This window comes from Pseudidiomarina terrestris (genome assembly GCF_030466405.1).
In the GTDB taxonomy this organism is placed as follows: domain Bacteria; phylum Pseudomonadota; class Gammaproteobacteria; order Enterobacterales; family Alteromonadaceae; genus Pseudidiomarina; species Pseudidiomarina terrestris.
In genome coordinates this window covers 342424-544365 of record NZ_JAGGJF010000002.1, presented here as the reverse complement: position 1 = coordinate 544365, position 201942 = coordinate 342424, and the positions used below count along the sequence as shown (strand labels likewise).

Annotated in this window: 181 protein-coding genes and 6 tRNA genes (1 of these 187 only partly in view); 100 read left to right on the top strand and 87 right to left on the bottom strand. The window is 51.0% G+C overall.

Annotated elements, in window-relative coordinates; translation table 11 throughout:
* Positions 1–163 precede the first annotated feature (163 nt).
* Entirely contained in the window at positions 164–2824 is a 2661-nt protein-coding gene (locus J6J34_RS06890; RefSeq protein WP_301720392.1) for a M14 family metallopeptidase, read from the bottom strand.
* Entirely contained in the window at positions 2821–3777 is a 957-nt protein-coding gene (locus tag J6J34_RS06885; RefSeq protein ID WP_301720391.1) for a gluconeogenesis factor YvcK family protein, read from the bottom strand. Before J6J34_RS06885 ends, J6J34_RS06890 begins: the two co-directional genes overlap by 4 nt.
* Before the next feature lie 249 nt (positions 3778–4026).
* Between J6J34_RS06885 and J6J34_RS06880 the strand changes: the two genes are divergently transcribed.
* From J6J34_RS06880 to J6J34_RS06860, 5 genes are all read left to right on the top strand, one after another.
* Positions 4027–4992, top strand: a complete 966-nt coding sequence (locus tag J6J34_RS06880; protein ID WP_301773982.1) for a DUF4382 domain-containing protein — start codon at positions 4027–4029, stop codon at positions 4990–4992.
* Positions 4993–5133: 141 nt separating this feature from the next.
* On the top strand, positions 5134–5649 hold the full coding sequence (locus J6J34_RS06875; RefSeq protein WP_301720389.1) for a DUF192 domain-containing protein: 516 nt from the start codon (positions 5134–5136) through the stop codon (positions 5647–5649).
* Positions 5646–7310 (top strand): M28 family metallopeptidase, encoded by a 1665-nt coding sequence (locus J6J34_RS06870; RefSeq protein ID WP_301720387.1) that lies wholly within the window; start codon positions 5646–5648, stop codon positions 7308–7310. The genes J6J34_RS06875 and J6J34_RS06870 overlap by 4 nt, the downstream gene beginning before the upstream one ends.
* A 74-nt stretch (positions 7311–7384) precedes the next feature.
* Positions 7385–7951 carry a YgjV family protein gene (locus tag J6J34_RS06865; protein WP_301720386.1) on the top strand — a complete coding sequence of 189 codons (567 nt, stop codon included), beginning with the start codon at positions 7385–7387 and terminating at the stop codon, positions 7949–7951.
* Positions 7952–8012: 61 nt separating this feature from the next.
* Positions 8013–8345, top strand: coding sequence for a LapA family protein (locus tag J6J34_RS06860; protein WP_301720385.1), 333 nt, complete (start codon positions 8013–8015; stop codon positions 8343–8345).
* Here the strand turns inward: J6J34_RS06860 and J6J34_RS06855 are convergent.
* The 3 genes from J6J34_RS06855 to J6J34_RS06845 are packed head-to-tail and all read right to left on the bottom strand — an operon-like array spanning position 8329 to position 13158.
* The gene (locus J6J34_RS06855) at positions 8329–8847 is read right to left on the bottom strand and encodes a DUF2937 family protein (protein ID WP_301720384.1); all 519 of its coding nucleotides are present in this window, start codon (positions 8845–8847) and stop codon (positions 8329–8331) included. The two genes, J6J34_RS06860 and J6J34_RS06855, sit on opposite strands and share 17 nt — an antisense overlap.
* 57 nt (positions 8848–8904) lie before the next feature.
* A complete protein-coding gene (locus J6J34_RS06850) occupies positions 8905–12012 on the bottom strand; it encodes an efflux RND transporter permease subunit (RefSeq protein ID WP_301773980.1) in 3108 nt (1035 codons plus the stop codon).
* A 3-nt stretch (positions 12013–12015) separates the two neighbouring features.
* Complete coding sequence (locus J6J34_RS06845; RefSeq protein ID WP_301773979.1) at positions 12016–13158, bottom strand: efflux RND transporter periplasmic adaptor subunit; 1143 nt, start codon at positions 13156–13158, stop codon at positions 12016–12018.
* Positions 13159–13303: 145 nt separating this feature from the next.
* Here J6J34_RS06845 and J6J34_RS06840 point away from each other — a divergent pair, with 145 nt between their 5' ends.
* From J6J34_RS06840 to J6J34_RS06830, 3 genes are read left to right on the top strand one after another with little or no spacing between them, the layout of a single operon-like run.
* Positions 13304–13744, top strand: a complete 441-nt coding sequence (locus J6J34_RS06840) for a hypothetical protein (protein ID WP_301720380.1) — start codon at positions 13304–13306, stop codon at positions 13742–13744.
* An 11-nt stretch (positions 13745–13755) separates the two neighbouring features.
* Complete coding sequence (locus J6J34_RS06835; protein ID WP_301773977.1) at positions 13756–15126, top strand: M28 family metallopeptidase; 1371 nt, start codon at positions 13756–13758, stop codon at positions 15124–15126.
* Positions 15126–15716, top strand: a complete 591-nt coding sequence (locus tag J6J34_RS06830; protein ID WP_301720378.1) for a YqaA family protein — start codon at positions 15126–15128, stop codon at positions 15714–15716. The genes J6J34_RS06835 and J6J34_RS06830 overlap by 1 nt, the downstream gene beginning before the upstream one ends.
* Here J6J34_RS06830 and J6J34_RS06825 read toward each other — a convergent pair.
* From J6J34_RS06825 to J6J34_RS06815, 3 genes are read right to left on the bottom strand one after another with little or no spacing between them, the layout of a single operon-like run.
* A complete protein-coding gene (locus J6J34_RS06825) occupies positions 15708–16742 on the bottom strand; it encodes an ArsA family ATPase (RefSeq protein ID WP_301898703.1) in 1035 nt (344 codons plus the stop codon). The two genes, J6J34_RS06830 and J6J34_RS06825, sit on opposite strands and share 9 nt — an antisense overlap.
* On the bottom strand, positions 16742–17014 hold the full coding sequence (locus J6J34_RS06820) for a cory-CC-star protein (RefSeq protein WP_301720376.1): 273 nt from the start codon (positions 17012–17014) through the stop codon (positions 16742–16744). Before J6J34_RS06820 ends, J6J34_RS06825 begins: the two co-directional genes overlap by 1 nt.
* Positions 17011–18711: a carbon starvation CstA family protein gene (locus J6J34_RS06815; protein ID WP_301773975.1), complete on the bottom strand. Its 1701-nt coding sequence runs from the start codon at positions 18709–18711 to the stop codon at positions 17011–17013. The genes J6J34_RS06820 and J6J34_RS06815 overlap by 4 nt, the downstream gene beginning before the upstream one ends.
* Before the next feature lie 131 nt (positions 18712–18842).
* Between J6J34_RS06815 and J6J34_RS06810 the strand changes: the two genes are divergently transcribed.
* From J6J34_RS06810 to J6J34_RS06760, 11 genes are all read left to right on the top strand, one after another.
* Positions 18843–20669, top strand: a complete 1827-nt coding sequence (locus J6J34_RS06810) for an ABC transporter ATP-binding protein (RefSeq protein ID WP_301898701.1) — start codon at positions 18843–18845, stop codon at positions 20667–20669.
* Positions 20670–20753: 84 nt separating this feature from the next.
* Complete coding sequence (locus tag J6J34_RS06805) at positions 20754–21278, top strand: RNA polymerase sigma factor (RefSeq protein ID WP_301898700.1); 525 nt, start codon at positions 20754–20756, stop codon at positions 21276–21278.
* Positions 21262–21702, top strand: coding sequence for a zf-HC2 domain-containing protein (locus J6J34_RS06800; RefSeq protein WP_301898699.1), 441 nt, complete (start codon positions 21262–21264; stop codon positions 21700–21702). The genes J6J34_RS06805 and J6J34_RS06800 overlap by 17 nt, the downstream gene beginning before the upstream one ends.
* Complete coding sequence (locus tag J6J34_RS06795; protein WP_418055284.1) at positions 21699–22034, top strand: YbjQ family protein; 336 nt, start codon at positions 21699–21701, stop codon at positions 22032–22034. Before J6J34_RS06800 ends, J6J34_RS06795 begins: the two co-directional genes overlap by 4 nt.
* A gap of 150 nt (positions 22035–22184) precedes the next feature.
* Positions 22185–22421: a hypothetical protein gene (locus tag J6J34_RS06790; RefSeq protein ID WP_301834222.1), complete on the top strand. Its 237-nt coding sequence runs from the start codon at positions 22185–22187 to the stop codon at positions 22419–22421.
* 79 nt (positions 22422–22500) lie between these two features.
* Positions 22501–23823 carry a DUF2868 domain-containing protein gene (locus J6J34_RS06785; RefSeq protein ID WP_301898698.1) on the top strand — a complete coding sequence of 441 codons (1323 nt, stop codon included), beginning with the start codon at positions 22501–22503 and terminating at the stop codon, positions 23821–23823.
* Positions 23810–25180, top strand: coding sequence for a GTPase/DUF3482 domain-containing protein (locus J6J34_RS06780; RefSeq protein ID WP_301898697.1), 1371 nt, complete (start codon positions 23810–23812; stop codon positions 25178–25180). Before J6J34_RS06785 ends, J6J34_RS06780 begins: the two co-directional genes overlap by 14 nt.
* A gap of 232 nt (positions 25181–25412) precedes the next feature.
* Positions 25413–26864 carry a site-specific integrase gene (locus J6J34_RS06775; RefSeq protein ID WP_301898696.1) on the top strand — a complete coding sequence of 484 codons (1452 nt, stop codon included), beginning with the start codon at positions 25413–25415 and terminating at the stop codon, positions 26862–26864.
* Complete coding sequence (locus tag J6J34_RS06770; protein WP_301898695.1) at positions 26861–27652, top strand: hypothetical protein; 792 nt, start codon at positions 26861–26863, stop codon at positions 27650–27652. The genes J6J34_RS06775 and J6J34_RS06770 overlap by 4 nt, the downstream gene beginning before the upstream one ends.
* Before the next feature lie 110 nt (positions 27653–27762).
* The gene (locus J6J34_RS06765) at positions 27763–27963 is read left to right on the top strand and encodes a helix-turn-helix transcriptional regulator (protein ID WP_301720365.1); all 201 of its coding nucleotides are present in this window, start codon (positions 27763–27765) and stop codon (positions 27961–27963) included.
* 3 nt (positions 27964–27966) lie between these two features.
* The gene (locus J6J34_RS06760; protein WP_301898694.1) at positions 27967–30912 is read left to right on the top strand and encodes a DUF927 domain-containing protein; all 2946 of its coding nucleotides are present in this window, start codon (positions 27967–27969) and stop codon (positions 30910–30912) included.
* Between the two features lie 470 nt (positions 30913–31382).
* On the opposite strand, the gene J6J34_RS06755 is transcribed toward J6J34_RS06760, so the two are convergent.
* From J6J34_RS06755 to J6J34_RS06730, 6 genes are read right to left on the bottom strand one after another with little or no spacing between them, the layout of a single operon-like run.
* Positions 31383–31832: a hypothetical protein gene (locus J6J34_RS06755; protein WP_301898693.1), complete on the bottom strand. Its 450-nt coding sequence runs from the start codon at positions 31830–31832 to the stop codon at positions 31383–31385.
* The gene (locus J6J34_RS06750) at positions 31822–32196 is read right to left on the bottom strand and encodes an STAS-like domain-containing protein (RefSeq protein ID WP_301898692.1); all 375 of its coding nucleotides are present in this window, start codon (positions 32194–32196) and stop codon (positions 31822–31824) included. The genes J6J34_RS06755 and J6J34_RS06750 overlap by 11 nt, the downstream gene beginning before the upstream one ends.
* A gap of 14 nt (positions 32197–32210) precedes the next feature.
* Positions 32211–33341 (bottom strand): hypothetical protein, encoded by a 1131-nt coding sequence (locus J6J34_RS06745; protein ID WP_301898691.1) that lies wholly within the window; start codon positions 33339–33341, stop codon positions 32211–32213.
* Entirely contained in the window at positions 33341–36517 is a 3177-nt protein-coding gene (locus J6J34_RS06740; RefSeq protein ID WP_301898690.1) for a type I restriction endonuclease subunit R, read from the bottom strand. Before J6J34_RS06740 ends, J6J34_RS06745 begins: the two co-directional genes overlap by 1 nt.
* A complete protein-coding gene (locus J6J34_RS06735; protein ID WP_301898689.1) occupies positions 36510–37907 on the bottom strand; it encodes a restriction endonuclease subunit S in 1398 nt (465 codons plus the stop codon). Before J6J34_RS06735 ends, J6J34_RS06740 begins: the two co-directional genes overlap by 8 nt.
* Entirely contained in the window at positions 37904–39886 is a 1983-nt protein-coding gene (locus tag J6J34_RS06730; RefSeq protein WP_301898688.1) for a type I restriction-modification system subunit M, read from the bottom strand. Before J6J34_RS06730 ends, J6J34_RS06735 begins: the two co-directional genes overlap by 4 nt.
* Positions 39887–40154: 268 nt before the next feature.
* Here J6J34_RS06730 and J6J34_RS06725 point away from each other — a divergent pair, with 268 nt between their 5' ends.
* Complete coding sequence (locus tag J6J34_RS06725; protein WP_301898687.1) at positions 40155–40688, top strand: hypothetical protein; 534 nt, start codon at positions 40155–40157, stop codon at positions 40686–40688.
* A gap of 101 nt (positions 40689–40789) precedes the next feature.
* Here J6J34_RS06725 and J6J34_RS06720 read toward each other — a convergent pair.
* The 3 genes from J6J34_RS06720 to J6J34_RS06710 form a co-directional block, all read right to left on the bottom strand.
* Positions 40790–40866 (bottom strand) — tRNA-Pro (locus J6J34_RS06720).
* 74 nt (positions 40867–40940) lie between these two features.
* Entirely contained in the window at positions 40941–42545 is a 1605-nt protein-coding gene (locus tag J6J34_RS06715; RefSeq protein WP_301898686.1) for a DUF3413 domain-containing protein, read from the bottom strand.
* Positions 42546–42580: 35 nt separating this feature from the next.
* Complete coding sequence (locus J6J34_RS06710; RefSeq protein WP_301720356.1) at positions 42581–42802, bottom strand: YejL family protein; 222 nt, start codon at positions 42800–42802, stop codon at positions 42581–42583.
* A 72-nt stretch (positions 42803–42874) separates the two neighbouring features.
* Here J6J34_RS06710 and yejK point away from each other — a divergent pair, with 72 nt between their 5' ends.
* The gene (gene yejK / locus J6J34_RS06705; RefSeq protein WP_301773965.1) at positions 42875–43918 is read left to right on the top strand and encodes a nucleoid-associated protein YejK; all 1044 of its coding nucleotides are present in this window, start codon (positions 42875–42877) and stop codon (positions 43916–43918) included.
* Between the two features lie 85 nt (positions 43919–44003).
* Here the strand turns inward: yejK and cspD are convergent, their stop codons facing one another.
* Positions 44004–44213 carry a cold shock domain-containing protein CspD gene (gene cspD / locus J6J34_RS06700; protein WP_126761954.1) on the bottom strand — a complete coding sequence of 70 codons (210 nt, stop codon included), beginning with the start codon at positions 44211–44213 and terminating at the stop codon, positions 44004–44006.
* Between the two features lie 226 nt (positions 44214–44439).
* On the opposite strand from cspD, the gene clpS reads away from it, so the two are divergent.
* On the top strand, positions 44440–44760 hold the full coding sequence (clpS, locus tag J6J34_RS06695; protein ID WP_301720352.1) for an ATP-dependent Clp protease adapter ClpS: 321 nt from the start codon (positions 44440–44442) through the stop codon (positions 44758–44760).
* Positions 44761–44803: 43 nt separating this feature from the next.
* Positions 44804–47077 carry an ATP-dependent Clp protease ATP-binding subunit ClpA gene (gene clpA, locus J6J34_RS06690; RefSeq protein ID WP_301720351.1) on the top strand — a complete coding sequence of 758 codons (2274 nt, stop codon included), beginning with the start codon at positions 44804–44806 and terminating at the stop codon, positions 47075–47077.
* A 12-nt stretch (positions 47078–47089) separates the two neighbouring features.
* Here the strand turns inward: clpA and infA are convergent, their stop codons facing one another.
* The 4 genes from infA to ald form a co-directional block, all read right to left on the bottom strand.
* Complete coding sequence (gene infA / locus J6J34_RS06685; protein WP_008489926.1) at positions 47090–47308, bottom strand: translation initiation factor IF-1; 219 nt, start codon at positions 47306–47308, stop codon at positions 47090–47092.
* A 66-nt stretch (positions 47309–47374) separates the two neighbouring features.
* Complete coding sequence (gene aat, locus J6J34_RS06680) at positions 47375–48100, bottom strand: leucyl/phenylalanyl-tRNA--protein transferase (protein ID WP_301835639.1); 726 nt, start codon at positions 48098–48100, stop codon at positions 47375–47377.
* 14 nt (positions 48101–48114) lie between these two features.
* Complete coding sequence (gene trxB, locus J6J34_RS06675; RefSeq protein WP_301898685.1) at positions 48115–49074, bottom strand: thioredoxin-disulfide reductase; 960 nt, start codon at positions 49072–49074, stop codon at positions 48115–48117.
* Positions 49075–49219: 145 nt separating this feature from the next.
* Complete coding sequence (gene ald / locus J6J34_RS06670) at positions 49220–50347, bottom strand: alanine dehydrogenase (RefSeq protein ID WP_301720347.1); 1128 nt, start codon at positions 50345–50347, stop codon at positions 49220–49222.
* A 144-nt stretch (positions 50348–50491) separates the two neighbouring features.
* Between ald and lrp the strand changes: the two genes are divergently transcribed.
* The 6 genes from lrp (at position 50492) to serS (ending at position 57188) form a co-directional block, all read left to right on the top strand.
* Positions 50492–50983, top strand: coding sequence for a leucine-responsive transcriptional regulator Lrp (gene lrp, locus J6J34_RS06665; RefSeq protein WP_301720346.1), 492 nt, complete (start codon positions 50492–50494; stop codon positions 50981–50983).
* 147 nt (positions 50984–51130) lie between these two features.
* Positions 51131–53527 carry a DNA translocase FtsK gene (locus J6J34_RS06655; RefSeq protein WP_335342632.1) on the top strand — a complete coding sequence of 799 codons (2397 nt, stop codon included), beginning with the start codon at positions 51131–51133 and terminating at the stop codon, positions 53525–53527.
* 12 nt (positions 53528–53539) lie between these two features.
* The gene (gene lolA / locus J6J34_RS06650; RefSeq protein WP_301720345.1) at positions 53540–54166 is read left to right on the top strand and encodes an outer membrane lipoprotein periplasmic chaperone LolA; all 627 of its coding nucleotides are present in this window, start codon (positions 53540–53542) and stop codon (positions 54164–54166) included.
* A gap of 62 nt (positions 54167–54228) precedes the next feature.
* Entirely contained in the window at positions 54229–55512 is a 1284-nt protein-coding gene (locus J6J34_RS06645) for a replication-associated recombination protein A (RefSeq protein WP_301773997.1), read from the top strand.
* Positions 55502–55891, top strand: a complete 390-nt coding sequence (gene crcB / locus J6J34_RS06640; protein WP_301720344.1) for a fluoride efflux transporter CrcB — start codon at positions 55502–55504, stop codon at positions 55889–55891. Before J6J34_RS06645 ends, crcB begins: the two co-directional genes overlap by 11 nt.
* Before the next feature lies 1 nt (position 55892).
* Positions 55893–57188, top strand: coding sequence for a serine--tRNA ligase (gene serS / locus J6J34_RS06635; protein ID WP_301720343.1), 1296 nt, complete (start codon positions 55893–55895; stop codon positions 57186–57188).
* Here the strand turns inward: serS and J6J34_RS06630 are convergent.
* From J6J34_RS06630 to J6J34_RS06610, 5 genes are read right to left on the bottom strand one after another with little or no spacing between them, the layout of a single operon-like run.
* Positions 57185–57514 carry a TusE/DsrC/DsvC family sulfur relay protein gene (locus J6J34_RS06630; protein WP_301773962.1) on the bottom strand — a complete coding sequence of 110 codons (330 nt, stop codon included), beginning with the start codon at positions 57512–57514 and terminating at the stop codon, positions 57185–57187. The two genes, serS and J6J34_RS06630, sit on opposite strands and share 4 nt — an antisense overlap.
* A 19-nt stretch (positions 57515–57533) precedes the next feature.
* Positions 57534–57875 (bottom strand): hypothetical protein, encoded by a 342-nt coding sequence (locus J6J34_RS06625; protein ID WP_301898684.1) that lies wholly within the window; start codon positions 57873–57875, stop codon positions 57534–57536.
* A 3-nt stretch (positions 57876–57878) separates the two neighbouring features.
* Positions 57879–58226: a DsrE family protein gene (locus J6J34_RS06620; protein ID WP_301720339.1), complete on the bottom strand. Its 348-nt coding sequence runs from the start codon at positions 58224–58226 to the stop codon at positions 57879–57881.
* Positions 58226–58594: a DsrE/DsrF/TusD sulfur relay family protein gene (locus tag J6J34_RS06615; protein ID WP_301898683.1), complete on the bottom strand. Its 369-nt coding sequence runs from the start codon at positions 58592–58594 to the stop codon at positions 58226–58228. The genes J6J34_RS06620 and J6J34_RS06615 overlap by 1 nt, the downstream gene beginning before the upstream one ends.
* 6 nt (positions 58595–58600) lie before the next feature.
* The gene (locus J6J34_RS06610; protein WP_301720336.1) at positions 58601–59275 is read right to left on the bottom strand and encodes a Bax inhibitor-1/YccA family protein; all 675 of its coding nucleotides are present in this window, start codon (positions 59273–59275) and stop codon (positions 58601–58603) included.
* A gap of 196 nt (positions 59276–59471) precedes the next feature.
* Between J6J34_RS06610 and J6J34_RS06605 the strand changes: the two genes are divergently transcribed.
* From J6J34_RS06605 to J6J34_RS06570, 8 genes are all read left to right on the top strand, one after another.
* Positions 59472–59563, top strand: a tRNA-Ser gene (locus J6J34_RS06605).
* A gap of 118 nt (positions 59564–59681) precedes the next feature.
* On the top strand, positions 59682–60473 hold the full coding sequence (locus tag J6J34_RS06600; RefSeq protein WP_301720334.1) for a thioesterase family protein: 792 nt from the start codon (positions 59682–59684) through the stop codon (positions 60471–60473).
* A gap of 220 nt (positions 60474–60693) precedes the next feature.
* Positions 60694–61380 carry a LuxR C-terminal-related transcriptional regulator gene (locus J6J34_RS06595; RefSeq protein WP_301720333.1) on the top strand — a complete coding sequence of 229 codons (687 nt, stop codon included), beginning with the start codon at positions 60694–60696 and terminating at the stop codon, positions 61378–61380.
* Positions 61355–63226, top strand: coding sequence for an excinuclease ABC subunit UvrC (gene uvrC / locus J6J34_RS06590; RefSeq protein WP_301773958.1), 1872 nt, complete (start codon positions 61355–61357; stop codon positions 63224–63226). The genes J6J34_RS06595 and uvrC overlap by 26 nt, the downstream gene beginning before the upstream one ends.
* Before the next feature lie 16 nt (positions 63227–63242).
* A complete protein-coding gene (gene pgsA, locus J6J34_RS06585; protein ID WP_301773957.1) occupies positions 63243–63791 on the top strand; it encodes a CDP-diacylglycerol--glycerol-3-phosphate 3-phosphatidyltransferase in 549 nt (182 codons plus the stop codon).
* 79 nt (positions 63792–63870) lie between these two features.
* Positions 63871–63946 (top strand) — tRNA-Gly (locus J6J34_RS06580).
* A gap of 8 nt (positions 63947–63954) precedes the next feature.
* Positions 63955–64028: transfer RNA gene (locus J6J34_RS06575), tRNA-Cys, on the top strand.
* A 29-nt stretch (positions 64029–64057) separates the two neighbouring features.
* Positions 64058–64144: transfer RNA gene (locus J6J34_RS06570), tRNA-Leu, on the top strand.
* A gap of 10 nt (positions 64145–64154) precedes the next feature.
* Here the strand turns inward: J6J34_RS06570 and J6J34_RS06565 are convergent.
* The 4 genes from J6J34_RS06565 to J6J34_RS06550 are packed head-to-tail and all read right to left on the bottom strand — an operon-like array spanning position 64155 to position 69295.
* On the bottom strand, positions 64155–66209 hold the full coding sequence (locus J6J34_RS06565) for a nitric oxide reductase activation protein NorD (protein WP_301898682.1): 2055 nt from the start codon (positions 66207–66209) through the stop codon (positions 64155–64157).
* A gap of 21 nt (positions 66210–66230) precedes the next feature.
* Positions 66231–67055: a CbbQ/NirQ/NorQ/GpvN family protein gene (locus tag J6J34_RS06560; protein ID WP_301898681.1), complete on the bottom strand. Its 825-nt coding sequence runs from the start codon at positions 67053–67055 to the stop codon at positions 66231–66233.
* Between the two features lie 2 nt (positions 67056–67057).
* A complete protein-coding gene (locus J6J34_RS06555; protein WP_301898680.1) occupies positions 67058–68425 on the bottom strand; it encodes a cbb3-type cytochrome c oxidase subunit I in 1368 nt (455 codons plus the stop codon).
* 21 nt (positions 68426–68446) lie between these two features.
* On the bottom strand, positions 68447–69295 hold the full coding sequence (locus tag J6J34_RS06550) for a c-type cytochrome (RefSeq protein WP_301898679.1): 849 nt from the start codon (positions 69293–69295) through the stop codon (positions 68447–68449).
* Positions 69296–69655: 360 nt separating this feature from the next.
* Between J6J34_RS06550 and J6J34_RS06545 the strand changes: the two genes are divergently transcribed.
* The 4 genes from J6J34_RS06545 (at position 69656) to J6J34_RS06530 (ending at position 73366) form a co-directional block, all read left to right on the top strand.
* Complete coding sequence (locus tag J6J34_RS06545; RefSeq protein ID WP_301898678.1) at positions 69656–69943, top strand: hypothetical protein; 288 nt, start codon at positions 69656–69658, stop codon at positions 69941–69943.
* Positions 69944–69989: 46 nt separating this feature from the next.
* Positions 69990–70583 carry a CBS domain-containing protein gene (locus tag J6J34_RS06540; protein ID WP_301898677.1) on the top strand — a complete coding sequence of 198 codons (594 nt, stop codon included), beginning with the start codon at positions 69990–69992 and terminating at the stop codon, positions 70581–70583.
* Between the two features lie 81 nt (positions 70584–70664).
* Entirely contained in the window at positions 70665–72155 is a 1491-nt protein-coding gene (locus J6J34_RS06535; RefSeq protein ID WP_301898714.1) for an FMN-binding glutamate synthase family protein, read from the top strand.
* Positions 72156–72166: 11 nt separating this feature from the next.
* Positions 72167–73366 carry an MFS transporter gene (locus J6J34_RS06530; protein WP_301898675.1) on the top strand — a complete coding sequence of 400 codons (1200 nt, stop codon included), beginning with the start codon at positions 72167–72169 and terminating at the stop codon, positions 73364–73366.
* Here J6J34_RS06530 and J6J34_RS06525 read toward each other — a convergent pair.
* On the bottom strand, positions 73340–74257 hold the full coding sequence (locus tag J6J34_RS06525; protein ID WP_301898674.1) for a LysR family transcriptional regulator: 918 nt from the start codon (positions 74255–74257) through the stop codon (positions 73340–73342). The genes J6J34_RS06530 and J6J34_RS06525 overlap by 27 nt on opposite strands.
* 84 nt (positions 74258–74341) lie before the next feature.
* Here J6J34_RS06525 and J6J34_RS06520 point away from each other — a divergent pair, with 84 nt between their 5' ends.
* Genes J6J34_RS06520 through J6J34_RS06510 form a run of 3 tightly spaced genes read left to right on the top strand, consistent with a single transcriptional unit; the run spans position 74342 to position 76755 of the window.
* Positions 74342–74992 carry a LysE family translocator gene (locus J6J34_RS06520; protein WP_301898673.1) on the top strand — a complete coding sequence of 217 codons (651 nt, stop codon included), beginning with the start codon at positions 74342–74344 and terminating at the stop codon, positions 74990–74992.
* Positions 74993–75041: 49 nt separating this feature from the next.
* Positions 75042–75926, top strand: coding sequence for a 6-carboxytetrahydropterin synthase (locus tag J6J34_RS06515; protein WP_301898672.1), 885 nt, complete (start codon positions 75042–75044; stop codon positions 75924–75926).
* On the top strand, positions 75919–76755 hold the full coding sequence (locus tag J6J34_RS06510) for a M23 family metallopeptidase (protein WP_301898671.1): 837 nt from the start codon (positions 75919–75921) through the stop codon (positions 76753–76755). Before J6J34_RS06515 ends, J6J34_RS06510 begins: the two co-directional genes overlap by 8 nt.
* Here the strand turns inward: J6J34_RS06510 and J6J34_RS06505 are convergent.
* On the bottom strand, positions 76752–78542 hold the full coding sequence (locus tag J6J34_RS06505; RefSeq protein WP_301898670.1) for a M61 family metallopeptidase: 1791 nt from the start codon (positions 78540–78542) through the stop codon (positions 76752–76754). The two genes, J6J34_RS06510 and J6J34_RS06505, sit on opposite strands and share 4 nt — an antisense overlap.
* A 151-nt stretch (positions 78543–78693) precedes the next feature.
* On the opposite strand from J6J34_RS06505, the gene J6J34_RS06500 reads away from it, so the two are divergent.
* The 3 genes from J6J34_RS06500 to J6J34_RS06490 are packed head-to-tail and all read left to right on the top strand — an operon-like array spanning position 78694 to position 81487.
* Positions 78694–79770, top strand: a complete 1077-nt coding sequence (locus J6J34_RS06500; protein ID WP_301720320.1) for a sensor histidine kinase — start codon at positions 78694–78696, stop codon at positions 79768–79770.
* On the top strand, positions 79770–80597 hold the full coding sequence (locus J6J34_RS06495; RefSeq protein WP_301720319.1) for a LytR/AlgR family response regulator transcription factor: 828 nt from the start codon (positions 79770–79772) through the stop codon (positions 80595–80597). Before J6J34_RS06500 ends, J6J34_RS06495 begins: the two co-directional genes overlap by 1 nt.
* 29 nt (positions 80598–80626) lie before the next feature.
* The gene (locus J6J34_RS06490) at positions 80627–81487 is read left to right on the top strand and encodes a DUF6279 family lipoprotein (protein ID WP_301720318.1); all 861 of its coding nucleotides are present in this window, start codon (positions 80627–80629) and stop codon (positions 81485–81487) included.
* On the opposite strand, the gene pyk is transcribed toward J6J34_RS06490, so the two are convergent.
* A complete protein-coding gene (gene pyk, locus J6J34_RS06485) occupies positions 81480–82916 on the bottom strand; it encodes a pyruvate kinase (protein ID WP_301720317.1) in 1437 nt (478 codons plus the stop codon). The genes J6J34_RS06490 and pyk overlap by 8 nt on opposite strands.
* A 224-nt stretch (positions 82917–83140) precedes the next feature.
* On the opposite strand from pyk, the gene J6J34_RS06480 reads away from it, so the two are divergent.
* From J6J34_RS06480 to J6J34_RS06405, 17 genes are all read left to right on the top strand, one after another.
* Positions 83141–84586, top strand: a complete 1446-nt coding sequence (locus J6J34_RS06480; protein ID WP_301773941.1) for a glyceraldehyde-3-phosphate dehydrogenase — start codon at positions 83141–83143, stop codon at positions 84584–84586.
* Between the two features lie 73 nt (positions 84587–84659).
* Positions 84660–85790 carry a M14 family metallopeptidase gene (locus J6J34_RS06475; RefSeq protein WP_301898669.1) on the top strand — a complete coding sequence of 377 codons (1131 nt, stop codon included), beginning with the start codon at positions 84660–84662 and terminating at the stop codon, positions 85788–85790.
* 68 nt (positions 85791–85858) lie between these two features.
* The gene (locus J6J34_RS06470) at positions 85859–87544 is read left to right on the top strand and encodes an alanine/glycine:cation symporter family protein (protein ID WP_301720314.1); all 1686 of its coding nucleotides are present in this window, start codon (positions 85859–85861) and stop codon (positions 87542–87544) included.
* A 129-nt stretch (positions 87545–87673) separates the two neighbouring features.
* Positions 87674–88000 carry a hypothetical protein gene (locus tag J6J34_RS06465; RefSeq protein WP_301720313.1) on the top strand — a complete coding sequence of 109 codons (327 nt, stop codon included), beginning with the start codon at positions 87674–87676 and terminating at the stop codon, positions 87998–88000.
* Positions 88000–88290 (top strand): YeaC family protein, encoded by a 291-nt coding sequence (locus tag J6J34_RS06460; RefSeq protein WP_301720312.1) that lies wholly within the window; start codon positions 88000–88002, stop codon positions 88288–88290. The genes J6J34_RS06465 and J6J34_RS06460 overlap by 1 nt, the downstream gene beginning before the upstream one ends.
* Positions 88291–88294: 4 nt before the next feature.
* Positions 88295–88780 (top strand): GAF domain-containing protein, encoded by a 486-nt coding sequence (locus J6J34_RS06455; protein WP_301720311.1) that lies wholly within the window; start codon positions 88295–88297, stop codon positions 88778–88780.
* Positions 88773–89063, top strand: a complete 291-nt coding sequence (locus tag J6J34_RS06450) for a hypothetical protein (protein WP_301720310.1) — start codon at positions 88773–88775, stop codon at positions 89061–89063. Before J6J34_RS06455 ends, J6J34_RS06450 begins: the two co-directional genes overlap by 8 nt.
* On the top strand, positions 89056–89712 hold the full coding sequence (proQ, locus tag J6J34_RS06445) for an RNA chaperone ProQ (RefSeq protein WP_301720309.1): 657 nt from the start codon (positions 89056–89058) through the stop codon (positions 89710–89712). The genes J6J34_RS06450 and proQ overlap by 8 nt, the downstream gene beginning before the upstream one ends.
* A gap of 4 nt (positions 89713–89716) precedes the next feature.
* Positions 89717–91780 (top strand): carboxy terminal-processing peptidase, encoded by a 2064-nt coding sequence (gene prc / locus J6J34_RS06440; RefSeq protein WP_418055283.1) that lies wholly within the window; start codon positions 89717–89719, stop codon positions 91778–91780.
* Positions 91781–91875: 95 nt separating this feature from the next.
* The gene (locus J6J34_RS12475) at positions 91876–92757 is read left to right on the top strand and encodes a sodium-dependent transporter (RefSeq protein ID WP_335342631.1); all 882 of its coding nucleotides are present in this window, start codon (positions 91876–91878) and stop codon (positions 92755–92757) included.
* 10 nt (positions 92758–92767) lie between these two features.
* A complete protein-coding gene (locus J6J34_RS12470; RefSeq protein WP_335342630.1) occupies positions 92768–93253 on the top strand; it encodes a hypothetical protein in 486 nt (161 codons plus the stop codon).
* Positions 93254–93303: 50 nt separating this feature from the next.
* On the top strand, positions 93304–94782 hold the full coding sequence (gene nhaC, locus J6J34_RS06430; protein WP_301898668.1) for a Na+/H+ antiporter NhaC: 1479 nt from the start codon (positions 93304–93306) through the stop codon (positions 94780–94782).
* Between the two features lie 8 nt (positions 94783–94790).
* Positions 94791–97406 (top strand): aminopeptidase N, encoded by a 2616-nt coding sequence (gene pepN, locus J6J34_RS06425; protein WP_301898667.1) that lies wholly within the window; start codon positions 94791–94793, stop codon positions 97404–97406.
* Positions 97407–97602: 196 nt separating this feature from the next.
* Positions 97603–102441: an NAD-glutamate dehydrogenase gene (locus J6J34_RS06420; protein ID WP_301898666.1), complete on the top strand. Its 4839-nt coding sequence runs from the start codon at positions 97603–97605 to the stop codon at positions 102439–102441.
* A gap of 1 nt (position 102442) precedes the next feature.
* Entirely contained in the window at positions 102443–103450 is a 1008-nt protein-coding gene (gene pyrD / locus J6J34_RS06415; RefSeq protein WP_301898665.1) for a quinone-dependent dihydroorotate dehydrogenase, read from the top strand.
* Positions 103451–103506: 56 nt separating this feature from the next.
* The gene (locus tag J6J34_RS06410) at positions 103507–104058 is read left to right on the top strand and encodes a cell division protein ZapC domain-containing protein (RefSeq protein ID WP_301898664.1); all 552 of its coding nucleotides are present in this window, start codon (positions 103507–103509) and stop codon (positions 104056–104058) included.
* Between the two features lie 83 nt (positions 104059–104141).
* The gene (locus J6J34_RS06405; RefSeq protein ID WP_301898662.1) at positions 104142–105881 is read left to right on the top strand and encodes a bifunctional 2',3'-cyclic-nucleotide 2'-phosphodiesterase/3'-nucleotidase; all 1740 of its coding nucleotides are present in this window, start codon (positions 104142–104144) and stop codon (positions 105879–105881) included.
* Here J6J34_RS06405 and J6J34_RS06400 read toward each other — a convergent pair.
* Positions 105860–105936: transfer RNA gene (locus tag J6J34_RS06400), tRNA-Met, on the bottom strand. The genes J6J34_RS06405 and J6J34_RS06400 overlap by 22 nt on opposite strands.
* A 190-nt stretch (positions 105937–106126) precedes the next feature.
* On the opposite strand from J6J34_RS06400, the gene rlmKL reads away from it, so the two are divergent.
* The 5 genes from rlmKL (at position 106127) to rmf (ending at position 112530) form a co-directional block, all read left to right on the top strand.
* Positions 106127–108265, top strand: a complete 2139-nt coding sequence (gene rlmKL, locus J6J34_RS06395) for a bifunctional 23S rRNA (guanine(2069)-N(7))-methyltransferase RlmK/23S rRNA (guanine(2445)-N(2))-methyltransferase RlmL (protein WP_301835697.1) — start codon at positions 106127–106129, stop codon at positions 108263–108265.
* Entirely contained in the window at positions 108255–108494 is a 240-nt protein-coding gene (locus J6J34_RS06390; protein WP_301720300.1) for a glutaredoxin family protein, read from the top strand. Before rlmKL ends, J6J34_RS06390 begins: the two co-directional genes overlap by 11 nt.
* The gene (uup, locus tag J6J34_RS06385) at positions 108491–110398 is read left to right on the top strand and encodes an ATP-binding cassette ATPase Uup (protein WP_301898660.1); all 1908 of its coding nucleotides are present in this window, start codon (positions 108491–108493) and stop codon (positions 110396–110398) included. The genes J6J34_RS06390 and uup overlap by 4 nt, the downstream gene beginning before the upstream one ends.
* Positions 110399–110405: 7 nt before the next feature.
* Complete coding sequence (locus J6J34_RS06380) at positions 110406–112166, top strand: DUF3466 family protein (RefSeq protein ID WP_301898659.1); 1761 nt, start codon at positions 110406–110408, stop codon at positions 112164–112166.
* A gap of 190 nt (positions 112167–112356) precedes the next feature.
* Positions 112357–112530 carry a ribosome modulation factor gene (rmf, locus tag J6J34_RS06375; RefSeq protein WP_301720805.1) on the top strand — a complete coding sequence of 58 codons (174 nt, stop codon included), beginning with the start codon at positions 112357–112359 and terminating at the stop codon, positions 112528–112530.
* Positions 112531–112624: 94 nt separating this feature from the next.
* Here the strand turns inward: rmf and fabA are convergent, their stop codons facing one another.
* From fabA to J6J34_RS06335, 8 genes are all read right to left on the bottom strand, one after another.
* Entirely contained in the window at positions 112625–113137 is a 513-nt protein-coding gene (gene fabA / locus J6J34_RS06370) for a 3-hydroxyacyl-[acyl-carrier-protein] dehydratase FabA (RefSeq protein WP_301720297.1), read from the bottom strand.
* Between the two features lie 77 nt (positions 113138–113214).
* The gene (locus tag J6J34_RS06365) at positions 113215–115128 is read right to left on the bottom strand and encodes a Lon protease family protein (RefSeq protein ID WP_301835702.1); all 1914 of its coding nucleotides are present in this window, start codon (positions 115126–115128) and stop codon (positions 113215–113217) included.
* Between the two features lie 26 nt (positions 115129–115154).
* Entirely contained in the window at positions 115155–116021 is an 867-nt protein-coding gene (locus tag J6J34_RS06360) for a TraB/GumN family protein (RefSeq protein WP_301720295.1), read from the bottom strand.
* A 465-nt stretch (positions 116022–116486) separates the two neighbouring features.
* On the bottom strand, positions 116487–119570 hold the full coding sequence (locus J6J34_RS06355; protein ID WP_301773930.1) for an efflux RND transporter permease subunit: 3084 nt from the start codon (positions 119568–119570) through the stop codon (positions 116487–116489).
* Entirely contained in the window at positions 119567–120628 is a 1062-nt protein-coding gene (locus J6J34_RS06350; protein WP_301898658.1) for an efflux RND transporter periplasmic adaptor subunit, read from the bottom strand. The genes J6J34_RS06355 and J6J34_RS06350 overlap by 4 nt, the downstream gene beginning before the upstream one ends.
* A gap of 124 nt (positions 120629–120752) precedes the next feature.
* Positions 120753–121688 (bottom strand): SPFH domain-containing protein, encoded by a 936-nt coding sequence (locus J6J34_RS06345; protein ID WP_301720291.1) that lies wholly within the window; start codon positions 121686–121688, stop codon positions 120753–120755.
* An 11-nt stretch (positions 121689–121699) separates the two neighbouring features.
* Positions 121700–122164 (bottom strand): NfeD family protein, encoded by a 465-nt coding sequence (locus tag J6J34_RS06340; RefSeq protein ID WP_301720290.1) that lies wholly within the window; start codon positions 122162–122164, stop codon positions 121700–121702.
* A 79-nt stretch (positions 122165–122243) separates the two neighbouring features.
* Positions 122244–122669 (bottom strand): hypothetical protein, encoded by a 426-nt coding sequence (locus tag J6J34_RS06335; RefSeq protein WP_301898657.1) that lies wholly within the window; start codon positions 122667–122669, stop codon positions 122244–122246.
* Positions 122670–122916: 247 nt separating this feature from the next.
* Between J6J34_RS06335 and ccoN the strand changes: the two genes are divergently transcribed.
* From ccoN to ttcA, 10 genes are all read left to right on the top strand, one after another.
* A complete protein-coding gene (gene ccoN / locus J6J34_RS06330) occupies positions 122917–124371 on the top strand; it encodes a cytochrome-c oxidase, cbb3-type subunit I (RefSeq protein ID WP_301720286.1) in 1455 nt (484 codons plus the stop codon).
* A gap of 12 nt (positions 124372–124383) precedes the next feature.
* Positions 124384–125007, top strand: coding sequence for a cytochrome-c oxidase, cbb3-type subunit II (ccoO, locus tag J6J34_RS06325; RefSeq protein ID WP_301720284.1), 624 nt, complete (start codon positions 124384–124386; stop codon positions 125005–125007).
* 1 nt (position 125008) lies between these two features.
* Positions 125009–125200, top strand: a complete 192-nt coding sequence (locus tag J6J34_RS06320) for a cbb3-type cytochrome oxidase subunit 3 (protein WP_301720283.1) — start codon at positions 125009–125011, stop codon at positions 125198–125200.
* Positions 125193–126143, top strand: a complete 951-nt coding sequence (gene ccoP / locus J6J34_RS06315) for a cytochrome-c oxidase, cbb3-type subunit III (protein ID WP_301720282.1) — start codon at positions 125193–125195, stop codon at positions 126141–126143. Before J6J34_RS06320 ends, ccoP begins: the two co-directional genes overlap by 8 nt.
* A 60-nt stretch (positions 126144–126203) precedes the next feature.
* The gene (locus tag J6J34_RS06310; protein WP_301720281.1) at positions 126204–126707 is read left to right on the top strand and encodes a FixH family protein; all 504 of its coding nucleotides are present in this window, start codon (positions 126204–126206) and stop codon (positions 126705–126707) included.
* Between the two features lie 2 nt (positions 126708–126709).
* Entirely contained in the window at positions 126710–129181 is a 2472-nt protein-coding gene (locus J6J34_RS06305; RefSeq protein ID WP_301898655.1) for a heavy metal translocating P-type ATPase, read from the top strand.
* A 2-nt stretch (positions 129182–129183) separates the two neighbouring features.
* Positions 129184–129378, top strand: a complete 195-nt coding sequence (ccoS, locus tag J6J34_RS06300; protein ID WP_301720278.1) for a cbb3-type cytochrome oxidase assembly protein CcoS — start codon at positions 129184–129186, stop codon at positions 129376–129378.
* Positions 129368–130039, top strand: coding sequence for a sulfite exporter TauE/SafE family protein (locus J6J34_RS06295; protein WP_301720277.1), 672 nt, complete (start codon positions 129368–129370; stop codon positions 130037–130039). The genes ccoS and J6J34_RS06295 overlap by 11 nt, the downstream gene beginning before the upstream one ends.
* 65 nt (positions 130040–130104) lie before the next feature.
* Entirely contained in the window at positions 130105–131034 is a 930-nt protein-coding gene (gene uspE, locus J6J34_RS06290) for a universal stress protein UspE (protein WP_301720275.1), read from the top strand.
* Between the two features lie 44 nt (positions 131035–131078).
* Positions 131079–132062 carry a tRNA 2-thiocytidine(32) synthetase TtcA gene (ttcA, locus tag J6J34_RS06285; RefSeq protein WP_301720274.1) on the top strand — a complete coding sequence of 328 codons (984 nt, stop codon included), beginning with the start codon at positions 131079–131081 and terminating at the stop codon, positions 132060–132062.
* On the opposite strand, the gene J6J34_RS06280 is transcribed toward ttcA, so the two are convergent.
* A complete protein-coding gene (locus tag J6J34_RS06280) occupies positions 132037–132924 on the bottom strand; it encodes a glucosaminidase domain-containing protein (RefSeq protein ID WP_301720273.1) in 888 nt (295 codons plus the stop codon). The two genes, ttcA and J6J34_RS06280, sit on opposite strands and share 26 nt — an antisense overlap.
* Positions 132924–133712, bottom strand: a complete 789-nt coding sequence (locus J6J34_RS06275) for a DUF2189 domain-containing protein (protein WP_301898654.1) — start codon at positions 133710–133712, stop codon at positions 132924–132926. The genes J6J34_RS06280 and J6J34_RS06275 overlap by 1 nt, the downstream gene beginning before the upstream one ends.
* Positions 133713–133744: 32 nt before the next feature.
* Here J6J34_RS06275 and J6J34_RS06270 point away from each other — a divergent pair, with 32 nt between their 5' ends.
* The 5 genes from J6J34_RS06270 to J6J34_RS06250 are packed head-to-tail and all read left to right on the top strand — an operon-like array spanning position 133745 to position 138756.
* Positions 133745–134422: a pseudouridine synthase gene (locus J6J34_RS06270; protein ID WP_301835717.1), complete on the top strand. Its 678-nt coding sequence runs from the start codon at positions 133745–133747 to the stop codon at positions 134420–134422.
* Positions 134423–134442: 20 nt separating this feature from the next.
* Positions 134443–135588, top strand: coding sequence for a tRNA 2-thiouridine(34) synthase MnmA (gene mnmA / locus J6J34_RS06265; protein WP_301835813.1), 1146 nt, complete (start codon positions 134443–134445; stop codon positions 135586–135588).
* Positions 135585–136229: a high frequency lysogenization protein HflD gene (gene hflD / locus J6J34_RS06260; RefSeq protein ID WP_301720270.1), complete on the top strand. Its 645-nt coding sequence runs from the start codon at positions 135585–135587 to the stop codon at positions 136227–136229. The genes mnmA and hflD overlap by 4 nt, the downstream gene beginning before the upstream one ends.
* The gene (gene purB / locus J6J34_RS06255; protein ID WP_301720269.1) at positions 136226–137599 is read left to right on the top strand and encodes an adenylosuccinate lyase; all 1374 of its coding nucleotides are present in this window, start codon (positions 136226–136228) and stop codon (positions 137597–137599) included. Before hflD ends, purB begins: the two co-directional genes overlap by 4 nt.
* Positions 137599–138756: a cupin domain-containing protein gene (locus J6J34_RS06250; RefSeq protein WP_301720268.1), complete on the top strand. Its 1158-nt coding sequence runs from the start codon at positions 137599–137601 to the stop codon at positions 138754–138756. The genes purB and J6J34_RS06250 overlap by 1 nt, the downstream gene beginning before the upstream one ends.
* Here J6J34_RS06250 and J6J34_RS06245 read toward each other — a convergent pair.
* Positions 138753–139193 carry a DUF4826 family protein gene (locus J6J34_RS06245; protein ID WP_301720267.1) on the bottom strand — a complete coding sequence of 147 codons (441 nt, stop codon included), beginning with the start codon at positions 139191–139193 and terminating at the stop codon, positions 138753–138755. The two genes, J6J34_RS06250 and J6J34_RS06245, sit on opposite strands and share 4 nt — an antisense overlap.
* A gap of 222 nt (positions 139194–139415) precedes the next feature.
* Between J6J34_RS06245 and J6J34_RS06240 the strand changes: the two genes are divergently transcribed.
* Positions 139416–140462 carry a Glu/Leu/Phe/Val dehydrogenase dimerization domain-containing protein gene (locus J6J34_RS06240; RefSeq protein WP_301898653.1) on the top strand — a complete coding sequence of 349 codons (1047 nt, stop codon included), beginning with the start codon at positions 139416–139418 and terminating at the stop codon, positions 140460–140462.
* Positions 140463–140465: 3 nt separating this feature from the next.
* Here the strand turns inward: J6J34_RS06240 and ydiJ are convergent, their stop codons facing one another.
* Both ydiJ and ppsA read right to left on the bottom strand, forming a co-directional pair.
* Complete coding sequence (gene ydiJ, locus J6J34_RS06235) at positions 140466–143513, bottom strand: D-2-hydroxyglutarate dehydrogenase YdiJ (protein ID WP_301898712.1); 3048 nt, start codon at positions 143511–143513, stop codon at positions 140466–140468.
* A gap of 49 nt (positions 143514–143562) precedes the next feature.
* Positions 143563–145944, bottom strand: coding sequence for a phosphoenolpyruvate synthase (ppsA, locus tag J6J34_RS06230; RefSeq protein ID WP_301720264.1), 2382 nt, complete (start codon positions 145942–145944; stop codon positions 143563–143565).
* 118 nt (positions 145945–146062) lie between these two features.
* On the opposite strand from ppsA, the gene ppsR reads away from it, so the two are divergent.
* The gene (gene ppsR, locus J6J34_RS06225; RefSeq protein ID WP_301720263.1) at positions 146063–146887 is read left to right on the top strand and encodes a posphoenolpyruvate synthetase regulatory kinase/phosphorylase PpsR; all 825 of its coding nucleotides are present in this window, start codon (positions 146063–146065) and stop codon (positions 146885–146887) included.
* Positions 146888–146897: 10 nt separating this feature from the next.
* Here ppsR and J6J34_RS06220 read toward each other — a convergent pair whose 3' ends face one another.
* The 3 genes from J6J34_RS06220 to htpX are packed head-to-tail and all read right to left on the bottom strand — an operon-like array spanning position 146898 to position 149991.
* On the bottom strand, positions 146898–147707 hold the full coding sequence (locus J6J34_RS06220) for a DUF1338 domain-containing protein (protein ID WP_301898652.1): 810 nt from the start codon (positions 147705–147707) through the stop codon (positions 146898–146900).
* 27 nt (positions 147708–147734) lie between these two features.
* On the bottom strand, positions 147735–149093 hold the full coding sequence (locus tag J6J34_RS06215) for a class II 3-deoxy-7-phosphoheptulonate synthase (protein ID WP_301773920.1): 1359 nt from the start codon (positions 149091–149093) through the stop codon (positions 147735–147737).
* 19 nt (positions 149094–149112) lie between these two features.
* Entirely contained in the window at positions 149113–149991 is an 879-nt protein-coding gene (gene htpX, locus J6J34_RS06210; RefSeq protein WP_301720260.1) for a protease HtpX, read from the bottom strand.
* Positions 149992–150121: 130 nt separating this feature from the next.
* Here htpX and pepE point away from each other — a divergent pair, with 130 nt between their 5' ends.
* A complete protein-coding gene (pepE, locus tag J6J34_RS06205; RefSeq protein WP_301898651.1) occupies positions 150122–150856 on the top strand; it encodes a dipeptidase PepE in 735 nt (244 codons plus the stop codon).
* Here the strand turns inward: pepE and bioD are convergent.
* From bioD to bioB, 4 genes are read right to left on the bottom strand one after another with little or no spacing between them, the layout of a single operon-like run.
* Positions 150808–151527, bottom strand: a complete 720-nt coding sequence (gene bioD, locus J6J34_RS06200) for a dethiobiotin synthase (RefSeq protein ID WP_301898650.1) — start codon at positions 151525–151527, stop codon at positions 150808–150810. The two genes, pepE and bioD, sit on opposite strands and share 49 nt — an antisense overlap.
* Before the next feature lie 17 nt (positions 151528–151544).
* Positions 151545–152345, bottom strand: a complete 801-nt coding sequence (locus J6J34_RS06195; protein WP_301898649.1) for a methyltransferase domain-containing protein — start codon at positions 152343–152345, stop codon at positions 151545–151547.
* A complete protein-coding gene (locus J6J34_RS06190) occupies positions 152342–153502 on the bottom strand; it encodes an aminotransferase class I/II-fold pyridoxal phosphate-dependent enzyme (protein ID WP_301898648.1) in 1161 nt (386 codons plus the stop codon). The genes J6J34_RS06195 and J6J34_RS06190 overlap by 4 nt, the downstream gene beginning before the upstream one ends.
* Positions 153503–153514: 12 nt before the next feature.
* A complete protein-coding gene (gene bioB / locus J6J34_RS06185) occupies positions 153515–154561 on the bottom strand; it encodes a biotin synthase BioB (protein ID WP_418055282.1) in 1047 nt (348 codons plus the stop codon).
* 127 nt (positions 154562–154688) lie between these two features.
* On the opposite strand from bioB, the gene bioA reads away from it, so the two are divergent.
* Complete coding sequence (gene bioA, locus J6J34_RS06180) at positions 154689–155969, top strand: adenosylmethionine--8-amino-7-oxononanoate transaminase (RefSeq protein WP_301720254.1); 1281 nt, start codon at positions 154689–154691, stop codon at positions 155967–155969.
* 91 nt (positions 155970–156060) lie between these two features.
* Complete coding sequence (gene asnS / locus J6J34_RS06175) at positions 156061–157461, top strand: asparagine--tRNA ligase (RefSeq protein WP_301773915.1); 1401 nt, start codon at positions 156061–156063, stop codon at positions 157459–157461.
* A 23-nt stretch (positions 157462–157484) separates the two neighbouring features.
* Here the strand turns inward: asnS and J6J34_RS06170 are convergent, their stop codons facing one another.
* Positions 157485–158033, bottom strand: coding sequence for a nitroreductase family protein (locus J6J34_RS06170; protein WP_301720252.1), 549 nt, complete (start codon positions 158031–158033; stop codon positions 157485–157487).
* 147 nt (positions 158034–158180) lie between these two features.
* Between J6J34_RS06170 and sppA the strand changes: the two genes are divergently transcribed.
* The 3 genes from sppA to J6J34_RS06155 are packed head-to-tail and all read left to right on the top strand — an operon-like array spanning position 158181 to position 162466.
* Positions 158181–160028, top strand: coding sequence for a signal peptide peptidase SppA (gene sppA, locus J6J34_RS06165; RefSeq protein ID WP_301898647.1), 1848 nt, complete (start codon positions 158181–158183; stop codon positions 160026–160028).
* Positions 160029–160066: 38 nt separating this feature from the next.
* The gene (gene ansA / locus J6J34_RS06160) at positions 160067–161083 is read left to right on the top strand and encodes an asparaginase (RefSeq protein WP_301720248.1); all 1017 of its coding nucleotides are present in this window, start codon (positions 160067–160069) and stop codon (positions 161081–161083) included.
* A gap of 39 nt (positions 161084–161122) precedes the next feature.
* Positions 161123–162466, top strand: coding sequence for a sodium-dependent transporter (locus J6J34_RS06155; protein WP_301720247.1), 1344 nt, complete (start codon positions 161123–161125; stop codon positions 162464–162466).
* On the opposite strand, the gene J6J34_RS06150 is transcribed toward J6J34_RS06155, so the two are convergent.
* The 17 genes from J6J34_RS06150 to rluC all read right to left on the bottom strand — a co-directional run bounded on the left by J6J34_RS06150 (position 162463) and on the right by rluC (position 175776).
* Positions 162463–163911 carry a bifunctional 2-methylcitrate dehydratase/aconitate hydratase gene (locus J6J34_RS06150; RefSeq protein ID WP_301898646.1) on the bottom strand — a complete coding sequence of 483 codons (1449 nt, stop codon included), beginning with the start codon at positions 163909–163911 and terminating at the stop codon, positions 162463–162465. The two genes, J6J34_RS06155 and J6J34_RS06150, sit on opposite strands and share 4 nt — an antisense overlap.
* 199 nt (positions 163912–164110) lie before the next feature.
* Positions 164111–164902 carry a TatD family hydrolase gene (locus J6J34_RS06145; RefSeq protein WP_301898645.1) on the bottom strand — a complete coding sequence of 264 codons (792 nt, stop codon included), beginning with the start codon at positions 164900–164902 and terminating at the stop codon, positions 164111–164113.
* 50 nt (positions 164903–164952) lie between these two features.
* A complete protein-coding gene (locus tag J6J34_RS06140; RefSeq protein WP_301834237.1) occupies positions 164953–165279 on the bottom strand; it encodes a PilZ domain-containing protein in 327 nt (108 codons plus the stop codon).
* A 2-nt stretch (positions 165280–165281) separates the two neighbouring features.
* Positions 165282–166235 carry a hypothetical protein gene (locus tag J6J34_RS06135; RefSeq protein ID WP_301834239.1) on the bottom strand — a complete coding sequence of 318 codons (954 nt, stop codon included), beginning with the start codon at positions 166233–166235 and terminating at the stop codon, positions 165282–165284.
* 4 nt (positions 166236–166239) lie between these two features.
* On the bottom strand, positions 166240–166869 hold the full coding sequence (gene tmk / locus J6J34_RS06130; RefSeq protein ID WP_301720242.1) for a dTMP kinase: 630 nt from the start codon (positions 166867–166869) through the stop codon (positions 166240–166242).
* A 4-nt stretch (positions 166870–166873) separates the two neighbouring features.
* On the bottom strand, positions 166874–167896 hold the full coding sequence (gene mltG, locus J6J34_RS06125) for an endolytic transglycosylase MltG (protein ID WP_301773910.1): 1023 nt from the start codon (positions 167894–167896) through the stop codon (positions 166874–166876).
* On the bottom strand, positions 167869–168669 hold the full coding sequence (gene pabC / locus J6J34_RS06120) for an aminodeoxychorismate lyase (RefSeq protein ID WP_301898644.1): 801 nt from the start codon (positions 168667–168669) through the stop codon (positions 167869–167871). The genes mltG and pabC overlap by 28 nt, the downstream gene beginning before the upstream one ends.
* A 48-nt stretch (positions 168670–168717) precedes the next feature.
* Positions 168718–168957 (bottom strand): acyl carrier protein, encoded by a 240-nt coding sequence (acpP, locus tag J6J34_RS06115; protein ID WP_301720239.1) that lies wholly within the window; start codon positions 168955–168957, stop codon positions 168718–168720.
* 124 nt (positions 168958–169081) lie between these two features.
* Positions 169082–169822 (bottom strand): 3-oxoacyl-ACP reductase FabG, encoded by a 741-nt coding sequence (gene fabG / locus J6J34_RS06110; protein ID WP_301720238.1) that lies wholly within the window; start codon positions 169820–169822, stop codon positions 169082–169084.
* A gap of 3 nt (positions 169823–169825) precedes the next feature.
* The gene (gene fabD, locus J6J34_RS06105; RefSeq protein WP_301898643.1) at positions 169826–170743 is read right to left on the bottom strand and encodes an ACP S-malonyltransferase; all 918 of its coding nucleotides are present in this window, start codon (positions 170741–170743) and stop codon (positions 169826–169828) included.
* A 22-nt stretch (positions 170744–170765) separates the two neighbouring features.
* Positions 170766–171734 carry a beta-ketoacyl-ACP synthase III gene (locus J6J34_RS06100; protein WP_301720236.1) on the bottom strand — a complete coding sequence of 323 codons (969 nt, stop codon included), beginning with the start codon at positions 171732–171734 and terminating at the stop codon, positions 170766–170768.
* 8 nt (positions 171735–171742) lie between these two features.
* Positions 171743–172768, bottom strand: a complete 1026-nt coding sequence (gene plsX, locus J6J34_RS06095; protein WP_301720235.1) for a phosphate acyltransferase PlsX — start codon at positions 172766–172768, stop codon at positions 171743–171745.
* A gap of 21 nt (positions 172769–172789) precedes the next feature.
* Positions 172790–172960, bottom strand: a complete 171-nt coding sequence (rpmF, locus tag J6J34_RS06090) for a 50S ribosomal protein L32 (protein WP_128351594.1) — start codon at positions 172958–172960, stop codon at positions 172790–172792.
* 18 nt (positions 172961–172978) lie between these two features.
* Positions 172979–173503 carry a 23S rRNA accumulation protein YceD gene (yceD, locus tag J6J34_RS06085; RefSeq protein ID WP_301720234.1) on the bottom strand — a complete coding sequence of 175 codons (525 nt, stop codon included), beginning with the start codon at positions 173501–173503 and terminating at the stop codon, positions 172979–172981.
* A gap of 45 nt (positions 173504–173548) precedes the next feature.
* Positions 173549–174163, bottom strand: a complete 615-nt coding sequence (locus J6J34_RS06080) for a Maf family protein (RefSeq protein WP_301720233.1) — start codon at positions 174161–174163, stop codon at positions 173549–173551.
* 15 nt (positions 174164–174178) lie between these two features.
* Positions 174179–174832, bottom strand: a complete 654-nt coding sequence (locus J6J34_RS06075) for an HAD-IIIA family hydrolase (protein WP_301720232.1) — start codon at positions 174830–174832, stop codon at positions 174179–174181.
* Positions 174829–175776, bottom strand: a complete 948-nt coding sequence (gene rluC / locus J6J34_RS06070) for a 23S rRNA pseudouridine(955/2504/2580) synthase RluC (protein ID WP_301898710.1) — start codon at positions 175774–175776, stop codon at positions 174829–174831. The genes J6J34_RS06075 and rluC overlap by 4 nt, the downstream gene beginning before the upstream one ends.
* Positions 175777–176264: 488 nt before the next feature.
* On the opposite strand from rluC, the gene rne reads away from it, so the two are divergent.
* On the top strand, positions 176265–179450 hold the full coding sequence (gene rne, locus J6J34_RS06065; protein ID WP_301898642.1) for a ribonuclease E: 3186 nt from the start codon (positions 176265–176267) through the stop codon (positions 179448–179450).
* A gap of 80 nt (positions 179451–179530) precedes the next feature.
* On the opposite strand, the gene J6J34_RS06060 is transcribed toward rne, so the two are convergent.
* From J6J34_RS06060 to pspA, 12 genes are all read right to left on the bottom strand, one after another.
* Positions 179531–182029 (bottom strand): S9 family peptidase, encoded by a 2499-nt coding sequence (locus J6J34_RS06060; RefSeq protein WP_301898641.1) that lies wholly within the window; start codon positions 182027–182029, stop codon positions 179531–179533.
* Between the two features lie 104 nt (positions 182030–182133).
* A complete protein-coding gene (gene maiA, locus J6J34_RS06055) occupies positions 182134–182775 on the bottom strand; it encodes a maleylacetoacetate isomerase (RefSeq protein ID WP_301835734.1) in 642 nt (213 codons plus the stop codon).
* 21 nt (positions 182776–182796) lie between these two features.
* Positions 182797–183819, bottom strand: coding sequence for a fumarylacetoacetate hydrolase family protein (locus J6J34_RS06050; protein WP_301720228.1), 1023 nt, complete (start codon positions 183817–183819; stop codon positions 182797–182799).
* Positions 183820–183822: 3 nt separating this feature from the next.
* A complete protein-coding gene (locus J6J34_RS06045) occupies positions 183823–184968 on the bottom strand; it encodes a homogentisate 1,2-dioxygenase (RefSeq protein WP_301720227.1) in 1146 nt (381 codons plus the stop codon).
* Entirely contained in the window at positions 184961–186037 is a 1077-nt protein-coding gene (gene hppD / locus J6J34_RS06040) for a 4-hydroxyphenylpyruvate dioxygenase (protein ID WP_301720226.1), read from the bottom strand. The genes J6J34_RS06045 and hppD overlap by 8 nt, the downstream gene beginning before the upstream one ends.
* 217 nt (positions 186038–186254) lie before the next feature.
* Positions 186255–187820 carry a transcriptional regulator TyrR gene (tyrR, locus tag J6J34_RS06035; protein ID WP_301898640.1) on the bottom strand — a complete coding sequence of 522 codons (1566 nt, stop codon included), beginning with the start codon at positions 187818–187820 and terminating at the stop codon, positions 186255–186257.
* Positions 187821–187937: 117 nt separating this feature from the next.
* Complete coding sequence (locus J6J34_RS06030; RefSeq protein ID WP_301720224.1) at positions 187938–188285, bottom strand: 4a-hydroxytetrahydrobiopterin dehydratase; 348 nt, start codon at positions 188283–188285, stop codon at positions 187938–187940.
* A 23-nt stretch (positions 188286–188308) separates the two neighbouring features.
* Complete coding sequence (gene phhA / locus J6J34_RS06025) at positions 188309–189103, bottom strand: phenylalanine 4-monooxygenase (protein ID WP_301720223.1); 795 nt, start codon at positions 189101–189103, stop codon at positions 188309–188311.
* Complete coding sequence (locus J6J34_RS06020; protein WP_301720222.1) at positions 189096–190349, bottom strand: trans-sulfuration enzyme family protein; 1254 nt, start codon at positions 190347–190349, stop codon at positions 189096–189098. The genes phhA and J6J34_RS06020 overlap by 8 nt, the downstream gene beginning before the upstream one ends.
* A gap of 132 nt (positions 190350–190481) precedes the next feature.
* Positions 190482–190883 carry an envelope stress response membrane protein PspC gene (gene pspC / locus J6J34_RS06015; RefSeq protein ID WP_301720221.1) on the bottom strand — a complete coding sequence of 134 codons (402 nt, stop codon included), beginning with the start codon at positions 190881–190883 and terminating at the stop codon, positions 190482–190484.
* Positions 190880–191119, bottom strand: coding sequence for an envelope stress response membrane protein PspB (gene pspB, locus J6J34_RS06010; protein ID WP_301720220.1), 240 nt, complete (start codon positions 191117–191119; stop codon positions 190880–190882). Before pspB ends, pspC begins: the two co-directional genes overlap by 4 nt.
* Positions 191120–191193: 74 nt before the next feature.
* Positions 191194–191865 (bottom strand): phage shock protein PspA, encoded by a 672-nt coding sequence (gene pspA, locus J6J34_RS06005; RefSeq protein ID WP_301720218.1) that lies wholly within the window; start codon positions 191863–191865, stop codon positions 191194–191196.
* 328 nt (positions 191866–192193) lie between these two features.
* Between pspA and pspF the strand changes: the two genes are divergently transcribed.
* The 7 genes from pspF to putP are packed head-to-tail and all read left to right on the top strand — an operon-like array spanning position 192194 to position 200144.
* Complete coding sequence (gene pspF, locus J6J34_RS06000; protein ID WP_301835739.1) at positions 192194–193282, top strand: phage shock protein operon transcriptional activator; 1089 nt, start codon at positions 192194–192196, stop codon at positions 193280–193282.
* Positions 193283–194920: an ABC transporter substrate-binding protein gene (locus J6J34_RS05995; RefSeq protein WP_301720215.1), complete on the top strand. Its 1638-nt coding sequence runs from the start codon at positions 193283–193285 to the stop codon at positions 194918–194920.
* Positions 194917–195948, top strand: a complete 1032-nt coding sequence (locus J6J34_RS05990) for an ABC transporter permease (RefSeq protein ID WP_301720214.1) — start codon at positions 194917–194919, stop codon at positions 195946–195948. Before J6J34_RS05995 ends, J6J34_RS05990 begins: the two co-directional genes overlap by 4 nt.
* Positions 195935–196831 (top strand): ABC transporter permease subunit, encoded by an 897-nt coding sequence (locus J6J34_RS05985; RefSeq protein ID WP_301720213.1) that lies wholly within the window; start codon positions 195935–195937, stop codon positions 196829–196831. Before J6J34_RS05990 ends, J6J34_RS05985 begins: the two co-directional genes overlap by 14 nt.
* Positions 196828–197823, top strand: a complete 996-nt coding sequence (locus J6J34_RS05980) for an oligopeptide/dipeptide ABC transporter ATP-binding protein (RefSeq protein WP_301720212.1) — start codon at positions 196828–196830, stop codon at positions 197821–197823. The genes J6J34_RS05985 and J6J34_RS05980 overlap by 4 nt, the downstream gene beginning before the upstream one ends.
* Positions 197816–198616 (top strand): ATP-binding cassette domain-containing protein, encoded by an 801-nt coding sequence (locus tag J6J34_RS05975; protein WP_301720211.1) that lies wholly within the window; start codon positions 197816–197818, stop codon positions 198614–198616. Before J6J34_RS05980 ends, J6J34_RS05975 begins: the two co-directional genes overlap by 8 nt.
* Positions 198617–198620: 4 nt before the next feature.
* Positions 198621–200144 (top strand): sodium/proline symporter PutP, encoded by a 1524-nt coding sequence (putP, locus tag J6J34_RS05970; RefSeq protein ID WP_301834257.1) that lies wholly within the window; start codon positions 198621–198623, stop codon positions 200142–200144.
* Between the two features lie 73 nt (positions 200145–200217).
* Here the strand turns inward: putP and J6J34_RS05965 are convergent, their stop codons facing one another.
* On the bottom strand, positions 200218–201249 hold the full coding sequence (locus tag J6J34_RS05965) for a patatin-like phospholipase family protein (RefSeq protein WP_301834259.1): 1032 nt from the start codon (positions 201247–201249) through the stop codon (positions 200218–200220).
* A 20-nt stretch (positions 201250–201269) separates the two neighbouring features.
* Positions 201270–201942, bottom strand: partial view of a recombinase RecA gene (gene recA / locus J6J34_RS05960; protein ID WP_301720208.1) — the 3' portion only. Its footprint extends 383 nt past the window's final position; only the last 673 of its 1056 coding nucleotides appear in the window; its start codon lies off the right edge, out of view — the gene reads right to left on this strand; the stop codon is at positions 201270–201272.

Here is a 201942-nt window from a genome sequence, read left to right as displayed (position 1 = left end):
TGCGTCCAAGCTCCCGTGAACTTTCATGTTGAGCACGCTTCGCTAATTCAAGCTTGAATGCTCTGTGATGTTTAGACATAAAAAGACCCCCAGTAGTAGGAATGTCCAACTATTGGGGGTCACTTCAAATCGCGGGCTTTTTTAGTTCCGGTTTAGACTTGCATTAACGCAGTGGGCGAGCGTGTGAGGCGCCACCAAAAATGGCATTCATCAGGGTCACATTCAAACCATCAAGGTAAGCACGGTAGGTAGGCTCCTGAGTGAAGCTAATGACCATACCGCGGCCACGAGGTTGCCACATCAGATACGGCTTATGGGCCAACTGCTGCTTGTTTTCCGCCCATAGGTAACCACTCACGGACAGCTCATCAGCACTTGCGTAGGTCATCAGATTGCGACCGTTATTAATGGTTAATGGACGATAGATCTGGTTACCGACTGTCAGGCTGATAACGTTGTCCGGCACTCCAGCTGTCAACCAGTGTTCCTGATCAACGTCGAGTTTGGTCAGCACACCAGAAGTCCAGTACGGGTCAGTATCTGCAGCGTTGACATATTGATGCAGATGCTCAGCACTGTTCAGCAACAGGCCTGCGACACGTTTTTCTGTATGCACTTCAACTTCTTTATCTTTGGCTTCTTTCTCTAACGCACTGGCCAGCAGGTCAGCATCTACTGCCCATTGCGTCGCGTTGGCAAAGGTAATCAGAACACCGCCACGCTCGACCCACTGGGTGAGGTTTTTCTGACCCTGTTCGCCAAAAGCGTCATTTAATGAGCCATAGCTGGTGGGTAAGATCAGCACTTGATAACGGCTCAAGTCAGCACGTCGTAACTGGTCAGCACGGATTGCGGTCACCGGGTAGCCAAACTGACGCTCAATCAGATAGCGGGTATGACCAGCATTGAGACTACTGAAAGGTTCATCCCACGCCAGCGCAATTCGCGGCGCGTGGACCTGCTGGACGTTATCCGAACCAAAGTTAGGTCCCTCAACAATCCAGCTTGAATCAACGCCCTGGATGGTTGCGCCAGAGGTTGCTGCAAGCGTGGCTAAAGTAGCACTGAGGTCATCGCCATTATCTGCACGGGTAAAAATTAATGAGCCCGCAGGATACTCTTTACCATCCTTGAAGGTGAATGGCAGATCGCTCTGCTTCACGCTTAACCCTTCGCGTAAAGCCGCAGTTAACAAACGTCCTGCGTTCATATCGCCCCAGGCAGAGACAAAGCCTATTTTGGCGTCTGGGTGCAGTAATTGTCCTGGTGCAATCAAGTCACCGCTGACGGCCGCCAAATCCATACGTGGTAAACGCGCGCAACGTTGTTGCTCCAGGTTAAACATCAGCGGTAGGGACCAAGCGGTCACGTCATAAATCTGATCAGGCAGGTTGTTGCTACGCAGACGTTCTTGCTCAGCAAGAAAGTCCGGTGCCATGTCCACCTGCTCATCAAGCAGGGTACGGACCATGTAATGGGCCGGCTGCGCGGTATCAATCACGTAGCTGCCAGCACTAAAGTCAGTACCACAGGCTTCAAATTGCGAATTGCTTTGCTGCACCTGCACACCGTGTTGGGTCAGCAAGCCGGCCAAGCGTTTACTGGCCGCAGGGTCCTGAGCGCTATCGATAAAGACATAGCGCTCTTTACTATCTTTACCTTGCTGGATGCCTTGGTTGCGATAGTTCCAGAAATCCTGCAACAGGCGCTGACGTTCTTTACTGGCCGTTTCAATAGTTGAAAGTGAGGCGATGAAATGACGTTGCACGCCATCACCGTAGGTCAGGATGTCACCATCGCGGGTACGAAATTTATGTCCGCGGGCGGAAGCCATTTCGTAGGTCATGGCCAGCGTGCCATGATAAAGCGGCCAGCTCGCACCGTAGCCAGGATAAAAGGCGTCAAAAATTTCGCGGGTGAAATAATCGAAGCCGTGCTCGTCGAACCAGCGACCATTGTTTTCGCCAATGGTCCATAGCGCTTCGCGTTGGCTTTTCGCGATCAGCGGGTTGTACGGACGTGCTTCAGGAGTAAAGTAATACGTTTGATCGCCACCCATCTCATGTAAGTCGACAAAGATTAATGGGTAGGTCTCAAGCAGAGCATTGACCTGTCCGGCAACTTCAGGCTGGGTGAGGGCGATCCAGTCACGGTTTAAATCAAACAAGTAATGATTGCTGCGGCCACTGGGCCAGGGTTCGTTGTGCTCAACGGAGATTCGATCAGCGCTGTGCTCCATACCGGTATTCATGTAATAACGGCTGACGAAGCGGCTGCGGCCATCGGGATTTTGTATGGGGTCGATAAAGACCACAGTATTATCGAGCATGGCCTCTGTGGCCTGATCTTCAGCGGCAAGTAAATGCCAGGCCGTGAGCATGGCGGCCTCTGGTGAGGAGATTTCGTTACCATGCACACCATAAGATAACCAGATGCTGGCAGGCAGCTCAGAAATCAGGCGTTTTGCCTGTTCACTGCTGGTATTTTGTGGATTGGCCAGGGCTTGCATGCCAGCTTTAAAGTCGCCAAGGTCGGCGATATTTGCCGGGCTGGAAATGGCCACATAATACAAGGGCCGACCTTCCCAGGTTTTGCCATAGTGAAACAGTTGAACCTGCTCCGGGTGGGCATGGTGCAGCGCCTGAAAATAATCGTACATGGCATCCGGGCTGGAAATTCTCGAGCCAATCGGATAGCCCAGTACGCTTTCAACGCTGGGTGTTGTAGCGCTATAGTCTGTTGCCAGTCCCAGCGAGGTGGTTTCGGCCTGAACCGTGCCAAGACCGGCAACGGCGAATAAGGCGGCTAACAAGGTTTTTTTCATTGTTGATTCCCTTTGCTTGCGTGTCGGGTGGCGCTTATTGCTGCCAGCGCCTGATTGAGCGTATTGCGTAAACTTTCTTTGTCGTGGCGCTGTGGAGCATCAGCAGCTGCCTTTATGCTATTTAAATGCGGGATGGTTAAATTCGGGTCCGCGATATTGGTGATGACAAAATCGATAATGTCGTGGCCAACAACGGATCTTAACCAGTCCAGTCTCACACTCAGCGGTAATTCTCCCGCTGGACTATACTCAGGTAGCAGGTTATCAATAAAAATCACCGGCGCATCGTTAGAAGCGATAGTTTCCACAATTTTGTCCACCAATAGCGGGGGCATAATGGAGGTCAGGAAGCTGCCGGGGCCAATAATGATCAAATCACTACGCTGCAGATGACGCAGCGCTTCAGGAGTTGCGCTTACAGGTTTGGACAAACGCAGGGTGGTTGGCATGTGACCTAATTGGTCGACCAGAAGCTCGCCGAAGCACTCGAGACCCTCATGGGTATCGGCGACCAGATCGACCGGTGATTCAGACATCGGAAGTAAACGTGTGTTGACGTTCAGCAAACGGCTCAGCAACTGGATCCCATCAAGCGGCCGGGCACTGAGTTGATTCAGTGTATGCAGCAAAAGATTACCAAAGTTATGGCCAGCAAGCGTGGGGTCGTCGGTAAAGCGGTAATTAAGTACATCTGCTGCTAAGCGCTGATCGACCAGTTGCGATAAGCAATTACGAATATCGCCCCAGGCAATGGTCTGATGTGAGCGTCGTAACAAACCGCTGGCACCACCATTATCGGTAGTAGCAACAATGCCCACCAGCTTACTCTGCAGGAATTGCAGGCTGGCAAGTACACGGCCCAGGCCATGACCGCCACCAATGGCGGTAACCCGGCGGAGTTGCTTGATTTGGCAATCATCGGCTTCGTACGAACGAAGCGGCTGCTCTCTCATGGTGACATGACCTTCTGTTTTGAGTAGACAGGCGATGTCGTACTTTATGCTGTCCGGGCAATTTGATCAATTCTAAGTGCCTGTGTAACGGCCTCTCTTGAGTTCTGCCGGTAGCTCTCGGAGAACTGCCCAATAATTAAACAAGTGACTAAAATACCTGTGTAAATTGATAGTAAAGAGGGGGACTGATCTTGTCCTGTGTATTAAAGTTGTGTATAACGAGAAGCATATAACAAGAGGGCTACCTTTATGTTGCAAAATAGTTTAATGCGTAATATTATTGTTACTTCATCTGTGCTAGTTCTGGCTGCCTGTGGCGGTTCTGACGACGAAGACCAGATGACAAGGTTTTCTCTTGCTGTCAGTGACGCTCCTGTGGATAGTGCCGATGCTGTAGTGGCCTGTTTCAGTGCAGTTGAGCTCGTCGGCAACGGCGATGAGTCGTTAACCTTTACCGTGGGTGAATCGGCCAATACAGTGGCAGCCAACGATGTCTGTAAAGACGCTAATGGCGACACTGTGCCCAATACGCATGGTGTGGACTTACTCAGTTACACTGGGTCTGACTCGGCAGCATTGATTTCGGGTAGCGAAGTTCCTGCCGGTTCTTATGGTCAGTTGCGCTTAGTCATGGCAACAGGCTCATACGTTCAGGTTGGCGATGAGCAAATCCCGTTAAGTGTTCCTTCAAATGAACTCAAGTTTGACAGCTTTACGTTAGATGCCGGTGGTAACGTCGCCTATACCGTCGAGTTCGACTTACGCCAGGCGCTGGTAAACCCAGTCGGTCAGGCGGGCTACTTCCTGAAGCCACGCGGTGTTCGTTTAGTCAATAATCTTGAAGTGGGTCATGTTGAAGGCACAGTGGCGGAAGCCTTGTTAATTGAAAATTCTTGTACTGTCGCACCAAGCGACACTACAGAGCCAGTAGCTGTGGTGTACTTCTATGAAGGAAGTGATTTAGATGTCACCACCCTGGCGGATGTAGGTGGGGCAGAGACACATCAGCCGTATGCCGTTGCAGCGGTGTACTTTGATAACGTCTCTGCCTACACCTTTTCTGTCGGTTACGTAGCAGTGGGTGATTACACTGCTGCGTGGAGCTGCCAGACGGATGACGATCCTGAGGCAGACGATGACCTCACATTTAATGGAACTGTAAATGTGACCGTCAATGGAGATGAAGCAGTGACGGCTGTGGATATCTCTGGATAAGCACCGCTGACTTTCGAAGTTAGTGCATGTTTATCACTTTGTTCTCCAATTTAAAGCCCCGAAAGGGGCTTTTTTGGCTTTTTTTTCCCTCTGAATCAGGCCATACTTGACCTTCTGTTTAGCCAGTAAGGGTGACCAACCGTGTCATTAAGATCCGCTATTCTTTTTGGTGTTATCGCATTTTATGTGACAGCTGCACCGCCTGTTGTCAGTCAGGAAAGCTGTTCAACAGAAGCCGATGCCAAATGTGAGTATGAAGTGGTGCAACTATGCCAACGCGTAGCGCAACCACCAATGGTGGTTGAGGTAGCCGATACCGCCGCCAAACGCGAGCGTGGGCTGATGCATCGTGAGAGCCTAGCTGAAAATCATGGTATGTGGTTTGTTTACGATGAAGAACGCCCCGGCTATGCTGGCTTTTGGATGTTTAACACCAAAATTCCACTTGATATCGCTTATCTGGATGAATCCTTAACTGTCGTCAAAACCTTTACTATGCGCCCTTGTACCAGCGTAAATTCACGCAATTGCCCGGCCTATCGGCCTGGTGTCAATTACTGGGGTGCGCTCGAAATGCCTGCTGGCTACTTTAAAAAATACGGAATTCAGCAGGGCTCCCAATTACAACAATGCGAAACACAGGAGAACAACCGATGAAGAAAATCTCGGTACTCGCAGCAAGCTTATTAATTGTTGCTTGCTCGCCAGCGAGTGAACCCGAACCATCGACCAGTCCGCAAATGGAAGTCGACCCTTACAGTTTTAACGAGAACTATCGCGACTATCTTGCGACCTTGAGCTCCGATGAATTTGAAGGGCGCGCGCCAGCCAGTAAAGGTGAAGAGCTGACCGTAGAATTTGTCTCAGATAAATTTCGTAGTTGGGGGTTAAAACCATTCAACGAGGAAACGGGCAGTTATCGCCAGGAAGTGCCGCTGGTCAAAATGACACCTTACAGCGTTTCAGAAATGACCTTTAGCGACAGTGATCTGTCAGCATTTTCCTATAAGCAGGATATGATGGCCTGGTCGCCACGCGTGCAGGAAGAAGTCAGTCTGGACGGTAGTGAAATGGTCTTTGCGGGTTACGGTATCGTTGCTCCTGAGTTTGGCTGGAACGACTACGAAGGGTTAGATGTCGCCGGCAAAACCGTCGTTGTTTTAGTTAATGACCCGGGTTATGACACCGGTGATCCGGAAGTTTTCAACGGCAAGGCCATGACTTACTACGGCCGTTGGACGTACAAGTTTGAAGAAGCTTCGCGGCAAGGTGCTGCCGGCATCATCGTGATTCATGAGACCGGCCCTGCGGGCTATGGCTGGGGTGTTATCGCCGGCGGTTCACCGGTGCGGTTCGACTTAGCGCGTGAAAACAAAAATATGGATCGCACGGAAATCGAAGGTTGGATCACGCAAGAAGCTGCGGATAAGCTATTTGCGCGGGTCGGTTCATCTTATACCGAAATGCGTGAGCAGGCGCAGCAGCCTGATTTTCAGCCGGTGGCACTGAACACTGCCATGTCGATCACGGTGCAGTCAGACTTTGAATACCTGAACTCACCTAACCTTATTGGCTATATTGAAGGTAGCAAAGCTCCTGAAGAGCACGTCATTTACATGGCGCACTGGGATCATCTGGGCATGAATCCAATCAGCTCCGACGATCAGATTTACAATGGTGCTCAGGATAACGCCAGTGGTACTGCAGGCGTCCTCGCTTTGGCTGAATTCTATGCCAGCCAGCCCCAGCCAGAACGTTCTGTGGTATTTGTGCTGGTCACGGCAGAAGAGCGTGGTCTGCTAGGCTCAAACTGGTATGCAAACAACCCAATGTTGCCGCTGAGTCAAGCCGTTGCCGGTATCAACATGGACGTACTTAACGTGTATGGTCCGATGCAGGATATGGTGGTCGTTGGCCACGGTAACTCCGAGCTGGAAGAATACCTAGGTAAATACGTCGAGCAACAGGGCCGTTATGTCGCACCTGAGCCAACCCCGGAAGCAGGTTCTTTCTACCGCTCAGATCACTTCAACCTGGCCAAACGTGGCGTACCTATGCTGTATGCAAAAGGCGGCAATGACCACGTCGAGTTTGGTGTGGAATACGGCAAAGAGAAGCGCGCTGAGTACGTGCAGGTGGCATACCATAAACCAGCCGACGAGTACGATCCTGAGTGGGATTTACGCGGAGTACAGCAAGATTTATGGCTGTACTACTGGATTGGTAATGAGTTGGCCAATTCCGATAGCTGGCCGAATTGGTATGCTGGTAATGAGTTCCGCGCCACCCGTGATGCTACTGCGGACCAACGTCAGTAACAATCGCATGGCATAAATGAGGCGGCGGCTACTGTTTGCGGTGGTCGCCGTTTTTGTTTCAAAAGGAAGAAAACTTGAGCTTTATTTCGATTGCTGAAGTCTTTGGCTTTATCGCCTTAGTGACCAACTTCATTGCTTACCGCCAGCCCACAGCGGATCGTTATCGCATAGTATCAGCGTTAGCATTGGCGGCATTGTCGATCCATTTCTTTATGCTCGATGCTGTGGCAGGCGGTATCGTCACAGGCATCGCGGTACTGCGCAATTTTATTGCGCTGCGTTGGCAGGGACCTTGGGTGCTATGGGGTTTTGTGGCGCTAAATATACTATTCCTGATGATTGAATGGTTATTTCCAATTGCGTCGTTACAGTTTTCCTTTAGCGGTATCAGCGTCGTCTTCTCGGATCAGCCGAGTCACTGGTCCATTTGGATTGCCTACACGTCGTCTATCATTTTTACCGTCGGCTCGATTAAGTTAAATGACCCGGAGCGCATCCGGCGCTGGTTTCTTTTAGCTGAATTTTTAGGATTAGTTTATGCAATCATTGTCGGTAGTATTTCGGGTACGGTTTTCAATATCGTCAATCTGACCAGCATTATTCTTAAATTGTTACAGGATAAACGTGCACGAACCTTGTAATCTGAGGTTATGGCTACAATAGTAATAGAGAGATCAACTAAAACGTGAGCAGTCAATTGTTATGATGATTTATATCCGCCAGTGGCAACAGAAGATGAAGCCTCAGCCAGGTGCTAATCCCTTGATGGTCCTATTGAGCTGGTTATTGCTTGGTATTATGTTGGTCGTTGCCCTGGGTCTAGGTTTAATATTTTTATTGGTCGGCTGGATTTTGCTGCTGCCGCTGCTGTGGCGTAAACGGCGTCAGATCAAGCAAATGTGGCAGTTTAATAAAGCCGCTCAGCAAGCTCAGCGCGAAGCGCGCCAGCGCCATGAACAACACCGTCAACAGGCCGCAGACCGCAATGACAGCTCGGTCATCGACGGTGAATACAAAGTTAAGGACGACGACTAGTGTAGCTGTGGCGCCGCCGGCGCCACAGTCCTCTAACGAGTGCCGCTAAGCTATCCATTACGACCACCACCGCTAACGCAATTAAAGCACCTGTCGCTATCGCTTGCTGATTCAGTGGCACGTTAAAACTGTACTGCTGCAAGGTGCCTGTCATCAGCTCTTCATCGTGTTGCCACGCCAGCGACCATAACTGTGCTGGATAGTCCTGCGTGAAGTAACGCTGTTGGCGTTCAAAGGTCTTTACCCGTTCGACCAGCTCAGCAATCACTTTCGCTTCTTCCTGAAAGGCCGGTGCCGGGTTCTGCTCGTGAGCGGCAATAAGTCCACTAATTTCACCATCGTAATAGCGATCTGCGATGATCTGATATTGTCGATAGTACACCATAGCTTCAGCGTATTGCGCCGCTAGCCGCTGTTGGTATTGGGTAAGCAGATTAGGAGCCTGAATGCCAAGTAGTAGGGCACAGGCGGCAAGAGCCAGAATGAAGTATCGATAAATCATAAGCTATGGTTACCCCGGAAACATAGGATAACCATAGCATGACAATGAAGACAGCAACTAGTCTTCTTCACGTACCTTAGGTGGGAAGGTGCGCCGCACAATATAGAACAGTAGTGGTACGAAGAAGATGGCAAGAATCGTGCCGCCAAGCATCCCGCCGATCACCCCTGTACCTATGGCTTGTCGGCTGACTGCACCAGCGCCGGTTGATAACGCCAGAGGCAACACCCCGAAGGTAAAGGCCAATGAGGTCATCAGGATAGGGCGCAACCGCAACCGCACGGCTTCCAGTGTTGCAGCTAGCAACTCTTTTCCCTGGGCCTGCAAATCTTTGGCAAATTCAACGATAAGGATGGCGTTCCGGGACGACACACCAACGGTGGTTAACAGGCCAACCTGGAAATAGACGTCATTTTCCAGACCACGCATGGTCGCAGCAATAACTGCACCGAGGATTCCCAGAGGTACCACCAACATCACCGCGAATGGAATCGACCAACTCTCGTAGAGTGCTGCCAAACAGAGGAACACGATCAACAGTGATAAGGCATAAAGGAGCGGAGCCTGATCACCTGACTTTCTTTCTTCGAGTGAAATACCGGTCCATTCAAAGCCGATGCCCTCAGGCAGCTGACTGATCAGGCGTTCCATCGCCATCATGGCAGCACCGGAAGCGTATCCCTCTGCAGCTTGCCCCTGAATATTCATCGCCGGTACACCGTTGTAACGTTCCAGTCGTTGTGGTCCAAAGCTCCAGCTGGATGAGGCAAAGGCTGAAAAAGGCACCATTTCGCCTTGATCGTTGCGCACATACCACTGCTCCAGGTCTTCAGGGTCCATGCGACTTTCAGCTTTACCCTGAATATAAACCTGTTTCACCCGGCCACGATCAATGAAATCGTTTACGTAAGTTGAGCCAAACGCCGAACTTAGTGTGGCATTGATCGAGCTGATCGACAGCCCCAGCGCTTTGGCCTTTTGGAAATCAACTTCAATGCGGAACTGTGAGGTATCTTCAAGACCGTTCGGGCGGACACCGGTTAACTCTTCCTGTTGTCCAGCCATTCCGAGCAGTTGATTGCGAGCCTGCAATAAGGCTTCATGGCCCAGACCGCCGCGATCCTGCAGGTACAGATTAAAGCCTGTTGCGTTACCCAGAGCAGGAATGGAAGGCAGATTGAATGCAAAGATCATGGCCTCCCGGATTTGACTGAGATGGCCCATAGCTCTGCCAATGATGGCATCTATCTGTAATTCGGGTGAAGTGCGTTCGGACCAGGGAGTCATACGCACAAACGCCAGTCCCGAGTTCTGTCCCTGGCCACTAAAACTAAAGCCAACGACGGAAAACACCGAGCGGATACCTTCTGCTTGATCGAGGTAATAATTCTCGATTTTTTGCATAGTTTCGAACGACTGTTCCTGAGTCGCCCCGGACGGTAATTGCATCTGAGTTAAAAACACCCCACGGTCTTCGTCGGGAATAAAGGAGCTTGGCATGCGCAAAAACATAATGCCAAGCACGATGACCAGCGCCAGGTAGATGAAAACAAAACGGACACTGCGCTTAATGATGCTTTGCACCGAGTTTGTATAACGCTCGATCAATCGGTTCAGGCCGCGGTTAAACGCCCCGAGGAGCCCTTTATTCTGTTTCTCATGGTCGACCGGTTTAAGGAGCGTTGCACACAGTGCGGGACTGAAAATGATAGCAACCAATACCGAGAGTGCCATCGCCGAGATGATGGTAATTGAAAACTGCCGGTAAACTGCTCCCGTTGAGCCACCGAAGAATGCCATAGGAACAAACACTGCTGCCATGACCAGACCGATAGCAATCAGTGCCCCGGTAATTTGTTTCATCGATTTTATCGTGGCTTTGCGGGGCGAGAGTTTCTCTTCGCTCATCAGCCGCTCGACGTTTTCGACCACCACAATGGCGTCATCCACCAGCAAACCGATCGCCAGCACGATACCGAACATGGTTAAGGTATTTATGGTAAAACCGAACGCTGACATGATGCCGAATGTGCCGAGTAGCACCACCGGAATCGCTAGTGCAGGAATCAAGGTCGCACGTAAGTTCTGCAGGAAAATAAACATCAGCAGGAATACCAACACCACAGCTTCAAAGAGGATCTTAACGACTTCAGTTATGGAGATCTCAACGAAAGGGGTGGTGTCATAGGGGACAACCAGTTCCACACCAGGGGGGAAGAATTGCTCAAGGTCAGCGACAGTTTCTTTCACTGCTGCGGCAGTATCCAGGGCATTTGCGCCCGTCGCCAGATTAATAGCGATTCCTGAGGCGGCCTGACGGTTGTAGCGCGCAATAGTGCCGTAGTTCTGTCCCCCTAACTCAACGTGCGCAACGTCAGCGATGGTCACTGCGGATCCGTCGTTATTCACCCGCAGCAAAATTTTCTCAAATTGCTCGACGCTTTCCAGGCGAGTTTGCGCGATGATAGAGGCGGTCAGGCGCTGCCCGTCAACGGCTGGTGTGCCGCCAAGCCGACCCGCGGCCACTTGGTTGTTCTGTTCGCGTAAAGCTAACACCACGTCTTCCGTGGTCAGGTTAAAGCGGGTTAGTTTTTGTGGATCCAACCAAATGCGCATGGCATAAGGAGAGCCGAACAATTGCACATTACCAACGCCTGGGGTACGCGCTATCGGATCCTGAATATTGCTGGCAATGTAGTCGCCCAGATCGATTTGATTAAATTCCGGGTTATCAGAAACCAGTGCGAGAACCATCAGAAAGGAATCATTGGATTTCGCGACCACAATGCCCTGGTCTTGCACGGCCTGGGGCAATAATGGCACCACTAATTGTATTTTATTCTGCACCTGAACCTGGGCGATGTCCGGATCCGTCCCGGCAGCAAAGGTCAGTGTAATGCTGGTATTTCCCGCGGAGTCACTGGTCGACGAAAAGTACTGCAAATTATCAATACCGTTAAGGTTCTGCTCAATAATTTGAGTAACGCTTTCTTCCAGCGTCTCCGCCGTTGCACCAGGGTAGGTGGCATTGATTTGCACCGATGGTGGGGCAATCTGCGGGTATTGCTCGACCGGTAACTGTGTTATTGCCAAACTACCAGCCAGCATAATAATGATGGCAATCACCCAGGCGAAAATCGGACGATCGATGAAAAATTTAGCCATATTTTATTTCACTTCTTCCGTTTGTACTGTTGCACCGGGTTGTACCTTTTGCAGACCTTCGACAATGATTTTGTCGCCGGCCTCAAGGCCTGATCGAACAATCCAGTTACTACCAGAAGTCTCTCTTACCTCGATGTAACGTTGTTCAACTTCACCTTCCGCATTCACCAGCATGGCAACAGCACGTCCGCGAGGATCGCGTGATACGCCGGTCTGCGGAGCAAGCAGGACGTTGGTAAGGGTACCGGTGGCGATCTCGGCGGTAACAAACATACCTGGTAAAATTCGGCGTTGTGGATTATCGAACTTTGCCCGTAGCGCAATCGAACTTGTTGATGGATCGACCGTTACCTCATTAAAGAGCAGCTGGCCCTCGGCGATCGCTTCGGTGCTGTTATTGGTATAAAGTTTGACTCGTGGCTGATTATTCTCATCAACCCGAATACGACCCGCTGTTATGGCTTCCTGCATCTGCAGATAAGCTTCGCTGCTCTGCTGAATATCGACATAAATCGGATCCAACTGATGAATCGTGGTTAGCGGGAGACTCTGGCCGACGCTGACTAAGGCACCTTCGGTGAGAACAGAGCGTCCAATGCGACCACTTATCGGAGCCTTAACGGCGGTGTATTCAAGATTCACTGCGGCACGCTGTTGCTGTGCCTCAGCAACTTTGAGCTGTGCCTGTGCTTCCAGGTAGGCAGCTTCAGCTTCGTCGAATTCCTGCTGGCTGATAGCTTTGTCGGCTAGTAAGTCCTGAAACCTGTTGAACCTTGCGGTGGCCGCACTCAGAGTCGCTTCGGCCTGCGCTACAGCCGCTTCTGCTGAGGCCAGGTCGGCTTTATAGATGGCCGGGTCGATACGGTAGAGAGATTGTCCAGCCTCAACATCCGTGCCTTCGGTGAAAAGTTGTTCTTGCAAAATTCCACTTACTTGCGGGCGGACTTCTGCGCTACGATAGGCTGTCGCCCGGCCAGGCAATTTCGTGCTCAACTCGAGCGATTGTGACGCGAGGGTGACCACTCCAACGGTTTGCTGTTGTTGCGCTTGTTGCGGTGCTGATTGCTCCGCATCGCTACAGCCGGCAATAAACATCGCACTACTGATGATGGCGATGGCCAGTGGTGATAGGGTACGTTGACGCATGTATTAACTACCTCGTTTTTTGAAATTTTTGCGTTAAGCCGATTGAACTTGTATAGATGGTCGTAATTATACATACATACATGAATGTTTGTAAGTGTGGATTTAATAATTTGATAGGGATACGCGCGTTAATAGGTAATAGTTTATGTCAGCAACATTTAAAAAGAGTTTCATCGCCGGCGTCGTGGTGTTGATGCTAGGTAGTCTCGCCAGCTGGCTCTGGCACACGAATACACAAACGGACAGTTCCAGGCAGCGTAATGCACTCTATCAGGACTTGTTAGAGCTCTCCGGCAAGCTTAACCGCGATCTACCGCGTTTGCTCGATCAACAGACGCGTTTCGATCGCGCCGAAGTGGTTAATTATGGTATGCGTTTCTATTACACCCTGATTCGGATTGATCGCTTCGTTCACGATGAAGAAGATATCGAACGTCAGGTGCGTCCCAATATGTTGCGTGAGTACTGCCAGGGTGAGGCGCTGGCGTTTTATCGGGAGAACGCTGATTTTATTGAGTTTCGCTATTTAGATCAGAACGAACTGACATTGTTTACGTTACGTTTTACACCAGAAGATTGTGACTAAGAGGTTCACTTATGAAAATTTTTACATTATCAGCGGCTTTAGGTCTGGCCCTGGCTACCAGTGCACAAGCGGAGACCGTGAGTTATCAGGAGCAAGAGAAACTGCACGACATCGCTGCAGCTGTGTCTGCTGATCGCATCGAGCACGACATTACCAAACTGGTTAGCTTCGGAACCCGTCACACTTTGTCGGAAACTGAATCTGATACGCGAGGTATTGGTGCTGCGCGGCGTTGGATCAAAGCTGAATTTGATAAGATTTCAGCCGCCTGTGGCGGATGTTTAGAGGTGTACTTTCAGTCACGGGTGATCAGTGGCGAGTCGCGTATCCCAAATCCTACCGAAGTTGTCAGTGTGATCGCCGTGCAGCGCGGTAGTGTTGATCCTGATCGCTACGTGATTATGTCCGGCGATATCGATTCGCGCGTTTCAGACGTCATGGATGCGACTTCAGACGCACCCGGTGCCAACGATAATGCCTCGGGCGTCGCCGGTACCCTGGAAGCAGCACGTGTGCTAAGTCAGTATGAGTTTGCCGGAAGTATCGTCTATGCCGCACTTGCCGGCGAAGAGCAGGGGCTCTTTGGCGGTAAAATTATGGCGGAGCAGGCGCAGGCTGACGGCTGGCGCATTAAAGCAGTGTTAAATAACGACATGATTGGCAACATTGAGGGCGTGAACGGCGTTATTAATAATTCGACCGCGCGCATTTTCGCTGAAGGTACGCGAATGGACGAAACCGAAGCGGATGCCCGCCGTCGGCGTTTCACCGGTGGCGAGGTCGACTCGCCAAGTCGTAACGTCGCGCGCTACATCGACTGGATGGCGGATCGTTACATCCCGAACCTGGATACCATGGTCATTTATCGACTGGACCGCTTCGGTCGTGGTGGCCATCACCGGCCCTTTAACGATTTAGGTTACCCGGGCGTTCGCATCATGGAGACCAATGAAAACTATAACCGTCAGCACCAGGACCTGCGTGTTGAAGATGGGATAGCCTATGGTGATACCCTCGATGGTGTGGATTTTGATTATGCCGCCAAGCTGACCGCACTGAACGCGGTCTCACTTGCCAGTATGGCCTGGGCACCGAGTCCGCCGGCCGGAGTCAGCATCGCTGGAGCCGTTCAGCCGTCGACCACACTAAGCTGGGAGCCGGCGGAAGCTGAGGAACAGGAACTGATCGGCGGTTATCGCATCTACTGGCGCCACACAGATGCACCCAACTGGGAATTCAGTCGTGATGTAGGGCTGGTGAATAGCTATACCCTGGAAAATATCGTCATTGATAATTACTTTTTTGGTGTCGCCAGTGTCAGTAAAGACGGCTTCGAGAGCCCGGTAGTGTATCCAGGCCCCGCTGGCGCCTTTGGCGAGTAATGCGCACACCTGACGATCAACGTGCCAACAAGTGGTTGGCACGTATCCTCGACTCCAACCGCATTCTTTGGATGATTTTTCTACTTTCCTTGTTGGAGTCGATCATTTTGCCTGTACCGCTGGAGTTGGTGCTAATTCCGCTACTGATTCATGAACGTGACCGTTGGTTTACCATCGCGACCGTAGCTTTGGCCGGATGTCTGGTAGGCGCCACGATTGGTTACACCATTGGCGTCTTCTTTTTCGATACCGCCGGGCAATGGTTGATTCAGTGGTTTGGCGTTAGCGCTGAGTTTTCGGAGTTTCAGCAGGACTTTAGCGAGCATGGTTTTGCAACTCTGCTGCTGGTCGGTATAACACCGATACCCTTTCAGGTGGGAATGCTGGCAGCTGGTAGTTCGAATTACCCTTATTTATTATTTTTACTCGCCGCCGTTATCGCCCGTGGCATTCGCTATTATGGCCTGGCGCTACTGGTGAATTGGCTTGGCGAGCGTATTCTCAACTGGTGGGAGCAGCATCAGCAACGGCTTGGCTGGGGTGTTCTTGTAGCAGGTATCGCTATCTATCTGGTGGTGGTTTTAAACTGAAGCCTGGAAGGTGCAATCTTTTAACGCTTGCAGCAACTGCTCCAAGCCCGTCACACCATCAAGGTCCGTCGGGAAAAGCGGCAGATACGTTTTCAATTCCTGCGAAAAACGCTGCTCAATCTGTTGTTGATAAATGCCTTCCTGATGCTTACGTTGCAACAGGAATTCGCCTTCCACAGGGTCTGGTAAATTGCGGTTAACGATCAGCGCTGCCAACGGCAACTTATGCTCATGCAGTTGTTGTACTGCGCGTTCGGTTTCTAAAATGGGTAGTTTTTCTGGTGTTAGAACCAAAATAATAGCCGTTTCATCGGCATTTTTGATAGCGCTCCGTACCCGTTGGAATAGCTGTTGTCGCTCTCGTAAACGCTCAGCAATTTTTGCATTGCGGTCACTTAAGTTGGCAACTCCGTGCTGTTTGGGGTCCCCCAGGGGATGCTGCGGGGCGGTTTGCCGGGCTGAAGCTAAATGATCGACCACACCTTGTAACTGCTGCGCTTTTTCACTGTGTTGCAGTAATCCCTGCGTCCATGCCGACATGGCTTCCGGTAGAATCAATAAGCGCAGGGTATGTCCTGTTGGGGCGGTATCAAAGAGTATATGGTCATAGCCCTTCAGGGTACGTTGATCGATGAGTTTGGCGATGGACTCGAGTAATGCGGCCTCCTGAGTTCCCGGCGACTGTGCGGTAAGTTTCATCTGCTTTTCAATCTGCGGGTACAAGGTTGGCTTGACCAAGTCTTTCATGCTGGCAAGCACACTTTCAATATGGTCTTTTACCTGTTGATCCGGATCAATTTCAAGCGCATCAAGCCGTGACTCGACTGTTGTTGTCTGACCACCGATGGCGATGTCGAAAGCGTCACTTAAACTATGCGCCGGATCAGTTGAGACAATGAGCACACGTTTGCCGCTTCGGGCAAGTTTCAGCGCCAACGCAGAGGCGACCGAAGTTTTCCCGACGCCACCTTTGCCGCCGATAAAAACAATGGGGGGGAGTTGCGCAAGGAAATCTGGAGCGGCCATCAACAACACCTGAACTCATCGAATGGCGAATGTTCCATGCCCATGCGTAAATGCCATTCATGAAATTGTTCCAGCAGTAAGGGCTGTAGCTCAAGAGTGTAGTAACTGGCAGGATTGGGAATACCCATCATTTCCGCATAAACGTAGAGCATAAAGAGGTCATCCTGTTCGCGTTTAGCCCGCGCTACCGCGGCGCGGTAGGGGGCATTGTAGTACTCGTTGGCAAGTTCGCCTGCGCGGGAAAGCCAGCGCCGTATAGCAGTGATTTTCATGAGTCTTTCGCCTTGGCTTCCGTCGCATTCTCAGCTGCGTTCTCACGTCGTATGCGGGTCAGTGCGCTAGCTGATTCGAGGGCAATCCAGATCGCTGCTATAAGTACCAGCAGATCAAGACTAAACAGGAACCAGTCGGCTTGGTCATAGAAACCTTTCAGTTGAATGAGCAGCGCATAGATGGTCATGACCAACAAAAACAACAGGGGTAGCAAAGTCACATACATGGGCCGTTTCAGCCGTACCAACATGGTTGTGATCACCAATAATGTTAAACCTGCCAATAATTGGTTAGTGGTACCAAAAAGTGGCCATATTGCCAGTCCACCTGTGCCATCAGCACCACCAGCGCCGAACGCGAGAATTAAGCACGACCCCACCGCGAGCAGGGTTGCGGGTGCGGCTTTCTGCATCCAGCTAATGTTATAAATACCACCCCATTCCTGAAAGATATAACGCTGCAGACGTATCCCGGTGTCCATCGTGGTGCCGGCGAATAATACCGCCATCACCGTCAGCAAGGTTTCAGATATCTCCACATCCAGACTTAACCCTTGCTGCAAAATTTGCGCGCCACCGGATACAAATGCCGAAACACCACCCTGGCCAAAGCTATGATAAACCGCCTGCCAGTCGGCGAGCGTGGCAAAACCGGCGGTTACAGCAATGATGGTTGCTAGCGATAACGAGCCTTCACCAATAGCCCCAAAGTAACCGACAAAGCGTGCATCAGTTTCTTTGTCGAGCTGTTTCGACGTGGTGCCCGACGCCACCAGCCCATGAAAGCCTGATATTGCCCCGCAGGCAATGGTGACAAAGAGTAATGGAACCAGCGACGGCGTGCCCTCTGGGGTATTGGTATTAAACGCCGGAGCAACCAGTTCAGGGCCACTGATAAGGACCGCACCGTAGATGAGGAACAAGCCGATAAACAGTTGTAAACCGTTAATATAATCGCGCGGCTGTAACAGCATCCAGACCGGTAATAATGAGGCAATCGCAGCGTAGAAAAACAAAATTAGGATCCAGCTGGCATTATCCGACAGACCCATTACTGTTTCCGGCAACGCCAGGGGAACTTCAGGGCCGGCGAAGATCATAGCGTATAAAGCGAGCACGCCAAGAATGGATATAGTTCCTAAGTTCATCCATTTGCGGAAAATGATCTGGCCGATAATAAGGGCGACGAAAATAGCGCCCCAAACCGGTACCACTGAACTTGGGAAATTAATAAGTAAACCTGAAATTGCTGTGGCGAAGACCGCATTGACCATCAGTAACACTAAAAAGATGACAATCATAAACAAGGATTGCGAACGTTTGCCAACCACATCGCCGGTTAAGGCGCCGATCGAGCGCGCGCGGTTACGGCTGGAAGCCCAGATAGCACCAGCATCATGCACACCAGCAAAGAAAATGGTACCGAAGATGACCCATAAGAATGCCGGCACCCAGCCCCAAATCACAGCGATTGCGGGGCCTATGATAGGTGCAGCGCCGGCTACTGAAGTGAAGTGATGTCCCCAAAGTACATATTTATTGGTTGGTACAAAGTCGATACCGTCTTCGAACTCGTGCGCAGGGGTACGAAAATCCGGATCCAGCTTATAGATCTTTTCGGCGACGTATTTCGAGTAGAAAACATAGCCCAGGAACATGCCACCCAAACCAAGCAACATCAGTAAAATAGCGTTCATGTGGTACCTTTTTCGTTTACTATGAAGTCAAAGGCTTACAAATTAACCGCTTCATGATACTGCAGACGGGTGCGGTTAGGACATTCGACCAAGGTCGAGTTGCTGTTTAATTAGTACACTAAAGGATAGTTATGTTTCGTTGGTTTGAAAACCGTTTAAATCCATTCCCGCCGCCCACCCATGAGCAACCACCGAAAGGCTTGATCGCGTTTTGCCGGCACTATACTCAGGGGGCCTGGCTTTATATCTTCATTGCTGGCCTGTTGATGATGGCCATTGCCATCACCGAGGTCTGGTTATTCAGCTTTATTGGCAATATTGTTGACTGGCTGAGCGAGCAGTCGCGGGAAAGCTTTGTTGGTGATCAGTTGTGGTACCTGATCGGCATGGCCGCGGTGGTGTTAATTCTGCTGCCGGCATTAGTGGTGATGCATTCATTGGTTACGTTTCAATCACTGCTTGGTAATTACCCCATGCGGATCCGCTGGTTGGTGCACAACTATTTACTGCAACAGTCCATGGTCTTTTATCAGGACGAGTTTGCCGGGCGCATTGCCACCAAGGTAATGCAAACGGCGCTGGCGGTGCGTGAAAGTGTCATCAAGTTATTTGATGTACTCAATTACGTCAGCGTGTACTTCATTGGTACCGTGGTCATTGTTGCCACCGCAGACTGGCGGCTGGCATTACCGCTACTGGCATGGCTCGGCTGTTATGTGATACTGCTGCGCTATTTTGTCCCCAAACTCGGTAAGGTCGCTGCTGCGCAGGCCGATGCACGCTCGATCATGACGGGTCGTATCGTCGACAGTTACACTAATATTCAAACCGTGAAGTTGTTTTCCCATGCCCAGCGCGAAAGCGCCTTTGCCAAAGCCGGCATGGACGAATTTCTGGGCACCGTGCATCGACAAATGCGTCTGGTCACCAAACTCTATACCTGTCTGTACCTGCTCAATTCGCTGTTACTGTTCAGCGTTGCAGCATTAGCTATCTGGTTATGGCTTGGCGAGCTGATCACCGTTGGCGCCATTGCGGTTGCGCTGAGCCTGGTGTTGCGGCTATGGGGCATGAGCCAGTGGATCATGTGGGAAGTGTCGGCACTGTTTGAAAACATTGGTACCGTGCAAGATGGTATTAAGACGATCTCTGTGCCGCAAGTGATTCAGGATGTGGAGCAGGCTCCGCCACTTGAGGTTCGGCAAGGGCAGGTGAGCTTTGCTGACGTGAACTTCCATTACTCCGACGATAAGCCCGTATTACGTGATTTTAATTTAAACATTCGCCCGGGAGAGAAGATTGGATTGGTCGGCCGCTCGGGTGCCGGTAAATCAACGCTGGTGAATCTGTTACTGCGTTTTTATGAATTGAATTCCGGCAAGATAAGCATCGATGGGCAGGATATTTCGCAAGTGACCCAGGACAGCCTGCGGGCGCAAATCGGTATGGTGACCCAGGACACCTCGCTGCTCCACCGCTCGGTGCGTGGCAACATCGCATACGGCCGACCGGATGCCAGTGATGAAATGATTGAGCAAGCCGCAGCTCGCGCTGAAGCCACCACTTTCATCGCTGATCTGGAGGATGCTGCGGGACGCCGTGGTTACGATGCACACGTAGGGGAACGCGGGGTCAAACTCTCTGGTGGGCAGCGGCAACGGATCGCCATTGCCAGGGTCATGCTAAAAGATGCGCCGATTTTAATTCTCGATGAAGCCACTTCAGCACTGGACTCAGAAGTCGAGGCCGCGATTCAGGAAAACCTGTACCGCTTGATGGAAGGCAAAACTGTCATCGCCATAGCGCACCGCCTGTCGACGATTGCCGCAATGGATCGATTGGTGGTGATGGATGAAGGGCGCATCGTCGAGCAGGGCACCCATGCTGAGCTGCTGGCGCATAACGGTCTTTATGCCAGTTTATGGGCGCGCCAATCGGGTGGTTTTATTGCTGAATAGATGCCAAGACCTGTAAAAAGAGAATAAAATCTGTACCCGCTGCGTCTTAACTTAAGAACTGATTCATTAAAAAGGAAAGCAACCGTGGCATTAGCGGCAGATCACGTCTCCCGAATGCAGATGATTGAGCCTCATACCCGTGGCGCTCAACGTCTTGCCGAGCAACTGTTAGGTTGTCCGCAACGGGCGGCGGACGTGGTGCAGGATGCCACCGAAAAGGTCCTGACCACGGCACACTTTCCCGCGCGGCAAAATGCTAAAGCCTGGTTTTTACAAGTGGTACGACACTTGTGCATTGATCAGTTACGACGGCAGCGAAAGCATGTCGATGATGACGTTTTAGGCTCACATAGAGCACCGACTGAACCGCTCGATTCAACTTTGCGGGAGACGGCCGGCGCTGTCTATGAGGCGCTGGCGGCACTGCCCTTCGAGCTGCGTGATTTGATCGTTTTGCGCGAGCTCAATGAATGCAGCTACAAGGAAATTGCGGTAATTGTTGGCATTGCCGAAGGCACTGTCATGTCACGGCTACATAAAGCCCGGCTGGCGTTACGCAGCGAGTTTAAACGGCGAACAGGGGAAGACTCAGATGACTACCGAAGCTAGCAAATGTGCGGTGTATGAACCACTGATAAGCGGGGCGCTCGATGGCGAGCTGACCCAGCAGGAACAGCAACATTTACAGCTGCATATAGCCGAGTGTGCAAAGTGCCAGCGGCTGTATACCGAGTTAGAAGGTATGCAACAGCAGTTGCGTGCGGGCATTGCTCCGACCCATCCGTTACACCAGCCACCAGTGAACAGGGCGGTGCGATTCTGGCCGCTGCTAGGCTGGCTGTTGCTGCTACTTGGCGTGCTGCCCTTGCTCGGTTACGCGGGGTACCAGCTGTTGACCGATGCACAACTGCCAGTTTGGGTCAGGCTGGCAATGGGCTCCATGATTCTGGGCGCCGTTGTACTCTTCATTTATGTGGCGCGTCAGCGCGTGATGGCAGCGAGAACTGATAATTATAAAAAGGTGAAATTATGAAAAACATTCCTGTTGTAACCACCGAAACCATCCCCGGCGAGACCATCGCTTCAACGTGCGGTATCGTCCGTGGCAATACCATTCGTGCCCGGCATATTGGCCGCGATATTCTCGCATCCTTTCGCAATATTGTCGGTGGGGAAATCAATGATTACACCAAGCTTATGGCAGAAAGCCGGGAACAAGCTCTGGATCGGATGGTGGATGAGGCGCGGGCGTTAGGAGCCGATGCTATTGTGAGTTGTCGTTTTACCACTTCAATGCTGGCGCAGGGCGCGGCAGAGTTGCTGGTGTATGGCACGGCAGTAAGGCTTGCTGAGAAAAGCGAATGAATGGCGCAACGTCGTTGATAAGCAGGTTTGGAACGCTTCCTTTACCGAAAATTAACGGATAAATTTGTATTTTTTTTATACACTGCTATTAGAGTAATGGGGCTTGCACACCTTATATAGCCCCATTTCGTTAGTGGAGTTTAAAACAGAATGCGCAAGTTATTGATAGTAGCTATTTTTGCCGCTGCCTTTTACCAGTATTACGTTGGCGGGTTCGGCGCGCACCTGATGCCAGACGTCGATTTAGGCCAGGTTGCAGGCGAACTGAAGCGCAAAGCTACGGAAAAAGATCCGACCCAACTTAAACTGGAGTGTCCGCATGGACATTACGTTGCGGTGGACCAACAACTACAAACAGCAAGCTGCCAGCAACGCACGCGATTGTAACAGGCCGTAAAAGCCTCTTTACCTGCTTAGTTTGCTCCAGTATCTTAAACCTTCCTCCATCGGACAGGGAAGGCTCTCCTTGGTTTTTTCGCGATTTGAACAATTCTGGTTAGCCGAGTATCAACGTCAGCACGATCAGGCCGATTTGCCGAAACAGCTGCAAGCGCTGGATCTGCGCGAGTTAGATGCCTCACAAAGCACCCGTCAGCAGCTGCTTACGCGTGCTGTGCGCATCGCTGAGCGGCGCGGCACTGCAACCCAGCTGAATGCCTGGCAACGCAACCGACGGTTACTCACGGTGGTTATGGGCTTTACCGCGCTGATACTTGGCATGCTGGCCACCCAGGCTGTTTTGACCCAAGCGCAGCCGTTGTCACTGTTGTTCGCTCTGATTCTTCTGTTGTTACCCAATCTAGTTATGCTGTTGCTCTGGCTCCTGCTTCATTTCAATAGCCACAAGCCTCACGGTATTACCGCTGTCGGCTTACAGGTGATGAATTGGCTGGGGACTAAGACGTCGCAGCAGTCCGGCTTGAGTGAGCGCCCGATAACACTGAGTGAAGCCTGGCTGCGTCATGTGCAGCAACAACGCCTGTTAGCCCCACTAATGGCGTTGGCCTCTCACGGCTTCTGGTTACTCATCAGCCTCAGTAGTTGGTTTACCTTACTGCTGTATCTCAGTTTTAATGACTATCAGTTCCACTGGGCAACGACAATTTTGCAGCATCCACAGTTGGTGGCGATCGCTGAGCTGCTGAACTCAGTCCCCGGTCTGCTGTTCGATACGCAGGTGCCGTTACCGACGGAATCCGGCGGTGATAACGAGTTTGCCAATTTAGCGGGGCGCTGGCTGGCCAGCTGCGTGTTGGTCTACGCTATCCTGCCACGCGCGCTATTGGTGTTGCTCAGTCTCGTCTGGTTTGCGGTGAAAGTACGCCGCATGCGTCTGGACGAGCGCGCCCCGGGACATGTCGCGGTGGTACAGGCGCTGCGTCAACAGCAACATCAGCCGCAGGTGGTTGACCCTGATCAGGGCCAGCAGCACGAAGGCCTGCAGTTTAATTACGCGGAGCAAGGCCAGGGCCAGCTCGTTGCAAGTCTCGATTACGAAGCCAATCCAAAGTGGGGCGAAGGCTCCGCAGCTGCTAATTTTGGTGTCATCGACAGTCATGCGCGTAAGCGCGCATTGCTGGATGAGTTGCAGCAGCAGCCGCGACAAGAGGTGGCAATGAGGATCGCGGCAAATCTGACTCCTGATCGCAGTAGTTTACGATTTTTAGCGAAACTTGCCCCGTTCACCCGCACCCTTCGGGTACAGCTAGTGACCACCGAGGGCGACACCTACCTGAGCCAGTGGCAAAGCTTGCTTGATCGTTACGGAGTTCATCATGTCACACTCTGATCCCATGTTAAAAATAGCGGTGGTCGGTCATACCAACGCCGGCAAAACCTCGTTATTGCGGACCTTATTACAAAGCCGTGAGTTCGGCGAAGTGGACCAACGGCCAAGTACCACGCGTAACGTGCTTGAACAAGGGGTGAGTTTAGACACAGCGCAAATCATGAGTTTTTACGACACGCCCGGATTAGAATCCGGCTCGGATCTCTATGCCGAACTTGACCAGCTCGGCGAGCAATATCGGCATGATGGACCCGCGCAAATTCGCGCGTTCCTGGCGCAGCCAGAGGCGGAGACGCTCTTTGCTCAGGAAGCGAAAGTCATGCGGCAACTGCTGCAGTCCGATGCTGCCTTCTACGTTATTGATTGTCGTGACCCGGTGTTGCCTAAATATCAGGATGAGCTGCATGTGCTGGCCCGCTGCGGTAAGCCCTTATTGCCGGTCCTGAATTTTACCGCCGCGCATGGGAATCGGGAGCGTGACTGGCAGCAGGCGTTAGCGAAGTTGAATTTACATGCAGTGGTGGCGTTTGACACCGTTACTCCGCCTGAAGGTGGCGAGCGGCAGTTACTACAAAGTCTGGCGGTGGTTTTACCCAGTGCACAACCGAAGTTAGAAAAGTTAATTGCCCATCGTTACCGCGAGCGGGAGCAGCGCCGTCAGCGCGCCTTACAGGCGATAGCTGAAATGTTGACCGATGTTGCCGGCATGCGCCACAGAGTACCCCTTGATGCTAACGAAGATGTGCTTGAGCGAGAGGTTGCTGCGTTACAGAACAGAGTCCGACGGCGTGAGCATGAAGCGGTTCAGGATTTGCTGGCGCGCTTTGCTTTTTTGCCGAACGATGCGGTGTTCGAGTTAGTCGATATTGGTTCGGGCCAATGGCATGATGACTTGTTTGCCAGTGACACACTTAAAGTCTGGAGTAAAGATACCGGCTTTGGTGTCGGTGCAGGTGCTGCTGCAGGAGCTGGTATCGATTTGATGGTTGGGGGCATGAGTCTCGGTCTGGCGGCTGCCTTAGGGGCTGCGGCCGGGGGGCTGTATCAAAGTTGGCGACATTTCGGCGAAAAGCTTAAACAACGGATCCAGGGGGAGCGTGAGTTAGGTGTTGACCCTGCTACTTTGGCAACCATTGCCGGGCGGCAGTTGTATTTGCTGGAGCAGCTCAGTCAGCGTGGCCATGCTGCGACAGATGCGGTGGCGATTGCGAAAGAACACCGGTTATCCCGCGACGGGTTCCGCAACATTGAAAAAATCCTGGCGCCGGTCATGCAGGATCAGCCGGATTTGGACAAGCAAAAGATTATTCAGGAGTTAGCTAAGTATTTACGGGAATTAACAGATAACAAGAGGTGAGAAATTGGTCGGCGTGAGAGGATTTGAACCTCCGACCCCTGACACCCCATGACGAGATTTGGGGCCTGGACAAAGCCTTTGAAAATGACGATGTTTAGCGTAAAGCTAAAGAATATAAAGGGTTTTTGGTTTTTAAAGACTCTCTTTGAATCTTGTCGAATTCTGTAAAGTTCAGCTATACTGGCCCCAGATTGGCCCCAAATTTTTGGGGCCGCTGATTTGGAGCAAGATCATGCGGTCGGTAAAAGAAAAGCTCACCTCCATTACTATTAGCTCAATTAGCAAGTTCCTGAATCAAGATGGACTCGATGTTCAACTTGGATGTTCACGGATCAATGGCTTCTTTCTTCGGAAGGGCAAGTCGGGTGCCAGCTGGTACTTCCGATATACAGATGCCAATGGCAAACGCCGGAAGCTGAAGCTAGGTCGGCTCTTAACAGGCGACGGGCAGGGTGGGCATATACAGTCCATGGCGAGCATCGCTCTAGAGTATTCTCACATGCTTGCGAGAGGCGAAGATCCAGCGCTTCATCGCTTTAAGTTGAAATCAGAAACGAGAGCCGCTGAAGAAGAGCGACTGAAAGGGCGTGTCAAAAAGGTCGGGCATTTCTTTGAGCACATCTACAAGCCGCACAAGATGCGTTCGCGCTACGGCTATGGAACATGCCAAATCATCGAGGCTAACTTCTCACACCTTTTCGATCGCAACATGGATGAGCTCGGTGCCGAAGATATTCGAGAGTGGGAGACGATGCGGCGCAAAGAGAAAGCTGAGATCGGCAAAACCATTAGTCGAGAGACGCTCGTTCGGGACTTGGGTGCATTCAAAGCCATGCTGAACTACGCAGCGGGCCGTAAAAAAGATGACCCTATCGATTACCCGGTGATTGAGATCAATCCCCTGGATAATGTCTATGTCCGCAAGCTGTCGGCAGAGGAGCGAGACAAGCGTTATCTCGCAACCAACAACAACCGGCGCATGCTGACACCCGAAGAGCTCTCGAGCCTCATCAAAGGGCTTGATGGCTACGCTGAGGAGCTAAGAGCCAAACGACGTCGGAGTATCAAGCATGGTAAGCCATATCTTTGCGATCTTGACCAGGTTGCATACCCTCATTGGTTTATTCCGTTTGCCTGGGTCGCACTCTACACCGGTATGCGACCCGGGGATATTTATGGATTGCGTTGGGAGGCGACGAGTGCGAACGCTGTGAATTTTAACTTCAACATCGTAACGGCGGTTCCCGAGAAGACACGGGATAAAGGGGACCAACCGGTCTCGGTGAAGCATCCGATGTCTGAGGGATTACGTGCCGTATTGAAAGCGTGGCACGAGCAACAAGGGCAGCCTGAGCAAGGTTACGTATTTCCGAATGGCTCAGGTGGCCGCTTAGCTAAAAAGTCGCATGACAAGCATTGGCGGCACGTTAAACGTATCGGCGGACTAACCTCCGGTTTGGCGTTTTACAGTCTTCGTCACCACTTCATTTCATCTTTGGTCATGAATCGGGTTCCGCTTCTGCACATCGCAAAACTCGTTGGGCATAAGTCGACGCACATGATCGAGCAAAATTATGGGCACCTGTTGCCCGACACCGCAGAAGCGGTGATTCAAAGTTACAGCCAATCGATTTGTAAGGTCAGCAACAACGTTCCAGGTGCGAAGGAGGTAAAACATCGATGAACGACCATCCGATAAAAGAGCATAGCGAGGTTGAGGTACACCGCAAGCAACTTAGTTGCAGCGCCTCCGGTGAAGATCACCTTGTGGCACGCGACTTAGATTTTTATCCGCATAACGGAAAGAAAAAAGGAGAGGCTTCTTTTCAACGGCGAGCTCTGGCGGTGTGGGACTCGAGACAGATCCGTCGCCCATCCGAGTTCGATGAACTTCTGGCTGCTGTTGAAAATGCTGAAACGGAACACGAACTCACATTAGCTAGGCACAAATTAATGCTCGCGAAAATGGAAGAAGACGAGTTGACCGCTGCGCGGATGAATTCCAGCCTCGACTTCAACTATCGAAGATTGGCGGATGAAGAGTTCGCATTTAGAGCCAATCGCGCTGCGCTAGAAGATGCACAAGAGCGTAATCGCGATTTAAGTATTCGGAAGCGGAAGACAAATACAACCCGGGCTGGAGCGTTTTATGCTTCAGCACGCTTGGTTTTCGAATACATTCGCACGAATAAAAAACGATCACCTAATGGGTTTTACGAATGGTGCCGCAGCTTAGCAAATTGTGAAACTTTGACTTTACGAGGCTGTGAGGTCATTACACCCAAATCGACAAAGAAGCGACGATTAGATGAGGTCGAGCTCGAGGTTACGCTCGAGGACACGAACGGCGAACTTCTCGACGATGGAATCATGGTCGAGGGTTTGGGTAAATTTTCATCTGGTTCAAAGCAATACAGTAAGAGAACATTAGTTCGCACATATGAACGGTATCTAAAGTCTAAAATTTTTTAATCCCGACACCGACACTTTGGTCTTAGTGTCGGTACATCCCTCCGATAGTCCTCAAAGCCCAGCGAATACAACCAGTATCGCGGGCTTTCATTTAAAATTGAGGATTACTTATGAATGCTAATCAATTGAAAGAATCAGTTACCATCCGTCGAGTAAATGTCCCTCGCTATATCGGAGTTTCTCCGACAACGCTGTGGGATCTTGAGCAAACTGACTCTAGCTTCCCGCGTCGAATCAAGCTCGGCAAACGGGGCGTTGCTTACCTTGTGTCAGACCTGAACGCTTGGCTCGAAGCAAAGAAGGAGGGTTAACACATGGCAACCACAAAGTTATTCGCCCCAGAAAATACTTTAGACTTATCGCCCGAACAACAGGCGCGTTTATTTGTTGACCTAATAAACCCTACTGGACCCCGTTGCTTTAGGATGCTGTCACCAAAGTCGGCCCTTGAGAAGCGACCAGCGTTAAATCGAATTTTTGCTCCGAAGAAGTGGCAAGTGGGTAGTCATGGCGAGTCTCTATATGACATTTTGAAGTCGCTCAATGAGCGTGGGTTAGCGGTTTACATGACAGTGAACCCTGTTGAACGTGAATATGCTAAAGAAAACCGATTCAGTGGCGTGGCAAACCAACACATTGTCGGAGTTAGCGCTCTCTTTTTGGACTTCGATCAACCTCATGCTATTTCGCTAGAGGCAATTGACGCAATGAGTTTACCGCCATCCATTGTCGTTGAAACGAGCCCCGGTAAATACCACTGCTATTGGCTTCTAGAATCTAGAGGCGTTATCTCGCTCGCGGAATTCACCCCGTTTCAGATCGCGTTGCAGAACAAGTTCACTGAGCTGCAGCCGGACGTTTCAATCAAAGACCTAGCGCGCATCATGCGGGTCCCCGGATTCATCCACAGTCCCGAAATTGGTAAAAATGAAAATAGGTTCATTAGTCGGCTAGTTCGATTGAATGAGACGCGATACTCACGCCAGGAGATTCTTGATTTTATTGGGGATGTGTTATGCAAACCTGAGCAGGAAGCTGAGTTTGAAAGTCGTTCAAAGCCTGAAGACAATTTTGACCAAACCTTCAACTATCAGGGGGAGATTGGTCGCCGGTTATTGGAACGACTGGAATCAGCAGCCAAGTTCCTCATTAGCGAAACTGACTATTGCAGTGATAACGCTACCTTTGAGGAGCTTGCGGCGGTGTTCTCCAACTTCCAACGCACCTCAAACGAGGAGGCTTCTGAGGAGCTCTTCGAAGAGTTATGCCTAAGCGCCCCGGGTAGCACGGGAAATGAGCTCGAACGTATGAAGTCGTTTGCCGTTGGGTATACAGGTGCCAAAGTCACCGAGGGCTCGCTCTTTAAACGCGCAGCTGACGCGGGCTGGTTGAACCCCGTAAAGGTTTATTCTCCTGGGTTCCAAATCGAGGCGGATGGGGTCTATCGCGACGTCAAACAACATGACGACGGCGGTACTGTGCGTATCAAGATATGCAATCAATGCTTCATCAAGGCCTGGACCGAGTCTCGCCAGAGTGGCAAAGGTGGGTTTGTATTGAGTTTTCGCACTCTCAGCGGCAAGTTGGTTACGCGCGTTTACGACCGGAGCCTACTCCACGAACCGCGCGATCTCGTGAAAAGACTAGAGAGCGATGGCTTATCCGTCACTCCCGGAGAACAGAATGCCGTCGCAAAGTATTTGGGTGGCTTCAAAACCAACAAAATAGCGCATACAACATCCCAAGTCGGTTGGTTTGACGCTTGCTTCGTTCTGCCCGACGAAACCCTTAAACCGCAAGAATGTGAGGACGAAGTCATTTTCTCGAGCAACGAAGAGGCGGTTCCACTGTTTGTCTCGGGCAGTTTAGACGACTGGCGAGAAAAGGTTGGACGCGTGTGTATCGGGAATCCGGTTTTGGCCTTCAGCGCATCCGTAGCATTTGCTGCTCCGTTACTCGAAATTGTCGGTCAAGATGGCGGTGGGTTTCACCTGTTTGGAGCGTCGAGCAAAGGTAAATCGACCGCCTTGCAAGTCGCAGCGTCCATATACGGCAAGCCAAGCAGTGGTGGTCCATCACTCCACCCGACTTACCTTCAAACCTGGCGACAAACCGACAACAGTATCGAAGTGTCATTGGCGCGATACAACAACCTGTTGCTTCCGCTTGATGACATGCGGCAAATCAGGAATGCTCAGGCGCTCATCGACACAATTATGATGCTCGGCAACAACCAGGGCAAAGGAAGAGCCAATAAAAATGGCGATGCCCAGTCGAAACGAAACTTTCGAACACTGGTTCTCTCGACGGGAGAGAAGCCAACCCAAGCTTTCATTGAAGCTGAAAACAAGCCATTTGACGCAGGGACCGAGGTTCGACTGCCCAACATAGACATCGTTTTCAGAACTGGCGTAGTACATGATGCGAGCATGTTTGATGATAATCACAAAGAGATGATTGAACACCTCAAAGCGAACACATGCCGTCTGTGTGGAGCGGCGGGCCTTCAATGGTTGAAGTGGCTGGTTGAGCATAGAGATGGCTTAGAACGCAAGATTAAGAGCCGTATGGAGCGCTTTGTGAGCGAAATAAGCGAAAAGGTTGGCCCGTTAGGTTCGCAGCAATTACGCGTTATCGATCGTTTTGCGCTAGTGGCAGCAGCGGGAGAGTTAGCAACCGATTGCGGGATCACTGGTTGGTCAAAAGATGAAGCGTTTAACGCAGCGATATTTATGGCGAAACGATACTTCGAGCAACGCGGAACGATGGAAGATACAGAGTCACAACGTATCATGGCTCGCCTTTATTCGACGCTCATCGCACAACCGAAGCGATTCCCATATCCTTATGCGTCGTCACGTATACCGGCCTACATGAGTCAAGAGAATGTGGTAGGGCAGCTGGGTTATCGACTCCCTAAAGACGAAACGGCGTTTCTAAACTATCTAAATGGTCGCATGGGCGAGGATTTTTCTGACGATGCGGTGGATCCAGCGGCAGAATTCGATCTCGGAGTGTATTATCTGATACCGGACCCAGAGACGCTTCGGTCGCTTCTCGATAACGAGTATTCGGCAGCACAGATATTGGCGGCACTCAGGGAGAACGGGTGCTTGGTTACGCAATCAGAGATGCGCGATGGGAAGCGTCGCCAGGTGAACAAGAAGAAGTTTGCTTCGACCTCGACGAAAAACTTTGGAGCCAAGCAACGAAGTTTCTACGTCATCGATCTCGATACAATCGATAACGCCGAAGAATAATTCCGCAAAATGACCGCTTATTCCGACTGGGTGCAACATTGGTCGGAATAAGCAATTACCGATATACTAGGCCTCGCCGAGTTGTTCTCTATAAACTTCCGTTTTTCCGTAACGATTATTAGGTGGTACTTTTTAGCTTCTTATATCTATTTCAACTGATTCTTAAAAAGTCACCTACCTTGCAAATCAGACACGGAAAAACGGAAGTTCTGTTTTTCAAATCGACAATATGTCGGTTATATTCAGCACACTTATATACTGCGAACAATAAAAGAAAATGAACTTGACGTTTTACAAGAAAGACCGCTTCTAAATATTGGAGAGGGCTGTGCTCAGTCGGCGTTTTGTCTTGCATAGCGTCTAGACTTATCAGCCTCACCGCTAGAGGCTTTGAAATTTCGATATAAACTAACTGCTCGACAATCTACATCGGGGTCGCACCAAGAGCGCAGGTGTTGTCAAGACTCAGATCAAGAGCAACGTTTGATAATCAAAATCACTTTGGTGTAAGTGACAGCTATTCGTTTGCATCGCTTTAGGTCTTTGCAGTTTATGCTTTCAAAGGACCCTCCTGTTACGAGCTCAAATGCTTCACTTTTAAAATTTTCGAGAGTTACCTTGTTGGAAGTTAACAATTTTTTGGAAAAGGAATTAGTGAAATTATCGATCAAGGTTGTTTGAGCTTTAACCAAAAGCTTCAATTTCGCCTCGCTTAATAATTTTTTCGCTTGGTTCCCAGAAAAGCTACCCGACCAGTACTCAATAGCTTCTTCCAACGCTGGCTCTAGGGTTTCTAACAGAATTTGTTGAGTAGCGTCTTTTTTTGCCGCTTTCCGAGATATGAACCAAAGAAGTAAGTTAAAAACAAAGGCAGAAAAAGCACCAACAATCGCCCCCAAAAGTACCCACTCAATTGTCACTACCTGACTCCTTCGTCGAAATGTACTCCTTAGACGCAAAGGATGAATCACTTATGTATTCCTTTATTCTGTCCTCGAAGAATTTGAATTCAGGATCGGAATATTCAAACCGAAGCGTATCGAGTAAAAATTTAGGTTCAAAATAACCGTATTTAACAAGTCCCCCGAAGGCTTCAGACAAAAAGGATGAACCGTAACTCTCGACGCCGTCATCAAGTATAATGGTAAGCTTTTCGCCAGCATTAATACTGCTGATTTTGCCTTTTAATACCTCTTCACGGAACTTTTCGCCGCTCGCATCTCCATCCGTGTAGAAGCGACCCGCGGGGTCCGGAGAAAATTCTATACCTACATTGTACTTCATGATGTTTCCTGCCGTTAAGGGATGGCTACGCTCCAAATTATCAACGTGCCGGGCAATGCATTGTCAAATCGATGGGTCTTTACGGACTCTTTCATTTCTTTAATATCAACTTTACAAAGGCCTTTAGCGCTGATAATCGACAAATAACCGCTACCAACTTGGCGGATAAAGTTTAACATATCCTGTAGTCCCTTGCCTCTATCCTCTTCATGGGTACGAGTCCTCCCATATGCAAGCGCAGCTCGAATCATTATTGCATCGTGCCTACCGAGCTTTAGCCTTCTAAGATATTTTTGAACATATTCACCCATTGTAGATGAAGGCAGTGTGTTCGGAATTCCTATCCCCTGATCATAAAACGAAATTTTGAGTTCTCTTTTACCTTCGTCGAATGACGCAGTCAGGTACCAGTTTTTCGGTTCATTGTCATATTGTGGTAACGGATACGCATGGTGAGAAACGTTTGTGATAGCCTCACCTAATCCACTGTGAAGAAATGCCCACTTTTGAACTCCCTTGCCAAGTAGGCTTTGAATTCCTGCTTTTAATATCCTTGATTTTGCATGGTCGCCACATGTTCCTTTGATATAGGGAAGTAGCTTAATCGAGGAAAGTTTTTCATGCTTGGGAAGGTTTGGTGACTGAGAAAATAAGTCAAAATACCCTAGCTCTTGAAACTGCTCAATAATCTCAGGAGACCATTTAGACAAGTCGGGAGATAGTGTGTTGCTTACTTTATCGTCCCAGCGTGAAATTTCTGATGTTAAAACCAGAGCTGCAGAACTTGATACTTTTCTTAAACGATCAAATCGTATGCTTCTTAACGAAACCTTGCAATCCCTCTCGCGTGTACGCTCGACAAAATAGCGAATAGCCTTTATATAAGCCGTAGTAATTTCATATTGATATGAAAAATTCATCGTCTCTGGCAACCAAATTTCGAGCGTTCTTTTGCTTAATTGGACTACCTCAACCTTAAGTGCTCGATACTCTTCAATTTTACGAAGCAATTGCTTTTTCGCCGATCTTGATTTAGGCGAGTAGATGTCTCGTGAATAGCTTCTTCTATTCAGGGTATTGGAGTGGCGAAGACGTATGTTTAGCCTGACGACATACCTGCGGTGCTTTCTGCTAGGCTTCTTCATCAAAAGCTCTCGTTATTTTGGGTATCTCGGTTCAAAAGTAGTCGTAGAATCAGCCTAGCAAAGCCATCTCTAACAGTTGGGTTCTCCAGCACTTCCATCGACAGCTTCTCATGGTCATCCATCGAATCAACAACTCGGTCTAATAGACGCTGTGGCAGTAGCCCATGCATGACTTCACTTTCGGAGTGTTTGTTGACCTGGGCCATGACTTCGTCGTCTTCACGCAAGCGTCCTGCGATGCCCTCGGCGTAGCGAAGTTTGTGCTCATCGCCAACTTCCGCGCCAAATAAGTCATTCAACGCTTCGATGATTTCCTGAAGCTTTTTCTTTTCTGGGTCGTGGGGCTTACCGCTGCCGACAGCTTTCACCGAGCTTAGGTAGCCAACGTCTTCTTCACCGAGCTTCAGTTGTTTCTCAGCCTTTTTAGTGGTGCGGTAGTGGGTCAGAGTTAAGCCTGACAGGTCAACGTCGTCTTCGTCGTCGAGACGCTCTACACGCAGCAATGGCAGCAGGTGCTTTGCGTACACGCACAGCGACTCGAGCTCGTGATCGTTGTATGGCGTTATCTGTGATAGAAACTCATACATCCGCACGTAGCTGTTCAGGTTCTTCTTGAAGAGGTCGAGTTGGTCGACCATCTCACCGGCGGCTTTAACCGAGTCCTCGGCTTTATTAATGCTGACCTTATCACCCGAAATACGAGCCTGGTTCAGCATATCTTTGGCTTGCTTTAACGTATCAACGGCGTGGTTATACCTTGCCATAAACCGCTCTTTGGCAGGTTTGCAGTAATAACCTAACTTTGCAGCCGGCGCTTTCGGGTCGTAAAATGCCTCTGCAAACTTCTCAACTTCCGACCATTCGTAAATGTGCTCTTCATCAAGCTTGCTCATAATGTCGAACAGAATGTGCGGGTCGGTAACCGACTCAAGCTCTGCCGTGGTGTAGTAGGGCTTAAACGACTCCAGAATGTCTTCTTCGCTGTTAAAGAAGTCCAGAATAAAGGTCTGGTCTTTACCCGGGAAGGTACGGTTTAAACGCGACAGGGTTTGCACACATTCAACGCCTTGTAGCTTCTTATCAACGTACATCGCGCACAGTTTAGGTTGGTCAAAACCGGTCTGGTACTTATTGGCCACAATCATCACGTTAAAGTCGTCGGAGTCGAGCGCTTTATCGTGCTTACGGCCGTTCAAACCCGGGTTTAATTTTTTGTCGTACTCGGTCACGCTCTCAGTAATGTAATCATCCGCGGGAACCTCACCGGAGAAAGCCACCAGCGCATGTACGTCCTGGTAGCCTTTATCGACAATGTAACTGGTCATTGCCAACTGATAACGCACCGCTTCCTGACGGCTGGCGGTAACCACCATGGCTTTAGCCTGACCGTTTAGCAAATGACGGACGTTTTCCCGAAAATGCTCAACGATGATTTCAACGCGCTGGTTAATGTTGTAAGGGTGCAAGCGAACCCACTTAGCAAGCTTAATGCGTGCTTTTTTACTGTCGACTTCTTTGTCCTCACCCTCGGGATGAGCAATCTTCCAGGCGGTAGCGTAAGTGGTGTAGTTTTTCAGTACGTCGAGAATAAAGCCTTCTTCAATGGCCTGACGCATAGAATACACATGAAACGGCTTGGGCTTGTTGTCGTCGCTAATGGGCGAATGCGGGTCGTCCGGGCGACCGAACAGTTCGAGCGTTTTACCTTTTGGTGTCGCGGTAAATGCGTAGTAACTGATGCGCTCGTTCGGCATCCGCGCCTGCACGGCGGCGTCTAACAGCTCTTCAGCGCTGACATCATCGCCTTCGGGGCGGTCAGCACCCAACAAGGCTTTTAATTTACTCGCAGATGCACCGGTTTGTGACGAATGGGCTTCGTCCGCAATGATCGCGTAATTACCGGCTTGCAAAGCAGGGTACTTATCAATGGCATCGTACAACGCCGGGAAGGTCTGGATGGTCACAACGATAATCCGCACCTGCTCCTGTAGCGCTTCGGCCAACTGCTCAGACTTGCTTTTATTGCCAACATCGCGGGTAATAGCCCGCACCACACCGTCGGCGTGTTCAAACTGGCGGATGGTGTTTTGCAGTTGCGAGTCGAGTACGGTGCGGTCGGTGACCACCACAATGGAATTAAACAACTTTGAGCCGTCGTCGGCATACAGTGAGGATAATTGATGCGCTGTCCAGGCAATTGAATTGGACTTACCCGAGCCAGCACTGTGTTGGATAAGGTACTTACTGCCGGGACCTTCACGGCGTGTGGTATCGATAAGCTGGTTCACTACGTCCCACTGATGGTAGCGGGGAAATATCAGCGTCTCTTTTTTCTGTGAGCGTCCGTCGAAGTTTTCTTTCTCTTCAACTTCGAGGTGCATAAAGCGGCCAATGACTTTCAGCCAGGCGTCTTTGTTAAACAACCGCTCCCATAGGTAACTGGTGGCGTAGCTGCTCTCAGAGGCGGCTTGCGGGTTACCGGCGCCGCCTACGTGGGTGCCCATATTAAACGGCAGAAAGAAGGTGTCCTTACCGGCTAACTTGGTGGTCATGGCCACTTCGTCCTGACTGACCGCAAAATGCACCAGTGCACCGCGCTTAAACGTTAATAGCGGCTCTGGTTTGCGGGTTACGGGGTCCTTTACCGGACGGTCGAACTTGTATTGGCGTTTGGCGTGTTCAACGGTTTGTTTAAACTCGCTTTTAAGCTCCATGGTCGCGGTTGGAATGCCGTTCACAAAAAACACCAGGTCAATGCGTGGGTTATAGTCGCCTTCACGCGCATGGGGCGAGTAGGAGACTTCCTCAACGACGCGCAAACGGTTGGCCTGATAGCGGCGCTCGGTATCGGGGTTCATGCCATGGTCGGGGTGAAAGGCGCAGACTTTGATGGTGCCGCCAATGGCTTTAAAGCCGTGACGCAAGACATGAAGTGCGCCGTCGCGGGTCATGCCTTTAACGGCGGCGTGAACTAAAAGTTTTTCAGGGTCACCGGGGTTAGACTTACAAAAGCGCTCCCAACGGTCGGGGTAGGCGTCTTTCACGAAACCAATTAAGTCTTCGGTATACACCGCGTTGGCTTTATCGTATTTGGCTGCGGAGCCAATTAACCAGCCGTCTTTTTTCAGGCTATTCAGTATGTCCGTCTGAAACTGACGCTCTTTGCTGTCAGCCATAATGCCTCTCCGTTTGCATTGACGTGTTTGAATCCACTGTATCGGAACCTGCAGGCGGTTGCCAGTCACGCACATCAATTTTGCCGGTAACCGCAGCTGAGATTAGGGCGGAGCGGCGTTCTTTGAGTGTATTGACAAGTTTGAGAGCTTCCCCCGCTAGCTCAAGAAGTCGCCAATTTACACGAACGACGTAATCTACGATTTGACGCTGCTCCTCAACAGGAGGGCAAGGGAATGGCATTTCTCTGATTGTTCCTTGACCAATGTTTAGCATTGAGTCGCTTGCCCCAGTTGCTGCTAGCTCAATTTGCTTTCGCGCCGCTTTTGTCGTTAGAAAAAAACATACAAATCTTGATATTGCTTGACCGGTTAGCTTCAACCTAAAAAGCTTATCGCTAATCATCAAATTGTCGTGGTTCACTGTCGGAACACCAGCGCTGCCTACTAACTCGCGTGTATTGGCTCTCGATATCAAAAGATCTCCTGCTTTGACGGCAAGCTCACTTTTAAATTTAAGTTCAGGCGGAAGACGTTTGTTTTCTGAGTAATCGAATCTTCCTTGTTTAACGCATCCTACTTTTAGAACACCAAGCTCACTTTCGTTGGATACGGGCTCATTAAAGCACTGAGGACTCCAGCCTTGTTCAAAAGTTTTTGTTACATGTTTGATTGGAGTGGTTTCCCAATGTTCAGGGATTTGGCCAAGCCATTCAACACCAGAGTCTTTCATCGGTGCGTCTGGGTTAAGCCCTTTGGTAACCGCGTGACTGATAACTGCCTGGCGTTTTTCTTTGAGCAATTCAATCAACCGCTTTTGCTCGTCAATCAACGCATCGATTTTGGCCGTTTCGTAGTCGAGGAACTGGGCTATTTTTTGTTGCTCATTATTTGGTGGAAGTGGAACCCTTAGCTCTCCGAGGCGGTCAGAGTTAAGAATTTTTACGACATTCCCCATAGATAAGGATTTTAACTCCCGTTGGGATGCAGCGAGTATCCAAAAAATTAATTTAGGGTTCACTATGTCAAATTTTGGAGTCACCGCGGTGATTTGTTGATTCGAAGTTGCCGCTCTCATCAAATAACCAAGTTTTCCTATACTACCTATACAGCAGAGCAACGTTGAGCCAACGGGTATCTGTCTTAATTTTTTCCATGCACTAGCGCTAATTTTTTTTGACGCATTGATTTCCAAAGAGCCTTTTTCAGACAAGTCTTCGGGTCGAAACCAAGGCTTCTCTTTACTATCGTAATTTGAGGAGTCTGAAGTAGGGGGAGTTAATCCGGTCGTAAATCCGGCAATATACTTTAGTTTCGAGTTAAACCAATGGGTAGGTATCTCACCAAGCCAACTGCCAGTTGCAGAATACTCTTCATAGGAAGGTAATTTCACGCCGACAGCTCCTCAATCATCTGCTTGATTTTATCCGTGCATTGTTTGAGATCTGTGTCGATTTCTTCGAGTGGGCGAGGGGGCTCGAATACGTAAAAGTGCCGGTTGAACGGAATTTCAAAGCCCACGATACCGACTTCGCCGTCTTGCTGGTCGCACTTGCTTTCGTCTATCCAGGCATCTGGCACGTGTGGTTTGACTTCACGCTCAAAGTATTCGTAAATGTTCTCAGTCAGCGGAACGTTTTCGTAATCACGTAAGCCGGAGTCTGCCTCTGCGTTGCCTTTCTTGTCGGTACAAACATCAGCATCGCTGTCGCGCTCGCTTAAAGCATTGAGCACAGCTTTAAATTGTGCGGCGGTTAGTTTTATGTCGTTTGCTTTGAGTTGGGCGTTCAGCGCTTTGTTAAAGTCATCGCGATTCGTGAATAGTGTATCAGCATCGATGCGCTGAATGGCCTGTTTCATTTGGTCAAAATCGTCGGTTTTAAGCTTTTGCAGTGCCGTTTCGTCATCTAACCGTACGACACGTTCGTCATTGGCCTGGAAGTTAAGCCGTAACGGGCGCTCAATAGTGATGCGACGATAGCCGAAGGCTTCGTTGGGGAACACTTTGCTGTTTTTGGTTTCTTCCATGGCGCCGTATAAACGCACTAAGTCCTTAATATTGTCATCGGTGAGATATTTACGCTTGCTACCGAGCGATTTACGCATTTTTTCGTAATCATCACTGCCGTCAATCAGTTGCAGTTTGCCTTTACGTTCCGGCTTTTTGGCGTTGGATAAGATCCAGATATAGGTACTGATACCGGTGTTAAAGAACATATCGGTGGGCAGAGCGACAATGGCTTCGACCAAATCGTTTTGCAATAGGTAACGGCGGATCTCAGATTCACCACTGCCCGCAGAGCCGGTAAACAGTGGGCTGCCGTTTAAGACGATACCGATGCGAGAGCCGCCTTCACGTGGATCACGCATTTTGCTTACTAAGTGAAGTAAAAATAGCAATGAGCCGTCTGATACCCGTGGTAAGCCGGGCCCGAAGCGACCATCGAAGCCTTTTACCTTGTGCTCGTCGTTTACAACGCGCTGCGAGGCTTTCCAATCGACTCCAAAAGGCGGGTTTGCCAGCATGTATTTGAATTTTTCATGCGCCAGCTGATCGTTCGATAAGGTGTTGCCGAGTTTGATGTTTTCTACCTGCTGGCCTTTGATCATCATGTCGGCCATACAGATGGCGTAGGACTCAGGGTTAAGCTCCTGCCCAAACAGACTAACGGTAACTTTGTCACTGATGGACTGAATGTACTCTTCGGATTCCGACAGGAAACCGCCGGTGCCCGCTGTTGGGTCGTAAATGGTAATGATACTGTTGGGCGATAACACTTCTTCCTGACCGGTCATCAATAACGAGGTAGCGGCATGGACGCAATCACGCGGGGTAAAGTGCTCACCGGCCGTATCGTTGGAACTCTCAGCGAATTTTCGGATCAGTTCTTCGAATATTATTCCCATACCATAGTTAGAAATGTTATCGGTCGATAGGTCGATCTTGGATCCGAATAATTGAGTGACCTGGTAGAGAAGGTCGGCTTCGGCAAGTTTCAGCACAAACTCTTCGAAGTTAAAGTACTCGAATATTTCACGGGCGGATTTACTGAACGATTGCACGTAAGATATTAAATCTTCGACCGTCTGAGTATCCGATAAAGTTGCCAGGGATAAAGGCGAGGCATTAAAAAATTGGTGACCAGACTCTTTTAACAGAAGCAGCTCTCGAGCTGCATCGTTCTTACTCTGATATTGTTTTGCTGCCTCTAATACCTTTTGCTTGTTTGGTGTTAATACACACTCCAAACGGCGTAAAAGGGTGAAAGGTAGTATCACCCGTCCATACTGGGACTGTCGGAAATTCCCTCGCAGCAGATCCGCCACTGACCAGATAAAAGAAGCGGTTTGAGAGTAGCTTTCAGTGTTCATTTCGGAGCCCTGTTAATATTTTGTTTTCCCTAATTCAGTTCATTATGCCACGCTTAATCTTAATGTCATTAGCTGTGAGACTAAACCTACGGCGCGACGGTTCATGTCGTACAAAAAATGAAATCTCATAAAAATATCTACGCTAGATATATACATCATGCGGAGAAACTTTTTTATGCCATACCCCGGGGTATTTGACCCCCCCGGGCCTTAAGGGTAGTTTCGGTTGATTGAGAATAAAATTCACTAAAGTCAGGGAGGGAAAAAAGTGTTTGATTGGTTGACCGAGTTTTGCAAAGGGGTATTTGGGTTTGTCTCCAGACGGGATCAAGCGCGTATTGATAGATTAGAAAAGCATGGTGAGGAAAAACGTAAAAGCGATATTAAATTGTACCAGGAACTCGAAGCCAAGCTGAAGGAGGGGAGCTCTGGAGTTGTTTTGCTGAAAGAACACAACTTTGCTAACGATTTTTACGATCGGGCGGTCATGCAGCTAGATGACGCCCAGATGTTCTTAAAATCGACGAGATCCAGTTTTCACGACCCAGAGCTCGAAAGCTTAAAAAGTGAGTTACTAAACGAACTCGATGAGTTTCTGCATGCGATCAACGAGAACTGTAGAGGAGCCTACCAAAAAACTGGGCTTATGAGCTGCGTAACAGCTAGCGAACAGGTCAATGAATTCGGTGACTTAAGTGAATCCTCACAAGAGACCGTATTATGTCTGAATGATAAAGCCCGTCGGTGCCACAACACCTATGTAAAGCTCCTAGAGGTTGGGAAAAGTCGCCTGGCTCTTTAGGTCATAAATGTTAGCAGGTGGCTATGCTGGCCCCAAATCGGCCCCAAATTTTAAAATTGAAGAATTACAAGAAAGGAAGGTAGGCTACAAGCCTTTAAAATTGGTCGGCGTGAGAGGATTTGAACCTCCGACCCCTGACACCCCATGACAGTGCGCTACCAAGCTGCGCTACACGCCGACCGAGGGCGTTATATTACTGGTTTTTAGCAATTACTCAAGTACTGCGACGGAGAAGCTTGACCGACTGCCTATTTATTCATCAGATTTAGCACTGAAGCGTTGCAGATGTCTCAGGCCATCTACCAGTACGGGTGTTGCCGGCGATACATTCGGACGGGTCTCAAAGGTCTCATTGTCGAATGAACGCATGCTGCCGTTACCGTTGATGATTGAGGTCACCTCACGATCATAAATCACCAAATCACGGCCGAAACTGGTCATGACCGGGAACTCCCGCGCACCTGTAGTTGAAATATCTCTGCCCGTTGCGTAAGCCCGTACACCTTCTGAGCAATTGATATAGCCATTGACCAGAGTCGGCATCAGATCAGTCAGAATCACCACGTCCTGCGGTTGCAGAGTTAACGATGGTGAGTGATAAAGCGGTACCTGCAGGCGAGACATGGCATAGGGTTCAGCATCATGGTTGACGGCTTGGTTCGGCGTTAATCCGGTAATGACAACGTGGTGCCCATCGGCCAGGGCAAGTTGCACACGCTCAAGCAGGGCAGTATCGACAGCGGTACTTAAGACCACATCAATACGAGTGCGATAGCCACTGGCTTCGCTGGGGTTGAGAAAATCGGGCAGAGCAAACGCAGCAGCATCTCCCTGAATTTCAAACTTCACCTGATAATCGGTTAGTTGCTGCCAGTACGCCGGCTGCTTTTTGGCTGCATATACAGGTGGCGCGTAGATGTCTGCAAGGCCATAGATAAGCTCGAATAAGCCCGCCTGGGTACTCGTTTGACCCAGCACGGTACTGCCGTACTCCTGTAACTGCGGCAACTCCTGCTCGAGCAGTTGCTGCTGCGCCAGAGTCAGATGATTGAAGACCACCACCAGAGTGTTCCGCTGTTCAGGTTGCCGTGCGCACATCAGCTCGCGGGTAGGGTAGTTCAGTTGAATCGCATTGGTTTCACGCAGCAGGCGATCCGTTGCCTGAATCCGTTCTTCAACCAACCAGCCCTGTTTACTCATTAAAGTACGGGCGGTGGTAGGGTAAGAGACCGGAAACAGGTCATCCTGCGCAGTAATAGGCGTGTAAAACACAGCATCAGCCCAGATGTGCAGGCTATGACTGGTAAAAAAGCAAAGTACAAAAACGGCGCTGAACGACGCACCCCAATGTCGTGCGCGCAGCCGGTCCAGACGTTTCCAGGCAATATTGGCCAGGGCCAACTCAAACACCAGTAACACGACAAACACCAGCAGCATGCTCAGTAGCAGTACAAAGCTGGCGCCGGCAAACGCTGCTTCAGCATCGACGGCCAGTTGTGACAGTGAATAGGTGTTGAGATGGTAACCGTACTGGCGGAAGAACAGCGCATCGGCAACCAGAGCAATCAGGCCAAAGGATGCGACGAGCGTTGCGATGCCACGGAGTACTTTGGAATAGGGAATAATTAGACAGAACGGGAAGACCAGCAAGATAAAGACAATGAATGGCAAGAAGGCAAAATGTCCGAGCCAGCTCAGCACCATATAGATGCCACCTAAAAAGGTCGATGGCGTCGCGGCGGCTTCGATATACAGGGTACCTATTGCAAGGGCGAGTAAAATATTGAAGAAGGTGAACCAATGTCCCCAACTGATCAATCGAGCTATTTTATCGCGACGCTGTCTGCGCTGTCTCATAGTTGCCCTGCGTGTTTGCCCAAGAATTCGCTAGCTTATGCTGTTTTTCCTAAGGATTGTAGCAGCACTTTACCAAATTGTTCAGCGACTTGCTGTGCTTGCTGCGGCGAATAGTGTTCGGCAATGATATGAGTGACGGCGTTGCCGAGCGTCATCAGCGCCAGATCGACCGGTGTTTCTTCCGCTTGCAAAGTTTCAAGAACGTCATTAAGAAGTTTCTCTTGTTGTTCGACGGCATATTTTGAAACGATTGGCATCGAAAATTTTCCTCTCATGTTAGAATGCCGGCAATCTTATCACAGGGATTGCAGAAGGACAGTAGTAGAGCCATGCAAGCAGATGTTCAACACAGTATTATTCACCAGTTTTACACCAATGACGGCCAGATTGGCTTACGGGTCGCGCCATCGACATTGGCTATCAATGACGAGGTCAGCCTGCTTCTGGACGAACTCACCGAGGTTTATCAGGCCAAACCCAGTAAGGGCTACGCACGATTTCTGAACGCTGATGATGAGCAGGAAACCACTCTTAAGAGCGATTTCCCAGAGTTGTTGGCGCAATGGCGCAAGCACGAATTAGAATTTGTTGAATTCTCTCAGCAGGCGGCAAAACTCCTGCATCAGCAGCTGCAGCATTACGGCATTCTTGAGCCTGGATTTTTGTTGATTGCGACCTATGCAGAACGCGGGCAGGACTTTCTGGTCGTGGCGTTTCTGCCCAGCCAGGACGGTGTCACCATCGCTCCTGATCTAAGTGTGGATCGCTCATCGCAGCTCGCAATAAGCAAGGTGCAGCTGGCCGCTTCGATTAATTTACGGGAATGGCAGGAGGAGCCGGACTCGACGACTTATATCTCGTTTATCAAAGGTCGTGCAGGGCGTAAAGTTTCTGATTTCTTCCTGGACTTTTTAGGCTGTGCTGAGGGCTTGAACCCAAAGAAACAATCGCAGCAACTCATTGAAACCGTATCGCGTTACGCCCAGGAAGAACAACTACAGGCGGATGAAGCAAGACAACTGCGCAAATCCGTGTACGAGATCTGTGACAACCAGTGGCAGCAAGGCGAGCCGGTAAAAGTAAAAGATCTGTCAGAGCAGTTGCATGAGGCCATGCCGCGCGAACGTAGTTTCGCTGACTTCAACCAAAGCCAGCAGGAACGCGCGTTGGTGGATGAATTTCCTACTGATCGCACCACTTTACGCAAGTTAGTGAAATTTCAGGGACAGGGCGGCGGCTTGAGTGTGGCCTTTGATCAGGAGCTTTTAAGCGAACGTGTCGAATACGATCCGCATACGGACAAGCTCACCATTCATGGTACGCCCCCGAACCTGCGTGATCAGCTGCGGCGCTACTTTGGTATCGACAGTTAAGCAAAGCCTGACAGCAAAGGTATCGAGCCAGACATAAAAAACGCCAGCGATTGCTGGCGTTTTTGCAACGAGCAGTTGCAAGATATTATTTTTGCACTGGCGTGATGTTCGTGGCGTGAAGACCTTTAGGGCCTTCTTCAAGTTGGAACTCGACGTCTTGTCCTGCTTTTAAGGTACGATAACCTTCCATTTCAATCGTTGAGTAATGCGCGAAGATATCTCCTTCACGGTCTTCGGCTTCAATAAATCCAAAACCTTTCGAATTATTGAACCATTTCACTTTACCGGTTGCCATACTTCTACTTCCTTTATTCTGCATTTACTATTTAGTTATTGTTAGAATGGTCATTAACCCAGAGACCCCATTGAAAAAGTCAATTGTTAACGCCATGTTTTACTCTAGGTGAGTTCTGTGCAGAGTCAAGCCCCAATTTGATTATTTAATGTACGACCAAACTGTTAATTTCAGTTATGGGTGAGCGAAATCCAGGTTTTATGGCTATATATAGGTAAGAGACGTTATGAGCAGTATGGACCAACATCAGCAAGGCACAGTGCATCATCGCGAAAGCGAAAAACAAAAGCTGCAGCCACCGCCCATGTACAAGGTCGTCCTCAATAACGATGATTACACCCCGATGGATTTTGTGATTGAGGTGCTCATCAAATTTTTTCGGATGGATCAGGAGCGTGCTACGGACACCATGTTGACCATCCATTATAAAGGCCAAGCGGTATGCGGGGTCTATTCTGCAGAAATCGCAGAGACCAAAGTAGTGCAAGTGAACCAGTACGCCCGTGAGCATGAGCATCCGTTGCTGTGCACCATGGAAAAAGCCTAAGGGCCTGAAGCGTAGTCGTCTGGCGTAGTTGAGGAGTGCTTAGATGCTAAATAAAGCCTTAGAAATAAGCTTAAACGATGCGTTTCGCATCGCCCGGGATCGTCGTCATGAGTTGATGACGGTTGAACATCTGTTGTTGGCGCTTTTAGATAATCCTGAGGCTTCCAAGGCTTTGCGTGCCTGTGGCTTAGAGTTTACCAAGCTAAAACAAGAGCTTTTATCTTACATTGATCGCAGTACCCCGACCTTTGATACGGAAACGTCGGAGAGCGATACGCAACCGACACTGGGCTTCCAGCGTGTGTTGCAACGTGCGGTTTTCCATGTGCAGTCTTCCGGCAACAGTGAGGTGACCGGTGCTAATGTGCTGGTGGCGATTTTTAGTGAGCAGGAATCGCACGCGGTATTTTTGCTGAACAAACACGATATTACCCGCCTCGATGTGGTGCATTTCCTGTCTCACGGATTGTCTCAGGTCGATGATCCTGTTATTCGTCCAGAAGGCGAGGACAATGAACAGCAGGATGCCGCCGCAGACGAACAGCAGAGCTATCTGAAGCGCTTCTGTACCAATTTGAATGCTCGGGCACGGCTCGGTCTTATTGATCCCCTGATTGGGCGTGACGGTGAGCTGGAACGTTGTGTGCAGGTGTTGTGCCGCCGTCGTAAAAACAACCCCTTGCTGGTGGGCGAGGCTGGTGTCGGTAAAACCGCCATCGCCGAAGGTCTGGCCTATCGTATTGTGCAGGGCGAAGTGCCTGAAATTATGAACGACGCCACTCTGTACTCGTTGGATATGGGCGGCTTGCTGGCCGGCACCAAATACCGTGGTGACTTTGAAAAGCGTTTCAAAGCTTTGCTCAAAGAAGTGCAGGCACACGACAACGCCATTTTATTTATCGATGAAATCCATACCATCGTCGGTGCGGGCGCAGCCAGTGGCGGGGTGCTGGATGCGTCAAACCTGCTGAAACCATTGTTAAGCAGTGGCGAACTGAAGTGCATTGGCTCCACAACCTACAGTGAGTTTAAGAATATTTTCGAGAAAGATCGTGCGTTGGTGCGGCGTTTCCAGAAGATCGATGTCACTGAGCCTTCAGTGGATGACACCACCAAAATATTAATGGGATTGAAAGAACGTTACGAAGGCCACCACGGCATTCGTTACACCCAAAACGCAATCCGCGCCGCGGCAGAGCTGTCGGCCCGCTATATCAACGAACGTCATCTGCCAGACAAAGCGATAGATGTTATTGACGAAGCAGGCGCAAGCCAGCGCTTGTTGGCACCATCACGCCGCAAGAAGACTGTGGGTGTTGGCGATATTGAGCAAATCATTGCAAAAATCGCGCGCATTCCGGAGCAAAGTGTTTCGCGCTCGGATCAGCAGGTGCTGAAGCAACTGGATCGCAACCTGAAACTGGTGGTCTTTGGTCAGGACCAAGCCATCGATCAGTTAACCGCCGCGATTCGCTTATCGCGTTCCGGGCTGGGCGAAGAGCACAAGCCAATCGGTTCTTTCCTGTTTGCCGGCCCCACCGGGGTAGGTAAAACAGAGATCACGCAACAACTGGCAAATGCTCTTGGTATTGAGTTCCAACGTTTCGATATGTCCGAATACATGGAGCGCCATGCGGTGAGCCGTTTGATTGGTGCGCCACCGGGTTATGTAGGCTACGAGCAGGGCGGTCTGTTAACTGAAGCGGTCATCAAGCATCCGCATTCAGTGGTCTTACTGGATGAGATAGAGAAAGCTCACAGCGATATTTATAACATCTTGCTGCAAGTGATGGATCACGGCACTTTAACCGATAACAACGGACGCAAAGCTGATTTCCGTAACGTTATCCTGGTGATGACCACCAATGCCGGAGTGCAGGAAACCGTACGCCAGTCGATCGGCTTTAAACAGCAGGATCATGCTCCGGACGCGATGCTCGAAATTAACCGGACCTTTAGTCCGGAGTTCCGTAACCGTCTCGACGGTATCGTTTGGTTTAACCATCTAAGTCCGGAAGTGATCGCCCAGGTGGTGGATAAGTTTGTCACCGAACTGCAGGCACAGCTGGATCGCAAGCAGGTCAGTCTTGAACTGAATGATGAGGCTTATGCCTGGTTAGCAGAGAAGGGTTACGACAAAGCTATGGGCGCACGACCCATGACGCGAGTGATTCAGGAACACCTGAAAAAGCCACTGGCGAATGAGATCCTGTTCGGCAAGCTCACGAATGGTGGTAATGTTCGTGTTAGCGTCGGTAAAGACGGCTTGCAGTTAGCGGTGAGTGAGCGTGAAGCCCGTGGTTCAACCACGGGCTAGCGGCAGCTGCGTTTAGCGCGCGCGGAAGACAATGCGGCCTTTAGTCAGGTCGTAAGGAGTCAATTGCACGGTAACTGTATCACCCGTCAAAATACGGATGTAGTGTTTACGCATCTTTCCGGAAATATGTGCCGTCACCACGTGACCGTTTTCTAATTCAACGCGGAACATGGTGTTCGGCAGGGTATCCAGAACCGTGCCTTGCATTTCAATACTGTCTTCTTTTGCCATTCAAATCCTCGAAATCTCAGTTAAAAACATATGCTCTAGAAAAAGTGGTCAGAATTTTAGCTGTTTTCAGCAACAATTACCACTTGATTTATGTGGCAACTCCCGGGAATACCAAAACCCGGGCGTCAATTTAGCTTTTCCTTGCTGACTTTCACGCAGTCGGTGCAAGAAATGTTGGCGCGGTAATTCGTGCATTCCTAACCTGCTCAGATGAGGGTTCGAGACCTGCGCATCGAGCAGTTGCCCGCCTGCCGCAAAAAAGTGTTCGGCGAATACCAGCAGCGCTAGCTTTGACGCATTGCTCCGCTCGTGGAACATACTTTCTCCGCAAAAGACATCGCCAACGGCAATACCGTACATGCCACCGACTAAAACATCGTCCGCCCAAACCTCTACGGAATGAGCATGGCCAAGTTCATGCAAACGAATAAACGCCTGCTGCAGCTCAGCTGTGATCCAGGTGCCATCAGGACCTGCCTCATGGTTTGCAGCACAGGCCTGTATCACCTGTGCAAAGTCCTGGTTCAGGCTGACATGAAAACCGGTACGTTGCCGGAAGCGCTTCATCGAGCGGCTCTGGTGCAATGACTCGGGGGTAAATACGGCACGCGGATCAGGGCTCCACCATAAGGGGGGAGTATCGTCCGCAAACCAGGGGAAAATGCCTTGCCGGTAAGCATTGAGCAGGCGATCGGGGTGTAGATCACCACCGATCGCCAGCAGTCCGTTTGGCTCACGCAAAGCGAGTTCCGGACGAGGAAAGCTAAACTCATTTTCCGCTAAGCGGAACATCGGCCTGATAGTTCCTAGGCTTTGGTCAACGCATCAAGATAACGTTCCGCATCCAGGGCAGCCATACAGCCTGTTCCGGCCGAGGTAATCGCCTGACGGTAAACATGATCCATGACATCGCCAGCAGCAAAAACGCCGGGTACGCTGGTCGCGGTGGCGTTGCCGGTCAGGCCTGAGCTCACCACAATGTAGCCGTCGAGCATCTCGAGCTGACCTTCAAAAATACCAGTATTGGGCTGATGGCCGATAGCGATAAAGCAACCCATGACCGCCAATTCAGACAAGCTGCCATCCTGAGTATCTTTGACGCGCACGCCAGTCACACCGCTGTCGTCGCCGAGAACTTCATCAAGGGTCTTGTTTAGGTGCAAGGTCACATTACCATTGGCCGCTTTTTCCATCAGTCGATCGACCAGGATTTTTTCGGCGCGGAACTCTTCGCGACGATGAATAACATGAACTTCACTGGCAATATTGGCCAGGTAGAGCGCTTCCTCTACCGCGGTGTTACCACCACCGACAACGCAAACCTTCTGATTGCGGTAGAAAAAACCATCACAAGTCGCACAGGCAGAAACCCCTTTGCCCATAAAGGCTTCTTCGGAGTCCAGACCCAGGTACTTGGCTGAGGCACCCGTTGAAATCACGACCGCGTCAGCCGTGAACTCATTGCTGTCACCGAAGAGTCGGAACGGCTTAGTGCTAAAATCAACCTTGTTGATGTGATCGAACACGATTTCAGTATTAAACTTTTCCGCGTGCTGCTGCATGCGCACCATCAGATCCGGACCCGTCAGGCCTTCAGCGTCGCCGGGCCAGTTTTCCACATCTGTGGTGGTAGTCAGCTGACCGCCTTGCTGCATACCGGTGACCATGACCGGATTTAAATTTGCGCGCGCAGCATAAACGGCTGCGGTATAGCCGGCCGGACCAGAACCCAGAATGAGAAGGCGGCAATGTTTGGCGTCTGCCATAATCGATGTACTCCGTTATTATTTAATTTATTCGCGACATGCTTACATACATAGGGGTCGATTGTATGGATTACAACAGCCGCAAACAAGAGACCCGCAAACATTGTGCGGGTCTACAGGTGTAACTATTTACTGGCAGGGGGAATTAGCCGCGAATAGCGTCAGACGGGTCCTGATACTCCAGACCAAGCTTCTCGCCTAAATCGTCATGCACAGCCTTGTAGGTGATTTTACCTTTGTGCATGTTCAAGCCGTCGCGCAGGTGCTCGTTGCTTTCCATCGCTGCTAAACCGTGGTTCGCCAGCGCCAGACCAAATGGTAAGGTTGCGTTATTTAAGGCGATGGTTGAAGTACGGGCCACACCACCTGGCATGTTCGCAACGCAGTAATGCACGATGTCATCTACGATGTACGTGGGTTCCTGATGCGTGGTTGCTTTCGAGGTTTCAAAACAGCCACCCTGGTCAATCGCGACATCAACAACAACCGAGCCCGGTTTCATGTTTTTCAGGTGGTCACGGGTTAACAACTTAGGTGCCGCAGCGCCTGGAATCAACACCGCACCCACCACTAAGTCAGCCTGACGTGAGAAGTGATCAATGGCATCAACAGTGGAATAGATGGTTTTCACACGACCTGCAAAAATATCATCCAACTGACGCAAACGTGGGAGTGAACGATCCAGAATCGTTACTTCAGCGCCCATACCTACAGCCATTTTTGCTGCCTGAGTACCGACCACACCACCACCGATGACCAGAACTTTACCTGGCTCAACACCAGGTACGCCACCGAGCAATACGCCGCTACCGCCGTTTACTTTTTCAAGGTTGTGCGCACCAGCCTGAATCGACATACGGCCAGCAACTTCGCTCATTGGGGCTAACAGAGGCAGACCGCCGTTACGGTCAGTTACAGTTTCATAGGCAATCGCAGTCACGCCAGATTTCGCCAACAACTCAGTTTGTGTTGGATCTGGTGCCAGGTGCAAATAGGTGTACAGGATTTGACCTTCACGCAGTTGCATACATTCGTTCGGCTGCGGCTCTTTGACTTTAATGATCATATCGGCTTTGGCAAAGATTTCAGCTGGGTCGGAAACGATGGTCGCGCCGGCCAGCTCGTAATCTTCGTTGGTAAAACCAATTGCCGCACCACCGTTATTTTCCACCATCACATCGTGGCCGTGTGCTACATATTCACGCACAGCTGCAGGCGTGAGGCCAATACGGTATTCGTGGTTTTTAATCTCTTTAGGTACACCAATTAACATGGACTGCTTCCCATCTAAGTTGTCAATGAAACATGAGGATTTACGGCGGCAATTATAGGCGAACTTTGTGGTTTGTTTCGTACTTTTTTTACTATAGTTTTCAGTCTATAATATGGTCAAACCTATAAAGAATAGTGAAAAATAATGTTTTCAGCTGAAGAACCCGTCGAAATCACTATTGACAGAATTGACCGTAAAATACTACGTCTACTACAGGAAGAAGGGCGCCTCAGTAACGTTGCCACAGCACGCCGGGTGGGCCTGAGTCCCACGGCTTGTAGCGAGCGTATTCGCAAGCTTGAAAAAGAGGGTGTGATTGAAGGTTACCATGCGCGCATCAACCCAGCTAAGCTGGGCGCGAACCTGATGGTATTCGTTGAAATCACGCTAACCCGCACCTCGTCAGACTCGTTTGCGGAATTCAGTGATGCGGTGCAGAAAACACCTGAAATTCTTGAGTGTCATTTGGTCGCAGGGGACTTTGATTTCCTGATTAAAGCCCGGGTCCCGGACATGCCTTCCTATCGAAAATTACTGGGTGAAACCTTGCTGATGATGCCGGGCGTGAACGAGTCCCGTACCTATGTGGTGATGGAAGAAGTGAAAAACGAAAATAAAGTTCTGATAAAAGGTTAGCAAAGAGGTCGTAAAACAGCTGAATCTCTTGCGCTGACAAGCTACACTAGCTAATAAAGAACGACGGTTCTTCGATAAGAATAAACGCTAACAGGGAACAACAATGATGAACACGGCAGTGGTGCTCAAACAACCGCAGGCGCAATCATGAGCGGTGCACAACGCGTACTCGAAGTAGGCCTGATTTTATGTGGTGCCTTTGCGATATTTCTTTTTCTGGCCTTAGTCAGCTTTAATCCGGCAGATCCCAGTTGGTCACAAACCGGCTATCAAGGCACGATTGAGAATGCTGCCGGCGCCATTGGTGCCTGGTTCGCCGATGCGTTATTGTTTTCCTTTGGCTTTGTTGCCTATCTGATCCCTTTTGGTTTGGCTGGACTGGGTTATGTGATGTTCCGCCAACCCCATCGTCTGGTAGAACTCGATTACCTGGCGCTTGGCCTACGCTTAATTGGCTTGATTCTGACCTTGGTCGGGGCAGCCGCGCTGGCATCACTGAATTTCTCAGAGCTTTATTCGTTTTCCGCAGGTGGCGTTGTCGGCGACGTGATTAGTAGCTCGTTATTGCCTTATTTTAATCTGATTGGCACCACCTTACTGCTGCTGACCTTTCTGTGCACCGGCTTGACACTGGTGACCGGCATTTCCTGGGTTTGGCTGGCTGACAAACTCGGTGAACTGGCAATACGCGGGACGTTATGGCTGGTTGAGCGCAGCAAAGAGCTGCTTCAGCGGTTTCGTACTTCGTCAAACTCAGAGCCCCGGGAGCGTAAGAAAAAGCGCCGTAAGGTGAAACCACTCCCGACCGTTGACGAAGAAGAGGCGGATGCGCTGTTCGAGCGCCGTGAACCAGAACTCGATCTGGATATTACCTTAACCAGTGATGACGATGATGAACCAGATCTAGGCTTATTTGGCGCGGCCGAGAAGAAGTCGATGAAAATCGCGCGTTCCGACGAAAAGCCAGCGGCGCAGATTAATGCCGAAGAACGGCAGCAGGTGGAAGAAGAACATGAGGCCGAGGAACACTCAGCTGCCGCTGACGCGATTGATCCGCTGCCTTCAATTGCCCTGCTGGATAAGCCAGCAAAGACGGGCAATCCTTTAACGCCAGAGGAACTGGAGCAAATCAGTCAGACCGTTGAGGCGGTCCTGCAGGACTTCGGTGTCGAGGTGAAAGTTGCTAACGTGCAGCCAGGCCCGGTGATTACCCGCTTCGAACTCGATCTAGCGCCGGGTGTGAAGGTCTCCAAAATCTCCAACCTGGATAAAGACATTGCCCGCTCGCTGTCAGCCATCTCCGTGCGCGTGGTCGAAGTCATCCCCGGAAAGTCTTATGTAGGGCTGGAGCTGCCGAATAAAAGCCGTGAGACCGTATTTTTCAGCGATGTGATTAGCTGTGACGCCTTCCAGCAGAACCCGTCGCCTTTAACCATGGTACTTGGTAAAGGGATTGCTGGTCAGCCGGTGGTGGTGGATTTGGCGAAAATGCCCCACCTGTTGGTGGCAGGAACGACAGGCTCGGGTAAATCTGTGGGCGTTAATGTCATGATTTTAAGCCTGCTTTATAAAAGCACCCCCGAGCAGGTACGGCTGATTATGATTGATCCTAAAATGCTGGAACTTTCGGTGTATGAAGGGATCCCGCATCTGTTGACTGAAGTGGTAACCGACATGAAAGACGCGGCCAACGCTTTGCGGTGGTGTGTTGGCGAAATGGAACGCCGTTACAAACTGATGTCGGCACTCGGCGTACGTAATTTGAAAGGCTATAACGTCAAAGTGGAAGATGCAGCCGCAGCGGGTGAGCCGCTACGCGATCCATTATGGAAGCCCGGCGATTCCATGGACGAGATGCCACCGGTGTTGGAAACACTGCCGAGCATCGTGGTGGTGATTGACGAGTTTGCCGACATGATGATGATTGTCGGCAAAAAAGTTGAAGAGCTGATTGCCCGGATCGCGCAGAAAGCGCGGGCCGCTGGGATTCACTTAATTCTGGCTACTCAGCGCCCGTCGGTTGACGTTATCACGGGGCTGATTAAAGCAAACATTCCGACCCGAATCGCGTTTCAGGTGCAATCAAAAATTGACTCGCGCACCATATTGGACCAACCCGGTGCCGACCAGTTATTAGGGCAGGGTGATATGCTCTATCTGCCTCCGGGAAGCGGCGTACCGACGCGTGTGCATGGTGCCTTTATTGATGATCATGAAGTGCATGCGGTGGTGGCAGACTGGAAGCGTCGCGGCAAACCCAACTATCTGGAAGAGATCCTCAGTGGCGATCAAAGTGACGATGCTTTGTTACCCGGCGAGAGCGCGGGCGATGACGACGGTGAAAGTGATCCCCTCTATGATGAAGCGGTCGCCTTTGTTACTGAGACCCAACGGGTGTCGGTCTCAAGTGTGCAGCGAAAATTCCGTATTGGTTACAATCGCGCTGCGCGCATCGTTGAACAAATGGAAGTTAGCGGTGTCGTTAGTAGTGCAGCAAGTAATGGTCAGCGCGATGTACTTGCGCCACGGCCACCACGCGATTAAGGGAAAACAACGATGAAGTTTTTAACCAGCGCCGTAGTAGCGTCCACGCTACTTTTGGGCTTTGCCAGCGTATCGGCCAGCGAGGCCAAATTCGAGTTACAACAGCGGCTGGCACCTGTCAGCACTTTACAGGCAGACTTTGTCCAGCAGGTTATCGACCCGCAGGGCGAGTTAGTGCAAGAACTACAGGGACGTCTGGCCATGGCCCGTCCTAATAAATTTTTCTGGCAAAGCGATGCTCCCAATGAATTAGTGCTGGTAGCGGACGGTACCACCCTCTATTACTTTGATCCCTTTGTCGAGCAGGTTACCGTTGCTGAACAGCAAGCTTCGGCCACGCAAAGTCCGTTCCTGTTACTGTTAGATGGTGAAACCACGGCCTGGGCTGATTATGAGGTAGAGGTTGAAGGAAACAGCTATCAACTGGAGCCGAATGCCGAGGCTGAGAGTCAGCAAAGTCTGCAAATTAACTTCACTGATGAGACGCTGAACGAAGTGATTTTGGATGATGGGCAAGGGCAGCTGACGCGTATTGTGTTAAGCAATGTAAAAACTAACTCAGCCCTGGCGGGAGCCACTTTCGAGTTTGAGATCCCCCCCGGCGCGGCGGTGGATGACCAACGAGGCGATAACGAGTAAGCGTAGTGGCCAAGAACCAAAGTTTCGATTTCGCAGCCGATTTTCGGCCACTTGCGGCACGCATGCGGCCGCTGACCCTGGCGGACTACGTTGGCCAGAGCCATTTATTGGGGTCTGGTAAACCGCTGCGCGATGCCATTCAAAACGGGCAGTTGCATTCCATGATTTTGTGGGGGCCGCCTGGCACCGGAAAAACCACGCTGGCGGAAATCATTGCGCAAACGGGTGCTGCCGAGCTCGAACGTATTAGTGCGGTGACCTCAGGGGTCAAAGAAATTCGCCAGGCCATTGCCATCGCCAAAGAACATCAGCAGCAAGGTCAACGTACCCTGTTATTTGTCGATGAGGTGCACCGATTTAATAAAAGCCAACAGGATGCTTTTTTACCCCACATCGAAGATGGCACCATTATTTTTGTCGGGGCGACCACGGAAAATCCAGCTTTTGAACTCAATGGTGCCTTGTTGTCCCGAGCGCGTGTGTATCGCCTGAAGTCACTTGAAACAGAAGACCTATCCGGTTTGTTGGAACGGGCACTGAGCGATGCCGACAAGGGGCTGGGAGCCAGACAGTTGCAGTTAACGACCGCCGCGAAAGCTTATTTGCTTGATGTGGCAGGGGGGGATGCCCGCCGCCTGCTTAATTATTTGGAAATCTGCGCTGATACTGTCACTGACGGCACCACCATTGAGCGCGATTTAATCGTCGAGGCGATTGGCGGGCGGCAGGCAGGTTTTGACAAGCAAGGCGACGTTTATTACGACCTGTTATCTGCCTTGCACAAATCTGTCCGTGGCTCCTCGGCAGATGGTGCCCTTTATTGGTATGCACGTATTCTGCAGGGCGGCGGCGACCCGCTGATTGCGGCACGACGACTTTTGGCCATTGCTTCCGAAGATATAGGTACCGCCGATCCGCGCGCCTTACAACTGGCCCTGAATGCCTGGGACACCTTTCATCGGGTGGGGCCGGCAGAAGGCGAGCGAGCGATCGCGGAAGCATTGGTGTATTGCGCGATGGCACCGAAAAGCAATGCGCTGTATCGTGCCTTCAATGCGGCGAAAAAATTAGCCGCAGATTTCCCTGACGCACCGGTTCCTCACCACTTACGCAACGCACCAACCAAGGTCCATAAGCAGGAAGGTTTCGGGGCCGGCTATCGCTACGCCCATGACTATCCGCAAGCCATTGTGCCCGGCGAGCGGTATTTACCCGCAAGCGTAGGGCAACCGGACTTATATCAACCCAGTGATCGCGGCCTGGAAAAACAATTACGGGCGAAGCTCGAGTGGTTACAGCAGCAGGATCAAGCCAGTGACTGGCAGCGAGGCGAGGATGAGCGCTAATTTACTTGCAGTTGCCCTGGGCGGTGCTCTGGGTGCTATGGCCCGCTATGGTGTCGCGCTGGGAAGCCTGGCAATCTTCGGCAAGTCATTCCCTTTCGGCACACTTATCGTTAACATAGTAGGCTCTTTTTTACTGGCGCTTTTATTCCTTGGACAGCAACAAGGCTCGGTCTCTTCGGCCGCCTGGCTGTTTTTTGGTGTTGGTGTGTTGGGAGCATTTACCACTTTCTCGGCCTTCTCACTCGAGGTGGTCTTGCTGCTGCAAGCAGGGGAAACGCTGAAAGCGTTGGCCTATGCCAGTTTAAACGTGGTTTGTTGTATCGCTGCAGTTGCCGTGGCACTGGGGCTTAAAACTTATTTTTTATCGATTTGGAATTAGCATGTTAGACGCCAAGTTATTTCGTAGTGAACTCGCAGAAACCGCCGCTTATCTCGCCAAAACGCGGGATTTCTCGTTGGATGTTGCCAAGCTGGAACAGCTGGAGCAGCAACGTAAGGATCTCCAGGTCCGTACAGAAACTCTGCAGGCTGAGCGCAACTCGCGATCCAAAGCTATCGGTAAAGCCAAAGCTCAGGGGGAAGACATCCAACCCCTGCTGGCTGAGGTTGATGACCTTGGCAGTCAGCTGGATCAGGCGAAAGCTGATTTAGCTGAAATCCAGAGTGAGCTGCACAGTATTATTTCAGGCGTTCCCAATTTACCCGATAGTTCGGTGCCTCTGGGTAAAGATGAAGACGAAAATCAGGAAGTAAGCCGCTGGGGTGAGCCCCGCAACTTTGACTTCACACCAAAAGACCATGTGGATGTTGCCCATGCTCTTGCTCAGGGAATGGACTTTGAGCGGGGCGCAAAACTCGCTGGAGCGCGTTTCGTGGTGCTGCAAGGCGCCATTGCTCAACTGCATCGGGCTTTAGCGCAATTTATGCTGAACCTGCATGTGAATGAGCATGGCTACACCGAAGCTTATGTGCCTTATCTCGTCAACCACGATACGCTGTTTGGTACGGGGCAATTGCCGAAATTTGGCGAGGATCTCTTTCATGTACAGGGCGCCACGGAGAGTCAGGTCCCGATGTCCCTGATCCCTACGGCGGAAGTGCCGCTCACCAACTTATGGCGCGATGAAATTGCTGATGAAACTCAGTTACCGTTGCAATATGCTGCGCATACGCCGTGTTTTCGCAGTGAGGCCGGCTCTCATGGGCGTGATACCCGCGGTCTGATCCGTCAACATCAATTTGATAAAGTCGAACTGGTGTGGCTGGTTAAACCAGAAGAATCGATGGCGACTCTGGAGACATTGACTGAAAATGCTGAGCGCGTATTACAGCTGCTCGAGCTCCCTTATCGCAAAGTGCTGCTGTGTACTGGCGATATGGGCTTTGGTGCCTGTAAGACTTACGATCTGGAGGTCTGGCTACCGACGCAGCAAACCTACCGTGAAATCAGCTCGTGCTCCAATATGGGAGACTTTCAGGCGCGCCGCATGCAGGCACGTTTTCGCCGTAAAGGCGCGAAAAAGCCAGAATTAATGCACACCCTCAACGGGTCCGGTCTGGCGGTGGGTCGGGCGCTGGTTGCGGTACTTGAAAATTATCAGCAAGCGGACGGTTCTTTGAAAGTGCCAACGGTTTTGCAGCCCTACATGGGCGGCAAGACACAACTCAGCATCTAGATACATTTGGCCGGTTTAGGCAGCCCGGCAATACGGGTTGCCTGCTTCGCCGGGCCCTTCGGGAAAAGCCGGTAGAGGTAAATACTGTTGGCTTTATCTTTACCGAGTCGCTGACCTATAGCTTTGACCAGTACGCGCATAGCCGGGCTGGTATCGAATTCCTGATAAAAATCACGGACGAACGTCACCACTTCCCAGTGAGCGTCGGTTAACTCAATCCCTTCCAGCTCAGCAATATACATCGCCAGCTCCGGGCTCCACTCATCAAAGTTGGCCAGATACTCATGTTTATCTGTGGCATATTGCCGACCGTTAAACTCAAACATTGTGCAGGTTCACTTCAGGCTAAGCAAAATAGGTTACCAGTTGCGATTGTAGCGTTAACTCCACCCAACTGGCATCGTTAAGTTGCATAATAAATGCCGGGAAAGGCAGATCGGCAAGGGTACTGTTGTCAGCACGAAGCAGCTCGATTTCGGTGTGCACAGCATAACAGGTGTGCGGAAAATCGAGGAGTTCATCCGGGTTTTGCCAGAGTGTCTCAAGGGCTTGCTCGGTGACAATCAACAGGATTTGCCGGTCGTCCGTACAGCTCTGTTGCAGTAACGCTCGATCGTGCTCGGCCAAAGGCCATTGCCGTAAATAAAAAACACTTTGTTCCTGCATAGGTACACTGGCGTCGATCATGGCTTAAAACCTTATCACTTTGGTACTTTGCAGCAGTTGTTGGCTGAGTTGATGGTAGCTCATGACGGCAACCTCGCAGACAAAATCAGCCCCAGTGATGCCTAGCTTGCTGAGTTCTTCGGCGACCACCACAGGTGGGGGACAGTCGTATAGATCAAGCAGCGCATAGCGTTTCTGCAAAGAACGCTGCTGCCGGCTAACATCATGATTATGGCGTAAATGTGCGACAGCATCTCCGAGCAATACCAGTTGTGGGTTAAGCTCAAGCGTTGCCAGTGCCAGCAGCATATCCTGGCCATGCCAGCTGTCGATCGCTGCCGGAGGATGAGTCTGTACGATAAAAGTGGTCATCAGAATTGCACCACGCGTTCTGCTTTTGCTGTCGCCATACTGAATTCCGTCAGTCCACCCAGCTCATAAGCTTGATGCAGCTGCTCCGGCTGGAGCTGATAATCGTTCTCGACCATGGTCGAGCAGACCACCAGTGGGAATCCATGTTGTTGACTCAGCCGCACCCAATCTGCAGCGACAGGTGTCAAGGTGCCGTCCTCCTGCAGTTGCGCATGCAGCACACCGGCCTGATAGAAGAACACATGATGAATGCGATGGCCTAACGCAAGCGCAGCCTGCGCGTAGTGAAACGCTAACAGGCTGCGAGCAGAGGTTGTAGCTACGGTGGTTATAGGTGCCGCATGCACCGAGATAACAATATCAGTCACGAGAACTTATTCGTCGCCACCGAAGGCCATCAGAATGTTCAACAAGCTGACGAAGATGTTATAAATCGAGACGTACAAGGTCACCGTGGCCAATACATAGTTACGCTCACCGCCGCGAACAATGGCGCTGGTTTGCATCAGGATTGCGCCTGCTGAGAACAGGATAAAGAGTCCAGACAGGGCCAGTCCCAGTATCGGCATGTTCAGGAACAGATTCGCGATAAACAGCGCAATGATGACGAAGAAACCCGCAACCATCATGCCGCCAAGGAACGACATATCTTTCTTGGTGGTCAGCACATACGCTGATAACGAGAAGAAGATAAGTGCAGTGCCGCCCAGAGCGGTCATAATAATTTCAGCACCCTGCGGACCAATCGCACTAATCATGCCGAGAATCGGACCTAAGGTGTAGCCCATAAAGCCAGTCAGAGCGAACGTAGAAAGCAGGCCCCAGGCGCTGTCAGAGGTTTTATGCACCAGGAACAACAAGCCGTAAAAGCCGACCAGAGTAATAATAAGGCCCGGGTGAGGCAAATTCATGCTTGCTGACAAGAATGCGGTGAACGCACTAAAAGCCAGTGTGAGACCCAGCAACATATAGGTGTTGCGTAAAACTTTGTTGGTTTGTATAACCGACTCACCGCGGCGTGCGGTCGAAACGTGAGCTTGGTTGTTCATGGCATTCTCCAATAATAAATAACTGTTCCCAGTGTATCCCAAAAGTGGGGGTAAGTAGCAATGCTTTCAAGGGATATTTGTTGCTAATTGTATAAAATGACAGCAAACGATCTCTGACAGTTAAATTTTTACTTTACAACCGCGTTAGGGGTCTTTATCATTCGCTTCGTCTTGAGGCACACAGCCTTTCGACATCGGAGAGATGGCAGAGTCCGGTTGAATGCACCTGACTTGAAATCAGGCGTGGGTTCATACCCACCGGGGGTTCGAATCCCTCTCTCTCCGCCAATTTCCCGAAAGCCCGCTACTTGTTAGCGGGCTTTTTTGTTGCCCCTTCCAGATCTGGTCCTACCTGTTTATACTGCCTGGAAACAAAAGCCAATAAACCAAACTAGATGAGTCTGTTATGGAAAATTTTGACGCTATTCTTGCCCAGATCAGTCCCGCCCCAGAGCAACACGTGCAACTTCCCGAGGGTTGGGGCCAGGGCCGCGCACTGTTCGGTGGCCTGACCGCAGCCATTGCCTGGCAGCACGGTGAGGCAGGTGCTGCCGAGGATCAGCAGTTGCGAGCGATGACGGTATCTTTCGTGGCGCCGGTACTTAGCGGTTCAGCACAGTTGTACCGCCGGGTTCTACGAAAGGGCAAAAATGTCACGCAAATCGCCGTCGAGATAAAGCAAGAGGGTGAGGTGGTGTTGTCCTCTTTATTGACGTACGGCCGCGCCAGGCCTTCTGTGGTCCAGGTAACCGACACCCCCGATCCGCATGAATTGCCAGTTGAGAAAGGTTTAAGTTTCCCGCAAGGACAAGGTGTGCCGGAATTCACTCGCGCCTTTGATTATCGGGTAACCCTGGGAGGGCTGCCATTTTGCGGTAGCAAAAGTCGCGAGTTTGGTGGCTACATGCGCTTTAGAGAGCTGGATACACCTATCACCATAGGGTTGTTATTAGGGCTTGTCGATGCCTGGCCACCAGCCTTGTTAACGCACCTGACTGAGCTGGCACCGGCCAGTTCCTTAACCTGGACCATTGAATTTCCGAGTGAATTACCACAGCGCTCCACCGCAGCCTGGTGGCATTATGTGGCGACAATAGATTACGCCGCTGATGGTTACGGCCATACGCACGCGCATATCTGGGATGAAAATGGGCAAATGGTCGCTATCAGCCGTCAGACGGTGACAGTTTTTGCCTGAATTTTAGTCAGTTTTGGCTCGCGGCCAAGGATCATACCTATCATTTGAAGTGACCTATGGGCTCAAAACATCTAAAAAATGTCATTGTTCGAGTAATTTAACAAAAAACACATAATTGTAGTTGCGCATCCTAAAAGTTCGGGGCATACCTTGAATGACACTAAAATAGGTTTAGTGGTATAGCCGAAATCTTTCGGAACTTTGGGATAAGGAAACTCACATGACTCAGTTCATCGTGGCAGTCCCTTCGGAACTCATCAGCCAAGGCATGACCAATGTTTTGGCGGCAATGGAATCGCAGTTTAAAGTGGTCGCGGTTGTTTTTAATCATCAGCAATTGCGTGAGGCTATTCAAAATTCACCTTATGCAACAGTCATTCTCGGCAGTAGTTTGTGTGGCGACGGGACAATAGAGGTGTGGCGTCGCCTGCAACGACGCTATAGCGATATTCAGTTGTTACTCTGGGCGGCGCGGTTTCAGGATGTACTGGACTTTCAATGTAATCTCGAACGGGTCGATGGCTTTTTATTGGCGTCGGCGACACTGGCCGAGTTCAAACAGGCCTGCACGACCCTGAGCCGCGGCCGTATGTATGTGGCGGCGAGCGTGGCCGAATACCTGGCCAAGAATCCGGCCCGGCAAAAGCAGACAGTGTTGCTTACCTGTTTAAGCAAGCGCGAGATTCAGGTGGCACAAATGATCGGGCAGGGTAAGCGGGTCGGTGAGATTGCTCGATTGCTCAATATCAGTAGTAAAACAGTAAATACCTTTCGTTACCGGATTTTTGATAAACTGCAGTTATCCGGGGACGTAGCTTTAACCCATTTGGCCATTCAAACGGGTCTCGTCGAAATTGAACCAAAGGTAACCATTGTTTTAAATGAAGAAATCGAGGGAGCCATTTAACGCAAAGCAATTTTTGCGGAGTCTGACTCATCAGCCAGGCGTTTATCGCATGTACGATGAGTCAGGCGATATCATTTATGTTGGCAAAGCCAAAGATCTGCGTAAGCGCGTTGGCAGTTACTTTCGCGCGCAAGTCGATAGCCCAAAAACGCAGACACTGGTGAAACAGATCGCTCATATCGATGTGACGGTGACCAATACCGAAGCTGAAGCATTGATCCTGGAAAATAATTTCATCAAAAAATATCGGCCTCGCTACAACGTATTGTTGCGCGACGATAAGTCCTATCCTTATATTTTAGTTAGCGATCATCAGCATCCACGTCTGGCATTTCATCGCGGCACCCGTCGGGAAAAGGGACGCTATTTCGGACCCTTTCCCAATGGTGTTGCCGTGCGCAATAGCTTGCGCTTGCTGCAAAAACTGTTTCCCGTGCGGCAATGCGACGATTCCTATTATCGGGCGCGCAGCCGGCCGTGTCTGCAGTACCAGCTGAAACGTTGTCTGGCTCCCTGTGTTGAAGGCTATTGTTCTGATGAGGAATACAATGAGCAGGTCGAGCTGGCGACGTCATTTTTGCAAGGTAAAAACCAGCAGGTGATTGATCGTCTGGTAATAAAGATGGAAGACGCCAGTGGTGATTTAGAGTTTGAACGGGCCGCAGGCTATCGGGATCAGATCGGCGCACTACGGCAAATTCAGGAGCGTAACGCAGTCACCGGCAACCAGCAGGAGCTGGATGTGATTGGTTATGCGCGACAAGGTGGGATTGCTGCGGTGCACCTACTGTTTGTTCGCGATGGCGCGGTGCAGGGCAGTCGCAGCTATTTTCCTAAAGTACCGCACAATACCGAAGACAGTGAAGTATTGCTGGCTTTCTTATTGCAATTTTACCTCAATGATCAGGTTGAGCGTCGCTTACCGCGAGAAATTATCTTACCTGAGCAAAATGCTGCAAATGTGTTGGATCCCGAGCAAGAACTGGCCGCACTGGAGCAGGCACTGGCACAAAAGATCCGGATGACTCACAATGTCCGCGGTGAACGCCGCCAGTATCAGGTGCTGGCTCAGAAGAATGCGTTAAATGCGCTGGAAAGCAAGTCACACCAGGCCAGTACCATGATGATGCGCACCCAGGCGCTGGAGCAGGTGCTTGATTTCGGTCGCCCGATCACGCGCATGGAGTGTTTCGACATCAGCCATACGATGGGCCAGGAAACGGTTGCCTCCTGCGTGGTATTTGATCAGCAAGGGCCAAAGAAAAGCGATTATCGCCGCTACAATATTAAAGGGATCACGCCAGGGGATGACTACGCCGCGATGGCGCAGGCCTTACAGCGACGGTTTGACCCCGTCAAAAACGCCAAAATTGACGCAGCCCCGATGCCTGATATTCTTTTTATTGACGGTGGTAAAGGGCAATTAAGTCAGGCCGAGAACTACTTTTCCGACTGGTCAAACTCAGTGGGGAAGGCCGCACCACTGTTAATCGGTGTCGCCAAAGGCGAATCGCGCAAACCCGGGCTGGAGACACTGATCCTGGCCGGCAGTCACGCCACCATCCCGTTATCCGCTGACGCACCGGCGTTGCACCTGGTGCAACATATCCGCGATGAGTCACATCGATTCGCAATTACCGGCCACCGCCAACGTCGGGCTAAGGTCAGACGCACCTCCAGACTCGAGGACATTCCGGGGATAGGTGCTAAACGCCGGCAACGGTTATTACAAAATCTTGGTGGATTACAACAGGTGAAACAGGCTAGTATTGACCAACTTGCAGCAGTGCCCGGCGTCAGTCGAGATTTAGCTGAAACCATCTATCACGCGTTTCGTGATGAATAAAGGACCAACAGTTCGTATGTGGAATATTCCAAACCTGCTGACCAGCTTCCGAATGCTTTTAATCCCTGTATTTCTTGGGATTTACTACTTACCAGGCAGCGATGCAAATTTCTGGGCGGCTTTTGTGTTTGCCCTGGCAGCAATTACCGATGCTCTGGATGGCTATGTCGCCCGTAAATTTAATCAATTTACCAAGTTCGGAGCATTTTTGGATCCAGTGGCCGATAAAGTCATGGTTGCAGCATCCCTTGTGGTGGTGGTGGAAACCTATGCGACCTGGTGGATCAGCATCCCGGCATTGGCCATTATCAGTCGTGAGCTGGTGGTATCCGCGCTGCGCGAATGGATGGCGCAGATCGGACGTCAGGAACACGTCAAGGTGTCCAATTTAGGCAAAATCAAAACCATTGCCCAAATGACGGCGATCGGCGGTTTAATTTGGGAAGCCAATACCTTCGTGGTGGTGACCGCCACATTATTGTTGTACGTCGCTTTTGTGCTGACCTTGTGGTCAATGTGGGAGTACCTGCGTGCGGCCTGGTCAGATTTAAGCCAAGTGGATTAAAAATAAGCAAACAAACGGTTTAATGGCAAAAAATCGTTGACCTTGCCGAAATAGGCAGTAGAATGCGTCGGCACTGGATGCGGGAATAGCTCAGCTGGTAGAGCACAACCTTGCCAAGGTTGGGGTCGCGAGTTCGAATCTCGTTTCCCGCTCCAAATTCGATGGCGGGATGGCAGAATGGCTATGCAGCGGATTGCAAATCCGTGGATCTCGGTTCGACTCCGGGTCCCGCCTCCATCGAATAACCTCAGGTAGTACCTCTGTATGCCCGGGTGGTGAAATTGGTAGACACAAGGGATTTAAAATCCCTCGCTGGTAACAGCGTGCCGGTTCAAGTCCGGCCCCGGGCACCACTTCTCGTCTTCAGGCAGTAACTAAGTGTTTCATCCATTCCAGCAGTACCGTCGATAGCCGTTCCGGCTTGGTTAGCATCGCATAATGATGCGCTCCGAATACCCGGGGCAGGTAATTTGCTGCCTGACGATCAATCGTGAGGCAAAATGGCGATATTCCCTGCAGCCGTGCCTCAGTAACTGCCTGTCGCATATCTTCTACACCATAACGACCTTCGTAATCATCCTTATCACTAGGTTTACCGTCAGACAGCACCAGCAATAAACGGTGAACAGCTGGCCGATTCATTAAGTCTGCTGTTGCATGGCGGATGGCGGCACCAGCACGGGTATAATGTTGTGGTTCGAGGGCACTGATGCGCAGCGCGATATCATTGCTGAAGCTTTCGTTGAAGCCTTTTATTTGTTGTACGGTCACCGCATCGGGGCCTTCACCCGAAAAAGCCTGCACTGAATAAGGTTCTCCCAGAGCTTCAAGGGCGTGACAAACCAGCAGCAGCGCTTCTCGTTCAACGTCAATGACCCGGCGAATCTCAGCAATCCAGCTATCCGTCGAGCCACTGATATCGATGAGCAAGGTGATGGCCAGATTGCGGTCGGCGGTGCGCTGAATCTGGTAAAGCGCGTCTGACATTGCTTTACCTGCACGAAAATCGGCAAAACTCTCGATATAAGCATCAAGATCAACTTCGTCGCCGTCTTGTTGTCGGCGATGCCTGACACGGCGTGCCTGCAACATTTCAAATCGCTTGCGGATGGTCGCCAGCATCGACTGGTGTGCATGGAGTGTCTCATCCACCCATTGTTGCGACCCGTGCTGAGGCGATAGCAGGCGCACAGTGGCGCCCGATTCCCGATAACTGCTTGCACGATAGTCCCATTCGGGATAGACGATTCCTTTGCCCTCAGCGATTGCGGCTTTCAATTGCTGCCGCGCTTTGGCGTCGGGTGGGTCGTCCGATAACAGGACTTCTTTTGGTTGTCCTGGTGACGATATCAGGCGTGCTTCAGCAAGTTCTGAGACCATTTCTCCAAACTCTTCCGCGCTGGTCTCATCATCACGATCAGTGGGGCGCTGCAAACCAAAGGGGTCTTCCGCATGCTGATGCGGTTCATCGCCCTGAACCATCCAGATTCCGTCTTCTTTTGCTCCGTCATCCTCATCTTCAACCGCGTCTCGTTCTTCCGGTCTGCGTGACAGCCTTGCGGCCTTGGGCACTTCGCCAGGCTGATGTTCATCTTCAGTCGCTGGCGAAGCTTGCTGGATCTCAGCAAGCTCGTCCACCGGGATCCGGAAATCGCCTGTCCACCAGTCCCGAACCAAGGGCCGTGGGCCTAGCTTTCTCTCTTCCCTGTTAGCAGGTAGCAACGATTCCCCGGCAATAAGTTGCCGCGCATACGCCAGTGATCGTGCAGGGGTGCTCGTTATTGCGATAGGCGGATTGGCGCTATCGTAGTCCAGTGACATGAGTTTGCGGGCAAAGCGCTCAAGCGGGCGTCTGACCCGCGAAAATTGCGCAAGTGGTGGGCGCTCGCGCAAACAATGCTGGCGGAGCTCGATGAGCTGTTGCTTCATGCCGGGTAGTAAATCAATGAGCTCATGATCCGCCGACCAGGCTTCGACTAACAGATAGACATCCGCCAATAACGGCGACATTCTCTGCTTGTGATAGGTGATAGCGCTGCCACGTCTGGCGCGCATGACCTGCTGTAACGCCATCGCCCGGTAGAGATCGGCAGCGACCCTATGGTCCGCCAGGTTAGTTTCCGGTGGCAACCAGATCGACGTGCCATTGGTTGCAGGCACTTGCAGGTGTTGCCTTGGCTTACGGTGATTGCGAAACAGAATGGCCAGGAGGGTGGCCCGGGCAGGGTGCTGAGCAGGTCGGATCGGGTAGCTTGTGCCGGTCACTGCATTAATAAACAGATCCAGCCGTGCCGCGGTATCTGCCAGATAAAATTTTGGCGGCGCGGTCGGTGGTCGTCGATGCCGCTGCCAATAACGGCGAATGTAGACGGTTGCATGGCGGATAACATCACTGACAACTTCTTCGGCTTCAGCCATGAGATGCTGCTCCAGAGAAGGTCATACAAAGGTCGCGTTGACGAGATCGCGCATTGCATTTACCAGTGATTCATCATCGGAAAGAGGCGCAATCAGTGCCGCATAGCAGGCGTCCTTAATTGGAATACCGTTGTTCGCCAGTAACGCCGTCGCGATTAACAGGCGGGTGCTGGGCACTTCCGCTAAGCCACGATCGCGCAGCGATCGAATGCGCTGGGCTAAGCTTACCAGTGCATGCGCAGTGGCATGATCGGTTCCACTTTCCTGGCGGACGATTTTAACTTCCTGCTCGATAGCCGGAAAATCTAAATCCATCGCGACAAAACGCTGCCTGGTACTGGGCTTTAAATCTTTTAGCATGCGTTGATAGCCGGGGTTATAGGACACCACCAGCTGGAAACCGGGTGCAGCTGCAACGGTTTCACCGGTCTTATCAATGGGCAGTATCCGGCGGTGATCTGTGAGTGCATGTAAGATAACGACCGTATCCTGGCGGGCTTCAACGACTTCATCAAGGTAACAGATGGCTCCTTGCCGGGCGGCTCGGGTAAGCGGCCCGTCCTGCCACTCAGTACCATCGTGGCGGATCAGGAAGCGCCCAATAAGATCGCTGGCGGCAAGATCATCATGACAGGCGATAGTGATTAGAGGGCGGTTCAGACGCCACGCCATATGCTCAACGAAGCGGGTTTTACCGCAACCTGTCGGCCCCTTGAGCATGACCGCCAGTCGCTGCTGGTGGCAACGCTCAAAGATCTCAATTTCGTTGCTGGCAGGCAGATAATAAGGTTCCGCCTGGGCAGTGGTTGTGTTTTCCGTTCGCCGGGTACCGCTATCAACCAACACGGTCAGCTGTCTCGCGTTTTAACGGGGGCATCTTCTACTGGCTCGTCATCGGCCTCAAAACGCGGCCGGTGTCTGAAGAAGTCATAAATAAAGAGTGCGACACCAAGTGCAAACAGCGCTCCCGTAGCAATGAGCATCAGGAAATGGACCTGAATCTTGAGTTGCGCATCGAGATAACCCATCCCCATAATGCGCTCCAGATAAACCTGGCCAAGACCCGCTGTGGCAAAGGACAAGGTCATCCCGAACATACCTGAGATCTGCAGCCAGAATGCCCAGTAGCCTAAACTGCTGCCTTTTTCAGAACGACCATAGGTCATCTTCGGTAAGGTGTAAGTAATCATCGCCAGTATGATCATTGCATAAGCGCCGTAAAACGCAGCATGGCCATGCATAGCGGTAATTAAGGTACCATGAGTCCACTTATTAACTGCTGGGAATGTATGCGCAAGACCTAGCAGGCCTGCGCCAAATAGCGCAAACACCGCAGAGCCAACCGTCCAGTGTAAGGCCAGACTGTTAGGATGCGCGAGGCCTGAACGTCGCATTGCTGAATAGGCATAAATTGCCATACCCGCTAAAGCTGCCGGCTCCAGTGCGCTGAAAAGCCCACCGATAGGCAGCCAGTACTGTGGCACACCAACCCAGTAATAGTGGTGGGCAGTGCCCAGAATACCGGCGATGAAGACCAAGCCTACAATCACATACAGCCATTTTTCCATAACCTCGCGATCAGCACCCGACAGCCGAATCAACAGATAGGCAAGGAAGGCACCCATGATCATCATCCAGACGCCTTCTACCCATAAGTGAATGGTCCACCAGCGGTAGAATATGGAGACGGTGTAGTTTTCGTAGTAGAGCAGGGCTGGAAAAAATAACACAGCAGAGCTGACCAGGCCGATGAGCAATACGCCCTCAGTGGTCGTAAACCGGCCCGACTTCTTAATGGTCATGCCAATATTATAAAGAAAGATAAGCATGCAGATGACGATGACAATTTTGTGCGGTAATGGCTGCTCCAGCAGTTTATTACCGGTACCGTAACGGAACAAATACCCAATAATGGCGCTGACCCCCATCAGCGTCCATAGAATCAGCTGCAGGTAAGCAAGTTTTACGCTGTGTAATTCAGTTCTCGATTCGTCCGGGATCATCCAATAAGTGGCGCCCATAAAGCCGGTGAGCACCCACACGATAAGTAGGTTGGTATGAATGACCTTGGTAACATCAAACGGCAAAATGTAAAGTAGGGGGTCGGGACCCAGATACTTCGTCGCCGATAACAGGCCGAACACCAACTGCAGGCCGAACAGCACCATCGCTACTGCGAAATACCAGTAAGCAACTGATTGCGATTTATACCGCATTGTTATTCTCCCTATAGGTCATCATTTAAGCGTTGCCAGATACGCAACCAATTGATCGATCTGTTCTTCCGTCAGACTCTCACCATAACCCTGCGGCATGAACGAGGTGCCACCAGCGGAATACATATCGCCCGGCACCAGATAAGCGCTGGGCGCGACAATAGATTCCCGAATATAACCTTCGACATCCTGGGCTTCACCCGGGTAGCTTTCAGCAGCAATAATTGCCTGCGCTCTGGTCACAAGGCCTGCTAAAGTTGGGCCAGCCATATCGACACCAGGCTGGGTGGAATGACAGGCGGTACAGGCTGGTGAAGCTGTTTGGTAGACATATTCGCCCTGGGCCCGGGGATCATCTTCAGCTGTCACCGGTGTGGTATCACCGGCGGGGGCAGCGCTAGCTTCATCAGTATCAGCAACAAATTCTGTCGGTACCGCGGCACCGGTCACCATGATGGGCCGCGGCGGCCAGCCTTGGTTATCAACATTAGAAACCCAGTCAAGAAACGCAATTAAGTCACTGATCTCTTCTTCGCTGAGATCCTGAGTTGGCATCAGGCGACGATGCGTTTGTTCATCATAAAATTTGGAAGGGTCCCGCATATAGGCAGTCAGGTAGGCTTCACCACGGTGCTTGGTAATCTTGGTGAGATCAGGAGCATAATAAGCGCCTTCACCAAATAACGTATGACAGTTGATACAGTTATACTTATGCCAGACATCCTTCCCCCGGGTCACTTCTGGGGTAATATTTTCAGCATTGGTGAGTTCACCGAATTGTCGGTGGCTGTCCAGCGTTAAGATGAGGAATATAAGTGCTGCAATTAGAGTCGACGCAATTGCGAAAACTCTGGCTTGTCGGTTGGTCATAATTTCCCCCGCGGCTTAAACGCTGATACCTGTCCAGTGAACGACAGAAATTGAGCCAGCGTAAATAACAGCTGCGGCCATGAGGAGCAGGACGATAAAGCTTAGGATCCTAAGCGGTTTATAGAGTTTCTTCTGTTGCATACGTACCCCTGATTCACTTGGCAGTGTTACCTGTAGGCGTGGCTATGAACTCAATTATAGTGTGTAATTTTTATTCAAATTGATTAATTTTTTTAAGGTTAGTTAATATTTATGTGGTTATCAAAGTTTTATAATCAAATAAATTTGGCGTCGCAGCTTGAATTTGGGTTATTCCAGTCGCATTATTAATCCATCAGCATTTGACGCTCCGGAACCCTTGTGTTTATCCGTCTGTTACTGCTCGTCTCCTTTGTCAGCCTGGCCTCTGCGGCGACCGCTCAGCGTGTGCATTCGAATGACAATGGGTATCAGGCGGTCAGCAATATTGCGCTTGCGGCATTACCGACAGCTAATGACGAAAATGACACTGACACCGACGTTACCCCGCAATCTACAGCAACACCACAGTCTATTGGGCAAGGTGTTTTAGCGCGGCCTTTACTCCAGCAGTTGCCCGCTGCTGACTATTTCATCCCCCAGCCAAGAGCACCACCAGCTCGCACTTAATACCAGTTACTTAATCCATTTAGTTAACTTTATTAAGGGGCTTTCTATGTCTGAATTTCATACACTTGCGTGGAAAAATACACCCGCAAACTTACGTTTACCTGAGCCTGTGCTAGTTGGTGGCAGCAAACTTGACTGGCACGCACCGGCCATTACCGTGTTCGAAGACTTCAGTAGCAATCCACCGCTGGTGCTGAAAGGCTCATTGCGCTTGCCCGAAGTGGAGGCAGCTTTTGAGGGAAGTTCTGACCGCTATGCATGTGTGCTCGATAATGATGCCGCAGTTGCGGGCGTGTTAATGGCCCGGGAGCTGCACAGTCGCTACAGCGGTTCACTCTGTAGCCTGCTGCAACTACCCTGGAGCCAGATTGAAGCACGTTTTCTGATGCAGCCGTTGCACCGGATGCCGATGTTAAGCCTGGCACAGATACAACACGCCAGGATCGGCGATATCGCCGCCACCATGCAGGCGGCAAGTCGTGATTTCGTTATGGTCGTCAGTGAAGGTCGAATCATCGGGTGGATTGCCGCGCTAAAAATCATTGAACAAACTGGCGAATCGGTTCGCCTTTATCCGCGGGCGACGACCTTTGCTGAGGTTTTTAGTGCTTTGAAACACCCTGAAATTACCGATAGTTAGACTTGTTGCCAAGCCAGCAGCCCTGTACATTAACTAAAATAAAGCAGATGCCGGGGTAGAGTGATGACCGAAAATGCATGGATGAATAGTGGAACTCTGTTAATTGTCGCACAGTGGCTGCTGGGCTTGTTTGTGTTGCTGCTGATTATTGGCCTTATTTCCGTGGTCGTCATGTATGTGGTGGATAAAACACAAACCAAACATACGATACGCCGCAATTTTCCAGTGGTCGGCCGCTTCCGTTATATTTTCGAGAACCTTGGTGAGTTTTTCCGGCAGTATTTTTTTGCCATGGATCGCGAAGAAATGCCTTTCAACCGTGCCCAGCGCAGCTGGGTTTATCGGGCGGCGAAGAATGCCGACCGCACGCTTGCGTTTGGTTCGACCCGGGATTTGACCAAAAGCGGCACCATCATTTTTGCCAATGCACCTTATCCCCGTCAAACCGAAGAAAAGACTCAGCCGCAGCCGGTAAGAATTGGTCCGCACTGCGAGCATCCTTATGAACCTGTGTCCTATTTTCATATCTCCGGCATGAGCTACGGTTCGCTATCGCCCGTGGCTGTGAGAGCACTGTCGAAAGGGGCGAAATTAGCAGGTTGCTGGATGAACACCGGCGAGGGAGGGCTTAGCCCTTACCACTTAGAAGGTGAGTGCGATATCGTCTTTCAGATCGGTACCGCAAAGTACGGTGTGCGCAATCAGGATGGCACACTGAATGAATTACGGTTAAAGGAACTCGGTGAGCACAAACTGATTAAAATGTTCGAGCTAAAGCTCAGCCAGGGCGCGAAACCCGGAAAGGGCGGCATTCTGCCAGCGCTTAAAGTGAACAAAGAAATTGCCGAAATTCGTGGTATTCCTGAAGGTAAAGACTCGATCAGCCCAAATCGTCATCCGGAAATAAAAACTGATGACGACCTGCTCGATATGCTTGACAAAATTAGAGGGATCACGGGCAAGCCCACGGGAATTAAGTTTGTCATGGGCGATCCCAGCTGGATTGACGAATTGATTCAGGCCATTCAACGCCGGGGTATTGAATCGGCACCAGATTTCATTACGCTCGATAGTGCTGATGGCGGCACCGGAGCATCCCCTCAACCACTGATGGATTATGTCGGTTTGAAGTTGTCTGAGAGCCTGCCGTTACTGGTTGATAAATTAATCGCTGCCGGCCTGAAAGAGCGGATTCGGGTGATTGCCTCGGGCAAAATGATATCACCCGCGGACGTTGCCTGGGCCATCGCTATCGGTGCGGATTTTGTGGTCTCAGCACGAGGCTTTATGTTCTCGATAGGTTGTATTCAAGCGATGCAGTGTAATAAAAATACCTGTCCTACCGGGGTCACGACCCATGATAAGAAGCTGCAAAAAGGTCTCGACCCGGAAGAAAAGTCAGTACGGGTAGCGAACTATCACAAATACCTCGAGTACGGGGTGAATATCATCGCCCACTCGTGCGGTGTCTCTGATCCGCGCCAGTTGAATCGTCGTCATGGCCGCATCGTGACGCATACCGGAGACAGTGTCAGCTTGGCTGAGCGCTATCCACCGCAAGCACCGAGGTAACGCACTTTCTCATGTTTAAGCAGTATCTTCGCTTGTTGCAGAGTCATCCACGGTTTCTACTGTTCGGTTTTCTGGCGACCTTTTTCTCAAGCTTTGGGCAAACCTTTTTACTGGGACTCTTCACCGACGCGTTTCGCAGCGCAAATGATCTGAGTCACGGCGAATATGGTGCTATTTATGCCGCTGCGACCTTCGTTGGTGGGGTGCTACTGATGCGCATCGGTAAGCAGCTGGATAAAGTCAGTCTGGCTCACTTCACGGTGTTTACCTTCATCGGCATTGCGCTCTCGGCGTTGCTCATCACCTGGCCCATTCACCTGCTTACATTGTTCCTCGGGCTTGCTGGCTTACGTTTGTTTGGGCAAGGGTTTATGGGGCACATTGCCATGACCAGCATGGGCCGTTACTTTACCGAACAACGCGGTAAAGCTGTCGCTTTTGCAGGAATGGGCTTTCCGTTAGGGGAGCTGGTGTTGCCGCTGGTGATTGTCAGCTTGCTGGCGGTTACGGGGTGGCAACAAACCTGGTGGCTGTTCGCTGGTCTGCTGATGTGTGGCTTACCGCTGATGCTCTGGTTACAGGCCGCTAAGCCAAAAACGATTGCGGCGCCGGTAGTAGAACACAGCGAAGCAGCACTCGAGATTGGCCTGAGACAACACGATCTTCTTCGCCAGCGAAAGTTCTGGGTGGTGTTACCGGCACTGCTGGGGCTGCCGTTTGTGGTCACTGCGTTACTGTTGAACCAGCTCTGGCTGGCGCAGCAGCAAAACTGGTCAATCGCGGCGACCGCAGGCGCAATCATGGTGTTTTCGCTCAGTCGGGTAACGGTTTCGGTGTTTGCCGGGGACTGGATCGATCGGCTCGGCTCGCGCCGCTTTATCGGCTTAAATATTGTACCGGTTATTTTAGGAACTTTACTGCTGGCGGCGAATTTCGGCGTCTGGTCCTGGTGGGCCTTTCTTGGCCTGGCAGGTGTCAGTGCCGGCATTAACTCCGCGTTGTCAGGAACTTTGTGGGCCGAGCTGTATGGCACCCGCTATCTGGCCACAGTGCGCGCGCTGGTCCACGCAATGATGGTTTTTGCCACCGCGCTTGCACCGTTTTTGATGGGCACACTGATAGACGGCGGTGGGTCGCCAACAGCTATTATGCTGACCTTCAGCAGTATTTTGATAGCTGCCTGGTTAAACGCCCGGCGCTTGATGGATTGAGGCGATACTCTGCTGAACACGATTGCTCAACCACTTGCTGAAGGCGACCACAGCGACAGGATGGCGCTCGCGGGCTTTCAAGCAGGTAAAGACACCGGTTTTTGCGGTTACGGTGGCATTCGCCGGCACCGACCACTGCGCAAACTGAGGGTGCTGAGCATACAAGGTATTGATCAGACTAAAACCAGGGAAGCTACTGAGTAGATCCAGCCCGATACTGGCCTTTGCCACCGGGTGCAGGGGGTAGGTCTGACTTAGTGGTTTGTGCTGCTTGCAGAACAGTTGCCAGGCCTCGCTCGAGGGGTTGATGTACCAGCTGGCTGGGGTTGCGGTAGTATCCGCAGGTGAGCGAATGGCACTAAAGGTTGGCTGATACAGGAGTTCTTGCTGTAAACTGCGGTCTTTAAGTTTGCCGCTGAGCAACGCTACATCAATGCGGCCGTGTTGCAGGGCCTGACTGGTTCTGGGTAATTGCAGGTCATGTTCGTCTTCGGCAAAGGTGTCGACCTGTATCCGAATATGCGGATAGATGGCGTTAAAATCAGCCAGGCGCGGTGCCAGCCACCAGCGCAAAAAGGTATCTGGAACAAGCACCCGCAACGTGGTGAGTTCCTCATCACCGCAGGTGCGGGCCTGTTCGACGGTTTGCTCGAGTTGCTGAAACAGACCGAGTAAAGTCGGTGCCAATAATTCGCCGGCAGGGGTCAGTGCATGGACGCGGTTGTCACGGTGAAACAGAGGTGTACCAAGTTGCTGTTCAAGGGTCTGGATGTGCCGTGTGATAGCTGATTGCGACAGCTCCAGTTGCTGAGCCGCATGCTTAAAAGACGGCGCATTGGCCGCGACCGCAAAGACTCGAAGGGCATTTAATGAATAATCTTTTAAGCTCACCAGGCGCATCCTTTTAACCGAACTTGATTTGCTATTAAGTTAATTTGTATTGCATAAATTTAAACACAAAAGAGTTCCTAAGCAATGTATTTACGCGAATTTATCGAAATAGCTATTTTGCATTTTCTGGCCGTTGCCTCGCCGGGTCCGGATTTCGCTGTGACCGCCCGTTACAGTCTGGCCTACGGGCGTCGCATTGGTCGTTGGGTCGCCGTTGGTATTGGCGTCGGGATCCTGGTGCACATCGCATACTCCTTGTTGGGAGTGACCTTAATCATTCACCGCTACCAGTGGGTTTATGCCACCTTATTGCTGCTCGGCGCTCTCTATTTAGGCTGGATTGGCTGGCAGGCGATCCGCGCACAACCGCGTAATAGTGAGCCTGATGCCGCCGCGGCCGCTGGCGCTATTTCGCGGCGCAAAGCGTTTCGTATCGGTTTTATCACCAACGGTTTGAATGTGAAGGCGACACTGTTCTTTATGGCCTTGTTTACTGCCGTTATCAGTCCGGCAACACCAACTGCGATTAAAGTCGGTTACGGCCTTTATATGGCAATTGCGACCGGGCTCTGGTTCATCTTGTTGGCGACCTTACTTACGGTTCCGGCGTTTTATCAGCGTATCTGGCATTACGGACACTGGCTGGACAGGACGATGGGCGCCTTGTTGTTGTTATTATGCGGGAAGCTTATTGTGGACTGGTTTGCCGTAATTCAAGTTCTCGTAAACGGCTGATGATGCTATCATTGGCGCAGAGAAGGGTTCGCTTTTAACAGAGATGTCTATGCAGTTATTTGTAAACGATCTGACCGTTATTGATTTTTCATATCTATGTCCCGAGCGTGGAATCGTTGGGGAGAGTTGGATCGTGGATATTGTGCTTGATGGTAGCTTGAACGAGCAGTCGATGGTGCTCGATTTCGGCCGTGTCAAAAAACAAATTAAACGTATTATTGATGATGCCGTCGACCACAAACTGGCAGTGCCGGCGAATCACCTCTACACCGCGGTTACGCACGATGCTGACGATAGCTGTTATTGGGTTGATTTCATGCGCCCGGATAATGCTTCGATCCACCTGTTTTGTCCCGCTGACGCATTTGCCTTTATTGATGCTGAACGGGTCACCATGGCGACCGTCAATTCCTATCTGCGGGCAGTGATTAAACGCCAATTGCCGGGCAATGTCGAAGGTCTTGAAGTCACCCTGCGGGCCGAGCAGATTGATGGCGCCTATTACCACTACACCCATGGCCTGAAAAAGCATGATGGCAACTGTCAGCGTATTGCCCATGGTCATCGTTCCCGTATCAAGGTCGAGCTTGATGGCGAACGTGCCACGGATATTGAGTTACGCTGGGCTGAGCGCTGGCGTGATATTTACCTCGGCTCCACGGAAGACGTCTGTACCATTGATGCCTTACAGCGCTCTGAGCGGGCCCAGGCGTGCACTGATTCGACCCATGTTGGCTACGGTTATGATGCGGATCAGGGCCGTTTCGAATTGTTGGTTCCTAAAGCTGAAAATTACATTATTGATAATGACTCAACAGTGGAGTGCATTGCCGATTACCTGGCACAAGCCATCCGGCAAGAGTTGTCCGAGCCGCAGGAAGTTACAGTGAAAGCCTACGAAGGCGTCGGAAAAGGCGCGATTGGTTATGCGTAAACTAAGTTTTGGCTTGCTGCTGACGGTTTTCGGGTGCTTCGCTGCAAGCAGTGCCATCAGTCAGGCGAATGAAACTCAACCTTTGCTGGAACTGACCGGAGCACGGACGGCGGGCGCGCTGATGATTGCTAAAACGGATCCTTCTTATCAGGTTGCATTAAACGGCGAAGCACTGGAAGTCTCTGATAACGGCATCGTGGTGTTCGGTTTTGAACGCGACAGCGAGGGAGTTCAGGAACTGACTCTGACTTTAGCTGATGGCCGGCAAGTCACCCAGCAGATCGAGCTTGAACCCCGTAGCTATATCATCGACCGGGTGGAGGGCGTACCACAACGTACAGTAACCCCTGATCCTGAGCAAGTTGCGCGAGCGCGCAAAGAAGCCGCAGCCGTATGGCAAGCGCGCCAGACGTTCAGTACCCGCCAGGATTTCCTGCAGCCCATCATCGAACCTGCTCAGGGCCGTATCAGTGGGGTCTATGGCAGCCAGCGCATTTTTAACGGCGAGCCACGCAACCCACATTATGGCTTAGATGTTGCGGCGCCCACGGGGACGCCGGTGAAAGTGGTCTGGTCCGGCAAAGTGGTTTTTGCCGATGACGATTTATTTTATTCCGGTGGGACCATTATCGTTGACCACGGCCAGGGGGTGACCACCACCTATATCCATCTCAGTGAAGTTAAGGTTCAGGTCGGCGATGAAGTCGAGCAGGGCACTGTTATCGGTGCCATTGGCGCCACCGGCCGTGCCACCGGGCCGCATCTGGACTGGCGCGTGAACTGGCGCAACGTCCGGCTTGATCCGGCCTTAGTGCTGGAACACTTCTAGGCTTCAGGCTTGCTGTCCAGAGCTAACCAGCCTTGGGCACGCTCGCGATCCGCGACACTCAGAATGTAATTGTTGAGCTTTGGTGCTTGCCAGATGAGTTCTAGGGTCAGCAACTCATCCCGGCGAAACGCATGCACGGTCACCACGTCACCCGGCTGATAGCGCTCAAAGACTTCGCGCATCGTGCCATCGGTAACCTGTAAATGGTCAATGGCAATAATCCGATCTTGCGCACTTAATCCGGCATCATGAGCCGCTTCCTCAGCAAATACCACCTGCAACTCCAGACCAGCGCTGGAGGCCTTAAACTTCGCCCCTAAAGCTACCGGTAGCGGAGCGGCAGCAGGTTTACCGCCAAAACCGGTATCATCCTGTGGTGGCCGACGCTGAACCTCGATGCCAAACTCTTTTAGCAACTGCTGAACAGGCAAGGCTTCCGTCGATTCTACGGCACGTTCAATAAAAGCACCAAGATGGACGTTATACTCAGTCGTGACAAACTCGGCAAAACTGGTGTCTGTAGTCCCTTTCTGATCTGCACCAAAGTGCCGCCAGAATTTCGCCATTACCTGGCCCAGGGTCACCTCACCATTGGTCTCGATACGCAGCATTAAATCGAGACAGAGAGCAATCAATGCGCCTTTGGCGTAATAGCTCACCACGGCGTTGGGCGCGTTTTCATCCTGCTTATAGAAACGGTTCCAGGCCTGTAAACTTGAGTCGCCGACAGTATGGCGATCAACCCCAACTCCCCGGTGGACCCGCGCCAGAGTATCACCCAGCAGATTCAGATACGTCGCGGCATCAATCAAACCTGCTTGCTGCAATACGTAGTCATCAAAATAAGAGGTGATCCCCTCGTAGAACCACAGCTGACGGGTGTATTGCTCAGCATTCAGCTGGTAAGGAATAAAGTCCCGTGGTTTGAGGGTTTTAATGTTCCAACTGTGGAAATATTCATGGCTGCAGAGACTTAAAAACGTGCGATAATCAGTGTCGATGTTTTGCCGTACTCCCTTGCTCACCAAATCTTTGCGGCTGCACAGCAGTGCCGTGGAGTTACGGTGCTCAAGACCGCCAAAACCTTTACCGACGACCATGGTCAGGAACAGGTAGTTATCGAAGGGGACCTGCTTCTCAAAAAGATTGACTTGATGCTCGCAGATTCTCGCTAAATCGCTACATATGCGCTCATAATCGGCGAAATTACGACCAGCAGTCACAAACGCATGCTTTTTCCCGCCAGCAATAAATTCATGGATGCCAAGCTCACCTAACAGAAACGGGTAGTCAATTAAGGCTTCATAATTTTCCGCGTAAAAACCACCTGCACCAAAGTTATCTCCACTGCGTCGCGGCATTCCGGTAGCCACACGCCAATGCTTAAGTTCAGCCGGTAACTGCAATGAAAGTTCAACGGTTTCGTCCGTGTGTCCTTTAATGGCAAGGCATAAGCTGCTGTTATTAAAAAAGCCAAAGAATTGATCCAGATATGCGCTGCGCACAGACAAATCAAACGCGTACACCTGATACTGGATCAGCACGGTGCTCTCGGTCGGTGCCAGGCGCCAGGTCTGCTTATCAATAGCAGTAACCGGGATGCGCTGACCATTGGCCTCGGCGCGCAGGTCAAGAATGTTGCGCGCAAAGTCGCGGATCATGTAACTGCCGGGGATCCAGGCAGGGAGTTTAAGTTCTAGCGCTTCGTGGCGTTTCGGTGTAACCCGCAAAGAAACTGCGAATTGATGTCCATTGGGATCAAGCGGAGTAATTTCATAGTGCAACACGGCGGCCTCACGAAGTTCATTGCGAATGAAAGAAATGTTAGCACGGTACAGACACGCTATACAGTGGGTTGTCTGCGATAAATGAACCGACAGCGCGGCAAACTCTAGGTATAATCGCTAGTCAACCACAGACTTTAGTGAATGCTGTTTTATGATGGGACGCTGGAAAGCTTTATTAGATGATCGTAACCGTTTCTTCTGGGTGCTACAGGCAGCCGGTTGGTCGGGCTATGCACTGGTCCATTACATTGGCTCATTGATGCACGAAATGCGCGACATCTACGCCATCATCATCATTCTGGGCGCTTATGCGGGATTTCTGCTGACCGTACCGTTGCGTTACCTGTATCGCCGTATCTGGGACATTAAACCCTGGATGCTGATTATCGTAGTACTTGGCGCCGCGTACCTTAGCGCAAGTATTTGGGCAGTGATTGATAACACCACTTACTGGGAAATTTATAAGTTCGGCTTCAGGCCAGAGAGTAATTGGTTTTACTTTAAAAATACCACAGCCAAGTTTTACATCATGTTGAGCTGGAGCGGGCTCTATTTTGGTATTAAATATTATCAGATGCTGCAAGATGAGAAACAAAAAGCACTGATGGCAACGTCTATGGCGCATCAGGCGCAGTTAAAGATGTTGCGTTACCAGTTGAATCCGCATTTTCTGTTTAATACGTTAAATGCTATCTCCACGCTGATTCTGATTAAAGAAAACGAGCTGGCCAATCGTATGATGACCAAGCTCAGCTCCTTTTTGCGTTTTTCGCTGGATAACGAACCTATTAAAAAAATTCCGTTGTCGCGAGAAATCGAAGCCTTGATGTTGTACCTCGACATTGAAAAGGTACGTTTTGATGAGCGTTTGAAAGTCACCATAGAGATCGATGACACGGTTGGCAAAGCACTGGTGCCAAGCCTGTTCCTGCAGCCTTTGATTGAGAATTCGATCAAATACGCGATTGCCAAAATGGAAGAGGGTGGCGAAATCATCGTTCACGCAGAGCGTGAAATAGATGACCTGGTGGTGGTGATTGCCGACAACGGCCCGGGAGTAAGGCAACCGGCTGAAGATCTTGTGAATAAAGGGGGCGTTGGTCTTGCGAACACCCGTGATCGTTTGCAGGCCTTGTATGGTAAGCGTTACTCCTTTACATTATCAGCTAACGAGCCCAGTGGTATGCGTGTGGAAATTCGCATTCCTTTCGAACAGGTTGACGCTTAATGACTAGCAAAATTCGTACACTTATCGTAGATGATGAATCGCTTGCACGCCGCGGTCTTACTGTGCGTTTACAAGAATTTCCTCAGGTTGAGCTGCTGGATGAATGCCAGAATGCCCGACAGGCACTGGAAAAGATCCTTGAACTGAAACCCGATTTAGTTTTCCTGGACATCCAGATGCCAGGCATGAATGGTTTTGAATTGTTGCGTGAAGTGAAAGCCAAAGGCGCCAGCTTGCCGGTGGTGGTTTTTGTGACGGCTTACGACCAGTATGCGATTAAAGCCTTCGAAGTTCGTGCCATCGACTACTTATTGAAGCCTGTCGACCACGACCGGTTAGCGCAGACCCTCACTCGTGTTGAAAAAAATCTGGCTGAACGTGAACGCGAACAGCAACAGCAACGTATGCTTAATTTACTGGCCGATGCTACCGGTGAAGATTGCGAGGCCATCCTGAGAAAGCTGGCTGATAATCAGGATCTGGGCAATGTGCGTTACCCGGAACATATTGCCATTAAAGAGAGCGGTGAGATTACTCGTGTGGCGATAAATTCCATCGAGTGGGTCGATGCTGCGGGTGATTACATGTGTATCCATGCAGGTAATGAGACCCATATTCTGCGGCGCACCATGAAAGAGCTGGAAGACGAACTCAATCCAAATCGCTTTCAGCGTATCCACCGCTCAGCAATTGTAAACCTGGAACAAATTGAAAAGCTCTGCAGCCGGCAAAATGGTGAGTACCATATTGTTTTGAAAAACGGCAAAGAACTCAAAGTCAGCCGCAGCTATAAAGAGCGTATTAAACGACTTATTTTAACGACCTAAAGGGTCTGTCCTACAGGAGCTTACTTACAGTGATAGCAAAACGTTTCGTAAGCCGCCTGGTTCTGTTTACCTTTCTTATTAGTCTTAGTGGCTGTTCTACCCAGTTTGGCTACCGCTTCGCGGACACCTTTGTTGAGTGGCAACTTGCCAAGTATGTGGAGCTCTCCGGGCCGCTCGAGGATAACGTCGAGCGCAGTATTGACGAACTCCATATGTGGCATGCCCGAACACAATTACCGGCCTATCGTAATGTGCTTGAGCAGCTGATACAGGATCTTGACCAGGACACTGTCGACGCGGTTAAGATTGTGGCGTATAGCGAACAATTATTCAGCTTCTGGCAGGCCATCCGAAATCAGCTGGAACCTTATGCTTTAACCTACCTTCCGCAGCTTTCAGAGGCCCAGCGCGAGCAACTGATCAGTAACTTGCGTGAGCGAATCGAAGAGGAACGCGAAGAAGCGGCGGATCTCAACGAGCGGGAGCGTTATCGGGAACGACTGGAGCGGACGCTGGATCGGGCAAAAGAATGGTTAGGCCCGTTGCAGTCAGAGCAACGTACGTTGCTCCGCCGCTGGCTAGAAGAGCGTGTTAGCAACGATGAGTTATGGCTGGTGTATCAGGAGGATTGGCTTGACGCCTTTGCCGCGACCGTTCGCGCACCTGAGGCAGAAGGTTTTGCCGATGGTATCAGTTTGCTGATAACGCGCCCCGAAGCTTATCGCAGTGACGCCTTGATAGCGGCCACTGAGTTCAACCGGGCTCTGACCATGCAGCTTATGGTGGACCTTTACAGCACGCTTAGCGACGGTCAAAAACGCCACCTCCGCAACAAATTAGCAGGCTACCGCGAGACCGTCGATAGCCTGATCAACAACTTCGCTACTTAACTTCGATAATTTTACAGGTATTGGTCGAGCCGACGGTTTCCATGACATCACCGTGGGTCAGTACCACCAGATCGCCAGCATTGAGATGACCACGCGCTTTAATTTCATTAATAGCATCAGCGGTTAAATCTTCTGCTTTGCTCTTGGTCGAGTCAAAAGCGACTGGATACACGCCGCGATACAGTGCGCAGCGATTGCGGCTATCCTGGTGTCGCGACAACGAGAAGATCGGCAGGATGGTATGAATCCGCGACATCAACTTCGCAGTAGAACCTGACTCAGTAAGCGCGATGATTGCTTTTACGCCGGTTAAGTGCGTCGCCGCGTACATTGAGGTAATCGCCGTTGCTTCCTGAATATTGGTAAAGGTCTCTTCCAGTTCACTGTTATCGATGCGAGCTGAAGGGTGGGTTTCTGCACCCAGGCATATTTCAGCCATAGCTTTTACGGTGGCGACCGGAAATTTACCTGCCGCTGTTTCCGCAGAGAGCATGACCGCATCAGTACCATCAAGTACCGCATTGGCAACGTCCATCACCTCGGCCCGGGTCGGCATCGGGTTTTCAATCATGGACTCCATCATTTGGGTGGCAGTAATCACCACTTTATTGAGCTGGCGGGCACGCTCTATGATGCGTTTCTGCTTACCGACCAGTTGTGCATCACCGATCTCAACCCCTAAGTCGCCGCGGGCAACCATGACGGCTTCAGAGGCCCGGATAATATCGTCCAGGGCAGCATCGGTGGCAACCGCTTCAGCACGTTCGATTTTGGCGCACAGCATACCGCTGCCATTAGCAGCACGCAGTAAGCGACGAGCTTCGTGCATGTCTTCCCCGGAGCGTGGAAAAGAAACTGCAAGGTAATCGACTCCAATTTTTGCCGCTAACTTAATGTCTTCATAATCTTTCTCGGTCAGGGCCGCCGCTGACAAGCCGCCACCGAGACGATTAATGCCTTTATTATTGGAAAGTTTTCCGCCAATGGTAACTGTGGTATGCACTTGAGCACCCTCAACGCGGTCGACCTGCAAGCGCACGCGACCATCATCAAGTAACAGAATATCGCCGGCGTTGACGTCTTCAGGCAGTTCTTTGTAATCGATGCCCACACTGTGGCCGGTACCGGCATCTCTGGCCAGTTCAGCGTCAAGAATAAAACCGTCACCTTCGTCCAGCGTCACTGAGTCATGGACAAATTTAGCGATGCGAATCTTAGGACCTTGCAAATCGCCAAGGATAGCGACATGAGTTCCAAGTCGTTTGCAGATATCGCGCACCATGGTGGCGCGCTTTTCGTGGTCTTCTGGCTTACCGTGCGAGAAGTTAAGGCGCACAACGTTGGCGCCTGCTTTAATTAATGCTTCAAGAGTAGCAGGGTCATCAGTTGCAGGACCTAATGTAGTCACAATTTTAGTGCGGCGCAGCATGGTTAACTCCTCGGTGTGCAAGCCTGGTTCTTATTATGTCATGTACGACTTAGTTCGTTGCCCTAGCTGTTACCAGCTAGCAGTTATAGAGCAGTCTACAGGGCGCAGATTATATCATGCTGACACAGAGGTTACAGAGTTTCTGGCACTTATGTGGTGTTTTCAGTACAATAGCGCGCACTTTTTTGTTTCTCTTCTTTTCAATGCAACGTAAAGGTAATCGCATGAGTGATCAGCAGCAGGATATGACGCTTCAAAGCTGGCAAGAACGCCAAGAGTACGCGGAATTGATGCAGCCATTAATTGGCCGTCTTTATCGTAACTACGGTGTGGAAATCCTGGTTTATGGCCGTACTTTGTTAAACGTGGATACGATTAACATCATCAAAGCCCATCGCCTGATTCGTCGGCACGAAGGCGTCAAACTGCGTTTGCGTGAGAGTTTCCCGTTCATCGAGGCACTCAGCAAAATGAAACTGGCACCAGCCCGGGTCGACCTCGGTAAGCTGGCGTTTAATTACTTACATAAAGATGCAGGCAAGGGCGCTTCTATCGAGGAGTACCTTCATAAAGAGCTCGTGGATATCGTCGACATGGCCGACGAAATCCCTGCACAAGATGTCGTCCTTTACGGTTTCGGTCGTATCGGCCGCTTGTTAGCGCGTCTGCTGATCGAACGTAATGGCAGCAACAACAAGATGCGCTTACGGGCCATCGTTGTCCGTGGTGGCCGCGACGGCGATCTGGAAAAACGTGCGAGTTTATTGCGCCGGGATTCCATTCATGGTCCATTTAACGGCTCGATTACCGTTGACCATGAGAACTCAGCAATTCGTGCCAATGGTACCAGTATCAAAGTCATTTACTCTGATGGTCCTGACCAGGTCGATTACACCCAATATGGCATCAACGATGCTATCGTTATCGACAACACCGGTATCTGGAAAGATGAAGAGGGTCTTGGCCTGCACCTGAAATCTAAAGGTGTGAAAAAAGTACTCCTGACTGCCCCTTCAAAAGGCGCCATCAAGAATGTCGTTTACGGCGTGAATCACACTGATATTCAGCCCGATGACCTGATCGTCAGCGCGGCAAGCTGTACCACGAACGCCATCACTCCGGTTCTGAAAGTAATCAACGACAATTACGGTATCCGTAATGGCCACGTTGAGACGGTTCACTCCTACACGAATGACCAGAACCTGATTGATAACTATCACAAGGCTGAACGTCGCGGGCGCTCTGCACCGTTGAATATGGTGTTAACCTCAACCGGCGCTGCGAAAGCGGTTGCTAAGGCGCTACCAGAACTTGCCGGCAAGTTAACCGGCAACGCCATCCGCGTGCCAACACCTAACGTTTCTATGGCCATCATGAATCTGAATCTTGGCAAAGAAACCAACAAAGAAGAGCTCAACGCTTTCCTGCGTGAGCAGGCGCTGCATTCTGACTTACAGGCGCAAATTGATTTCACTGCGTCGACAGAAATCGTGTCCAGTGATCTAGTGGGTTCTCGCTATGCTGGTGTGGTCGACTCTCAAGCCACCATCGTTGATGAAGACCGCGCAGTGCTCTATGTTTGGTATGACAATGAGTTTGGTTACAGCTGCCAGGTCGTCCGTGTTGCCGAGCAGATGGCAGGACAGCAGCTGATGAATCTGCCTAAGTAAAGAAAACACCCTGCAAAAGCGCCTTTTGGCGCTTTTGTTTTTGGTTCAAAGCATAAAACGAGAGGACACACCCATGTTTATAACTGCCCAGTTCGATAGCGGTAATATCGAGGTTGTTGATGCAACGAACGAAGATGCCATTGAGTTGAAAATCCGTAAGGATCACCAGTCGGATTTCTACCAGTGGTTCCACTTCAAACTTTACGGTGAAGTGGGTACCGAGCACGTCATGAACATCACCAATGCCGGTGAGTCCGCGTACCCAGATGGTTGGAAAGACTATTCCGCGCTTGCTTCATATGATCGTGAGACCTGGTTCCGGGTGCCGACGGAGTTCGACGGCAAAACCCTGACCATTCGTCATACCCTTGAGCAGGAAAGCATCTACTTTGCTTATTTCACGCCTTATTCCTATGAGCGCCATCAGGATTTAATTCAATCTGCGCAGCAGTCAAGTCTGGTTGAGCATGTCTGGCTGGGGGCTACCCTGGACGGTCGCGATATGAACCTGCTGGTAGTAGGGGAACCTTCCGAGCAAAAACGTAAGATCTGGATCACGGCACGTCAGCACCCGGGCGAGAGTATGGCCGAGTGGTTTGTGGAAGGGCTGCTAAGTCGTCTGCTTGACGACGAAGACGGCGCCGCGCGCAAATTATTACAGGATAACGTTTTCTATATTGTGCCCAACATGAACCCTGATGGTAGTGTACGCGGGCACCTGCGTACCAACGCGGTAGGCACCAACCTCAACCGTGAGTGGCATGGGCCTTCGCTGGAAAGCAGCCCAGAGGTCTACCTTGTGTTGCAGGCCATGCAAGAAGCCGGCGTCGACCTTTATCTGGATATTCATGGTGACGAAAATCTGCCTTACAACTTTCTGGCTGGATGTGAGGGTGTGCCTTGTTACGATGAGCGCCATAAGAAATTAGCGAAGCGCTTCATCGAGACCTTGCTGGCGATTACACCTGAATTTCAGACCGAACATGGTTACGAGATTGATGCGCCAGGTGAAGCAAACCTGACGGTGGCGAGTAACGCGGTTTCTCAGCGCTTTAACTGTTTGGCCTTTACTCTGGAGATGCCTTTTGCAGATAATGCGAACCTGCCTGATGAAGATTTCGGATGGTCAGCAACGCGCAGCGCGCAACTAGGTGCTGACGTACTAAGTGCAATTTATGCAGTCGCAAATAACTTGCGTGATTAATTCACGCAAGTTAGCTTGTTAACCATAACGACAATAAATAACGATAACAATTTCGCAAGGGGGACACCTTGGAAGCGATTAATAACTTTCTTTTACTGCTCGATAGCTATCTAGGCTCAGCAGCGTATTTTCCATATATTCTGCTTGGCGTAGGTATCTTTTTCACGCTTTATCTTGGTTTTCCACAGATCCGCTTTTTCGGTCATGCCTGGAAAGTCGTTACCGGAAAGTTCGATAAAAAAGGTGCGAAAGGTGACACCAGTCACTTCCAAGCCTTATCGACAGCACTCTCAGGCACCGTAGGTACGGGGAATATCGGTGGTGTAGCTTTGGCTATCTTCCTGGGTGGTCCAGCTGCGTTATTCTGGATGTGGATCACAGCATTTTTGGGTATGACCACCAAATTTGTTGAGGTCACTTTATCGCATAAGTACCGGGTGCAAACCGAAGACGGAACTATGGCAGGTGGTCCCATGTACTACATGGATCGTCGCCTTAACATGAAATGGCTGGCGGTTATTTTTGCCGTCGCTACTATCATCAGTTCTTTCGGTACGGGTAACATGCCCCAGATCAACAACATCGCTCAAAGTATGGAAATGAGCTTTGGCGTTGAGCCTATGCTGACCGGCGGCATCCTGGCGATCTTATTGGCGATGGTCATCATCGGCGGTATCAAGCGTATCGCTGCGGTGACCTCTCGCATTGTGCCAATCATGGGCTTGCTCTATATCATCGGTGCCTTCAGTGTCATTCTGTATAATCTGGATCAGATCGGTCCATCATTTGCAGCGATTTTCACCGATGCATTCACAGGATCAGCAGCAACCGGCGGCTTCTTAGGTGCAACCTTCGCCTATGCGTTCAACCGTGGTGTCAACCGTGGCTTGTTCTCTAACGAAGCTGGTCAGGGTTCGGCGCCGATTGCGCACGCTTCCGCGCGCGCTGATGAGCCGGTATCAGAAGGTCTGGTGTCCATTCTTGAACCCTTCATTGATACCATCGTGGTGTGTACCCTAACGGGCTTGGTGATTCTTTCTTCGGGTGTCTGGAGTGAGAAACATGAGAACAATTTCTCACGTACGGATCTGGAAATTGTCGCGGGCAATTACAACGATGAAATTGAGGAAGACCGCACTGCGCTTTACCACTACCTGAACAGCACCGATCAAAACACCATTGTGAAGTACACAGGTACTATTGAAGTACGCAACGGTGAGCCAGTCAGCAATGGTTATACAATGTTGCACGCGCGCTCAGTCGCTGAAAACGTCCGCTTTATCGTTGCCGGTGAAGACCCTTACACAGGTATGTTGCGCATTGACAACGGCCGTCTGCTGAAACAGGACATCACTATTGTCGGTGAGAGTCTGGTTCACTCTGCAGCGCTAACATCAATTGCGTTTAGTAATGGTTTCCTTGGCGACTACGGTGAATACATTGTTCCCATTAGCTTACTGATGTTTGCTTTTTCAACCGCTATCGCCTGGTCTTACTACGGCGACCGCGCGGTGGTCTACCTGTTTGGGCAGAAGGGTGTCATGCCGTACCGGATCATCTATGTTGCCGGCTTCTTCATTGCATCTTTCGCCGATACCACCCTGGTCTGGACGTTGTCCTACGTAGCGATTGTCTTGATGACCTTACCTAACTTACTGGGTATTGTGTTGTTACGTCGTGAAATGAAAGATACGGTAAAAGCTTACTGGCAAGACTTTGATGCCGAGCAAAGCAAAAAGAAAGAAGAACAGTAATTGTTCCACTTTCTGAGGAGAACCCGCGCACCGTCGCGGGTTCTTTTTTAGCTGAGTGTCTATCCTCTCTTGAAATTACCGCTGAAACCCTTATATTGCTTAGTTCGAAGTATGCAAATAGAGGATATCATGGCACTTATTAACTGCCCCTCCTGTAACAAGCGAATATCCAATAAAGCCAAAACCTGTCCGCACTGCGAATTTGTGATTGCGGGGCGCAGCGGTGACGAGCTTGAACGTGAGCAACTACGTGCTGTGCAACGCCGCAAAGACAAGTTATTAAGCCAGTCGATGCTGGCCTTATTAATTGCTATTGCCGCCTTTGCTTATACTTTCCTTGAGCAACCTTACCCTGACTCATGGCAAGCGAAAGTGAGCTACGGTCTGATGGGGCTTGGCCTGATTTGGTTTTTAGTGAACCGGGTCCGTATTTTGCTGTTGAAAAGAGGGCGCTAATGCAATTTGAAGACTTACTTGCCAGCATTTCTCCAGAAACCTACGAGCGACTGGTGCTGGCAGTAGAAACAGGCCGCTGGCCCGATGGCGTTGCTCTGACTGAAATGCAGAAAGAGCATACGGTGCAACTTGTGATGGCGTACCAGGCTACCTATTGTCCCTCAGAAGAACCCTTTCGCATCGGCGCTGATGGCTTGTTGGTAACCCGCAGCAAGCGGGAAATGCGCGACAGCTTGCAAGAGAGCAGACAAACGATAGCAACCTTTCCTTTATCAGCAGACGAGTCCTGAATAAATGAGCACAATTGATTTTGATTTACTGCTGGCCCAGGCAGAAGCGATTACCGCAGGCGAGCCTGATTTAATCGCCAATTTAAGTAATATCTCAGCGTTAGTCTACCATGAGCTTGATGATGTGAACTGGGTGGGCTTCTACCTGACTCGCGCGCCTGAGACATTGGTGCTAGGCCCATTTCAGGGTAAAGTCGCCTGTCTTCGTATTGATTTCGGTAAAGGTGTTTGTGGTGCTGCAGCGGCAGCAAAAGAAACCCAGCTGGTTACCGACGTACATGAGTTTCCGGGCCATATCGCCTGTGATAGCGCCTCCAACGCTGAAGTAGTGGTACCCTTGATGGTAGACGGGCAAGTGGTTGGCGTATTTGATCTCGATAGCCCTTCCGTTGGTCGTTTTAGTCAACATGATGCCGATGGATTAAGTAAACTTGGCCGCTTTATCGAAGGGCTCAACTGGTCACAGTTGCGCGGTGCGGTCGATGTATAGTGAGTTTGATGTGCATGCCTACCTGGTAAGCCAGCAGGACATGGTCTTTTTTGATGACGAAGCCGAAACTGCTGTCGATCAAATGAATGAGATGCTTCATTATATTGCTAGCTATCGCGAAGAAGATGATGACCTGGACGTATTGGAAGAAGTCGTTCGCCGTACACTTTTCGACTGGATTGAAAACCCGGACTTACTGGGCCTCGATAGTGATGAAATGCAGGCGTATATTTTAGAACAACTAGCTGACGCTCGTCAGCAGGACAATGACGATCATGAGTGAAGTAAAGAAATTGAGTAATAACAAAGAAGTTCTGGCTTACCTTGCCGAGAAGTTTCCAGCTTGTTTTTCACTCGAGGGCGATGCTAAGCCCCTTAAAATCGGTATTTTTGAGGACTTGGCGAAACAGTTAGAAGATGATGAGGCGGTAAGTAAAACCCGCCTGCGCACAGCGCTTCGGCATTACACCAACAGCTGGCGTTACCTGCGCGCGATGAAGCAGGGCGCGGAGCGCGTTGATCTGTCGGGCACTGCCGTCAGTACAGTAGATGAAGAGCAGCAGAAGCACGCTGCCGAAGCTTTGGCACAATCCAAGGCTGCTGCGGCAGAGCGCAAAAAGGCGGCCAATCCAGCGCCACGTGCGAACGCCCGGCGAGCTAAGGTTCCAGCGAAATCAGCGCCTGGCACTAAGTCGCCAGCAGTTAAACAGCCCGCTGCGAAACGTAAGTCAGCAAAGCCCGCAGCGCCTAAATTAACGGCTGCTGACAGTGCAAAATTGTCGGTTGGCCAGAAAGTTCAGGTGAAAGCTGGTAAGCAGCCTGTGCCAGGTGAAGTTGTTGAAGTTGACCGTAATGATGTAGTGGTGCAACTTCACAACGGCTTGACGGTCAAAGTTACAGTAGATGCTATATTTTTAGCGCAGCAGGAGTAACACAATGCAGAAGGTAACGATGAGAAAATTAGCTATAGCTGTCGCTTTGCAATGTGGGGTGGTTTCCGCAGCTATCGCGTTACCGCCAGCGCATGAAGTCGATGACCTACCAAAACTGAAGCAAGAAGAACAACATAGTGTTGTTAGTCAGCGCGTCACGACTTATTTCACCCGCTACCATTTTAAAAATATGGAGCTGGATAATGCACTGTCGGAGCAAATTCTGGATCGTTACCTGAAAATGCTTGATTTCAATAAAATGTTTTTATTACAAGCGGATGTTGAGCAAGCCAGTGAATACCAGCATTTGTTTGACGACATGATTCATTCCGGCAAGCTTAGTCCTGCCTACGCATTGTTTGAAAAAGCCTTGCAACGCAACTTTGAGCGCTATGCTTATGCGCTAAGCCTGCTCGACGAAGAGCAACCCTTTGATTTTTCCGTCGCCGGCGATCGTTATCAGTACGATCGTGAAGATGCGCAGTGGGCGACTTCTGAAGCCGAACTGGATGAGCTGTGGCGCCAACGCGTAAAATACGATGCGCTTAATTTAACCATGGCCGGCAAAACATGGCCGGAGGTGGTAGAAACCCTTGGCAAGCGCTACAACAATGCTTTGAAGCGGCTCACTCAAACCAATAGCGAAGACGTCTTTCAGACGGTAATGAATGCGTTCGCGCGCAGTGTCGAAGCACATACCAGTTATCTGTCTCCAGCCAATGCTGAGCGGTTTGAGCAAAACATGAATCTGTCCCTGGAAGGGATTGGCGCTGTGCTGCAATCAGAGTTTGACTACACGGTCATTCGCAGCCTCGTTCCAGGTGGACCCGCCGATAAATCTGGCGCTATTGCCCCCGAAGATAAAATTGTTGCGGTTGCGCAAGGTGAAGATGAAGACTCTGAGTTTGTCGATGTCGTCGGCTGGCGTCTCGATGAAGTCGTCGAGCTCATTAAAGGTCCGAAAGGCACTACAGTGCAATTGCAGGTCCTCAAAGCAAATCAGGCCGCAGGGGCCAAACCCACTGAGATTTCAATCGTCCGCGACACGGTAAAACTTGAAGACCGCGCAGCCAAAGTCGAAATTAAGACGGTAGAAGAGGGGCCTTACGCAGGACGCACCATGGGCGCTATCGCGATTCCCAGCTTTTACCACAATCTCAGTGAAGACGTGAAAAATCTGATCGCCGAGGTTAACGAAACCGAAGCCGAAGGCGTGATCATTGACTTGCGTGGCAATGGCGGCGGCTCTTTACAAGAGTCCATCGCGCTGACTGGCTTGTTCATTGATGAGGGACCTGTAGTACAGGTCACTGATGGCAGCGGCCGCAGAGAAGTCAATGGCGACCGCGACGGTGAGACCTTTTACGATGGCCCTCTGGTGGTCATGGTCGATCGCTACAGTGCCTCAGCTTCGGAAATATTTGCCGCAGCATTGCAGGACTACGAACGCGCTTTAATTGTGGGTGAGAATACCTACGGCAAAGGTACTGTGCAACAGCACCGTGGCCTGCAGCGTCGTTTTGATTTCTTTGATGAAGAGCTCGGTAGTGTCCAGTACACCATCGCGAAGTTCTACCGCATCGACGGTGGTAGTACCCAGATGCGTGGCGTAACACCAGACGTGCAATTCCCGACAGTCACGGACACGGAAACCTTTGGTGAAAGTAGCCAGGAGAATGCCTTGCCCTGGGATAAAATTGATACCGCTGATTATCAGCCACTGCAACTGGTGTCTTCAGGCAAACTAGAAGAACTGCGCGCTTTAAAAGAGAAAAACATTAGCGAAAACCCTGAATTTAATTATGTTCTGGAAGATGCAGCTGAATACCAGCGGCAGAAAGATAAAACCTGGATCAGCCTGGTTCTTGAGGAACGTAAGGCAGAAGAAAAACAGGACGAACAAAAAGCGTTAGAACGTGCTAATGAGCGGTTAGTGCGCGCTGGTTTTGAACCAGTGGAGTCACTTGAGAATGTGCCGGAAGACTTTGAGTTACCGGATCCATACCTGAACGAAACCCTGGTGTTAAGCTTTGAGCTTATTGATACGATGAAGCTTGCCATGCACTAAGCGCTGTTTATCGCTGCAAAGCCGCCCATGGCGGCTTTTTTATAGACTAAGCACAACCGACTAAAACAATAATAACATGACGGAACACTAAGGTTATGACACGTCCTAAACTGATAGCCAGCCGCTGGTCCAGCCGCATGGCGTTTATTCTTGCCTCAACCGCAGCCGCTGTGGGCCTGGGTAATATCTGGAAATTCCCCTATATCACCGGTGAAAATGGTGGCGGGGCTTTTGTTCTGGTGTACCTGCTTTGTATCGCCGTGATTGGTATTCCAGTGATGATCGCTGAAATTGTGATTGGCCGTCGCGGTCGCCACAGTCCCGGCATCGCTGCGCGTGAAGTCGCACTGGAGTCGGGCAGTAGTAGTGTCTGGCAAATTACCGGTTGGCTCGGCATGGCGACAGGCTTTTTAGTGTTAAGTTTTTATGCGGTTATCGCGGGCTGGGCAGCAGCCTACATTTACGAATCCGCCAGTGGCGCTTTTCAGGGCCAGTCGGTCGCTGAAATCAGTGGCATTTTCGATCAATTGGTGAGTTCCTCACTGCGCTTAACCCTTTGGCATGCGCTTATTTTGGTTGCTGTTGCAGTGGTCGTGGGTAAAGGCCTCAAAGATGGCCTGGAGCGCACGGTGAAATGGATGCTGCCGATCATGGTGGCATTGCTCATCCTGATCGCCATTTACGCCGCGTCCATCGGTGACTTCGCCGGCGCCATGAGCTTTATGTTTGCCCCGAATTTCGATGATTTATCCATCAATGCCATCCTGCTGGCACTTGGCCATGCGTTTTTCTCGCTCGGCTTAGCTTCAGGTGTGGTTATCATGTACGGCGCCTACTTGCCGCGGGAAACTTCAATCGTACAAACCACAATGTGGGTTGCATTGGCTGATACCTTTGTTGCTTTACTGGCTGGCTTAGCTATCAATTGTCTTTGGCAGCCAACTACCGCCAGAAGCTGGGCCTGGCTTAATCTTTAAGAGCTTACCAGTGGCGTTCAGTACCATGCCGGGTGGCGTCCTGGTCGGCACCGCGTTCTTTGTGATGCTGGTCATTGCCGCCTTTACCTCTGCAATTGCAATGATAGAATCCGCAGTCGCTTTTCTGGAAGAAAAGTGCGACTGGGGCCGCTGGAAAGCGACTATCGTCGCAATAGCAACATTGTGGTTGCTAGGGCAGGTGACCATTTATTCCTTCGCGGGGGCTCCCTGGACGCAAATTGATGTACAGGTTCCCGGGAAACTATTAGGCAGTTGGTTTGATGTGATTGATTACGCCACTGGCTCAGTGTTGCTTCCGTTGGGCGGCTTATTACTCGCCTTGTTCAGCGGCTGGGTGATGACCCGTTCAGCCAGTCAGGACGAACTTGATACAGCGCCGATGATTTTCCGTGCATGGCTGTTTATGGTGCGTTGGTTTGCGCCGGTCATCATAATCATTATTTTCCTGCAGTTGGTGGGCGTACTTAATCTTTAATAGTACGCCATCCTGTAACTGTGATTAATTAAAAGACATTAGAGATAACTATGCGAAATCAATCCCTTACAGCTTTTAAAGAGCCGAGCTTGCTGCAGGCTACCATTCCGTTGCTGGTTCTCATTTGCACTCTGGCTGGGTCGGTTTTTCTATTTGGCGAAGACTCGTCCTACGGGCCCAACCAAATTGCGCTATGGGTGGCCGGTGCCGTTGCGGTGGTCATAGGTTTTGTCAATAACTACCGTTGGGACGACATCGAAGAAGGTATTAAAGAAGGGGTCTCCGTTGCTCTGGGGGCCTTGCTGATTATTCTCGCGGTAGGCTCGCTGATTGGTACCTGGTTGTTATCCGGCACGGTACCGACCATGATTTATTATGGTTTGGAGCTACTTAACCCAAGTTGGTTCTACGCCGCCAGCGCGCTAATTTGCGGCATCATCGCGCTAGCCATTGGTAGTTCATGGACCACCGCCGCAACCATCGGTGTTGCCTTGATGGGGGTCGCAGCAGGGATGGAATTATCTCCCGGCATTACTGCCGGCGCAGTAGTTTCCGGGGCCTATTTTGGCGATAAAATGTCACCTTTATCAGATACCACAAACCTGGCACCTGCGGTGGCCGGTACCGAATTGTTCGCGCACATTCGTTACATGGTTTACACTGCGGGGCCTGCTTACCTTATCTCGCTGGTGTTGTTTTTCTTGCTGGGTTTAAATGTTGAAGCTACCACAACCAGTGCGCTAAAACTCGAGACCATGCAGCTGGAACTGACCAACGCTTATAATATTGGTTGGGAAATGTTGGTGCCACTCTTGGTACTATTGTACCTGGCCGCGACCCGCAAACCTGCTTTACCCACGGTATTCTTTGGTGCCTTGTTGGGTGGTGTATGGGCTGTCATCTTCCAGCCCGAGCTAATCGAGGAACTTGCCGATGACGGCTCTGCTGTCGCGTCACTCAAAGTGGTCTGGATGGCGCTGACCGATGGCATCGTGGTGGAAACAGGTAGCACGCAACTTGATTCACTTCTCAGTGGCGGCGGTATGTCCAGCATGCTCAATACCGTGTGGTTGATTCTCAGCGCCATGACCTTTGGTGCAATTGTCGAAAAAATCGGTCTATTGCAACGTCTTATCTCGGGCGTGCTTGGCTTCGCCAAATCCACCGGTAACTTGATTGCAGCGACATTATTTACCTGTTTTGGTGCTAACTTGCTTACCGCAGACCAATACATGGCCATCGTCATTCCAGGTCGTATGTTCCGCGAAGAATATGAAAAACGCGGGCTTGATGCGCGCGTTCTCTCTCGTACTCTGGAAGATAGCGGTACCCTGACTTCAGCGTTGATTCCATGGAACACCTGTGGTGCGTTCATGATGGGAACGCTGGCAGTAAGTCCATGGGAATACGCACCATTTGCATTCTTTAATTGGTTAACGCCGCTCATCGCAATGTTTTATGGTTACACGGGGATTCGTATTTTACACCGTGACAGAGCACCTCATTCACCGATTCACGCAAGTAGTTAAGAGCCGTTATGTCGAAGAAGTTAGCTAAGTTCCGGAGCGATTATCGCGCTCCGGCATTCTCTATTACAACCGTTCATCTTGACATCGATCTTGATGAGAGAGCCACACAAGTGCGTTCGCAGTTACACTTAGAGCGGAAGAATTCAGGTCCTTTAGAACTGGATGGTGAGCAGCTAAAATTAATCAGTATCAAAATTGATGGCAAAGTACTGCCACCGCAAAACTATGAAGTCACCGATAAGCAGCTCATCGTTCATGAGCTTCCCGATAGCTTCGAAATGGAACTTGTCACTGAGATCGATCCAAGTAGCAACAGCGCGTTAGAAGGTTTGTACAAATCTGGCGGAGCTTTTTGCACTCAGTGTGAGGCCGAAGGTTTCCGCCGTATTACCTATTACCTCGATCGCCCCGATGTGCTGGCGGTGTTCACGACTAAGATCTCAGCCGATCGGGAACTCTATCCCTATCTGCTGAGTAACGGCAATCTGGAGAGCTCCGGTGAGTTAGACGGAGGCCGTCATTATGCCACCTGGCATGACCCTCATCCTAAACCCGCTTATTTGTTTGCCTTGGTGGCAGGTAACTTTGATCGTCTGGAGGATCATTACCAGACGAGCGAAGGGCGTGACGTACGCCTGGAGATTTTTGTCGATAAAGGCAACCTGAGCCGGGCCGAATACGCAATGGCAGCGCTAAAACGTTCAATGCAATGGGATGAAGAACGTTTTGACCTCGCTTATGACCTCGACCGGTATATGATTGTGGCAGTAGACTTTTTCAATATGGGCGCTATGGAAAATAAAGGGCTCAATATTTTTAACTCGAAATATGTCTTAGCCGATCAAATGACAGCCACCGACTGGGACTTTGTTCATGTCGAATCTGTCATCGGTCACGAGTATTTCCACAACTGGACCGGTAACCGTATCACCTGTCGTGATTGGTTCCAGCTCAGTCTGAAAGAAGGCCTGACGGTTTTCCGTGATCAGGAGTTCAGCTCTGACCTGGGTTCACGTGCGGTGCACCGCATTGATGCTGTGCGCGTCATTCGCAGTTTTCAGTTCAACGAAGATGCCAGTCCTATGGCACATCCTATTCGTCCCGATAAAGTTGTGGAAATGAACAACTTTTATACGGTGACGGTTTACAACAAGGGCGCAGAAGTGATTCGCATGCTGCACACCTTATTAGGAGAACAGGGCTTCCAGCGCGGCATGCGCTTGTATCGTGAACGCCATGATGGCCAGGCCGTGACCTGTGAAGACTTCGTTGCCGCTATGGAAGCAGCTAATGATTTCGATTTAACCCAGTTCCGCCGCTGGTATAGTCAGGCCGGCACCCCTGAAGTTCGGATCGCGCAACATTATGATGCCCAGCAGCAACAGCTCACGCTTAACTTTCAACAACTCACACCAGCGACGCCAGGGCAGGAAGAAAAATTCCCTCTGGTGATCCCGTTACTGTTCAGTGCCTACGACGAAAAGGGCTCGCGTATCCAGCTAACAGCAAAGGACGAAGTTGTTGAACATGAGTCTGGCAGTCAACTGTATACCTTGACCGAAACCACAAGCTCGCTGACGTTCTCCAACGTCGAACAGGAGCCAATCATTGCCTGGCTGGAAAACTTCAGTGCGCCTGTGAAGCTGCAGACGCCACTAACAACAGTAGATTTAGAGCTGTTGCTAGGTCATGCTGAACAAGAGGTGACACGCTGGGAAGCCGCTCAGCAAGTCTACCTGAAGGCATTGCAAGAGGCCGTCGACACAAATCAGGCGGCGCAGCTGTCGGAATCACAGTACACCGCCTTAAAGAAAGCTTTGCATGCGCCTCTCGATGATGCACTGAAAGCGCTTATTTTTACTTTACCAAGCGCTGAAGAATTACTTGAGTATTACACTGAAGATGCGCCACTTGATGCTATTGAACTGGCGGTTACCAGCCTCGCTAAAACGGTCGCCGATGAATTATCCGACGACTTCGCCGAGTGTTTCGCCAAGCTCGATAGCCAGCCCGATGATTTAAGTGGCAAAGCGATGGCGGCTCGTGCCTTACGCCAGCGCTGTCTGTACTTTTTGGCGTTGGCACAACCCCAGCAGTATAGCGACGAGGTTGCCGAACAAGCATGTCAGCAGGGCAACATGACCCTGCAACAGGGCGCATTAGAAATTGCCGTGCAACACCAGCTCCCATGTGTAGAGCAAGTGCTAGCGACCTTCGCTGAGCAATGGCAGGATACGCCTCTGGTGATGGATAAGTGGTTTGCTGCGCAGGCGAACGCGCTGCACGACACTACTGTTGAGCGGGTCACCCAGCTCATCGAGCACCCCAAATTTTCCTTACGCAATCCGAACCGCGTCTACGCATTACTTGCCAATTTCAGCCGCAACAGTCTACGCTTTCATCAGCAAGATGGGGCAGGCTATAAATTATTGCAAAGCATAATTACGCAACTGAATACCTTTAACCCTCAAGTTGCGTCGCGTTTGATTACGCCGTTTATGCAATGGCGCAGATTCGATACAAGACGCCAGCAAATGATGAAGGAATGCCTGTTGCAGCTGCAACAACTTCCTGATTTAGCGCCAGATCTTGATGAAAAGATTGCGAACGCGTTGCAGCAGTAGCGAGTAAAAACCAAATATTCATGCATGAACCCATGCATAATCATGTTCAGGCCACGTCATACGTGGTCTGAACACTGATTTTTCCACCGAATAAGCATTGAATAGCTTAGGTAAATGTCCGACAATACGAGTTATCACAGTTTTTGGTAAAAATACAAAACCGCGTTCACCTCAAAAGGTTACAAGGATATTTAGCATGAACTCCGTTGGCGACAGCCAGACTCCCGTAATATTGCAAAAAGTGGCCGCTCTCATTCAGCAACGTGCAACTGACCGCGCTGATATCATTCAAGACTTTGCCCTACGTATGTTTCGCAATGTGTCGTCAGACGAACTGGCGCAACGCAATGACAGCGACCTTTACGGTGCGATTATGGGGCTCTGGCACAGTTTCAATGAGTATAACCCAGGCGATAAAGCCCTGATCAAAGTCTACAATCCGGAAGTAGCGCGACATGGTTGGGAATCTGCCCATACCATCATTGAAATCATCCAGACCGATATGCCATTTATGGTGGATTCCATTCGCATGGCATTGTCACGGCTGGGCATCAACTCGCACCTGTTATTGCATTTGCCACTAAGTCACGAGCGTGACGAACAGCAGCGTATCACTAACCTGCTGAAAGCGGGGACCCGTGGCGATAACGAAGTTGATACCGTATTCCTGATTGAAATCGATCGTCAAACCAGCAAAGACGCCATTGCCCAACTAAAACGTGAGCTGGCATCAGTGATGGACGATGTTACTGCCTCTGTTACAGACTGGCAGCCGATGCGTGAACGTCTTGCCACAGTCGCTGAAGAATTAAGTGATATTAACTACCCGGGCGACGCCAAAGAGCTAAAAGAAGCACAGCGCTTTCTGAAATGGCTGGCGAAAGATAACTTCACCCTGATGGGCTATCGCCGCTATGACTTAAAGGCGGTTGAGGGCGATCACCTCATTTGTCAGATCAGTGACTCAAGTCTTGGCTTGATGCGTAAATCTGCAAACAACAAAGAGCGCCTGGTATCCTCGCTGCCGGAGGTAGCGCGCGAGCTGACCTTTGATAATACTCTGTTGCTGGTCACCAAAACCAACTCCAAATCACGGGTTCATCGTCCAGCCTATTGCGACTATATCGGCGTCAAACGCTTTGATAAAAACGGTAAAGTCATTGGTGAAGATCGCTTCATCGGTCTTTATTCGAGCAGTTTCTATAACAACAGCGCCCGTGATGTACCGCTGGTCAGCGAAAAAATTAAGCGAGTTATGGATGTCTCTGGCTTTGCCCAGAACTCACATGCAGCGAAAGCCTTATTAAATATCCTCGAAACCTATCCGCGTGATGAAGTGGTGCAAGCCACTGAGGAAGAACTGCTTGATGTAGGTCTGGGTGTTCTGCAAATGCAGGAACGCGATATGACCCGACTGTTTGTGCGTCGCGATATTTTCGGTCGCTTTGCATCCTGTATGGTCTATGTACCCAAAGAGCGTTACAACACCTTGTTGCGCCAGAAGACCCAATCGATTTTAGCGGAAACCCTGGATAGCAATTACGACGTGGAATTTACCACGTATTTTTCTGAATCAAATCTGGCCCGCACCCATTATACGGTTCGCGTTGGAGACCACGTACAGGATATTGACGTGAAAGAATTGGAACACGATCTGGTTGAAGCGGCACGGACCTGGGAAGACAATTTTGAACGTATTTTGCGCAGCACTTTCGGTGAATCGAAAGCGAACGCTTTAAATAAGAAATATGCCAACGCCTTCCCACGTGCGTACAAAGAAGAAATCTTACCGTCGGTCGCCATTGCTGATATTCAGCAGTTAGAAGCCCTCGATAAAGACCATAAGCTTGGCATGCTGTTCTATCGTTCCCGTGAGGAAAATGAGCAGAGCAAGCGTATCCGCTTGAAATTGTTCCATAAAGATGAGCCAATTCACCTGTCAGATGTGTTGCCGATGTTGGAAAACTTTGGTCTTCGCATCATTGGTGAAAGCCCGTATCAGATCAAAGCCACCAACGGTGATGTGTTCTGGGTATTAGATTTCCAGATGTTGCACAGCAATATCAAACTGGATCTTGAGGCCAGTCGCGACGTCTTCCAGGAAGCTTTTGCGCATGTCTGGAAAGGCCACTACGAAGATGATGGCTTCAACCGTTTGGTACTTAGCGCTGGCCTGACAGGGCGCCAGGTGGTGATTTTGCGGATGTTGGCAAAATACATGCGTCAAATCGGTACCACGTTCAGCCAAAGTTACATCGAAAGTACGTTCAGTAAGTACCCGGTCATTGCGACCCTGATCGTGAAGCTTTTCTATAGTAAGTTTGAGCCAAGTACGAAGAGCCGTAACAAGAAGGTTGAGGCGCTGGAGACCCGTATCACCAGCGAGTTGGACAATGTTGCCAATCTGGATGATGACCGGATTTTCCGCCGTTATGTCGAGCTTATTCTGGCCGCATTACGTACGAACTTCTTCCAAAAAGATCAAAACGGCAATGAAAAGCCTTATATTTCAGTGAAGTTCTTGCCAGAGCAAGTTCCTGAAATGCCTTTGCCTTTGCCCAAATACGAAATTTTCGTCTATTCACCGCGCGTTGAAGGTGTCCACCTGCGTGGTGGTAAAGTTGCCCGTGGCGGCCTGCGCTGGTCGGATCGCCGGGAAGATTTCCGTACCGAAGTGCTGGGGCTGGTTAAAGCGCAGCAGGTTAAGAACACGGTTATCGTGCCGGTAGGTGCGAAAGGTGGCTTCTATTGCAAGCATTTACCAGAAGAGCGCGAAGCGTTTTTCGAAGAAGGTAAAGAGTGTTATCGCACCTTCATCCGTGCGTTACTGGATATCACCGATAATATCGTTGGTGGTGAAGTACAGCCGCCGGTAGATGTGGTGCGCCATGATTACGACGATACCTATCTGGTTGTTGCCGCCGACAAAGGCACGGCAACCTTCTCTGACATCGCCAATAGCATTTCAGCAGAATACAATTTCTGGCTCGGCGATGCTTTTGCCTCAGGTGGCTCGGTGGGTTACGACCACAAGAAAATGGGCATTACCGCACGTGGTGCATGGGAGTCCGTGAAACGGCACTTCCGCGAGATGGGCGTTGATTGTCAGACCACTGATTTCACTGCAGTGGGTGTCGGTGATATGGCCGGGGATGTATTTGGAAACGGCATGCTGTTGTCAAAACATACTCGTCTGGTGGCCGCATTTAACCACCTGCACATTTTTATCGATCCTGAACCTGATGCGAAAAAGAGCTACGCGGAACGCGAGCGCTTATTTAACTTACCACGCTCTTCCTGGGAAGATTATGATAAGTCGTTGATTTCAAACGGTGGTGGCGTATTTCCCCGAAACGCGAAAGCGATCGAGCTAACGCCTGAGTTGAAAAAGCTGTTCAACACTCAGAAAAAATCGATGACGCCGACGGATATGATCCGCGCAATCCTGACTCTACCTGTCGATTTGCTTTGGAACGGCGGTATCGGAACCTACGTCAAATCGACCAAAGAGAGCGATAGCGATGTTGGCGATCGTGCTAACGATGCCTTACGCGTCAACGGCAAAGAGCTGCGGGCGAAAATTGTCGGCGAGGGCGGTAACCTGGGCCTGACTCAGTTAGGTCGTATCGAGTACGCCGGCAACGGTGGTCGCATCAATACCGACGCTATCGATAACGTAGGTGGTGTCGATTGCTCGGATAACGAAGTTAATATCAAAATTCTGCTTAACGGCCTGGTTGCCGACGGTGATTTGACGCGGAAACAACGTGACAAATTGTTGTTCGATATGACCGACGAAGTTTCGCAAATCGTATTAAAAGACTGTCACCGTCAGTCCCAGTCTATTTCTGTGACTGCTTTACGCGGCTCGGACCAGGTCAAAGAGCTGCAACGCTTTATCCATCACCTGGAACGCGAAGGGCAGTTAAACCGCAGTCTGGAATTTTTGCCAGATGACGATGAGCTGGCAGAGCGCCAGGCGAGTGGGAAAGGCTTTACTCGTCCGGAATTGGCGGTCATCACGGCTTACGGCAAGATGGTACTAAAAGAAAGTTTGCTGGACGAAGCGGTCATGGCTGACCCATTCCATGCGCGTTCTTTAATTAATGCCTTTCCTAAACCTCTGCATGAACCTTATGCGGAAGCGATGGAAGCGCACCCATTGCGGGCACAAATTATCGCCACTCGTCTTGCCAATAATATTGTCAACGATATGGGGCCAAACTTCGTATTCCGTAAAATGGACGCCACAGGTGCTACCGCTGCAGAAGTTGCCTCTGCTTATGTGGTGGCACGAGAATGCTTCGATTTACGTGGTTTGATGGAGCAAATTGAAGCGGGCAATAACAAGATTCCGGCAGATATTCAGAATCATATGCTGTTCCAGTTACGCCGTGTAGTACGCCGGGCGACGCGTTGGTTCTTGCGCCACCGTAAACCAGAACTGACGACAATCCAGGAACGTCTTGATTTTTATCAGGGCGCATTCAAGGACTTGCGCAAGAATGTATTGGATTATCTGATTCCGGACGAACGTGCAGGTCTTGAAAAAGAGATCGAACGTTTAACTAAAGCCGGTGCACCAGAGAAACTTGCACAGCAGATTGGCACCTTGTCGACGGTGTTCTCGGCGCTTGATATCGCAGATATCGTGCACGAAACAGATCGTAAAGTACGCAGCGTAGCCTTAGCGTATTTCCACCTGGGCGCGCGTGTTTCTCTGCATTGGTTCCTGGAACAAATCAATACGCAACCGGTAGATAACCACTGGCAGGCGTTGGCAAGAGCGGCTTTCCGCGAGGAACTGGATTGGCAGCAACGTTCACTAACTCTGAGCATGCTGAAAAGTGGCGATGCCAAAGTGGAAGGTCTTGAAGTTCTGGATGAATGGATGGCCGATAATCAGGTCTTTGTCGATCGCTGGTTGCATATGTTGTCCGACTTCCGTACTACCAAGACCCACGAATTCGCGAAGTTCTCAGTGGCATTGCGCGAACTTATGTTACTAAATCATAACTGTACGGTGACCAACTAAGATGTACGGACTGGCTAAGGCGTGGCTGTTTCGAAAAGATGCGGAAGAAGCGCATGATTTGACCTTGCAGCTGTTGCGACGCTATACGGATACGCCTTTAGCGTTATTCTGGCGGCAAAAGGTCGCGCCGAAGCCGGTCAAAGTTATGGGCATCGAGTTCCCCAATCCAGTCGGCCTGGCGGCGGGCCTGGACAAAAATGGCGAATGTATTCGTGCCTTCGAGCAAATGGGCTTTGGCTTTATCGAAATCGGTACGATCACGCCCAGGCCACAACCTGGCAACCCAAAGCCGCGACTGTTCAGATTGCCAGAAAAAGACGCCATTATTAACCGTATGGGCTTTAACAACAAAGGTGTCGACTACCTGATTGAACAGGTGCGCCAGGCAAACTTTAAGGGTGTGCTTGGAATTAATATTGGTAAGAATAAAGACACCCCCGAAGAAAATGCGGTGGATGATTATGTGTACTGTATGCGCAAAATTTATCCCTATGCGACTTACATCACAGTCAATATCTCTTCGCCAAACACTCCTGGACTGCGCTCATTTCAACATGGTGCAGCGCTGGATAAGCTGTTAAGCATATTAAAGAAAGAACAGGCGGCACTCACCACTAAACACAACAAATACGTGCCACTGGCGGTAAAAATTGCTCCTGATTTATCTGATGATGAGTTAGCAGCCATGGCGACTGCTTTTATCAAGCATGACATCGATGCGGTGATTGCAACCAATACCACTCTAAGCCGGGATGCTGTTGCCGGACTTGAGCATGCCAATGAAGCAGGGGGGTTAAGTGGCGCTGTGCTCTTTGAAGACAGTACCCGAATCGTCCGCAAGCTGTCTGGCTTGCTTAATGGGGCGCTACCGATCATCGCCGTGGGCGGGGTCGATTCGTACTCAGCCGCTAAAGCTAAGTTAGCTGCCGGAGCCAGTTTAGTGCAGATTTATTCAGGCTTCATTTATCAAGGACCGAAACTTATCCCGAGTATAGTGAATCGCTTGTAATTTGATCGTATCTTAGCTATGTTAATCAGCATCTAATAACTATAAAAGGTACAAACGTGCACGCATCTCAGCATTGGCGCTGGATATACGACCCCGAGCAAGACCAGCTCGTCGTTGAACTAGACCACGGTCTTGTGCACACGTGTCCCTACAAATCTTCACGCTTGATCCCATTAAAACCTATGCACGCAGCATTCACTATGGATGATGCGAGTTGTTTCCAGGAGTTCTACGACGCGCTGTCAGCTTACGAACTTTGGGATCCAATGTTGCTGACTCAGGCAGCCCTCAACCGCACGATTTTAGACCGTTTCGGCCGTCCGCAAATGCCGCAGAGCTGGTATTTTCAGAGCTGCGATGAGCTGCCGAATTACGATTTAGAATCCGGCGCTTTAATTGAGCTAAACTCTGGTACTGAGACAGGTATCTTCGTCATTATGACAATGGATGATGAGTTCGCGGAGTGTATGCTGTTATCAAATGGCATGACGTTGTCAGACGTTAAAGTCATGCAGCAGTTTGAGTCTGTAAAAGTTTTGCTGAATCGCTTACAGCCAAGTCACTATTTGCAGTTACATCTCGACGACGATCATTTGCGCCACGCTTAACCGAGAGTCCTGTTTTGCAACGTTTCAAATTTTTCTCAGTTGCTGTCCTGATTTTGGTCGGCATTAGTAGTTGCGAGCAAACGATGCCCAAACAAGGTTCACACACCACCACATTACGTATCATGGAAACCAGTGATGTCCATGGTCAGTTACTTAGCTACGATTATTTTGCTCAGGCAGAGCAACCAGGAATGGGTCTGCTTGCGACTGCAGAGCTGATCCAACAAGCGCGAGCTGAGCAGCCTTTGCATGTTCTCATCGAAAATGGTGACTTGATACAAGGCTCGGCGCTTACCGACTGGGCCGTAGCAGAATTCCCAATTACCAGCTCCACACATCCTGTTATCCGTCTGCTGAATGCTCTTCATTATGATGTCGCTAACCTAGGCAATCATGAGTTTAACTTTGGTCTGGATTATCTGGCTCACACCTACCGTGATGCAGAGTTTCCGGTGATCAGTAGTAACCTCAACCTGTTGCAGAACGCACCGGACGAGCTGCAACAGCGCCTGCGTAAAATTGGCTGGGTTAAGCGGGAGGTGACCACCGATGCGGGGCAATCCATTCCTTTAAAGATTGCAGTGATAGGCGTATTGCCACCACAGATCATGCAGTGGGATCAGCAGCACCTGGAGCACCAGGTGACGGTCAATGATATGCTCACCAGCGCCCAGGCAGCAGCATTGCAGGCACGCGACCAAGGCGCTGATGTGGTGGTATTGGCAGCCCACACGGGGATGCCTAAAGACACTGCAAATCCAGAAAACAAAGAGCAGACCGGCTGGTTGCTGGCAGGCATCAGTGACATTGATGCAATACTCCTTGGCCATCAGCACGAGATTTTTCCCGGTACAGAGGTGTATGACCTGCTACCGGAGGTTGATAGCAGCAAAGGGACCGTTCGTGGTGTCCCTGCGGTACAGCCCGGAGTCTATGGCAGTCATCTTGGCTTAATTGATTTGCAGCTAACTTATGATTTTGCCGAGCAGCGCTGGCAGGTTAGCGATTTCGTGGTCGAAAGCCGACCCGTAACAGAGCAGGGCGCCACGAACCCCCGACTGCGTGAGTTGGTGGCAGATGCTCATCAGGCAACACTGCAGTTTGTCGAGCAGCCGGTGGGACAAACCGCGCAGCCATTAAGTTATAAGACGGCACGCTGGCGTCCCAGTAGTGCCGTTCAGTTCGTCCAGCGCGCGCAAGCCTGGCAGGCGGAACAGCTGATCAAAGCCAACGACTTACCAAGTTTACCTCTGTTAAGCGCAGCAGCTCCTTTTGATGCTGCTTATGCTGCTGAGGAATCAGCAACTCATATCGCCGCCGGAGAAATTACCCGTGGAGCAATAGGTGATCTTTATCGTTATCCAAATACCCTGGACGTGGTCAAAGTGAATGGTGCGCAGCTACGAGCATGGCTCGAACGCAGCGCGGAAGGCTTTACCTCAGTCGCAAACCTGGACGAGGGTGCCCCCTCTTGCTGGGAGCTGATTGATCGCGACGTACCCCATTATAACTTTGATACTATTTTGGGAGTCAGCTACGCCATTGATGTGCGCAAGGCGGTCGGTCAGCGGATTGTCGAGCTGAGCTATGCCGGGCAAGCGGTTAGCGATGACCAGGAATTTTATGTGGCGACCAATAATTACCGCGCTAATGGCGGCGGCAACTTTCCACATCTGGACGGACAGACGGTCGTCGCGCGTGGCGCTGACATGCTGGCAGATGTACTGTTAGGATATATTGGATCACTGCCTGAACGGCGCTATACAAAAGATTTGGAACAACATTGGAAGGTTATCGGAATTGGTTGCGGGGGCAGGATTTGAACCTACGACCTTCGGGTTATGAGCCCGACGAGCTACCAGACTGCTCCACCCCGCGTCCGATGCTGCGCATGTTACCAAGCTTTCAGGTAAACGCAATGCTTATTTCCTGCAACTGCTGAATATTTAAACAAATCCCGTTTGACTGCTGCTTTTTAGCACAATTGCGACAATACAGTGCGCTCTGCATCACGTATAATTGAAGCGTTTTCTATCGACTATCGACGCAAAAAAGGATTACCCAGACTATGACGTCAGCTTTGCAGCTCTTTGCAACCTGTGCCAAAGGCCTTGAGCCACTATTGTTCGACGAACTCCAACGTCTGGGCATTGAAGATGTGCAACAAACCCTGGCGGGATGTCGCTTTACCAGCGACCGAGAAGGCGCCTATCGGGTTTGCCTATGGAGTCGCCTTGCCAGTCGGGTTCTGCTGCAACTGGGTCAGTGCCCGGTAGGAAATGACCTCGGTGCCGTAAGTGCCGCGGTCGCCGCGACCCCGTGGCAGGAACACATGGATGCGACACAGTCCTTTGTGGTCGACTTTACTGGCCAAAATCAACAAATTCGTCATACCCAGTTCGGTTCGCAACTGGTTAAAGACGGCATCGTCGACTATTTTCGTGACGCCGGTCTGGGCCGGCCTAACGTCGACAAAGCCGACCCCGATCTGCGCATCAACGCGCACTTGCAGCGTGACCAGCTAACCTGGTACCTGGATTTAAGTGGTGAGGCCCTACATAAGCGAGGTTATCGCCTGCAGCAAGGCGCAGCGCCGTTGCGTGAGACGCTTGCCGCAGCTATCGCGATCCGCGCAGGTGTCACCACTGACACTGACATTATCGTTGACCCGTTTTGTGGCTCCGGTACCTTGTTGATTGAAGCAGCGATGATTATTCTCGAACATGCGCCGGGACTACGCCGTGATAACTGGGGCTTCCGTTACTGGAAACAACACCAACCTGAGCTCTGGCAGCAACTCCATGAGCAGGCAGAAGCAACCCACAGGCAGGCAAAAGAAGCGTCTTCGCTGAAGTTGTATGGCTCTGACACCGATCCCAGAGTACTCGCCATCGCTGATCAAAATGCCGAGCGGCTGGATCTCAACGGCTTCTTCCACTGGCAAACCTGTGACGCGACTAAAGTTGCGGCTCCAGTGCTGGAAGAAGGGCAACAGAATGCCTTGGTCATCTGTAACCCTCCTTATGGCGAGCGCCTCGGTGAAGAAGTCGAAACTTTGCTGCTGTACCGTCGTTTTGGCCAGCGCTTAAGACAGGCATTCCAGGGCTGGCAAGTGGCTTTGCTGGCAGGTGATGAAGGGCTGCTAAAACGGGTCAAAATGCGCAGCCATAAAAAATATAAGCTCTACAATGGCGCACTGGAGGTCGTTCTGGCGCTTTATGACTTAACTAAAGAACAAGTTGAGTTTACCAAAGAGCAATCCAGCGATCTCGCTAACCGACTGAAGAAAAACTACCAAAAACTTGAAAAATGGGCCGCAAAAGAAGGGGTTAGTGCCTGGCGGTTGTATGACGCGGACCTGCCTGAGTACAATGCTGCGGTCGATGTTTACAACGAGCATGTGGTGATTCAAGAGTATGCAGCCCCCAAAGACATCCCGCCTGCTGTGGCCAAGGAGCGTCTGTGGTTTCTACTCGACACCCTGGCTGAAGAACTGCCATTTGCCGCCGCAAACATGCACTTAAAAGTGCGTCAGAAGCAGGCCGGTAAGCAACAGTATCAGCGTCAACAACTGCGGGGCATCACCACCATTGTGCATGAGTACAATGCGCAGTTTAAAATCAACCTGAGTGATTATCTGGATACGGGGCTATTTCTTGATCATCGCTGGGCGCGTCGCAAAATTGCGGAGCTAAGCCAGAACAAAGTGGTGCTGAACCTGTTTGCCTACACCTGCAGTGCTTCAGTGCATGCAGCCCTGGGCGGCGCTCTTAGCGTTACCTCTGTGGACTTATCCAAAACCTATCTGGGCTGGGGCGAAGAGAACTTCCGTTTAAACGGTTTACCGTTACGCCCGCATAGCTTTATTCAAGCCGATTGCACGCAGTGGCTGCAAAAACAGCCGCCGCAACAGCGTTTTGACGTGATCTTTCTCGATCCACCGACGTTTTCGAACTCAAAACGCATGCAGGACGTTCTCGATACGCAGCGCGACCACGTGCAGTTACTGAAGCTTGCCGGCCGTTTGCTGAAAGACGATGGCGTTATTATTTTCTCGACTAATAAGAAGAAATTTAAGCTTGACCATGCCGGACTTGCGGATGCCTTTTTGCAGGCTGAAGATTGGACCCAGCGGTCCATCAGTCTTGATTTCGCGCGACATAAAGGCATCCATCAATTATTTAAGGTGACCCAAAGTGTCGACTGATTTTTATTTGCTGACTAAGCCTGAGTGTCCACTTTGCAATCAAGCTCTGGCACAGCTACATCAGCTCGAGCTGGAGGAACCCATTCGCCTGCACTGGGTTGATATCAGCACACAGCCGGAACTGCTTGAAGAATACGCCTTGCTGGTGCCCGTATTGGTGCGTGAGGCAGACGATGCAGAATTACGCTGGCCTTTTGGTGAGCAATTAATGGAGTTTGTAACAGTATGACGGTTTTACGTGTTCAACAGGCACAACTGGCGTTTGGCCGGGAGCCCATTTTAGACCGCGTCGATTTAATCATCGAAGCAGGCGAACGGCTTTGTCTGGTCGGTCGTAACGGCGCAGGCAAATCAACCTTGCTGAAGGCGATCTCCGGTGATATTCAGTTAGACGATGGCAGGATTCAGAAAGTAGGCGACACCGTCGTTGCGCGACTGCCGCAGGATCCGCCGGCCAACTCGGAACAACGGGTCTACGATTATGTCGCTGAGGCATTGGCGGAAACCGGTAAAGTTCTGAAAGACTACCACGACGTTTCGCAACGCCTGACTCAGGAGCCAGAAAACGAAAAATTATTCACCCAACTGGCGAATCTGCAAACTCAGCTGGAAGCCGCAAATGGCTGGCAACTGCAAACCCGGATTGAACAAACCTTGACCCGCTTGGGGCTGGATGAGAACGCCTCCATGGCTGCGCTCTCCGGTGGCTGGTTGCGACGCGTCGCCTTAGCACGGGCGCTGGTGGTCGATCCTGATCTGCTGTTACTGGATGAGCCAACCAACCACCTTGATATCGACATGGTACGCTGGTTGGAAACTGTATTACTGGAATTTAGGGGCGCGGTACTCTTTATCAGTCACGACCGGATGTTCATCCGGCGCCTGGCCACTCGTATTATTGACCTTGACCGCGGTCAGCTGACCTCATTTCCCGGTAACTACGACAGCTACCTTAACGCAAAACAAGAATTGCTCGAGGTCGAGGCTAAGCATAATGCTGAATTTGATAAAAAACTGGCGCAGGAAGAGACCTGGATCCGACAGGGCATAAAAGCCCGGCGTACTCGTAACGAAGGGCGGGTTCGGGCGTTGCAGGCACTCCGCGCTGAGCGCAAGCAGCGTCGCGAACAACAGGGATCAGCGAAACTTGCGGTGCAAGAGTCACAGCGATCTGGAAAACTCGTTTTCGAAGGCGAGGACATGAGCTTAAGCTTCCCGGATCAGCAGATTTTCAAAGACTTCAGCCTCACTCTGCAGCGTGGTGATAAGATCGCGCTGGTGGGGCCCAATGGTTGTGGCAAGAGTACTTTGATTCGGGTGATTCTGGGCCAGCAAAACATAGATTCCGGAACCATTAAGCTGGGCACGAATCTGGAAGTGGCTTACTTTGACCAACATCGTGCCAAACTGGATCCACAAAAATCTGTTGCAGAAAATGTCGGTGATGGTAAACAGGACGTGACCTTTAACGGTCGCACCCGGCATATTCTGAGTTACCTACAGGACTTTTTGTTTGCGCCGCAACAAGCCCGCACACCTGTGCATGCGCTCTCCGGTGGCGAGCGCAACCGGGCGCTGCTGGCCAAACTATTTTTGCAGCCCAGCAACTTACTGGTGCTCGATGAACCGACCAATGACCTGGATATCGACACCCTCGAGCTATTAGAGCAGATCATTGCCGATTATCAGGGAACAGTGATTCTGGTAAGTCATGATCGTGAATTCGTAAACAATACCGCCACCAGCATTCTGTTATTCGAAGGTGCCGGTAAAGTCACTGAAATCGTCGGTGATTTTAATGATGTTGAGCATTATCTGATGCATCAGACACAGCAGGGAACTAAACCCATTGCCCGGCAGTCAGAAAAGCCTGCAAGCAAAGGTTCAGAGCCAGCGAAGAAAAAGTTATCCTATAAGCTGCAACGTGAACTTGATATGCTACCCAAACGCATCGAATCACTTGAAGCTGAACAACAGGAATTACAAGCACAAGCCGGTAACGCTGAGTTTTATGATCAGCCGCATGAAGTGACAGGGCCAGTTCTGGAGCGGTTATCCGTTCTGGAAGAAGAGCTCATTACTGCGCTTGAGCGTTGGGAAGAACTCGAAAATTTACAAAAAGAGAGCAGTTGAATCATCTATGAAAAAATTTACTTTAGGGGTGCTTAGCGTAGCTGTCGCTGCGTCTTTTATAAGCCCGGCAGAGGCCACTGTGTTCACGTTTCAACAAGTTGAAACCCCTGAGCAGGTCCGCCATTTGTTTCCGACAGACATCAATGACAACCGACACGTGACTGAACTTGGCCAGTTTCCAACGGATCTGGAGATTGATTTAACCAAACTACAGCCCAGCACTTTAGCGTCGATTGGAATTAATCCGGAATTAGAGGATGAAGAGTTAGCCGACTACTCGCTAAGCTACGGTCAATACACCGCCTTGATTGAAACCTTGCGCGATCGGGCCAGCCCGCAGCTCCGTAACCCCCGGATTAGCTATCATTTTGCCGGTTACTTTGATGGTCAGACGGTTACCTTTAATGATTTCTTCAATGATACTGATCCGGAAACGCCTGAATTGGCGAATACCGCTGATCATTATTTTTACGCGTTGAATAATAACAACGCACGGGTAGGTTGGGGCACCGCGCCTTACCGCTATGAAAGTTTCACCTACACGACTGACGGCGATGATCCTGAAACCATCACCTATGAAGCCGCTGAGCGGGACTTTACCCGTCAGGCCATGTGGTCCGACGGTACTCAAACAAAAACCTATCCAGCGCCCGAACAGGCCTATCTAGGCGGTGAAACTGCCATGATGGACATCAACGACTTTAACGTTGCTGTTGGTTTTGCCAGTATGGCTTTGAGCCCCAACGCCGTGAAAGTTGGCGAACAATGTGAGACGGCAATCGAAGATGGTAGCGCGGTCCGTTCCGTTTATGGTTGTATGTGGCAGCGTTGGTTTAGCTTAACCAACTCCGTTGCTTCGAACCTGCAAAACTTCTATAGCCGCACGTCGATTGCCAGCAATCAGTCCATTTATGACATGCAAGCGGCGGTCTGGCAGCTTGATACGGACGGTAGCGTAATTGATGTTACCTACTATCCGCCGCTTATGGAGCGCGCAGAAGAAGATGAAGGTGATTTCTCCAGCTACGCATTTGCCATTAATAACAATGGCATAGCTGTGGGGCAGAGCTGGACCTATTACGAGGGTGTTGCTGAGCCAGGCCGCAGGATTAAACTGCCTGCGATCTTCCGTGATGGAGAAACCTTACCCATCACTGGAATTATTGAAAACCGGGATTATCTGTGGGGCTCGGCGACCGACATCAATGATGAAAACGAGGTGGTCGGCTTTGTCATCCGTAGCATTCAAGGTATCCAACGCTACGTCGGTTTCAAATACGATCTCGATACTGACACTTTTGTTGAGTTACCCGGATTCTTTACCGGTTCCAGTACCATACCGACCGCAATTAACAACTCGGGCGTGATCGTCGGTACCGCTGAAATTGAAGCAAGCTTGTCGACCCAGCGGCGCCGGGTTGGTTTCCGTTTTGACAGCCGTGTTGCCGACGCATTGTTTGTTGATTTAAATAATACCGTTGACTGTGATGCGGGTTTATTTATTGCTACAGCAGAAGGCATCAATAACAACGGTGTGATCGCGGCAACAACCATCAACGAGGAAGAAATTGTTGATGATCAAGGGAATACCCGCGATGAACAGCGTGCGAAAACTGTCGTTCTTGACCCAACAGCAGGTGAACCGAATCAGTGTTCAGTGACCGACGAGCGGGTTGAGCGCGAAGGCGCAGCAATTGGCTTCGGCGGACTCTTCACTATGTTCTTGATTGGTGGTCTTATTACGGTTCGTCGTTGGATTAAGGCTTAACCGTAAAACTTGTTCTAAAAAAAAATCATCATAGAAATGACGCTTTTTCAGCAGCTTATAAGGCGAACTGAAAAAGCGTCTTTTTTTACTATTGAACTCCCTCCCTGAGTTGCTATCTATTATTACAAGAGTGAAATAAATTTCGCTCTTAGTAAAAAACGACAAGAACAACTGGACGAGGTAATGAATGATGAAAAGACAGAAACGCGATCGCCTAGAACGGGCACATTCTCAAGGTTTTAAAGCGGGTGTGTCGGGCCGTTCAAAAGAACTATGTCCGTATCAGAATCAGGAAATTCGTTCCCAGTGGTTAGGCGGTTGGCGCGACGCGCAAGAAGCGCGGAGTGTAGGATTGTATCGTTAATCTGTCCAACGCAAATGAGGTAAAAAGATTTACTCTATCTCTGGAAAGCTAAAAAGCCCGCTGATGCGGGCTTTTCTTTTATCGGCAAGAGCGCTTAGAAGTTTGAGGTGTCGGTAAACAGACCCACTTTAAGATCTTTTGCGGTGTAGATCGTTTTGCCATCCACTTCAACGCGACCATCAGCGACTCCCATAAACAGTTTACGCTTGATAACACGTTTCATATCAATGAAATAGCTGACCTTCTTCGCGGTAGGAAGGATTTGACCAGTAAATTTTACTTCACCAACTCCTAAGGCACGACCGCGACCAGGGCCGCCACTCCAGGCCAGAAAGAAGCCTGTCAACTGCCACATGGCGTCAAGTCCCAGGCAACCTGGCATGACCGGGTCACCTTTAAAGTGACAGTCAAAGAACCAAAGATCCCGTGAAATATCCAATTCAGCGTGAATGTAGCCTTTGCCGTACTCGCCGCCTTCGTCATTAATGGTGACGATGCGGTCCATCATCAGCATGTTAGGGGCGGGTAACTGGCTGTTTCCTGGACCAAACATCTTGCCATCGGCACAAGCTAGCAGGTCGTCGCGGTTAAAACTTGATTGAGTCATAAACACCTTGTCTTCGGCGTGAAAAGTGCTGTTAGCTTAGCGAACACTTGTACGCTAAACAAGTCCGACAAGTACCTTTACCAGATCCGCTTGTACCATGGCTGCTCTGGCTCGCAATGCTGGAGCTCGTCAAGACGCTTTTCTATACGTGCATACAACTGTTTCTGTTCTTCACCAGTGAGCAGTGTCAGTGCCTCAGCGACGTCGTCGATGGCGTAGACATGGTACTGGCCTTCAGCGACTGCGGCGATAACATCAGGATCTAAATTGAGCTGGCTTAAATTCGCACTCGGAATAATCACTCCTTGCTTACCGTCGAAACCACGCTCCTGGCAAAGGGCAAAGTGACCTTCAATCTTTTCATTCACTGCACCAATAGCCTGCACCCGGCCAAACTGGTCCACCGCACCGGTAATGGCCAGACCTTGCGCCACAGGCGCTTCTGCCAGGGCTGATAACAGACAGCAGAGCTCTGCCAGCGAGGCGCTGTCACCATCGACTTCATAATAAGATTGTTCGAACACAATGGTGGCTGACAATCGCATCTCTTCGCTGCGCGCGAATACATTCGCAATATAAGCAGACAGAATCATCACACCCTTGGTGTGAATATTGCCGCTGAGCTCAGATTTACGATCAATATCGATAATGTCACCATCACCATAGTGCACGGTAGCGGTGATTCGGGTGGGTTCACCAAACTCAGAGCCGCCCATGGTAACCACTGTCAGACCGTTGACCTGACCCACCACAGCACCACTGGTTTCGATATAAACCTGGCCTTCCAGGATCTGGCGACGGCTTAACTCGGCAATATAACCATCGCGATAAAGACGCTGCTGCAGCACAGCTAAAATAGTGTCATGGGTAATGCTGTCGAGCTGTTGATCTTGTGCTAATGCCGCCGCTTCACGTAGCAATTGCATCAACGCAATAGTATCCAGTGACAACTCCGTCTGATAATCACTCAGGCGCGCGGCATATTTAAGAACCAGTGGAATTGCCGACGCCGCCAGCGGCAGGGTCGCTGCCTCGCGCTCAACATAAGCCAGGTAGTCAAAGTAGGGCGCTAATGGATTTTGTGCCACCGGATAGTGTGATGAAAAGTCAGCCAGATACGGAAACAGATTATCAAAATCACGGTCAAGTTCACGCAACTGTGCGTAGATGGAACGATCGCCCAATAACAACACTTTGAGGTGAATGGGGACCGGTTCGGGCTGGTAGTAGGCGGCAATATTGGCTTCGCCTGGTTGCGGCCAATGAAAACGACTGGTACGTAATACGTACTTCAGTTTGCGCCAGAGGCCGGGCTGGCTCAGCAGTTCTTCGGCGTCAATGGCCAGCACACCGCCATTGGCTTTTAATAAAGCACCAGATTGAATCAGGTGCAGTTCCGAGGAGATGGTGCCTTCAACGGACTGTAAGCGGATGGTGCCAAACAGACTGGTTTCGGTGACGCGATCACAAAGCACAAAATCATCTGAATCGGCATCGGACTCGACAATAACTGTTGCCAGTTCCTTCCCGGGCAGTTCCGCTAAGGTCTTGTCTTTAATGCGCTCGACGTAATTCTGCAGACGCTCGCTGGGAAAGGTCTCCAGTAGTTTCTGAACCGCATTGGCGCGTTCGGCCGCATCCAGCTCAAACAACTGCAACAGCCCCTCAAGGACAGACCGCGCGGTACCGGCCGGGACATTGACGCACAGCGGTTCGTTGGCTGAGTCCGGATTAACCAGATACAGCCAGTCTGAACGCTCGAAATGAACCCACTGATGGCGTACCTGTAACTCATGCAACACATCCACCACCCGCAACCCAGGCGTGGTCACCATGTAGCCATGGGCGTAGCGACCGCCAATGCGCATGGTTTGCTGAATCGCCGTAAGGGCACGATCCTGGCCCACTAAAGGGTTAGCCTGCGGAGTAGCAGGGCGCTGTTGCGCCCATTCGTGAATAGTTGGCTGCAGTTGTTCAGCGGCGACGCGCATTAAATTATCCTTTCTTGCTTTAACAGTTAATCCTGGGTTTGGGTTGTAACGGGCTCAACCGCATACCCCAGATCTTTTAGGAGCTGAATGATACCAGCATTACCGCCTAAATGACCCGCTCCTACGGCAATAAATTCCGATCCTGGAGCCTGCAAGTCCGCGTCAAGCTGTTGTTGCCAGGTCCGGTTACGATCATCCAGTAATAACGCTGTGTAGTCCGCGTAAGCGTCGGTATCAGCGATCATCTTATAAAGACCTTCCATATCTTCAGCCACGTATAAGCGCACCATTTTATCCAGTTCGCCTTTGGCTTTAGCTTTATCTTCAAGGGACTCCATTAGCCACTGAACCTGTTCCTGATAGGGGATCTGGTCGAAAATACCAAACTGAAAATCAACGCTTTCCAGGCCGTCAACGGCTTTTTGTTGTTCCATGGCTTTCTGAGTGAAATGTCCTTCATAGGACATTTGCTGTGCACAACCAAGTTGTGAAGTCATGACCATGCTACTGAGGATAAAGGGGCGCATGCCGTCAAACGTCGTCAGACCCGTGCCCATAGTAGACGTTAAGAACTCATCCAATAACTCGTACTGAGCTTCAGACACATGCGAAGACAATTTGCGTCCCTGGGGATCGAGTAGTTTGGTCTGCATCGACTGCAAAACGCCGGGGTCCGCCATGTCCAATTCCATAATTAAACGATCGGCCTGGGCAAACGCGGCTTTGGTTTGTTCATGAACTTTAAAATCTTCAGCGCAAATCATGTGGATTGTGCCAAACAAATAGGAGGGTTCAGCCATGTCGTTGCCAGTCACTTTGTACAACAAAGACGCCTGGGCGGTACTTACTGAGAGCGCTCCGGCAACCAAAAGAGCGGTGATACTTTTAACCATGATAATTCTTCCTTGGGTATTTTTTTAAATTGTCGTTAAAACAATGCTTAGTTTAAGCGTAAGCGGCCACAGACTCAATTGAACGAAGAGAACCACGGGCTAACTTTGCTTATTTTTAGATTGCGCATAATGTATATTATGTTAAATCAACTATGGATAAGACTATATAATCTAAGTGGGTGTTCACATTAATGAGCTGAGCTACGTGAAAATTTGGCTAGAATGGCCCTGCTCTGTGAACAGATTTTACGTAGCGAACGATTCAGGAGTGAAAAATCAGCGGAAGAATTACAGATCTAACAAGTAGCTTTGCAGAGAATCCATTTGTTGCTGCAACACATTATCGACAGCTGGTGCCCACTTGGAGAGATCATTGCGGGCTACTATCGATAACATCTGCGACGGCCTGAGGAGTCAGGCACGCCGCTATGATCACTAGTGAGCTTTTAAATAAGGATGTTTTCATCAGTCTGAAGCTTTTTCCATTTCGCGCTCCAACCGCTGAGTTTCGTCCGCACGCGGTTTGGTAAATCTCGCCAGTGCCAGATAAATCACCGGTGTTAAATACAGCGTAAAGACAACGGCAAAAGCAAGACCACCAAATACCACCCAGCCGATCGCGTTTCTTGCTTCTGAGCCTGCGCCCACGGAAAGGATTAAGGGCAAGGCACCGAGCAAGGTTGAAACCAGCGTCATCATGATGGGACGTAAGCGAATATCCGCAGCATTCTCAACTGCCTCGCGTACCGACTGACCTTTGTCGCGGAGCTGATCCGCGAATTCAACCAACAAAATGGAGTTCTTCGCGATCAGACCAATTAACATCACCAGGCCTATTTGCGAGAAGATATTAATGGAGGTGCCGGTCAGGTACAGCGCAAAGAATGCGGCAGCAATACCAAAAGGTACCGTTGCCATGACCACAATGGCACTGTTCACACTTTCAAATTGGGCCGCTAAGACCAGCAACACAATGAGAAATGCCAGGATGTAGGTCATCATCACTTCCCGCTCAGTTTCCTGATAGGCTTCGGCTTCACCAAGCAGCACCATGCCAATATTTTCCGGCAAGGTTTCCGCGGCAATCGCACGTAAATTCTCAACCACTTGCTCGATTGGAATACTGCCAGGCATTTGCATATCCACTTCGATCGCACGCCGTTGAGCGCGACGTTCAAGTTCCGCTGCAACACCCTCTTCGCTTATGGTCGCTACACTCGATAAGGGAACCAGAGTTCCGTCTGCCGCACCAACATAAAGGTTGGCCAGATCAGTTGGTGAACGGATCTGACTGCGCTCCGCTTGCAGCATGATAGGCACAGCCTGGTCACCGATATTTAGATCAGCAATATCATCACCATTGATGGCGACCCGCAACGTCGATGAAATATCACTCAGGGACACTCCAAGTTCAGAGGCGCGACGGCGATCAATATTAACCCTTAGCTGTGGTTGCGTTGGTTGGTAACCAATCCGCGGAAAACCAACTTCCGGCATCGCTTCCTGCGCGGCTTTGCCAAAGGCTTGCGCGGCGTCATAAATCTCACGGTAGTTGTCACCGGTTAGGGCGACTTCAAGTCCACCGCCTTGGCCTCGCAGGTTCAGACTGTTTGAGCCAAAGGCACGTGCCGGCGCCCCGGGAATGCGACCTAAAGGTCCACTTATTTCGTCGATGATTTCCTGTTGCGAGCGATCGCGCTCTTCCCAGTCGGTCAAACGCACGGTAATGAAAACCAAATTGGGATCCCATTGCCCGACGCGAGTATTAATACTTTCAACTGCCCCGCCATTTACATAAGGCAGCAGAATTTCCTCCATCTGCTGCGCCTGGCGGTTCATAAAGTTCAGACCGACACCATCCGGCCCACGAGCGAAGATTCGGATCTGACCGCGATCCTCCGATGGCATCAGCTCACTGTCGACATTTAGATAAAAACCGACCGCGGTACCGGCAATCAGGACACAGGCGGCAAAAACAATTTTTGCGTGATCAAGCGCCCAGTGCAGACTCTTCACGTAAGCGTTACGGAAACGATGGCCCAGCCGGGTAAGTACGGTTTCTTTGTGGTCTTTTAGCGGAAGCCTTGCCGTCAGCGCGGGCACCAGCGAGAGCGCAACAAAGGAAGAAATAATCACCGCGGCAGCGAGTACGCCACCAAACTCACGGAACAAGCGCCCGGCAGTGGACGGCAAAAATGCGATGGGTACAAATACCGCAACCAACACCGCAGTGGTGGCCACCACAGCAAAGAAAACTTCTCTGGTACCAATAACCGCTGCTGCGCGGGCACCGATACCCATACTGCGCCGCCGCTGAATGTTTTCGGAGACGACAATGGCATCATCGACGATCAAACCTGTGGCTAACACCAGGGCTAGCAAAGTCAGGATATTAATCGAAAATCCTAGCAACCAAATGACCGCAATTGAGCCGATCAGCGCGACCGGAATTGAGACTGCAGGAATAATGGTGGCGCGGCCGGAACCAATAAACAGCCAGAGCGTGGCGACCACCAATAAGATGGTCAGTGCCAGCGAGGTAATAACTTCTTCGACGGAACTGCGAATAAATTCGGCATCGTCACTGGTGATGCGGATAGTCAGTTCCGGGTACTGCTTACGTAAGTCTTCAACCAAGCGTAATACTTCGTCGGATATCTCGATAGTATTTGAACGCGCCTGACGAATAATCCCTAAACCAAGAACCTGCTTACCGTCGAGTCGGGTAATGCTGCTGGCGTCGGCGGGGCCAAAGTAAACTGTGGCAATGTCACCGACGCGGGTGGTGCCAGAAATAATGATATTTTCAACATCTTCAGTGGTGACCGAACTGGCATCGGCGCGCACGATCAGCTGCTGATCCGTGGACTTTAAGCTCCCGGCGGGTACATCAAAAGGAGCCTGTCGCAGCACTGCAGCGACGTCACTCACGGTTAACTGATAACTGGCCAGACGCAGAGGCTCGATAACCACCCGCATCACCCGGCGGCGATCACCGGTCAAGCGCACATCAGCAACCCCCGGAATATTTAGAAAGTTAGGCGCCAGGTCGGTTTCGACGCGCTCGGTAAGCGAAGACAAATCTAGCTCTTCACTGGAGATGGCAAGGGAGACCACAGACTCCGCGTCATTGTCCGCTTTGATAATAGCGACATTTTCAACTTGTTCTGGCAACCGGCGCTGCACCCGACTTACTGATTCCCGGGTTTCATTGGCGGCGCTGTCTAAGTCGACACCGGGTCGGAATTCAACAACAATGCGAGAGCTGCCTTCTTCACTTGAAGCACGGATGGACTTAACCCCGCTAACCCGCGCCACTGCCCCTTCCAGACGACTGGTAACTTCGGTATCTACGGTTTCCGGGGCTGCGCCAGGGTAACTTGCAGTCACCGAGACCACAGGACGATCAACGTCAGGTAACTCACGCACCTCAACGCCCTGGATGGCTGCTAAACCAGCGATAATAATGAGAAGGTTGAAAACAACGATAAGAACCGGGCGTCGAATCGACAGCGACGGCAGGTCATTTAACTGCGGAGCCCATTTCATGCGCTTGCGCCCCCGTCTGCCGCGGCTAACTCTTTAACCGATTGCCCTTCGCGCAGCGTCTGTACGCCTTCAACAATGAGTTGGTCGCCTAATTGCAAATTACCATCCACTAGCACGCGCCCGGGTAAGCGCTGTTTAATCGAAACATCTACCCGCTTGGCTTTACCATCTTCAGCGATCCAGACGTAGGCACCCTCCGGGCCCCACATCAGACCTGCCTCCGGAACCACAGGATAACTGTCACCGGCAAGGGTTAAGGCAATCCGAAAACTCATTCCCGGTCGGTATTTATCGTTGACATTGTCCATGACCGCACGGATACGAACCGTACGGTTGGAAGGGTCAACTCGTGAGCCAATTTCAGCTACTTCAGCGGCTAGCGGCTCTTGCATGCGCTGCCAGGCAAATACTTGTACAGTCGCACCCTGCTCCAATAGTGTGACGGACGCCTCAGGCGCAAGGAAGTCAACGTAAAGCTCTTCGCGTTTATCCAGAGTGGCAATAAGCGTTTGCGGGGTAATGCGATCACCAGTTTCAACATCAGTAATGCCAATCACACCGGTAAAAGGGGCAACAACCTGACGGTCATCAAGGTTGGTTTGCGCTTCATCGACGGCGACTTCCAGTAAATCGCGGGTGATCACGGCTTCATCGAGCTGGCTCTTGGGAATCGCGCCTTGCGCATGACTCGATTGCAATCGCTCGACCGTGCGCTCGGCATCGGCAAGTTGCAGTTTCGCACGTTGCAACGCAATGCGCTGACGTCTATCGTCCAGTTGTACCAGCACATCACCTTGCTGGACCCGGTCGCCGGGGGCAAAATTAACCGACTGCACGACATCACCGACCGCAGGATAAAGTTCGACAGATTGCAAAGCTTCGGCATAACCGACAGCTTCGACCTGCTCCTGCTTACTCTCAAAACCCAGAGGTTGCATGACGACCAGCGCAGCCTGTTCGGAGTTGCCCCATTGTTGCGCTGTAGCCTCAGTGAACACTGCGGGCGTAACGGTAAGCAGAGTTAGCATGGATAAAGTGAAAGCGGTCGAGAGCTTCATTAAACTTGATGTCCTTATGCGACAGATGAAGAAGTTAAAGGTGAGTATGCGTATTTCAGCAAATACGATCAAAAAAGACCGCCCATCTACGATGAACAGTCTTTTAGATACGCCAGTTTAACAATTACTGCTGGCTGGGTTTAACTTTTAGCACTTCGGTCAGACCGGCAACTGCACCACCGATGTCCGCCAATTGCGCCGGTAAAATTAAAGTATTGGTCTCTTTCGCCAGGTTGCCGAACTCTTTCACGTACTGTTCTGCGACTCTCAGACTGACCGCACTTTCGCCGCCCGGCTCCTGAGTCGCACTAGCAATTTTACGCAAGCCTTCAGCAGTTGCGATGGCGATAAGCTCAATTTCTTTGGCACGCCCTTCTGCTTCATTGATCTGCTTTTGTTTCTCAGCCTCGGAGAGGTTAATAACCTCCTGTTTGTGACCTTCAGACACGTTAATCATGGCCTGACGCTCACCCTCAGACTTGGCAATCGCAGCGCGACGCTCGCGCTCGGCACGCATTTGCTGCTCCAGCGCATCTTTAATACTCATCGGCAGCTCGATATCCGAAATTTCGTAGCGCAGAACCTTAATACCCCAGGGTGCAGCGGCTTCATCTAATGCTTGCACCACTATTTCATTGATACGCGCACGTTCTTCAAAGGTTTTATCCAGATCCGTCTGGCCGATGACCGAACGCATCGTGGTCTGAGCAAGCTGGGATGCCGCGTAGCGGTAGTCGTTGATGCCGTAACTTGCTTTATGGGCGTCAACCACCTGAATGTAAAGGACGCCATTGATACCCACCTGAATATTATCCCGGGTTACACATGCCTGGCGTTCAACATCAATTACTTCTTCTTTCAGCACATGCTGGTAGGCAACTTTATCAACGAACGGTATTAATAAGTGAAAACCAGATTCTAAAGTTCGGTTATAACGCCCTAGCCGCTCAATAACATAATTGGACCGTTGCGGTACGATACGGGCGGTTTTCAGAATAATAATGATGACCGCAACTGCGAAGCCAAGCGCGAGGACCGTACCGACGTTCAATTCAAACATAATCAATCATCCTATGTGTTGTGTTCTTGCTGAGTCGGCTTATCGCGGGCAACCGTCAACTGAATACCTTCGTTGGCAAGTACCCAGGCCGTTTCACCTGCTTTTAATTCATCTTCAGAAAACGCATCCCACTGCACACCATTTAAGACCACCCGGCCCGCGCCATGATTGAAGTCCCGAATCACTTTAACGCGAGCGCCAATATCGCGTTGAAAATTAGGCTTGGCCTCGTCTTCATCTGTGGTGTAGCCCATAAACCAGCGTTTAAACTGACCACGGGCGACAAGTAAAAGCGCTAAACTAACCACCCCGAAAACCGCAAACTGAGTTGCGCTTTCTGCAATTATGTTCCAGTGCAAAAGCAGCCCGGTAACTATGGCTCCGATGCCAAGAAACACTGCAATCACGCTGGTTAGCAGTAATTCGGAGAGGATCAATAAAATCCCTATCACGATCCAGATTAAGGCTATCGACATAGCTATTCCTCTGCTATAGGTTAAGACAACTAGCAGCGACTATAGCACGCGTGCAAAAGCAAGCGACAAGACAATTGTTTCAATTTGCTACGCTTTCGAAGGTGAGGCTTAACGACTCCGCGCCAGTTTCAGCTGGCCTGATTAACGGAATGGTGAGGCGCCAAAGCATCCGCGGCTCTGTGCATGCGCCAAGGTATAAAGTTGTCTGCCAGTCTCCTGTATCGTTTTCTTTCCAAAGCAAAGGCACGCTTCCCATGTACATGGATACCCCCTCCACCTGTGACAGACCAGGCTTTACAAGGGGCGGAAGGCTTAACTCAATGACCATGGCCTGTTCAACAGGCACAGGTCCCGCTGGCATGGTAAGTGTCGCGGAGCTGTTGGCAAAGCTGTGGGTCGTGGTTTCTAAAGGTACAGTTTCTTGGGGCGTGCAGCCAAGCGCGATCCACGTGCAGCCCACTAGAATAAAGACCTTAATCAGTGTGTGGTTAATTACCTGGAACATAAAACCTTCTTTTCCATCAAACCGCGGTGTTCGTTTTTTCTTCAGACGACCGCAAGGCTTGATATTTTAACGGTTTGTTACTGTATTTTTGTGCCTAAACATCATAAAATGTGCGTGTTTGTCAAAGTATCCGACAAGCGATCATCAATGTCACGTTACTCTGTTACAAAAACGGTTACGACGTTGTTACGAAAACGATTACGACGTCATCGCTTTTGAATCCAGAGCATCAACGCGGAAAACAAAAATGAGTCAAACAAATCCACAGCAAATCGAATACAACCTCAAAGTCGTCAGACAGTTTACTGTTATGACGGTCGTCTGGGGTATCATCGGTATGGCATTAGGCGTTTGGATCGCCGCTCAGCTAATCTGGCCTGAGCTAAATTTCGACACGCCATGGCTTACCTACTCCCGTCTACGTCCACTGCACACCAATGCGGTTATTTTCGCATTTGGTACATCAGCACTGATGGGAACCTCGTTTTATATTGTGCAAAAAACTTGTCGCACTGCTTTGTTTTCAGACAAGCTGGCGGCGTTCGTGTTCTGGTCCTGGCAGACCGTTATTGTACTTGCAGTAATTACTCTGCCCCTCGGTCTTACTTCTTCTAAAGAGTACGGCGAGCTTGAGTGGCCAATTGATATTCTGATCGCATTGTCGTGGATCGCGTACATTATTGTGTTCTTCGGAACCTTAGTTAAACGCAACACGTCTCACATTTATGTCGCTAACTGGTTCTATGGTGGTTTCATCATTACCGTCGCAGTGCTGCACATTGTTAACAGCATGGCGATGCCGGTATCCTTCACCAAATCCTACAGCATTTATGCTGGTGCCGTAGATGCCATGATTCAGTGGTGGTATGGCCACAACGCCGTAGGCTTCCTGCTGACAGCAGGCTTTTTGGGGATGATGTACTACTTCGTACCTAAGCAAGCCGAGCGCCCGGTGTACTCCTACCGTCTGTCGGTCGTACACTTCTGGGCCCTGATTTCACTGTATATCTGGGCAGGTCCGCATCACCTTCATTATACTGCTTTGCCTGACTGGACTCAGTCACTGGGTATGGTGATGTCTGTTATCTTATTTGTGCCATCATGGGGCGGTATGATTAACGGTATCATGACCCTGTCTGGCGCCTGGCATAAACTGAAAACGGATCCAATCCTGCGCTTCCTGATCGTTTCCCTGTCGTTCTACGGCATGTCAACGTTCGAGGGGCCTATGATGTCGATCAAGTCAGTCAATGCGCTCTCCCATTACACGGACTGGACCATCGGTCACGTTCACTCTGGTGCACTGGGTTGGGTTGCAATGATCACCATCGGCTCAATGTACTATCTGATTCCGCGTTTATGGGGCCAGACCCAAATGCACAGCGTACGTTGGATCAACGTCCACTTCTGGTTGCATACCATAGGGACGGTTCTGTACATCGTTGCACTATGGATATCGGGTGTTATGCAGGGCCTGATGTGGCGTGCTGTTAATGCGGAAGACGGTACTCTGACCTATAGTTTTGTTGAGAGTGTCGAAGCTTCTTACCCGTTCTGGTTCATCCGCTTTGTAGGTGGTTTGTTCATCGTCGCCGGTATGTTGCTAATGGCGTGGAATATGTACCGCACCATCAAAGCTGGTAAGCCGACCACTGAAACCATCGATGTTGCTCCGCGTGAAGCAGCAACGCCGTCAGCTTAAGGAGTCCTGGCAATGAGTAAGAAGATTACGCATGATTTCGTTGAAAAGCGCGTCGGTTGGCTAGCTATTTTTGCCATCATCGCGATTTCAATCGGTGGTCTGGTGGAAATTACTCCCTTGCTTTTCCAAAACCAGACGAACGAGCCAGTAGTTGGCCTGGAACCTTATACTCCGCTTGAGCTTGAAGGTCGGGATATTTATATCCGTGAAGGCTGTAATAACTGCCACAGCCAGATGATTCGTCCTTTCCGCGCCGAAACTGAGCGCTACGGACATTATTCATTGGCGGGTGAGCACGTTTGGGAGCGCCCTTTCCTTTGGGGCTCAAAACGTACCGGACCTGATCTCGCTCGGGTTGGTGGCCGTTATAGTGACGAATGGCACTATGTTCATATGATGAATCCACGTGATGTGGTTCCAGAGTCGAACATGCCAGGGTTCCCATGGTTAGCGGAAAATAAACTGGACGGTGAATTAACAGCGAAGAAAATGGAAGTTTTTCAATTCTATGGTGTGCCTTACACTGATGAAGAGATTGCCGGTGCTAAAGCCGCTGTCGCAGGAAAAACCGAAATGGAAGCGTTAATCGCCTACCTACAATCGCTAGGTACGGCTTTGCAACAACAGGCCAACTAATATGGATTACATCACCTGGCGTAGTTTTTACACAGTTTTAGTTTTCGTATTGTTCATTGGCGTTGTGTTCTGGGCTTACAGCAAAGGTCGCAAAAAGAAGTTTGATGAGGCCGCCAAGTCAATCTTCGAAGAAGATGAGCTGAAAGAGACAAAACAAGACAATACTAAACAGGAGTCTAAGGATAATGAGTAGCTTCTGGAGTGCATGGATTATTGTTTTAACCCTGGGGTTCTTGGTCGGTATTATCTGGCTGTTACGCTGGACCATGACCAACTTCACCGGGATTAAAGAAGGCGAACTCATGGATCATGAGTTCGACGGTATCGTTGAAATTAACAACCCGCTGCCGCGTTGGTGGATGATTCTGTTCTGGGTCACGATTGTATGGGGTCTGATTTACCTGGCGCTGTACCCCGGACTGGGTAACTTCCAGGGCTTATTAGGCTGGAAGAGCTCAAACCAGAACGTGCAGTCCCTTGAGGAATCCCGTGAGGCCACTGAAGCTCATCGTGAAGCTGGTTTGATTGTGCAATATGATCGCGAGATGCAGGCTGCGGAAGAGCGCTTCGGCCCAATCTTTGAAGCCTATGCGCAACAACCCATCAAGGAACTTGCAAAAGATCCTGAAGCGACTGAAATTGGCCAGCGTTTGTTCCTGCAAAACTGTGCTCAGTGTCACGGCTCTAATGCAATGGGCGGCAAAGGCTTCCCAAATCTGACCGATGATGCCTGGCTCTATGGTGGCTCACCAGAAGACATCAAAACCAGCTTGCTACAAGGTCGCGTGGGTCAAATGCCTGCTTTCAGTTCGCAGTTCAATGAACAGCAGATTACTGAACTGGCGACCTATGTCCTGAGCTTGAGCGGTCGTAAAGTCGATCCTGAGCTGGCTGCGGCAGGTAAACAGAACTTTGCGGTCTGTTCTGCGTGTCATGGTCAGGATGGTAAGGGTAACCAACAACTGGGCGCCCCTAACCTGACAGATAACATCTGGTTGTATGGTGGTTCTCAACAAGCCATCGAAGAAACTCTGATGAATGGCCGTAATGGCGTAATGCCGGCGTGGAAGGATATCCTCGGTGAGGATAAAATACACGTCATCAGTGCCTACGTGTACGGGCTTTCAAACGACTAAACTGAAAACCCCGCACTAGCGGGGTTTTTTATAGCAGTATTTATTTTGAGGACATTGGAAATGGTGAAACCGTGGTACAAGCAAGTGTGGCCCTGGGTGTTGATGTCGATCCCGTTTTCTGTGGTGATCGCCATGGCCATTACACTCACCGTGGCTTCGCGTTACGATAATCCAATGGTCATTGACGATTATTATAAACAGGGCCGTGGTATTAATACCCAGGTGGGCAAGGTCCAGGAAGCGCAGGCGCGCGGCATTACCTTCAGCTTCAGTCATGAAGGTACGAATCTGGTCTTGAGCTATGCATCCGGCCAGCCTGACGAGCTTACCGCTTTGCGGATAAACTTTTATCACACCACCCTGGCCGATAAAGACTTCAGCCTTAGACTGACCGCAGATGCTGAAGGTCGTTTTCGTGGCCAGTTACCTGCGGATGTTGCCACTGAAAGAGGCAAATGGACGGTTACGGTTACGCCTTTTGATGGTAGCTGGCGTCTGAGTCAACAGGTGTTTTTGCCAAGCCCTCGTGAAATTACCCTTGAACCCCTGACGTACGGCGTTTAACCATGGCCACAGAGCTGCCGCCTGCTCCCGACGGGCATTGCTTTCACTGTCTGCAACCCCTCCCTGACGATGGTGGTTACGATGTGATTGTTGCCGGTCAGTCCCGCGCGGTGTGCTGTTACGGCTGTCAGGCGGTGGCACAAACTATCAACGATCAGAACCTGCTGCACTTCTACCAGTTTCGGGATACCAGCAACCCCCTGCAGATCCCGTTACTACCGGAAGAGCTGCAGCAACTCGAAGCCTACGATCAGGACGAATTGCAGGACCAGTTCACACAAACCAGTGACAGCGGCCTTAAATCCACTACGTTGTCGGTTGAAGGCATGACCTGCGCTGCCTGTGCCTGGCTGATTGAACAACAGTTGCAACGCCAGCCAGGTGTGCAAAAAGCGCAGGTCAATGCTACCACTGAACGGGTGCTGATCAGTTGGTTACCAGAACAGATCAAACTCAGTAGCTTGCTGCAACACATCGCTGGTCTGGGGTACCGTGCTTTACCCTTTCAGGCCGCGACTCAGGAGCAAGATTTTAAACGGCGCCGGCGCTACTTCATCCGGCGTATCGGTATTGCCGGACTGGCCACCATGCAGGTGATGATGATTGCCATCGCCCTCTATTTCGGTATGGTCGACGAACTCGATCAAAGCATGCGCCAATTCTTCTGGTGGATCAGTCTCCTCTTTGCGACCCCGGTGCTGCTCTATAGTGCCCAGCCCTTTTACATGTCGGCATTACGAAGTCTGCAGGCACGCCAGCTGAACATGGATGTGCCGGTGAGCCTGGCTCTGCTCAGCGCTTATGGGGCCAGTGCTTATGCGACCTTTACCAATCACGGCGAAGTCTATTTTGAATCCGTCAGCATGTTTACCTTCTTGCTGCTGGTCGGCCGCTACCTTGAGTTACTCGCCAGACAACGTGCGGTCGCCACCGCCGCTAACCTGGTAAAACTGTTACCGGCAACGGCACAACGTGAAGGCCCGAACGGCGAGCTTGAAGCCGTTGCAGTCCATAAGTTACAGCCTGGAGATATTGTCCGGGTGTTACCTGGTCAGACCCTGCCAGCTGATGGCGAGCTCGTCTCCGAGCAAGCGGAAATCAATGAGAGTATGCTAACTGGCGAAAGTGTACCGGTCAGCCGACAGCGAAATGAAACTGTGTATGCCGGCACCCTAAATCAAACTCAGCCCATTCGCATTGCAGTGCAAGCAACTCAGCAAAACACGGTGATGGCAAAGATTGCAGCGATGCAGGATCAGGCGCTGGCCAACAAACCTAAACTGGCGGTACAGGCCGAGCGGCTGGCCAGCCAGTTCGTAAAACAGTTACTCTTTCTTGCCGCTGCTACTTTCCTGGTGTGGAGTTTTATCGACCCAGAAGAAGCGTTTTGGGTGACCTTGGCTGTGCTGGTCGCAACCTGTCCCTGCGCCCTTGCTCTGGCGGCGCCGACGGCCGTTACAGGTGTGATACACCAGCTCAATAAGCAGGGCATCCTGCTGCGCAATACCGATGCGATTGAAGCGCTCCGTGATTGCCGTACGTTAATCGTTGATAAAACCGGCACCCTGACTAGCGGTAAATTTAGCTTTGCCAGCCAGACCTATTTAAGTGAAGGTTATTCAAAAGCTGGCATTAATGCCCTTGCCAGCGCTCTCGAGAAACATTCCGAACACCCGTTAGCGGAGCCCTTCAAAAGCCTGTCAAGCGCTAATGAGAAGGCGCCCGAGCGAGTGTTGCTTGATAACGTTCAGGTCAAAATGGGAGCCGGTATTGAAGCGATCTGGACTGCAGGCACCAGCCAACAGCCCGTACGTATCGGCCATCCTCGCTACATCGCAGAGTGGCATCCAGAAGCTGTTACTCTGGCTCCTGCTAACGTGATTCTGGCCACTGCTGACGAAGTGCTGGCCTGCTTCCAGGTGACCGATACTTTGCGTGACGATGTTCCCGCCACGCTCGCGACGCTACGCACCTGGAATTATGAGATTATTATGCTGACCGGTGACAGTCAGGCCAACGCTGAACGCGTTGCGCAACAACTGCAGATCAGCAACTTTAAGGCGCAGTGTCTACCAGAAGACAAGCTGGCTTTTGTAAAGGCGCAGCAACAACATGGTCCCGTATTTATGGTAGGTGATGGCATCAATGACGGGCCGGTACTTGCCCAGGCCGATGTTTCCATGACCTTCGGCCAGGCTGCGGATCTCGCTCGGCAAGCCGCCGATAGCGTCGCCATGCGCAATGACTTCGCGGCAATAACGACCTTTATCGCCAGCACGCGCAAAAGCCGCCGTATTCTCAAACAAAATATCAGCTGGGCGCTGTTGTACAATATTGGCATCATTCCGATTGCCGTGCTGGGTCTGGTTACGCCTTACATTGCCGCAATCGGAATGTCGTTAAGTTCATTGTTAGTTTTAGCGAACTCCCTTAGACTTTACCGCAGTGACTCTTCAGCAACAGATTCGAGGTAGCTTTGGAAAGTCTTTATATTCTGATACCTATTGCTGTTTTATTCGTGATCATCGCCGTCGCCATATTCTTCTGGGCGGTGCGTAGTGATCAGTTTGAGGATCTGGAACGCCAGGGAATGAACGTATTGCTTGATGACGACGATCCTAAACAGTCGAAGACCACGCCTGAAGAAAAGCAAAAGCGCGATGAATCTTGATGTTTTCGCCGCTTTTCTGATGGGACTCGCCGGTGCCGGCCACTGTCTGATGATGTGTGGTGGCTTAGCCGGCGCCTTGGGTGCCAAGCCTCCCCTTCGCGATTTACTCAGTTATAACTTTGGCCGGCTTACCTCTTATGCCATTGCCGGCGCTTTGGTGGGCTTATTCAGTCAGCTTTTGATTAGCAGCTTCTCACCCATGCTCATTGGTCTAAGGTTCCTTGCCGCTTTCTTTCTGATTGCGCTGGGTTGCTATTTTGGCGGCTGGTGGTTGGGCCTGCGTAAACTTGAAGCTCTGGGTCGTCCGTTATGGCGCAAAATTGCGCCCAAAGCCGCACAGCTCACCCAGTACCATCGCGGCAAGGGGGCATTAGTGAGCCGCTTCAGTGCTGGCATGCTCTGGGGCTGGCTTCCCTGCGGCCTGGTCTACAGTGCGCTCAGCTGGGCAGCACTCAGTGGTTCTGCCAGCTCCGGTGCGCTTTATATGCTCGTCTTTGGCCTCGGTACCCTGCCGGCGATGCTCGCCTTTGGCTGGTTTAGCGGAGCCATTCAAAGTGTTTTAAAAGCCAAAGGATTTCGCCAGGCTATGGGCGTAGTCATGATCCTTTATGGCTGTTGGGTCGCTGTCATTGCGTTGCGTCAAACTTTGCTCATGGGATAATTCGCAAGCCTCTCAATTTAGAGCTAGACTCAAATAATAAGAAAGATGTTTCAACGAGGTAGCCCATGTCTTGCGTTAATAATATCCTGGTCGTTCTGGATTCCGATAAACAGCAACAAAAAGCGTTGAACCGTGCCCTGCACCTCGCTCGTATCAGCCAGGCGTCGGTCACTTTAATGCTCTCGATCTATGACTTTTCCTATGAAATGACCACAATGCTCGCAGCTGATGAACGTAACAGTATGCGCGACAGTCTTATTAACGATCGCAAGGTGTGGATCGAAGACCTGCTCGAAGATTACAACACGCGGGAATTGGATATATCCATAAAGGTGCTCTGGCACAACCGTCCCTACGAAGCCATCATCGAGACCGCCATCACTGGCGAACACGATATTATCGTCAAGGCCACCCACGCTCATGAAGGTCTTGCCCACTTAATATTCACACCAACGGACTGGCACCTGCTGCGCAAAGCGCCCTGCCACGTGCTACTGGTAAAAGAACATGAATGGCCCGAAAACGGCAAGGTCCTGGCCGCAATTCATACCACTGGTGACAATGATCATCATGACAGCCTGAACTATCGCATTACCGAATCAGCGCAGCGCTTCGCCAATTGCTTGCATAGCGAAGTTCACTTAGTCAATGCCTATCCTGGCGCGCCAGTTACCATTGCTGCTGAAATACCGGAGTTTGATACCGGCAACTACCGTGAAGTTATTGCCGAAAACCATCAACAGGCACTGGCGAAACATGCGCAACGCTTCTCCATTCCCGAGAGCCGGCAGCATGTTCGTGAAGGTTTACCAGAGCAAGTGATCCCTGAGCTCGCTGAAGAACTCGATGCCGAGCTTGTGGTGCTGGGTACCATCGGCCGGACAGGTCTTAGTGCGGCTTTATTGGGTAATACCGCGGAGCACGTGATCGAACAAATCAATTGTGACTTGCTGGCGGTAAAACCAGCGGGATTTGAGTCACCAGTTAAGGTATAATCCGGCCGTTTTCAGGCAACCTTAATTTCGAACAAGTGAGTTTCATGAGTTTAGTGACCCATACCCCAGCGCCAAACAGCCCTTTGACTGACGAGCAGGAAAAGAAACAACGCTATGATTTCAACAAGTTAGAAAAGCGCTTACGTCGTCACGTCGGTCGTGCTATCGAAGATTTCAATATGATAGAAGATGGCGATAAGGTCATGGTGTGCCTATCCGGCGGCAAAGACAGTTATACCCTACTGGCTATTCTTCGCTTTTTGCAGAAGATTGCCCCGATCAAGTTTTCCCTTATTGCTGTGAATCTCGACCAAAAACAACCAGGTTTCCCAGAGCATGTGCTGCCTGAATACCTGCGCCAGGAAGGTGTGGATTTCAGGATCATTGAGGAAGACACCTATAGCATCGTAAAAGAAAAAATTCCCGCGGGTAAAACCACCTGTTCGCTTTGCTCGCGCTTGCGGCGCGGTATTCTCTATCGGGTAGCAAAAGAGCTTGGCGCGACAAAAATCGCTTTGGGCCATCACCGCGACGATATGCTCGAAACGCTGATGCTGAATATGTTCTACGGTGGCAAAATAAAGTCAATGCCGCCAAAACTGGTAAGCGATAACGGCGAGCATGTTGTTATTCGTCCCTTAGCTTACGTGCGCGAAAAAGATATCGAAAAATACTCTGCGCTGGCCAAATTTCCGATCATTCCCTGTAATTTGTGTGGTTCACAAGAGAATCTGCAGCGTCAGGTGATTAAAGATCTACTGCGCGGTTGGGACAGGAATTATCCAGGGCGACTGGAGAGCATGTTTACAGCAATGCAGAATGTTGTGCCTTCGCATCTGGCAGATGCGGAACTGTTTGGTTTTAAAAGCATTGCGGCCGATGGACAGAGCAATGAGCTTGGCGATACTGCTTTTGATCATAGTGTGCCGACCGCATTTGCGAACTATCAGGATGACAGCGAAGATGATGCGACCGACGCGGCAGGCGCCGATCGCTCAGGAGTTATTCAGGTGCGGAATCTGAGCTAGGCGTAAAGCCTGGCTCTGCAACGGGTTTGTCATCGTCCATCGCATCCATGATGATGGGACGATTGACGCGAATCATCGCATTCAGTTCTTCCACGTAGGCCTCACCTCGTTCCGAGTAACTCAGCAATCCAGGAGTTAAATCCAACGCCCTGATGGTCTGATTTTGCTCACGCTGCTCGGCGCGCAGTTGCCGCATTTCATAGTAAGCAGGATGGGTATTCAGGTTACGCAAGTAGCTACGCACGGAAGCATTTACCGAATCGAATTTCTGCACCTCGTGGGTCGCTTCAGCCCCGCGAGCACCCGGTACCAGGCCACAACCTTCGCGAAAACACCACTGACCGAATAAATTGAGCGCCTGCTGAGCAAAGCGCGACGTGCCCCACGCAGACTCATTGGCGGCCTGCACCAATACTAACGTCTCCGGGATCACATCCACGCGGCGTTTTAACAGAGCAAAACCCTGCTCTGCTTCGGTCTCAGAAGTAAAACTAAACTCGACGCGATAACGTTTCGCGAGATATTCAAGCCAGCTGACTTGCTCATTCGACAGGGAGTCAGGATTGAGTTGCCATTTGGTATACAGCGCATGCAAGCCGGCCCGCTGCTCTTCAATCACAGCGTTCTCAGCCGCGACTAAGGGCCCCAGGAAAGAGAAGAATGCCTGTTTCTTCTCGTCGGTTTGCTGATAACGGGAAAAATCCGGCAATTCTGTTACCGTCGGCGCAGCCACGGCAATAGTATGCGCCGGGACAACCCCATCGTATAAACGGTAAGGATGAGCCAAATGCAGCACATTTGGGGCGATGGCCGCTGCCACCGCAGCAATAATACCTAGCATGATAGTCAGCTTACGTAACATCAATTCTCCTCAATAGCCTCAGGGTCCGTTGGTGTAGTTCCTTCTGGTACGCCAATGAGACGATTATAGATGACACCGATCACGTTAAAACTCATGGGGATGGTGAAGATTAAACCTAAAAACAGCGGTAAGGCACTGATAATCACAATGATTGTAAAGATCGCATAGATCGCAACCAGTGGTGCCATCTTTTTATTTAAAATCAGTACAGAAGCGAAAATCGCCCGCGACACCGTCAAATGACGATCCAGAATAAGTGGCGTCACTAAGGTAAAGCTTAGCTGTAAATAGATCGCTATTAGAATGAATAACGCGAAAAAGGTCCCGGTAGCACCAAAAATGAAATAGAGAATAATGCCGGGAACGGCCATCGCTGCCATTAAAATCGCTGCAACCGCAATCATTTGCGGCGCGAATCGCAGGGCTTCACTGATCAAACCGAGCGTAGGCTTTTCATCGCGCGCATTACGCAGCCCCATTAACACCAGAATCGCAGTAAATGGTGCGATGAGCAGACCACTCAAGACCGATTGTCCGAACATATTGAAGAAGTTAACATTCTCTTCATCAACCGGGAAAAGCTGCGCGGAAACCGTCGAAAGCACAAGGTTTACCAGCATTAAAATGACCAGACCCAGTAACATTATTGGTAGCGCTCTCAGCGTGATGTCCCAGCTGCGTTGAATGACATCACCAACCTGTAGCGGGACTTCGCCACGTAATGCAGCAGCAAAGTTATCCTTAGTCGTTGCCAGAGTTTGTGAATCTTTCGGGTTTGAGTCCTGCATCGCTAGCTTTTCCTTTATACTATTGTTTTTTAATGGCTGACGTTCAAAGCAAAGATGATTCTAACATTAATCCTATGCCGGACGGTACTCGTCAAGATCAACAGGAGCCAGATGTGAAACGACCTTATCAAAAACGCCGGCAGTCCCAGCCTCGTCCTGCCAACCCGAAACTGGTGTTGTTCAACAAGCCTTACGGCGTGCTCACCCAGTTCTCAGGTGAAACGGGGGATTTGACCTTAAAGCCTTACATTCCCTTCAACGATATCTACCCGGCGGGTCGCCTTGATAAAGACAGCGAGGGTTTATTGCTGTTAACTAACGACGGCAGTCTGCAGCATAAAATAAGTCACCCGAAACACAAACTGCCGAAAACCTACTGGGTTCAGGTTGAAGGCAGTCCAGATGAAGCAGCGCTGCAGCAATTACGGGACGGGGTTGAACTCAATGATGGTAAAACCCTGCCAGCCGAAGCCTTTGTCATGCCTGAACCGGATAACCTCTGGCAGCGGGAGCCACCGGTCAGAGAACGCAAATCAGTGCCAGACACCTGGATCTGCCTGGTGATTCGTGAAGGTAAAAACCGCCAGGTTCGCCGCATGACCGCTGCGGTTGGCTTTCCGACCTTGCGTCTTATCCGGGCGGCAATTGGGCCCTGGCGTCTGGCAGGAATGCAGCCAGGTCAGTGGCGTGAAGTCCCTCCTGTGTGGTAGAATTCGCGCGCTTAAAAGTCATCACGAAGGTTGTCATGTCCACTACTGAAAACGCGAACGCAAACACAAAAGTTATCGTCGGCATGTCCGGCGGCGTTGACTCGTCCGTATCTGCCTACTTATTGCTCGAGCAGGGCTATAAGGTGGAAGGTTTGTTCATGAAGAACTGGGAAGAAGACGATACCGACGAATACTGTGCAGCGGCGACGGATCTTGCTGATGCCGAGGCGGTTTGCGCTAAACTCGGTATCCCTCTGCACACAGTGAACTTTGCTGCTGAATATTGGGACAATGTGTTCGAATACTTTCTTGACGAATATCGCGCGGGTCGTACGCCGAATCCAGACATCATGTGCAACAAAGAAATCAAGTTCAAAGCTTTTCTTGAATTTGCCGCAGCGGCACTCGAGGCTGACTATATCGCCACCGGACATTACGTGCGCCGGCGTGAGCAGGATGGCAAATTCCAGCTGTTGCGAGGCCTGGATGACAACAAAGATCAAAGTTACTTCCTTTATACCCTGTCGCACGAGCATGTAGCCCAGACTTTATTCCCGGTAGGCGAACTTGAAAAACCGGAAGTGCGCCGGATTGCCGAAGAACAAGACCTGGTAACCGCTGATAAGAAAGATTCGACCGGTATTTGCTTTATTGGCGAGCGCAAATTCAAGGATTTCCTACAAACCTATCTGCCGGCTCGCCCCGGAACCATTGAGAGCGTGGACGGCGATGTCTTAGGTGAACACGAGGGCTTGATGTACCATACCTTGGGTCAGCGTAAAGGATTGCATATTGGTGGCCTGGCCAATGCTGGCGACGAGCCCTGGTATGTGGTCGATAAAGATGTTGAACGCAACGTTCTGATTGTCGCACAGGGAAAAAACCACCCGCGGCTCTATTCCAAAGGGCTGATTGCGGGACAATTGCACTGGATCGACCGCGAGGGCCCGCAACAGCCGTTGCAATGTACCCTGAAGACACGCTACCGGCAGCAGGATATTCCCTGCACAGTCACTCCGCAAGCCGATGGTACGGTAGCCGTTGCGTTCAATGCTCCGGTTGCCGCAGTCACGCCGGGCCAATCCGCAGTGTTTTATCTGAACGAAGTCTGTCTGGGCGGCGGCATCATCGAGCAGCGTCTGGCTGATCATGAGGTCTTACTGTGAATGAGTGGCAACAACGAGTCATAGCGCTGGCGGCGATTGCGCAGTCGGCGGCAGCAGTGAAAAACCTGGCGCGTCAGGGCAAGCTCGATCCAAGTTTTCAGCGCAATGCGCTGCTGGACAGTGTGCTGGTACAAAACCCTGACGCCTTCGCCGCCATCTATGGTGATGTTAAAAACCTTCGGGTCGGTTTGCGGGTGCTGTTGGATCAGCTCGGCGCTACGCGCAACAAAGACATCGAAACCACCCGCTATATGGTCGGTGTACTGGCGTTAGCCCGACGAATTCAACGCCAGCCGGCAGCCTTTGCTAAACTCGGTGAGCGCATTGAACAGCTGCACCGCCAGCACACTCAGTTCCAGTTCGACAAAGAAACCATTTACACTGGCATGGCAAGTGTCTACAGCGACTGTATTTCACCGCTAGGCAGGCCTCTGCAGATACACGGAAAACCCGATTATTTGCAGCAACAGCCGGTTCAGAATCAGATCCGCGCCCTACTCCTGGCTGCTATTCGCAGCGCTGTGCTGTGGCGCCAGGTCGGCGGTAAGCGTCGCCACTTTATTTTTTCGCGGCAGCGCATGATCGCCACCGCTCATGACCTTTTACGTGTATTAAGTTCACAATCGGAGTCCTCAGAATGACCACATTATCCGCTCTTACCGCACTTTCACCTGTCGATGGCCGTTACGGCTCTAAAGCTGAAGCCCTGCGCCCCATGTTCAGTGAATACGGGCTGATCCGCAATCGCGTTATCGTTGAAGTCAGGTGGTTGCAGCAGCTTGCGGCAACAGCGGAAATCAGTGAGGTTCCAGCATTTTCAGATGACGCGAATGCATTTCTCGACAGCCTGATCGAGAATTTCAGTGAGACTGACGCTGAGCGCGTCAAAGCCATCGAAGCGACCACCAATCATGACGTAAAAGCAGTCGAATACTTCCTCAAAGAGCGCGTTGCTGAACAGGCCGAACTGCATGCCGTCAGTGAATTTATTCACTTTGCCTGTACCTCTGAAGACATCAACAACTTGTCGCATGCGTTAATGCTGCGCGAAGCCCTGACTGAAGTGATGCTGCCTTCCATGGAGCAACTTACCGCTGCGATCAAGCAACTTGCCATTGAACACAAAGCTGTTCCTATGATGGCTCGCACCCATGGACAACCGGCCACGCCGAGCACTATGGGTAAAGAGATGGCAAACGTCTATGTGCGCTTGCAACGCCAGCTTGAGCAACTTAACGCCGTGCCTCTAATGGGTAAAATTAACGGTGCCGTAGGTAACTACAATGCCCACCAGGTGGCATATCCGAATGTCGACTGGCACAAGGTTTCCGAGCAGTTTGTGACGGGTCTTGGGCTGACCTGGAATGCCTACACCACTCAGATTGAACCCCATGATTACATCGCCGAGCTGTTTGATGCGGTCGCCCGTTTCAACACCATCGTGATTGATTTCAACCGCGACGTATGGGGTTATATTGCGCTCAACCATTTCAAACAACGCACGGTTGCAGGCGAAGTGGGCTCCTCGACCATGCCGCACAAAGTGAATCCAATTGATTTTGAAAACTCAGAAGGCAATCTGGGCATCGCCAACGCCATGATGCAACATCTGGCAAGTAAACTGCCGATCAGTCGCTGGCAGCGTGACCTGACCGACTCCACCGTGTTGCGTAACCTTGGCGTCGGCTTTGCCTATGCTCTAATTGCCTATCAGGCGACTCTCAAAGGTGTGAGCAAACTAGAGGTCAACGCCGATAACCTGCTACGCGAACTGGATCAGAACTGGGAGCTGTTAGCTGAGCCTATTCAAACCGTCATGCGTCGCTATGGCATCGAAAAGCCTTATGAAAAACTGAAAGAACTGACCCGCGGGAAACGCGTCAACCAAGCGGCCATGGCTGATTTTATTGATTCTCTTGAACTGCCAGAAACCGTCAAAGCAGAGCTTAAATTGCTGACCCCTGCTTCGTATATCGGCCGTGCCGTACAATTCGTTGATGAGTTGCACTGATGTCCTTTGAACTGCGGATCGATCGCGACGCCTTTTTGCGTGATTACTGGCAGCAACGGCCACTATTGATGCGCGCCGCGCTGGCAGACTTTGATGATCCTATTGCACCAGAGTTGCTCGCCGGCTTAGCGATGGAAGAAGGCGTTGATGCCAGAGTAATCGCCCAGCAGGACGCTACCTGGGATGTTGAACACGGCCCTTTTACAGACTATGAACGGTTTGGCGAAGAAGGTTGGACGCTGCTGGTGCAAGCGGTCAACGAGTGGTTTCCGGATGTGCAGAACTTGCTCTTGCCATTCCGCTTCCTGCCCGATTGGCGGCTTGATGATGTCATGGTGAGCTTTGCCACTGAGCATGGTAGCGTCGGCGCCCACCTCGATCAGTACGATGTCTTTATTATTCAGGGTGCAGGTCAGCGTCACTGGCGCGTGGGTGAGCGCGATGCCGGTGCGGAAGAGTTTTGCCCGCATCCCGACTTAAAGCAAATTCGCAATACTGATTTTACCGCCTGCATCGATGCTGTGCTGCAACCTGGTGATGTGCTTTATATTCCAGCTGGCTGCCCGCACCATGGCGTGGCGCTGGAGCCCAGCCTGAACTATTCGATTGGTTTTCGTGCCCCGAATACCGCTGAGTGGCTGGCCCAACTCGCTGATCAATTGCTGGCAAGTGAGGAAAAATTCCCCCGTTACCAGGATCCGAAACTGGACCAAAACAAAGCGCCGTATGAAATTGCTGAGCGGGAGATTGAAAACGTCCAGCAACTCTTGCTCGAACAGCTGAAATCAGCCTCTGGGGTACATGCAATCCAGCAAGTGATGTCGCAGTCGAAACGACCACTGCCACAGCCTGAGCGTGAAATTACCCTGGTTGAATTAGCCAGCTATGCCAGCACCGACATGTTGGTTTGCCGCACGCCCGGCGCGCGGCTATTACTGGGCTGTGACGGTAAGTTGTATGCCAATGGCGATTGCGTTGCCGAGCCCGACAGCTTAAGCGCAGGCTTTACAGCGTTACTGGAGCTGGACCAGGAAGTGGCATTAGCAGAGTGCGACGCGATACTCGCCGACTCAGCAGCGCTCAACTGTTTAGCTGAACTGCTGAATCAGGGCGTATTCCATTTAATTCAGGAACTTGAAGACGAGGCAACAGATTAACTGTTGCCCTGCTCTGCTGGCGCCTGCCATAACTCTTCAGTACCGACCACGTCATACAGTGCTTCGGCACGATCAATCAAATATTGGGCATAGCGCTGTTGTTCAGGATCAGCGCTGCTCTTAGGATCACCTAAGATTCCTTGCGCTTTCATTTGCCACTGGAACGAAAAGTAGCGTAAGGCGTCGCGCGCATTGTCTGCGGCTTTATTGCCGGCGACGTCCGTCGGCACATCGCCGTTGACCAACCACAATTCTTTTTTGTCCTGTGTGCTAAACTTCCAAATAGCGACATAAGGCGCTAAATAGCGCGAGTCTTTGGTTAAGACCCGATCGCTGATGATGCCGTTTTCAGCCAGGTACTTGTTCGCCGCCTGAAAGTGTTCACGGACCCATGCGGACATCTCTTCCTGGGTCATTTGAGGCTGTTCGGTTGCCATAATCTGTTTACATCCTTCTCGATTTTAGTTCGTCTGAAACTGCTTTGAAGCATAGCTACATACTACCGTGAAAGAACTTTAGGGCAAAGCAGGAAATCGTGTAAACTTTGCTTGCTAAAGTTTACGTTAACGTAAACGTTTTATTTTTCGCATTCACTAGCGCGGGCAAAATGAAAATGCTAATGTGCGCGCAATTTTGGGATGAACGAGGAAATATCAGTCATGTCTCTATTTGAGCATCAAGAGTTCGACCAGCACGAGCAAGTCGTGTTCTGTCATGACAAGGAAACTGGATTAAAGGCGATTATTGCCATCCACGATACCACTTTAGGTCCATCGTTAGGCGGTACCCGTCTGTGGAACTATGCTTCGTCAGCTGAGGCCCTTACGGACGTATTGCGCCTGTCGCGCGGTATGACCTATAAGAGCGCACTTGCTGGCTTACCGCTTGGTGGTGGTAAAGCCGTCATCATCGGTGATGCAAAAACCATTAAGTCGGCGGAACTGTTTCGTGCCTACGGTCGTTTCATCAACTCACTGAGCGGCCGTTATATTACTGCCGAAGACGTCAATATTCGTACCAGTGATATTGCCATCGTGGCCGAAGAAACCGACTATGTTGCCGGTACTGAAGCCAAAGCCGGTGATCCTTCACCACATACAGCGTTAGGCACTTATCTTGGTCTGAAAGCGGCGGCAAAGCATAAGCTTGGTTCTGAAGATCTCGCCGGTGTGACCATCGCCATCCAGGGCCTTGGTGCCGTGGGCTATGACTTTGCTGCCTATTGTGCAAAAGAAGGCGCTAAACTTTTTGTCACCGACATCAATGAAGAAGCCTGTCAGCGCGCAGCTCAGGAATTAGGTGCGACAGTAGTAGGACTGGATGAGATTTACGGTCTGGATGTTGATGTCTACGCCCCCTGTGCATTAGGTGCGACCATCAACGATGACACCCTGCCGCAACTAAAAGCGAAGATTATTGCCGGTAGCGCCAATAATCAGCTGGCGACGCCAGCACACGATAAGAAAGTGATGGAAAAAGGCATTCTTTATGCGCCTGACTATGTTATCAACGCCGGCGGCGTGATCCACGTCTGCAGTGAAGCAGCGAACATGAGCCGCGAAGAAACAGACAAACGCGTTCGTGGTATTTACGGCACACTGGACACCATCTTTACCCGTTCTACAGCGGAGCAACGCCCAACAGGCGAGATCGCTGATGAACTGGCGCGTGAAGTTATCGCTAAAGCAAAAGCTGCTAAGCAATAAGCTTCAACGCAGTAGTTTTGCCAAAAGCTGCACCGGGTGCTCAACCTGTTGCAGCTTTTTTGTTTCCATAGAAGCAAAACGGTGGCTCTGGCAGCGACATGAAAACCCCGTCACCAGCGGCTTTTCGCTGACTGCGAGCGCGTCTTTCCAGCTCATTTCAAATAACTTCTCGCTGTTTTCCTGTTGCTCTTTTTCGTGCCCATAGGTACCTGCCATGCCGCAACAGCCGGTGGCAACAACAGCTACCTGCGCGCCGACAGTGCTAAACAGCTGTTGCCAGATTTTACCAGTGGTGGGTAAGGCAGTTTGCTCGGTGCAATGCACGAACAGTTGCGCTGCTATGGCAGACTGCGTCGTCGCTGCTGCCAATCGCTGCTGCTGTTCGGCCAACCATTCCTGTGGCAATGCTACCGTAAAACGAACCTCTTCTACTGCATATTCATGGTATTCGTCACGCATACAGAGCACGGTCGAAGCATCCATGCCGACCAGCGAAAAGCCCGCATCGGCCAGCTGGTTTAATTGCTGAGTGACCCGGGTTGCGGTGCGCTTAAACTGGCGCAAAAAGCCCTTCACGTGTTGTCCCTTACCGTTACCAATAAAGTTCAGCAATACCGGTTCGTAGCCTAAGCTAGCAATCACCTGCCCCATAGCTTCGACGACATCGGCCTGGTAAAAACTGGTGAAAGGATCCTGAACCACGACCACCTGACGCGCTGCTGCGCCCGGCTCCTGCGCAAGCAGTTCGCTGATACCCGCACGACGCCAATGCTGCTGTGTCCAGCGTTTATTCAAACTCGGTGCAGACAAACGCGGGGTATCGACGTAACCAAGCACGCGATCGAACAGCCATTGGCTGACAACATTGTGCGTGAGTGCATTACTGAAGCGTGGCAGTTTCGCCATCAGGGGGGCGGTATCTTCGATACTTGCCACCAGATGATCACGTAACGGCCGGCGGTACAGTTGGTAATACCACTGCAGAAATTTAGCCCGGAAAGATGGCACATCAACCTTTACCGGGCACTGGCTGGCACAGGCTTTACATGCCAGACAGGCATCCATCGAGGCTTTCACCTGGTGGTTGAAATCACGCTGATTGCCGCTGTTTTTTCTGTCGCGCAACAGCCATGAGCTGCGTTGGGGTGGCTGACTGACATCAAGGCCTGCATTTGCATTCAGTCGTAACCATTCCCGAATTAAGGTCGCACGTCCTTTCGGCGAATAGCGCCGATCACCGCTGACCTTGTAAGACGGACACATAGGTGAGTCCTTGGCATAGTTAAAGCACAAACCATTACCATTACAGTTCATTGCGGCTGCATAATCCTCACGTACCGCCTGCGACAGCTGCCGATCGTAATAGCCACGCTTACGCGCATCCACCGACACCAGCTCTGCTGTTGGGTGTCCGTACGGCGTCGCTAGCTTACCCGGGTTCAGACGGTTGTCGGGATCAAAAGCCGCTTTAATTTTCTGAATTTCCGGATAGAGTTCAGGGCCGAAAAACGTCGGCGCATATTCAGAGCGATAGCCTTTACCATGCTCCCCCCACATCAGACCACCAAACTTAGCCGTTAATTGTGCCACCTGATCGCTAATTTTGCGCAGCAAGCGTTCATCAGCAGGGTCTTTCATATCAAGCGCTGGTCGCACGTGGAGTACACCCGCATCAACATGGCCGAACATGCCATAGCTTAATTGGTAGCCATCCAGCAGCTGACGAAACTCGCTGATAAAATCCGCCAGTGATTCTGGCGGCACCGCAGTGTCTTCGGCAAAGGCGATGGGTTTTCGCTCGCCTTTTACTGCACCCAGGAGGCCAACGGACTTTTTCCGCATGGCGTAAATCATCTGAATACTCTGTGCGTCGCGACAAACCTTATAACCTACCACGCCATGGCGATGATCGCCTGCAGCCAGTTCAGCATCCAGCGTTGCCAGAAGATGTTGCAGTTTCGCTTCAATTTCAGCTTCATCAACAGCGGTAAATTCCACCATGTTGATGCCATCCATGGGCTGATCCACCTGCCCTTCAGACAAATGTTCCTGCACGCTATGCCAGATGATGTCATTTCGCGCGAGATCAAGCACAGTGCTGTCGATGGTTTCCACCGAGGTCGCATTCGCCTTGATCATGACCGGCGCATGGCGCAGCGCAGCATCAAAGTTACGGTAGCTGATATTCACCAGCACTTTGTGGCGGGGAATTCGGGTTAAATTAAGCGTTGCTTCGGTAATAAACGCCAGTGTTCCTTCGGATCCGGCCAACAGCCGCGACAGGTCCAGAGTGTTACTTTCCGGATGGTAGCAATGCTTCAGGTCATAGCCGGTAAGGAAGCGATTCAATGCCGGGAACTTAGCTTCAACGGCACTGCGCTTATCAACGCAGCTGGCCAATGCCTGCCGATACAGAGCAGCTTCCATGCCCTCGCCAGCCGCTTTAGCCTGAGCTTCAACAAGCGGTACTGGCCCGGTTTCAATGACTTCGCCGTTGACCAACACCGCTTCTAAACCGAGAATGTGATCACTGGTTTTACCGTAAACCAGAGAGCCCTGCCCCGAGGCATCGGTATTTATCATGCCACCTAGAGTCGCGCGGTTACTGGTCGACAAATCAGGGGAAAAAAACCAGCCTCCGTGACGCACGGCATCGTTAAGTTCGTCTTTGATCATGCCGCTTTGGCAGCGCACCCAACCCTCGTTCAGGTCGCTGTCGAGCAGACCTTTGAAGTAACGACTGAGATCGATAATGACGCCCTGGCTAAGGCTTTGACCGTTGGTACCAGTACCGCCGCCGCGGGGGCTGAATTGCAGGCTCAGAAAGGCATCTTGCTGGCCCACTCGCAAGGCTAACTGCAGATCTGCCGTCGTACGCGGGTAAAGTACGGCTTGTGGGAGTTGCTGGTAAACACTGTTATCAGTGGCCGCAATCAGTCGGCCACCGTAACTTTCATCAATATCACCTGTAAAACCAGCTTGTTCTAACGCACCAAGATAACGTCGATAAACAGGCTCAGGTGCTGCATAGTCATCGCGTACCGATAGCACCTGTGCTGCTGTGTTTGCCAAGTGAAACTCCTCGCCGTAGCCTTAAATGTTAGTGTGCCTGTTTGGCAAGATACAACCAGGTATCCACCACAGTATCTGGATTCAGTGATACGGAGTCGATGCCCTGTTCGACCAGCCACTGGGCAAAATCAGCGTGATCTGAAGGTCCCTGACCACAAATACCAACGTATTTACCTTTCTTCTTCGCCGCCTGAATCGCCATCGCCAGCATCGCCTTCACCGCTTCATTGCGCTCATCGAAAAGGTGTGCAATCACGCCCGAATCACGGTCAAGGCCCAGCGTCAGCTGCGTCAGGTCATTCGAACCGATGGAGAAGCCATCGAAAATATCCAGGAACTGTTCTGCTAACAACGCATTGGAAGGCAGTTCACACATCATAATGACGCGCAATCCATCCTCGCCCTGTACCAGACCTTCTGCGGCAAGCAGCTCAATGACCTTGCGTCCTTCTGCCAATGTTCTGACGAAAGGAATCATGATTTCGACATTGCGTAAGCCCATATCGTTACGGACCCGCTTGATCGCTTCACACTCCATCGCAAAACAATCACGGAACTCTTCCGAAATGTAACGCGAGGCGCCACGGAAACCGAGCATAGGGTTTTCTTCATGAGGCTCGTATTGACGGCCACCTACCAGGTTGGCGTATTCGTTGGATTTAAAATCTGACATACGCACAATCACCCGCTCCGGTGAGAACGCTGCGCCGAGGGTGGCAATACCTTCCACCAGTTTCGCAACGTAATATTCGCGTGGTGACGAGTAGCCGGCCATAAATTCGCTGATCTGAGCTTGCAGTTCCGGCGTTTGCTGATCGAAATTCAACAAGGCTTTGGGGTGCACGCCAATCATGCGATTAATAATAAATTCAAGCCGAGCCAAGCCGACACCAGCGTGTGGCAGGCCAGCGAAATCAAAGGCCCGATCCGGATTCCCCACATTCATCATGATTTTCAGGGGCAAGTCTGGCATATCGCCAATGTCCGAACGGTTCACCTCATAATCAAGTTTGCCGTCATAGATAAAACCGGTATCGCCTTCAGCACAAGACACCGTTACTGCCTGTCCGTCTTTCACCAGGTCGGTGGCATCGCCGCACCCGACAACTGCCGGGATACCCAGCTCGCGGGCGATAATGGCGGCATGGCAGGTGCGGCCACCACGATTGGTGATGATTGCCGCAGCGCGCTTCATGATCGGCTCCCAGTCAGGATCCGTCATGTCCGTGACCAGCACGTCGCCCGGCTGTACCTGGTCCATTTCAGCGATAGAATTCAGCACCCGCGCAACACCGCTACCAATCCGCTGACCGATCGCGCGACCCGTAGCAATCACATCACTTTTCTGAGCCAGGCTAAAACGTTCTACCGCTTGGCTGTTCTTGTTGGACTGCACCGTTTCCGGGCGCGCCTGAACAATATAAAGCTTGCCGTCAATACCATCTTTGGCCCATTCAATATCCATTGGCCGACCATAATGCTCTTCAATAATGACCGCCTGACGCGCTAAATCTTCAGTTTCCTCATCGCTAATGGAAAACTGCCGGGACTGCTCGACCGGAATATCGACGATGTCGGTTTGCTTACCGTGCTCATCGCTCTCTGAGTAGATCATCTGGATCTTTTTACTGCCCAGGTTACGGCGCAATACCGCTGGGCGCTTGGCTTTCAGAGTCGGCTTGTGAACATAAAATTCATCTGGGTTTACCGCGCCCTGCACGACCATTTCGCCCAGTCCGAATGATGAAGTGATAAAGACCACATCATCAAAACCTGATTCAGTGTCGATAGTGAACATCACACCTGAGGCCGCAATATCGCTGCGAACCATGCGCTGGATGCCGGCAGAAAGCGCGACGCCGCGGTGGTCATAGCCTTGATGAACGCGATAGGAAATCGCGCGATCATTAAACAGTGAGGCAAAAACGTGCTTGATCGCTTCCATAATCTGATCGATACCGCGCACGTTTAAAAAGGTTTCCTGCTGACCGGCAAAGGACGCATCGGGCATATCTTCGGCGGTCGCGGAGCTGCGCACAGCGAAACTGACTTCTTCATTGCCACCGCTCAGTTCCTGATAAGCGGCACGGATCGCTTTATCCAGCTCAGGCTGAAATGGCGTGTCGATGACCCACTGGCGAATGCGGCTGCCCGCCTCACTCAGCGCTTTTACGTCGTTGGTATCCAGATCGTCAAGCAGAGCGTGAATACGATCGTTCACACCCGATTGCTCAAGGAATTCATTAAAGGCTTCTGCGGTGGTCGCATAGCCATTGGGGACGACAACACCGGCGCCGGCCAGGTTACTGATCATTTCACCGAGCGACGCGTTTTTACCACCTACGCGGCCTACATCGTTCATCCCTAATTGATCATACCAAAGTACGTAGTCGGTTACGTTTTGTTGCACGTGTCATTCCTCGTCATTGGAGAGCCTCGCCGTTCAGGCGTCAGATGGCATAACATTTTACACGTTAGCGACGAAAAGGTTAAGATTCATCAAGCATTTCTAGTCAGAGAACCCATTCATGAGAACTATTTTCTATATCTCCGACGGCACCGCATTGACCGCTGAAGCATTTGGCCGGGCGATGTTGTCGATGTTTCCGTTAAAAGTCGAACATAAAACGCTGGCGTTCGTTGATTCGATCACCAAAGCCGAACAAGCGGTCAGCAAAATAAATGCAGCCTATGAGGCGTCCGGGGAACGACCTATTATTTTCCATACCTTCGTCAGTCTGGATCTGAAACGCGTCATTACCTCCTCAAAAGGCAGTAACTATGACTTCCTGGATTATTTTGTGGCGCCATTGAGTGCAGAGCTGGAAATGGAAGCGCGCCCCAAAACCCACCGTACCCACGGCATTCAGGAAAACGGCGTGCGCGATAGTTACGACAGCCGCATCGAAGCAGTGAATTACTCTCTGGCTAATGACGACGGCAGCAACATCTCCGACTATGATCAAGCGGATATTATTCTGCTGGGTGTGTCGCGCACCGGAAAAACCCCTACCAGTCTGTATCTGGCTCTTCATTACGGCATTAAGGCTGCGAACTACCCATTAACTGAAGATGACAATATGGAAAGTCTGCAGTTGCCCAAGCCGCTGCGTCCGCATCGTCACAAGATCTTTGGTTTGACTCTGGAAGCTCAACGCCTGCATGAGATCCGCAGTAAGCGTCGCGAGGGGTCACGCTACGCATCAATGCAACAGTGCCGGTTTGAATTGCAGGAAGTAGAAAAAATGTACCGCCGCGAAGCAATCCCTTTTCTGGATTCAACGCGCTTTTCAGTAGAAGAGATTGCCGCCAAGATCCTCGCCGAGACGAATCTTGAACGGCATCACTATTGACGGGTCAGCGTTATTCCGCTGGAGCGCGCGCGTCAGTGCTCTCAAAGATCTTGTCAGCTGAAGCAGCGACGAAGCCGGTGTAAAGTTTGTTGGGCGCTACTTCGTAGCGTTTGGCAAACTCATAGAAACAGCTTGGGATAACTTTTTCCATGTCGCTGAAGCGCACTGCGGTCTGATCTGCCATGGTCGATGACTGCTCCAGGTAAACATCTGGCGAGCCTTTAATTTCGCCACCTGAGCTATTCAGACGAAAGCCTGCAGTTTTCAGGGTCTGATTGACCTGCTCTAAGGATTCAAAGTCGGGTAACTCATTCACATTAACAGTGAAGTGATTGGCCCGGAAGCCAAAGGCAGCCATCCACGCGGCATACTCACTTTCTTCCAGCAAACGCTCGTAATCGCCGCTGCTGATCTGCCAGTGCTTACCAGAATATAAGAATTCCGGTTTTGCAACTGCGTCAGCATCAATTTGAGCGACCAGCTGCTTCACAATATCCTGCAACTCAGGTGAAAATTCTTCTACCAGCAGTTCACTAATAAAGATCTTAGGCAACTGTGGGTCATCATGCTCAAAGTGCTTTGCCACCAAACGTTTAGCTTCAAACTTATAGTCACCACAGGCTTTATAGCCCATAGCTTCAAAGTGCTTCGCTAAAGTTTCGAGACGCACTGGCGCTAAGTTAAAGGTACGAAACGCAACATGGTCGTTGATAATTTCGCGGCCCTGGCCCAGTACCTGATGTACTTTTGCTGCCGAAGGCGTGAGTTTGATGTAATCGTTCCAAAGGTTATCGAAAAACTGCTCAACCTGTTGTGACATATACTGCTTAAACCTCGAAAATGTCGTTTAGCCGCGGCCTTGACGTGCCTCACGGAGAGAATCTGCCACCAAAAATGCAAGTTCCAGCACCTGGTCGGCATTCAAACGCGGATCGCACTGGGTACGATAGCGTTGCGTCAAATCTTGTTCACTAATCTGATAGGCACCACCGGTGCATTCAGTTACGTCTTCGCCGGTCATCTCAAGATGGACCCCACCTGGGTAGGTTCCCTCGGCCTGATGAACCGCAAAGAACTGGCGTAATTCCTGATGTATGGCGTCAAAGTTCCGGGTTTTCAAGCCGTTTTCAGCTTTGACGGTGTTGCCATGCATAGGATCGCTTGACCACACAACGTTGCGGCCTTCAGCTTTTACGCGTCGCACTAATGCAGGTAATGCATCGGCCAGGTTTCCAGCACCCATGCGCGTAATGAGCGTCATCCGGCCCGGTTCGTTGTCTGGATTCAGTGCATCAAGCAACTGAATCACATCATCCGGCTTAGTGGTCGGACCTATTTTAACACCAATTGGGTTATGAATGCCACGCATGAACTCCACGTGCGCATGATCCAACTGCCGTGTGCGCTCACCAATCCACACCATGTGGGCTGAGCAGTCGTAAGGCAAACCGGTTAGGGTGTCGGTGCGGGTTAAAGCTTCTTCATACGGCAGCAACAAGGCTTCGTGTGAAGTGAACAACTGTGTTTCGTGAATGGTTGCGTTCGTTTCAGCGGTAATGCCCATGACTTCCATGAACTTCAACGCCGACTGAATCTGCTCCGCCACTTTCAGGTATTGATCCTTCAGCGGATTCGCAGCAACAAAACTCATGTTCCATTTGTGAACCTTATGCAGATCAGCCAAACCACCCTGAGCAAAGGCACGCAATAAGTTCAGGGTCGCCGCGGAGTGATGATAAGCCTGTACCATGCGTTGCGGATCAGGTTGTCGCGCCGCTGCCGTAAATTCAGAACCATTGATAATGTCGCCGCGGTAACTTGGCAACTCAATACCATCGATGCTTTCCAGATCACTCGACCGGGGCTTGGCATACTGGCCGGCCATACGCGCGACCTTAGTTACCGGACACGAGCCGGCAAAGGTCAGCACCACGGCCATCTGCAGGATGACTTTAAAGGTGTCACGAATCTTTGGCGCATTGAAGTCAGCAAAAGACTCGGCACAGTCACCGCCTTGCAAAAGGAAGCCCTGCCCTTGACTGACACGCCCTAATTGCTTACGCAACGCCCGGATCTCTTCAGCAAAGACTAACGGTGGATAGGTTTTGAGTTGATGTTCGACCGTTCTTAGTTGCTCAAGATCCGTGTAATTTGGTTGTTGTTGGATCGCTTTTTCGCGCCAACTCCGCGAACTCCAATTCGTCATGATGATCCTTTCTTACTGCTTAGCGTGTCATGTGTTCCAGTGCGGCGATCCGTTTTGCCAACGGCGGATGGCTCATAAAAAGTTCACTGAATCTGCGTTTACTCTGAATACCAAAGGCATGCATGCTGCCGTCGAGTTGTGATTCCTGTGCATTCTGCAGCCGGTGTAACGCGGCAATCATTTTATGCCGGCCACAAAGTTGCGCTGAGCCAGCGTCCGCGCGATATTCGCGCTGCCGTGAGAACCACATTACGATAATACTTGCCAGAATACCGAATACAACCTCTAACACCATGACAATTGCAAAATAAGCAAGGCCGCCGAGACCTTGGCCACTCTGCGAATTACTGCGCGTAGCGTTATCGATAATTGATGCGATGACGCGGGCAAAGAAAATCACAAAGGTGTTCACCACGCCCTGAATCAAGGTCAGTGTTACCATGTCACCGTTGGCGATATGGCTGATTTCGTGTGCCAGTACCGCCTCCACTTCATCCTGGCTCATTTGTCGTAACAAGCCGGTGCTGACCGCTACCAGCGAGCTCTTTTTACTGGCTCCGGTGGCAAAAGCATTGGGCTCCGGCGAATCATAGACTGCCACCTCAGGCATCGGAATGCCCGCCTGCTGCGCCTGTCGTGCCACGGTTTGCAGCAACCAGCGTTCGGTTTCATTGCGCGGTGTTTCAATGGTTTGCGCCCCGACACTGCGTTTCGCCAACCATTTAGATAACGCCAGAGAAATAAAGGCACCACCAAAACCGAACGCGGCGGCGAAGATAAAGAGACCTGTATAACCAGAAGGATCCATGCCCATGGCCGGCAGGACCAAATTCATGACGACACCTAAAACGACTAAAATAGCTAAGTTTGTCGCCAAAAAGAGAACGATACGCTGCATGCTGAAAAAACCTCGTTATTTAACAACATTACTACCCGGAATAGGGTGTTAATAGTACCCCATTTCAATCGCTTGGTGACCAACTTTTTGCTAGCATACAGGCACTTTTTAGCGCTTTTTAGGAAAACACATGAACCAACGTAAGATCCTGCTTTGTTCCAGTTCAAAGGTTGCTGACAGCGACTATCTGGAACCAGTCATTCCGCAGCTGCTACGCCACCTGCATGAGCAACTCGACGCTCAGCAAAGTTGTGATGTTTTGTTTGTGCCCTTTGCCGGCGTAGGTATGAGCTACGATGACTACACCGCAAAGGTCGCTACACAGCTTGAACCCCACGGCCTGCGGGTGCAGGGGTTACATCAGGTCGCCGAGCCAGCGGCAGCCATAAGTTCTGCCACAGCCATTCTTGTCGGCGGCGGCAATACCTTTCATCTGCTCGCCGAGTTACAACAGCAACAGCTCGTCACGCCCCTGCAGGACGCAGTAGCAGCCGGCGTGCCTTATATTGGCTGGAGTGCAGGCTCCAACATCGCTGGTCTGTCGATCCGCACTACCAACGACATGCCCATTGTGGAGCCCGCATCGTTTAACGCGTTAGCGCTGGTGCCATTCCAGCTCAACCCTCATTATACGGACTACCAGCCGCCGGGCTTTCATGGTGAAACTCGTGACCAGCGTTTGGCAGAATTCATGGTTGTTGCACCAGAGACACCTATACTAGCGATCCGCGAAGGGACTGCCTTGCAGATCATCGAGGATCAGATGACCCTGCTTGGCAGTGAAGATGGCTTTGTCTTTCAGGGCGGGCATAAAGCTCAGCTGCCCTGTAATACCGACATCAGTTCCTGGCTGGCGGGCAAATAATCGACCGCCGAGGCCGGCCTGTCCGCCTCGGCAGTTTTCTCTAAAAAGGGGATGGTGCCCAGCAATGGTATCTGCAGCCGTCGTTTCAACCAGGCCACATTTTCTGTCTGTAACGCCATAGCTTCCGGCTGCGCCTGATTTGCAACCCACCCCAGCACCTCAATACCCCGATGCTGTAAATCAGCAATCGTCAGTAAAGTATGATTCAGGCAACCCAGCTTTAGTCCTACCACCAACACGACTTTAGCACCAATAGCTTCGACAAAATCCGCCAGCGATTCCTCGTCGTTTAACGGGACCTGCCAGCCACCGGCGCCCTCGACTAACATCAGATCGTGCGCATATGCCGCCCGCAAAGATTTAAAATGCTCGGTTAAGTCCCTTACAGTGAGTCGCTGGTTCACCTGTTCAGCAGCTAAATGTGGTGCCACCGGTGGCGCAAGGCACACAGGGTTAAGCTCGGAGTACTCCACCCCAGTCACATTCATCGCTGCTCTAAGCTGCAGGGCATCGTCATTGCGCAGCCCGTGTTCGGTAAGGGCAGCGCCAGCAGCGACGGGTTTCATCGCCAGCGTACGGTAGCCCCCCTGAGCGAGCCGCAATAGCAATGCGCTGCTGACCAGAGTTTTGCCGACATCGGTATCAGTTCCTGTTACAAAAATGCAAGTCATATTAATATTTACTCAATTTATTTGGCGCTGTGGATCAGCCCGATCTGCCAATGTAACTCAAGCTCACCGGCGGCTGTGCGGTACTGCTCCATCGCCGCTTCCAGTTGCTTGAAGCGTTCTCGCGGATAAAGTCCGCCGGCATTGCGCACGGTATAATTTGCGCCTATCCCTTTCAGCTCACGAAGCATGGCCAGGACCGAAGGGTAGCGCACGACAAAACACTGCTCCGTTAGCGCCAGCCGGCCAGCAAACTGAGCCAGCTCTGTCCGCACCTGTTGCGCGCTGTACCACTGATTGTGATGGGGCTTGCCATCGAGCTGGGCGAAACAGTCCCCCAGCGGCCACATGGAGCCGGCAAGTACGGTCGAAGCCAGAATCTGGCCTTCGGGTTGCACCACCCGCAACCATTCGTTTAATAAGCCCGCAAGGTTATTGCCCCACTGCATCGCCAGATTCGAAAAAATCGTCGTCACCGCGTTGTCACTAAGTGGTAGCTGTTCCATGTCCGCCAGCAACCACTGCCCGGCAGGAAATAAAGTCTTCGCTTGCGCCAGCATGTCCGGCGCAATATCCACACCCATATAACGCTCTGAATAACCTGCCAGAGTTGGGGCATGATGGGCCGGGCCGCAGCCAATATCGAGTAGCAGCCCCGAATGCGGACGCAACCGCTGCAGCAGTTCAGCGGCGACAAGACGCTGCAGGCGATCATGCGCTCTATAGGTTTGCGCCGCGCGACCGAATTGCTTTGCCACCCGTGTTTTATCGTACTGGCTGATCTGCTGGTGAGGATCTGAAACCACGGTGGTAGCCTTCATGCTTGCTCCCGCACCACTGCCAGTGCCTGAATGAGTTCGTTTATTTGCGCATGGGAGTGCGCTGCGGTAAGAGTGATGCGCAAACGCGCGCTGCCTTCAGGAACCGTCGGTGGCCGTATAGCGCTGCACCAGATCCCTGCGGCACGAAGTCGTTCGCTGTACTTAACGGCAGCTTCATCACTGCCAACAAGCAAAGTTTGGATAGCATGATCAGAGGGGCTAACAGGCAATTGCAATGCTGCGCAACCCTCCTGAAACTGGGCGATGGACTCGCGTAGCCGGGAGCGTAATTGTTCCCCTTCGGCACTTTGCATGACGTTAATTGCGGCCTGAATGGCACGGGCCTGAGACGCCGGCATCGCCGTGGAGTAGATAAACTCCGGACAAAAGTTAATCAGATAGTCAGCAACATCCTCAGACACAGCGAGCGCTCCACCCGCGACCCCTGTTGCTTTGCCAAACGCCAGACTAACCAAAGGCAATGTGGTCTGCGAATAGGCTGCGCAACAGCCAAGGCCAGCTTCACCGGTGACACCGAAGCCGTGCGCGTCATCAATGTAACCGTCGACCTGAGGCGCAGCGATCACCTGTCTGAACCCAGCATGGTCAAGTTCGTCGCCATCCATGCTGTACACGGATTCGACCACCACCAGCTGTGCTGATGATGATTTCAGGTGACGATCCTGTAGTTGCTTGAAATTCTGATGGGGGAAGCGCCGCGTCGCCGTACCACTTTGCCGGGCACCACTGATGAGCGAAGCATGGGACAGACGGTCCAGCCAGAGCGCGTCATAATAACCTCCCAGAGTTGCCAGAGCACCGGTATTCGCCGCGAATGCCGAGCTAAATAACAACACCCGATCGCGCTGCAGATCATGACTCAGTTGCGCTGCCAGATCAGCATGTGCCGCACTATAACCCGTCACTAATGGCGACGCTTTACTGCCCGCAAGCTCAGCATTGCGCAATGCGTCCAGCACCTGCGGGTGATGACTAAGGCCGAGGTAATCGTTGGCGGAGAAGCTAAGATAACCTTGGCCCTGAAACAGGATCTCGGTCGCGTTCAGGGCCGTCATCGTGGTCAGCTGACGGCAACGCTGTTGCGCCCGTCGCTGCGCCAGCGCTGCTTGCAATTGTTGCTTTATCGCGGTTTGCACCGGAAACTCTCGCTAGCTGACTTCGTAGTACAGTGGGGGTTGCTCTTCTTCGGCAACCGCATCGGCAATCACCGCCTCGTGCACATCATCACTGTAACCTTCCATTTGCAGGGGTGATAAACCTAAGCGTTGGAACAGCTGTTGGTCTTTATCAGCTTCAGGATTCGCCCTTGTCAGCAATCGTTCGCCATAGAAGATCGAGTTCGCCCCGGCCATAAAACATAACGCCTGTAATTCATCGCTCATGGTTTCGCGACCCGCCGACAACCGCACAAAGGATCCCGGCATCAAAATACGGGCAATGGCGATGGTACGCACAAATTCAAACGGGTCTAAATCGTCCAGGTTCGCAAAGGGCGTGCCCTCAACTTTTACCAACATGTTCACCGGGACACTTTCCGGATGTTTTGGCAGATTCGCCAGCTGTTGCAACAGCCCCGCCCGATCCGAGCGCGCTTCGCCCATACCGACAATACCTCCGGCACAAACTTTCATACCAGCGTCGCGCACGTTACTCAGCGTTTCTAGGCGATCGTGATAAGTACGAGTGGTAATAATTTCGCCGTAAAACTCTGGCGAGGTATCCAGGTTATGGTTGTAATAGTCCAGACCAGCCTGCTCCAGCATCTTTGCCTGCTCCGCCGACAACATGCCCAGCGTCATACAGGTCTCTAACCCCAGCGCTTTGACCCCCTTCACCATTTCCAGCACATAAGGCATATCGCGAGCTTTCGGATTACGCCAGGCGGCGCCCATGCAGAACCGACTTGCGCCCTGCTCTTTGGCAGCACGTGCCTCGGCCAACACTTTGTCGACGGCGATCAGCCGCTCACGATCAACATCAGTGCGGTAGTGAGCGCTTTGCGGGCAGTACTTGCAATCTTCCGGACAAGCACCGGTTTTAATGGAAAGTAAGGTGCTGACCTGGACTTTGTTTGGATCAAAGTTAGCCCGGTGAATTTGTTGCGCCTGAAACAGTAGGTCGTTGAAAGGAAGCTCAAATAAAGCTTCAATTTCGCTGCGCTGCCAGTCGTGGCGAACTGCTGCTGTAGAGGTCATAGGAATGCGTCCCTGGTTCTTATAAAAGTTATTTTTGTCTATTCTAAAATCTGCTCGAAGAGCATACCTTTTATCGGTACACTGTCAACATTTACACCCCTCAAAACATAACGACTGGTTACTTTTTATGCAATCTTGCGATTTACTCTTTGACCGTGAACATATCTGGCATCCCTATACCTCGCTACAGGACCCCTTGCCGGTGTTTCCAGTTCAACGCGCACAAGGCTGCGAAATCGAACTCACCGATGGCCGCCGGCTGGTGGACGGCATGTCGTCCTGGTGGGCGGCGATTCACGGTTACAATCACCCTCACCTGAATGCCGCCGCACAGGCACAACTTAATGACATGAGCCATGTGATGTTCGGTGGTCTGACCCATCAGCCTGCCGTCGATCTTTGCCGGCGCCTGGTGCGACACTCTCCTGATGGCCTCGAACGGGTGTTTCTGGCTGACTCTGGCTCGGTTTCGGTGGAAGTCGCCATAAAAATGGCCGTGCAGTACTGGTATGCCAAAGATTTACCGGGTAAAAACCGCCTCGCAACCTTACGTGGTGGCTACCACGGCGATACGTTCGCTGCGATGTCGGTCTGTGACCCCGTCAACGGTATGCATAGTCTGTTTCGTGGCAGTCTGCGCGAGCAACTGTTCGCACCGGTGCCAGAACTTACCCCCGCAGATGAGTGGAATGATGCTGCACTAGCTCCCCTGGAACAGTTGCTAAGGGAGCATCAGCACGAACTGGCAGCGCTTATCCTTGAACCGGTCGTGCAAGGCGCCGGCGGCATGCGCTTTTATCACCCCAATTACCTCAAACACGCAGCCGCTTTATGTGAGCGTTACCAGGTTCTTCTGATTGCTGATGAGATTGCCACGGGATTTGGCCGCACAGGACGCTGGTTTGCCTGTGAGCACGCCGGCATTACGCCAGATATCATGTGTGTCGGCAAAGCATTGACCGGGGGCTACATGACACAGGCGGCGGTACTTTGCACCGACGACGTCGGCAACACCATCAGTCAGGGCCCGGCCGCAGGAACCTTTATGCACGGCCCAACCTTTATGGGGAACCCGCTGGCCTGTGCAGTTGCCAATGCCAGCCTGGAACTGCTCGAAGCCGATCACTGGCGCGGACAGGTGGCCGCCATCGAAGCGCAGCTGGTTGCGGAGCTCAGCCCATTGAAACAACTGCAAAGCGTGGCTGACGTACGTTGTTTTGGAGCAATTGGGGTGGTGGAAATGGTAAGCCCGGTGAACGTTGCCGCAGTGCAGCAGCAGTTTGTCGAGGCCGGCGTGTGGATCCGTCCCTTTGGTAAATTGGTCTATCTGATGCCGCCCTTTGTGATCACCTCAGAGCAGCTGTCAAAACTCACCCATGCCATTGGCGAACTTGCTCGTAACGGGTGATTTTCCCTTGAGTCTTGGGCAAAGCAAGGTAACATAGACGTTCTTTTTTCATTTTACGGTTAATCACCTTGTACACGGAGTTTTACGACGTATGTCCTTCGCAACAGTTGTCGATGTTTTAGCGGGTAAAGTCGCTGTTGGTGAGCAGGTTACTGTACGTGGTTGGGTTAGGACCCGCCGCGACTCGAAAGCAGGTATCTCGTTCATTAACATTCATGATGGTTCATGCTTTGATCCTATTCAGGCAGTGGTGCCGAATGAACTCGATAATTACGAAAGTGAAGTTTTAAAACTGACCACCGGCGCCAGTGTCGCCATTACCGGAACCGTCGCGGAATCAGCAGGTAAGGGACAGGCGTACGAACTGCAAGCCACTAAGGTTGAGGTATATGGGCTGGTCGAAGACCCTGACACCTATCCGATGTCGCCGAAACCGCACTCGATGGAATACCTGCGTGAGTACGCCCATTTACGCCCCCGCACCAATGTCACTGGTGCCGTCATGCGCGTGCGCAACTGCCTGGCCCAGGCCGTCCACCGGTTTTTCCATGAGCGCGGCTACATGTGGGTCTCCACACCTATCCTGACCGCTTCCGATGCCGAAGGCGCCGGTGAAATGTTCCGTGTCTCGACGCTGGATATGATGAACCTGCCACTTACTGAGCAAGGTGCGGTTGATTACAGCAAGGATTTCTTTGGCAAAGAGTCGTTCTTAACCGTCTCCGGGCAGTTGAACGTCGAAACCTTTGCTTGCGCGCTGTCCAAAGTCTATACCTTTGGTCCGACCTTCCGTGCGGAGAACTCCAACACCAGCCGTCATTTGGCAGAGTTCTGGATGGTTGAGCCTGAGCTTGCCTTTGCCGATCTGAATGATATCGCCGATCTGGCCGAAGATATGCTCAAATACTGCATCAACGCAGTTCTCGAAGAACGCGCCGATGATATGGCATTCTTTCAGCAGCGCATCGATAAAACCGTGCTGGATCGTCTGCAGCAGATCGTTTCAAACAAATTTGTGCACATGGATTACAGCGAAGCCGTTGAGATCCTGCAAAACTGCGGCAAGAAATTTGACTACGCCGTTGAATGGGGCACGGATCTGCAATCTGAACATGAACGTTACCTGGCCGAAGAGCATGTCGGCGCCCCGATCGTGCTGAAGAACTATCCGAAAGATATTAAAGCTTTCTATATGCGTCAGAACGACGATGGTAAAACTGTGGCAGCGATGGATATTCTCGCCCCTGGCATTGGTGAAATCATTGGCGGTAGTGCGCGTGAAGAGCGTCTGGACCGGCTTGATGCGCGTATGCAAGAAATGGGGCTGCCTATGGAACACTACAGCTGGTACCGTGACTTACGCCGCTACGGTACCGTGCCACACGCCGGTTTTGGTCTTGGCTTTGAGCGCCTGGTGACCTACGTCACGGGAATGACCAACATTCGTGACGTCATCCCCTTCCCGCGCGCTCCGAAAAACCTCGAGTTTTAAGGCGGCCTTTACTTTATCAACGCTTAGCCATCGCTGAATTTGTCGGCGATGGCTTTGTCTGGCTTGATTGGCGTTGGTACCGCTGGCGTTCCTACATAAAGAAAACCAACGATCGCATCATCGGCTTTTGCTCCCAGCGCTTGTGCTACCTGCTTATCTTCGGCAAACCAACCGGTGCGCCAGATCGCCCCTAAATTCTGCGCAAATGCCGCCTGCTGCATCAATAAAGTGGCGCAAGCAGCACTTGCGAACTGCTCATCGCGCGGCACTTTGTCATGCACCTGATAGTCCAGCAGACAGGCAATCACCATAGGCGCGCGCAGCGGCAACTGGCTGGCCTGCACACAAGCTTCTTCAGGCAAGCCCCGGGCTTCGGCAGCAGCGCGATAGATAGCCCCAAGACGTTGCCGCGCGGCGCCCGTATAGACAATAAACCGATACGGCGTTAGCGCCATATGATCTGGCGCCCGCCCCGCGGCGCGCTGCATCAGCTCAAACTGTTGCGGCGCCGGGCCCGGTTCGATCAACCGGGGCATAGAGGAACGTGTAGTGAGTAACTCAATGGCCTGCATAGTACTTCCTCGAATCAGGGGAATTTTAATGCCGCCTAGCTTAGCAAAGGATCACGCTCTGTTACATTGTGTTACTGGTGAATTCATCAAATCTTCAGTATTCTGCACCCTGACCTCAAAGTATTTATCAAAAAGGACGCCTGAAAAATGAGCGGAATTGCGAACGTATTCAAGAAACTATTCGGCTTGATCAACGGGATCCGTAAGATCCTTTTGAACGTCATCTTCTTCTTCCTGTTCGGCATTCTCATTGTTGTCATGTTTGCCGGTGACGAACCTATTCTGGTTCCTGAGAATGGCGTCCTCGTGGTGCAATTACGCGGTAATCTGGTGGAGGAGAAAACCTGGGTTGATCCTATGGATTCTTTCTTCAGTGAAGCTTTTGGTAGCGACAGCACCCCGCTTGAAACCCTGTTAAGCGATGTTGTTGAGAGTATCGATAAAGCCAAAGATGACCCGCGTATCAGTGGCATTCATCTTGATCTGGCCAGCTTCACCGGCGGCGGAATGAATAAAATGAAACAAGTTGGCGAAGCCCTGACTCGGTTTCGTGAGTCCGGTAAGCCCATCTACAGTTATGGTGATTACTACTCACAGTCTCAGTACTTCCTGGCCGCCCATGGTGATAACCTCTACCTCAATCCATTAGGTTCAATGATGTTTGAAGGGGTTGGTGGCTACCAGCTGTATTTCAAAGACCTGTTAAATAAACTCAAAGTCAGCACCCACGTCTTCAAAGTAGGTGCTTATAAGTCTGCGGTCGAGCCCTACACTCGTAATGATATGTCTGAACAGGCGCGTGAAGCTTCTGCCGAACTTTATGATGCGCTGTGGACCGATTATCTGAATTCATTAAAACAACTGCGTGAGATTGACCCGCGGCTGTTGTCTGGCAGCATTGAAGACTTCAAAGCCATGTTGGCTGACAGTAACGAAGATATGGCACAGATGACCATCAACGGTGGTCTGGTCGATGAGCTGTTAACGCGCGAAGAATTTCGCAGCCAGATGATCAACCTGACTGGCCTTGACGAAGATGAGAAAAGCTGGCGTAAGATTAGCCATACCCATTATCTGGACGCACAGCTGCCGCCGCTGACTGACACCAAAGCGAAAAATGAAATTGCCATCGTTGTTGCTCGTGGCGTGATTGTCGATGGCTACCAGAAAGCTGGCTCCATTGGCGGCGACAGCACTGCTGCATTGCTGCGTAAAGCACGTCTAAACGACGCCACTAAAGCGGTAGTGTTACGCATCGATAGTCCAGGCGGTAGCGGTTTCGCCTCTGAAGTCATTCGTCAGGAAGTGCTGGAGCTGCAAAAAGCTGGTATCCCGGTTATTGCGTCGATGTCCTCAGTGGCAGCCTCAGGCGGCTACTGGATTGCTGCTCATGCAGACCAAATTTGGGCGGCACCGACCACCGTTACCGGTTCTATCGGCGTCTTCGGCATGTTCTTCACCATCGAAGATTCACTTGCGCATGTCGGTATTTACAGCGATGGCTATAAAACGACCGAAATGCCAGCAATGGACATTACCCGCCCCCTTTCCGAAGGCGCGGCGGACATCGTGCAAAGCTCAATTGATAAGTTCTATCGTGATTTTGTCAGCATGGTCGCAGAAGGTCGTGATATGAGCTATGACGAAGTTCACGAGGTTGCGCAGGGGCGCGTCTGGACTGGCGCAAAAGCTCAGGAATTAGGCTTGGTGGACCGCCTCGGTGATTTAGATGAAGCCATTGCTGCAGCCGCGGAACTTGCCAATATCAGTGACTATAAAACAGTGACCGTGCAACCTGAGCTCAACGCCCGCGAGCGCTTCTTGCGCGATCTGTTTGGCGAAGCGCAAGTTTTCTTGCCTGTCGGCGAGTCTCAACGTACCATCGACCCCATGAAACAACAGTTAATGGGCGTATGGCGCGAGCTGCAGTTGACTTCGAAGTTCAATGACCCTAACGGTGTCTATCTGCTTTGTGAAGTTTGCCCGATACCGTAACTGTTGCCTTAACCGACGACAGTAGGGTTGTTTAGTGCATGACTGAAAATCGTAAACGCATTTATGTCGCTTATACAGGCGGCACCATTGGTATGCAAAAATCGGCGCAGGGCTATGTCCCTGCGCCCGGCTTTTTGACTGAGTGTGTAAGTAAGATGCCCGAGTTTTTTCGGGCGGAGATGCCACTGTTCGATGTCCAGGAATACTCCCCTTTAATGGACTCATCGGACATGTCGCCCGCGGACTGGCAGCGGATCGCGGATGACATTCAGAATCACTATGCCGATTACGATGGTTTCGTTATTTTGCATGGCACTGACACCATGGCCTATACCGCATCTGCCCTGTCTTTTATGTTTGAAAATCTGGGCAAACCGGTGATCATTACAGGCTCTCAGATCCCCCTGGCAGAATTACGTTCAGACGGGCAAACGAACTTATTAAACGCGCTCTATATCGCTGCCAACTACCCGGTTCACGAAGTTGGATTGTTTTTTAATAATCAGCTGTACCGTGGTAACCGCACAACCAAAGCTGACGCCAACGGCTTCAATGCTTTTGACTCACCTAACTTTCGCCCGTTACTTGAAGCAGGGATCCAGATCACCGTCAAAGCCGGCCGGGTCAAAGCCCTGGATCAAACACCGTTAAAGGTACGTCAGGTTACGCCTCAGCATATCGGTGTCATTACCCTCTACCCTGGTATTTCGCCGGTTTTGTTCGATCATCTGTTACAACAACCGGTGCGCGCACTTATTATGCAAAGTTATGGTGTCGGCAATGCTCCGCAAAATGAGCAATTACTGGCAAGTCTGGCCCGTGGCGTTGAGAATGGCGTGACCATTCTCAATTGTACCCAATGCTTTAAAGGTAAAGTAAATATGGGCGGCTACGCCACCGGCAATGCTTTAGCGGAAATCGGCGTCATCAGCGGCTTTGATATGACCATTGAAGCAGCGTTAACCAAGCTGCATTATTTACTTTCTCAGGATCTTTCCCAGGCTGAGCTTGAGCGCTGCCTGCAAACTGATCTTCGGGGCGAACTTTCGCCGTAACTCATACACTCAACGCATAACAATTAAAAGAATCAACTTATGGCTTCCTCTTCACCAGCATTTTCATCGCGTATTGGCTTCATCCTCGCTGCAGCAGGTTCTGCTGTGGGCGTCGGCAATATCTGGGGATTTCCAACCCAGGCCGCAAGCAACGGCGGTGGCGCATTCTTACTTGTCTATCTGTTTATGATCCTGGCGCTGGCTTATCCGATGCTCGTGGCCGAGCTGACCATAGGCAGAATGCGTCAACAAAACCCCGTTGAAGCACTGCGTGCGCTCGGAGAAAAGCGTTTCTGGCGTGGCTTTGGTGCATTTACCGGGGTGGTAGCTCTTATTGTTCTGTCGCTGATTCTGAGCTTCTATGCCATTGTTTCCGGATGGTTACTGGGCTTTATGCTTGCGCCTCTGGCCGAGTTAGCCGGATACTATGCCGCTGCCGACTGGCTCACGGCCTTCAGTGTTGAACGCAACCTGATTATGATGGCACTGTTTCTGCTGCTCACCATCCACGTGGTGCGCTCAGGCGTGACTGAAGGTATCGAGCGTTGGTCAACCCGGCTCATGCCCCTCTTGTTCGTTTTGCTTATCGCCATGGTGATTTATATCCTGACTCTACCAGGCGCCACTGACGGCCTGAAAATGTATCTGACTCCTGATTTCAGCCGGGTATTTGATCCAAACCTCATTATCCGGGCCATGGGGCAGGCGTTTTTCTCACTTTCCATCGGGGCGGCGTGCATGATGACTTACGGCGCCTACCTGTCAAAGCAAGAGAACCTGCCGCGCACCGCAGGCTGGGTTGCAGGTTTAGATACTACAGTCGCCTTCCTGGCTGGACTGCTGATTTTGCCGGCAATGTTTGCAGCGCAGGAACTGGGCGTCATTATCTATGACGATGCTGGTGTTCTGCTGTCTGCAGATACCCTGGTGTTTACGGTTCTACCTGCCATGTTTGATTCTATGGGTAGTGCTGGCTTGTGGGTGGCCTTTGCGTTTTTCGCACTGATGGTGATCGCCGCAATCACTTCCTCTATTTCGATGCTGGAGGCACCGGTCAATGCCTTGCGTGAAGAGACCGGTCAACCACGTTCGCAAATGGCCTGGGTAGTGGGCTTGAGCATCGGTTTGGTGTCAGCGGTGATCATCTATAATTTTGCAAGCCTGTTCGGGCTGGTTATCACCATCACTACGGTCTATATGCAGCCGCTTTTAGGGCTCACTTTCGGGGTGCTGCTGACCTGGATTCTACGCCAGCATTTCCTGTTAAAAGCATTGCAGGAAGGCGCGCCAGAAATCCAGACGTCACTGTTCTGGAAAATCTGGCCCTGGTACGTAAAGTTTGTTTGCCCCGTACTTATCCTGCTGGTGATCTGGCGCAGTTAAATTGTTAACCACGCCATCATTTCATGCACCGGCGTTTGCAGAAAACGCTGGTGCTGACCACAACGTTCAAGTAGGTCTGCAACACGATGTTGCGGGAATCGGGTTGCCAGATTGCTGGCGAACTTCTCTTGCAGTACTGGCAGTCCTTCCTCGCGGCGCTGGCGATGACCTATCGGGTAATGCACCTCTACCTGTTCAGTAAATGACCCATCTTTAAAGAACACCTGCAATGCATTAGCAATGGAGCGTTTATCCGGATCCAGGTAATCGCGACTATAATCAGGGTCCTCTTCCACTTTCATCTTACTGCGCAAAGTATCAATTTCCGGATGCGCGCGATGGAAACTGTCTTCATAATGATCCGCATCCAGCGCACCAAAAATAAGCGGAACAGCCACCATGTACTGTAAACAATGGTCGCGATCGGCAGGGTTCGCCAGCTGCCCTTCTTTGGCAATTATGCGGATAGCGGATTCATGGGTGGTAATCACAATTTTCTCAATCTCATCCAGTCGATGAGCGACGGATTCGTGTAGCTGCATGGCTGCTTCGCACGCCGTCTGAGCGTGGAACTCTGCGGGAAAAGACAGTTTGAACAGAATGTTTTCCATAACATAACTGCCATAGTCTTGCGGCCGCTTAAAAGGCTTATTTAAGCTGACATCGTAAAAGCCCCACTCTTTCGCAGTGAGTGCGCCCGGAACTCCCATTTCGCCGCTCATCGCTATGCCCGCCAGGCGCACAGCGCGGCTGGTCGCATCTCCGGCAGCCCAGGATTTGCGTGAGCCTGCATTGGGCGCATGGCGGTAGGTACGCAGCGACTGTCCATCGACCCAGGCGTGGGAAAGTGCCGCCAGGATCTGCTCGCGCGAACCGCCGAGTAACCAGGTCGCCACTGCTGTGGAGGCCACTTTAACCAGCACAACGTGGTCAAGACCGACGCGATTAAAACTGTTCTCTAATGCCAAAACCCCCTGAATTTCATGGGCCTTAATCATAGCCTCCAGCACAGTCTCCATGGTGAGCGGCGCGTCGCCGCGAGCGACACGTTGCTGGGAAAGATGGTCACAAAGCGCGAGGATGGCGCCCAGATTATCCGAAGGATGGCCCCACTCCGCAGCAAGCCAGGTATCGTTATAATCCAGCCACCTGACACAACAGCCAATATCCCAGGCGGCTTTAACCGGATCCAAGCGATAGGATGTGCCCGGTACCCGAGCGCCGTATGGCACTGTAGTGCCTTCAACTAAAGGTCCCAGATGTTTGATACATTCAGGGTATCGCAAAGCCAGCAGGCCGCAGCCAAGGCTATCCATAAAGCAATAGCGGGCAGTTTGCCAGGCCAGATCATTGGTGATTTCGGTGTCCAGTACGTAATCGGCTATGACTTGTAACTCGGTATCGTACTCGGGGCGATCATGCGGCGATCCTGTCGCAGTTCCCATGGCTTTACCTCCTCACTTTTGACCCCTTGCTAAACGGTCGGTAGATAAAAAAATGCTCGGGACCAATGGGATCAGTCCCGAGCTTAGGGGAATGGCTCAAGGGATTGAGCCGTGCGCTAACTCGATAAATTTCGAAAGTAAAATTTAGTTTAGCCAACAAAAATTATTTTGCTAAATTTTTTACTCAACTTTTTGAAATTTATCCGGCGACGGGCTCAACCCGGTTAAATAAGCGGAAAAAGTTTGCGGTCGTGGCTGCTGCGACTTCAGCCAGAGTCAGGCCTTTTATATCCGCCACGCACTTGGCGACATCGGCCACGTAAGCCGGCTGGTTTTGCTTTCCGCGATGCGGAACAGGCGCCAACCAAGGGCTATCGGTTTCAATTAGAAGTTTATCCAGTGGTAACCGTTTCACCACATCGCGTAGCTCTGTGGCATTGCGGAAACTGGCGATGCCGGAAATTGAAATATAGAAATCCAGATCATCAATGGCTTGTTTTGCCATTTCATAGGATTCAGTAAAACAATGGAGCACCCCGCCACAGCGCTCAGCATGACCATCACGTAAGAGTCCAAGCGTATCTTCTCGTGCATCACGGGTATGAATGATTAAGGGCTTTTTGAACTCATTCGCAAGTTCGATGTGGTAAGCGAAGCTCGTCTGTTGCGTTGGTTTGCTCTCGCTATCATAAAAGTAGTCCAGTCCGGTCTCCCCCACGGCAACAACCTCATCCATCGCGATAAACTCGCGCAACTGCTGTTGTTCCAGCGGATGTTTGGCAATGTAAAGCGGATGTACGCCACAGGACATTGCAACTTCGGGGAAGTCCTTAACCAGCTCGCGCATCACGGGGAAATCATCGAGCGTCACCCCGATACATAGCATTTGCTGCACGCCAGCTTGCTTCGCTTGTTCGATAACTTTGGCAATCGAACCGTCGAACTCGTCGAGTTTTAATTTATCGAGATGGCAATGTGAATCGATATACACAGCGACTCCTTAACGTTGTGCGGAATAGAATCTATGAAATCAGTTAGCGGCTACATGGTCGCTGTTGGCGCGTTGGATTCACCCAGGTGACCAAGCAGTGTTTCGATGCGATTACGCAAGTGCGACTTGTCTTCCAGAAATTGCACCCCTACTCCGCGCATGTCAGCGCGCCCCGGGCGCGCAGGTGCCAACCAGACGACTTTGCCTTTCACGAGAGTTTCCTCTTTGTCTCCGGGGAGTCGCACAAGCAGCGCTAATTCATCGCCAATACTATAAGGGTCATCGGTTGCTACAAATAGCGCACCACCTCTGATAAACGGCATAAATAACCGGCGTAATTGTTCTTCTGATTTTAAGTGAATACGCTTCGCTGCCATGCTTAGTGCAACCTCATCCAGATCTCTTGGAGTAATAGCGGGCCGTTAAGACCGCTTTGTTCTGCTAATTTTCTACGCATACCATAACATGATTTTAACCAATGATTTAAATCTGTCACCTTATAATTTTTTTCAGTTAACCAGCGCTGCAGCCTTAGCTGTTCGCCAGCCAGCTGCAAATGGTCACTGCCCAGGTTCTGCTGGACGCGAACTAACTCGCCAAGCAACTGTTCGGTTGCACTGAGCCACCCCTGGCAGCTTGCTTTATCCACTGCTGGCCATGTCGCATCACCCAGTAGTGCAGCGCTGAGCTGCTGCAACTGATCAACGGGCGCATTATCACTTTGCAGCCAGCCTAATAAGGCCAGCGGGCGTTGATGGTAACGTTTACACAGCTCGTGTTCTTTTGCGCTCAGCACCCTTTTTAACTGTTGGGCAAGCCATTGCTCAACCTGTTGTTCACTGGGTACATTAAAACGGTGTAACTGCATGCGACTGCGCAAGGTCGGTAACAAGCGACTGGTGCGCTCTGGGCTAACCACAAAGTAGGTCGCCTGCGTCGGTTCCTCCAACGTCTTAAGTAATGCATTTGCCGCAGTTACCGACATGCGTTCGGCATCTCGTAACCACACCACCTTAACGCCAGCCTGATTCGGTGTCTGTTGTAACTTACCGGTTAACTCACGAATTTGATCAACACTGATGCCTTTACCATCAATACTACCGACTTCGTAATAATCTGGATGGTTACCCGCCTTATGCAGCAAGCAACTCTTGCAAACGCCGCAAGCTTTGCGCTGAGGCTGTGTGCACAGCAGCAACTTTAGCCACTCCCGGATAAAAGCTTCGGCGCCAAGATCGGGCTGCCAGGGCACGCAGTGCGCATGACTAAGCTTACCACTGCCGTGTTCACTAACTAATTGCAACCAATTTTCGCGTAACCAAGGTAGACTCACTGTGTCATCCTCGCGCACCAAACAATGCTGATTCCAAAGCATTGATCAAAGCCTGATGCACCGCACCCATAGGTTGCTCCGCATTAATCACCTCAATACTTCGTTCCTGGGCCGCAATCTCCAGATAGCGGGCTCGGGTGCGCTCAAAAAAGGCTAATGTCTCTTGTTCAATACGGTCCAGTTCACCGCGAGCACGCGCTCGCTCGAGCCCAATCTCCGGATCGAGATCTAACAACAAGGTTAAATCTGGCGCGAAATCGCCCAGCACAAGCTTTTTCAGCGTCTGCAGCTTAGCGTCCCCTAGTTCACGGCCTCCGCCCTGATAAGCGCGGGACGATAAGTCGTGGCGATCGGCGATAACCCACTTTCCTGCTCGCAACGCAGGTTTAATCACATTCTCTACCAGCTGCACACGGCTGGCATACATCAACAGTAATTCGGTTTCAGCACTTACCTTTTCCTGCCAGTTTTGCTTGACCAAATCGCGTAAGGCTTCGGCCAATGGCGTACCTCCAGGTTCGCGTACCGTCAATGTCGCAATACTTTTGGCCTGCAGGTGACTGACCAGACTTGCGATTGCTGAACTCTTACCGGCCCCTTCCAGGCCTTCGACTACGATAAACTTTCCCTGCATGATTTTAATTCTTTCCTCTCTGATACCGGTTGACTGCCCGATTGTGCTCAGCCAATGTCTCGGAAAAGACATGACCGCCGGAACCATCAGCAACAAAATAGTAATAGTTTGAGGTCGCTGGTTCCGCTGCCGCGTGCAAACTGGCACGGCCCGGCATAGCTATAGGTGTCGGCGGCAGGCCATCAATACGGTAAGTATTGTAGGCAGTCGTGGCGCGCAAGTGAGCACGGGTCAGATTGCCGTCAAAATCCGTGATGCCGTAGATCGTTGTTGGGTCCGACTGCAAACGCATACCCTTTCGCAAGCGGTTCACGAACACCGAACTTACCAGATCGCGTTCGTTACCCAAGCCTGTTTCTTTCTCGATAATAGACGCCATAATAAGTAACTCATAGGAGTCTGTATAGGGTAAATCTTCAGCGCGCTGCTGCCAGGCCTCAGCGAGCCGCAATTGCTGGGTTTGATAAGCTTTACGGAGCAACTCGAGCGCCTCTGTGCCCGCATAAAAATGATAGGTATCGGGCGCCAGAAAACCTTCCAGCGAACTCAGCGCCTGACTCCCCGTCACCGCTTCAATAAGCGCCGGAGAGTCTGCCGAAGTAGCGACCAGATCGGTATCGATATAGGTGTGCTGCAGCAGGACCTGCAACCATTGCGCCAACGTCTGCCCTTCAATGAGGGTGACCGTAAATTGATGCTGCTCGCCTGCGCGAAGCTGCTGCCAGAAGTCCTGCAAGGACTGGCCGTTGTGAATTTGATAAACACCGGCCTGTAGCCCCTCAGGTGCACTCCATAAGCGACTTGCCAGATAATTTAGCCGGATATCAGGCTGTTCCAGCCAACCACGCTCGGCCAACTGAGTTAAAATCGATCGTGCGTGAGCGCCTCGTTGCACTTCGAACAGCGCACTATCATCAACTGTTCGCAGAGGTTGCTGAACCAGCGCATAGCTCCAGTAGAGCGCCCCAGCGGCGGCAATCAGCAGAGCTAGAAAACAGATTAATAGGATACGTCGGATGCGTGCCACCAGTTTTTCAGAGCCTCGGGTAAGGTCGGATCAGAAACTCTATGTTCGCCTATTTGCGCAATAGGACGCAAGCCTAAAACACTATTTGTAAGAAGCACCTGCTCTGCAGCCAGAAGTTGCTCCGGCCTAACACCGGTTTGCACTTTTAGAGCGAGCGGCTGCTGCTCCAGCAGCTGACCACGCACGACCCCAGCGATTCCCGCTTGGCCCAGGTCGGGGGTATACCAATGGTTCCCTTCGCGCCAGATGATATTACTGGAGATGGCTTCCACCACCTCACCGGCAGTGTCGAGGGCAATGAGTTCATCGAGTTGCCGTTGCGCCCGTTCCTGACTCAAGAGCACCTGCTCCAGCCGGTTTAAGGATTTCAGGCCCGCCAGTTGCACCGACCGGCTGAGTTGAAGCTGGGCAAAGTCGACGCGTAAAGGTGCCGCCGAACGCGACATTAAGAGATTGCAGGTCAGATACCAGTTGGCTTCTGACTGCGGCTGGAAACCATACCCGCGATCACCAATACCACGGGTGATAATAATCTTGATCACCAGGTCTTGCTGGGGCTGCGCCTTAATCAGTTGGGCGATGCAGTCCAGCAGCTCATGTTCGGGAGGAAGTAACATCTGCAGGCGTTCACTCGCCTGCTGCAGGCGTTGCCAGTGCAGCGGCCACCAGCGCGGTGAGCCATTTTCTACGGTGAGCGTAGTGAAGTGACCGTCGCCAAATTGGAGACCGCGGTCAAGGGCTTGGTCGGGGTATTGCTGTCCATTGTGCCACATAGAAAAAAGGCGGAATTTTCATTCCGCCCTTTTCAGCAAGCTTTTGGCTTAGTCGTTTGCGTGATTAGTCACGTAATCGATAGCGGCTTGAACAGTTTTGATCTTCTCAGCTTCTTCGTCTGGAATCTCAGTCTCGAATTCTTCTTCGAGTGCCATAACCAACTCAACTGTATCAAGTGAGTCAGCGCCAAGGTCGTTTTCAAAAGAAGCTTCGTGCTTTACTTCTTCTTCTTTAACGCCCAACTGTTCAATGATGATTTTCTTTACGCGTTCTTCAATAGTACTCATTGTTTCAATGTCCCTTCTTAGGTATCGAGTTCGAAATTGCGCTTAGTGTAGTGAAAGCGGCGGCATTAATAAAGGAAAAATTCGCGAATTCCCGAGAGGTCATACCCCTTGCCGATCATTTCCCTTACACCATCGCCAGACCACCATTCACATGAATGGTTTCACCAGTAATATAGGCCGCGCCAGGTGATGCTAAGAACACCACGGCAGCAGCCACTTCTTCAGGATTACCTAACCGCGCTGCCGGGATATTTGCAAAAATCGCCTGCTTTTGGTCGTCAGTCAGCGATTTGGTCATATCGGTATCAATAAAACCTGGTGATACACAGTTGACCGTTATACCGCGCGCAGCAATTTCCTGGGCCAGGGCTTTAGTAAAGCCAACTAAACCAGCCTTAGCTGCACAATAGTTGGTCTGACCTGGGTTACCTGTGGTGCCAACCACAGAGGAAATATTGATAATACGGCCATGGCGGCGCTTCATCATCCCACGCATCACTGCTTTACAGATACGGTAAACGGATTTCAAATTGGTGTCGAGCACAGCATCCCAGTCATCGTCTTTCAGACGCATCAGCAGATTGTCTTTAGTAATGCCGGCATTATTGACCAGAATATCCAGCTGGCCGTACTTTTCATCAATGCTCGAAAGTACCTTTGCCACACTGTCGGCGTCCGTCACATTCAGCTGCATCCCTTCACCATCAGCACCTAAATAGTCTGAAATGGCCGCTGCCCCTTTATCACTGGTGGCAGTTCCGACTACTTTTACGCCTTGTGCTACCAGTTGCTCGGCAATCGCTTTACCAATACCGCGACTGGCACCAGTGACCAGCGCAACTTGACCTTGCATTGTCGTCGTCATGATTTAAATCCTTGCTTTGATGGCATCAACGCTATTCACTGCATCGCCCTGCAATGATTTGTCGATACGCTTGTTAAGTCCAGTTAAAACCTTGCCTGGCCCAATTTCATAAATTTCGGTGACGCCCTGGTCAGCCAGGTAGCGCACAGTCTCCGTCCAGCGTACTGGAGAATACAACTGACGAATTAAAGCATGGCGAATGGCATCTGCCTCACGCTCAACTTCAACATCAACATTGTTCACCACCGGAGTATTCGGCGTTGTCAGGGTGACTTTGCCCAGTGCCACCGCCAGCTGATCCGCTGCCGGACGCATGAGGGCGCAGTGGGAGGGTACGCTGACGGGCAATGGCAGCACGCGCTTTGCGCCACGTTCTTTACAGGCTTCGCCTGCGCGCTCAACGGCTTCAGCGTGGCCAGCGATAACTACTTGTCCAGGTGAGTTGTAGTTCACAGCACTTACCACCTGGTCATCGGCGGCTGCGGCACAAGCCTCTTCCACCAGGCCATCCTCCAGGCCGATCACAGCAGCCATTGCGCCGACGCCACTGGATACTGCGTTTTGCATAAATTCACCACGTTTGGCTACCAATGCAACAGCCTCTTTAAAATCAAGACAGCCACTGCAAACGAGCGCCGAATATTCGCCCAGACTATGCCCTGCTAACCAGCGCGGTGGCGTCACGCCCGCCTGCTCTAGCGCGCGGTAGAGGGCCACGCTGGCAGTCAGCAGCGCTGGCTGGGTACGTTGGGTCTCATTCAAGCGCTCCGCCGGGCCTTCCTGCACCAGCTGCCAAAGGTCATAACCAAGCACTTCGCTGGCTTCTTTAAAGGTTTCGCCAACAGCTGAGTACTCCGCTGCAACATCGGCCAGCATGCCTACGGATTGCGATCCTTGTCCTGGAAAAACATATGCGCGCATGGTCCCTTCCTTTTCGTTTGAATTAATAAGTGACAAGTGCTGAGCCCCAGGCGAAACCGCCGCCAAAGGCTTCGAGTAATAAGCGCTGACCGCGCTTTATGCGGCCATCGCGAATCGCGACATCAAGTGCGATAGGCACCGATGCAGCCGAAGTATTGCCTGTGTCTGCCAGGGTAGTAATCACTTGTGACATAGGCATTTTCAATTTTTTCGCGGTCGCCTTAATGATCCGCAAATTCGCTTGATGCGGTACTAACCAGTCTAGCGCATCTGGCGTCAGGTTATTGGCCACCAGTGTTTCGTTCACCAGTTCACTGAGTTTACTCACCGCGACTTTAAACACTTCATTGCCTTTCATGTACATCCAGGCTTCGCTAAGTTCTTCTGCCGGAGCTTCACTACCTCGTGGCGGATGATTCACCCCCAACAGATCAGCAAATTCACCGGCACTATGCAAGTGCGTTGATTCAATCCCAGGCGTGTCGCTGGCTTGCAACACGGCAGCTCCAGCACCATCGCCAAAGAGGATGATGGTATTACGGTCATCTGGTCGGCACAGCCGTGACAACACGTCGGTGCCTATGATCAAAACATTACGATAGGTACCACTGCGAATGTACTGATCGGCCACGCTCATGGCAAACAGAAAACCGGAACAGGCGGCCGCAACATCGAAAGCTGGAATATTGTGTTCCGTCAGTGCCGCCTGAATTTCACAAGCGACGCTCGGGAAAGCGCGGTCGCCAGAAGTCGTGGCCACCACAATCAAATCAATATCAGAAGTTTCGAGATCAGCAGCTGCTAATGCATTTCGTGCTGCTGCGACCCCCATGGTGACGGCATTTTCACCATTACTGGCGATATGACGTTGGTGAATACCGGTGCGTTCAACGATCCAGTCATGGGTTGTATCGACGCGTTGTTCAAGCATGGCATTCGTCAAACACTGCTCTGGCAAATAATGCCCAGTGCCTGCGATTCTAGAAAACATAAGAACCTTTATTCCTGCTCTAGGAGTACTTTTTCCACCTGATCACGGATACGTGTCGGGAGGTCCTGTTGCGTCTCCGAAACGGCCTGCTCAATCGCACTTAAAAAAGCTTTTGCGTTGGCATCACCGTGACTTTTAATCACGACGCCCCGCAATCCTATCAGACTTGCACCGTTGTAGTGGTCGGGCTTCAACCAATCCCAAGAACGTTGCAAGCGACTATAGAAAAGTTTGACGAACCAACGTGTTACCCAGTGGGCATGGATATTGGCACGAATATTGTTCAGCAGAAGTTCTGCCAGGCCTTCACAGCTTTTCAGGGCTACGTTGCCGACAAAGCCATCACAAACAATTACATCCGCCCGGTCGGCGAACAGATCATCACCTTCAATGAAGCCAATGTAGTTAAGACTCTTGGACTGTTGAAACAGTTGCGCGGTGGACTTCACCACATCGTTGCCTTTGATATCTTCTTCGCCCATGTTGAGCAAGGCAATGCGTGGGTTTTCTTTTTGCAGTACTTCGCGTGCGGCGACTGAGCCCATTATGCCAAACTGGAATAAGGTGTCGCTGTCGCAAACGGGATTAGCTCCCAAATCCAGCAGAAAGGCGCTGCCGCCCGAGGCTTGCGGAATCGCAGACATCAACGCCGGCCGCAATACACCAGGTAATGTTTTTAGAGAGAAATAGGCTTTGGTCATCAACGCGCCGGTGTTACCGGCACTTACACAGGCCGCGGCCTCACCATTGGCGACCAGCTCCAAAGCAACGCGCATGGAGGAATCTGGTTTCGCGCGCAGAGAATACCCTGGCTTGTCCGTCATCGCCACGGTTTGACTTGCATGCTTAAGAGTTACACGGGGGTGTTGGTCGAGCTGGCACGCTGTTAGTAGCGGTTCAAGCTCAGTCTCATCGCCAACGACGATGAAATGGTGTTGGGGATAGGTTGTTAACGCATCAACGAGTGCGTCAATAACAATTGAGGGGCCATTATCGCCCCCCATTGCATCAAGTGCCAGTGTCAGTGCGGCCATAGCCTCACTTCCTGTCGCTGGTTACTTGTTAATTACTTTACGGCCTTTATAAAAACCGTCAGCTGTTACATGGTGACGACGATGCGTTTCACCAGAGGTAGAATCAACCGACAGTGTAGGGCCGCTCAGTGCATCGTGAGAACGACGCATGTCGCGCTTCGAACGAGTTTTCCGATTCTTTTGTACAGCCATTTACGCTATCTCCTAAGTTTATTTACGCTTTAGTGCTTGCAATACTGCGAAAGGATTATCCTCATCGCTGGTGGCGTCTTCAATTTTGCCCCATTGCATTGCATTACTATCTACCCGACATTCGCGCTCGTCATGTTTAACAACAACAGGCATTGCTAATATCAGCTCATCTTCAATAATTCGATGCAATTGGATTTCGCCAAGCTCATCCACTTCAATAGCTTCGTACTCATCTGGCATATCGGCGGCCGTTTGGCGTTTGGTTACTGGTGCATAAACAAAGTCACTTACCAGCTCAACTGCCATGGGGTCTCCACAGCGCTCGCAAGCGACTGTGACTTTGACCTCGGCATGCCCTCTTACGTGCTTAATGTTTTGCGCGTCTACTGCAAAGTCGAGATCGGCATCAACATCAGCACAAGGGACAACCAAAAGCTCTTGTAAACGAGTTAGCGAGGTACCAGGCACAACACCGTGGTAGCTCAACTGTTTACCGGCACTTTTAACCGGATCGACCGAAATGGGTATACGAACCTTCTGCATAGGGCGCGAATATTAAAGGATTCAGGCCCTGAAAACAAGTGGTTTTCAGCTTTTTATCGGCTTCTCTGCCGGCTGCTCTGCAAGTAAGGGATTGACCTGCCAATGCCGCAGCATAGCTAGCAGTCGAATCAGTGGCAAACCAATTAAAGTATTCGGATCATCGCCGCGCAGCGACTCAAATAAACTAATGCCTAACCCTTCGCTTTTAAAGCTTCCCGCGCAGTTAAAAGGCTGTTCCAGCGCGACATAGCCCTTAATCTCAGCAGCGCTAAGGTCCCGGAAGCTAACCTGAAAAGGTTCGACACAAGCGAGTAACTCTTGCTGGCCGCTATGATAAACCGCCAGGCCTGTATAAAAGGTTACCGTTTTCCCGCTGGCCGCACTGAGTTGCTCAATTGCCTTCGCTTCATCACCGGGTTTGCCTAAAATAGCCCCCTCCACTACCGCAACCTGGTCGGAGCCAATCAGCAGGTGATCGGAATAGGTCGTTGCCAGCGCTTGTGCTTTGGCGATTGCCAGCCGCTTGACCAAGTCTTCCGCCTGCTCCCCAGGGAGTGCGGTTTCGTCGACCTGCGGTGCTGCGCAGGTAAACTCCGGTAGGACTTTTTCCAGCAACATGCGGCGATAAGGTGATGTGGACGCGAGTACAATAGCAGTCATGTGAATGCCCTCCTGTTAGCGTTCGGCGTCTAATAAAGATGGAAATTGCTGCCAGTTCGAGAGCACCGCGAGGGGCGAATAGACGGATAACTGTTGTGCCGAGTGCACACCAAAATCGACGCCCACCCGGTCCATACCCGCAGCTTCAGCCATACGCAGATCATGAATGGAGTCGCCAATCATCAATGCTTTACTAAGATCGCAATTGGCCTCTTCGAGCAGCTCGTGCAGCATCTTAGGATCAGGCTTTGAAGCGGACTCATCGGCACAACGCGATAATTGGAAAAACTGTGCGGTGTCGGTTTCCTGCCAGACGCGATTTAAACCTCGCCGCGCTTTTCCCGTTGCCACCGCAAGTTGATAGCCTTGTTGGCGGAGATCGGCCAGCATTTCTGGCACACCAGCAAACAACGGCGTCGGCGTCGGATCAAGTTCGACATATTGATCACGGTAACGCGCCAGAAATGTGGCGTGCTGCTGTCCGTCCAGACGCCCGAATAAGCGCTCAATCGCTGGTTCGAGACTTAAGCCTATAATATCGCGCACCTGGGTGTCGGTCGGTACCGGCAACGCCAGGTGAGTTGCTGTTGCCTGCATGGACGAGACAATACGACCTATCGAATCCATCAAGGTGCCATCCCAGTCGAAAATCAACAGTTGATATTTCATGCTGGTAAACGCTTCAAGGCCTGACTTAAGGCTTTATCCAACGGCGCGTCTACGGTAATCGTCTTGCCGCTTTGCGGGTGCTTAAAGCTCAGCCGGCGCGCATGCAGGAATAAGCGGTTTAAGCCAATCTCCTGCATGGCCGCATCAAACACCTGATCGCCATACTTAGGATCACAGGCAATCGGATGTCCTGCATGGAGTGCGTGCACCCGAATCTGATGGGTACGGCCGGTAATGGGTGAGGCTTCAACCAAGGTGCAATTGGCAAATTGTTGCTGTACCCGAAAGCGCGTTTCTGAAGGCTTGCCCGCAGCATCGACGCGTACGACCCGTTCGCCCGATTTCAACGTATTTTTCAGCAACGGAGCCGCAATAAATTTTACATGTGCCTGCCAATGGCCGCGGACCAGAGCCAGGTATTGCTTATCCATGGTCTTCTCGCGCAGTTGCTCGTGCAAAGCGCGCAGCGCAGAACGGCGCTTAGAAATCAGAATACAGCCGCTGGTTTCGCGGTCCAGTCGGTGAACCAGTTCCAGATGCTTGGCGTCAGGTCGCAACGCACGCAAACTCTCAATCAGGCCAAACTGTAAGCCGGAGCCACCGTGCACGGCAAGCCCCGCAGGTTTGTTTAGCACCAACAGTAAATCATCCTCGTACAGTATCTGCTGATTAAGCGCCTGCACTTGATCTAGGTTCGCGGACGGTAACGGATTACTCTCGGCCACCCGCACGGGCGGGATGCGCACCAGATCGCCCGCCTGCAATTTATAATCAGGCTTGCAACGCTTTTTATTGATCCGCACTTCTCCTTTACGCACGATGCGGTACACCAGGGATTTGGGTACGCCTTTCAACTGCGCAAGGAGAAAATTGTCGATACGCTGACCGGCATAGTCGGCTTCGATTGTGACCCAGCGTACTTGGGATTGTTGATTTTCGCTCATGCCGGCAAGTTTATCATTTTCCATTTTTTCTGACTGCATTTTTGTTGCTTTATTTTATCTTGTACTGACTACCCTGTTCATGGGATACTAAGCATCCGGAAAAAACCGCACCGGACAGTTTGAGAGCGGTACGAGCGAAAAATAGTAATAGTGGCCTGGCGCATCGAAAGCGATTGCAACACAGCCTCCACCTCAGGGTACAACAACGCACACAGCGTTATTGAGATCCTGATGGCACGGAACATGCACAACATGCAGAAGACCGGTCCACTAATTTTGTCAAAGCATCTTGCGACGACACGGTACGAATACAAGCGTATTTCGGCTTGGTAACCAATTGCGTACCTCACGTTGGTGTTAAGTAGCACAACGGGAGGTGTCATCATACGCTGAGATAGCGCGATGGCAGTCTACAATTCAATCTCGAAATAGCGATGGCGAAGACGCCTTCGTACTGTGTTGTGGCACATAAAGAAAGAGTCACAACTATGAAAAGAATGTTGATCAATGCAACACAGCAAGAAGAGCTGCGCGTTGCTTTGGTGGACGGACAACGATTATACGATTTAGATATCGAAAGTCCCGGCCACGAACAAAAAAAAGCAAATATCTACAAGGGTAAAATTACCCGCATCGAACCTAGCCTTGAAGCAGCCTTTGTTGATTACGGCGCTGAACGTCACGGCTTCCTCCCCCTGAAAGAAATTGCCAAAACCTACTTCCCGAAAGGCTATACCTTCTCCGGCCGTCCGAATATCAAGGACGTCATTAAAGAAGGCCAGGAAGTCATTGTCCAGATTGATAAAGAAGAACGTGGCCAGAAAGGCGCAGCACTGACTACTTTTATCTCGCTGGCCGGCAGTTACCTGGTGCTGATGCCAAACAACCCACGTGCCGGCGGTATTTCTCGTCGCATTGAAGGTGATGAACGCACTGAGCTTAAAGAAGCGATGCGCGATCTAAAACTGCCTGATGGTATGGGACTGATTGTCCGTACTGCAGGTGTTGGCAAATCAGCAGAAGAACTCGACTGGGACCTCAATGTCCTGATTCATCACTGGCAGGCCATTGAAAAAGCATCTGAGCAACGCCCTGCTCCGTTCCTGATCCACCAGGAAAGTAATGTTGTCTTCCGCGCTATCCGTGACTATCTGCGTCGCGATATCGGTGAAGTTTTGATCGATAACCCGAAAGTCTTTGAACAGGTTCGTGATCACGTTACTCTGATTCGTCCGGACTTCGTCAATCGTGTAAAAACCTACGAAGGCGATATCCCTTTATTCAATCATTATCAGATTGAGAGCCAAATCGAATCGGCGTTCCAACGTCAGGTCCGCTTACCCTCAGGTGGCTCTATCGTTATCGACCCAACTGAAGCTCTAACCTCCATCGACATCAACTCGGCACGCGCCACCAAAGGCGGCGATATCGAAGAGACCGCATTTCAGACCAACTTAGAAGCCGCAGAAGAAATCGCACGCCAGTTACGCCTGCGTGATGTCGGCGGTCTGGTCGTTATCGACTTTATTGATATGACCCCGATGAAACATCAGCGCGAAGTTGAAAACCGCCTTCGTGACAGCCTCAAACAAGACCGTGCCCGGATTCAGGTCGCACGCATCTCACGTTTTGGTTTGCTGGAGATGTCTCGTCAGCGCCTGCGTCCGTCGCTAGGCGAATCAGCCAATCACGTCTGCCCTCGTTGTGATGGTCATGGCACCATCCGCTCAGCAGAGTCACTGGCGCTTTCGATCTTGCGCTTGATTGAGGAAGAAGCCTTAAAAGATAACACTATTCAGGTTCAGGCTCAGGTCCCGGTGACTGTCGCCACCTATTTGCTGAATGAGAAACGCAAAGCCATTGCCGAAGTTGAAAAACGTCACTCGGTATCGGTTCTGGTGATTCCAAATACCAACCTTGAAACACCGCATTTCGACGTCAAGCGTCTGCGCAATGACGAGATGGACGAGGCCAACAGCTTTACGCTCATCGACAAGCCTGAAGACACCAGCACTGAAGTTGTCCTTAACAAAGATAAGCCAAGCTTCGAAGAGCCAGCCCTCAAGGGCCTGCAGGCACCAGCTGCGCCGGCTCCGACACCTGCCCCGCAAGTGCCTGAAAAAGCAAAAGCTGTGGCAAAAGCTACCGGCACCTCGTTGTTACAACGCCTTGGTAAATGGCTGAGTGGAATCTTCGGTAGTGAAGAAGACGAACAGCAAAAACGCCAGCAAGAAAAACGTGATGACAACCGTAATCGAGGCGGTAATAACCGTCGCGGTGGTCAGGGTCGTAACCAGCGTGGTGGCCAACGTCGCCGTAATACTTCCCGTTCACGTCCACGCGACGATGAGCAGAAAGGTACTACGGATAAGCCAGAGGCTAGCAAAGACAAAGCTGCAGAGACGAAAGACAGCGGTAAAAACGAGCGTGGTCAACGTCGTGGTGGCAGAAACCGTAATCGTCAGCAAGCGGATGCAACGCAAAAGCCAAAAGCAGACGCGGTTGAGAGTAAAACTGAGTCAAAACCAGCAGCAGAAGCCAAACCTAAGCCGCGTCGTCAACGTCGCAAACTGGATAAGTCCGTTCGCGTAGGCAAAGAAGAACAAAGCACTGCTCCTGAGCAGGTTCCGGATCTGTCGCTGGACGAGTCGAAACAAGACCAGCAAGAAAGCGCCGCAGCAGCGACGCAAGCGGCGACGGAGTCCACCGAGCAAACACAGGATGCAACTGTTGAGCAAAGTGGCGAGAAACGTGAGGGTCGTAATCGTTCACGCCGTAGTCCGCGTCATCAGCGGGCCGCAGGTCAGCGTCGTAAAGCAGAAGGTCAGCAAGAACAAACCTCTGACGAGAGCGCTACCGACTCGGCCACAGCGCAACAACCTGAAGCTGTCGAAACAACGGCGCCGAAAAGCACCACTGAAACCGAAGCCAGTGCCGAGCAAACCAGCGAAAAACCGGCGAAAAGCCGTGGCTCCGATGACGCTAAGCCAAGAAAACGTTCAGCACGCATGACCCAGGCGGCCAAAGAAGTTGCTGCTGAGAAGAAAGCTGCTGAAGCTGCCAAAGCTGACGCTGGTGATGCGCAAGTTGAGTTAAAGCTTGATGAGAGTACTGACGCCGGAACCGATAGCAAGGCAAAAGCTGAGCACAGCCAGGTTGCTGCGAGCGAGGATTCCGCTCAGGCAGAAGCTCAAACGCCAAAACCAGCACCTGCAGCTGAGCCGTCGCAAGAACAGCCAGAGGTGCAGGACAAAGCGCCAGCTGACGTTGAGCCAGAAGCTGAACCTAAGCCAGCAACCAAGGCTGCGGTGAAGCCTGAAGCTCAGGAGAACAAGCCAGAGCCGAAGGAAGAAGCTAAAGCAGCGGCAACAGACCAGGCTGAAGAAACGGCGAAGGAAGCGAAAGCGGAATCTAAGCCTGCAACCAAGCCAGCTGCGCAAGCAGCAGCAGAACCTGTTGCCAGCAACAAGCCAGCAAAAGCAATTGGCCGTCGGGTCAGCGCACCTATGGCGAAAGCCAGCGCCCAACCGCGTGACGATAGCTTTGCCCCACTGCAGGTTGCTGATGAAAGTCAGCGTGCCGATTTCAGCAGAGCCAGTACTGTAGCGAGTCTCAGCCAGGCGCGCGCTCGCGCTCACGCTGAAATGGCCAAGTGTGAAAGTTCTGGCGCTTAACGCCGGGCTTTCTTAACTGCCCTATAAAAAAGGCCGAAATCTGAAGATTTCGGCCTTTTTCTTATCTATTACTTAGTCATCTACTTCAGGTTTTCTTCAAACAACTCATAGATCCGACGGTACTCGTCCAGCCAGCTCGATGGCTGCCGGAAGCCATGCGGCTCGACCGGGAATATGGCAGTTTCAAAATCCTCTTTCTCGTGCTCGATCAAGCGCTGCACCAAACGCACACTGTCCTGGAAAAAGACATTGTCGTCTACCATCGGTGAGTTGATCAATAACGCATCTTGCAGGCCCTCAGTAAAGTAGATTGGCGAGCTACGGCGATAGGCAATAGGATCGTCATCCGGCAAGTTGAGGATGTTAGAAGTGTAGCCGGTGTTGTAATGTGCCCAGTCTGATACTGGCCGTAAGGCAGCACCCGCTTTGAACAAGCCCGGCTCATTGAATAACGCCATAAAGGTCAGGAAGCCACCGTAGGAGCCACCGTAAGTACCCATTCGGTCGGTGTCAACGTTGGTATTCTCTCCAGCCCACTGCACCACATCCACCAGATCTTCGACTTCAGGCCAGCCCATATTCCGGTAAATCGCTGTGCGCCAATCCCGGCCATATCCTTTCGAGCCACGGTAATCGAGATCCAGAACCACATAGCCCTGACGGTTCAGGAAGGTATGGAACATAAACTCGCGTTGGTAGTTCGACCAGCCCGCGTGTGCATTCTGCAGGTAACCTGCACCATGAATAAATACCACTGCAGGATACTTCTCGGCACGGTTCGGATCATAGTCATCCGGATAGTAGACACGCGTATAAATCGGCTCGTCCACATTGCTCGATGGCACCGGTACGATCTCCGGCACGCTCCAGTCGAAACTATTGAATTGTTCAGTCGCTGTATGAGTTAAGCGTTTAGCCGAGGCTGATGACAGTAACGATTGGACATAGAGCTCAGACGGCTGCAAGGCACTGGAGTAGCTAAACACGACTTGATCGCCGCCAGGGCTGAGCTCAAAGGACTCCACCATGCCATCGAGATCGGTCAGTTGTTCCGTTTCACCGCTTTCATAATTTACCCGATACAATTCGTAAACCCCCGGATGAGAAGCATTCGCGGTGAAATAAATCGACTGCGTCTGGGCATCAACTGCCGGGCTTTCAGTGACAAATTTGCCTGAGGTCAGCTGTTGCTGGTTGCCACCTAGGCGCTGGGTGTAAAGATGCGCATAACCGTCTTCTTCACTCTGATACCAGATACGATCGTCAGAATTGGGTAAAAAGCCAAATTCATTGTGGGTGTAGTTAATCCAGGCATCATCGTGCAGACGATGCTGGTTCACCAGCTGTTTGCCGGCAAAATCAACCGAGGCTATCCAGCGATCTTTATTGTCCCAGGCTTCCAGCATGACAATGGCGTTTTCACCCGTAGCTGACCAGCGAATCGCGCCGCTCTCCCAGCCCCAGTCCTGCATCAGGGTAATAGGTCGTGGTGCTTGCTCCGATTCATAGTCTTTACCCTGTGCGGCATAATTTTCGGCCTTCACTTCAGCAAGCACGTCTTCGTTCCAGCCCGGCAAGGTGTTGTAGGTAAACGGGGTCTGCTCCCCAGTTTCCAGATCAAGCAGCAGCAACTGGTGCTCTACGGGCTTAGCGTCAGCCACCCTGCGGCGCACCGACTCGGCTTCTACGCGACCGGACTCAGCAACGTAATTTGGCATAATATCGCCGTCGTCACGCCAGCTTTGTGGATCAGTGATAGCAACAATGAGTTTATCTCCTGCAGGCGATAAACTCGCGGCGACAATTTGCTTGTTCTCGCCAAGGTAAAATGACTGCGGAGCTAAAGAAGGATTTTCATTTGCTAACTCGGCGCGGTAATCGGCTCGCTCCTGACGATCGCGGCGCTCTTTTTGTACAAACTCAATGAGTTCAACCTGCTCGCGGGCAACAAAGTCTTTCGGCTCAGCAACGGCTTCGGGTTTATTGCGGGTAGCTAAGCTGGCCACTTGTGCAGTGAGGCCGCTTTGCGGGTCAACCACAAAAAAGTCATTGCCCTGACGGTAGCTCAAACGGCCGTCATTGAGAAAGGTTAACTGGGATTGGCGCGCTTCATCGCGGGTCAGCTGGCGTACATCACCGCTTTCCATATCACGTACGAACACGTTGCCTTCAAAACTGTAGGCTAACAGTGAACGGTCATCATTATACACCCCATCGCTGTAGGCGTAGTTGTGTAAACGATCGACAGGTACCTTATGCGCGTTTTCTTTATCTAACGGCAAATGAAACCAGTCACTGATCACGCTATTCTCGCGTTTTTGTTGGTAAAGCACACCGGTGCCGTCGAGCAGCCAGTAGGCTGAACTAGGTGAACGTGCCACCCAGTCCTGATCCGACATGATTTGCTTGATGGTGAGTTCACCGGTTTCCACCGCCGAGCTGGTATTGCCGTCCGCCAGACTTAAGGTCTCCGGGGCGGTGGTAGTGGCACTGCTGCCACTCGTACCCGCGACGTCAGTTGCCGCGCAGGAGGCAGCAATAAATGCAGCGAGTATTGAAACAGTAAATTTTGTTTTCATTCTTATGTTTCCCTTTCCTATGAGATAGAGCCATTAAAGCAAAATGCCCAGCAAGTTACGAGCTGGGCATTTGTCTATTGCGGTGAACTTATAGTTTCCTGCGTTCAGGATTCGGCATCGGGCTGTTTGTCAGGATGCGCCTCGGCAACCCAGGGCAATTCCTGTAAGCGTCCATAAATACTTTGCAGTAATGGGTAAGCATCTAAGTCGATACCAAACCGTTGCGCACTATAGACCTGCGGTACCAGACAGACATCCGCAAGAGAAAATTCGTCGCCGACGCAATACTCGCCAGAAACTTCATTCAGACTTTGCTCGAACGCAATAAAGCTCTCAGTAAACCAATGATCGAGCCACGCTTGTTTTTGCTCGTCGCTTACTTCCAGTTGCTGTTTCAAATACTGCTGCACCCGCAGGTTGATAAGAGGTTGCAATTCACTGCAAAGATCCAGTGCCAGCGCCCGAATGGCACCACGTTGCCGCGGGCTGCCAGGCAGCAGGCTCGGGCGCGGATACTTCTCTTCCAGATATTCGATAATGGCCAGCGACTGATGCAGGATCACCTGACCGTGGACCAGAGTGGGTACCAGACCATTTGGATTGAGCTGTCGGTACGCCTGTTGATGTTGCTGACCACCATCTTTGAGAAGATGCACTGGCAGGTAATTGTAGTCACACTTTTTGAAGTTTAGGGCAATACGTGCCCGATAACTGGCGCTTGAGCGCCAGTAACCGTAGAGTTCCATAGGATCGACCCCATTAATGAGTTAGTCTTCTGGCTGATACTGTAGGACCTTTTGGTCGATACTGCCAAAAATACTTTTGCCATCGGCGTCATTCATTTCAATCTTAATGGTATCACCGAACTGCATAAACCCAGTGCTTGGTTTGCCATCACGAATGGTTTCAATCATGCGTACTTCAGCGATACAGCTGTAACCCACCCCGCCTTCTGCAATAGCACTACCATGGTCGGTGCCTTGCTTGTTCGATACGGTACCTGAACCTATGATAGCGCCGGCACTGAGATGTCGAGTCTTCGCCGCATGCGCGACCAGCTGGGCAAAATCAAAGGTCATATCTTCACCAGCGTTCGGCTTGCCGAACGGCTGACCGTTGTATTCGCTCAATAACGGCAGGTGGACCTTGTTATCTCGCCAGGCATCGCCTAACTCGTCCGGAGTTACAGCGACAGGTGAAAACGCTGACGATGGTTTGGACTGAAAGAACCCAAAACCTTTACCCAACTCATTTGGAATCAAGCCGCGCAGCGATACATCATTGACCAACATCAACAGGCGAATGTACTGCCCTGCTTTACTTGCCTCCACACCCATAGGGACATCGTCGGTAATAATGGCCACTTCACCTTCAAAGTCGATCCCCCAGGCGGTATCCCCCATTTCGATAACATCTTTGGGACCGAGGAAGTCATCAGACCCGCCCTGATACATCAGCGGATCTGTCCAGAAACTTGGCGGCATTTCCGCATTACGGGCACGGCGTACCAGCTCGACGTGGTTCACATAGGCACTGCCGTCGGCCCACTGATAAGCGCGCGGTAACGGTGATTCACAGAGACTTTCATCAAAAGCCACAGCGTCATCAAGCTCACCATTATTTAAGGCGCTGTAGACATTCTCCAGCTCCGGCGCAATGCCATCCCAGTCATCAAGAACTTCCTGTAAGGTTTCAGCAAGGGCTGGAACCGCAACAGCTTTCGTTAGATCGCGACTGACGACCATCAGCTGGCCGTCGCGTGTACCGTTTCGATAGGTTGCAAATTTCATAGATTATTTAGCCTTTTCATCTTTTGCTTGCCAGCTATACACATAGTCTGGGTTTTCCACTTGCGCACACACATCGCCCATTTCCAGGGCATTACGTGTATCGAGCATGACTGCCACTTCATCGGTAAATTTCTTGCGATACTCGCGCCCGGCCTGGAAAGCTTTCGGATGCGGTCCGTGAGTAAAGCCAGCAGGATGGAAAGTCACCATCCCTTTGTCGATGTTATCGCGGCTAAAGAAGTCACCCTCATGGTAAAACAATACTTCATCATAATCGTCGTTGTTATGATAAAACGGCACTTTCAATGCGCCCGGGTCCGATTCAATCGGTCGTGGCACAAAGGTGCAAACGACAAACCCATCAGCGACAAAAGTGGTATGTGCCGACGGCGGCAGATGGTATCGATGACTCATCAATGGCCGTATATCGCGCCAATTGATTCGCACAGGCGCCAAATCACCATGCCAACCCACCGCATCAAGCGGGTTATAGGGATAAGTAATACGCGAGATTTTATCGTGCCGTTTCACTTCGATCTGCCACTGTTCTTCGCTGTATTGAGCTTTAAAGTCAGCATCAATATCCGGCGTATCCAGACACGCAGGGTCGAAAATAGCGTGGTTGCCGACCAGACCTTTCTCTGGCAACTGGTACGCACTGTTGGTCGCCTCGATCATGACAATATGCATAGGCTCGAGGGGTTCAATACGCCAGTTCGTAGACCTTGGAATAGCGAAATAGTCGCCTTTTTCAAGGGTGATATGACCGTAGTCACAATACAGCTCACCACGCCCTTCATGGATAAATAACAGCTCATCACCATCAGCATTACGCACTAAAAAAGGCATCTTCTCATGGCAATGCCAGATGCGAAATTTACACTGTGCGTTGTGCAACAACAATGGCACCTGCCACGGGGAGTCCGTGGCCAGGTTATCCAGTTTATTAAAATCAAAATTACGGGGGCGTAACTCACCTTCCCACTCACTCCAACCGGTTGGAGCATGGCGGTGATGAAAATGCGTTGCCGGCCCAAAAAAGCCACTGCGGCCAACTTCACGTTCATAGATCGCCTGCTCCGGGAAGTCTGCGTGAGCCTGTTTAGAGCTCACGCCAACTTGTTTCGGAAAGCTAATCCATTTACGCATCGTCTAACACTCCACGACGAATTTGGTCTTCTTCGATAGATTCGAACAAGGCTTTAAAGTTACCTTCGCCGAAGCCTTCGTTACCTTTACGCTGGATGATTTCAAAGAACACCGGACCAATAACAGTTTTGGTGAAAATCTGCAGTAAGATACCGTCTTTCATCGGCGCGCCGTCAATGAGGATTTGCAAGTCACGCAAGTCATCAAGATTTTCGTCATGCCCTTCTACACGCTCATTTACTTTTTCGTAATAGGTGTCCGGCGTCGGCATAAAGTCCATGCCGATTTCACGCAGATCACGTACTGTTTTGTAGATATTGTCCGAGGTCAGCGCAATGTGCTGAATCCCCTCGCCTTTGTATTCGCGTAGATACTCTTCGATCTGAGACTTATCATCGTGGGATTCGTTGATCGGGATACGGATTTTGCCGCAAGGTGCGGTCATCGCGCGACTTAGCAAACCCGTCAACTTGCCTTCGATATCAAAGTAACGGATCTCGCGGAAGTTACCGATGCGCTCGTAAAAACCTGCCCAGGTATCCATGTTGCCACGGAATACGTTGTGGGTCAGATGATCCACTTCATACAGACCAGCAGCGTGGTCTTTCATTTTCGCTTGCCAGTCATCGTAAAAGTCGAAGTCGTCGGCGTACACGCCCATACCATCGTACTTATCAATGAAGTAGAGAACACTTTCGCCGATCCCGTACACAGCTGGGAAATCAGCTTGGCTCTCACCCACATCACGCTGGAAAGGTTTCGCACCGTTGGCTACGGCGTGTTCGAAGGCATGCTGGGCATCCTTCACGCGCCAGGCCATACCGCAGACGCTTGGACCGTGCTCTTTTGCAAAGGCTTCAGCCTGACCGCCAGTTTCAGCATTGACGATAAAGTTAATGTCATTTTGCTTGTACAGCCAGACTTCTTTGCTTTTGTGTTTGGCCACTTCGGTGAAACCCAGTTTCACAAACAAGTCTTTCAGTGCAGCAATACCTTTTGCATCAGGAGCGGCATACTCAACGAACTCGAATCCGTTGGTCTGTAATGGATTATAATTTATGTCAGTCATTCTGTAGTCCTCATTCGTACGTCAGGCTTTTAGTAGTGGCCTATGTTCTACTATGCTCATCAGGCAACTACCAGAGGCGAGGCTGAAACTCCGCGTGCGGCTTCAGCGCGTACTTTTGTAAAGATGTTGATACAGATCAACTTTAGCTGACAATCAGCGACTTCTATGTACGGTTTTCCATACAACAGCCTCAATTTTCGTAAACAAAGCTTTACTCTCAGGATTTTGCAACCGACTTACGCCGCTGTTTGCCAATCCCGTACTCACGAAGTTTGTTCGCCACAGCAGTGTGCGAAAGCCCCAATTTTTTGGCCAGTTGCCGGGTACTGGGGTAACTCGGATACAAGCGTCGCAGGATGGTGCTTTCGAACTTCTTAACCGCTTCATCCAGGCTGCCCTCTTCCAGATCGACGGCAACATTTTCATGCAGCCCGTCGGCCTCAGGCAGATAAACATCGGCAGCTTCCAGCCGATCACCTTCCAGCATGGATAATGAACGAAAGAGTACGTTTTCCAGCTGACGAACGTTGCCCGGCCATTGATAACGTTGCAACAACTCGCGGCAATCACGGGTCAGCAATACCAGACTACGTCCCAAACGTTGGCACGCCTGCAGGCTGAAATGTTCGGCTAAAAGGGGGATGTCAGATTTACGCTCGCGTAGCGGTGGTAACAGCAACGTGAGCACATTCAGACGGTAAAACAAATCTTCGCGGAAGGAGCCTGCCTCGACGCGGTCCTGCAAATCATCGCGGGCTGAACAAATAATACGAACGTCTACGGCGACCTCTTGCTCCTCCCCGATACGGCGGAATTTACCGTCCTGAATAAAGCGCAGCAGCTTTGCCTGCAGGCCATTCGACATCTCGCCAACCGCATCGAGCAACACGGTACCGCCGTTCGCCTGTTCAAAGATCCCTTTTTTCGCTTCGGTATGAGGCCCTAAACTACCTTTGCCGTGGCCAAACAGTTCACTCTCCGCGACATTATCCGGCAGTGCTGCACAATTGACCGCCAAAAAGGGTTGCTCCGCGCGATGACTGGCCTGATGGCAGGCCCGCGCCAGCAACTCTTTGCCGACCCCGGTTTCCCCCTGAACCAAAAGGGGAACATTCAACTCAGCCATGCGCCGCGCTTCTTTGAGCAAACGTTTCATGCTGGCATGTTCGCCGAGCAACTGATGAAACGCATCATGCTGACCGGTGCGCTGCCACTGACTGCTCAGAGGTTGCGGCTTACAGGTCAGCACTGCGCCAGCGAAGCTGGTTTTATCATGCTCATCGGCCACCCAAATCGGCATCAGTTCAGCGAAATACTTTGCCCCATTAATGGTCACCTGACTCAGCTGCGGCTCGGTGGGTTGGCGCTCCAGCCAGCGGCTGATATTAAAGCCGCTGAGCCATTGCGTAATCGAAGTGCCCGGTAAATGTTCACGCGTATCCGATAGCAGTAAACCGGCAGCATCATTGGCAATATCAATGATGCCTCTGGCGTCAATCGATAGAACAGGATCCGGGAGTTTATTCAGGAGCAGACTAAACTCAAAATGTTCTCGCTCTGAGGGCATAAAAGCTACGGTTTTTACGTCTTTAACGTTAGGAATGCGCCGGATCTCAGGCATCAGGTGCTGGAAATCTTTAAATTCAAGTTCAGGGAAGTTCAGGAAGATCTTGCCTTTGGGGTCAACTTCGATACCACGAAGATCAATTTCACGGTCACGTAGAATCTGCAGTACATCTTGGCAAAGACCCAGGCGGTCATCGCAGGTGATTTCGAGACGCATCAGCACAACTTATCGGTTGATTAAAATGTAAACATAAGTATACATAAAAAAGCCTCTACCCGTCACTAGGCTAGAGGCTTTTTGTCGATAGCTTTGCGCCGATCAGCGCAATCTCAATTATTCTTCATCATTCAGCGCTGCGTCAGTACGCGCCGCCATGATAAAATCATTTTTGTGCAGACCGTTGATGGCATGTGTCCACCAGGTCACCGTCACCTTGCCCCACTCGGTTACCAGCGTCGGGTGGTGGAATTCATCTTCAGCAATTTCCCCCACGCGGTTGGTGAATGCCAACGCCTGCTTGAAGTTTTTAAACTTAAACTCGCGTTCCAGCTGCATCACGCCATCGCGTGACACTGGCGTCCAGTTTGGGATTTCCCGCATAAGTTCTGCCAGTTCCTCATCGCTCACCTTGGGTGCGTCAGCATTACAGGCTTCACATTTTTGTTCTTTTAAGTCAGTCATAGTTACTCCGTTTTTACAGTCCGTTAAGCGGCATTTTTGGGTGGAAACTTAGGTTCAAACAAACCAAGTTCCATCGCTTCATGTACCAGAGCCATGATATCCAGGTCCGCGATTTCAAATAACTTTTCGGTACTCTCGATGGTGTAGTAGATGGGCTGCATAATATCAATCCGATACGGTGTACGCAGCGCATCAAGAGGCACCAGTGGTTTACGTTCGGGTTTATCACTATGGATCGCATATTCAGTTTCGCCCGGCGACGATAAAATACCCCCCCCGTATATACGTAAGCCATCTTCGGTGTTCAATAAACCGAACTCCACTGTAAACCAGTATAGCCGAGCCAGATAAACGCGCTCTTTTGGCGTCGCGTTCAAACCTAACTTACCGTATTGATGGGTAAAGTGGGCAAACGCTGGATTCGTTAACAGTGGGCAGTGGCCGAAGATTTCATGAAATATATCAGGCTCTTGCAAGTAATCAAACTCTTCTCGCGTACGAATGAAAGTCGCTACTGGAAACTGCTTGTTCGCCAGCAGGCGAAAAAATTCGTCAAACGGGATTAGAGCCGGTACTTGTGCGACCTGCCACCCCGTCGTCGCTTCCAGTACTTTATTGACCTCATGCAGTTGTGGCAGACGATCATGCGGCAAGTCCAGTAACTCGAGTCCATGCATGTACTCATCACAGGCTTTACCTGGAATGTGTTTTAACTGGCGAGCAACCAAATCGCGCCATACCGCGTTCTCTTCGTCACTCCAGTCGATAATACCGTTTTCGTCTGGCTGGCGTGAAACGTATTGGCTTTGTTTACCCATAAGTCAAAGGTTCCCCTTGTTGCTGTGCTGTTTGCGGTGTTGTTGTTTTAAAAGTTTTGGCAAACGCTTGTTCTAAATCCTGAATAATATCATCAACGGCTTCCAGCCCGACTGCGATACGGATCAGTGTATCGCTGATCCCCGCGCGAGCTCGCGCTTCTGGCGTGTACGGCGAATGCGTCATCGACGCCGGATGTTGAATCAGAGTTTCGGCATCGCCGAGGCTGACCGCTATAGTAATTAATTCTAGTCCATCCAACAGTTGTTGCGCATCCTCCCTGTCGCCATGCAATTCAAATGCGATGACAGCTCCACTGCCATGCATCTGCGTGCCCATCAACCGTTGCGCGGGATGATCGGGCAGGCCCGGGAAATAAACAGTTCGCACGGACGGATGCTTAACTAAGTAGTCAGCTACTTTGACTGCATTCTTACAATGTCGTTCCATACGCACATCAAGGGTCTTCAGACCACGCAAAATCAACCAGGCATCGTGTGGACTCATGGTTGCGCCCATATCTTTCAGGGTCGTTGCCTTAATTAACTCAATGTCATCCTCGGTACCACAGATCAGGCCCGCGACCACATCGCCATGTCCATTAAGAAATTTGGTCGCACTATGCACCACAAGATCAGCACCTTGTTGACGCGGCTGCTGCAGCAAAGGTGTCATAAAGGTATTGTCGACAATCACCCGCGCCTGATAGTCATGAGCAATACTGGCGACAGCGGCAATGTCGATAATTTTTAGGTGAGGATTGGCCGGCGTTTCTATAAACACCAGCTTGGTGGTTTCGCGCATGGCGGCACGCACGTTTCCGGCGTCGGTCATATCGACGAAGTCGACTTCGATGCCAAACTTTTTGAACAGATGGGAGAACAACGCAAAGCTGCACCCGTAGATCGCATCGGCCACTACAACGTGGTCACCATGTTCAAGAAACGCGAGCATGGCCGCAGAGATAGCCCCCATGCCTGTTGCGCATGCTGCACCCGCAGGAAAGCCTTCGAGGTGCGCAATCCGCGCTTCCAGTTCATGCGTAGTTGGATTACCAAGACGCGAGTAAATGTAGCCATTTGCTTCACCAGCAAAGCGAGCTGAGCCCTCGGCAGTGGTATGAAATGCGAAAGTGGCAGTCTGATAAAGCGGTGCAACCAATGCACCATGCGGATCCGGCTGTTTACCGCCATGGATCGTCATGGTCGCTGGCTGCCATTGCGATTTATGTTTATCGTTGTTGCGCATTGGCAGTACGTCCTCCTGTTGTCGACATCAAAGAGTGCATCCTGCCTTTGCGCAACGCAACTTGTCTGGGTGACAGAGTTACGGTTCAGGTGTAACGCTAGTTTTCCACCTGAAGGCTTTTCAGTGGTTCAATTACAGTTTTTTCAACTCACGGTCGACCTGATACGCATTCGAAGTGATGTACCGCTCCATTTGCTGTAACCGGTCTTCCAGTTCACGAAACTCTTCATCAATCTCTTTGTAAGCGCGGCGCGGAGGTTCGCCAGCACCATACACTTTGGTTTTCAAACCTATCGGCTGATGATCGCCATTTTTTTCAGGCGCTGACTTCTCGTCGAGAATCATCCAGGCCGCAATATAAAGAATAAGTACAAAGCCGTGGCCAAAAATTACCGCTGTGACCACAATAATACGTACCAGCCAGGCTTCGATATTGAAATAGTTCGCGATTCCGGCACAAACTCCGCCTACTTTCGCGTTCTTTTTATCTCGCAGTAACTGCTTCCGTGGTTTGTAATCATCGGAGTAACTCATTTGCGTTCCCTCCAGGTTGGCGCATCTGCATCAAGAATAGATTCGAGCGTCTTGATACGTTCACGCATGTGTTCAGCTTGACGTGCCAGTTGCTGTAAGTCCTGCAGTTCGGTTTCGGAAAGCCCCTGGCTGAGCTTACGCTTACTGCGGTAGTGCATGATGACCCAGATTGGCGCCACAAAAATCATAAAAAGAATCAGTGGCACAGCAATCATCGGTACAAGTATGTCTGCCATTGTAAAGGTTCCCTATGTCGTTCTGGCCTTGGCGTGCACCCGCAAGCGCGGGTGAAGCCAGAGTTTCAAGTCAATTAGTCAGCTTTTTTGTCTTTTTTAACGCGTGCTTTCAATGCTTCCAGTTCGTCGTTGATTTTGTCTTCGCCCTCAAGCTCAGCAAACTCATCGCGCAAGGTTTTCTTACCCATGTCGTAAGCTTCAACTTGTGACTCCAGATCATCAATCTTAGACTCATAACGTTCAAAACGGAGCATGGCGTCGTCAATTTTTCCGCTATCAATGCGTTTTTTCACTTCCAGGCGGCTGCTCGCAGCACGTTGGCGCATGATAATCGTCTTCTGACGCGCTTTAGCATCGGCGAGTTTTTCCTGTAGCTGTCCAACTTCTTCGTTAAGACGGTTCAGGTGCTCATTAATGCGATCAATATCAACGTTCAGGCTGGCAACGGCGTCGTCAGCTTTACGTTTCTCAACCAAAGCTAAGCGTGCTAAATCATCACGATCTTTGCTTAACGCTAACTCGGCCTTCTTTTCCCATTCCGCTACATCATTTTCATAACGGCTCATTTGACGCTCGGTATCTTTCTTTTCCGCAATCAGACGCGCTGATGTTGAGCGGACTTCTACCAAAGTGTCTTCCATTTCTTGAATAATCAGGCGCACCATTTTTTCTGGATCTTCTGCTTTATCCAGTAATGCGTTGATGTTCGAATTTACGATATCTGAAAATCGTGAAAAGATACCCATGTTCGTGTCCTCATAATTGATTCGAAACTGTTACTTTACGGTCACGAATTACAATGCAGGTACTGTGCCAACTTTTAAAATACCAGTTAATTTGCTGATATTCCGGTATTTTCCCGATAATATCAATTTTTTATTTGACCCTGACTAGTTATCAAATACACTAACTATTAGCCAAATTAACCACACATAAGGTTACTGACCGGGGTCATTCCAATGCCTCCTGGGTCCCCCGGATTCGGGTCCCCTGATAAAGGTCAGCAGAAAGAGCACTCTTACTATAAAGTAGTTTTACTACAGTAACAGCAGAACAATAATAAAGAGGCCTGTCATGAGTCCCCCACGTGAAGCGGATAATCTCATCGGCGAAGCAAATAGTTTTCTTGCGGTACTGGAGCAAGTATCGCAGATCGCACCGCTGGCGAAACCAGTACTTATCATAGGTGAACGGGGCACCGGCAAGGAGCTTATCGCCTCCCGCCTGCACTTCCTGTCACAGCGTTGGCAACAAAGCTACGTTAAACTCAATTGCGCAGCACTGAGTGAGAGCCTGCTCGAGAGTGAGTTATTCGGCCATGAAGCGGGTGCCTTTACGGGGGCACAAAAACGCCACGAGGGCCGCTTTGAGCGCGCTGACCAGGGCACCCTGTTCCTCGATGAACTCGCCAATACTTCGGCACTGGTGCAGGAAAAAATCTTGCGAGTCATTGAGTACGGAGAATTTGAACGCGTTGGCGGCAGTAAAACTGTCACCACAGACGTGCGTCTGATTGCCGCCACGAACGAAGATTTGCCTGAACTTGCTGAACAGGGTAAGTTTCGCGCAGATTTATTAGACCGTCTGGCGTTCGATGTCATCACCCTGCCGCCACTGCGCGAGCGCCGCGATGATATTCTTATTCTGGCGGAACACTTCGCGGTGCACATGGCACGAGAACTCGGCCATGGCATTTTTAATGGCTTTACCCAACGCGCCCGGCAAACCTTGTTAGAGTATTCCTGGCCCGGTAATATTCGCGAGTTAAAAAACGTGGTTGAGCGTTCTGTCTATCGGCTCGCCAACGAGACCGTCGCCTTAGACGATATTGTCATCGACCCTTTCGCCAGCCCCTGGCGGCCCAAGCCTGCCGCACACCGGCAAACCGCCACTAACGCACAGCCTGAAGCCGCCACCGGTACCAGTACCAACGACGAGACAGCAACACCAGCACTGGTGGCAACGGCTTCAGCCATTGACTTTAATTGCGGCGCCATTGATTTCAAAGAAGTGACTGCCAATTACGAGACCGAAGTTTTACAACAGGCGCTGCGCCATGCACAATTTAACCAAAAGAAAACAGCAGAACTTCTGGGTCTCACCTATCATCAGTTAAGAGGCTACTTGAAAAAGTATCAATTACTCGACGGATCAACGAATTAAATGAGCATTTGGCGACTGTGGTTACTTACCCCGATCATAACGTTGGCGGCCTGTTCGCCGAATCCGGACGATGTCCCCCCGCTACGTAATGGGATCGTCTATTGTTCTGAGGGTAACCCCGAGAGTTTCAACCCCCAGTTGGGTACGTCGGGCACTACCATTGATGCGACCTCTGCTCAGCTTTATGACCGTCTGCTCGATTACGATGACGCACAACAGAAATTCAGGCCTGCGTTGGCCGAATCCTGGCAAGCACTGGATCAGGGCAAACGTTATCGCTTCATGTTACGCCCGAATGTTAACTTCCACAGTGCGCCCTGGTTCACACCCAGCCGCCACTTTAATGCCGATGATGTGGTGTTTAGTTTTAAGCGGTGGCTGGAGGAAAGCCATCCTTACCACGAAGTGAATGGCGGTAACTATCCGTTTTTCACCGCCAGCGGCTTAAATCGTCTGATTACTGATGTTGTTGCGGTGAATGCCACCACTGTGGATTTCTATTTAAAACGCAGTGACAGTTCTTTTCTGGCGAACTTAGCCACGGATTTTGCCATTATCCTGTCTGCCGAGTACGGCGCTGAGCTGCTCGCCCGGGGCGAACCTGACCTTATCGACAAGCAACCGATAGGCACAGGACCTTTTGTTTTTGAAGAGTTCCGCAAAGATCTTATTATCCGTTACCACCGCCACGACGACTATTGGCGTGACCCTGCCCGCATCGAACAACTGGTGTACTCCATCACTCAGAACGCCAATAAACGCATGCTTAAATTGATCACTGGCGAATGCGATGTCATTCCCTACCCTTTGGTGGAAGAGCTCGCCGAGCTTGATACCGGTGATGAAATTCAGATCTCCAGCACCGTTAATCCCAATATCGCGTTCTGGGCCTTCAATACCGACCACCCCCCCTTTGATAACGTCCTGGTGAGGCGGGCGCTGGCCAGTGCAGTCAATCGAGAGGCCATTATCCAAACCATCTACAATGGTAACGCGCGACTTGCGACGGGGGTCTTGCCCGAAACCTCCTGGGCATACAGCCCAGTCGATCAAACCTATGGTTATGATCCCGAACGCGCCCAGGCGTTACTCGCCGCGGCAGGCTTTGAAGAAGGTTTCGAATTCGATATCTGGGCCATGCCGGTACAACGGGCTTACAATCCAAACGCCCAGAAAATGGCGGAGCTGATCCAGTCTGACCTCGCCCAAATTGGGGTACGGGCCAATATAGTCAGCTACGAGTGGAATGCCTTCCGTCGCCGCCTGGCCCGCGATGAGCATGACAGCGTACTCATCGGTTGGATCGCTGATAATGCCGATCCCGATAATTTTTTTCGTCCGTTACTGAGCTGCGCAGCGCTGAATGTCGGTACCAATCGTGCCAACTGGTGCGAACCCGAATTTGATCAGCTGTTGATGCAAGCAATAAGCGAGCCGGAAACCGACAGCCGTAAGAAACTATATCAGGAAATTGAAAACTGGATTTACCGTGAGGCGCCGTTAGTGCCCATCGCCAACTCCATGCGCTTTCAGGCGCATCGTAGTGATATTCATGGTGTTGAAGTGCCCGCCTACGGTGGCGTAAACTTCCGTCACGCCTACCGGGCCAGTTCAACAGACACCGGGGAGCAGCCATGATTCGCTACACCTTGCGCCGTCTCACCCTGCTTATCGTTACGCTATGGCTGCTGACGGTGTTCCTGTTCAGCTTGAATTATTTTTTCCCCGGCGATGCGCTTACCAATATGACCGGTATTCGTGCCAGCGACACTCTTGCTTACCAACAGGCCTTCGCTGCCCGTGATTTTGACGCGTCTATCTTCAGCCAGTACCTGAACTTCTTAGGTCACTTTACCCAGGGAGACTGGGGCCAGTCGTTAACCAATCAACGTAACGTATTTGGCGAATTATTGCCGCTGTTAGGCGGTACTTTAGAGCTTGCTCTGTTAGCTATGATTTTCGCCATGGCGCTCGGCGCGCCAATGGGCGTGTATGCTGCCGGACAGCAACGCGGCAGCATGGACCGTCTGATCATGGGAATCAGTCTGAGCGCCTACTCGATTCCGGTATTCTGGCTTGCGCAGTTACTCATTTTGCTATTTGCCGTCAAGCTCGGCTGGACTCCGATCTCAGGCCAGATCAATCCCTTGTTTGATGTCGAGGTGAACAGCGGCTCCATCATTCTTGATATTCTCGTCAGTGACAACCCCTACAAAACCGCTGCGCTACTTGATGCCATTAACCACTTATGGTTACCCGTTATTGTGCTTGCCATCATGCCGGCAACCATGCTGATGCGGACCACCCGCAATAGTATGCTAGAAGTACTGCAGCAGAACTACATCCGAGCTGCGCGAGCCCGTGGCCTCTCCGAATCCCGGATCTTACTCCGCCATGTGTTGCCCAATACCATGCAACCCGTGGTTCGCCAGCTTGGTCTGATGTTCAGCGTACTGATGAGTAATATTATCGTGACCGAGGTTATATTTAACTGGCCCGGTCTGGGCAGCTGGCTGGTGAAAAGTATTTATGAGCGCGACTACCCAGTGATGCAAGGTGGTTTATTCGCTTTTGCGACACTGATACTGTTGGTCAATGTTTGCGTAGAGCTGTTTCATGCTTGGCGCTACCCTCAGGTACGCAAGGAATTGTATGCAGAACGCTAATATCTATTTCCAACAACGAGAGCCATCGCCATTACGGCAGATCTGGTTGCACATGAATGCCAACCCCTTTGCAGTGGTTGCTTTTTATATTCTTGCGCTGTCATTAGCGATGATGCTGCTGTCACCGTTGATCACGCCATTTAATCCGGATGCGCAATTCTCGGATGCCATTCTGCAACCACCGAGCTGGTCCGATCAAGGCGAGATTCGATTCTTATTCGGTACTGACGACCTGGGTCGCGATATGCTCTCTCGCATCATTGCCGGTTCCGTTTACAGTCTTGGCTACCCACTCATTGCCGTGCTGGTTGCGGCCATCGTCGGTGTCACTATTGGCGCCTGGGCCGGTATGTCGCGTGGCGTGCAATCCTCTGCTCTAAACCATATGCTGGATGTGATTTTGTCCATCCCGTCACTGTTGCTAGCGCTGGTGATTATTGCCATCCTCGGGCCATCACTGATCAACGTCATGTTTGCCATTACCCTGGTGTTGATACCGCAGTTCATTCATGTCGTACATAACGCCATCTACGACGAGCGCTATAAAGAGTATGTGACGGCCTCACGTTTAAATGGTGTCAATCGCTGGTACATGCTCACCCGGGTTATTTTTCCCAACATCACCAGCGTGCTGGTCATGCAAACCACCTTCGCCCTATCGACAGCGATTCTTGATATCGCAGCGCTTGGCTTTTTAGGCTTGGGAGTACAAGCACCAGCTCCGGAATGGGGCACCATGTTAGCGCGCAGTCTTGACCAGGTGTATGTTTCACCGTGGATGATGATATTGCCTGGCCTGGCGCTGTTCCTGACCATCCTTTCGATTAATGTGCTCGGTGATAGCATCCGTGCTGCCATCGCTGAACGGGTTCGTAACTCATGAGTATTTTGGATATCCGTAACCTCACCATCGAACTGGAAACAGAAAATGGCCCGGTACGGGTCCTTGACCGTTTTAATCTGCAACTCGCCGAAGGTGAAATTCATACCTTGGTGGGTGAGTCTGGTTCCGGCAAAAGCTTGCTAGCCAAAGCCATTTTAGGTTTCATCAATCCGCGCTGGAAAATTACCGCGGACAGGCTTTGGTGGCGCCATTACGACCTGCTCGCTCTCAATAATGCGCAACGGCGCATCGTCACCGGTCGCGACATGGCGATGATTTTCCAGGACCCCAGTACTTATCTGGATCCCAATGATAAAGTTGGCGCCCAACTTCGCGAAACGATCCCCGTCGGCGACCTCACGGGCATTTATTTAAAACGCCGTGCGGATCGCCAGACTCGTGCAGAACGCCTGCTACACAGGGTCGGAATCAAAGATACTAAAGAGGTCATGGAAAGCTATCCCCATGAACTCTCGGAAGGGCTGGCGCAGAAAATCAGTATCGCCATGGCAATCGCCCATAATCCCAAGCTGCTTATTGCCGATGAGCCAACCACGGCGATGGAGCCCAATACCCGTTCACAGATTTATCGTTTGCTGGCGAAATTAAGCGGCGGTCAGGGTATGTCGATTTTGATGATCACTCAGGATCTCACTGCAGTGGTGCCAGAAAGTCAGCACATCAGTCTAATTTATTGCGGCCAGCTGATGGAGAGCGGCCCCACTGAACAGGTGATGCAGTCTCCTTTGCACCCGTACACCGAAGCTATGCTGAGTATGAGCTTATTCAGTCAGAATAAAGCACCGCAAACGCGTTTGCCGACGCTTTCGGGCGCTATTCCAACCTTGCAGCACATGCCCATCGGTTGTCGTCTGGGTCCGCGCTGTCCCTATGCACGCAGCGCCTGCGTGGTGAAACCTGAACTTGCCCGAAAACAACAACAAGACTATTCCTGTCACTACCCATTGTGGGAGGATCCCGAGCATGACTAAGCTTCTTGAGGTACGGGATATCAGCAAATATTACGTGCACAAAACCGGCTGGACGCCCGGTAAACGGATCTGCGCGCTGGAACCGGTGAACTTTTCTCTTGAGCGTGGTGAAACGCTGGCCATTATGGGAGAAACAGGCTCGGGTAAGTCGACCATCGCCAAGATTATTGCCGGCGCTGAACGGCCGACGACTGGCGAGCTGTTTCTCAATGGGCAGGCGCTGAGTAGCATGACCGATCAACAGCGCTGCCGGTATGTGCGCATGATATTTCAAGACAGCTTGCGTTCCCTGAATCCGCAAATCACCGTTGGCCAGCAGTTGACTGAAGCTTTGATTTTTAACACCGACTGGACTCCGGGACAGCAGAAGCAACACGTTTACGATACGCTTCATAAAGTGGGGTTGTTACCCGATCACTTTGGCTTTTATCCACATATGCTTTCCAGTGGCCAGCAACAGCGTGTTTGTATCGCTCGCGCCATCGTGCTGGAGCCGCAGATCGTTGTTGCCGATGAAGCCTTTGTTGCGCTGGATCCATCGATTAGAGCTCAAATCATTAATCTTATCCTGGATCTCCAGCAAGATATGGGTATTTCCTTCATTTTCGTCTCGCATTCGGCGGAGATCGTGAAACATCTTTCAGACAAGATCTTAATAATGCATCGTGGTAAAATGATTGAGTTTGGAACGACGCAGGCACTGATCAATCACCCTGAGGAGCAATTAACAAAAACACTGTTGCACTCAGAACATAATTACAAGGTGCCGTTACATACAACAATAAAGGAGTAAAGCTTTGGAAACAGGTACGCTTTTATCATTAGCGCTCTATTTCATAGCAATGCTGGGGATTGGACTGTACGCTTATAAAAAATCTACCGACGATATATCTGGCTACATGCTGGGCGGACGTGGATTAGGTCCAGGAGTTACCGCGCTTTCTGCCGGTGCATCAGACATGAGCGGCTGGATGCTCATGGGACTACCCGGCGCGATTTACGTTTCTGGTGTTTCGCAACTGTGGATTGCCGTCGGCTTGGTTGTCGGTGCGTATCTCAACTACATTATTGTTGCTCCACGTCTACGCATGTACACCGAAGTAGCGAATGACTCCATCACAATTCCCGACTACTTCGCTAACCGTTTTAACGATAAAGCACGGTTATTGCGGGTGTTTTCCTCTTTAGTCATTATCATCTTCTTCACCCTCTACACCTCCGCAAGTCTGGTTGCCGGTGGCAAGCTATTCGCCAGTTCTGCTTTTGGCCTTGAGTACAGCCTTGGTCTTTGGGTCACTGCCGGGGTGGTCTGTGCCTATACACTATTTGGTGGCTTCTTAGCGGTGAGTATGACCGACTTCGTGCAAGGTTGTATCATGTTTGTCGCGTTGGTTTTGGTGCCTATCGTTGCGATCTTCGATTTAGGTGGCATGACTTCAGTAACAGATCAAGTGCGTACGATTAACCCTGATTTCCTGGATTTCTTCCGCGACGGTGCAATAGCCGACCCGATGCTGAACCAGTTGTCGTTCCTCGGGATCATTTCCTTACTTGCGTGGGGTCTTGGTTATTTTGGTCAGCCACATATTATTGTGCGCTTTATGGCCATTCGCTCGGTGAAAGATATTCCGGCCGCACGCCGTATTGGTATCACCTGGATGACGGTTTCCATCATTGGTGCCATGGTAACGGGTTTCGTTGGTATCGCTTATGTGGTGGAAACCAAGATGGTGTTAAAAGATGCTGAAACCATCTTTATCATCTTCTCACAATTCCTGTTCCATCCACTTATCGCTGGCTTCTTGTTAGCTGCCATTCTGGCGGCCATTATGAGTACCATTTCATCGCAGTTGCTGGTGACGTCTAGCTCGCTGACCGAGGATTTTTATAAGGCGTTCTTGCGCCGTGGTGCCAGCCAGAAAGAACTGGTTCTGGTGGGTCGCATCTCGGTCTTGATTGTTTCTCTGGTGGCCATCGCCCTGGCCTGGAATCCGGAAAACACCATTCTGAGCCTGGTTGCGAACGCCTGGGCAGGCTTCGGTGCTGCTTTCGGTCCGGTGATTATTCTCAGCCTGTTCTGGAAACGTATGAACCGTCATGGTGCCTTAGCAGGTATGCTGGTGGGTGCTGCGACAGTACTGTTCTGCATCTACGTTCCAGTGATTGATGGTCAAACGTTAAGTAGCTTTGTCTACGAAATCATCCCTGGCTTCATTCTTTGTACTATTGCCGTTATTGTGGCCAGCCTCGCAACTACTGAGCCTGAGCAAAACATACGCAGTACCTTCGAAGAGATGGAACGCGAGATGGAAAAATACTAATCAGACAGATTGGTATTCGCCAATAAAAAACCGCAGCTCAGGCTGCGGTTTTTTTATTGGTGAAACACAACTATTAGCCGCGGCGCTCTGCGTAAAGCTCCAATTCGCTCAGGATGTAATCTTTCATCCGCATGGTGGTCTCATAACCTAAATCGATAGCTTCGTTGCCGCGTTCAAACTCTAACAGGCCAATATGCCCAAGCTTCGGCTGAATCAGGATATCCGGTGGATCACCAGCAATCCGACCTTTGGTAATACGTTCCTGCATAATATCGATAGCGCCTGCCATAACACCAAACATGCCCGGAGCTTTATGTGCGGGCCCACTAAATTTATCGACCACGGTGTCCCAATATTGACCACTGGCAGTTAGGAAGTTTTTGAAAAAGCCCTCATCGCCTTCTGCTTCTTCCTGTTTCACCAGCTCGGAGACCTCGTCCTGCTCACCTGATTCGACCGCTGTGGTGCGTACCTTAGGCATTGCATGGATGTCTGCCTGAGGTTCTGGTGCAGGAGGACTATGTTTACCGCGCGCTTCGATGGCGGCATTGTTTAACTGTGAATTCAAGTGGACGGCAATCACAAAGTCCGCGCCCAAAGCCCGGCAAAGCGAAACCGGGACGGGATTCACCAAACCACCATCGACCAGCCAGCGGCCATTATGTGCGGCCGGGGCAAGCAAACCTGGCATCGAACAAGATGCCCGTGCGGCATGGTAGATGTCACCTTTACGTAACCAGACTTCACGACCTGTGTACAGGTCGGTAGCGACCGCGCCATAGACCACATCGAGGTCTTCGATTTCAACGCTTCCGAAGCGTTCCCGGGCGTGACTAAAGACTTTTTCACCTTGAATAATGCCGCCATGGCTAAAGCCAAAATCAAGCAGATTAAACACCTGCCAACGGCCCATATCACGCACCCATTCCTCAAGCTCGTTCAGTCTGCCAGAAGCAAAACCGGCCCCCACAAGGGAGCCGATTGATGTTCCTGCAACCATGTTCACTTCGATCCCCATATCGTTGAGCGCCTTTATAACGCCAATATGAGACCAGCCACGTGCTGCACCAGAGCCAAGTGCGAGAGCAACTTTCACATAACTCATCGCTTAACTGTCCTTATTCATCAAATCAAATCATCATCCGCCACTTCAGCATCAGGTTTCGCTGCAGCTTTTTTCTCAGCTTTCACAGGTTTTGCTAATAATTGTTCACGGATACGTTTTTCAATATCGGCTGCGATTTTCGGATTCTCAATCAGAAACTTCATCGCGTTGGCCTTACCTTGACCTATCTTATCACCATTATAGCTATACCATGCACCGGCTTTATCGACAATCTTCTGCTTGACGCCCAAGTCAATCAGCTCGCCTTCTTTTGAAATACCAGCCCCGTACATGATCTGGAATTCAGCCTGTTTAAACGGCGGCGCAACTTTATTTTTGACAACTTTGACGCGAGTTTCGTTACCTACGACTTCATCGCCCTCTTTCACAGCACCGGTACGGCGGATATCCAGGCGTACTGACGAATAGAATTTTAAGGCGTTACCACCTGTTGTGGTTTCCGGGTTACCGAACATCACACCAATTTTCATCCGGATCTGGTTAATGAAGATACACAGGCTGTTCGACTTTTTGATATTAGCCGTGAGTTTACGTAATGCCTGAGACATCAAGCGGGCTTGCAGACCCACATGGCTGTCGCCCATTTCGCCTTCGATTTCGGCTTTCGGAGTCAGCGCAGCGACCGAGTCGACAATAACCACATCAACTGCCGCTGAACGCACTAGCATGTCA

Coding starts and splice junctions, on each gene's coding strand:
- pyrD (WP_301898665.1), top strand. CDS start 102,443: ATGTACGGACTGGCTAAGGCGTGGCTGTTTCGAAAAGATGCGGAAGAA.
- lolA (WP_301720345.1), top strand. CDS start 53,540: ATGAAGTTTTTAACCAGCGCCGTAGTAGCGTCCACGCTACTTTTGGGC.
- ccoN (WP_301720286.1), top strand. CDS start 122,917: ATGAGTCAAACAAATCCACAGCAAATCGAATACAACCTCAAAGTCGTC.
- clpA (WP_301720351.1), top strand. CDS start 44,804: ATGCTAAATAAAGCCTTAGAAATAAGCTTAAACGATGCGTTTCGCATC.
- tmk (WP_301720242.1), bottom strand. CDS start 166,869: ATGCAGGGAAAGTTTATCGTAGTCGAAGGCCTGGAAGGGGCCGGTAAG.
- J6J34_RS06775 (WP_301898696.1), top strand. CDS start 25,413: ATGCGGTCGGTAAAAGAAAAGCTCACCTCCATTACTATTAGCTCAATT.
- J6J34_RS06835 (WP_301773977.1), top strand. CDS start 13,756: ATGAAAATTTTTACATTATCAGCGGCTTTAGGTCTGGCCCTGGCTACC.
- J6J34_RS06520 (WP_301898673.1), top strand. CDS start 74,342: ATGTATTTACGCGAATTTATCGAAATAGCTATTTTGCATTTTCTGGCC.
- pspA (WP_301720218.1), bottom strand. CDS start 191,865: ATGGGTATCTTTTCACGATTTTCAGATATCGTAAATTCGAACATCAAC.
- J6J34_RS06380 (WP_301898659.1), top strand. CDS start 110,406: ATGAAAAAATTTACTTTAGGGGTGCTTAGCGTAGCTGTCGCTGCGTCT.
- nhaC (WP_301898668.1), top strand. CDS start 93,304: ATGCGAAATCAATCCCTTACAGCTTTTAAAGAGCCGAGCTTGCTGCAG.
- yceD (WP_301720234.1), bottom strand. CDS start 173,503: ATGCAGAAGGTTCGTATACCCATTTCGGTCGATCCGGTTAAAAGTGCC.
- pspF (WP_301835739.1), top strand. CDS start 192,194: ATGAGTCCCCCACGTGAAGCGGATAATCTCATCGGCGAAGCAAATAGT.
- J6J34_RS06305 (WP_301898655.1), top strand. CDS start 126,710: ATGGCCACAGAGCTGCCGCCTGCTCCCGACGGGCATTGCTTTCACTGT.
- J6J34_RS06795 (WP_418055284.1), top strand. CDS start 21,699: ATGAAAAACATTCCTGTTGTAACCACCGAAACCATCCCCGGCGAGACC.
- crcB (WP_301720344.1), top strand. CDS start 55,502: ATGAGCGCTAATTTACTTGCAGTTGCCCTGGGCGGTGCTCTGGGTGCT.
- maiA (WP_301835734.1), bottom strand. CDS start 182,775: ATGGAACTCTACGGTTACTGGCGCTCAAGCGCCAGTTATCGGGCACGT.
- J6J34_RS06510 (WP_301898671.1), top strand. CDS start 75,919: ATGCGTAAACTAAGTTTTGGCTTGCTGCTGACGGTTTTCGGGTGCTTC.
- J6J34_RS06195 (WP_301898649.1), bottom strand. CDS start 152,345: ATGAAGGCTACCACCGTGGTTTCAGATCCTCACCAGCAGATCAGCCAG.
- J6J34_RS06150 (WP_301898646.1), bottom strand. CDS start 163,911: ATGGGAACTGCGACAGGATCGCCGCATGATCGCCCCGAGTACGATACC.
- prc (WP_418055283.1), top strand. CDS start 89,717: ATGCAGAAGGTAACGATGAGAAAATTAGCTATAGCTGTCGCTTTGCAA.
- pepE (WP_301898651.1), top strand. CDS start 150,122: ATGAACCAACGTAAGATCCTGCTTTGTTCCAGTTCAAAGGTTGCTGAC.
- fabA (WP_301720297.1), bottom strand. CDS start 113,137: ATGACTCAATCAAGTTTTAACCGCGACGACCTGCTAGCTTGTGCCGAT.
- J6J34_RS06740 (WP_301898690.1), bottom strand. CDS start 36,517: ATGGCTGACAGCAAAGAGCGTCAGTTTCAGACGGACATACTGAATAGC.
- J6J34_RS06405 (WP_301898662.1), top strand. CDS start 104,142: ATGCCCAAACAAGGTTCACACACCACCACATTACGTATCATGGAAACC.
- J6J34_RS06045 (WP_301720227.1), bottom strand. CDS start 184,968: ATGCGTAAATGGATTAGCTTTCCGAAACAAGTTGGCGTGAGCTCTAAA.
- J6J34_RS06270 (WP_301835717.1), top strand. CDS start 133,745: ATGGCTGACGTTCAAAGCAAAGATGATTCTAACATTAATCCTATGCCG.
- J6J34_RS06170 (WP_301720252.1), bottom strand. CDS start 158,033: ATGCAGGCCATTGAGTTACTCACTACACGTTCCTCTATGCCCCGGTTG.
- proQ (WP_301720309.1), top strand. CDS start 89,056: ATGAGTGAAGTAAAGAAATTGAGTAATAACAAAGAAGTTCTGGCTTAC.
- J6J34_RS06280 (WP_301720273.1), bottom strand. CDS start 132,924: ATGTTACGTAAGCTGACTATCATGCTAGGTATTATTGCTGCGGTGGCA.
- J6J34_RS06565 (WP_301898682.1), bottom strand. CDS start 66,209: ATGGCTGAAGCCGAAGAAGTTGTCAGTGATGTTATCCGCCATGCAACC.
- J6J34_RS06030 (WP_301720224.1), bottom strand. CDS start 188,285: ATGACTGACTTAAAAGAACAAAAATGTGAAGCCTGTAATGCTGACGCA.
- J6J34_RS06595 (WP_301720333.1), top strand. CDS start 60,694: ATGACTCAGTTCATCGTGGCAGTCCCTTCGGAACTCATCAGCCAAGGC.
- purB (WP_301720269.1), top strand. CDS start 136,226: ATGACCACATTATCCGCTCTTACCGCACTTTCACCTGTCGATGGCCGT.
- aat (WP_301835639.1), bottom strand. CDS start 48,100: ATGTTCCGCTTAGCGGAAAATGAGTTTAGCTTTCCTCGTCCGGAACTC.
- J6J34_RS06250 (WP_301720268.1), top strand. CDS start 137,599: ATGTCCTTTGAACTGCGGATCGATCGCGACGCCTTTTTGCGTGATTAC.
- J6J34_RS06625 (WP_301898684.1), bottom strand. CDS start 57,875: ATGATCGACGCCAGTGTACCTATGCAGGAACAAAGTGTTTTTTATTTA.
- J6J34_RS06850 (WP_301773980.1), bottom strand. CDS start 12,012: ATGGCTAAATTTTTCATCGATCGTCCGATTTTCGCCTGGGTGATTGCC.
- J6J34_RS06360 (WP_301720295.1), bottom strand. CDS start 116,021: ATGGTTAAAAGTATCACCGCTCTTTTGGTTGCCGGAGCGCTCTCAGTA.
- J6J34_RS05975 (WP_301720211.1), top strand. CDS start 197,816: ATGACTAAGCTTCTTGAGGTACGGGATATCAGCAAATATTACGTGCAC.
- cspD (WP_126761954.1), bottom strand. CDS start 44,213: ATGGCAACCGGTAAAGTGAAATGGTTCAATAATTCGAAAGGTTTTGGA.
- bioA (WP_301720254.1), top strand. CDS start 154,689: ATGCAATCTTGCGATTTACTCTTTGACCGTGAACATATCTGGCATCCC.
- J6J34_RS05995 (WP_301720215.1), top strand. CDS start 193,283: ATGAGCATTTGGCGACTGTGGTTACTTACCCCGATCATAACGTTGGCG.
- acpP (WP_301720239.1), bottom strand. CDS start 168,957: ATGAGTACTATTGAAGAACGCGTAAAGAAAATCATCATTGAACAGTTG.
- lrp (WP_301720346.1), top strand. CDS start 50,492: ATGTTTTCAGCTGAAGAACCCGTCGAAATCACTATTGACAGAATTGAC.
- J6J34_RS06340 (WP_301720290.1), bottom strand. CDS start 122,164: ATGTCGATAGCCTTAATCTGGATCGTGATAGGGATTTTATTGATCCTC.
- J6J34_RS06880 (WP_301773982.1), top strand. CDS start 4,027: ATGTTGCAAAATAGTTTAATGCGTAATATTATTGTTACTTCATCTGTG.
- htpX (WP_301720260.1), bottom strand. CDS start 149,991: ATGCAGCGTATCGTTCTCTTTTTGGCGACAAACTTAGCTATTTTAGTC.
- rne (WP_301898642.1), top strand. CDS start 176,265: ATGAAAAGAATGTTGATCAATGCAACACAGCAAGAAGAGCTGCGCGTT.
- ald (WP_301720347.1), bottom strand. CDS start 50,347: ATGTTAATTGGTGTACCTAAAGAGATTAAAAACCACGAATACCGTATT.
- J6J34_RS06825 (WP_301898703.1), bottom strand. CDS start 16,742: ATGGCCGCTCCAGATTTCCTTGCGCAACTCCCCCCCATTGTTTTTATC.
- uup (WP_301898660.1), top strand. CDS start 108,491: ATGACGGTTTTACGTGTTCAACAGGCACAACTGGCGTTTGGCCGGGAG.
- J6J34_RS06515 (WP_301898672.1), top strand. CDS start 75,042: ATGCAGTTATTTGTAAACGATCTGACCGTTATTGATTTTTCATATCTA.
- pgsA (WP_301773957.1), top strand. CDS start 63,243: ATGTGGAATATTCCAAACCTGCTGACCAGCTTCCGAATGCTTTTAATC.
- phhA (WP_301720223.1), bottom strand. CDS start 189,103: ATGGGTAAACAAAGCCAATACGTTTCACGCCAGCCAGACGAAAACGGT.
- J6J34_RS06885 (WP_301720391.1), bottom strand. CDS start 3,777: ATGAGAGAGCAGCCGCTTCGTTCGTACGAAGCCGATGATTGCCAAATC.
- J6J34_RS06215 (WP_301773920.1), bottom strand. CDS start 149,093: ATGACGAATTGGAGTTCGCGGAGTTGGCGCGAAAAAGCGATCCAACAA.
- J6J34_RS06080 (WP_301720233.1), bottom strand. CDS start 174,163: ATGACTGCTATTGTACTCGCGTCCACATCACCTTATCGCCGCATGTTG.
- fabD (WP_301898643.1), bottom strand. CDS start 170,743: ATGCGCGCATATGTTTTTCCAGGACAAGGATCGCAATCCGTAGGCATG.
- fabG (WP_301720238.1), bottom strand. CDS start 169,822: ATGACGACGACAATGCAAGGTCAAGTTGCGCTGGTCACTGGTGCCAGT.
- J6J34_RS06275 (WP_301898654.1), bottom strand. CDS start 133,712: ATGCAGGACTCAAACCCGAAAGATTCACAAACTCTGGCAACGACTAAG.
- J6J34_RS06620 (WP_301720339.1), bottom strand. CDS start 58,226: ATGACCACTTTTATCGTACAGACTCATCCTCCGGCAGCGATCGACAGC.
- J6J34_RS06810 (WP_301898701.1), top strand. CDS start 18,843: ATGTTTCGTTGGTTTGAAAACCGTTTAAATCCATTCCCGCCGCCCACC.
- J6J34_RS06500 (WP_301720320.1), top strand. CDS start 78,694: ATGATGGGACGCTGGAAAGCTTTATTAGATGATCGTAACCGTTTCTTC.
- J6J34_RS06460 (WP_301720312.1), top strand. CDS start 88,000: ATGCAATTTGAAGACTTACTTGCCAGCATTTCTCCAGAAACCTACGAG.
- J6J34_RS06295 (WP_301720277.1), top strand. CDS start 129,368: ATGAATCTTGATGTTTTCGCCGCTTTTCTGATGGGACTCGCCGGTGCC.
- J6J34_RS06450 (WP_301720310.1), top strand. CDS start 88,773: ATGTATAGTGAGTTTGATGTGCATGCCTACCTGGTAAGCCAGCAGGAC.
- J6J34_RS06655 (WP_335342632.1), top strand. CDS start 51,131: ATGAGCGGTGCACAACGCGTACTCGAAGTAGGCCTGATTTTATGTGGT.
- rpmF (WP_128351594.1), bottom strand. CDS start 172,960: ATGGCTGTACAAAAGAATCGGAAAACTCGTTCGAAGCGCGACATGCGT.
- asnS (WP_301773915.1), top strand. CDS start 156,061: ATGTCCTTCGCAACAGTTGTCGATGTTTTAGCGGGTAAAGTCGCTGTT.
- J6J34_RS06355 (WP_301773930.1), bottom strand. CDS start 119,570: ATGAAATGGGCTCCGCAGTTAAATGACCTGCCGTCGCTGTCGATTCGA.
- ppsR (WP_301720263.1), top strand. CDS start 146,063: ATGAGAACTATTTTCTATATCTCCGACGGCACCGCATTGACCGCTGAA.
- J6J34_RS05980 (WP_301720212.1), top strand. CDS start 196,828: ATGAGTATTTTGGATATCCGTAACCTCACCATCGAACTGGAAACAGAA.
- J6J34_RS06320 (WP_301720283.1), top strand. CDS start 125,009: ATGGATTACATCACCTGGCGTAGTTTTTACACAGTTTTAGTTTTCGTA.
- J6J34_RS05965 (WP_301834259.1), bottom strand. CDS start 201,249: ATGAGTTATGTGAAAGTTGCTCTCGCACTTGGCTCTGGTGCAGCACGT.
- J6J34_RS06480 (WP_301773941.1), top strand. CDS start 83,141: ATGAGTGATCAGCAGCAGGATATGACGCTTCAAAGCTGGCAAGAACGC.
- J6J34_RS06745 (WP_301898691.1), bottom strand. CDS start 33,341: ATGAAGAAGCCTAGCAGAAAGCACCGCAGGTATGTCGTCAGGCTAAAC.
- J6J34_RS06350 (WP_301898658.1), bottom strand. CDS start 120,628: ATGAAGCTCTCGACCGCTTTCACTTTATCCATGCTAACTCTGCTTACC.
- J6J34_RS06760 (WP_301898694.1), top strand. CDS start 27,967: ATGGCAACCACAAAGTTATTCGCCCCAGAAAATACTTTAGACTTATCG.
- J6J34_RS06535 (WP_301898714.1), top strand. CDS start 70,665: ATGAATAGTGGAACTCTGTTAATTGTCGCACAGTGGCTGCTGGGCTTG.
- J6J34_RS06420 (WP_301898666.1), top strand. CDS start 97,603: ATGAACTCCGTTGGCGACAGCCAGACTCCCGTAATATTGCAAAAAGTG.
- J6J34_RS06830 (WP_301720378.1), top strand. CDS start 15,126: ATGCGCACACCTGACGATCAACGTGCCAACAAGTGGTTGGCACGTATC.
- yejK (WP_301773965.1), top strand. CDS start 42,875: ATGCAAGCAGATGTTCAACACAGTATTATTCACCAGTTTTACACCAAT.
- J6J34_RS06155 (WP_301720247.1), top strand. CDS start 161,123: ATGGCTTCCTCTTCACCAGCATTTTCATCGCGTATTGGCTTCATCCTC.
- J6J34_RS06050 (WP_301720228.1), bottom strand. CDS start 183,819: ATGAAATTTGCAACCTATCGAAACGGTACACGCGACGGCCAGCTGATG.
- J6J34_RS06140 (WP_301834237.1), bottom strand. CDS start 165,279: ATGGCAGCGAAGCGTATTCACTTAAAATCAGAAGAACAATTACGCCGG.
- J6J34_RS06645 (WP_301773997.1), top strand. CDS start 54,229: ATGCGGCCGCTGACCCTGGCGGACTACGTTGGCCAGAGCCATTTATTG.
- J6J34_RS06710 (WP_301720356.1), bottom strand. CDS start 42,802: ATGCCAATCGTTTCAAAATATGCCGTCGAACAACAAGAGAAACTTCTT.
- J6J34_RS06310 (WP_301720281.1), top strand. CDS start 126,204: ATGGTGAAACCGTGGTACAAGCAAGTGTGGCCCTGGGTGTTGATGTCG.
- J6J34_RS05985 (WP_301720213.1), top strand. CDS start 195,935: ATGCAGAACGCTAATATCTATTTCCAACAACGAGAGCCATCGCCATTA.
- rmf (WP_301720805.1), top strand. CDS start 112,357: ATGAAAAGACAGAAACGCGATCGCCTAGAACGGGCACATTCTCAAGGT.
- uvrC (WP_301773958.1), top strand. CDS start 61,355: ATGAAGAAATCGAGGGAGCCATTTAACGCAAAGCAATTTTTGCGGAGT.
- J6J34_RS06770 (WP_301898695.1), top strand. CDS start 26,861: ATGAACGACCATCCGATAAAAGAGCATAGCGAGGTTGAGGTACACCGC.
- trxB (WP_301898685.1), bottom strand. CDS start 49,074: ATGGCAGACGCCAAACATTGCCGCCTTCTCATTCTGGGTTCTGGTCCG.
- J6J34_RS06600 (WP_301720334.1), top strand. CDS start 59,682: ATGGAAAATTTTGACGCTATTCTTGCCCAGATCAGTCCCGCCCCAGAG.
- J6J34_RS06750 (WP_301898692.1), bottom strand. CDS start 32,196: ATGAAGTACAATGTAGGTATAGAATTTTCTCCGGACCCCGCGGGTCGC.
- J6J34_RS06060 (WP_301898641.1), bottom strand. CDS start 182,029: ATGAAAACAAAATTTACTGTTTCAATACTCGCTGCATTTATTGCTGCC.
- J6J34_RS06345 (WP_301720291.1), bottom strand. CDS start 121,688: ATGTTTGAATTGAACGTCGGTACGGTCCTCGCGCTTGGCTTCGCAGTT.
- J6J34_RS06815 (WP_301773975.1), bottom strand. CDS start 18,711: ATGAACGCTATTTTACTGATGTTGCTTGGTTTGGGTGGCATGTTCCTG.
- J6J34_RS06240 (WP_301898653.1), top strand. CDS start 139,416: ATGTCTCTATTTGAGCATCAAGAGTTCGACCAGCACGAGCAAGTCGTG.
- J6J34_RS06475 (WP_301898669.1), top strand. CDS start 84,660: ATGTTTATAACTGCCCAGTTCGATAGCGGTAATATCGAGGTTGTTGAT.
- bioB (WP_418055282.1), bottom strand. CDS start 154,561: ATGACCTCTACAGCAGCAGTTCGCCACGACTGGCAGCGCAGCGAAATT.
- J6J34_RS05990 (WP_301720214.1), top strand. CDS start 194,917: ATGATTCGCTACACCTTGCGCCGTCTCACCCTGCTTATCGTTACGCTA.
- ccoO (WP_301720284.1), top strand. CDS start 124,384: ATGAGTAAGAAGATTACGCATGATTTCGTTGAAAAGCGCGTCGGTTGG.
- J6J34_RS06780 (WP_301898697.1), top strand. CDS start 23,810: ATGTCACACTCTGATCCCATGTTAAAAATAGCGGTGGTCGGTCATACC.
- ttcA (WP_301720274.1), top strand. CDS start 131,079: ATGAGTTTAGTGACCCATACCCCAGCGCCAAACAGCCCTTTGACTGAC.
- J6J34_RS06870 (WP_301720387.1), top strand. CDS start 5,646: ATGAAGAAAATCTCGGTACTCGCAGCAAGCTTATTAATTGTTGCTTGC.
- J6J34_RS06765 (WP_301720365.1), top strand. CDS start 27,763: ATGAATGCTAATCAATTGAAAGAATCAGTTACCATCCGTCGAGTAAAT.
- J6J34_RS06530 (WP_301898675.1), top strand. CDS start 72,167: ATGTTTAAGCAGTATCTTCGCTTGTTGCAGAGTCATCCACGGTTTCTA.
- J6J34_RS06540 (WP_301898677.1), top strand. CDS start 69,990: ATGTCTGAATTTCATACACTTGCGTGGAAAAATACACCCGCAAACTTA.
- J6J34_RS06820 (WP_301720376.1), bottom strand. CDS start 17,014: ATGAAAATCACTGCTATACGGCGCTGGCTTTCCCGCGCAGGCGAACTT.
- rlmKL (WP_301835697.1), top strand. CDS start 106,127: ATGACGTCAGCTTTGCAGCTCTTTGCAACCTGTGCCAAAGGCCTTGAG.
- J6J34_RS06555 (WP_301898680.1), bottom strand. CDS start 68,425: ATGCGGTATAAATCGCAATCAGTTGCTTACTGGTATTTCGCAGTAGCG.
- plsX (WP_301720235.1), bottom strand. CDS start 172,768: ATGGCCGCACTGACACTGGCACTTGATGCAATGGGGGGCGATAATGGC.
- J6J34_RS06855 (WP_301720384.1), bottom strand. CDS start 8,847: ATGATTTATCGATACTTCATTCTGGCTCTTGCCGCCTGTGCCCTACTA.
- J6J34_RS06845 (WP_301773979.1), bottom strand. CDS start 13,158: ATGCGTCAACGTACCCTATCACCACTGGCCATCGCCATCATCAGTAGT.
- J6J34_RS06100 (WP_301720236.1), bottom strand. CDS start 171,734: ATGTTTTCTAGAATCGCAGGCACTGGGCATTATTTGCCAGAGCAGTGT.
- J6J34_RS06465 (WP_301720313.1), top strand. CDS start 87,674: ATGGCACTTATTAACTGCCCCTCCTGTAACAAGCGAATATCCAATAAA.
- infA (WP_008489926.1), bottom strand. CDS start 47,308: ATGGCAAAAGAAGACAGTATTGAAATGCAAGGCACGGTTCTGGATACC.
- tyrR (WP_301898640.1), bottom strand. CDS start 187,820: ATGCGTCTCGAAATCACCTGCGATGACCGCCTGGGTCTTTGCCAAGAT.
- J6J34_RS06550 (WP_301898679.1), bottom strand. CDS start 69,295: ATGACCAACCGACAAGCCAGAGTTTTCGCAATTGCGTCGACTCTAATT.
- pspC (WP_301720221.1), bottom strand. CDS start 190,883: ATGAGTTACTCCGATGATTACAAACCACGGAAGCAGTTACTGCGAGAT.
- J6J34_RS06630 (WP_301773962.1), bottom strand. CDS start 57,514: ATGTTTGAGTTTAACGGTCGGCAATATGCCACAGATAAACATGAGTAT.
- J6J34_RS06840 (WP_301720380.1), top strand. CDS start 13,304: ATGTCAGCAACATTTAAAAAGAGTTTCATCGCCGGCGTCGTGGTGTTG.
- J6J34_RS06790 (WP_301834222.1), top strand. CDS start 22,185: ATGCGCAAGTTATTGATAGTAGCTATTTTTGCCGCTGCCTTTTACCAG.
- J6J34_RS06890 (WP_301720392.1), bottom strand. CDS start 2,824: ATGAAAAAAACCTTGTTAGCCGCCTTATTCGCCGTTGCCGGTCTTGGC.
- sppA (WP_301898647.1), top strand. CDS start 158,181: ATGAGCGGAATTGCGAACGTATTCAAGAAACTATTCGGCTTGATCAAC.
- J6J34_RS06365 (WP_301835702.1), bottom strand. CDS start 115,128: ATGCGCGTCGCCGCTGAACAACTGCAGCCAACTATTCACGAATGGGCG.
- J6J34_RS06220 (WP_301898652.1), bottom strand. CDS start 147,707: ATGTCACAACAGGTTGAGCAGTTTTTCGATAACCTTTGGAACGATTAC.
- J6J34_RS06860 (WP_301720385.1), top strand. CDS start 8,013: ATGATGATTTATATCCGCCAGTGGCAACAGAAGATGAAGCCTCAGCCA.
- J6J34_RS06730 (WP_301898688.1), bottom strand. CDS start 39,886: ATGAACACTGAAAGCTACTCTCAAACCGCTTCTTTTATCTGGTCAGTG.
- ansA (WP_301720248.1), top strand. CDS start 160,067: ATGACTGAAAATCGTAAACGCATTTATGTCGCTTATACAGGCGGCACC.
- pyk (WP_301720317.1), bottom strand. CDS start 82,916: ATGCTGCGCCGCACTAAAATTGTGACTACATTAGGTCCTGCAACTGAT.
- J6J34_RS06335 (WP_301898657.1), bottom strand. CDS start 122,669: ATGTTCCAGGTAATTAACCACACACTGATTAAGGTCTTTATTCTAGTG.
- hppD (WP_301720226.1), bottom strand. CDS start 186,037: ATGACTGACATAAATTATAATCCATTACAGACCAACGGATTCGAGTTC.
- J6J34_RS06245 (WP_301720267.1), bottom strand. CDS start 139,193: ATGGCAACCGAACAGCCTCAAATGACCCAGGAAGAGATGTCCGCATGG.
- clpS (WP_301720352.1), top strand. CDS start 44,440: ATGAGCAGTATGGACCAACATCAGCAAGGCACAGTGCATCATCGCGAA.
- J6J34_RS06715 (WP_301898686.1), bottom strand. CDS start 42,545: ATGAGACAGCGCAGACAGCGTCGCGATAAAATAGCTCGATTGATCAGT.
- J6J34_RS06495 (WP_301720319.1), top strand. CDS start 79,770: ATGACTAGCAAAATTCGTACACTTATCGTAGATGATGAATCGCTTGCA.
- rluC (WP_301898710.1), bottom strand. CDS start 175,776: ATGAGCGAAAATCAACAATCCCAAGTACGCTGGGTCACAATCGAAGCC.
- J6J34_RS06020 (WP_301720222.1), bottom strand. CDS start 190,349: ATGCGCAACAACGATAAACATAAATCGCAATGGCAGCCAGCGACCATG.
- J6J34_RS12475 (WP_335342631.1), top strand. CDS start 91,876: ATGACACGTCCTAAACTGATAGCCAGCCGCTGGTCCAGCCGCATGGCG.
- pabC (WP_301898644.1), bottom strand. CDS start 168,669: ATGTGGCACAATGGACAGCAATACCCCGACCAAGCCCTTGACCGCGGT.
- pepN (WP_301898667.1), top strand. CDS start 94,791: ATGTCGAAGAAGTTAGCTAAGTTCCGGAGCGATTATCGCGCTCCGGCA.
- J6J34_RS06610 (WP_301720336.1), bottom strand. CDS start 59,275: ATGAACAACCAAGCTCACGTTTCGACCGCACGCCGCGGTGAGTCGGTT.
- J6J34_RS06800 (WP_301898699.1), top strand. CDS start 21,262: ATGACTACCGAAGCTAGCAAATGTGCGGTGTATGAACCACTGATAAGC.
- bioD (WP_301898650.1), bottom strand. CDS start 151,527: ATGACTTGCATTTTTGTAACAGGAACTGATACCGATGTCGGCAAAACT.
- J6J34_RS06075 (WP_301720232.1), bottom strand. CDS start 174,832: ATGAAATATCAACTGTTGATTTTCGACTGGGATGGCACCTTGATGGAT.
- ccoP (WP_301720282.1), top strand. CDS start 125,193: ATGAGTAGCTTCTGGAGTGCATGGATTATTGTTTTAACCCTGGGGTTC.
- serS (WP_301720343.1), top strand. CDS start 55,893: ATGTTAGACGCCAAGTTATTTCGTAGTGAACTCGCAGAAACCGCCGCT.
- uspE (WP_301720275.1), top strand. CDS start 130,105: ATGTCTTGCGTTAATAATATCCTGGTCGTTCTGGATTCCGATAAACAG.
- J6J34_RS06455 (WP_301720311.1), top strand. CDS start 88,295: ATGAGCACAATTGATTTTGATTTACTGCTGGCCCAGGCAGAAGCGATT.
- pspB (WP_301720220.1), bottom strand. CDS start 191,119: ATGGCAGACATACTTGTACCGATGATTGCTGTGCCACTGATTCTTTTT.